Raw genomic sequence first — 230,686 nt, forward strand, 5'->3', positions numbered from 1 at the left:
GCCGGGCAACCAGGACGGGGAGGGAACCCTCGCACCGCAAGGCTGCGGTGCAGAGGGGGGGGAACACAAGGAACGTGCGCGAAGGACTATAGCCCTGGCTCCTGTGGCCAGTCGATTAGCACAAATGGGCTAGTGCCCACTGCCATCGACCCCTGTGGCCGCTTGGAAACAAGGCATGGCTGGCTTGATGCGGATCAAGGTTGCAGCCGGTACGAGGTTTTATCTTGCAGGTCTCTTCCCTGATATCGGGAGCTGTCATGGCCAAGCCTTTTCCTCTTTCCCCCAAGCACCCCGAGCGCATCTGCTGGGGGTGTGACCGTTATTGCGCCGCCAATGCCCTGGCCTGCGGCAATGGTTCCGATCGCACCATGCACCCGGCCGAGATGCTTGGCGAGGATTGGTACCTGCATGGCGACTGGGGCTTTGCGCCTCCCACCGACAGTGAGCCGGCAAGTCCCGGGAAAGACCCGCAGTGAGCCGCTAGGCTGACGCCTGATTTATTTTACCCGGGTATATTGTTTATTTTTTTATTACCCGGGTATTATTTGGCCTCCTTTCATGAGGCCGTCACCATGTCCGATCCATTGCACAAACCCGTCACCGCGTTCCAGGACCAGCGCTTGCTGGCCCACGGCCCATTGGTCGAGGTCGCCCGGACCGTCCAGCAAGCCAGCCGGGAGGGTGTAGCCCACGGGCTGCTGGTGTTCGATGACGCCTCGGGTCGGCTGATCGACCTGGATCTGCGTGGCAGTGCGGACGATCTGTTGCAACGCCTGGCAGCCACCCCGCCACCCGGCCGGGGCCGGTATCGCCCGGCCGCCAACCCCGACGCGCAAGCCGTGCCAGAAGCGGAAACCGTTCGCGGCCGCGGCCGGCCCAAGTTGGGGGTCATCGCGCGCGAGGTGACTCTGCTCCCGCGTCAGTGGGACTGGCTGGCCAGCCAGCCCGGCGGCGCCTCGGCGGTGTTGCGGCGGCTGGTGGACGATGCCCAGCGCCATCCCGACCCTCGGCAACAACGGCGCCAGGCCCAGGAAGCGGCCTATCAATTCATGCTGGCACTGGGCGGGGACCTTCCGGGCTACGAGGAAGCGACACGGGCCCTGTTCGCCGATGACCTGGAGCGCTTGCGCCAGCAGCTCCAGCCTTGGCCCGAGGCGATCCGTGCCTACGCCCTGCGCCTGGCAGGCGCAGAGGTGGACGAAGGAGCCGGGCAATGATTTCGCCGAGCTGCCCGGCACTGCAACGTACCCCGGTCAATGGCATCGAGCTGGCCTGGGACAGCCATGGCGACGAGGCGGGCGAAACGATCCTGTTGATCGCTGGCCTCGGCACCCAGATGGTCCGTTGGCCGTTGGCGTTCTGCCAGGACCTGGCGGCCCGAGGGTTCCGGGTGATTCGCTTCGACAACCGCGACGTCGGCGCTTCGACGCACCTGGTCGAGGCCGGTGTTCCGGACCTCGCGGCCCTGATGGCCGGTCACCCGTTGGCCTTGCCCTACAGCCTGCACGACATGGCCACCGATGCCCTGGGCCTGCTGGACTGCCTGGGCATCCAGCAGGCCCACCTGGTGGGGCGCTCCATGGGCGGGGTGATCGCCCAGGTGCTGGCCAGCGAACACCCGCGACGGGTGCGCTCGCTGACCTCGATCATGGCCAGCAGCGGCAACCCGGCCTTGCCGCCCCCTGCGCCGCAGGTCATGGCCTTGCTGACCGCTCCGGCGGCCGACCCGGCGACCGACCTGGAGGGCCATGTCACCCAGCGCCTGGCCCTGGCCCGGCGTATCGCCGGCACCGTCCAGGCGTTCGACGCCCAGGCCCAGCGCGCGTTGGTGCTGGAGGAGTTGCGCCGGGGCTGGAATCCCGCAGGCTTCATGCGCCAGTTGGCGGCCTTGGCCTGTGCCGGCGATCGCCGGGCTCGGCTGGCCAGCATCCAGGCGCCGACCCTGGTGGTGCATGGCAGTGAAGACCCGCTGATACCTGCGGCCTGTGGCGAGGACACCGCACGTTCGATCCCCGGTGCCGAGTGGTTGCTGATCCCGGGCATGGGCCATGACTTGCCACCGGCCTGCCAGCCATCGGTGCTGGCCGCCATCGAGCGCACGGCGCGGCGGTGCTAGGGGCGACCGGTTGTGTGGTGCCCTGGCGCTCTTTTATATTGCCCGTTGCTCCGTCACCAAGCCCAGCCCAAGGTGCACCGCCGATGAACCTCGCGACCCTGGTTTTATTCCTGCCTGCCTGTTTCGCCCTGAACATGGCGCCTGGCCCCAACAACCTGCTGTCGGTGAAGAACGCCACCACCTATGGCTTTCGGGTTTCGTGCCTGGCCGGGGTAGGGCGCTTGCTGGCCTTCATGCTGATGATCGGCCTGGCCTCGGTGGGGCTGGCGGCGGTGCTGCAGGCCTCGGAGCTGCTGTTTCACGGGATCAAGATTCTTGGCGCGGGCTACCTGCTGTACCTGGCGTATCAGCTATGGACGGCCGATACCCGCACCGTGGCCGATGGGGAGCGAGCCGCAGCCGGGCTCCAGGGCCTGGCCCGGCAGGAGTTTTTGATCGCTATCGGCAATCCCAAGGCCATCCTGATCTTCACCGCATTCCTGCCGCAGTTCGTCGATCCCGCCGCGCCGGTAACGGGGCAGTTCCTGATGCTGGGAGGCTTGTTCCTGGCACTGGAGTGCGTGGCGATCATGGCCTATGCCGGCATGGGCCTGCACATGCGCCGCTGGTTCGGCCAACCCGCCGGACGCCGCGTGTTCAACCGTGGTTGCGCGCTCTTGCTGTCGGGCGCGGCCTCGCTCCTGCTGTTGGCACGGCGGGCCTGATCGACGATAGGGACCTGCTCAGTCCCAGCTAAGTTTCACTGCGTATCTTCTCCTCTACACACATTCAGTGCAGACCAGGAGAGGCTAGCCGCACATGAATCACGCAAGAGCCGGATGGCTCAACAAAGTACCTGAGGTGACCCTGTCGTTCTGGGTCATCAAGATCCTGTCGACGACAGTGGGGGAGACCGGGGCCGATTTCCTGGCCGTCGATGCCGGTTTCGGTGCCGGCTGGACCAGCATCGGCATGGCGCTGCTACTGGCCTGCGCCTTGTTCCTGCAGATGCGCAAAAGCGCCTATTCGCCCTGGATCTATTGGTTGACCGTGGTCTTGGTCAGCATCGTCGGGACGCAGATCACCGACATCATGACCGACAGGCTCGATATCAGCCTGTACACCAGCACCGCGGTGTTCTCGGCGCTGTTGGCGATCAATTTCCTGCTCTGGTTCAAGGTGGAGCGCAACCTGTCGATCCGCGAAATCGACACCCCGCGGCGCGAGTGTTTCTACTGGTCAACGGTGCTCTGCACCTTTGCCCTGGGTACCGCCACCGGCGACTTGGCTACCGAAGCGCTGGGGCTGGGGTTCACGCTCGGCGCGATGATCTTCGCCGCACTGATCGCCGCAACCCTGGTGGCCTGGCGCCTGGGGGCCAGTACGGTCCTGACGTTCTGGGTCGCCTACATCCTTACCCGGCCGTTCGGCGCGTCCCTCGGTGACTTGCTGACCCAGGCCAAGCAATACGGCGGCCTGGGCCTGGGAGCACCCTGGACCAGCGCCATCTTCCTGACGGTCATCGTCCTGTTGGTGGCGGTCGCGCAAATCACCCTCAGCCACCGTAGAACCGTCACCCCGTAGCCCTTCGGGCACCTATCAAGGAATCAACATGCGCTCTTTGCGATTTGCCTTTAACCGCGTCGTACTCGTCTGCTCCATCGTCTTGCTGGGCAGCCTGGCCGGTTGCTCGAAACCCGGGGACAAGCCCGCGACCGCCACGCCGACCGTCTCTTCAAGTGCCTCGGCCCAGGCGGGCTCGAAGCTCGGGGACTTGAGCGAGTTCCGCAGCATTGCCGCCCAGGTCAGTACCCTGGTCGAGCATAACGACCTGTCTGCCGCCAAGACCCGGATCAAGGACCTGGAAACCTCCTGGGACTCCGCCGAAGCCGGCATCAAGCCGCGTGCCGCCAGCGATTGGCATGTGCTGGACAAGGCCATCGACCGCGCCCTCGATGCCCTGCGCGCCAGCTCGCCGCAGCAGGGCGCCTGCAAGGCCGCGATGGATGATTTGCTCAAGGCCTTCGACTCGATGAAAGACTCGCGGTGACCCTCCAGGGACCGGGGACAACCACCGGTCCAGATGCTTCAATACAGGCGCGACGGTCATGACCGCCGCGCCTTTTTCTATCGGAGCGCCGCATGCGGATTCTGTTGGTCGAAGATGATCTGATGATTGGCGATGCCATAAAGGGCGCGCTCAACGATGCCAGCTACGCCACCGACTGGGTGAAGAACGGGCCGCACGCACTGGCGGCGCTGGGCACCCAGGCCTATGACCTGGTGCTGCTCGACCTTGGCCTGCCCGGCCAGGACGGGCTGGATGTGCTCGATGACATTCGCGCCGGCGACAATCCGGTGCCGCTGCTGATCATCACGGCACGCGATGCCCTGGATGATCGCTTGCGCGGCCTGGATGCGGGCGCCGACGACTTTTTGCTCAAGCCCTTCGCCATGGCCGAGTTGCTGGCGCGCATGCGCGCCGTGCTGCGGCGTCGCGGCGGCAGCGCTCAATCCGTACTGGGCAATGGGCAGGTGTCGCTGGACCTGGTCTCCAAGCTGGCCAGCACCGCCGGACAGGCCGACGTCCAGCTGTCCGCCCGCGAGTTCGCGCTGTTGCAGGCCTTGCTGATCCGGCCGGGCGCGATCCTCTCGCGCAGCGAGCTCGAAGACCGGATCTACGGCTGGGGCAATGAAGTGGAAAGCAATGCGGTGGAGTTCCTGATCCATGCCCTGCGGCGCAAGTTGGGAAGCCAGGTCATCAAGAATGTCAGGGGAATGGGATGGATGGTTTCAAAAGGCGCCTGAGGGATTCGGTGCAGCTAAGGCTTAGCGTGGCGTTGTCCCTGGCCATTTTCCTGGTCGCCTTGCTGTCTGGCGCGTTCGCTTTCATCACTGCGCTCGATGAGGCCCACGAAATGCAGGACGAGACCCTGCGCCAGGTGGCGATGCTGTTCGATCGACAGCAGATGACCCTGCGCTATCGCACGGGCGAGCCGATCGCCGGAGACGACGAAGAGTCGCGGGTCATCGTGCAATACCTGGCCGATAGCAGCAAAGCCACCGGCAATGACGACGCCAGCATGCCCTTGCCGTTTCCCACGACACTGGCCGATGGCCTGTCGACGTTGAACATCACCGGCGAACAGTTTCGGGTGCTGGTCCGGACCACGGCCGGGGGCGAGCGCATAGTCGTCGCCCAGGAGATGGACCTGCGGGACAAGGACGCACGTGAAAGCGCCTGGCGCAGCCTGCTGCCATTTCTCATCCTGTTTCCGGTGTTGCTGCTGGTGGTGAGCGATCTGGTCCGCAAGCTGTTCCGTCCCATCGCCATGCTCTCGGCCGAGATCGACCAGCGCGACAAGCAGGCGCTGCATGCCATCGATGAACACCACCTGCCGACGGAGGTGCGGCCCTTCGTGGTGGCGATCAATCGCTTGCTCAAGCGTGTGGCCCAGGGCATGGAGGTGCAGCGCCGCTTCATCGCCGATGCCGCCCATGAATTGCGTTCACCGATGACTGCGCTCTCCCTGCAGGCGGAGCGTCTGGCCTCCACGCCGATGCCGGCGCCAGCCCGGGAGTGTTTCGAGCCGTTGGCCCAGGGCATCGAGCGCAGCCGCAAACTGATCGAGCAATTGCTCGCCCTGGCGGCTGCCCAGTCCATCGTGCCGCGGGTGCAGGCAGCGGTATCGGTCCATGAAGTCTTTCGGCGGGTCCTGGAGGACTTGCTGCCACTGGCAGAGCACAAGGACATCGACATCGGCGTTGAAAGCACTCGGGATGTGCAGGTCATGATCAACGACATGGATCTGTTCATCCTCGTCAGGAATCTGCTGGACAACGCTATTCGCTTTACTCCCCCAGGCGGGCGCATCGACTTGGCGGTGCAAGCAGGGCTGGAGGGCGTGACCCTCCAGATCAAGGACTCCGGCCCTGGCATCAGCGTCGAGGAGCAAGCATTGGTATTCGAACCGTTCTACCGCAGCCTGGGCACAGGGGAGGTGGGCTCCGGGCTGGGATTGTCGATTGTCAGTGCAATCGCCGAGCGCTCTGGCGCCACTGTCGAGTTGAGTTTTGCGGATGAAGCCACGCGCCGCGGGCTGCGCGTGGCGGTGCGCTTGAAGCCAGCGGCGCCATCGCCTTGATTCAACGGGCCGGGCTGCCCGCATCGGGCGAGCGGCCCCCCTTCCTGGCGAGGAAGAGGGGCTAGGGCTTCAAGTAATGATGAAGTAGGGGTCCCAGGAGCAATAGCCGAGGGTACCGTTGTCCGGACCAACGAGCATGAACGACCAGTTGTACCTGAGGTTGTTGCATTTGTTGACGGCTTGCGCGCTCCAGTAGTAGGTCGTGACCTTTTGTGGGATTGGCTGATCGTGGTAGCTGGCTGGTGGATTGTGGTTGTTGATGACCGGCATTGGGGTATCTGACAAGACGCTGGCATCGATGTTTTTGAGGTAGACCGTTGTATCTACTTTGGGATTGGGGGCCGTCTGTTCGTAGTCGTACAGGACTGCTGCGTAAATCATGTCCTTGCTCAGGGTCGTGGTGCGCCAGTACACATTGTCGCCCTGTTTCATCGTCACCGAGAGTTCGTCGCTGCCTTCGCTGTTGCTGCCGGGGCTGACGTTGCTGCGGGCGGTGTACATGCAGATCACTTGGCTGGAGACGTTGGTCTGCGTACCTGGCAATAAATAGTTGTACAGCGGGGTCGGCTTACTGGGGTCCATGCTCAGTTGTGTCGGAAGAATGCCCTGTGTGCTGTAGTCGAGGATGGTGGCGACATCGATGAGGATCATGATGTCGATGGTATTTTCGTTTCCGCTCATTTTTCCAGCTCCCTGCTGTCAGGCATGGCTAATCAATGTTCATCGCGCGACCACTGAGCATCGCGAGCCAGTGCCGAGGATTCGGAGGGTGGGCTGGATGCACTTCCATGACGTCGCGAGTGGAATCTAGATCGCCGGCCTCCAGAGTCAAATCGGCCGGCTAGAAAAACAGCGGCGCTGGACGAGTGGTTGCTCTCAGAATTATCCTTAATATTCCTATTAATTGGAGTAATAGGTAATATTTGGCGTCCTTCTCCGGAGTCAGGAACCATGTTCAAAGCCTTCTATTCGGTCGATGAAGCCGCCGCGCGCCTGCAACTGCACCCCAAGACCGTGTTGCGCTTCATCCGCGAAGGGCGCCTGCCGGCGACCCGGGTCGGGCGCGCCTACCGTATCGCCCATGCGCGCCTGCAGGTCCTGGCCGGCGAACCGGAGCAGGCACCGGCTCGGGCCGGGCAGGCCAAGGTCACCAGCGTGGTGGACATTCCCGGTGCAAGCATCGAGTTGCAGCAGTACCTGGCGCGTGGTCTGCAGGCAGCCCTGGCGGCCCCGGGGCAGGATGTGGTGCACCTGCAGACCCTGCTCGATCCTACTCAGGACCAGCTCAAGGTGGTGCTGGTGGCTCCCCCGGGCACCGCCGCCGCGCTGCTTGGCCTACTGGACCGACTACTGCAGAACTACGCGCCGTGAGCGGGGTGTACAAGTCGCCAGCGGGCGCCGCCGCGATCCTGGCGCAGTACCGAGAGACCCTTGGGCTGTGGCCGGTGGCTCATTCCCAGGGTTGGATCGACACTGACCTGGGCGACACCTTCGTCATCCGCTCTGGCCCCGAAGATGCGCCGCCCGTGCTGCTGTTGCACGGTTCGCAGAGCAACAGCGCCAGTTGGATGCGCCAGGTCGAGTGTTGGGCGCGGGCTTTTCGCCTCTACGCCGTGGACCTGCCGGGGGAAGCCGGCCTGAGCGCTGCCGTTCGCCCAGCCTTGGACGGCGACGCCCACGCCCGTTGGCTGGAACAGGTGCTGGATGGATTGGGGCTGGCGCGGGCAAGCCTGGTCGGTGTGTCCCTGGGGGGCTGGGTGGCCCTGGATTTTGCCCTGCGCCGACCCAGGCGGGTCGCGGCCCTGGCTTTGCTCGGGCCTTCCGGAATCGGCCGGCAGAAAGCCTTTTTGTTGCGGGCCGCGCCCTGGCTGTTGCTGGGACGCTGGGGCCGGCGTCGGGTGCGGGATATGGTGTTGGGCCCGTTGCCCCGCCAGTTGCCGCCGGCAGAGCAGGCCCTGGTGCGACTGATCGAGGTGATCGACCAGCATTTTCTGCCGCGCCTGGCGCGCATTCCACGTTTCAGCGATGCCCAGTTGCAAGGCCTGGCGATACCGTTGCTGGTGATACTCGGCGGGCGCGATGTGTTGCTGGACAGCCTCGACAGCCAGCGCCGCCTGCAACGTTGCGTGCCACGGGCGCAGGTCCGCCTGCTGGTCGACAAGCCGCACTATGTGGGCGACCAGAGCCTGCCGGTGCTGGCCTTTCTAAACGCCGCGCTGGAGGACTCCAATGGAGCGCTTTGAGCGGCGGACACTGGCCGGGCAAGAGGTGTTGCTGGCAGCCGAGGCAGGGCCGTTGCTGGATAGCGAAGCGGCGGCGCTGCAACTGATCGGTGCGGCCTGGGAGCTGGGCGGGCGCTGGATCGTCTGGCCCGTCGAGCGCTTGCCCCAGGCCTTCTTCGATCTGCAAAGCCGGCTGGCCGGCAGTCTGGTGCAGAAGCTGTTGAACTACGGCCTGAGGTTCGCCGTGCTGGGCGATATCCAACCCTGGCTGGCGCGTAGTCGGGCGCTGCGCGACCTGGTGTATGAGACCGATCGTGGTGGCGATTGGTGCTTCGTCCACGATCTGGCGGCCCTGGAACGGCGTTTGCGAGGTGAGCCGGTCCAGCGCCATTAGCCATTAGCATCGTTGGCCATTGGCATCGTTGGCCAGTACGACGCTGCCAACCAACATCGCGCCGGGCCGGCGGTTTATCATGGGCTGTCGTCGACCCCGAGCCCGGGTCGGCGGCCTTTCCCTCTCGCCCAGCCCGGAGGCGCCCGCCATGCCCGATTCCTCTGTCATGCCCATCCCCGAATTTCCCGTGTGCCACGCCCGTGGCGGCACCTCCACCGGGCTGATCCTGGCCCGGGAAGACTTGCCCGAGGACGAGGCCCTGGTGGAAGAGCTGCTGCGCCACCTGATGGGCGTGCCCCTGGCTGGCGAGTGGCCGGGCAATAACCAGATCACCGGTCTGGGCCGGGGTGGCCCCACCAGCAACAAGGTGTTCATCGTCGAACGCCACCCCGGCCAGACCCGGATGATCAGCACCCTGGCGCAGTTGGCGGCGGGCAAGAGCGCCATCGACTGGAGCGTCAACTGCGGCAACATGTCGGCGGCCCTGCCGTTGTACGCCTGGCAACGGGGCTGGTTGTTGCCGGAAGTCGATGACGGGCAGATCGAGATCTACAACAGCAACACCCAGACCACCCTGCGCGCGCGCCTGGGCTTCCACGCCGGCCGCTTGCTCAGCGACACGCGGATCCCCGGGGTCAACGGCCAGTTCCCAGGGGTCGACCTGTTCCTCGATGACCCGGTAGGCGCCAAGACCGGGGCGCTGTTTCCCACCGGGCAGCGCGTCGACCTGCTTCACGGTGTCCCGGCCACCTGCATCGATGTGGCGGTGCCCATGGTCATTGTGCGGGCCGCGGACCTGGGCAAGACCGGCCAGGAAACCCCGGCACAGCTGGACGCCGACCCACTGTTCAAGGAGTGCCTGTTGGGGCTGATGGTCGAGGGCGGCCTGCGCATGGGCTTGCGCCGGCGCGACGGTGGCTTGCTGACGGCCGAGGAACTGCGGCGCAGCGAAACCATTCCCAAGATCTGCATCGTCAGCCCGGCCCGCGACGGCGGTGATATCGCCACCCGCTACTTCACCCCGCAGAACGCCCATCCGTCCCTGGCGGTATCCGGCGGTTGCTGCCTGGCGGCGGCCTGCCTGGCCGAGGGCACCGTGGCTCAGCAACTGCTGACCCAGCCCCGGCAATTGAACGCGACCCGAAGCGAGTATGCGCTGGCCATCGAAAACCCCGCGGGCATCCTCGAGACCCTGATCAGCGCCCGCGTGCATGGCGGCGAGCTGTCGATCGATGGCGCTGCCTATCGGCGCAGCGCACAGATCCTGCTGCAAGGCCGTACCCCGCTGTACAACGCCTCCCCGGAACTGCTCCAGGCGCTTCTGTAGTGGGTTACACGGTCGATCTCTGAAAGTCCTGCGCACGTGCGCGTAGCGGCCGTCAGGATTCGGGCAGGAAGGGTGGCACCCGTTGCTGCAGCAGCAGGATCAGTTGCGGGTCCATGAACTCGTAGTCATCGGGAATGTTCAGGCACACCACCTGTTGCTTGTGCAGGTGCTGCTTGAAGCGCTTGCGCAGTTTTTCCCGGTGCCGGGTTTCCATCACCAGGATCAGCCCGGCCCATTGCACCAGCTCCGGGCCCAGGGGCACCTGGGCATCGTGGTTGAGCCCGGCGGACGCGGTGACGATCCCCGGCCAATCGGCGAACACCTGTTCGGCGGTGGGGCTGCGCAGCTTGTTCTGGCTGCAGACGAACAACACATTGAGCATTCTGCCGGGTTCCCTGGCTGATGGTGCCGCCGTGATGGCGGGCGAGGGCAGAGAGTTTTCGCGGCTTCGGCCCGCTTGTCCAGCGCTGGTGCGCTCGGTCAGGCCGATTTGCCGGCAGGCTGCGGCCCCGGGCAAACTGTCGCGTCTTTCCAGCTGGGACCTGTCGCTTTCATGTCCGCATCCTTGTTCACTTCCCCGCACCTGGGCCTGGCCCTGCGCCGCTGGCGCCTGCTGCACCGGGTCAAGCAACAGCACGCCGCCGAGCTGTTCGGGGTGGCGCAGTCGAGCATTTCCCGCTGGGAAAACGGCCAGCAAGCCATGGAACCCAGCGAGCGCGCCAAGCTGGAGCAACTGCTGGCGGCCAACCTCAGCGTCGCCGCCGACCAGGCCCTGGCCCGGTTGGTGAACGACAGCCCGCGGGCGGTGCATTTGGTCTGCGACCTGACCCACCGCCTGCTGGCCTGCTCGCCGACCCGTGCCGGGGAGTTCGGCGTGCCCTTGAGCGAGTTGCTGGGGCAATCCTTGTGGGGCTTTTGCACCGAGGAAATCGTGCGCAAGGAGAGGGCCCTCGACGATCTTGGCTGGCGCGAAGTGCTGGCGCCTCCGGCGCTGGAGTTCTTCAGCGGGCACAACGATTCGGCCATCGTGCCCATCGCGGCCAGCCAGTGCCGCTGGACCCGCCTGAGCCTGTCCGACGGCAACGCGGTGCGGCTGGTGGAAACCCTCTGACTCCAGGCTGCTCCGGCGCCACGGATATTTTATCCGTGGCCTGTCGAATCCGAGCCGGCTAGGCTGGGTTGTCATTTCATTCAGGTTTAGCCATGAACGATCAACTCCTCGGCGGTCGCCTCGAATTCCTGCGTCAGGCGGAGCGCCTCAAGGACGTACTGCGCAGTGCCCACACCTCCAGCGGTCGCCAGGAAAGCACCGCCGAGCACAGCTGGCGCCTGTGCCTGATGGCCTTGCTGCTGGAAGACCAGCTGGGCGAACTGGACCTTTTGCAAGTGCTCAAGCTGTGCATCGTCCACGATTTGGGCGAAGCCCTCCATGGCGACATCCCGGCGGTGCAGCAAGCGGCCCACCCGGACAAGGGCCAGCAGGAACGCGAAGACCTGCAGACCCTCGCCAGGTGCCTCGATGCCCCGGCCCGCCAGCGCCTGCTGGCCCTGTGGGACGAATACGAGAATGCCAGCTCGGCCGAGGCCCGGGCGGTCAAGGCCCTGGATAAGCTGGAGACCCTGGTGCAGCACAACCAGGGGCGCAACCCGGCGGATTTCGATTACCGCTTCAACCTCGACTACGGCCGCCGCTACACTAGCGCCACGCCGCTGTTCCGGGCCCTGCGCGAGCAGATCGACCACGACACGCGGCGCCACATCGACGCGGCCGGCTGAGCCAGCCAACACCCTGTGCCTGCCCCTGGCGGTTGAGGGGCGATCGAGGCACGTAGGCGTGGTGGCGTGGCAACCCCTTACGGCCCTGGCCACAGGCCCACCGGCGGCGCGACGTTGCCCAGCAGCTCCAGGGCCTTGCTGCGTCGGCGCTGTGCCAACTGGCGCTCGGCGACCTCGCGCTCATGCTCGCCGACGAGCATCGCATGGATATCGGCAACGCCGCGTATGACGCCTCGGGAGCCCCAGCGGCCTTCGGCGATCTCGGTGGGGAATACCCAGACCCGGGGCGCGATCTCCTCGAACGGGCTGCCTTCGGCCCGGGCGAAGGCCTCGGTGACGGCCCGCACCAGGGTCTTCACCGCCTCGTCGCAGTACTTGCCCTCCGGGACGCTGGGCACCACCCGATAACGAGGCTCGGGCGAGGGGGCGCCAGCCACGAAGACGGCCGCCGGCCGGTGCAGGAACACCACCGAGACGCCCTGCACAAGCGGGTTGTCGAGCGCAAAGCCTTCGGCCTCGATCAACAGGTCGGTGAGTTCCCTGACCAGGCGCGCTTCGGCCTCGGGATGCAGCGCGCCTGCGGGGATGTACGCATCGATCATGGGCATGCTCATAGTGCCTTCGGTGATGGAGAGGCCTGCATCTTGGCGCTGGCGACCGCGGCGCGGCAGTGGCAGGATTGCCACTCTCATTGGCGATTCGGACAGTGCCATGTTGATACGGATCTGGGTCTACGACGGCATTCTCGCCTCAGGGGTCGCCGGCCCCACGGATGTCTTCGCCGCCGCCAACCACCTGGCGGCGCGGGGCGTGGCAGGCGGAGCGCCAGCCGGCCTGAAGTGGTCGGTGGAGTCCCTGGACGGCGCGCCGGTGCGCAGCGCCTCGGGCCGGAGCATCGCCGTGGACGGCAAGATCGACCCCCGCGCACGGGCCGATGCGATCCTTTTGACCGCACCGTTCGTGGCCGACATGGCCGCCTTCATCGGCAACCGGACCTTGGTCCAGGCCCTGGTCGAGGCGCTGCGCCACCAGCATGCCAAGGGCGCCTGGCTGGCGACCTACTGCACCGGCAACTTCCTGCTGGCCGAGGCCGGCCTGCTCGATGGCCGATACGCCACCACCCACTGGGCCCAGGCCGGTGACTTCGCCCGGCGTTATCCGCGGGTGCGCTTGCGCGCCGACGAAATCCTCATCGAACAGGACGGCCTGCTTTGCGGCGGGGCCGTCACGTCCTACCTGAACCTGGCCATCCGCCTGGTGGAAAAACTCGCTGGCACGCCCCTGGCCAGCGCCACCGCCAAGACCCTGCTGATCGAGACCAACCGTATCGGCCAGGCGTCCTACGCCACCTTGCTGGACGAGCGCGGCCACAGCGACAAGCTGGTGGCCCAGGCCCAGCACCGTATGGAAGCGACCCTGGCCCAGGGCTTTCGCCTGCCGGAACTGGCGGCGCACCTGGCCGTCAGCGAACGCACCCTGAACCGCCGCTTCAAGCAGGCCCTGGGCAGCGGCCCCCTGGACTACCTGCAAACCCTGCGGGTGGAAGTGGCCAAGCGCCTGCTGGAGCAGGGCCAGCTCAGCATGGAGCAGACCTGCCAGCAGGTGGGCTACAACGATCTCAGCACCTTTCGCAGCCTGTTCAAGCGCAAGACCGGCCTGTCGCTGGGCGACTACCAGAAGCGTTTCAGGCAGGTGTCAGTACTGGATGGAGGGTGACGAGCGGCTGATGGCAGCTTTGCTCCAGAGCTCTGTTGGAGTGCCCAGGGTTGGCGGTCAAGGGTTTCAGTCTCTGGCCTGCTTATAGCTTCCAGTGCTCCTCGACCAGATAGAGAGGTTTGTCGGCCATCAGTAGCTTGATGGCATCTATGTGTGCTGTGTAGTCCGCCTCGGAGAACTTGGTCCATCGTGGATTGCGCTTTTGCGCGGAGTTGAAGGCTAAGCGTGCCTTACCCAGTGTTGAACGGTTGTTCCATAAGTAACTGCGTAGTCCCTTGAAGAGCTCGAAATCCAGAGGAGGATGGAGCAGGGCAACTCTTGGATGTTGATGGTGGCCGCCGCAGACCAGCATGGTTTTCAAATAGATATTGACTAGTTTATGGGCATGGCCGAAGGAGAATTTGGTTACTCCCAAACGTCTTGCCTCGGTCTCGATCTTCTTCATGAAATTCATTTGCCATTTGTCGACGTCCTGTTCGATATGTTCTGGCCCGGTTACTTGGGCTAGCCCACTGCTCTCTATGAGATTAAAAGCCAAGACGTTGCCTCCACCGCTCAGGCCGCGACCGTATGCGGAGGCTGCGCACCACTTGGCATAGAGGTGTTTGTGTTTCTCTATGGAGTATTCGTCCGTAGCTGAGCTCACGTGGTTTTTCCCGTTAACATTTGAACTGTCCCTTGTTCGGTGGTCTTTGTAATTCACCTACTTTGAGGCTTCAGCTCTTGGTGATGGCTGCCATTTGCAGTCGGGAGCTTTCGACCCCAGGCGAGTGCTATAGCGCTCTGAAATTCTTATGTGTGCAACGTTGATCGAACCGGCCAGTTCGCCAGCTTACGTGTAGGGTGTCACCCGCTTCGCCAAGCTGTTGCGATTGACCTCAATCTCATCCCGGACAGCCTTGCCGCGATAGACCATGGAGGTTTCATGGCGCACGAAGTCTCCCTCGCGTTGGGCGCTCAGCCAATTGAATGAGCCTACACATAGCAATTCCTGATCAGCCATCAATAGTTTGCTGTGTACCTTTTTCACCACGCGCACCTGAATGGCCTGAGCCTTGAGTTCGGCTAGCACTGACTGGAACTGCTGCACTTTCTTGGGATCTCCGCCGGGATTCGAGGGAGTGGGCTCGGTATTGAGCAGCAGGTCAGTGTAGACCTCCACCTGTACTCCACGCTGTACCGTATCGCGCATGTGCGCCAAAGCACCGGTGCTGTGCAGGCAACGCAGCCGGACCCAGGGCGTAACGATCTGCACCTGCTGGCGTGCTGTCCGTAATGTCTGTGCCAGGAATGCGTCGTGTTCTACCCATTCATGTAGATGACTCAGGCCAGTACCAAGATCCTCTCTGGGCTGGTAGGCGAACTGCAACTCATTGGTTGGGTTCGCCAACAGGAACTGAGCTAGCAATCCACGTGGCTTTCCAGGTGGCACCTGGCTGAACAGGTCCATGTCGCCAAACACCAGAAAACTGTCTTTGGCTCGGGAAACCGCCACATTGAGCATGCTCTCCCGACGATCGATGAAGCCACCGTCGTCGTGTTTGGAATACACCGCCGAAAAAATCACCACTGGCCGTTCGGCACCCTGGAACGAATGCACCGTGCCCACGGTGATTTCACTTGCGCCCTTGCCTGCGCGGATACCAAGGGCTGCGCAGGCTTGCGCGATGGTGGCCGCTTGAGCACTGAAAGGCGTAATCACCCCGACGATCTCGCACAACTCCTTGTTGCCGTAACGTTGCCTGAGCTGGGCTTCATTGGCCTGAATCCAGGCGGCGATGGTTTGTGCCTCGAGCAGGTTCTCGCGGCTGCCCTGATTGTTCTGTCGGCAGAGACCGTCGATATGCAAGTAGCCGAGTCCGGGTAGTCCGCCGGCAGGTTTCTGCCCCCGACGTGGCTGCAGCTTGCCCTTGTAGCAAAGGGCGTTGCAGAAGGCGATGATCGAGTCGTAGCAACGGCGGTGCTCATACAGGTACATGCCGCGCGCAAGCTCAGGGTCGTAGTGGTAGCGGCTGGCACTTTGGGCTACAGCCATGACACTGCCGCTGGCCGCGCTGTGGCCTCCGTTGCAGAAAGCTGCATAGCCTTGTTTTACCTGGCTTCGATCCACCAGTCCGGCGCTGGCCAGGTTGCCGATATCCACGCTGGCCGGGATCGACCATATTGGCTCGATCTGCTGGGTATCGCCGATTACCAATGCCTGCCTGGCGAGGGCAAACGATGGGGCAGCCACTTCGGGCAGGACCTGGCCAGCTTCATCGACGATCAACAGATCGATGAAATCAACCAGGTAATCATCGACGAAGTCGCCATTCTCGTGACGTTTGCACAGTAGTTCCGCCGGCAAGCGGAAGAAGGTCGCGACCACGCAGGGTGTTAGCTTCATCCATCGCCGCCAGTTGCCGGCAATGGTCTTCGCGCCGTTCTTGCCTCTTCGCTTGAGAATCGCCGGAAGGTCTTCGGCAAGCTCCATCAGCCAGCGACCCTCCCAGTAGTGGGTGGTCAGGAGGAAGATTTCGAAACGCACAGAGGTGTCGGCCCAGGCATCGCATTCGGCAAGAGTGACCTGCGCTGCTGGCTTTTCACTGGCTTGCGCCAGTACAGCGATCTTCACCCGCCATGTCGCCAGTTCGCGTTGCTCTGTGGCCAGCAATTGTTGGCCGAGGCGTAGACGTGTTTCACGTTCGGCAAGGGTGGCAAGCGCAACGGCCTCGGCAGACGTCAGGTAGTTTTCGATCTCAGCGATACTTGTAGCGCCTTGGAGTAACGGGTCGGTCTCGGCCAATTGAAGCTTGGCCAGGCGCAACCGCTTGGCGGCCACCGGTCCGATCCAGTTGAACAAGGTATAGAACAGTGATTCGTGGGCTAGGTAATGCCGAAAGTTTTTCAAGCGCTGTTGTGCGGCACAGAGCTGCTGACGCTGCTCATCGCAGGAGAGTTCGCGTTGCGCAATCGTAGCTTGGGGAGTGGGTCCAAGCTCCATCATAACGGCCTCCCGCGCCGCAACCAGAGCGGGCCATGCCTGCTCGATACCGAGCAGTTGCTGGTGGCGGACTTGGATCTGTTCACGCAACCGTTCGACCACATCGCGCACACCAGGCTCTTGGGCGTCGGGAAAGGCCTCGATAGCCTTTGTCAGGTATTGGGCTTGGGCCTGTTCGAGATACGCCGGTGATTCCAGGCCGGTGAGAAAGGCCTGGGTCTGATAGGCGTTCGACATATCCTTTTCGGCTGAAGCCTTGGGGAAATACGCACCGAAGCTCTTGATCTCTGGCAGCCAGCGCCCGGCGAGCGGGCCGCAGCCGTGAGCGAAGTCCTTGCCGAAGGCGGCGATGATATTGGTGACGGCTTGGTTGTTAGTGGAGCTGGCGACGATTACTGGCGGATCGCCACCGGCCAGCGCTGCTCGAGCCCACAAGGAAGCTACCACTGACAGGACCAAGGTGGTCTTGCCCGTACCGGGAGGGCCATTGACGGCTAATACATCGCCTGCCTCGCCAACCAGCAAATGGGTCAAGGCGTCCCGCTGGGCCGAAGCCAGAGCGTATTCATCGCCAGCGTGGGCAAGACGTACGGCAAAGCCACTGTGTGGTGCCAGGCAGGGTTCGGTGAGAGAAGGAGTGTGTTGGGCAAAGCGCTCGAACAGCTGTGCCTTGGGTTTTTGGTGGCGCAGGTAGTCGTAGAGACGCACGATGTTTTGGCTGAAACCGCTCGGCTTGTCCTCTTTGAATAACAAGCCGTGGTTGGCGTGCATCAGGCTGTCTTGGTTATGTTTCCAACCATTGCTGACAGTCCGAAGCATTTTCCAGCAAAAGTGCAGGTAGGTTCGCCACTGGGCGTGATGTTCCTCCTCATCCTGCGTCTGTTCTGCAGCCGATGGTTCGAAGCAGGGCACCTCCTTGGTGGACAGGAATGCATCCAGGTCTGCCTGGGTACCAATGGTGAAATTGTCTTGGTCCAGTGGCTCGAGAATGTCGCGGGGAAGGAGTACTCGGGAGGTCGGGTACAGGCGGCCGTCCCTGGTAACCAGTACATCACAGACCAATGGTGTGACCACTGCCGGCATGTCCTTGCGAGCCTTGCCGTGTTCCAGGCGCTGGTAGTACACCAGTGGGCGCAGGGTGACCTTGATCGTGGCAGCCGTTTGCGGCTCACCCATGAACAGCATTTCGGCGAGCTCGACTGGCAGGCGTCCGCTCGACACGTTGCAGTTTGGAACCTCGATGAGTTTTTCGGCTTGGCTGGCGTCCAGTGCGCCGTTGCCGTTCTCTGCGTCGGCCAGAGAGTTTCGCCAGTAGGTGGCGAGTTTCAGTGCGTGTTCGTTCATCGTCCTGATTCAATACAGACCGGCACTTACTGTAGCGGTCGAGGAAAATGTTGTGGTGTATGGCCAAGATCGGCAAGTACCTAGCGTTGCACTAAAACTCTCAATTGCCGAGGCCTTTAGCGTAAAGGCATATTGGCATCATCGCCCCTTGATGGACAATCACTTGCATGATGCTGATGGTTGTCATTACTCGCTCTGGGGTTAGCTGGGCCTGATCGAAACCAGCTAGGCTTCTGGCAGGAGCAATGCAGGGTGCTGGATACCACGCAAGGAGTCGCCAATGACCGCTTTATCCTGGACCCAGGTCAGTGAACAAGCCGGCGAACCATTGGAATTTGGCGCCGCCCATGTGCGTTGTGCCTGGCGTCGACACGTGAACCACTCGCACAAGTTTGCCAGCCTGGAACACGCCTTTACCGGTGCCGATTCGTTGCCGAAACTGCTGCAGAATGTGGACGGCAACCGCAATGCCCGCAACCACAGGGATCGCGGGGCAGCCTTGTTTGCTGCTGTCTGGTACCGCTCAGGGCCGTGGGCGATTCTGTGCGATGCGACGCATGCCACCCTGGTGCCTCGGACCGCAGTCGAGGCGCTTGCGGTCTGCGGGCAACGCGATGACCATTTTACCGAGGCGCTGCGGGCGCTGTTCGCGGCAGCGCCGGCGGAGCTTTTGCGAGTGCTGGACGATTCTTTTTATCGTTTGAATATCACGCGACCTACTGCCTGAAAGTTGAACCTGCCTGCCTATCAACTCGGTTAAATCGCAATCTATTTCAAACTCCGAAGTTGAAAGCGATGGAGATGCGTGGCCTGTTGCCGGGAAAGCGTTGCACCGAATGCAAAAGCCATGAGGGAAACATCAGGAAGGTGCCACTTTCCGGAACTTGGGTGATGCCAAAACCTGCTGCCAAACAGTCCTTGATGCGCATGCGCAGTGCCGGGTTGTAAGTGGAGGCGATCATGCCCCTGGGGTCGATAAACTCCAGATCGCCACCTACTTGCAATTGTTCTTCACGACCGCCGGTGTCGACCCAGTAGACCCCGGACCAGAATGCCCCGGGATGCCCATGCAGTGCATTGGTATGGCCGGCTTGATTGACGTTGACCCAGGCGTTGATCTTCCACTCGAAGTTGGGTTCGACCAGGCCGTATTGTTCGCTGTGCACCGCAGTGAGTTGGCTGGCGAAGTCCTTGGCGAATTGCACCAGGGACTCGCAAGCCGTTCCTCCCCAGAGGTTGAAATCGCTCGCCGATTGCCAGCCGCCGTCGTTGCTGTGCTGCGTGCCGCGCAGGTCCTGGGCCATGCGGCTGTCGATCAGGGCCTTGAGTTGCACATTCAGCGCTTGGGCATCGGGGTGGCGCAGGCTCTCTACCGGCGTGGCGAACAGATGGCGGATATTGATCAGTTGCGGGTCCACGAGGGTGTTGGCAAGAGGCATGTAAATTCCATTTAAAGTACCAGGATGGCTCTGGCTAGTTGCAGGTCCGAGAGTTGCGAGTCTCCCGTTACTTGGCGAATCCTGGCAAATGCCGCTTCAATGCGGACGCCGCGAATATCGCCGTCACTGGCAACGAATGCCGCTGCGTCATCCTTGGCCGCCAGCACGATCTTGTCGTCCTTGAACGAGCCGCTAGTGCCTTTGGACGCACTCATGGTGAGACTGACCGAAATATCGGTGGTCATGATGAAACTGGTGGCGTGGGCATGCATGCTCATCAGGCCGCAAACAACACATAACAGGCGGGGAAAGTTTGGCCGTTTCATTGGATCTACGAAGGTTAAGTTGGGGTTAAATTCGGGGGTGAACCCTACCAACGGGTAACCTTCGGCAACCTCAGGGCTTTTGCTAAAGATTGTTAAAAAGTGCGATGGGCGGGTCTTTTTTAAACTTTGCAGGCAACTTTCAAGTTGCCCTCAACAGCCAGAAATTGATTATCGGAAACCGCCGCAGCGGCGCGGCGAATTAAGTGCCGGATCGCCTATTTTCAGCGCTGTTGGCTGGGTTTTCGCCGCCGCCTCTGCTGGTAGAGCAGCGGCGGGGTGCGGTAGCGGTTTCAGTCGGGGTAGGGGCTATGGCCTGGCGCCCAAGCGCTGCACCTCGGGGAACAGCTGGCCCAGGGTGCGGCGGGCCTGGGCCGCCTCCAGGTAGGCGTAGAGCAGGTCGGTCAGGTCTTCGAAGCCCAGGCGTCGGCCGTCGAGCATGGGATTGCACAGCCACAGGCGGACCCGCATGCCCGCCGCCACGCTCCGGGCGTTGGGCGCGGCCAGGGCCTTGAAGCCGGCCGGGGCCAGTTCCGGCGCGCGCTGGCCGGCGCTCACCGAGAACACCACGGCCAGGCTCAGGTGGCGCTGCTCCAGTTCGAAGGCATCGAAACAGGTCCAGGGCGTGGGTTCGGCGGCGTTGGCGAACTGCAGGCTGCCTGCGCTCAGTGCCAGCACCCGCTGGCCATGGCGCCGGCGCAGGGCCTCCGCCCCCATCAGGCCGGCGAGCCCGGCGCCGAGCAGCAGCGCGCCAGGCCCCCAGAACAACAGCTGGGCCGAGTGCAACTGCCAGGCCGTGGGCAGGCTGGCCAACCAGCCGCCGATGGCCAGCAACAGCACCGAGAGCAGGGCCAGCAGGGCCGCCTGGCCCAGGCAGCGCTCATGAATCTCGCACTGGCCCTGGGGGCCGTCGGCGGCCGCTTGCAGTTGTTCCAGCAGCGCTTCCTTGCCGGCGTTATCCACGGCCTTGCAGCTCATCCAGTTGCTGCTGGGCGTTGGCGGCCTGGCAGTAGGCGTCCAGCAGGGCCGAGATGTCATCGACGCTGAGTTTTTGCCCGGCGCGCATCAGGCCGGCGGAGTGGATGCGGATCTGCGGTTGCGGGTCGCGCAGGGCCACGGCCTGGTTGCCGAACAGCTGGCGCACCGGGCGATGGCTGGGCAGCGGGGCGTCGGCGCGCAAGGTCAGTTGTTGCAGGGTTTGCAGCAGCTCGTCCTTGACCTGGATGTCCACCACGTCGGTGAGGTTGACCGGCGCGCTCAACGGCTCGGCGAACAACTGGCGCCGGGTCAGGCGCATGAAGACCTGCTGGCCGGCGTTGCGGTGCTGCCAGCTGACCACGGCGAACAGCAGGGTCAGGAACAGGCCGCAGAGCAGCAGGCCGGTCTTGCCCTGGTGCAGGCCCAGGGCCAGGGCGCCGAGGGACGCGAGGGTCAGCAACGGGCCGAACACCTGGTAGCGGCGGGTGTTGGTGAACTCGCTCTGCTCGGGCACGCGCTCGATCACCTGTTGCAACTCGGCGATCACCCGCTGGCGCTGGGCGGCCTGGGGATGCTCGGCCATGGGTGGGAGGGTGGAATCGGGGTGTTGGGCATCGGTCATGGGGGAGCCTTGGATCAGGAGAGGGAACAAGCACGGGCGGCGCGCAGGAGCACTCGCCCGCTCGAGGGTCATTGCGCCTTGAGGTAGTCGTTGAGGAAAGCCTGGGCATTGCCATAGCTGGACAGGTTGTCGTTATAACCCACCTTCAGCGGCTTGGCCTGGCCCGGCAGGTACAGCTCGCCATAGCCATCCTGGAGCACCAGCACCACGAACTTCTGGCCGTCGACCTGGGTGGAATAACGGGTGTCGCGGGCGGTCTGTTCCACGTTCATCTTCTGGATGCGCATGTTCCAGTCGTGGTCGGCGTCTTCCACCTGCACCAGCGCCTGGTTGGCGCTGCGCTCGCCGATGCGCAGGGTCCAGACCTTCACCCCGTGCGGGCCGTTGTAGGCCACCATCTTGTCCGCCACCTGCGGGCGTTCCTCGGCCTGGGCCATCCCGGCCACCAGGGCCAACGCCATGGCCCATGCGACCGTCCATCGGCTATACAAGTGCATCCTTCACGCTCCTGAGAAATTGAAAAGGGGCAGCTATTGAAGTCGGCGCTGGCCGCGCTGCCAAGCACTGTGACCGCTGCGCACACTAAAAATGCCGTCGCTCACAAGTGGCGATGGGCAAAGTGTGAGTGGGTTACCATTGGCCACCGCACACCAGGCAGTCATGGATACGCTTTACCGATGGAATGCTGGAACCCCTATCTCGACACCCAATTTCGCTTCGACCGGCCCGGCGCCCTGGCCCGTGCCGGGGTCTTCGATCCCACTGCCCGCCGAGTGATGGGCAGCGCCATCGGCCACTACCGCGCCCGCACCGTGCGCGCCCATGTGCAGTACTTCGACTGCAACCTGCAATTTCCCGAGCCGCTGCGCATCCACAAGGTGCTGCCAGACAGCCTGTGCATCGTCCAGGTGCTCGACGGCCAGTGGCGGCACCGGGTCGATGGCCAGCTCAACCACTACACCCCCGGCGCGCCCCACGCCCTGGGCCTGAGCGAAACCATGGAAGCGGTGGACCAACTGCCCGCCGGCAGCCACGCCTGCCTCTCCGGGTTGCGCATCGCCGGGCATTACCTGCGCGAACTGGCCGAGGAAGACTCCAGCCTGCAACCCTTGCTCGGCCTGCTGGACGACGGCATGTGCTTCAGCGAATTCCAGCGCTGCCAGGCCCTGGGCAACCTGCTGCGACGGCTATACCAGTCGCCGTACCAGGGCGCCCTGGAGCGCCTGCACCAGGAGAGCCTGAGCCTGGCGGTGCTGGTGGAGCTGGCGGCGCACCTGCAAGGCCAGCGCCCCGGACCACCACCAACGGTGCGCGGCCGTCTGGACCTGGCCCACGAAGCCCGGCGCCTGCTCGACGCCCAGCTGATCGAGCCGCCCGGCAGCCAGGCCCTGGCCCAGCAACTGGGCGTGGGGGAAACCACCCTGCGCCGGGCCTTCGCCCAGGTCTTCGGCCAGTCGATGCTGCAGTACCTGCGCCAGCAGCGCATGGAACTGGCCCGCACCCTGCTGCGCCAGGGCAAATGGCAAGTGGCGCAGATCGCCTACCGCCTGGGCTACGCCAACCCCGCCAATTTCAACCACGCCTATAAAACCCACTTCGGCCACCCGCCAGGGGCGGAACGTGGCAAGCCCTAGCCTCTTGAGGATGATGAACCATGAGCAAATTGACTGCGCTGATCGCTGAAGCCAAGGCTGGCCTCTCTGTGCAGCAGAACATTCCCCAGGCCGCCTGGGAGGCCATCGCCCGGCAGTGTGGCGAGGCGGAAATCGTCGAGATCGAGGCGCGCATCGCCACGCTGACCGCCCAGCGCGAAGCGGTGGAGGAGTGGGATGGCGACACCCTGGATGACCTGTATTTCGCCATCGCCCACTTCACCCGCTTGTTGGCACTGGCCGTGGCCCATGGGCGCGGAGAGTGAGGGGCCGGTTGACCGCACGACATTTGCTCGACGGCTTGAGTCGTGGATCGGGCCTATGTTCGCGTGGGGCTTTGCACAATGGACATAACCCGCGACGTTTTGAGCATTGTCCCGATACGAACAGGCACCTAGCCTGCTGCGGTCGCTGCAAAATCAGCGACCGGGCCTGAGAACCCGATCAGATACAGGCACATTGTTGATCAGGAGTTTCAATCATGTTTGCCGGTCATCTGCCCGATTTATTCTGTCATTCGTTTATCTTTCCAGCGCTCAAGCGCAACCTCCGCCAGCCCATGATCGGAGGTGCCCAATGAACTCAAACAAGCCGATCCAGACCCAAGGTTTTGTCACCTTCGGCAACTGCCCTGAAACCGACCACAGCCTGTTCCGTGTCAACGCCGGAGTGCCTCTGCAACAGGCACTGGAGCAGGCCTCGACATTGCTGTACTACGCCAAGAAACTCGCACTGGATGCCGCCATGGAAGAGCAGGGCGAGCGTTATGCCTGGGCTTCGCATTTTTTGGCTGAGATGGGGAAGGCGGTGATTGATGATGTGGGGTTGGGGTTGGGGAATGGAGAAAGTGAGGGCGTGATTCTGAGTGAGTGCCGCATGGTAGGGAGTTGATGGAAACGCCGCTTGTTGGTGGTTGATAAGCGGCGTCTTTATGATTTGAAAGGCTGCCACAACCCAAAGCAGACGGTCACGTAGGACTACTTTCGGCTACGAAACGTGCCCGAAATTTCAGTAGGACGGGCAATTAGGGGATGGGCGGAGTAATCAAAAGTTTTAGGAAACAAACCGCGCCGAAGCAGTGATAAACACGCCCCGGCGCAGCAATATTTCAAGCTGGGGAAGGTGCAGTCAGCAGATACCCGTCCAACTCTTCGATCACGCACATCGACAGCGTCATCTGCGCATTGATATGCGTATCCAGCGCCCCGATCATCTGCTTGTCCCGCTCAGCTCGCACCGCACCAAACAGATCGATTTTGTCGAGCAGGTAGCAGACAAAAGTCATGCTCAGAGCGGTCACCGCCCCCACTAGCACAGCCGTCAGCACACCAGCAAACGGTGCGAACAGGGGCACCCCGAGAATAAGCTTCTCGGCAGCCTCTTCCAAGGCCACGCCACCAACCACGACACCACCTGCAGCAAGCAACTTCAAAGCTTCATGTGCCGCCTGGGCGAAGGTCATGTCCTTTGGAGGGAACAAGAAGGTCTTCAGTGCTTTGAGCAGCGAGAAGATCCCTTCGCGGATCATCCGTACGGCGCGTCTGCCAGTGGTAACGAACAGGTTGATCATCACGGTCACGGCGTTGGACACGAAGCCCGAAATGAAGCCGCCGCTGAAACTGTGCAGCATCTGTTCCCATCTGCTCGCTACCTTGACGCCTACGCGATTCAGGCGCTCGCCCAGTTCGGCAAGGATAGTGTCGCTCTGGCGGCCGTTGCGGTACAGGTCCCTGATCTCGTCCAAGGCGCTGCTGAACAGTTCGACCATCAACATGCCGAAGGCCTGTTGGGCGCCCATCTTCAAGCCTTCGGTCATACCGGTCTTGGCGGCATGGACGGTGTAGTAGGTGGCTTTTTCAGAGGTGCTCGGGCCGTGTCGTTCGACGGTCGCTTGGCCTCGCTCCAGTGCCGCTTCTACGCGCTTGCGATCAACACGGTAATATTCTTCGTTTGTAACATCGCGACCGTTCGAGTTCTTTTCCAGCCACACCAGCTTTTCATCATCGCTCATCGAGCTATTGATGTTGCGCTGGGTGGATATGAGATTCTCGGAGTCAGTCGCGAAGTCGGCGCGCTGGGTCTTTGACTGCATGTACCCACCGTTTTGGTGGTAGGTTTTCAAAGGCACGATGTGGTCGGGGCTGGTGTCTTTGCCCATCACCGTTTCGCCTGTGTAGCCGTCGGTGAGTTGCCCCTTGCTATCCAGTTGACCTTTGGTGAAGCTGGCTCCTACCGAAGAATTACTGTCCCCGGAGAACTTTTTGCCGTCGCTGTTCTTGCCTTTGTCGTAATGATCACGGTTGTATTTTTCTTCGTCAGGATTGGCATAGGTGTCCTGCTGGGCATTGTGGACGGTCGTCACATTACCCCCTTGCTTGTCGTACACCGCAAGGAATTTACCCAGTCCCAAGGGGCCGGCGATGGAGCCAATAATATCGCGCTGTGCCTTGGACAGCAGGTCGTTCACCCGAGCCTGGTCGAACTCCTGCTCGAGCTCTTTCAGCAACTCGCGAGCATCCTGCGGGGCGGCCAGCAGAGTGAGGCTCAACGAGGCGTGGTAGTCCAGGCTGGCGAGACGTACGCTGTCGGCCTGCTTGGCCAGCAATGCTGCTACATCTTCAGGTGCGGCAGCGGCGTGAAGCAGCGGGCGGTTGGCAAGTTGCTCGCGCAGGGCCTGTTGTTTTCTGAACTGTTCGAGCTTGCTCATCGGGCGCTTTCCTTACGCGGTTTTCAGACTGTTCCAGGCTTGCATGAAGGCCGCTTCCTGCGGGTGTACGGTATCGTCCGAGAGCACTACCAGGTGGATGATTTCATCGAAGATGGACAGGCTCATGCCCGATGCTTTCGCCAGCTCGAAGGCTTCCTTCACCGTTGGAGGTTGCTGGTAGAGCAACTCGATTTTGGCTTTGACCACTTCCGGGATGGCGCCGCCCGCGAGGCCATTGATGAAAAGATCGATGTTTGCGCGTTCGGATGGTGTGATACCGCCGTCGCATTGGGCGGTCGCGACTGCCACGGCGTTCAGGGCGATGATTGCATTGAAGTGTTTGCCGGCTACCTTGAGACTTTCCATGGCTTTTTCGAGGCGGTCTTTCAGCACCGAGATCTCAACCAGTTGCTCGGCTTTGGCTTGCTTGACTCCATCATCGAACCCGGCCTTGCGTGCTTCCTCGTCTCCGTCCAGGTTAGCTGCCACTACGGCACCTGCAACGCCAGCGCCCACGGCAGCAGCGATGGTGCCGGCCCCGGCCAGTGAGCCAAGCAGGCTAGCGCCACCGATCAGCGATCCGCCACCGGTAAAGGGTGCTGCCGCGATGGCCCCTACGCCGATCGCGGCACCGCCGAGCACTTTCAGGTAGTTTATTTCCTTATCACCGGAGACTACATCGCCCACGTAATCGCGAGTGGCGTCGTAGCCGTTGGACACGACGTCACCCACTGTTTCTGCCGCATCGGACAGTGTTTCGACGGTGGAGTTATAGACAGTGGAGGCGGTGTCGGACACTGCGTCAGCCACATTGCCGACCGTTTCGCGGGTGGCGCCATACGCATCGGAGACGGTATCGGCCACTTTGTCAGCCACGTCGCTGACGGTTTCCTTGGCCGAGTCGTAGGCTCGGGATAGGGCGTCGCCGATGGACGAGAAAATAAAGGTGCAGCCCAATGTGTCGCGGGCCAGCGATTCGCTCTCATGGCTAACCAGGTTGGCACCGAAACCCTGAGCCGATTGCAGGAAGATACGTCGATACATGAGCAGGCCATCCATGGTGGACAAAAGTGCCTGCGATTCTCCACAGGGCGCGAATAGTGTCAATATGCCTGTGGCGGCATTTTCAAATCACCTCTGTTCATTCGATACGAAGGCCCCCTTCATCTGCCTGATATCTACTCATAAAGCCAAGGCTTCAATGCCTCCAAGTTTTTCACCACAATCTGTTGTGCCGACGCCTTGGGCTCAAGCTTCTTTGGATCGATCTGGTACCGCTGCAACACATAACCCACCAGTGCACACCGCGTCGGTATCACCAACTCACCGTGCTCCATCCCAAAGTCCACCTCAATGATCGCCCTTTGCTCAAGCTTCAAACGCGAATCCGGCTCGATAACCACATCGACAAGGGTGTTCCATTCCTCATCCTCGCCGATCAGATTCTCGCTCATCCGCTCGAACTCCAGCACCCCCCGGAACCTGCTCAACACAAAATCCCGATACTTCCGATTTTTCTCGCAATACGCCCGCACATGCCAGCGCATGCCTGTGTAGACCAGGGTATGCGGTGATATAAGCCGCGTCTCTGGCACGGGATTGGACAGCGACACATACTCAATGGCGATCACCTCTCCATTGCGGCAAGCCTTGAGTAGTGGCCGCAGTACTTGCGGACGAATCGTGCGGTCCGGCACATCCAGTACCCTGGTATGCGCATAAGCCAGTGCCAATCCCTCCACATGCGGTGCCCGCGAGTGGGTCTGGTTCAGCAGCTGCAGATAGGCATTGGCACTGTCATCGATGAACAGCGGTTTGAAGTGCTTGCTCGGTACATAACCCTTCAGCTGCTTGTCATATGTAAGATTTTTAGGCGCATGCCCGGTGATGTAGGTGTTGATGTCCTTGGACGCCTGCTGGCGGCTGATGCCGAAGCTCTGCATCAGGTGGCCCGTGGTAAGGCGGCCTTCCCACCAGGCCACGGTTTCGATCAAACGATAGCGAAGTGCCAGATCCCAGCGAACTTGGTTGATCTCTTGTGTGCGTTTCATGACCCATCCATGTGCGTGTTTTGTTTACCTGTATAAGTCTACAATCTATACGTGTAAAAAATAACTACATATTCTTTGGCTGTCTTCGGTACAAACGACTTAGCCAAAAGGATTGAACATGACTTCGACGGATGTGATTTCGATAGCGGCCTTGGTGATGATGGTGGCAATTGCTGTGCTGCTGCTGGCCCATTATCTGAGGTTGCAAAAGGTGTGGGACACGATTGTCAATTGTCGTACGACTTTGCGCTGGGCGCGCATACATGAGTCGGAGAACAAGGAGCTTCGTTCGGCACTACGTGCTGAGAGGGCGCATGTGGACCAGTTGCAGAGGAAGGTAACGTTGTTGGAGGAGCTGTTGCCCGAAGGCACATGAATGCTGTCCGTAACCGATCGTACGGTCGAGACAGTTGGAGCACGTTGTGATGCGTTGGGACTGATGCGGAGCCAGCGCGCGAATACTGGTACGGCGTGGCTTGCAAAAACATGTAGATATGAGTTGAAGGAGTAGCCATTCCGTTACGTCGACCGGTTGAATCCACAGTCGAAAGCGATCAAGTCGAACGCCCGCTTCTGGCCGGCAACAGCCGTTCGGTTAACCCCCTCAAAACGTCGGCGGCGTAATCACCCACAACACCACCGCATCCTCCTCCCCAGGGTTCCCATACTTATGCGGCTCCTGGCTGGAGAACCTGAAGCTGTCCCCCTCGCTCAGCTGGAAGTAGCGCTCCCCCACCCACAGCTCGAAGCTCCCCGACAGCACATACCCGGCTTCCTCGCCCTCATGGCTGTAGCTCTCCTTGCTGTAGGTGCCGGGGGGAAAGCGTGAGTGCAAGAATTCCAGTTGCTGGGTCGGCTGCGGGGTCAGCAGCTGGTCGACGATGCCGTTTTCGTAGTTCACCTGCAGCCGCTGTTTCTTGCGCACCACGTAGCCCTGGTCTTCGGGGGCCGTCTGGGTTTCGCTGGCGAAGAACCACTGGATGGTCACGCCCAGGCTGCGGGCGATGTTGAACAGGGCGGGGATGGAGGGGTAGGCGAGGTTGCGTTCCAGCTGGCTGATGTAGCCGGCGGTGAGTTCGCTCTGCTGGGCCAGTTCGCTCAGGGTCAGGCCGCGGCGTTTGCGCAGGCCGCGGATGCGCGTGCCAAGAAACTGCGGGCCGCCGGGGGCCTGGTGGTCGCCGCCGGGCTCGGGCAGGTGGCTCGCGGGCGGCGTCTTGCTGCTTTGGGTCATGGCGGGCTCCAGGCTTGGAAGGCGGGCGCGTCCGAGCACCCGTCCTGCAAAAGCCCCGGAGTATAAAGCAGCCTCAAAGCGCCCAGGCGACTTTCAAGCCCTCGTGAATGGCTTCTTCGACGGTGCGCGGGGCCAGGCAGTCGCCGATGCGCTGGAAGGCCACCAGGCCCTTGAGTTGCTCACCCAGGTCGTCCACCGGCCGGTGGCCCTGGCACAGCACCAGGCTGTCGACGTTTTCCAGCAGCATCGGCTCGCCGCTGGCGGTGTGCTGCAGGTACACGGTGTTGTCGTCGCAGCCGTACAGGCGGGCGTAGGGGATGATCGGCAGCCCCAGCTTGTGCAGTTCCCCGGCCAGTTGGTCGCGCACGTACAGCGGCAGGCTTTCGCCGCAGTGAGTGCCGTTGACCGCCAGTTGCACCTGGTGCCCGGCGCGCAGCAGGCGCTCGGCGATGCCCGGGCCGATCCAGTCGCAGCGCCAGTCGGCCACCACCACCGAGCGCCCGAGCTGGACCTCGTCGCGCAGCACTTGCCAGGCGTCCACCACTTGCAGCTCGCCGGCGCGCTCGAAATGGGGCCAGTAGGGGCGGGCGCCGGTGGCGATGATCACGTGGTCGGGCTGTTCGCGCTCCACCAGGGCGCGATCGACCCGGGTGTTGCGCACCACCTCGACCCCGGCCAGTTGCATTTCCCGGTGCAGGTTGGTGCTGGCGCCGCCGAATTCGCTGCGCCGGGGCAGCAGTTGCGCCAGCAGCACCTGGCCACCGAGCTGGGAGCCGGCTTCGTAGAGGGTCACCTGGTGGCCGCGCTGGGCGGCGACGGCGGCGGCCTTCATGCCCGCCGGGCCACCGCCCACCACCAGGATGCGCTTGCGCTGTTGGGCCGGCCGAGCCTGGGCGTACAGCAGTTCGCGGCCGGTTTCCGGGTGCTGGATGCAGGAAATCGGCAGGCCCTTGTGGAAGTGGCCGATGCACGCCTGGTTGCAGGCGATGCAGGCACGCACGTCGTCGACCCGGCCGCTGTCGCTCTTGTTGGGCATTTGCGGATCGCAGATCAGCGCCCGGGTCATGCCGCACACGTCGGCCTGGCCTTTGGCGAGGATGGCCTCGGCTTCCTGGGGCTGGTTGATGCGCCCGGTGACGAATAGCGGGATCTGCAGCGCGGCCTTGAAGGTCCCGGCTTCGCGGGCCAGGTAAGCCGCTTCCACCGCCATGGGCGGGACGATGTGCACGGCGCCGCCGAGGGAGGCCGAGGTGCCGGCGACGATATGCAGGTAGTCCAGCTGGTCTTGCAGGTGTTGGGCGGCGGTCAGGGACTCGTCCTCGGTCAGGCCCTCGGGGTCGCGTTCGTCGGCGCTGATGCGCAGGCCGATGATGAAGTCGTCGGCGGTGCTGGCGCGCATGGCCGCCAGCACCTCGCGAATGAACCGCAGGCGCTGCTCCAGCTCGCCGTTGTAGCCGTCGCTGCGGCGGTTGACCCGCGGGTTGAGGAATTGCGCTGGCAGGTAGCCGTGGCTGGCCACCAGCTCCACGCCGTCCAGGCCGGCCTGGTGCAGGCGCCGGGCGGCATCGGCGTAACCCTGGATGATCGCGTCGATCATCTCCTGGTCCAGGGCTCGGGGCATGACCCGGAAGCGCTCGTTGGGCACGCCCGAGGGGGCATAGGCCACCGCCAGCAGGCCGTCGGCGGACTCCATGATCTCGCGCCCCGGATGAAACACCTGGGACAGCACCAGCGTGCCGTGGGCATGGCAGGTCTCGGCCAGGCGCCGGTAGCCGTCGATGCAGGCATCGTCGGTGGCCATCAGCACATGGCTGGTGTAGCGCGCACTGTCGTGGACCCCGGCCACCTGCAACACGATCAGCCCGACCCCGCCTTCGGCCCGGGCCCGGTGGTAGGCGATCAACTGCTCGTTGACCAGGTTGTCGGTGGGCATCGAGGTGTCGTGGCCGCTGGACATGATGCGGTTCTTCAGGCGCTTGCCACGGATCTGCAACGGCGCGAAGAGGTGCGGGAAGGCGGTGGTCATGGCGCGGGCTCCAGGCTGGCCAAGGGCAGGGCGATGCCTTGGCGTTGTTATTGTTTGCCTATAAAAATTTACCGGTAGTAAAAAATCAACTTGTTTTTTTACTGATCCTTGCAGTAGCTTCGATTGGCGCCCCAGCCTGCGGGGCGCCCCTCACAACAATAAAAAAGGGCCGTGCCGGAGCTGTCCGGCAGGGCACCGTCACGAGGAATCACCGATGAAAGCGCTCACCCGCAAGCATGGTTGTTCGTTCCTGGCCCTGAGCCTCGCCCTGACATTGGGCCTGGACAGTGCCCGGGCAGCCCCCGACATGGTCGTGGTGGGGTACGGCGGAGCCGGCCAGAAAGCCCAGGATGTGGCGTTGTTCCAACCCTTTGCCAAGGCCGATGGCAGCAAGCTGATCCAGAGCGAGTACAACGGCGAGATGGCGCGGATCAAGGTCATGGTCGACACCGGCAACGTCGATTGGGACGTGGTGCAGATCGAAGGTCCGGACCTGATGCGCGGCTGCGACGAAGGCATGTACGAACCCCTGGACTGGAAGGCCCTGGGCCACGCCGACGAGCTGATCGCCGATGCCGCCCAGCCCTGTGGCTCGGCTGTGCTGGTGTGGAGCGTGGCCATCGCCTACGACCGCAACAAGCTGGCCAGGGCCCCGGCCTCCTGGGCCGATTTCTGGGACGTCAAGCAGTTCCCCGGCAAGCGCGGCCTGCGCAAGCGCGCGGTGTACAACCTGGAGTTCGCGCTGCTGGCCGATGGGGTCAAGGTCGAGGACGTGTACAAGGTCCTGGCCACGCCCGAGGGGGTGGATCGGGCCTTCGCCAAGCTCAGCCAGCTCAAGCCGTACATCCAGTGGTGGGAGGCCGGGGCGCAGCCGGCGCAGTGGCTCAGCGCCGGCGATGTGGTGATGACCTCGACCTACAGCGGCCGCATCGCCGCGGCCGCCCAGGACGGCGCGCCCCTGGCCGTGGTCTGGCCCGGCAGCCTGTATGGCATGGATTACTGGGCGATCATCAAGGGCTCCAGGCACGTGGCCCAGGCCAAGCGCTTCATTGCCTACGCCAACCGCCCCGAGGCCCAGGTCGACTATGTGCGCGCCATTCCCTACGGCCCCACCAACACCCTGGCCGCGGCCCGGCTCGACCCGGCGCTGGCCCAGTGGGTGCCGACCTCGGAGCAGAACCTCAAGGGCGCCCTGGCGATGAACGTGGAGTTCTGGGTCGATCATGGCGAGGAGCTGGAAGAGCGCTTCAACGCCTGGGCCAGCAAGTAACCCCAACGGGCTGGACGTCGGCGGACGTGCGGCCCTATCGTTTGCCAGCCCAACAGCCTGGAGGACTCCAATAATGAATAAGATCGTGCCCGGCCCCCACGCCCTGACCGAGCGCAGCGCCACCGAGCAGCGCCTGCGCGAAGAGCTGGCGGCCTGCTACCGCCTGATCGCGCACTTTCGCATGACCGATTTGATCTTCACCCATATCTCGGTGCGCCTGCCCGGGCCCGAGCATCACTTTCTGATCAACCCCTACGGGCTGATGTTCGAGGAAATCACTGCCTCCAACCTGGTGAAGATCGACCTCGATGGCCAGGCCGTGGAGCCTTCGCCGTACCCGGTGAACCCGGCGGGGTTCGTGATCCACAGCGCCATCCATGGCGCTCGCGACGATGCCCAGTGCGTGCTGCACACCCATACCAAGGCCGGTTGTGCGGTGGCGGCGCTCAAGTGTGGCCTGCTGCCGGTGAACCAGATCTCCATGGAGTTCTATGGCCGGGTGGCCTACCACGACTACGAAGGCGTGGCCCTGGACCTGGCCGAGCAACAGCGGCTGGTGGCTGACCTGGGCGACAAGAGCGTGCTGATGCTGCGCAACCACGGCCTGCTCACCGTGGGCGAAACCGTCAGCCAGGCATTCTTGCGCATGTATTACCTGGAGAAGGCCTGCGAGATCCAGCTGGCGGCCCAGGCGGCGGGGGAGATCGTGCTGCCACCGGACGCGGTCTGCGCCCACACCGAGCGCCAGTTCAACGATCCGGGCCGGCCGTTGCAGGAGGGCGAACTGAGCGACCCGGACGCCATGCAACTGGCCTGGGCCGCGCTGCTGCGCCTGCTCGAGCGCATCGCCCCCGACTACCGCGATTGACCCTCCACCCCAGCGGGCGACGCGGTGCGGCAGGCAAACCGTGGATAACGATTGGCGGCTAGTGCCGAGCCGTGCGCAGCCTGCGACAGCGGCCACACGAAGCCCTGTAGCCGCTGTCGAGCGCAGCGAGGCTGCGCCAAGGCCCGCAGGGCCTTCAGCGATCGACCGGCCAACACTGTCCCGGCACCGCTGGGAATCTGGCCAGTTCACAAAAGCTTGTTGTACAGTCGTTCAACTGTCATTTCCCGTCATTGCCAAGGAGTCATGCCCCATGAACCAGGAAGCGCGCTTTTCCCGCCTGGAACCCGGGTTGCGCAAGGCCGAGCTGATCGAGGCGACCCTGACCTGCCTCAAGCTCCACGGTTTCCAGGGCGCGTCGATCCGCAAGATCAGCGCCGAGGCCGGGGTCTCGGTGGGGCTGATCAGCCATCACTATTCCGGCAAGGACGAGCTGGTGGCCGAGGCCTATCGCTCGATTACCGGGCGGGTCATGAACCTGCTGCGCGAAGCCATGGACCAGGCCGCGCCGGCGCCCCGGGAACGTTTGTCGGCGTTCTTCCGGGCCTCGTTCTGCGCCGAACTGCTGGACCCGCAACTGCTGGACGCCTGGTTGGCGTTCTGGGGCGCGGTGAAGACCGCCGAGGCGATCAACCAGGCCCACGACCATTCCTACGCCGAATACCGCAACGAACTGGCCGGGCTCCTGGCCAGCCTGGCCGGGGACCAGGCCTGGGCCGACTTCGACGCGGACCTGGCGGCCATCAGCCTCAGCGCCTTGCTCGACGGCCTGTGGCTGGAGTCCGGGCTCAACCCCGGGACCTTCAGCCCGCAGCAAGGCGTGCAGATCTGCGAAGCCTGGGTCGAGGGCGTGCTGGCCAGCCAGGGGCGGGGCTTTCGCCAGCCGACATAGGGCTGTTGATCGGTTGTTCAGTAATGGCTAGGCTGCTGCGCACAAGGCGACACCTCTAATAAAAATAATCAGGAACACAGGCGATGACTCCTCGGGTATTGATCGTCGACGACGATCCGTTGATTCGCGAACTGCTCCAGGCCTATCTGTCCCAGGAAGGCTACGACGTGCATTGCGCTGCTACGGCGGAACAGGCCGAGAGCTTCCTCGACCAGCACACGGTCGATCTGTTGATGCTCGATATCCGCCTGCCCGGCAAGGACGGCCTGACCCTGACCCGCGAGCTGCGAGTGCGCTCGGAGGTGGGGATCATCCTGATCACCGGGCGCAACGACGACATCGACCGCATCGTCGGCCTGGAATGCGGCGCCGACGACTACGTGATCAAGCCCCTCAACCCCCGCGAGCTGGTGTCCCGGGCCAAGAACCTGGTCCGCCGCGTGCGCCATGCCCGCCAGCCACCAGCGCCGGCCAGCCATCCCAGCCCGGTCAAGCAGTTCGCCGACTGGGCCCTGGACACCGACCGCCGCCGGCTGATCGACGCCCGGGGTGGCGAAACCCTGCTGACCCACGGCGAATACCAACTGCTCAGCGTGTTCCTGCGCAACAGCGGCCACACCCTCAGCCGCGACCAGTTGATGGACCAGATCCGCAACCGCGAGTGGGTGCCCAGCGACCGCTCCATCGATGTGCTGGTGGGCCGCTTGCGGCGCAAGCTGCATGACGACCCGGCCGAGCCGGAGCTGATCATCACCATCCACGGTGCTGGCTATCTGTTCACTGCCAGCGTGGCCGCCTGAGGTGCTGCGCCGTGCCTGGGCCCTGGGGCTGATGCTGCTGGCCGGCGCGACGCTGGCCGAGCCCAGGCCGACCCTGAAATATTGTGACCACCCGGTGTACCCGCCAATCTCCTGGAGCGACGGCAGCCAGATGCGTGGCCTGGCCCCGGCCCTGGTGCGCCAGGTGCTGGGGGACTTGGGTTACCAGGTGCAGGTGGTGGTGCTGGGCAACTGGAAGCGCTGCCTGCTGGATGCCGCCGCTGGCCGCGTGGACGTGGTGCTGGCCTACCGCACCGGCCAGCGCCAGCAGGACCTGGTGTTTTCCCGGGTGCCGGTGCTGCGCGAGGAAGTGGCACTGTTCGTCAACCGCCGTCAGCTGCCGCGCTTGCAGCACCTGCAAGACTTGACGGCCTATCGCGGCGGCCTGCTGTTCGGCGAGAGCTACGGCCAGGATTTCGACCGCGAAGTGGTGCAGCACGGCAACATCGAGTGGGTGTCCAGCAGCGTGCAGAACTTCGGCAAGCTGATCCGCCAGCGCATCGACTTCATCCCCCATGAGCGGCGTACCGGGCAGTTGTTCATCGAGCGCCTGCCGGGCGCCGAGGACATCGTCGCCTTGCCCCAGGCGATCAGCGTCGACTACCTGCGCCTGGCGGTGTCGCGCCAGTCGCCCCTGGCGGCGCGCATGGACGAGATCGACACCCAGTTGCAGCGCCAGGTCGACAGCGGCGCGATCCAGCGCTGGCTGGACCAGAGCCAGGCCGACTACCGCACCATGCTCAAGGCCCAAGCCGGTGCGGCGCCATGATCGGCCCACGGCCCGGCGGCCTGCTGCGGCGCCTGTTGCTGTTCATCCTGCTGTTCAGCCTGTGCTTCACCGTGCTGGCCAGTGCGGTGCAGCTGTACTTCGAATACCGCCGCGAAATGCGCGACATCGACAGCCGCATGGAGCTGATCCGCGCCGGCTACCTGGGCAGCCTGGAACGCAACCTGTGGGACCTCAACCAGGAACAGCTGACAGTGCAATTGCAGGGCCTGGTGGACTTTTCCGATGTGGCCCGGGTGCACCTGCTCAGCAGTGATTTCGACCTGCAACAGGGCAGTGCCGAACTGATCGGGCCTTTGCGGGTGGAGCGCTTCGCCCTGAGCTACCAGCCGCCGTCCGGGCCGCGTCGCGAGCTGGGGGAGTTGCAGGTCAGCACTGACCTGGGGGCGGTGTACCGGCGCCTGTACACCACCGGGCTGGCCAGCCTGCTGTGGATGAGCGTGTTTCTCTGCGGCCTGGCGGTGGCGCTGTCCGGGCTGTTCTATCGCCTGGTCACCCGGCACCTGCAAGTCATGGCCGAATTCGCCCGCCGCGTGGCCGGCGGCGACTTGCAGCAGCCGCTGCACCTGGACAAGCGCCAGCACCCGGGCGGTGATGAGATCGACACCGTGGCCGGGGCCCTGGACGACATGCGCCGGGCGATTCTCGATGACATCCAGCGCCGCGAGCAGGACCGCCAGGCCCTGCAGGACAAGCGCGACGAATTGCAGAAAATGGTCCAGCGCCGCACCGCCAGCCTGATGCACGCCAAGGACGAGGCCGAGGCGGCCAACCTGGCCAAGTCGCGCTTTTTGGCCACCATGAGCCACGAACTGCGCACGCCGTTGAACGGCATCCTCGGCATGGCCGAACTCTTGCGCGGCGCGCCGCTTGCGCACCAGGACCGCCAGCGTTTGCAGGCCCTGCACAAGGCCGGCGAGGGCTTGCTGACGATCCTCGACGAGGTGTTGTCCTTCGCCCGCCTGGAGGAAGGGCAAAGCCGTCCGGAGGCCCGGAATTTTTCCTTGCGCCAGTTGTTGGAGGAGGTCAGCACACTGCTCGAACCCCGGGCCCGGGAGCACGGCACGCAGTTGCAGGTGCACGTCGACCCGCGCTTGGCCCCGGGGCAGTACGGCGCCGAGCAGTACCTGCGCCAGGTGCTGAGCAACCTGCTGGCCAACGCCATCCGCTTTACCGAAGGCGGCTGGGTGCGGGTCGAGGTCCAGGTGCTGGAGGACGGACCACAACGGCAACGGCTGCGCTGCTCGGTGGCCGATAACGGCATCGGTATCGCGGCCTCGATGCGCGACAAGATCTTCGAGCGCTTCGTCCAGGCCAGCGATGCGGTGAGCCGGCGCTATGGCGGCACCGGCCTGGGCCTGGCGATCTGCAAGCACCTGGTGCAGCAACTGGACGGGCGCATCGGCGTGGACAGTGAACTGGGGCAGGGCAGTCGTTTCTGGTTCGAACTGGCCCTGGGGGTCGGCCTGGGGCTACCGGCGCCACCGCCGGTCGCGGCACCGGTGCCGGGGCTGAAGATCCTGGTGGTGGAGGACGTGGCGCTCAATCGCGAGGTGGCCCAGGGCTTGCTGGAGCGCGACGGCCACCAGGTGTGGCTGGTGGAGGACGGCGAGGCGGCGCTGGAGCTGTGCCAGCGCCAGGGCTTCGATTTGTTGCTGCTGGACGTGCAACTGCCGGGTATCAGTGGCATCGAGCTGTGCCGCGAGCTGCGCCGGCGCCCGGGGCCCAATCGCCAGGCGCGGATCTTCGCCCTGACCGCCAGCGTCCAGCCGGCCCTGGTGCGCAGTTACCTGGAGGCGGGGATGCAGGGCATCCTCGGCAAGCCCTTGCAGATGGACAGCCTGCGCCAGGTCCTGGCCACTGCGGAGCCGGCCAGCGAGGCACTGGCGGCGCCAGCCCGGAGCGCTGAGGGCGTGCTCGACCAGGAACTGCTGGACACCCACCGCAGCCTGCTGGGGGAGCAGAAGTTGCAGGGGCTGTTCAAGGTCTTGGCGAGCACCCTGGACCAGCAACGGCCGTTGCTCGATGACGCCCTGGCGGCGGCCGACAGTACCCAGGTGCAGCACCTGGCCCACCGCCTGGCCGGCAGCGCCGACTCCCTGGGCTTTTGCGAACTGGCCCGGGTGCTGCGGGCGCTGGAGGATGCGGCGGGGCAGTCCGGCGTCGCGGCAATGGCCGCCCAGGTGCCAGACCTGCAGCAGGCCTGGCAGCGGGCGCGCAGGGCCCTGGATCAACTGCTGGCGGCCTGAAGTACAAAAACCTTACGACTTTTTACATCTTCGATCTTTTGCTTCAACGCGAACTTACATGGCTTTCCAATAATCGGTCGAGCCGCGCCCGCCGCGGCCTTCGAAGCTTATTGGAGATAATAATAATGAACCGCCTGCAAGCTGCTGCCCCATCCCGTCGTACCCCTTCCCAGCGCGCCCTGCGCCTCACCGACTGCTGAGGTGCGCCGTGACGACCACTACTGAACGCAAAGGCATCCAACTGACCCGGGCCTTGAAGAGCCGGCACATCTTCATGTTGTCCCTGGGAGGGGTGATCGGCACCGGGCTGTTCATGGGCTCCGGGGTCACCATCAACCAGGGCGGTCCCTGGGGGGCGATCCTCTCCTACCTGGTGGCGGGCTTCCTGATGTACCTGGTGATGGTCTGCCTGGGTGAGCTGTCGGTGCAGATGCCGGTGTCCGGCTCGTTCCAGGCCCACGCCACGAAGTACATCGGCCCGGCCACCGGCTTCATGATCGGCTGGGTCTACTGGATGAGCTGGGCCACCACCGTGGGCCTGGAGTTCACCGCGGCGGGCATGCTCATGCAGCGCTGGTTCCCCGGGGTGCCGATCTGGTACTGGTCGGCGTTCTTCGTCGCCTTGCTGTTCGGCATCAATGCCCTGGCCACCCGTGCCTTCGGCGAGGCCGAGTACTGGTTCGCCGGGGTCAAGGTGCTGGCGATCCTCAGCTTCATCGTGGTCGGGGTGCTGGTGATCTTCGGCGTCATCGACCTGCCCGGCGGCGCCCCGGCGCCGATGTTCGACAACCTCACCGGCGATTCGCTGTTTCCCAACGGCCTGCCGGCGGTGTTCGCGGTGATGATGACCGTGGTCTATGCCTTCCAGGGCTGCGAGATCATGGGCGTGGCAGCGGGGGAGACCGACCAGCCGGAAAAGAGCATTCCACGGGCGGTGCGCAACGTGGTGTTCCGGGTGCTGATCTTCTACGTGCTGGCGGTGATGGTGCTGGCGGCGATCATTCCCTGGCAGCAGGCCGGGCTGGTGGAAAGCCCGTTCGTCCAGGTGTTCGACATGGTGGGCATTCCCTATGCCGCGGACCTGATGAACTTCGTGATCCTCACGGCGATTCTCTCGGTGGGCAACTCCGGGCTGTACGCCTCGACCCGCATCCTCTGGGCCATGTCCAAGAGCGGCATGGCGCCCAAGGCGCTGTCGCCCCTGAGCAAGCAGGGCGTGCCGCTGCGGGCCCTGGCGATCACCCTGTGCTTCGCCCTGATCTCGCTGATGACCAGCTTCATCGCCGCCGACACCCTGTTCATGGTGCTGATGGCGGTGAGCGGCATGGCCGGCACCGTGACCTGGATCGTCATCGCCCTGGCCCAGTACCGCTTCCGTCGCCAGTTCCTGCGTGAGGGCGGGCAGTTGGAGCAGCTCAAGTACCGTGCGCCGTGGTTCCCCCTGGTGCCGCTGCTGTGCATCGTCCTGTGCAGTTCGCTGTTCGTGTTCCTGGCCCTGGATGAAACCCAGCGCCCATCCTTGTACTGGGGCTTGGGTTTCATCGCCCTGTGCTACGGCGCCTACTACCTGGTGAATCGCAAGCGCCAGGCCCAGCCATTGGCCGCCGCCACCTGACAGCCGAAGGCCCTGCGGGCCTTGGCGCAGCCTCGCTATGCTCGACAGCGGCTACAGGGTTTTGTAGCCGCTGCCGCAGGCTGCGTACGGGGGCGCAGCGGCCGCAAGGTCTGCATCTTTACCGGGTTGTAGTGGCTTGTTCGAAGTTGTAACAGCCGCTCGGCCACAAATCGTTCGAATCACTCTTTATTCAATAAAAACAACAGGATGGATAGGTAATCCGGCCCTGGCCGGGGTACCGCTCGAGCAATTGCCGTCTTGTTGAACAGTCGTTTAGCATGGTCCACAACTCACCTCCCTCATGCCAAATACAATCATTCGAGGACGCCCATGAGCACTTCATCGTCGCTGCTTTGCCAGATCGAGGCAGGTATCGCCTGGATCACCCTCAACCGCCCGGACCAGCGCAATGCCCTGGACATTCCCGGCTTGCGCCAATTGCACGGCTTGCTCGAGCGCTGCCAGGACGACCCGGCGGTGCGGGTGGTAGTGGTGGGCGGCAGCGGCCGCAGTTTTTGCGCCGGCGCCGACCTGGCCGAATGGGCCGAAGCCGAAGCCCGGGGCGCCCTGGAAAGCTACGGCTGGACCGAAACCGCCCACGCCCTGATGAGCTGCCTGCACAGCCTGGACAAACCCACCATCGCCGCCATCAACGGTACGGCCGTGGGCGCCGGCATGGACCTGGCGCTGTGCTGCGACCTGCGGGTAGCGGGGCAGTCGGCGCGGTTCAAGGCCGGCTACACCGGCATGGCCTATTCGCCGGATGCCGGTGCCAGCTGGCACCTGCCTCGGTTGATCGGCAGCGAGCAGGCCAAGCGCCTGCTGTTCCTCGACGAGCTCTGGAGCGCCGAACGTGCCCTGGCCGCCGGGCTGGTGGGCGAGGTCTGCGCCGACGAGCAACTGCACGCCACCGTCGGCGAACTGGCCGGCCGCCTGGCCAACGGCCCGACTTTCGCCTTCGCCCAGACCAAGCGCCTGCTGCGCGAAAGCGCCGAGCGCGACCTGCCCGGGCAACTGGCCGCCGAACTGGCCGCCGGGCTGCTGTGCGGGCGCAGTGCCGACGGCGCCGAGGCCCTGCGCGCGGCCACGGAAAAACGCCCGCCACGCTTTATCGGTCGCTGAGCCGCGACCCAATCCACTTATTTCGCACCGTCAACTCGCCACAGGTAGCGCCATGAACTTCCAACTCAGCCAAGAACAAGAAATGTTGGTCGATGCAGTCCGCAGTTTTGTCAGCAAGGAGTTGCTGCCCCACGAAGAAGCGGTGGACCGCGCCGACGAGGTCCCGGCCGAACTGGCCGCAGAGATTCGCAACAAGGCCATCGCCGCTGGTTTCTATGCCTTCAACATGCCCGAGGAGGTCGGTGGCGGTGGTCTCGACTACCTGTCCCAGGCGCTGATCGAGCGCGAGCTGGCCAAGTGTTCCTGGGCCCTGCATGTGTTCGTCGCCCGGCCGTCGAAGATCCTCATGGCCTGCACCGGCTCGCAGATCGGCGACTACCTGCTGCCTTGCGTGCAGGGCAAGAAGATCGACTGCTTCGCCCTCACCGAACCCGGCGCCGGCTCCGATGCCAATGCCATCAAGACCCGCGCCGTGCGCGAGGGCGGCGACTTCGTGATCAATGGCGCCAAGCACTTCATCAGCCACGCCGGGCATGCGGATTTCGCCATCGTCTTCGCCGTCACCGGCACCTACGAGCACAACGGCCGCCAGCGCAATGCCGTGACCGCGTTCCTGGTGGACCGCGACACCCCGGGCCTGACCATTCGCCGTGGCCCCAAGTGCGTGAGCAACCGTGGCTACCACACCTTCGAGATGTTCTTCGACGACTGCCGGGTGCCGGCCCACCAGGTGCTGGGGGAGGTGGGCAAGGGCTGGGAGGTGGCCAACGCCTGGCTCACCGCCGGGCGGGTGATGGTCGCGGCCAACTGCGTGGGCCAGGCGCAGCGGGCGCTGGATGCCTCCCTGCAATGGGCGGCGGACCGCAAGCAGTTCGGCCAGGCCATCGGCAGCTACCAGGGGGTGTCGTTCAAGCTGGCGGACATGGCCACGCAGATCCGCGCCGCCGAGCTCTTGACCCTGCACACCGCCTGGAAGATGGACCAGGGCAGCATGACCGACGGCGAGGCCGGCATGGCCAAGCTGTTCGCCAGCGAAGTGCTGGGCAAGGTGGCCGACGAGGCGGTGCAGATCTACGGCGGCATGGGCCTGATGGACGAAGGCCCGGTGGAGCGCATCTGGCGCAACGCACGGATCGAGCGGATCTGGGAGGGCACCTCGGAGATCCAGCGGCACATCATTTCCCGTGAACTGCTGCGGCCGTTGCTGCGCTGAACCGCCTGGAGAACCTGCGTCATGTCCCAGACCCTACGTGACAACCTCAAGCGCCTGCTGGCGCCCCGGCACCTGGCCTTCGTCGGCGGCCGCAGCATGGCCCGGGCCCTCAAGCGCTGCGCCGAGGGCGGTTTTGCCGGCGACCTGTGGCTGGTCAACCCGCAGCACGCGCAGATCGACGGCGTGCCCTGCGTGGCCAGTATCGACCAACTGCCGTGCGGCCCGGACGCGGTGTTCGTCGCCACCCACCGCGAGCTGACCCTGGACTGCGTCGCCCAGCTGGCGGCCAAGGGCGCGGGCGGGACGATCTGCTACGCCTCGGGATTCGCCGAGACCGGCGCCGAGGGCCAGGCCCTGCAACAGCGATTGCTGCAGGCCGCCGGCGACATGGCCCTGCTGGGGCCCAACTGCTACGGCCTGCTGGATTACCTGCACGGCGCCGCCCTGTGGCCGGTGGCCCACGGCGGCCAGCAGGTCGAGCGGGGCGTGGCGGTGCTGACCCAGAGCGGCAACTTCGCCTACAACCTGTCCATGAGCGACCGTTCGTTGCCGGTGGCCTACATGGCCTCGGTGGGCAACCAGGCGCAACTGGGCATCGCCGAACTGATGGACGTGCTGCTGGACGAGCCGCGAGTCACCGCCATCGGCCTGCACCTGGAAGGCCTGAAGAACGTGCCGGGGTTCGCCAAGGCTGCGTACAAGGCCCTGGAAAAGGGCATTCCGATCATCGCCCTGAAGACCGGGGTGTCGCCGATCGGCGCCGAGTTGGCCCTGAGCCATACCAGCTCGCTGTCCGGCTCCGATGCGCTGTACGACGCCTTGTTCCAGCGCCTGGGGGTGATCCGCGTCAGTGGCCCGGTGAGTTTTGTCGAGACCTTGAAGGCCGCGTCCTGCGGCCAGTTGCCCGCGGGCCCGCAGTTGATGGCCCTGGCCTGTTCCGGCGGCGATGCCGGGTTGATCGCCGACTACGCCGAGCGCAACGGCCTGGAGTTGCCCAAGCTGGCGAGCGAGCAATGCCAGGCGCTGGCCCAGGTGTTGCCGGGGTACGCCAACCTGGTCAATCCGCTGGATTTCACCACCGCGATCTGGGGCGATGCCCAGGCCTTGCAGCAGATGCTCGATACCGTGCTGGGCAGCGCAGCCGACAGCGCCATGCTGGTGCTGGATTACCCGGCCGAGTTCACCGGCGAGCGCAAGGAATGCGACCTGCTGCTGGAGCTGTTCTGCGCCGCGTTGCAACGCCATGGCAAGCGCGGTTTCGTCACCTCGGCCTTCCCCGAATTGCTGCCGGCGGCGGCCCGGGAGTGCCTGCATGCCCTGGGCATCCCGGCCTTGCAGGGGGTCGAGGACGGCCTGGCGGCCTGGGGCCGGATCACCGCCTACCAGGGCCGGCGCCAGGCCTTGCTGGAACTGGGCGAGGCGGCCCTGGTGCCGCTGTGTCCCGAGGCCCTGGAGGGGACGGGCCAACTGCTGGATGAATGGCAATCCAAACAGGCCCTGCGCGAATTTGGCCTACGCATTCCTGAGGGCCTGCTGAGTACCCCCGAGCAGGCGCTGAGCGCTGCGGCGGCGGTGGGTTATCCGCTGGTGCTCAAGGCGGTCAGCGTCGAGCTGCCGCACAAGACCGAAGCCGGCGCGGTGGCTCTGAACCTCAAGGACCCCGAGGCGCTAGGCGCGGCGCTGCGGCAGATGCGCGCGCGGATCGCCGAGCATGCCCCGGGGGTGGCCTTCGACCAGGTGCTGCTGGAGCCCATGGCCGCGCCGCCCCTGGCCGAGCTGATCGTCGGCATCAAGCGCGAGGAGCATTTCGGCCTGGCCTTGGTGATCGGCGCCGGCGGGGTGCTGGTGGAGCTGCTCAAGGACAGTCGCAGCCTGTTGCTGCCGACTCATCCGGCGGCAATCCGCCAGGCTGTGCTGCAACTGCGCAGCGCTGCCTTGCTGCAAGGCTTTCGCGGACGCCCGGCGGCCGACCTGGACGCGCTGGTAGCGGCCATCGGTGCGGTGGCCGACTACGCCTGCGAACACGCGGCGACCCTGCTGGAACTGGATGTGAACCCATTGTTGGTCGGTGCCCGCGGCACCGTCGCGGTCGATGCGTTGATTCGCCTTGGCCGGGTATGAGGAGAGAGACATGCACGAACAGACCTTGACCGGTGGCCAGGCCCTGGTGCGGCTGCTGGCCGGCTATGGCGTCGACACGGTATTCGGCATTCCCGGGGTGCACACCCTGGAGTTGTATCGCGGCCTGCCCGGCAGCGGCATCCGCCATGTGCTGACGCGCCACGAACAGGGCGCCGGGTTCATGGCCGACGGTTATGCCCGGGTCAGCGGCAAGCCCGGGGTGTGCTTCGTCATCAGCGGCCCGGGGGTGACCAACGTCGCCACGCCCATTGGCCAGGCCTATGCCGATTCGATCCCGCTGTTGGTGATTTCCAGCGTCAACCACAGCGCCAGCCTCGGCAAGGGCTGGGGCTCGCTGCACGAAACCCAGGACCAGCGCGCCATTACCGCGCCGATCACCGCGTTTTCGGCCCTGGCCCTGAGCCCCGAGGACCTGCCCGAGCTGCTGGCCCGGGCCTTCGCCGTATTCGACAGCGAGCGCCCGCGGCCGGTGCATCTCTCGGTGCCGTTGGATGTGCTGGCGGCCCCGGTGGCCCGGGACTGGACTGGCGAAGTGCGGCGGCGCCCGGCCCGTGGTCCCGCCGCAGCGGCGGATGTGCACCAGGCGGCGGACCTGTTGCGCCTGGCCAAGCGGCCGATGATCATCGCCGGCGGAGGGGCTTTGCATGCCGGCGCGGCCCTGCAGGAACTGGCGACCCGGCTGGGCGCGGTGTGCTTCAGCAGCGTGGCCGGCAAGGGCCTGCTGGCGGACCGGGCGCCGCTCAATGCCGGTGCGACCCTGTGCGTGGAGCCCGGCTGGCAGTTGATCAGCCAGGCCGATGTGGTGCTGGCGGTGGGCACCGAGATGGCCGACACCGACTACTGGCGCGAGCGCCTGCCGCTCAACGGCCAGCTCGTGCGGCTGGACCTCGACCCACGCAAGTTCAATGACTTCTACCCCTGCGCCGTGGCCTTGCACGGCGATGCCCGGCAGACCCTGGAGGCCTTGCTCGAGGACCTGGAGCAGCCGCCGGCGGACTCCAGCTGGGCGGTGGCGGCGGTGGCCCGGTTACGCCGCACCGTGGGCGAAGGGCAGGGCCCCTTGCAGCGCATTCACCAGCAGATTCTCCAGCGAGTGGCGGCCGAGCTGCCCGAGCGCGGCTTCATCAGCAGCGACATGACCCAGCTGGCCTACAGCGGCAACTACCTGTACCCCAGCCAGGGGCCGCGCAGCTGGTTGCACCCCACCGGCTACGGCACCCTGGGCTACGGCCTGCCGGCGGCCATCGGCGCCAAGCTCGGCGCGCCCGGTCGCCCGGGCCTGGTGCTGGTGGGCGACGGTGGTTTTCTCTACACCGTGCAGGAGCTGGCCACGGCGGTGGAGGAACTGGACAGCCCGCTGGTGGTATTGCTGTGGAACAACGACGCCCTGGGCCAGATCCGCGATGACATGCAGGCCCTGGACATCGAGCCCATCGGGGTCTTGCCGCGCAACCCGGACTTTATCGCCCTGGCCCGGGCCTTCGGTTGCCCGGTGAGCCAGCCGGCCAACCTCGACGAGCTGCAACAGGCACTGCGTCGTGGGTTCGCCCAGCCCGGGGTGACGCTGATCGAGCTCAAGCACGCCTGCGCCCAGGCCTGACCTACATTTTTTGCCAGGAGTTTCGCCATGCGTTTTTCCAAGCTGACCCAACGTATCGCCGGCGATGGCGCCGCCGCCTGGGACATCCACTACCGGGCCCTGGCCAAGCGCGAGCGGGGCGAGCCGGTGTGGCTGCTGTCGGTGGGCGACCCGGATTTCGACACCCCGCAGCCCATCGTCCAGGCGGCCATCGACAGCCTGCGCGACGGCCATACCCATTACGCCGACGTGCGCGGCAAGCGTGCCCTGCGCGAGGCCATTGCCCGCCGTCACCAGTCGCGTAGCGGGCAGGCGGTGCAGGCCGATGAGGTGGTGGTACTGGCCGGTGCCCAGTGCGCGCTGTACAGCGTCGCCCAATGCCTGCTGGACCCGGGGGACGAGGTGATCGTCGCCGAGCCGATGTACGTCACCTACGAGGCGGTGTTCGGCGCCTGCAATGCCCAGGTGGTGCCGTTGCCGGTACGCGCCGAGGAGCGCTTCCAGGTGCGTCCAGAGGACGTGGCCGCGCGCATCACCGGCAAGACCCGGGCACTGGTGCTCAACAGCCCGCACAACCCCACGGGGGCGAGCATTCCCCGGGCCACCTGGGAGGCGTTGGCGGCGCTGTGCATCGAGCATGGCCTGTGGCTGATCTGCGACGAGGTCTACAGCGAACTGCTGTACGAGGGCGAGCACGTCAGCCCGGCCAGCCTGCCGGGCATGGCCGAGCGCACCGCGACCCTCAACAGCTTGTCCAAGTCCCATGCCATGACCGGCTGGCGCCTGGGCTGGGTGGTGGCCCCGGCGCCCCTGGCCGCGCACCTGGAGAACCTGGCGCTGTGCATGCTCTATGGCTCGCCGGAGTTCATCCAGGACGCCGCCATCGTCGCCCTGGAGCAACCCTTGCCGCAGTTGGCGGCGATGACCGAGGCCTACCGCCAGCGGCGCGACCTGGTCTGCGATTGCCTGGCCGACTGCCCGGGTGCCCGGCCGCTGAAGCCCGATGGCGGCATGTTCGTGATGGTCGACATTCGCGCCACGGGCCTGAGCGCCCAGGCCTTCAGCGAACGGCTGCTGGACGAGCAGGGGGTGTCGGTATTGGCCGGTGAAGCCTTCGGTCCCAGCGCCGCCGGGCATATCCGCCTGGGCCTGGTGCTGGAGCCCGAGGCCCTGCGCGAAGCCTGCCGGCGCATCGCCCGCTGCGCCAGCGATTGCCTCGCCTAGGCGGAGGATTGTCGGAAGGCGCTGTGGGGTTAAGCGCGGTCGGTTTCCAGGGGTGGGTCGAAGGCCACGAACAGCTGGTCGGCGGTGATGTTGGCCAGGTCCTGGCGCATGTTGCGCTCCAGCAGGCTGAACAGCCGGGTGAAGACGTCGAACACCTTGCAGTGCTCTTCCATGCCAGAGAAGGGGTTGTCGATCTTCTCGGCGATCAGCGAGCTTTCCTGCACCGCGTCGTAGACGTCCTGCAGGGTGATCTGCGCCGCTGGGCGGGCCAGGGTCAGGCCGCCCTTGGGGCCACGGCAGGAGGCGAGGATATCGGCCTTGACCATCTGCGACACCAGGTTGCGTACCCGCGCCGGGTGGATCTTGACCCATTTGGCGATGGTCTCGGTGCGCAGCTTCTGCGGCGCGTTGGCGGCCACGAAGGACAGGATGTAGGAAGCGGTGATCAGGCGGGTCGACTGGCTCATGGGTGTCTGCAAGTCCCTGGGAAGGCGCCAGTATGCCAGCGCTGGCCGTTCAACGACGTGGTGAAAGCGATTGTGTGGAAAATAAAGTATTTGTTACGGTAACAATTATAAATAAACCCCGAGGAACCGCCATGAATGTGCTGATCGTCCACGCTCACCCCGAGCCGCAATCCTTCACCGCCGCGCTGCGCGACCAGGCTCGCAGCACCTTGGAGGCCCAGGGGCACCAGGTGCAGGTCAGCGACCTGTACGCCATGGACTGGAACCCGGTGGCCAGCGCCGCCGACTTTGCCCGGCGCGACAACCCCGAGTACCTGGTCTATGCCCTGGAGCAGCGGGTGGGGGTGAAGAACGGCGGGATCGCCGCCGACATCCAGGGCGAGCTGGACAAATTGCTGTGGGCCGATCTGCTGATCCTCAATTTCCCGGTGTACTGGTTCTCGGTGCCGGCCATGCTCAAGGGCTGGATCGACCGGGTGCTGGTGTCCGGGGTGTGCTACGGCGGCAAGCGTTTCTACGACCAGGGCGGCCTGGTGGGCAAGAAGGCCCTGCTGAGCCTGACCCTGGGCGGGCGCGAGCACATGTTCGGCCAGGGGGCGATCCACGGTCCGCTGGAGGACATGTTGCGCCCGCTCTTGCGCGGCACCCTGGCCTATGTCGGTTGCCAGGTGCTGGAGCCGTTCGTGGCCTGGCACGTGCCCTATATCAGCCAGGACGCGCGCGAGGGGTTCCTGGCCCAGTACCGCCAACGCCTGGAGCGCATCGATGAGGAGCAACCGCTGGTGTTCCCGCGCCTGGAACAGTTCGACGACGCCCTGTACCCGTTACCGGCGTGATGGGCTTCGTGTAGCCGCCGCCGCAGGTTGCGCATGGGCGCCTAGCGGCCACGGGGTAGGCGATTGCTGGAAGGCCCTGCGGGCCTTGGCGCAGCTTCGCAGGCTCAGCAGCGGCTACAGGAGGTGTAGCCGCTGCCGTGGGGGGATCGGCTCAGAAGCGCAGGGTGACACCGGTGGTCAGCCAGCGGTCGCGCCGGTCCGTCAGGTGCTGGCCCAGGATCAGGTCCAGGTCCAGGGCGTGGCCGATGTGCAGGCGCGGGCCGGCTTGCCAGGCTTGTTCGCCGCCGCGCTGGCCGTAGCGTTCGGCGATCAGGGTCAGGCTGGGCAGCAGCTCGTATTCCACCCCCGTGCCCCAGGTCCAGCGATGGTGCTGCTGGCCGTCGTCATAGGCGTGGCTCCAGCCGGTACTGAGGTTCAGGTGCAGCGCGTCGCTGGGGCTGAAGGTCAGCGGCAGGCTGAGGTCGCCACCGTCGAAGCTGTGGCTGCGGTTCAGTGCCCAGTGGGCGGAACCGGCGAGCGCCAGTTGCAGGCCCAGGTCGTCGCGGTCCAGCAAGGCCAGCTTGACCTGGGGGCTGAGCTGGGTTTCGCCGTGCTCATCGGTTTCCTGGCGTTGCAGTGCGGCGCCCAATTGCACCCCAGGCAGTTGGCTGAAGGTGCAGGCCGGCACCAGCACGCTGTTGTGGTTCGAGCCTTGGCGGCGATCGGCCTGGTACCAGAGGTCGACATTGCATTCGCCGGGGGCGTTGATCCCGCCGTTGTCCACCACGTAGGCGCCACCGGCGGCCTGGGCCTTGGAGCACAGGGCCAGGGTCGCGGTGGCGCCGGCGGTGATGGCCAGGAACAGCAGGTTGCGCTTGAGCATGCGGCTTTTGGCGACGGGCAGCGGTTGGCCCCAGGCGCGGGAGCGGGAGGAGCGATGCGGACGATGCTGGGTCATGGCGAATCTCACGGCTGTGGGCGCCGGGTTGGCGGCGCCCGGGGTTGGAGTCATGAAGTGGCGGCTGATCACTCACCCAGGCCCAGGGTCTGGATGCCCTGGGTCCGGGCTTGGGCCAGCAGTTCCTCGGTGTCGTCGCCACCGGGCAGGGCGAGGACGATGTCGGGGCGGCTGTCGGCCAGCATGAAGCGGTTGCGCAGGCGCTCGGCGTGCTTGCCGTGCAACTGCCAGTTGGGCGGGTAGCGGACGAGGTCGGCGCCGATCTCCCGGGCCCAGTCCTCGATCTGCGCTCCGAGGAACTGGCTGCCGCCATGGATCACCACCCGTACCGGGTGCAGGCGCTGGAAGGCCTCCAGCACTTGGCGGCAGCGGCGGCTGTCGGTGTAGTGGCGACCGGCGCAGATCAGGACGCGCATCGGCTGTCCTCCCGGGTGTCGTGCGACTGGCCGGGCAGGGTCTCGGCCAGTGGCTCGCCGAGATAGCCGTGCTCGATGTCACGCTCGCCGGCCCGTTCCAGCACTGGGTAGGCCAGGGCGGCGATGTGGTGGTGGACCCGCCGGTAGTCGCGCAGCAGGCGCTGGAAAATGTCCCCGGACTCGGCCCAGGCGCTGCGGTCTTCGCGCAGTTGGCGAAAGTGCTCGCGGCCGGCGGCGGCTTCCAGGCGGCGCACGTTCTCCTTGCGTGCCACCAGTTGATGGGCGGTGGCCAGGTCTTCGCGCAGGAACACCGTGACCGCGAGGCTAAGGCTGGCCAGCAGTTCCTGGTGCAGCGGCACCAGGGTCCCCAGCTCGAAGGCGGAGAACGGCTCGCTGCGGCGCAGGCGCCGTACCGCCAGTTGCGCCAGGCTGCTGCTGAGGATGTCGCCGGCGTGCTCCAGGTTGATCACCAGCAGCAGGATTTCCTGGGAGCGGTCGGCGTCCTGGTCGCTGATGCCTTCCTTGCCGATGTCCGCCAGATACGCGCGGATCGCCGCGCTGAGCAGGTCCAGGGACTGGTCGATCTGGCGGATTTGCTCGGCGTTGGCCACCTGCGAGGTGCGCAGCAGTTGCAGGACCCGGTCGAGCATGCCCGAGAGCATGTCGGCCATGCGCAGGGCCTCGCGGGCGGCATTGGCCAGGCCGATATTGGCCACTTCCAGCCCGGCCTCGTCCAGGTACAGCGGCATGCCCGGGTCGGTCACTGGCGGCGGGGCCGGCAGCAGGCGGGTCAGCAGCTTGCCCATGGGCTCGGTGAAGCCGATGAACAGCAGCCCCAGCACCAGGCTGAAGACGCTGTGCAGGTAGACCACCAGCAGCGCCCCGGGCAGCTGGCGCACGCCTTCGAGCTGGGCCAGTGCGCCGATCCACGGCAATACCAGCGCCACCCCGGCCAGGCGCACTAGCAGGTTACCCAGGGGTAGGCGCCGGGCGACATTGCCGCTGGCGCCCAGCAGCGAGGGCAGGCTGCCGCCGAGATTGACCCCCAGCACCAGGGCCATGCTGGTGGCCGGCGACAGCAGCCCGGTGCCGGCCAGCGAGGCGACCAGCAGCACCACTGCCACGCTGGAGTGGCACATCCAGGTCAGCACGACCGCCACCAGCAGCGCCAGCAGCAGGTCGCCGTCCAGGCTTTGCATCACCAGGCGCAACACCGGGGTGTGTTCCACCGCACCCAGGGTGGCGCCGAGCGTGCCCAGGGCCAGGAGCATCAGGCCTAGGCCGATCAGCGCGGCGCCGATGCTTTCAAAGCGCGAGTCATCGCGCAGGCGCAGGCACAAGAAACCCGCCAGCAACGCCACCGGGGCGGCCAGCGAGAGGTCCAGGCTCAGCAGCTGGACCACCAGGGTCGAGCCGATGTTGGCCCCCAGCATCACCGCCAGCGCCGGGGCCAGGCCCAGGGTGCCGGCGGCGGTGAAGGAGCTGGCCATCAGGCTCACTGCGGTACTGCTTTGCAGCACCCCGGTGATGCCGACGCCGCACAGCAGCGCCAGCCAGCGGTTGTTCAGGTGTTGCCCGAGCCAGTGGCGCAGCGGGCTGCCGAAGCCGCGCAGCAGTGAGTTGCAGATCATCTGCGAGCCCCACAGCAAGAGGGCGATGGCGCCGGCCAGGTTGATCAGAAGGGTGGTTCCCGACATGAGGGTTCTCCCGGGACGGGTGCGGGTTCAGGCGATCGCCAGGCGCAGCGAGGCGCGGTTGATGGCGGCGCTCAAATCCAGCACGAAACGCATTTCCACGGCGCTCAACAGGCCCCGCACATAGAGACGGCAACCCAGGCGGGCGAGCAGCCGGGCACAGGCGCACAAGGCGCAGACCAGCAAGGCCTTGAAGCCGCGTTGCAACGAAGAAAAAGGCTTGAGGTACATGGCGACGCTCCTTTGGGACGAGCGCTGTCGGCGTCGGCACGGCGCGGGCCGCGCCGACGGTGGCAGCAGTGGGGTGGATGATCGCAAGCGACCGCCGGCGGGCGGCCGCGCCACGTTTCAGGCCCTTAGAACCACTGCTTGAAGCGGCGGATGTACAGGGTCTTCATGGTCTGGGCGACCACGCAGTAGCTGAGCAGGGTGCCCACTAGCCAAGGGAAGTACTCCCACGGCAGCGGCACCAGGCCGACCATGCTGCCCAGGGGCGAGAAGGGCACGTAGATCCCCAGCGCCATCACCAGTCCAGTAGCCAGCATCACCGGCAAGGCCGCGGTGCTCTGGATGAACGGGATCTTGCGGGTGCGCAGCATGTGCACCACCAGGGTCTGGGACAGCAGCCCCTCGATGAACCAGCCGGACTGGAACAGCGCCGCCATCTCCACGCTGTTGGCGGCGAACACGTACCACATCAGGGCGAAGGTGGTGATGTCGAAGATCGACGAGGTCGGCCCGATCCAGATCATGAAGCGCCCGATGTTGTTGGCGTCCCACTTGCGCGGCTTGGCCAGGTACTCCTTGTCCATCTTGTCCCAGGGCAGGGCCAGCTGGGAGAAGTCGTACATCAGGTTCTGCAGCAGCAGGTGGATCGCCAGCATCGGCAGGAACGGGATGAAGGCACTGGCCACCAGTACCGAGAACACGTTGCCGAAGTTGGAACTGGCGGTCATGTTCAGGTACTTCATGATGTTGCCGAAGGTCTCGCGGCCCTTGATCACCCCTTCCTCGAGCACCATCAGGCTCTTTTCCAGGAGGATGATGTCCGCCGATTCCTTGGCGATGTCGGTGCCGCTGTCCACCGAGATGCCGACGTCGGCATCGCGCAGGGCCGGGGCGTCGTTGATCCCGTCGCCGAGGAAGCCCACGGTGTGGCCGTTGGCCTGCAGGGCCTTGAGCACCCGCGACTTCTGCAGCGGGGTCAGCTTGGCGAACACCGTGCGTTCTTCCACCAGCCGGCCCAGGACTTCATCGTCCATGTGCTCGATGTCGCGGCCCAGCAGTGGCTCGCCGGCTTCCAGGCCGACCTCACGGCAGATCTTGGCGGTGACGATAGGGTTGTCGCCGGTCAGTACCTTGACCGCCACGCCGTTGTCGCGCAGGGCGGCGATGGCCGGGCCGGCGGTTTCCTTGGGCGGATCGAGGAAGGTCAGGCAGCCTTCGATCACCAGCTCGCGCTCATCGCTGGCGCTGTACTGGCTGCGGGTCTGGCCTTTGGGCAGCTCCCGGGTGCCCACCAGCAACACGCGAAAGCCATCGCGGTTGTAGCGTTCGGCCAGGGCCAGCAGTTGTGCCCGACGCTCGGCGTCCAGGGCCACGGCAACGCCGTCCTGGCGGACCCGGGTGGCGGTCTCGAGCATTTCCTCCACCGCGCCCTTGCACACCAGGAGGTGCTGGCCATGGGCGTCAGCGAGGATCACCGACAGGCGCCGGCGCACGAAGTCGAACGGCAACTCATCGATCTTGCGCCAGGCGGCGGGCGGGGTGAAGCGCGGGTTCTCCTCGGCGAAGGCCACCACCGCGCGGTCCATCAGGTTCTTCATGCCGCTCTGGTGGTAGCTGTTGAGCCAGGCCAGTTGCAGTACCTGGTCGCAGCGTTGGCCGTCGATGCCCACGTGGTGCTCGAGGATGATCCGGTCCTGGGTCAGGGTGCCGGTCTTGTCGGTGCAGAGCACGTCCATGGCGCCGAAGTTCTGGATCGCGTTGAGGCGCTTGACCACCACCTTGCGCTTGGCCATGGCCGCGGCGCCCTTGGCCAGGTTGGCGCTGACGATCATCGGCAGCATTTCCGGGGTCAGGCCGACGGCCACCGCCAGGGCGAACATGAAGGCATCGGCCCAGTCGCCCTTGGTGAAGCCGTTGATCAGAAGCACCACCGGCACCATCACCAGCATGAAGCGGATCAGCAGCCAGCTGACGCTGTTGACCCCGCGGTCGAAGGCGGTTTGCGAGCGCGAGCCGACGATGGAACGGGCCAGGGAGCCGAAGTAGGTACGCGCGCCGGTGGCCACCACCACGGCGGTGGCGGTGCCGCTGACCACGTTGGTGCCCATGAAGCAGATGTTGGGCAAATCCAGCAGGTCTTGCTGGTCGGCGGCCTGGGCCTTGGCGGATTTCTCCTGGACAGCGCCCAGGGTGTCGTACTTCTCCACCGGCAAGGCTTCGCCGGTGAGCACCGCCTGGCTGATGAACAGGTCGCGGGATTCGATCAGGCGGATATCGGCAGGGATCATGTCGCCCGCCGAAAGCTGGATGATGTCGCCCACCACCAGTTCGCGCATCGGTACTTCGCGTATCCGGGCCTGCATGCCCATCTGCTCGCGCCGCAGGACCGCGGCGGTGGTGCGGACCATGGCCTTGAGGGCCTCGGCGGCCTTGGCCGAGCGGTGCTCCTGCCAGAAGCGCATCAGGCCGCTGGCCAGGACCATCACCAGGACGATGATGACCCCGGTGAGATCGGTTTCTTCGCCGGCCTGCAGCGGCAGCCAGAAGTCGGTGAAGAAACTGATACCGGTCAGGGTCATCAGCACATAGATGAAGGGGTTGTTGAAGGCTTGCAGCAGTTGCACCAGGGCGTGCGGCGGACGGTCGTGGGCGACCTCGTTGTGGCCGTCCCGTTGCAGGCGGCCTTCGGCGTCCAGTTCGGTGAGACCGGCGGTGCTGGACTTGACATTGGCCAGGGTCACGGCCAGGCCGTTCTGGGCTTCACGGGCGGCGCGCATCGACAGCTTGTGCTGGTCGCCGGTGGCGTTGTGGTTGCGGGAAGTTGCGATTTTTACAGTCATGGGTGTGTGCTCCTGCCGCTTGCTGACGGCGCGACACACGAGCCACTCAACTAATCAAAGGCGAGCGAAAGTATGTCGAACCGCAGGTTGGCGATCGATTTTGATCTGGGCGTCTTTCAGGATTTAACGTTCGCTGCCCACACAATGAAGTTGCATGGACAGCGAACCTACTACTGGCCTCTTCCATAACTTTCTCCGGCATGTTTATTAACTTTAAGGCGATAGGGTGCCGACAAGTTCCTATATAAGGAATTCGTCTTTGAATAACGAAAGTTATTGTCGCCTGGAACTTAGGTGCGAGCCCCGAGATACAGGCCAAGGATCAAGGCAGCCTGGGTGAAGAGCCAGGCCGCGCCCCGACTCTGCGGGTCCTGGCTGTCGTCGAAGCTCCAGCGTTGTTGCAGTTGGCCGCTGGTGGGGCAGACACGCCAGTTGGCCCGCAGGTGCGTGGCGCAGGCAGCTGTGGTGCGAGAGAAAGGCGAGCGGGCCTGGGCCTTGGGCTCAGGGCGCAGCTTGACCCGCATGGTCGCGGCAAAGGCGCGGACACCGGGCATTACAGAGGAAGTGAAGGTCATAACAGTTGCCTCGCGACCGGACTGGCTCCGGAGGAGGCAAGTTACGTTGGAGCGTCAAGCTCTAGCGCAGCTCACCCGACCGTGGAGTCGAGTCCCGTCTTGTTCAGGGTTAAGTGCCTGGCGGTGCCCGAGGGCCGCGACCAGACAGCGTCTAGATACTGTGTCCATTGGCTTCTTTGGTGAGTTGGAAAAAAGGCCGGTTTGACCGGCCCGCGCAATTTACTCAGGGCGCTGGGATGAGTCAAGTTCAAATTGCTCGGAAATCAATGATCGATGATGTTTTTTTCAGCTGAGGTTCAGGCAGGGAACAACTAACTTGTAAAGTTGCTTGTGTAAGTTGGACGGTAAATAAAAAGTGCCCATGATCGAATAACATCATGGGCACTCAATAGTTACGAAGTTGCCAGGACCTCAATTGAGCAGGTGCTGGGAAATATCCTTGTAGGTGGCACTGTCAGTGGCGGCCATCAATTGCCGGCCATCCTTGAAGGTGCCGATGAAGGTCACCTCGTTTTCCGTGCCCGCGATCAGGTAGCCGGCCAGCGCCCCCACCGGGCCCAACAGCATGGCGCCGGCCAGGCCGTAGCCCAGTGCGTCGCGGTTGGTCACAGGGCTTTCGCTGGCGATTTCCAGGGACTTGAACGCCGATGCCTTGACGTCGACCCCGGCACTGTTGAGCACGGTCTTGAGCCTGAAGGTACCGTGCCGGTATTCACCGGTGCCTTGCAGGAAATCACCCGATAAAACCTCGATCTTTGCCATGTTGAATCATCCTTATCCAAGCATAACCAGACAGGCCATTGAGCTCGCCGTCACCGGGAGCGTCAACGGAGTTGCGATGAAGGGCACTACCACCAGTCAGCAGCCCTCGTGCATCCAGCCTCGGCCAGTGCTCCGCTGGCGATGCTGATCCAAGTCAGGGCTGTGAATGTTTGTAGCAGCCAGCCGACCAGTGCCCCGGGGCTTCCGACCAGCGGTGCGGCCAGCGATGGCAGAAGGGGACGAGCGGTATGAAGAGCCAGTGTCCGGCCATTACCTTGTGGCGATCTATGACTGTTGTATTACCCTGCGCCACTGATTGTCGTCTGCTCTCGGGTCCCTGGAGTCGCCATGCCTCGCTTCGCCGCCAACCTCAGCATGCTCTATCCGCAACACGCCTTTCTCGATCGCTTCGCTGCAGCCGCCGCCGATGGTTTTGCCGCCGTGGAATACCTGTTTCCCTATGAGCATCGCGCCGAGGAACTCAGGCAGCGCCTGGACGACCATGGCCTGCAGCAAGTGCTGTTCAACGCACCACCGGGAGACTGGGCGGCAGGGGAGCGCGGCACGGCCTCGCTGCCCGGGCGCGAGCAGGAGTTTCGCGCAGGGTTCGCCCGGGCCCTGGAGTACGCCGCGGTGCTGGGTAATGCACGCATCCATGTGATGGCCGGGCTGCTGGCCGACGAAGGCGAGCGGGCCCGGCACCATGGGGTCTACCTGGAGAACCTGGCCCATGCCTGCGCCCGGGCCGCCGAGGCGGGCATCACGGTATTGGTGGAGCCGATCAACACCCGGGACATGCCGGGGTTTTTCCTCACCCGCCAGGACCAGGCCCAGGCCATCTGCCGCGAAGTAGGGGTCGACAACCTCAAGGTGCAGTTCGACTGCTACCACTGCCAGATCGTCGAGGGTGACGTGGCCACCAAGTTGCGCCGCGACCTGGCGGGCATCGGCCATATCCAGGTCGCCGGGGTGCCGCAGCGCCATGAACCGGATCTGGGGGAGTTGCATTACCCCTACCTGTTCCAGTGGCTGGATGAGCTGGGTTATGCCGGCTGGGTCGGTTGCGAGTACCGGCCCCGGGGCGACACCAGCGCCGGCCTGCAATGGCTGCGGGACTGGCAGGCGCGTTGATGCGATGGCCCTGGGCTAGGGGCAGAAGGGGCAGTACAGGTTGTCCAGGAAGTCATCGCTGTGGATGTTCGCGTCCAGGACCTGCACCACCACCGGGCCGTGGCGCGGGCATTCCAGCACTTGCCCGGCGCCGCTGCGGGTGGGCTGTTCTGCGCTGAACTCGTTGCAGCCGCACCAGGGGCACTTTTGCAGGGGCTGTTCGTGCTGCCCGAGGATCGCCAGGGTCCAGCCGCAGCCGGTGCAGTTCAGGCGGTGAAGGGCGCGGGCAGGGGTGAAGGTGGGCATCGATGGTTCCTCGGTAGGACGCTCCGGGCAGTGGCTTGAGCAAATGGGTCAATGGCTTCCGGGCCTGGCGGCTGTTGAGCCGCAAAGAGCCGTGCCGCAAGCAGTGTTGGTGGGGCATGGGGTGGTACTGATAGAGGCCGGTCATGCTCGGTTCAATCGGTCGATGTGCGTGGGCGGTCGATCTTCCAGCGCTGCTTGAGCCGTTGCAAGCTGCCATCGCGTTCCATCGCCTCCAGGGCCTGCTGCCAGCGGGCGACCTGGGCCGGGTCGACCTTGGGCGAGAAGGCGATATAGGCATCCTGGTGCATCAGCGGGATCTGGTAGCGCAGCTGTTCCAGCCCCATGCCTTGCTCGGCGGCGAAGGTGCCGACGCTCATGGTGTCGGCGACCACGTACTGCACGCGGCCGACCTGCAGCAGGCGCATCATGATTTCCGGGCTGTCCACGCCCCACAGGTTGGCCAGGCCCTGTTGCCGGAGGAAGCTGTAGACCAGCCACTTGCGCGGTACGGCGATCTGGCCCTGGGTCTGCTGCAGGTCGGCCACTGGCGTGGTGTCGCTGCTGCGGCTGTAGAGCGCGGTCTCGGTCTGCATCAAGGGCCCGACCCACTGGTAGCGGGTTTCGCGCTCGGCGGTGCGCAGGATGGTGAACACCGCGGTATCGGCTTCCTCGCTGGCATCGCGCAGGGCCCGCAGCATCGGCCGTTGCTGGATCTGGACAGGGTCGCCACTGCGTTGCGCCAGGGCCTGCACCACATCGACGGCGAAACCTGCCATGTGCTCGCCCTGCTGGAAGTGCAGCGGTGGGTGGTTGTCGGTCAGCATGCGCAGCTCGCCAGCGTGGGCCGCAAGGCTCAATAGCGGCAACAGTGCCTGCAGCATCCATTTCATGCAGTGCCCTTGGAGTTTCAAAACGCAGAGCTTAGTACGACTGGTTGCCGCCTGTCGCGATAAACGCTGCCGGCCCTGGGCCTGGCTTCAGAGGGCGATGCCCGGGGCTTTTTTCGTCGGGATATCGCTGAAAACACGCCACTGCAGTTATTCTTGCGCCGCCTTTTCAGAATGGAATCGACCCATGTTCGCTCCCCTTGTTCGTCCCTTGCGAGCCTCTGGCTTGCTGTTCGCCGTCCTGGCCTGTTCCCAGGGCGTGCAAGCCAGCAGTTTCGATTGCGCCAAGGCCGCCAGCGCCAGTGAAAAGGCCATCTGCGCCGACGCATACACCGCCAAGCTGGACAGCCGGCTGGGCAAGGCCTGGACGGCGACCCTGGGCGAGGCCAAGGACCCCAAGGCGCTGCGCCTGGGCCAGCGGGAATGGCTCAAGCAGCGCGACCAGTGTCAGGCCGACCTGGGCTGCCTGCGCAGCCAGTACCTGAGCCGCCTGATGGTACTGCGCTATGTGAATATTCCGTTCAATTGGCAGGGCACCTGGCAGCGGGTCTCGGTCAGCCCGTTCTACGGCGGTGAGCTGGTGATCCGCCGCGCCGGCGAAGACCGTCTGAGCTTCGACCTGTCGGCCATGGGTGGCGCCAATTCCGGTGCGCTCGCAGGCACGCTGCAGCTCAAGGACGGTGAAGCGCGCTACGGCGTCGAGGGCTGCACGTTGCGCTTCACCCCACGCAACGGCCTGTTGCAAGTGACCCAGGAGGGCGACCCCTATGCCTGCGGTGCCGGTTCGGGGGTGTATTACGACGGGCTCTACGTGGCCTCCCAGCAGATCCTGGAGAATCAGTACGATTTGCTGTCTACCGCGCTGGTGCGTACCGAGGAGGAGGACCAGCGAGCCCGGAAACTGCTGCAAAAGGACTACCAGACCCTGCTCGACAGCGGCTCGGTGTTCTCCCAGGACACCTCGGCCGAGCTCAAGGGCGCCGAGGTTACCGATATGTGGCTGCAGGGGCTGGCCAATACCAATGCGGCGATTTTCGTGCGCGGAGCTCAGGGACAACTGTGGGTCGCGCTGCTGGCGGTGGTGGGGCCCAAGGATGAGGTACGGGTGCGTTACTACACCACCGAGCCTGAGTGGAAGCACAGCCTGCCGGACGTGGTGCAGGCGTGGTACGAAGAACGCACCAAGGACAAGCGCCTGGCGCTGGACATGATGCCCTGACCCGGCGCCCTGGAATTTACGCGCGGGGATGCTGAAGCCTGTTCGCGCAACTGCTAGAGTCTCGCCCCTGGCAGGCGGGACACCCGGTCCTGGCGGACAAATTCCAGCGGTTGGTGACGCGAAGCCCGCGAGAGCGTCTACGACTTGTGCAAGTGACACTGCCGCCGCCGTCATCGGCGCCTGGCACATTTGAAATTGGGAGAATCTGTATGGTCATCAAACCCCGCGTTCGCGGCTTTATCTGTGTGACGACCCACCCGGTCGGCTGTGAGGCCAACGTCAAGCAACAGATCGATTACGTCACCCAGCAGGGCGCCATCGACGCAGGGCCGAAGAACGTACTGGTCCTCGGCGCTTCCACCGGCTACGGCCTGGCTGCGCGGATCACTGCAGCCTTCGGCTGTGGCGCCAATACCCTGGGCGTGTTCTTCGAGCGCGGCAGCGTCGACGGCAAGCTGGGCACCGCCGGCTGGTACAACAGCGCGGCGTTCCACAAGTTCGCCGAAGAAAAGGGCCTGTACGCCAAGAGCATCAACGGCGACGCCTTCTCCGATGCGGTCAAGGCCGAAACCATCGAGACCATCAAGCGCGACCTGGGCAAGATCGACCTGGTGGTCTACAGCCTGGCCGCCCCGCGCCGCACCCACCCCAAGACCGGTGAAGTGCTGAGCTCGACCCTCAAGCCCCTGGGCAAGTCCGTGACCCTGCGCGGTGTCGACACCGACAAGGAAATCGTCAAGGAAACCACCCTGCAACCAGCGACCCAGGAAGAGATCGACGGCACCGTGGCGGTCATGGGTGGCGAAGACTGGCAGATGTGGATCGATGCCCTGCACGAAGCCGGCGTCCTGGCCGAAGGCGCCAAGACCACCGCCTTCACCTACCTGGGCGAGAAGCTGACCCACGACATCTACTGGAACGGCTCCATCGGCGAAGCCAAGAAGGACCTGGACCAGAAGGTCATCGGCATTCGCAAGGAACTCTCGGACCTGGGCGGCGATGCCCGGGTATCGGTGCTCAAGGCCGTGGTGACCCAGGCCAGCTCGGCGATCCCGATCATGCCGCTGTACCTGTCGTTGCTGTTCAAGGTAATGAAGGAGCAGGGCAGCCACGAAGGTTGCATCGAGCAGGTCTACGGCCTGTACAAGGACAGCCTGTACAACCCGAACCCGATCATCGACGAAGAAGGCCGCCTGCGCGCCGACTACAAGGAGCTGCAACCTGAGGTCCAGGACCGCGTGAAGCAGCTGTGGGACGAAGTCACCAGCGAGAACCTATACCAGCTGACCGACTTCGCCGGCTACAAGCAGGAGTTCCTGCGCCTGTTCGGTTTCGAGATCGACGGTGTCGACTACGAAGCCGATGTCGATCCGGACGTGAAGATCGACAAGCTGGTCCAGCTGTAACCGCACTGCCCGCGTGACCCAACGCCCCTCCATCGTGAGGGGCGTTGTCGTTCATGGCTCAGGCCAGCTTCACGTTCATGGTGATCTGCGCGGTGAACACCGCTTGCTCCTGGCCATCGAAGGCCGTCACCGCCACCACCTTGTCCCCGGCGCTGGACCAGTCCACCGCGCTGCCGTCGGCCACTGCCCGGATATCGCCCTTGGCCTTGGCCAGGTAGGCCACGGTCATGCCCTTGGGAATCCACCGCGCACCGGCGGGAATCGACACATCGGTCATGACCCCGGCCGCCAGTTCGGCGGCATTGCACAGGGCGATGGCGTGCACGGTGCCCAGGTGGTTGGTGATTTCCCGGCGAAACGGTACCCGCACCTGGCAGTGGCCAGCCTGCAACTCATCGATCAAGGGCGTGATGCTGGAGAAGTAGGGCGCCATCTGGCAGGCCATCTGGGTGAATTTTTCCGCCCCGGCGGCGTTGAACATGCTCAGAACCTGGCTCATGGAAATGCCTCGCTGTGGTAGGGGAACAGGGTTTACAGAATAATATTCTGTAAAAGAACAATATTCGGTAAAAAGAAAACCTGTCAAGCTATGGGCCTTGGCAGGCCGTTGAACAACGTAGGCGAGGCAGTCAGCGCAAGGCAAAAACAGGCGAAAAGCGCAGTTTACGAGTGGTAAATGAGCATTTTGACCGGGCTGGCGCACCAGCTTGTTTTCAACGCAGCGAAGGCAACGCAGGTAGTTTTCAAACGGCCTGTTAGGCTCGTGCCTGCCCATCCATTGACCCTGCAAGGAGCCAGATCCCCCATGCCGGATACCGATCTGCTGGAACGCTGCTACCCGGGCCGTCGCGCCGAACTCAAGCGCACCATCCTCCAGCAGGCCCTGGGCTGCTTTAACCGGCTGGGCCTGGAGGCCACTACCATCGAGATGATTCGTGCCGAATGCGAGACCAGCGTCGGCGCCATCTATCACCACTTCACTAACAAGGAAGGCCTGGTCGCCGCGCTGTTCTTCACCGCCCTGGACGACCAGGCGCAATTGCGCGACAGCTACCTGGCCCAGGCGCAGACCCTGGAGCAGGGCGTCCAGGCCCTGGTGCACAGCTATGTGGATTGGGTCGACGCCCAGCCGGAGTGGGCGCGGTTCCAGTTCCATGCACGCTTTGCCGTGACCCGCGGGCCCTTCAGCCAGGAGTTGGCCGAGCGCAACCGCACGCGCAACCGCAGCTTGCTGGAGTGGCTCAAGGCCCGCTCGGCGTCGGACACCTTGCCGGCCATCCCGGCCGAACTGCTACCGTCCTTGATCATCGGCCAGGCCGAGAGCTATTGCCGGGCCTGGTTGTCCGGGCGGGTCCAGGGGCGTCCCCGTGAGTACCGCGAGCACTTGGCCGCCGCGGCCTGGCGCTCCATCGCCGGCCTGTAGCAGGTGCAAGTGCGCAAGATTGTTCAAGCCAGGACCGGCAGCAGCTGGCACAGTCCGGGTCCATCATTTGCGTGCGGGGTTCCATGTCCAGCGTTCTTCTACCGCGCGCCGCCTTTATCCGCGGCGCCATTGCCATCGTGCCCTTGTCCCTGGCCACCGCGCCCTGGGGCTTGCTGGCCGGTTCCATGGCCATCGAGGCCAATCTTTCGCCGTTGCAGGCCCAGGGCCTGTCGGGCATCGTGTTCGCCGGTGCCGCGCAGCTGGTGGCCATCGGCATGCTCAAGGGCGGGGCGGGGATCTTCTCGATCCTGCTGACCACCTTGCTGCTCACCTCCCAGCACCTGCTGTATGGCATGAGCATGCGGTCGGTGATCGCGCCGTTGCCGGGGCGCTGGCGCCTGGGCCTGGGCTTTCTGCTCACCGACGAGCTGTTCGCCCTCACCAGCGCCCACGACAAGCAGCAGTTCGACCGCTGGTATGCCCTGGGCGTGGGCCTGACCTTCTACGTGGCCTGGAACCTGTTCACCCTGCTGGGCATCGTGCTCGGCAAGAGCATCCCGGGGCTTGAACACCTGGGGCTGGACTTCTCCATCGCCGCCACCTTCATCGCCTTGATCACCCCCCTGGTGCGCAATGTGCCGACCGTGGTCTGCGTCGCGGTGTCGTTGTTCTGCTCGGTGCTGTTGAGCTACTGGCAGTGGGGCTCGGCCCTGGTGATCTCGGGCCTGGCGGGCATGACCGCGGGTTTTGTCTGCAACAAGCTGTATCGGGGGCGCGCATGATGGTCTGGGCAGTGATTTTCGGCATGGGCCTGCTGGTCTTCCTCAACCGCTACGTGTTCCTCGAACCGCGCCTGCCGCTGCGCTTGAGCAGCAATGCGCGGCAGTTCCTCGGTTTCGCCGTGCCGGGCATGCTCACCGCGATCTGCGGGCCGATCGTGTTCATGCCCGAGCACCAGTTGAACCTGCGGCTGGACAACCCCTACCTGCCGAGCTCCCTGGTGGCCATCGTGCTGGTGATCTACACCCGCAACACCTTGCTCAGCATGCTGTTGAGCATGGGTTTCTTTTTTCTCCTGCGCTGGTGGCTGTAGCGGCCGATTGCGGTAGCCTGGGCACCTTTGGGCCCAGGCGGCCCACCCACCGCAACGGAAGCACTGGATGAGCGAATTTCCCCATGACATCGACCTGGACCAGTTCTGGGGCCAGGATGATCCTGCCAAGCGCCTGCCACCTCCCAGCGACCAGCTGATCGCCGAACTGCAAGAGGAACTGGGCTACCGCTTCCCCGATTCCTATGTGGCCTTCATGCGCCTGCGCAATGGCGGGCGGCCCGAGCTCACCTGTTTCCCGGTGGAGCAGGGCACCTCCTGGGCCGAGGATCATTGTGCGATCGACTCGTTCCTGGCCATCTCCCGCGAGGGTGGCGACAGTCTGGGCGGACCCTCCGGCAGCCGTTTCATGATCGAGGACTGGGGTTATCCGGACCTGGGGATCTACATCTGCGACTGCCCGTCCGCCGGGCACGACATGGTGGCCCTGGACTACAGCGAGTGCGGGCCGCAAGGTGAGCCGCGAGTGGTGCACGTGGACCAGGAGGGCGACTACGAGGTGACCGTCCTGGCCCCGGACTTCGAGACCTTCGTCCGTGGCCTGGTGTCCTGGGAGGTCTACGACACCTCCGAGCAGGACTACCTGGATGACCTGGACAAGGTGGCCAACGCCGAGTTCTCGCCGATGCTGGCCGAGCTGCTGGAACACTTCGCCCAGGTGCCGGACCTGGGCCTGCGCATCCGCCACATCGCCCTGGGCATCGTCCAGGACAAGCGCTACTTCGCCCTGCATGCCGACCCGCTGTCGCAACTGCTGTATGACCTGCAGTTCTGGCTGTACCAGGAACGCCACGGGGTCATTGGCAAGCAGCAGTACCTGCAGGACTACCGCGAGATGATCGCCTTCGCCAAGGGCTTCGGCAGCGGTGGCTACGCCCCCGACTTCATCAACGACTGGTGGCGGGCACGGATGGCCGGCGGCCAGTTGCTCCAGGTCGGTGGCGGTTTTGCCTTCAGCGCCGAATACCGCCAGCACCTGCTCGATCAATTGGCTGGCTTTCCCGCCACCCCACTGGTACTCCAGGAGCAGCCATGAGCGAGGCCCCGATCCGCATCACCGGCGAGCAGACCCTCTCCGACAACTGGTATGTGCTGAAGAAATACAGCTTCGAGCTGCGTCGCCGCGACGGCAACTGGCAGGCCCAGACCCGCGAGGTCTATGACCGCGGCAACGGCGCCACCATCTTGCTGTACAACCTGGAGCGGCGCACGGTGCTGCTGACCCGGCAGTTCCGCATGCCGGCCTATGTCAACGATCATGACGGCTACCTGATCGAGACCGCCGCCGGGCTGCTGGACAACGCCAGCCCCGAGGTGCGCATCCGCCAGGAAGCCGAGGAGGAAACCGGCTACCGGGTCGGCGAGGTGCAGAAGGTCTTCGACGCCTTCATGAGCCCCGGCTCGGTGACCGAGCGCGTGCATTTCTTCATCGCCCGCTACCAGGCCGAGGACCGGATCGACGACGGCGGCGGCCTGGAGCACGAAGGCGAGGACATCGAGGTCCTGGAACTGGATATCGACCAGGCCCTGGGCATGATCCACAGCGGGGAAATCGCCGACGGCAAGACCATCATGCTCCTGCAGTACTTGCAGTTGCATGTGCTCAAGCCCCGCAGCCTGATGGTGCTGGTGGCCGGTCCTTACCGTTCCGGCACCGGTGATGACCCGGCGCTGCTGGCGCGCAACGTCGAGGCCATGGAGCAGTGTGCGGCGCAGGTGCTGGCCGCCGGGCATTTTCCGCTGCTGGGGGAATGGGTGGCCCTGCCCATGACGCGCCTGGCCGGCTCCACGGCAGTGGGCGATGAGATCTACCAGGCGCGGTTCCATGCCTACGCCGAACGCCTGTTGCAGCGCTGCGATGCGGTGCTGCGGATTGGCGGGCCATCGGCCGGCTGCGACGCCATGCTCGAGCAGGCCCGACGCCAGGGCCTGGCCATCTATCACGGGGTGGAACAACTGCCGGTACTGGCCACCCCATCCCCGGCCTGAGTGCCGCGGCCGCCAGGCCACCAAGCCGGTGCGTACCCGGGGCGAGACCGGGTACCGCGGGCATTTCTGCCGTCGGGTCATGTCATCGGTGTGGTGCGTTGCCAACGCCTGGCGGGAAAATACTGTCTATCGTCTATAGGCAAGCGGGAGCTTCGTCGAAAGCCGCGTGTGAACCGCAGGGACGCGCCGGTCGATTGATCGCCATGGCACCTGGAGCACTATGGAAAACCACGGTCCTGTTCTGCCCCAAGGGTCCAGCCCCTCCAACCAGGCGCTGACCCGGGTCACCTTGTTCGGCTGCTGCGGATTATTGCTGGCGCTGTTCCTGTTTACCGCGATGTTGCTGGTATACATCGCCCTCGAACAGAACCACAGCGCCGAGCAGCACAACCGACTGGATATCGACAAGGCCCTGCAAACCCTCGCCAGCAGCACCCGTACCACGCTCAAGGACTATGCCCTGTGGGGCGACGCCTATCAGAACCTGCACCTGAAGGTCGATATCGACTGGGCGTTCACCCGGCAGAACTTCGGTCCGACCCTGTACCGCGATCTAGGCTTCGATGCCGTGTTCGTGATCGATGCCCACGGCGCCACCTCCTATGCCCTGGTGGCTGGCCAACTGGCTGCGGTGGACGCACGGACCTGGCTGGGCCAGCAACTCGCGACGCTGGTGGAGCAGACCCGCCTGACGCCTGCGGGCAATCCGGTCAGTCGCTACGTGTCCATTGGCGGCACCCCGGCCCTGGTGGCCGCCGATGTGCTGAGCCCGGGCAACGATCCCGAGGTGCGCGCCGATGCCGGGCCACAATCGGTGGTGATCTTCGTGGCCCGTCTGGACCCGCCGCGCTTGCTGGCGCTGGGCAAGGGCCTGGATATCGAGCGACTGCAAGTGGCCGGTGGCACGCCAGCTTCGGGCCTGCCGCAACTGGTCTTGCCCGATGGCGCCGGCGCCTTGCAGTGGCAACCTTCGCAGCCCGGCCACCAGCTGCTGGTGCTGGTGATGCCCCTGCTCTTGCTGGCCGGGCTGCTGGTGGGGGCGATGGCTGCCGTCCTGTTGCGCCGGGCAGCGCTGGCGGCCCGGGTCATGGACCAGCAGATGCATGCACTGCAAGTCGGGCGTGCGGCGCTGGCGGCCAGCGAAGCACGCTTTCGCGACGTCGCCGAGGCCGCGTCCGACTGGATCTGGGAAGTCGATGCGCATTTGCGTTTCACCTACTTGTCCGAGCGTTTCCAGGCGGTTACCGGGCTCTCTCGCGAGGCGACCCTGGGCCAGTCCCTGGATGATTTGCTCAGCAGCGAGCAAGGCGGGTTGTCCCCATGGCTGGCGCAACCGGAGCGTCGCTCCCGGGAGGTGTTGCAGTGTACCTACCTGGATGGCAGCCGGCAGTCGCGGATTTGCCGCCTGTCCCTGCGGGCCATGCCGGGCGGCGGCTACCGCGGCACCGCCAGCGATATCACCGAGGAGGTCATGGCCCGGCGGCGGGTCGAGTACCTGTCGCAGCACGACACCCTGACCGGGCTGGCCAACCGCACGCGCATGCAGGAGTTCCTGGAGGGCAAGCTGTTGCTTTCGCCGCCGCTGCGCGAGCCACTGCTGATGCTCAGCGTCGATCTGGACCGCTTCAAGCCGGTGAACGACCTGCTGGGCCACGGGGCCGGCGACCAGGTGCTGCACGAGGTGTCCCGGCGCCTGTGTCGCTGCTTGCGCAGTGAGGACCTGGTGGCCCGGGTCGGTGGCGACGAATTCGTGCTGGTGGTGCCCGGGCATGTGGCCCAGGTGGAGATCGAGGGCTTGTGCCGGCGAGTGATCGAGCAGATCGAGGCGCCGTTCTACGTGGCCGGCCACGAGGTCTTCATCAGCGCCAGCATCGGCATCGCCCGGGCCCCGGCGGATGCGCTGCAGGCCGATGAGCTGCTGCGCCTGGCCGATATCGCCCTTTACGAGGCCAAGGCCGCAGGTCGCAGCACCTGGCGCTTCTATGCCTCGCAGATGAATGCCCGGATCGTCGAGCGCCGGCGCCTGGAACAGGACTTGCGCCAGGCCATCGAGCAAGACCAATTGCTGTTGCAGTTCCAGCCGCGCTACCGGTTGGCCGGGCGGCAACTGGTGGGGGCCGAGGCCCAGGTGCGCTGGCAGCACCCGCAGCACGGGTTGCTGGGGCCAGAGGTGTTCGTGCCGATCGCCGAGGACAGCGGGCTGATCCTGCCGCTGAGCAACTGGGTGCTGCATGCCGCCTGCAAGACGGCGCAGGCGTGGCCCGAACCGCTGCAGATCGCGGTCAAGGTCTCGGCCTCGGAATTCCAGCGGGCCAAGCTGGTGCCGCGGATCAAGGCTGTGCTCGAACACAGCGGCCTGGCGCCCGAGCGCCTGGAGCTTGAGATGACCGACAAGCTGCTGCTGGACGATCGCCGCCAGGTGCTGGAGGTCATGCGTGGGCTCAAGGCCCTGGGCGTGAACCTGCTGATGGACGACTTCGGCAGTGGCCACTGGGCGTTGCAGCACCTGCAGAACCTGCCCCTGGACGGCTTGAAGGTCGATCGCAGCTTCGTTGCCGCGTTGGTCGATAACCCGGCCGGCCGCTCCATCGTCCAGGCGGTTATCGACCTGGGGCATGCGCTGTCGTTGCGGGTCATTGCCGAAGGCGTGCAGGACCAGCAACAGTTCGAGACCCTGCGCGACATCGGCTGCGATGAAGTCCAGGGGCTCTATCTGTCCGGGCCGTTGGCGGTGGAGGCCCTGGCGCGCCAGCTCGCCGGAGTGCCGGACCCGTCGCAGTCGACGCATTGAGGCTAGAGGACGGCCTGCGAGAAATCAGCCCGGATCGGCGGCAGCGTCCTGGCGCACTGGCAGTTCTACGCGGAAGGTACTGCCGTGGCCCGGCTGGCTGCGCACGGTAATCTGCCCTCCGTGCTTCTTGACGATGCCGTAGGACAGCGATAGCCCCAGCCCGGTACCCTGGCCGATGGGCTTGGTAGTGAAGAAGGGATCGAAGATCTTCTGCAGGTGTTGCTCGTCGATGCCGGATCCACTGTCGCTGACCTCCAGCCAGACCCGCTGGCCCTCGACACCCGTGCGCAGGGTAATGGTGCCGCGTTCCGGGCCGATGGCTTGGGCGGCATTGACCACCAGGTTCATCACCACCTGGTTGAGCTGCGAGGGCAGGCACTCGATGTCCGGCAAGGGTTGGTACTCCTTGATCACGTCGGCCTTGTACTTGATCTCGTTGGCGACGATGTTCAAGGTCGAGTCGATACCTTGTTGCAGATTCGCCAATTGCCACTGCTGGTCGGTATCGACCCGGGAGAAGTTCTTCAGGTCCTTGACGATCTGCTCCACCCGGCCGATGCCTTCCTTGGACTCCTTGATCAACTGTGGGATGTCCTGGCGAAGGAAATCCAGTTCGATGCTGTCGCGCAGGCTGCCCAGGCGCTGGCGCAGGGCCCCGTCGGCGATGGCCTCTTCGCTTTGCCGGTAGGCCTCGAGCATCTGGTCGATCTGTTCGAGGTATCCGGCCAGGCTGCCCAGGTTGGATGAAACGAAGCCAATGGGGTTATTGATTTCGTGGGCGACCCCAGCGGCGAGCTGGCCCAGGGACGCCAGTTTCTCGGATTGCACCAGTTGGTTTTCCAGCTGCTTGCGTTCGTCGATCTCCTGGCGCAGCGCCGCCCCGGCCCGTTCCAGGTCCTCGGTGCGCTGTTGCACCAGATGTTCCAGATGATCCATTTGCAACTGTGCCCGGGCAGTCATTTCCCATTTGCGGGTCAGGGTGCTGGCCAGTTGCTGGACTTCGATATTGTCGAATGGTTTCTTCAGGATCAGCAGCCGGTCGTAGCCTTGCAGGCGTTCCAGCAATTCTTCCCAGGAATAGTCGGAATAGGCGGTGCAGACCACCACTTGCAGGCGCTGGTCGCGCAGCCAGAGCTGCTCGATGGTCTGCGCCCCGTCCCAGCCCTGGGGCATGCGCATGTCGACGAAGGCCAGGGCATAGGGCCGCTGCTGCTCCATGGCTCGGCAAAGCTTGTCCAGGCCCTCCTGGCCACCATAGGCCGATTCCAGTTCGAAGGCCTGCTGGCGGCTCTTGCCCTGGCTGCCGAACAACTGGCTTTCGAGGTCGTCCAGGGCGTCGTTCGTAGCCGGCGCGGGAGCGAGGATCTTGCGAAAGTCCTCATGGATCGACGGGGTATCGTCGATGAGCAGGATACGGCGGTTGGTCAAGTCGTCCATTATTGGCCCTCGGCACTGATCAGGGGGATGTCCAGGGTGAAGGTGGCGCCGGTCCCCGGGCCATCGCTGTGTACGCTCAGTTGCCCATTCATCTCTATCGCGGCCAGGGCACAGCTGTGCAGGCCGAAGCCGTGGCCTTCCTTGCGAGTGGTGAAACCATGGACGAAGATCTTGGTCAGGTTCTGCGCGGTGATGCCTTCGCCTTCATCCTTGACCCGGATACGCAAAGTCCGCCCATCGACCACGTGGGCGCTCAGGGTCAGTTTGCGCGAGTGTTCGTCCAGACTGGACATGGCGTACTTCGCATTGCTGATCAGGTTGATCAGGATGAGCAACAGGCGATGCTTGTCGCCCATGATCGGCGGCACATCGGTATAGTCGCGGATCACCGTGACCTGGTGGCGAGTCAGGGCGCCGGAATTCATCCGCAGGGCATCGTCCATCAGGTCGGCTACCCGCAGGGGCTCGACCAGGCGCGAGGCCCCGGCGTAGGACTGTTGGGTGGCGACGATTTCCTTGATGTGGTCGACACTGCGGCTGAGCTGGGCCAGTTCCTCGCCCATGCTCTGCTGTTCGTCGGCAATGGCTACCACCAACTGGTTGAGGTAGCCGGGAAGCATCTTGCCTTTTTCGTCTTCACAGAAGAAACGCCCCAGGTCGTCGCTGTGCTGGTTGACCAGTTGCATGGCCTTGCCCAGTCCCAGGGCCTTGCTGCTACGCAGCTTGCGGCTGAGGATCTCGCTGGAGATATTGACGCTGTTGAGCACGTTGCCGACGTTGTGCAATACATTGGTAGCGATCTCCGCCATGCCGGCCTGGCGTGCGGTATCCAGCAGTTCGCTCTGGGTTTCCTTGAGCTCCCGGGTACGTTCCTCGACCCGCTGCTCCAGATGTTCGTTGGCGCTCTGCAAGTCGGTGTTGACCCGGCTGATCACGGCATAGCTGCGTATCAGGCGCAGGGCCAGGTACAGGATCAACAACACCAGGAGCACCGAGAACACCAGCAGGTACCGATGGGCCTTCTGGTCTTGTATATCCGCCTGCAACTGGTCGCTGTTGAGCAACACGGTGATGTCATCCAGGCGTTCGGCTATGGGGATCGAGGTGATCCGCTCGAGCAGATCGTTGACGATCGGCTGTTCCCGCAGGATGACCGAGACGTGGTTGCTGAGGATTTCCACCGGATCGTACATCGCCTCGGGCAGGCGTGCCTTGTTCACTGCCAGCTTGTTCAGGCCCACCAGGATGTCCGCCGCCTTGTCGTCGCTGGAGACCTGGGCGAACTCGAGGCTGCTGAGCAGCAAGTCATAGGTGTCGATCGCGATGTTCTGCTGGGACATTCGTTGCTGGTCATCCAGGTCGGACAGTTGCCGCTGGATGTCATCCTCGGCACTGGGCAGGAAGGCCAGGGAGTTGCGCAGTATCGAGTTGTGCGACTTGAAGTGTTCAACCAGTTCGGCCTTTTCCCGGAAGGCCTGGAGAAACGCTTCCTGGCTGGTTTGCCAGGCTTGCAGGTTGCTGTGTGGCTGTTTGGAGACCTGATCGAACTGGGTCCAGAGCTGGTTGATCTGTTGCACCGGAGACACCAGTGGATCGTAGTTGTGGGTGATGGCGATCCGTGCCTTGAGCACCTCGGTTTCCCATTGGGCGTTCAACTGCTTGATGTGCCCGACCAAGTCCCGGGACAGGGTGTAGTTGGTCGATGGGGCCGTCACCATCTTCAGGTAGAAGAACCCGAGCGCCGTGACCAGTGTCCCGGCCAGCAGGATCAGCAATGTAGTGGGCAGGCGGCGAGATGCTTTCATAGGGGCTTGCCTTCCCATTCGCCGGTCAGGGTCTTGAGGAACTTGACGATCAGGCTGGTATCCAGGGGGTTTGGCGGGCGCCCCAACTGGTACTTGAACATCACTTCCACGGCCTGTTCCAGGGTCTGGGCCGAACCGTCGTGGAAGTATGGCGCAGTGACTGCCACGTTACGCAGGCTGGGAACCTTGAAGACATTGCGGTCCTGCTCGTCGCCAGTGACCAAAAAGCGTCCCAGGTCAGCGTCGGTGGGCGAGCCCCGAGCGCCGAAATAGTCGCCCATCACACCGAACTTCTGGAACATATTGCCCCCGATATTCACCCCTTGGTGGCAAGCGATGCAGCCATAGTCCTTGAAGCGCTGGTAGCCATATTTCTCCTCCAGGCTGAGGATGTCGGTATTGCCCAGCAGGTACTGGTCGAAGCGTGAGTTGCGGCTCAGCAAGGTCCGCTCGTAAGTGGCCAGGGCATCCCGCACATTGGCGGCGGTGATGGCATCCGGATACAGCTTGGCGAAGGCCTGGCGATAATCCGGATCCTGTCCCAGAACGTGGACCAGGCTCTCCCAGTTGTTGCCCATCTCAATGGGGCTTTGCACTACACCGTCAATCTGCTCCTCGAGTGTTTCGGCGCGACCGTCCCAGAACTGGCGGAAATTCAGCGCTGCATTGAATAGGCTCGGTGCGTTGACCCTGGTGATCTGCCCCTTGATACCCGATGACCTGGGTAGCGCGTCGGCACCGCCCTGGTCCAGGCGATGGCAGCTGGCGCAGGAGCGGCTGCTGTCCACGGACAGGCGGGGTTCGTTGAACAGTCGGCGTCCCAGTTCGATTCGCTGGGGATCCAGGGCGGGAGGCGGGGGCAGGGGTTTGAGTGGCTCGTCCAGGGGCGCAGCCAGGCTGCTGCAGACCAACAGCAGGCCAGATACCGCGAGGACGAGGCGCCGGAGGTTTGCCGATAGGTGCTCACTGATCATGACCGACCATCCATGGGGGCAACGCCCTGTTGTCGAGCAGGTGGGCAAAGTCTTCGACCGCCAAGGCCTTGCTGAAATAGTAGCCTTGGCCTTCCTCGCAACCTTGCTGCTGGAGAGGTGCCTTCATTCCTCATCCTCCTGTGGGAGCGGCGCTACCTTGTTTTTCTCCTTGAGCAGCAAGATCGCTTGGTGCGGGCCGAGCGCTTCGCTGAAATACAGGCTTTGTACGCTGGGCAAGATGCTTGAGGAGGGCGCGGCGGGTGGTCGAAGCGAAGGGGGAGCTCCTTCGGCGATGATGCCGATACCCAGGTCCCGGGCGAAATTGACGATAGCCCGCAAGGTGTTGGCGTTGCTCGGGTCTTGGGCGGCACCATTGATGAGGCCATGGCCGAGCTTGAGATGATTGACCCGATAGGTCCTCAGGTAATCGAACGAAGAATACTCGGTGCCGAAGTCGGCGATGGCGATCCTGACCCCCAGTTCGCGCAGTCTTGGCAATACATCGTTGTGGGACCACTTGGTCTGGGCCAGGGTCGCCTCGGTGACATCGAAACGCAGGTCCCAAGGCGCGAGCCCCCATCGTGCGGTGGTTCGCAATACATCGTAGATGAGTTCGGGCCCGCTCTTGAGCTGGGCCAGGGAGATCTTGAGCGCCATGACCGGTGGTGCAAGCCCCTCGCTGGACCACAAGTGCATTTGCTGGCAGGTGTGATCCAGGATCCAGCGTCCCAGCGGGACGATGGTTCCGGTCTTTTCCGCAACCGGCACGAAGTCAATGGCGCGCAGCAGGCCTAACCGCGGATGCTTCCAGATGGCCTGTGCCTCCATGCCCAGGACGCTGCCATCGCGCATGTCCAGTTCCGGCGCATATAGCAGCTCCAATTCATCGCCTTCGAGCGCCACGAGTAGTTCACTGGCGATGACCATGCGCTCGGCCACTTCTTGAGTAATGGCATGGGAGTGGAAATGATACTGGTTGCGGCCCAGTTCCTTGGCTCGGTACAGCGCCATGTCGGCCTGGCTCAATAGGTTGTCGGCGTCGAGGCTGGAGGGGGTGTAGCTGCTGATGCCGAGACTGGCGGAGATGTGCACGGAGTTACCGGACAAGCTGTAGGGAGTCTGCAGCGCATCGAGGATATTGCCGGCCATGGCGGCCGACTGGGTCGGATCGCTGACGTCCAATTGCAAGATGGCGAATTCATCGCCACCCAGGCGCGCCACTACGTCGTTTTCCCGCACCGTATAGCGGATGCGGCGGGATACTTCCTGCAACAGCTGGTCGCCCACCGGATGGCCCAGGGTGTCGTTGATCCGCTTGAAGTGATCCAGGTCCAGGTAGAACACCGCGAAGGCTGGCGCACCACGCCGGGCCGCGGCGAATGCCTGGTGCAGGCGCTCGATCAGTGCGGCGCGGTTGACCAGGCCAGTGAGCGCATCGGTACGGGCCAGTAGTGCCATCTTTTCTTCGGCCTGCCGGCGTTCGGTGATGTCGAGGATGATGCCCTCGATCTCCAGGAGCCGGCCATCCAGGTCGCGTACCGGGACATAACGGTTCTCGACCCAGCGCCAGTCGCCTTGTCCGGTACGCAGGCGAAATTCGATCGAGGAACCCTGGGCGTGGCGGTCGAGGACCCGGGCCATGGCGGCATCGACATTGGGCTGGTCATCCGGGTGGATCAGGGCTTGGGCCCAGTCGGCCGCGCCCACCAGGTCGCTGGCCCGATGGCCGTAGCGGGTGATGTTGTGGGAGATATACATCAGGGGAAACGATGGCTCGCCGCGCAGCCGGTAGAGAATCGTCGGGCTGTTCTGCACGATGATGTTGGCGTTGGACAGCTCCCTGGTACGTTCGCTGATCGCTTGTTCCAGTTCTTCCATCTTGAGCGCGGCATCCTCGGTCATTTGCCATTTCACCGTGAGGGTGTTGGCCATTTGCCGGATCTCGATGGCGTCAAAGGGTTTCTTCAGGATCAGCAGACGGTCGCCCAGCGCCAGCCGCTGGTCGATGTCTTCCCAGGAATAGTCCGAATAGGCGGTACAAAGCGCTACTTGCAGTTTCGGATCGGCTTGCCACAGCCTGGCGATGGTTTCCAGGCCATCCCAGCCCGGCGGCATGCGCATGTCGATGAAAGCCATGGCGTAGGGCCTGCCTGCGGCGAGCGCAGCCTCGAGCTTTACCAGGGCTTCCTGCCCCTGGAACGCCGAATCCATTTCGAAGCACTGCGCGGGTCTGCTGCCCGATGGGCCGAACAGCAGGGCCTCGGCTGCATCCAGAGGGCCCTGCGGCGCGTTGCACAGGATCTTGATGAAGTCGTCGTGGATCGACCGGGTATCGTCGACGATGAGTACCCGGCGATTGATCCGTGTAAAGGGCGTAGTCATGCGGCAGCGCTCGCCGATCCACGTCCACATCCGCAACCCAACGGGATCATCCTTTTCCCCTCATCATGGACCTGTTCGCCGGACACCCGAACTCGGCGTATGGAGCATAGTTAGCTCGCCGTCATTTCGCCTGTGGTTGGCATGGCCGGTGGGGAAAAATCATCTAGCCTTGTCGAAGGCGGGCCACAGGGGGCGGTCCGTCCCCACCTCTTTGCTCGAGAACAGCCATGGAAGAACAACCAGCCCTGACCCCGGCCGAGCGGCCAAGAGTGCTCCTGGTCGATGATGAAGAGCCGATTCTCAACAGCCTGCGTCGCTTGTTGCGCGGCCAGCCTTATGAAGTACTGCTGGCCAACAGTGGGGCCCAGGCCCTGGATGTCCTGGCGCGGCAGCCCGTGGACCTGGTGATGAGCGATGCGCGCATGCCCGGCATGGACGGTGCCACGCTCCTGGCGAAGGTGCGCGAGGGCCACCCGGCCACCCGGCGCATCCTGCTGACCGGCTATGCCGACCTGGACACCATCGTCAAGGCCGTCAACGAAGGCCAAATCCATCAGTACCTGAACAAACCCTGGAACGACCAGGAGCTGTTGCTGGTATTGCGCCAGAACCTGCAATACCAGCTGGCCGAGCGGGAACTCAAGCGCTTGCAGCAGCGAGTGCTGGAGCAGAACCGCGAGCTGAAGGCCAACAACGCCACCCTGGAGCAACGGGTGGCCGCGCGGACCGCGGAGTTGCAGCAGACCGCGGACATGCTGGACCTGGCCTACGAAGAGCTCAAGCACAGCTACGTGACCGCAACCGAGGTGTTTTCCTTGTTGGCCAACCTGCGTCTTCCGGCGGACAAGCAGACCAACCGCAAGATCATCGAGCTGGTCAGGGCCTGCTGCAAGGATCGAGGCCTGGACGAAGCCGCGAGTCGCGACCTGACCATGGCCGCCGCTCTCTACAACATCGCCAAGCTGGGCTGGAGCGACGCCATGCTGACCGCACCGGCGGACCTGCTGCGCCATTCCGAGCAGGAGCGCTACCGGGCCTACCCGGGACAGAGCGAGTCGTTGCTGATGGCCCTGGAACCGATGCAGGATGCCGCTCGGCTGATCCTGCATCACCAGGAGCGCTGGGACGGCAGCGGTTTTCCCCAGCATCTCAAGGGCGAGGCCATCCCCTTGGGCGCGCGACTGCTGAAGCTGGCCGTGGATTTCATCGAACTGCAATCCGGGCTGGTCCTTGAGCGCCACCTGAACAGCGACGAGGCCTTGTTGTTCATCCGCAAATATGCCGGCCGCCTGTACGATCCGAACCTGGTGGAGGATTTCGTCCGGGTGTGCGCGGCCTATCTTGACGACGTGACGGTCGATGATCCGACGGTCAAGGTTCTGGGAACCCGTGAGTTGAAGGGCGGCATGATCCTGCGACGCAACCTGAATGCCGACAATGGCATGTTGCTGCTCAATGCTGGCAAGGTGCTGAGCGAACCTCTGGTACAAAAACTGATCGCCTTCGAGGCCATGGAGGGCGCGCGGTACAGCGTTTTCGTCGAGGAGCCGGATCCACCGGCGACCGCGACGAACCTTTCACCCTAGCTGCGGATCTTGCGCTTGATGCTGGGTTACGGTCCTGCTTTCGTCCGGGATCGCTGGTATCTTGGCGCGCCGGCGCTGGCCGGCGATCCGGGGACGCTGCGGCGCACCTGTCATGTTCCTGCAACGCCTGCGTGCCAATAAGAACCCGCTATGTTTGATCGGCCCCGTCCTGCAATACGGGCAGGGACACGTCTGTTTTTTCAAGGAGAGGTCACGATGAGAAAGTTTTTTGCCCTGATGGCGGCGCTGACGCTGACCCTGGGGATGGTGGGCACCAGCGACGCACGCTCGCCCAAGCAGCAGCGCGATTCGGTGGCCGGGGCTTTCGACTACTACCTGTTGAGCCTGTCCTGGTCGCCAACGTTCTGCCTGATGCACCCGGATAATGAACAGTGCTCGGGCAAGGGCTACGGTTTTGTCCTGCATGGCCTGTGGCCGCAGTACGCCCGTGGCGGCTGGCCGGAGTCGTGCCCACCGCTGACTCAGTTGAACCAGCAAGAACGTGCCAAGGGCCTGACCCTGTTCCCCACCGAGAAGCTGCTCAAGCATGAGTGGAGCAAGCACGGCACCTGTAGCGGCCTGGGAGCCATGGGCTACCTGGACGCGGCGGACAAGGCCCTGGCCAAGGTGCAGATCCCCGAGACCCTGCAACCCTCGACCAGCGTGCGCTACTACGAAGCTGCAGAAATCGCCCAGCAGTTGCGCCAGAGCAACCCTGGGATCACCGCCAATGGTGTCGCGGTACTGTGCAGCGGGCCTGAACTGTCCGAAGTACGGGTCTGCCTGAACAAGGACCTGGAGTTCGCCGACTGTGGCAAGGGTGTGAAGACCCAGTGCCGTTCCGGGCAGATCCGCATTCCGCCGATCCGCTGAGCCGGGCTGGCCTGCCGGCTCCCGCCCAAGGGAGCCGGCTCCTGGCTACAGGGCGGCGAGCAGGTGCCCCAGGCGCTCGACAGTAGGGGCGCTGCAATCCTCCATCGGTGCCCGCAGATGGGGCTCGATCAAGCCCTGGCGAGCCAGCAGCGCCTTGACCGGGGCCGGGTTGGGTTCGCTGAACAAGCCCTGGATCAGTGGCGCCAATTGCATGAAGGTGGTCCTGGCGGCTTCCAGTCGCTGGTCCATGACTTGCCGGTGCAATTGCACGAACAGCTCGGGGCGGATATGCGCCGAGGCGGCAATGGCGCCGCTGGCGCCCAGGCACAGGGCGCTGAACAGCTGCAGGTCTTCGCCGCACAACACCTGCACCTCGCCACTGGCCAGCAGGGCCAGGGTCTTCTCCAGGTTGCCTGCGCAATCCTTGACCGCTGCGATCCGTGGGTGACGGACGATGTTGAGCAGGGTGTCCTGGTTCAGGGTCACGCCGGTGCGGTAGGGGATGTCGTAGACGATCAACGGCACGCTGGAGGCATCGGCCAGGCGCTGGAAAAACTGCTCCAGGGCGGCCTGGGAGGGCCGAATGTAATAGGGCGCGGGCACCAGCAGGGCGGCAATCGGCCGCTCCAGCACCCGCTGCTGCATGGCCAGCAGCTCCTGCAGGTTGTTGCCCGCCAGGCCCATGATCACTCGGGCCGCAGGCGCCAGTTGCAGCACCTCGTCGAGTACGGCCAGTTGTTCGTCCTTGTCCAGCGCGGCGGCTTCGCCGGTGGTGCCGCAGACCACCAGTCCGGCCACTGCGCTTTCCAGCAGGTGGGCCGCGAGGCGGCGCAGGGCGACGAAATCGATGGCGCCATTGTGAAAGGGCGTGACGATGGGGACCCAGATACCTTGAAACGATGACATGCAGATTCTCCTGATGCTTGACCGTCGGGTCGTCGTCAGAAGAGTAGAAGGGCGGTCAGCGGGGGGGATCCGAGGCGAGGTCCTGTCAGCTCATCTGACGGGACACAGCGCCCCGGTCACATGAGCGACTGTTTCTTCGATTTGCGATTGCAGGCCACCCACGCCGGAGCCTTGGCAACCAGGCCAATAGCGCGCGGATCGTGGAGGGTGGCTGGGGACATGATGGCTGGCGGCTCGCAAATTCAGGCGCTCAGTTTTAAAAGCCGGCCGGGGCTTTGTCAATCCTCAGATCGGGGCTTTTTTAGGGCCTGGAGCGCCTGGCGCCGTTGGTGTCGGGAACCTTTCTCAGGCAGGATTTCGCTTGCCAGGCTACGTATTGATCCAGATCAAGAAGACGCGAGATTGTCCGGTGTGCCTTCTTGCCCTTGGCAAAAAATTAGTCGCACTCACCAAGGCTGTATCTAAACTCGACTGCACCGGCGCCGACTGCCGGGGAAGTCTTGCCGGGGTGCAGGAGCAGTCTTCGGGTCATCGCAGGATGCGCAAGTTGCTGTTTGATCACGACGGACAATCATCAGACTTCCTGCGGGGTTTTTCCGGTGAAAAACAATCTCCCAGTGACCCAGCGCGAGCGGGTCTTTCCTGCCGAGCAGCGCCTTATTTCCGCTACCGACACCCACGGCAAGCTCACGTACTGCAACGACGAGTTCGTGGCGGTCAGCGGCTTCTCCCGCGAGCAACTGATCGGTAGCCCGCACAATATCGTGCGCCACCCGGACATGCCCCCGGCCGTATTCGCCCATATGTGGTCCTATCTCAAGGATGGCAAGAGCTGGATGGGCATCGTCAAGAACCGCTGCCAGAACGGCGACCATTACTGGGTCAATGCCTATGTCACGCCGATCTTCAGCGCTGGCGTGGTCACCGGCTACGAGTCGGTGCGGGTCAAGCCCGAGCGCGAGCAGGTCGAGCGCGCCGCGGCCCTCTACCAGCGCATGCGCGGCGCCGACATGGCCATGCCCTGGAGCCAGCGGCTGCTGGTGGCCGGCGAGATCCTGCTGCCGCCGCTGTTGGCCCTGGCAGCCATTGCCCTGTCCAGCTGGCTGGGTGGGCCCTGGACCGGATTGGCCGCTGCCGTGGCCGGGCTGTTCGCCGTGCAGGCCTATGGTGCGTATCACACCCGACGGCTGCTGGCACGCATCAGCGCGGTGTCCCTGGGCAGCTTCGATAGTGAACTGATCGCCCGTACCTATACCGACGAGCGTGGCCCGGTGGCGCGCTTGCAGATGATCCTGATCAGCGAAGCGGCCAAGATCCGCACCGCCCTCAGTCGCCTGGGCGACTACGCCAACCAGGCCGCGGCGCTGGCCTCCAGCAGCCAGAGCCTGTCGCGCCAGGCGGAATCGGCCCTGGGCAAGCAGCGCGACGAAGCGGACATGGCGGCCACGGCGATGAACCAGATGGCGGCCTCCATCGCCCAGGTCTCGGTGCATGTGCAGGACACCGCTTCGGCGGCCGACCAGGTCAATGAGCTGACCCATGTCGGTTCCGAGGAAGCCCGGCGGACCCGGGCCATGATCGAGAAGCTGGCCGATACCGTGGACACGGTCAGCCAGTCGGTCCAGGGCCTGGCCGATGAAACCCAGTCCATCCAGCTGGCGGCGAACATGATTCATTCCATCGCCGAGCAGACCAACCTGCTGGCGCTCAATGCTGCCATCGAGGCCGCCCGCGCCGGGGAGCAGGGTCGTGGCTTCGCCGTGGTGGCCGATGAGGTAAGGGCCCTGGCATCCAAGACCCGGGAGTCGACCCAGAGCATCCAGCAGATCATCGCCACCTTGCAGGAGGTGGCCAGCCAGGCAGTGGAAGTAGCGCGCCAGGGCAGTGTCGAGGCGCGTTCCGGAGTGGCCCAGGTGATCAGCACCGAACAGGCGCTGGACGGGATCAACTCGGCGATGGAGCGCATCCAGCAGATGAGCCAGCAGATGGCAGCGGCCTCCGAACAGCAGGCCCATGTGGCCGAGGAAATTTCCGGGCAGATCACCAATATCGCCCGGGTCTCGGACCAGAACGCCGATATCGCCGTGCACTCCTGCAGCATCGGCGGCGACCTTGAGTCCACGGCCCATGAGCTCAATGCCCTGGTCACGCGTTTCAATAGCTGAACGACGATTCAAGGGTTGTTTTCTTCAATACGTGATGTTGCTCGCTTCGTAATCTGTGGGCGGTCGATTCGACCCGGACAAGAGAGGCGAGAGATGAGCGTAGTGTTTTCCATGGCGGCCTTTGCCCTGGCCGCATCCATTACCCCGGGGCCGGTGAATATCCTGGCCCTGGGCAGCGGGGCCCGTTTCGGTTTCAAGGCCAGCCTGAGCCACGTCGCTGGCGCGACCCTGGGCTTTACCTTGCTGCTGGTACTGACGGGCCTGGGGTTGAACGAACTGTTGCGCCAGTGGCCGGTACTGACCCAGGGCATCCGCCTGTTTGGCGTGGCGTTCCTGCTGTACATGGCCTGGAAGCTGGTCCGGGATGATGGTCGAGTGACTGCCGACGGCCAGGTCCGTGCACCTTCGGCCTGGTACGGCGCCCTGATGCAGTGGCTCAATCCCAAGGCCTGGTTGGCCTGCGTGGCCGGCATCGGGGCGTTTGCCGCCGACGGCGATACGCGGCTGGTCTGGCTGTTTGCCGCGGTGTATCTGGTTATCTGCTACCTGTCGATTGCCTGCTGGGCCTATGCCGGCAGTTTCCTGCGCCACTACCTGGACAATCCTGCGGGCATGCGCCTGTTCAATCGCAGCATGGCCGCGCTGCTGGCGGTCAGCGCGGCGTACCTGTTTACCTGAGGCCTTGCTGGTACTGCCCGGGTGTCGCGGCCAAGTGCTGCTTGAACGCCCGCTGGAAGTGCGCCTGGTCGGCAAAGCCGGCCTCCAGGGCCACCTCGGCGATCGATGCGCCGCTGCGCAGGCGGGCCTGGGCGAACTGCACCCGCTGGTTGACCAGGTAGGCATGGGGTGGCATGCCGAACCGCTGGCCAAAGGCGCGGGTCAGGTAGGAGGCCGAGAGTTGGGCGGCCTGGCAGATATCTTCCAGGACCAGGGGCTCGGTGCAGTGCTGGCGGATGTAGCGGGCAGCCCGTTCGAGCTTTTCGTTGCTGTCCGGGGGAAGGCTGTCGGCCGGGTTCAGGCGCTGGTGCAGGTCGCTGAAGAACGCCACCGCGCAGCTGTGCTTGTGCAGGGTATCGCCGCGTTCGTCCACCAGAACCTGGTACAGCGTCTGGAGCTCGGCAAACAATTGCGGATCGTCGCTGTGGGTGGCGCTGAAGGGACGAAAGCCCGACGCCGCATCGAAGCCCAGCTCATGCTGCAAGGCGGTCAGCCAGGGGGTGTCGACGTAGAGCATGCGATAAGACCAGGGCTGGTCGTCGATGGGGTTGCAGGCATGCACCACGCCAGGGTTCATCAACACCACGGTGCCGGCGCCGACCCGCCACTGTTCGCCTTCACTGAGGTAGGTGCTCTGGCCCGCGGTGATGCAACCGATGGAGAACTGCTCATGGGCATGGCGGTTGTAGCAGACCTTGCGTCCATCGGCGATGGACCGGGCCTCGATGAAGGGCAGGGCTGGGTCGCGCCAGAAGCGCGGGGCGATGTCAGTGTGCAGGGCGCTCTTCATCAGGGCTGTCCATTGTCCAGGGTGCCGGCGATTGTAGAGGGGATGGCTCAGGATTTGCCATCGAAGGCGCGTTGCAGGCGCTGGATATCCAGTTTCCTCATGCCCAGCAGGGCCTGCATCACCCGTTGCGAACGGCTCGGGTCGGGGTCGCACATCATCTGCGCCAGGGCCTGCGGCACGATCTGCCAGGACACGCCGAAGCGGTCCTTGAGCCAACCGCAGCGCTGGGCCTCGGGCGGCCCGCCAAAGCCCAGGGCATTCCAGTAGTGGTCCAGCTCGGCCTGGCTGCGGCAATGCACCTGCAAGGAAATGGCTTCGTTGAAGGTGAATGCCGGGCCGCCGTTGAGCGCGGTGAAGGCCTGGCCGTCGAGCTCGAACACCACGCTCATCACCGATCCCTCGGGGCGGCCATGGAATTCGAAGCCGGCCTTGCCGTAGTGGCTGACGTGGGTGATGCGCGAGCGCTCGAAAATCGAGCAGTAGAACTGCGCAGCCTCCTGGGCCTGGTGGTCGAACCACAGGCACGGGGCGATGGTTTGGATGCGTTGCATGCTGGCGACCCTCTGTCGACTGCTACCCCCTTGAACAAGCGTAGCCAAGCCCTGGCCAGGTACGGGCGATTGAATGCTTGCTGACATGGGTTTCTTCAATGGTATCTTCGCTATCAGCCTCGAGTGGCCGTAGAACGCCGCAGCACTGGGGTGAAGCGTTACTTGAAATGCCTGCTGGTATCAGGCAGGCAGTGACTGCAAGGGGGGAGAAGCTGATGCGCCAGCCGCGATTCAAGCTGTTTTTCACCCACCGTCTGGCGCTCCTGGCGGGTGCCGAATCCCTGCGTTCGATCCGTGAAGGCCTGCTCTGGCTATTGCCATGCCTGCTGGTTTCGGCCGTGCTGCTGATCCTCGCCCAGTGTATCCAGGCCCTGGGAGCGCCGAGGGCGGTGGTGGAGCTGCTGACGGGGCTGCACGACCGCATCAGCTCGATCATTCCCTTGCTGGTCGCGGCTTCCATCGGTTACATGCTGGCGATCCAGCATCGCCTGCCGCAGCTTCCCGTGGCCTTTCTCTGCCTGTCCCATGTGGTGATCGCCACCTACGTGTTGCGCGACTACCCGCTGGCGGCGGCGACGTTCGTGCTATTCATCGCCATTGCCTCGCCACTGGTCAATGTTCCGATCATCGGCTGGCTGCACCGTCGGCGCTGGACCCGGCTGATCGCTGAGGACCTGGTGGGGTACAACCTGCAGAGCACCATCAACATGGTGCTGCCGGGGATCGTCACTTCGCTGTTGCTGGTGCTGGTGCTGCAACTGTTGCTGCAGGTCCAGGAGTTCGCCTATGTCCAGCGGCCGCTGGACCTCGATGAGCTGGGCAGTCCCTACCTGAGTGGGATATTGCTGACGGCCAGCAATTCGTTGCTGTGGTTCTTCGGGATCCATGGCAGCCACGCCATGCAACCGTTTATGGACGTGATGGACCAGGCGGTGTCGCTCAATGCCCTGGACCAGGCGGTTGGGCGCCCTGTGCGTTACGTACTCAACAGTGGCTTGCTGGGTTGTTTTGCCTTCATCGGTGGCTCTGGCGGTTCCCTGGCGCTGGTCCTGGCGATCCTGGGGTTTTCCCGCAACCGCTCGATGCGCCTGCTGGCCCTGGCCAGCCTGGGGTTGTCGCTGTTCAACATCAATGAGCTGCTGTTGTTCGGCCTGCCGATCATCCTCAACCCGAGGTTGCTGGTGCCGTTCATGCTGGTGCCCATGGCCAACGTCAGCCTGGCGTTGCTGGTGGTCCAGCAGGGGTGGGTGCGCCCGGCACTGGTGGAGGTGCCCTTTACCTCGCCGGTATTGCTCAATGCCTACCTCAGTACCCAGGGCGATTGGGGCGCGGTGTTGTTGCAACTGGTGCTGCTGGGGATCGGTACGCTGATCTATATCCCCTACATCCGCAGTATCCAGTACCAGGGGGAGGGCGCCGAGCAGGTCTACCTGAAAACCTTCGACACCACCTTTCATGGCCTGGAAGAACGGGGCCGCCTGTTCGAGCTGGACCCGATGGTGACCTCCTATCAGCAAGCGGCCCGGCAGTCCTTGCAGCTGGCGCGAATCCAGCAGTTGAGCGAGTACGACTTCCACCTGGAGTACCAGCCCCAGGTGGCCAAGGGCAGTGGCCGTTGCACGGGGTGCGAGGCGTTGATCCGCGCCCGGGACCGCGACGGCCAGGTGCGCTCGCCCTGGGAATTGCTGCAGTGGCTGGGGCAGGCCAGGTTGATGCCCGAGGTGGATTTCTGGGTCGCCTCCCAGGCGGTACGCCAGTATCAGGCCTGGCGTCGCGAGGGCTTCGAGCTGCCGATCACCATCAATATCTCCAGTGCCACCCTGGCGTCGGTGGAGCACGGCCGGCGCCTGCTGGATATCCTTGCCCGAGCCGGTGGCCAGGTGTCGGTGGAGATCACCGAGGATGCCCTGGTGGGCGATGCGTTGCTGACCCAGCGCTGGATCGGGCAACTGCATGCGCTGGGGGCGCGGATCTACATCGATGACTTCGGCACCGGTTTTTCCGCCTTGAGCTATTTGCACCAGTTCCCGGTGGATGGGATCAAGATCGATCGCAGTTTCGTTCTCGCCCAATCCGACCCCAAGGGGGCCCTGGTACTCAATGGCCTGCTGCGTTTTTGCGAGACCCTGGACCTCAAGGTGGTGGTGGAAGGCGTGGAGACGGGCGAGCAACTGGCGTTCCTGCAATCGAGTGCGGAGCTGGTGATCCAGGGCTGGTACTACAGCAAGTCGCTGCCTGCCCGCCAGCTCCCTGAATTCGTCAGGCAGCGGGCCCAGGATGCCCTGGCGGCCCGCGGTGCTTGAGCGGGCGCTTTATCGCCTGGCGACAGCTCTGGCCCAGGCATTGGCCATTTTGGACTACGCTTGCCGTCTTAGCCGCGAATGGAGTCAGCGATGTTGTACCCAAGCAAACCGAACAATGAGGCCCTGCGAATCCAGAGCCTGCGGGCGCTCAATGTCCTCGACACCCCGCCGGAGGAGCGGTTCGACCGCCTGACCCGCCTGGCCAAGCGCCTGTTCAACGTACCCATCGCCCTGGTCAGCCTGGTGGATGGCGATCGCCAGTGGTTCAAGTCCTGCATGGGCCTGGATGCCAGCGAGACGCCACGGGATATCTCGTTTTGCGGGCACGCGATCCTTGGCGACCAGATTCTCACGGTGTGCGATGCCGAGCAGGACGTGCGTTTCCATGACAACCCGCTGGTGGTGGGCGATCCCGGAATCCGCTTCTACGCCGGCTGCCCGCTGACGGTGGCCAACGGCAGCAAGCTGGGCACCTTGTGCCTGATCGACGTCAAGCCCCGGGACCTGGATGACGAGGAGCGGGCACTGCTGCGGGACCTGGCGCGCATGGCCGAGCAGGAGCTGGCGGCGGTGCAGATGGCCAGCATGGATGAGCTGACCCTGCTGTCCAACCGCCGTGGTTTCGAGGCCCTGGCCCGGCATGCGCTGGGCGTCTGCAAGCGCCTGGACAAGCCGGCGACCCTGCTGTTCTTCGATCTCAACGATTTCAAGCAGATCAACGACACCTATGGCCATGCCGAGGGCGACGGGGCATTGAAGACCTTCGCCGACGTGCTGCGCATCGCCTTTCGCGAGAGCGATGTGATCGGCCGCTTGGGCGGCGACGAGTTCGTGGCGTTGTTGACCGCCGCCGATCATGTAGAAACCTCGCACATCATGGCCCGACTGCGCGAGATCCTCGATGAACGCAACGCCACGTTGAAGCGTGGCTACGACATTCGCTTCAGCGTCGGCCAGATCGAATACAACGCCGAGCGCCATCCGGACGTGGAGGCGCTGCTGGCCGATGCCGACAAGGCCATGTACCTGCAAAAGCAGGCCAGCAAGCGCCAGCATCGAGACTGATCGGCAGGCAGTGGCTCAGGCCCCGGAGCCTGGTTTGAGTCGCGTCAGGCAGCGTCTTGGGATGTTGCCCTGATAGTAGGTACTGACCAGGAATTTCCCGGGTTTGTTGACCTTGAGATTGAGGAATTCATCACCGCAGGCGGGAAATCGCTCGACGAACTCGCCCTGCGTCGGGTCGTAGATGAACACCCGGTGGATCGTGTAAGTACCCATCCCATCATCGACATGCCAGATGGCGAAGTCGCCGGCCCCATCGAAATTGAAATCGTCGAGCTCGATGTGCAGCGGCTTCTCGGCCTGCACCCGCAGTTCTCTGGATTGGGTGTGACCGTTGCGTTGTATTTCCAGGCTGACCTGCTGGCCCTGCAGGGCAAGCGTGACGGTGCTGTGCTTGTCCGGCTGGAAAGTCATCGGTTGGGCCTGGACGCCCATTGCGAAAAGACCGCCCAGGGCCATCATGGTCCATTGTTTGTCATGCATGGATTTGGCATCTCCGGTGATGAGGCAGGGCCTCGTCACCGGTCTCCTGTCAGGGGTTATCCGGCGTTTGCCGGTACCAGGAACGCGGCTTCCAGCAATTGCCGGGTGTAAGGGTGTTGCGGCGCATCGAAGATCTGCCGGGCGTCGCCTTGTTCCACCACCTGGCCGTGCTTGATCACCATCAGTTGGTGGCTCAGGGCCTTGACCACCGCCAGGTCGTGGCTGATGAACAGGTAGGTCAGGTTGTACTTGCCTTGCAGCCTGCGCAGCAGCTCCACCACCTGGCGCTGGACGGTGCGGTCCAGGGCCGAGGTCGGTTCGTCCAGGAGGATCAGCCGGGGCTTGAGCACCAGGGCCCGGGCGATGGCGATGCGCTGGCGTTGGCCGCCGGAAAACTCATGGGGGTAGCGGTGGCGGGTCTGCGGGTCCAGGCCCACTTCCTGGAGTGCCTCGATGATCGCCTGTTCTTGCTCCTGCTCGGTGCCGATCCTGTGGATGCGCAAGCCCTCGCCAACGATCTGGCTCACGCTCATGCGCGGGCTGAGGCTGCCGAAGGGGTCCTGGAACACCACCTGCATTTCCCGGCGCAGTGGCCGCACCTGCTGCTGCGAGAGGCGCTCCAGCTGCTGGTCCTCGAAGCGAATGGCGCCTTTGCTGGCGATCAGGCGCAGGATCGCCAGGCCCAGGGTCGACTTGCCCGAGCCGCTCTCGCCGACGATGCCCAGGGTCTGGCCCTGGGGCAGGCTGAAATGGATGCCGTCCACCGCCTTGACGTGGTCCACGGTGCGGCGCAGCAGGCCCTTCTTGATCGGGAACCAGACCTTGAGGTCATTGACTTCCAGCAGTGGCGCACCGACCTGGCTGGCGACTGGCAAGCCACTGGGCTCGGCGGCCAGCAGTTCCCGGGTATAGGGATGCTGCGGGGCCCGGAACAGCTCTTCGCACGGCGCCTGCTCGACGATCCGGCCCTTTTGCATGACGCAGACCCGGTGGGCGATGCGCCTCACCAGGTTGAGGTCGTGACTGATCAGCAGCAAGGCCATGCCCAGGCGCGCCTGCAGTTCCTTGAGCAACTGCAGGATCTTCAACTGTACGGTGACGTCCAGGGCAGTGGTGGGTTCGTCGGCGATCAGCAGTTCCGGCTCGCAGGCCAGCGCCATGGCGATCATCACCCGTTGGCGCTGGCCGCCGGACAGCTCGTGGGGCAGGGCCTTGAGGCGCTTGTGTGGCTCGGGGATGCCCACCAGCTCCAGCAGTTCCAGAGTGCGCTGGGTGGCGACCTTGCCGGTCAGGCCCTTGTGGATCGCCAGCACCTCGTTGATCTGCTTCTCGATGTTGTGCAGCGGGTTCAGCGAGGTCATGGGCTCCTGGAAGATCATGGCGATGCGGTTGCCACGAATGTGCCGGATGCTCTTTTCCTTCAGGGTCAGCAGGTCGTGCCCGGAGTAGTTGATGCTGCCCGACGGGTGCTGGGCCAGGGGGTAGGGCAGCAGGCGCAGGATGGAGTGGGCAGTGACCGACTTGCCCGACCCGCTTTCGCCCACCAGTGCCAGGGTCTCGCCACGCTTGATGTCGAAGCTGATGCCTTCGACCACTCGCTGGCGCTGCTCGCCGGCGACGAATTCGACGGCCAGCTCGCGCACTTCGATCAGGTTGTCCTGGGTCATGTCATTTCCTCGGGTCGAAGGCATCGCGGGCGGATTCGCCGATGAACACCAGCAGGCTCAGCATCAGGGCCAGCACGGCGAAGGCACTCATGCCCAGCCAGGGCGCCTGCAGGTTGGATTTGCCCTGGGCCACCAGCTCGCCCAGGGACGGCGCGCCGGGAGGCAGGCCGAAGCCGAGGAAGTCCAGGGCGGTGAGGGTGCCGATGGCGCCGGTGAGGATGAACGGCATGAAGGTCATGGTCGAGACCATGGCGTTGGGCAGGATGTGGCGGAACATGATGGCGCCGTTCTGCATCCCCAGGGCCCGGGCCGCGCGCACGTACTCCAGGTTGCGCCCGCGCAGGAACTCGGCGCGCACCACGTCCACCAGGCTCATCCAGGAGAACAGCAGCATGATGCCCAGCAGCCACCAGAAGTTGGGCTGCACGAAGCTGGCGAGGATGATCAGCAGGTAAAGCACCGGCAGCCCGGACCACATTTCTAGGAAGCGCTGCCCGGCCAGGTCCACCCAGCCACCGTAGAAGCCCTGGAGGGCGCCGGCGGTGACGCCGATGATCGAGCTGAGGATGGTCAGGGTCAGGGCGAACAGCACCGACACCCGGAAGCCATAGATGATCCGCGCCAGGACGTCGCGCCCCTGATCGTCGGTGCCCAGCAGGTTGTCGCTGGAGGGCGGCGCCGGAGCTGGCACCCGCAGGTCGTAGTTGATGCTCTGGTAGCTGAAGGGGATCGGTGCCCAGAGCACCCAGGCATCCTTCTGGGCCAGCAGTTCGCGGATGTACGGGCTCTTGTAGTTGGCTTCCAGGGGAAATTCGCCGCCGAAGGTGGTTTCCGGGTAGCGCTTGAGCGCCGGGAAATACCAGCCGTCGTCGTAGTGCACCACCAGGGGCTTGTCGTTGGCGATCAACTCGGCGCCCAGGCTCAGGACGAACAGCACCAGGAACAGCCACAGCGACCACCAGCCACGCTTGTTGGCCTTGAAGCGCTCGAAGCGCCGGCGATTGAGGGGGGACAGGTTCATCTCAATGCTCCCGGCTGTCGAAGTCGATGCGTGGGTCGACCAGGGTGTAGGTCAGGTCGCCGATCAGTTTCACCACCAGGCCCAGCAGGGTGAAGATGAACAGGGTGCCGAACACCACCGGGTAGTCGCGGTTGATCGCGGCCTCGAAGCTCATCAGGCCCAGGCCGTCCAGGGAGAAGATCACTTCCACCAGCAAGGACCCGGTGAAGAAGATGCCGATGAAGGCCGACGGGAAGCCGGCGATCACCAGCAGCATGGCGTTGCGGAACACATGGCCGTAGAGCACCCGGCGCTGGGTCAGGCCCTTGGCCTTGGCGGTGATCACGTATTGCTTGTTGATCTCGTCGAGGAAGCTGTTCTTGGTCAGTAGGGTCATGGTGGCGAAGTGGCCGATCACCAGGGCCGTGACCGGCAGCGCCAGGTGCCAGAAGTAGTCGAGGACCTTGCGCCCCAGGCTCAGTTGCTCGAAGTCGCTGGAGGTCAGGCCGCGCAGGGGGAACCAGTTGAGGTAGCTGCCGCCGGCGAACACCACGATCAGCAGGATGGCGAACAGGAACGCCGGGATTGCGTAGCCGATGATGATCGCCGAGCTGGTCCAGACGTCGAAATGGCTGCCGTGGCGGGTGGCCTTGGCGATCCCCAGGGGGATCGACACCAGGTACATGATCAGGGTGCTCCACAACCCGAGGGAGATCGAGACCGGCATCTTTTCCTTGATCAGGTCCACCACCTTGGCATCGCGGAAGAAACTCTCGCCGAAGTCCAGGGTGGCGTAGTTCTTGATCATGATCCACAGGCGTTCCGGCGCCGACTTGTCGAAGCCGTACATGTGCTCGATTTCCTTGATCAGCGCCGGGTCCAGGCCCTGGGCGCCGCGGTAGCTGGAACCGGCCACCGAGACCTCGGCGCCACCGCCGGCGATGCGGCTGGTGGCGCCGTCGAAGCCTTCGAGCTTGGCGATCATCTGTTCCACCGGCCCGCCGGGGGCGGCCTGGATGATCATGAAGTTGATCAGGAGGATGCCCAGCAGGGTCGGGATGATCAGCAGCAGGCGGCGAACGATATAGGCCAGCATCTTATTGCACCGCTTCGGCCGCAGCCGCCTGGTGGTCTGGTTCCGGTTCCACGGCGGGCTTGGCATCGGGCTTGATCCACCAGGTGCTGACGCCGATGTCGTACTTGGGCGCGACCTGTGGATGGCTCACGTGGTCCCAGTAGGCCACGCGCCAGGTCTTGATGTGCCAGTTGGGGATCACGTAGTAGCCCCATTGCAGTACTCGGTCCAGGGCCTTGGCATGGGCCACCAGGCTGGCTCGGGAGTCGGCGTTGATCAGGCCTTCCACCAGGTCGTCGATGATCGGGTCTTTCAGCCCGATCAGGTTGCGACTGCCAGGGTTGTCGGCGCTGGAGGACATCCAGTACTCGCGTTGTTCATTACCGGGAGAAATGGACTGCGGGAAACTGCCCACGAGCATGTCGAAGTCCCGCGAGCGCAGGCGGTTGATGTACTGGGAGACGTCGACCCGGCGAATCACCAGGTCAATGCCCAGGTCCGCGAGGTTGCGCTTGAACGGCAGCAGAATGCGTTCAAATTCACTTTGGGCCAAGAGGAATTCGATGAACAGAGGGTTGCCTTGGGGGTCGACCATCTTGTCATCGACGATGCGCCAGCCGGCCTCTTGCAGCAGTTGGTAGGCCTGGCGCTGTTGCGCGCGGATCATGCCACTGGCATCGGTGACGGGAGGCTGGAACGACTGCTCGAAGACCTGTGCTGGGAGTGCGCCGCGAAAGGGTTCGAGGATGTGCAGCTCCTCTGGACCGGGCAGGCCGGTGGCGGCCATTTCCGAGTTCTCGAAGTAACTGCGGGTACGCGTGTAGGCACTGTTGAACAACTGCTTGTTGGTCCATTCGAAGTCGAGCAACAGGCTGATGGCCTGGCGTACGCGGATGTCCTGGAACATCGGCTTGCGCAGGTTGAAGATGAAACCCTGCATGCCGGTGGGGTTGCCGTTGGCAATCTGCTCCTTGATCAGTCGCCCTTGGGCCACGGCTGGGATGTTGTAGGCGGATGCCCAGTTCTTTGCGCTGATCTCCAGCCAGTAATCAAGCTGTCCGGCCTTGAGGGCTTCCAGGGCTACGCTGTTGTCCCGGTAGTAGTCGGAAACCATATAGTCGAAATTGTAGAACCCGCGGTTGATCGGCAAATCGGCGCCCCAGTAGTCCTTGACCCGTTCATAACGGATCGAGCGTCCGGGCTTGACGTCGAGAATCTTGTACGGGCCGCTGCCCAGGGGCACTTCCAGATTGCCTTTTGAGAAATCGCGCGTGGCCCACCAATGCATGGGCAGCACTGGCAACTGGCCCAGAATGAAGGGTAATTCACGGTTGCTGGTGTGCTTGAACTGGAAGCGGACTCGCAAGGGGCTCTCGACGATCACGTCCGCCACGTCGGAGTAGTAGGTGCGGTACTTGGGAGAGCCGTCTTTCATCAGGGTGCGAAAACTGAAGGCGACGTCCTCGGCGCGAATGGGATGACCGTCGTGGAAGTGGGCCTGCTCACGCAGGTAGAAGCGCACCCAACTGTTATCCGGGGCCTTCTCGATCTTTTCGGCGATCAGTCCGTATTCCGCGACGGGCTCGTCCAGGCTTTCACGGGCCAGGGTGTCGTAGATCAGGCTGAGGTTGTTGGCCGGTACACCCTTGATGAGAAAGGGGTTGAGGCTGTCGAAACTGCCCGAGGCGGCTTCTCGGAAGGTTCCGCCCTTGGGGGCGTTGGGGTTGACATAGTCGAAGTGCTGGAAGTCCGCCGGGTACTTGGGCTGTTCGTCATACAGCGTCAGGCCATGCTGCGGTGCCGCATTTGCCCAGCAGGCAAGGCCGCCGATGAACACGAGGCACAATTGCCGCAGCGCGCGAGAAGGTTTCATTGCGCTTTCTCCATAGGCTTCAGCCACCAGGCACTCAGCCCCAGGGTATAGGGCGGCGTGGCGACGAAGGCGAACCGGTTACGGTAGGCCAGGCGGTGATAGTTGAGGTACCAGTTGGGAATCATGTAGTGCTGCCACAGTAGCACCCGATCCAGGGCCCGGCCGGCGGCCAACTGGTCGTCACGGCTCTGGGCCGCCAGGAGCTGCTCCAGCAGGTGGTCGACGATGGGGTTGTCGATGCCCGCGTAGTTCTTGCTGCCCTTGACCGCGACCTGGCTTGAGTGGAAGTACTGCCATTGCTCCAGGCCCGGGCTCAGGGTCTGGTTGAGGGTCATGAGGATCATGTCGTAGTCGAACTGGTCCAGGCGCTGCTTGTATTGCGCGCGATCGACGGTGCGCAGGCGCGCGTCGATGCCGATGCTGGCCAGGTTCTCCACGTAGGGCTGGAGGATGCGTTCCAGGTTGGGATTGACCAGCATCAGCTCGAACCGCAGCGGTTGCCCGGCACTGTTCTGCAGGCGCTGGCCGTTGAGCTTCCAGCCCGCCTCGCCCAGCAGCCCCAGGGCCCGGCGCAGGGTCTGGCGCGGGATGCCGCGGCCGTCGGTGCTCGGCAAGCTGAAGGGCTGGGTGAAGAGACTGGCTGGCAACCGCTCGCGATAGGGCGAAAGCAGCAGCCATTCGCGGCCCTGGGGGACGCCCGTGGCGGAGAACGCGCTGTTGGGGTAGTAGCTCAGGGCGCGCTGGTAGGCGCCGCTGAACAGCGTGCGGTTGGTCCACTGGAAGTCGAACATCATGCCCAGGGCTTCACGTACCCGCACATCGGCGAAAGTCGCGCGCCGGGTGTTCATGAACAGGCCCTGGGTCTGGGTGGGGATCTGGTGCGCCACCTGGGCCTTGATCACCTCGCCACGGCGCACCGCCGGGAAGTCGTAGCCGCTGGCCCAGTTCTTGGCCTGGTGCTCGATGTAGATATCGAATTCACCGGCCTTGAAGGCCTCGAACGCCACGTCGCTGTCGCGGTAGAACTCCACCTCGACCCGGTCGAAGTTGGCGAACCCGCGGTTGACCGGCAAGTCCTTGCCCCAATAGTCCTTGACCCGCTCGAACACCAGCTGGCGGCCCGGCTGCACCTGGGTGATGCGATAGGGGCCGCTGCCCAGGGGCGGGGTGAAGGTGGTGGCCTTGAAGTCGCGGTCCTTCCAGTAATGCTGGGGCAATACCGGCATTTCCCCCAGGCGCAGGATCAGCAGCGGGTTGCCGGCACGCTTGAACACGAAGCGGATGCGCTGCGGGCCGAGGATGTCGACCCGCTGCACTTCCTGCAGGTTGGTGCGGTATTGCGGATGGCCTTCCTTGAGCAGCAGGCGGTAGGAGAACGCCACGTCCCGGGCGGTGATCGGCATGCCGTCGTGGAAGCGGGCCTCGGGCCGCAGGTTGAACACCACCCAGCTGCGGTCTTCGCTGTACTCCACCGAGCGGGCGATCAGGCCGTAGCTGGAGGTGGGCTCGTCGCCGGAGGGAGCATAGAGGCCCGTGCCCACCATCAGGGGCTCGTTGAGCTCGTTGACTCCGTACTGCAGGAAGTTCGGCGTGGCTACAGGGCTGGTGCCCTTGAAGGTGTAGGGATTGAGGGTGTCGAAAGTGCCAAAGGCCATGACCCGCAGGGTGCCGCCTTTGGGCGCAGCGGGATTGACCCAGTCGAAGTGGGTGAACCTGGACGGATACTTGAGCGTGCCGAATTGCGCATAACCATGACTTTCAGTGATCGTCGCGCTTGCGGGAAAGCTCAAGGCCAGGCTGATGAAGAGCAGAAGCAGGGGACGCATCGAGTCAGAGATCCGATCCAGACGGCTTGGGCTTTGTGCTCGGTACAGTAACAGCTTGTATCGGCTGGAAAAAGCTTGTTCTGGCGGGGGGCTGCCGGATGTCGGAGCCTGTCTCCGGTGAGCGTTGGACGCCCCTGGATCGGGGCGTCGCAGCGTGTCGGGCAGTCAGTGTCGCAGGGCTTGACTGCTGGTGTCGGGTGCCGGGCCTGTCGCTCAGTGAGACAGGTAGACGGTGAGCACCTGGCCTGGCTTCAGGGCCTGGCCGGCGCGGGGGTTCCAGCGCTTCAAGTGTTGCATCTCGACGTTGAAGCGCTTGGCCACCATGTACAGCGAGTCGCCTTGCTTGACCTTGTACTGGGTCGATTTCTTTTTCTCGACGCTGGCCACGGCGGTCTTCTTGCCGACGGCCTTGCGGGTGTCCTGCATGACCAGGGTCTGGCCGACCTTGAGATTCTTGCCGTTGAGCTTGTTCCAGCGTTGCAGTTCCTGGACGCTGACCCGGTTGGCCTTGGCGATCGACGCCAGGTTGTCGCCGCGCTTGACCCGGTAGGCACGCTTGCGTAACGAGTCGCGGCCTTCATCGCTGGCGAAGACCGACTTGAGCGAGCGTTTGCTGATCAGCTCTTCGGGGCGCATGGTCGACAGGCTGGTGGTCAGCAGCTGTGCCTTGGAGGTGGGCACCAGGAGATGCTGCGGGCCATCGACGGTCATGCGCTGCTTGAACGCCGGGTTGAGCTGGAACAGCTCGTCCTCGTCGATGTTGGCCACCGCCGCGACCTTGGACAGGTCCATGCGCTGGTTGATCTCCACCACCTGGAAGTAGGGTTCGTTGGCGATGGGATTGAGGTTGACGCCATAGGCCTCGGGGGTCATGACCACCTGGGACAGGGCCAGTAGCTTGGGTACGTAGGCCTGGGTTTCCGATGGCAGTGGCAGGTTCCAGTAGTCGGTGGGCAGGCCAAGCTTCTCGTTGCGCTCGATGGCCCGGCTCACGGTACCTTCACCGGCATTGTAGGCCGCCAGGGCCAGCAGCCAGTCGCCGTTGAACATGTCGTGCAGGCGGGTCAGGTAGTCCATGGCCGCGGTGGTCGAGGCGGTGATGTCGCGCCGACCATCGTAGAAGCGGGTCTGGCGCAGGTTGAACGAACGACCTGTGGCCGGGACGAATTGCCACAGGCCCACGGCATCGGCCCGGGAATAGGCCAGTGGGTTGTAGGCGCTTTCGATCACTGGCAATAGAGCCAGCTCCAGCGGCATGTTGCGTTCTTCGAGGCGCTCGACGATGTAGTGGATATAAAGGCTGCCGCGCTCCCCGGCGTTCTCCAGGAAGGAGGGGTTGCTGGCGAACCAGAGGCGTTGTTGTTCGATACGCGGGTTGACGCCCAAGCCTTCTTGCAACTGGAAGCCCTGGCGCATGCGCTCCCAGACGTCCTGGGGGACTTGCGGGCTGGGCTGTTTGCCGAGCCAGATGGGTTTTTGCTTGATACGGGCGTTGAGATTCGGAGTGTGTGTCGCGTCGCTCTGCGGGACATGGCCGGTGCTTTGGCAGCCCGCAAGAGTCGCTGACACAGCTACCGCGATGGCCTGGGCCAAGCGCGTCAATGCGTCTGAACTGATGGAGTAACGAATAAATGACGACATTGGCTGGAAGTAAGTTCCGGGCAAAAATGTCGGGCGATTCTAGAAAGCACCCGGAGTGCGGTCAACCATTCAGAATTTCTATGCCAATGCCGGGGCCTCTTAGAATTTATCTTTCCAGGCTCTCAACGCCGCAAAGACCGCACTCTGGGACGGGTTATCCTGGCCGTTCCGTTCGTCTGCTTTTTGTTTAACAGATGTTTCACCCGTACGCAGGAATGGGTTGGTCAGCCTCTCCAGGGCCAGGGTCGATGGCAGGGTCATGACGCCTTGCTCACGCATTTGCACCACCTTCTCCAGGCGCTGGGCGATGTCCGGGTTGTCCGGCTCCACCGCCTGGGCGAAGTGCAGGTTGCCCAGGGTGTATTCGTGGGTGCAGTAGACCAGGGTGTCGTCCGGCAGGGCCGCCAGGCGGCTCAGGGAATGGTGCATTTGTTCGGGGGTGCCTTCGAACAGCCGGCCGCAACCGGCGGCGAACAGGGTGTCGCCACAGAACAGCAGGCCACGATGGTAGTAGGCGATATGCCCCAGGGTATGGCCGGGCACGGCGAGCACGGTGAAGTCCCAGCCCAGGATCTGGAGCTGGTCGTTGTCGTCCAGGGCATTGTCGCGAGCGGGGATCTTTTCCCGTGCGGGGCCGTGGACCGTGGCACCGCTATGCTGTTTCAAGCGTTCGACGCCACCGACGTGATCGTGATGATGGTGGGTGATCAGGATGTCGCTCAGGCGCCACCCGGGGTGTTGCTCCAGCCAGGCCAGTACGGGCGATGCATCGCCCGGGTCGACGACGGCGCAGCAGTGGTTGCGATGATCTTGTAACAACCAGATGTAGTTGTCGGTGAAGGCGGGCAGGGCACTGATCTGTATCATCTTCGGATTCGCCAAGCGGAAAACAATGGCGCATCTTAGAACTTCCTGGCGTGTTGGAGAATGCAATGACCGATAAAGCCTTCGCTCAGGCAGATCCTGACTGGCTGGCCCTGATCGGTGCCGCCCGGGACTGGCTGTCCGGGCCCCTTGGGCAATTCCTGCTGGACGAAGAGCGGCGCATGCTCGAGGAGGAACTGGGGCGCTTCTTTGGCGGCTACCTGGTGCACTACGGGCCGTCGGCCCAGCCTCCGCCGACGGCGCCCCAAGTCCAGCGCAACGTTCGCCTGGGGGCTCCGTTGCCCGGGGTCGAGATCGTCTGCGAGGAACAGGCCTGGCCCTTGAGCGAGCATGCCGCCGACGTGGTGGTGCTGCAGCATGGCCTGGATTTCTCCCTGTCGCCCCATGGCCTGTTGCGCGAGGCGGCCAGCAGCGTACGTCCGGGTGGCCACCTGCTGATTATTGGCATCAACCCCTGGAGCACCTGGGGCCTGCGCCGGGCGTTCGCCCATGACGGCTTGCGCCGGGCCCGTTGCATCGCGCCTTCGCGGGTTGGCGACTGGCTCAACCTGCTGGGCTTCGCGCTGGAGAAACGCCGCTTCGGGTGCTATCGTCCGCCGCTTGCCTCGCCTGCATGGCAGGCGCGGCTGGCGGGCTGGGAACGCCGGGCAGGGCGTTGGCAACTGTCTGGAGGCGGCTTCTACCTGCTGGTGGCGCGCAAGATCGCGGTGGGCTTGCGCCCCGTGCGCCAAGTGCGCCGCGAGCCGATGGGCAAGCTGGTGCCAATGCCCCTGGCCAAGGTCAATCGTCGCAATGTTGAACCTTGAGCACCTGTAGCAAACCTCTCTTTATATAGATGGGCCGGGCTCACCCGGCCTGGGTGCCGTCGGTGGTCGCCGGCGGGCCAATGGCAATTTTTGATGGAAGGCGTGGATGAGCGATAGCGTAGAAATCTTTACCGACGGTGCCTGCAAGGGCAATCCTGGCCCGGGTGGCTGGGGCGCGCTGCTGGTGTGCAAGGGCGTCGAGAAGGAACTCTGGGGTGGCGAAGCCAACACCACCAACAACCGCATGGAACTCATGGCGGCAATCCGAGGGTTGCAGGAGCTCAAGCGTCAGTGCGACGTGCAACTGATCACCGACTCGCAATACGTGATGAAGGGCATCACCGAGTGGATGGTCAACTGGAAGAAGCGCGGCTGGAAGACCGCCGCCAAGGAGCCGGTGAAGAACGCCGACCTGTGGCAACAGCTCGATGAGCAGGTGAGCCGGCATAACGTCACCTGGAAGTGGGTGCGTGGCCACACGGGGCATCATGGCAACGAACGTGCCGACCAGTTGGCCAACCGTGGCGTGGATGACGTTCGAAGCCAAAAGTAGACGTGATCCTTTGTGCCGGGCAAAGCGGCTCCAGGGGGCCTTGCCTTGCGGCGTCAAGGCTCCGCTGGCCTGGTTGTGGCGTATCAGGCCTTGCCTTTCTTGCTCTGCTGACGACCCTGTTTGCAGGTTTTTTTTGCGTTGATCCGAGCCCTGCCCCCTAGGGCGCAGCTGCATTGACAGCATGCCAAGGCCTGCTATACACAATGCAGCTCGCCGCCATCGCGCCCGTTCCAATCCATCGTTGCGATGGCTGTGCCCCGAGGACTGCAACGGTTCGAGAAATGGAATGAAGCAGGTACTGCCAAACCTTTATTTGCTCAGGCATGAAGCCGTCGCCAAGCCGACCCCCTTTACCTTCCTGGCCAGGCGGCCAACAGGCAATCTGCTGTTTGCCACCAAGGCGGATATCAGCGGTTTTTTTTCCGAGATCGAAAAACAAGGGGGTGTCTCGGCCATCCTGTTAGGTGACCGGCACCATGTCAGCGCCGACACGGTCGTGCTGGCCAGGCATTTCAATGTGCCGCTGACCTGTAGCCGTGTGGAGGCCAAGGTCCTGCAGGCCAAGGGGTTCGAGATTGGCAACCCGTTGCCGTTCACGGCCCAGTCATTGACCGAAGACCTTCAGATCATTCCTTTACCAGGTCATACCCAGGGCGCGTTTGCCTATCTCTGGAGTAATGAAGGACAGAAAATCCTGTTCATCGGCGACACCCTGGTGCCGGTGGACCAGGGGTGGCAGTACTGGGTCTCGCCACCGAGCCGGAAAAAGCTCGCAGAATCACTGCGCTTGCTCAAGGACATCGAGTTCGACCATATCGTCTCGAACTCCTTTGCCTGCACGGGCAATCCGTGCAGGAAAGTAGGTGCGGCAGACAGGAATGCCCTGCTGGATCAAGCCATCAGTAGCTTGCTCAAAGGCTGATGCAATCGACCTGTTGATTGTGTCCGGGCCCTCCAGGCCCGTGGCCAAGGCCGCCATTAGCCGGCCTTGGTCCCCGCTGTGTTTCAGGCGTCGATACGCATGGAGTATCGGCTCTGCCTGCTCCAGATGTCCGCATAGCAGCCCTGGTCGGCCAGCAGCTCGGCATGGCTTCCCTGTTCCACGATACGGCCTCCTGCCAGGTAGATGATCCGATCCATGTCGCTGACGGTGGAGATCCGATGAGCGATCGCGATGACGGTACGGTTGCTCATGGCATTGGCGATGGCCGCCTGGATATCCTGTTCCGACGCGGTGTCCAGGGCACTGGTGGCCTCGTCCAGGATCAGCACCGGATTGCCAGGTCTCAACAGGGCGCGGGCCAGGCTCAAGCGCTGGCGTTCGCCTCCGGAAAACTCGTCGCCGTTTTCCCCGGCCGGCGTATCGAGCCCCAGGGCCCGACGCGCGATGAAGGTGTCTGCCGATGCCATTCGGGCCGCGCGCAGCACGGCTTCGTCATCGGCTTCTGGCGCCCCGTAGGTAATGTTGTCCCGCACGCTGCGATTGAATAGGCCGACGTGTTGGCTGACCACCGCGAATTTTTCACTGAGGGCTTGTCGATCAAGCGCGCCCAACTCGACACCATCGATCAAGATCTTGCCGCTGTTGGGAGACAGTTGGCCGAGTATCAAGCGAATCAGGGTGGTCTTGCCTGCCCCGGAAGGGCCGACCAGGCCGATTCTCTGCCCTTTCTCGATGACCAGGTCCAGGTTCTCGAACAAGGGCGGCTCTCCGGGATAGTTGAAGCAGACCTTGCTCAACTCGATCCGGCCGGACACTGGCGAGTATTGGGGGGGCGGTGCGCTGTTCCCGACCAGGGAGGCAGGTGCCAGATCGTCCTGGAGAATGAACTCGAGCGCGCCGTCGAGCGACCCCAGGTTTTCGTAGAAGGTGATCAAGTTGCGTGACAGGTCGAAAACGGTCATCACCAGTATGTTGGTGGCGGTGAAGACCAGGGCGAAGGCTCCCACGTTGCGTTCGCCGCTCAGCACATCGCCAAGTGCCAGGGCGGTCATTCCGGCGAACAGGCTGAAGACCGCGACGCTGGAGAATATGCGCATCAGCAGGACGTAGCGCCGTAGCAGGCGGGTCCTGTGCCGCTCCTCGTCCAGGCCGGTCGCCAGGAAAGCGTTTTCACGGCTAATCGCGCCATAGGAGAACACGGTTTCAAAGTTTCTCAATACATCGCCAATCTGTCCCGCGGAGTGGCCCGAAGCGATGAATTGCTGGCGGCCCAGATTTAAACAATGAAAGGCAAAGAAGGTCGTGCCGAGCATGTAGATAACAAGCCAGGCTGCAATCATCAAGGCATAAGTGCTATCGGCTATATAAAGGATCAGGCTGAGATTAAGTATCACCACTAACATGTTGACGACATCGAAAGTCAGCAGTTGAACCAATGTAACGCAGTTGTAACTTGAGCGTTTTATCGCCTCCACCAAGGCACCGCTCTGACGCTGTTGCAGCGAGGCGGGAGAGCGATTCAGCAAATAGGCGATTTGTCGTTTCTGGACGTGCGCGCGCAAGTCTGCGCTCGCCCTGATGTCGACCCATTGATAGAGCCTGAAGAACACCATGGCCCCGCCACTCAAGGCGATCAGCCCGATGAACCATTGAATGGCAGTGGCCCGTGCGGCTTCGTCGGTTGCCGCCAGGCCATTGATCACGTGCTCGAACGCCAGGGGAGTGGAACTCTCCAGCAGGGTACCCAAGGCTGTGAATGCAGCCATCAAGCCAATGCGCAATGCCCCGCTTTCACTCAGCATCTGCCGTAAGTAGACGAGCGGTGTGCGCGCGAGTGGCGGGTAAGAGGTCATATGCTATTACTCCTTGGGCGTAAAAAGTATTAGTTGGAAAAAACTTGACACTCATAGGTAGGGATAACCATGAACAACAACTTTCCTGATCCGAAAAACTTGCAGCAGTCGTTGGTTTCTAATCTGGGAGCAGTCGCTGATATTGCAGGCGAACTGCGCAGTAAGAGCAGCTCTGGGCAACTCCGATTCGAACTTGGAGGTGTCAAACTAGCGGGTCTTGATCTGTCCGGCACCCGAGTGTCGTATTCCAACTTGAAAAAGAGTGACTTGTCCGGCGCCTCCCTGAGTGCTGCTCGCTGGGACGGCTGCTTCTTTGACTCGGCCAACCTGACGAAGGCGAACCTGGCGAAAGGGGTGTTCACCAGCTCAAGTTTTGTCGACACCGGACTGAACGAAAGCGACCTGTCTGATGCCGACCTGAGTGGCGCGACCATCACCAACACCCTGTTGTCAAGGTGCAAGGGCGACAGGCTGAATCTGAGCAAGGCCAGCCTGTTCACTTCGAAGGTCGCCGGTGGTTCTTTCCGTTCCTCGACCCTGGTAGGGGCCGTGGCTCGTGAATCGCGATTCGACTCGACGGATTTCTCGGGAGCCGATTTCTCGGACGGCATTTTCACCAACTCGCTATTCCATGGCGTCAACCTGTCCAGCATCAAGGCGGTGGGTGCGAACTTTGAGAAGACCCGGTTCACCGAAGTGGTCCTGGCCGGCGCCGACCTGAGCAACGCCTTCCTTGGCCACGCTGATTTGTCGGGTGCCGACCTGTCCGGGGTCAACCTGAGCAACGCCAACCTGCAGGGCTGCAACCTTGCCGGTGCCAAGCTCGATGGCGCGCAACTGATTGGCGCCAACCTGCAAGGTGCAGACCTGCTGGGTGCCAGCCTTGAAAAAACCCAGGTGGCCGGAGCCAATTTCTCCGGTGCCAAGCTCGATGACTCATTCAAGCTCGCGTCGGGCCTCGATGCCGTGGACCAACTGCAGGCCGGCAGCTCGAAAACCCTCGCCCTGAGGCTCATCTAGCCCCTCATAGCCTGTTCAACGTCTCCCCGGGACTCAGGTTCCGGGGAGCATAGAGCCTGGATGACATCATTGAGCAAGACATCCTGCGGATGGCTATCGTCCATGCTCCAGCACAGGTGCAAGCCACTGCTCGTGCGGCGGATCGACAACCAGCTCCTGTCGCCCGCGATGGCCAGGCCGGACATCTGGCGTTGCTCCTGGAACAATGTGTCGGTGCCGAGCACTTGCTCCTCGAGCACGATGACCACTTGCGGGTCGTCGCCTCGCCAACACTGCTCCTGGCCAGTCACGTGGCCGATGCGTTGATCGTCGCCCTGGCGCAGTGAGCGCAAGAGGCTGACGGGACTGGGGGCCAGGGCCTTGGCTATCGCCTGGGCCAGGGCCAGGCCATCGCTCTCGTCGACGTGCAGTAGTTGCCGGGTGGGCCGCGCAGCGGATCCTGCCCCGAGACCTGCCCATGGGGGCAACTCGGGTTCGGGCAAATCGGTGGAGCGTGGCATTGGCAACCTGGGCTGGGTATCGGTGGCGATCAGGCGATAGAACCATTCCAGGTGATGGAGCAGGATCGACCAGGAGGCTTCATCCATGACCAGGCGCTGCATGGCGATGGCGATCGTGCTGTGTCCCTGGGCGTTGGGGGAGGCTACGGCGAACAGCAGCAATGGCTGATCGAGCCCGTCGCCTACCTTCGACAGCAAGGCCTCTGGCAACCGGGCCTGCAGCGCTTGGCGTTGTTCCCGGGATTTGCTCGACAGGTCGGCCCAGATCAACGGCAGGTTGCTGGGGATGGGCGCGACATGGCCCTCGATGCCGGTGTCGGTTCGACTTAACTGCAGGCGCAGCGAGGGATGCAGTGTCAACACTTGGAACAGTGCCCTGCGAAACAGGTTCTGATCCAGGGGTTCGCGGCTGCAGATCACTCGTGTCAGCCAGCCTTCACGCGGGTCGCCCGCGGGTTGCAGCAACTGCCGTTGGGCTGGGGAGAGTGCGCATTGACGCTTGCTCGGGAGTATCTCGATGGGGAGCATCTGTGGCGCCAGCGCCTCGGCAATGGGCCTGCCTTGGTCGTCACGCTGGATGAGGGCAACCCTGATCAGCTTGGGTTGCACATCCTGGCGTGGCCACCGGGCCCTGACGGCGCGATCCAGGTCCGCCATGCTGGCGCCCTTGTTCAGTACGGCGAACACCTCGACCTCGGCGGGGGCGTCCTGCGCCGGGGTCGGCAGGTAGTCGATGGACTTCAGGATCTTCGTGACCCGTTCATCATCGGAGACGCCGGCCAGCTCGGCTATCGCGCTCTCTCGGTCCAGGTGGCCAAGGCGTACTTCCCAGGCCGTGGGTATCTCGTAGTTCGAGAAGCCTTTTTCCAGCCCGTGGACGGCAACCCCGACATCATTTATCAAGCAGTTGGATGAGCAGAACCCGGTATCCGTCGGCTCTTGCCATCCAGCCTGGCTGTTCCTCAGGTAATCGTAGATGTCCTTTTTTTGCGCATCGCTGTAGCGATAGAAGTCGATCAGCTGGGTTCGTTGGAAAATCGAGTCGTCATAGAAGGCCCTGCCGTCGAGACCGGCATAGCGTTCGACCTGGTGGTAGATCTTGCGACCCTCGGCGAGCTTGGCGTCGATGACTTGCGGGTCGAAGATATTCCGGTCATGGAAGAACCTGAGGCGCTCCTCGACGATCTGGCCACGGGACATCCCGGTGAAGATGAGGTTGATGCCACGCTGGTCGGCCAGCACCAGGCTGTGATCCAGAAGCGCCTTGAAGCAGCCTTTGCAGACGGTGCTATGGCGTTGCAGGCTTTCGCGGAACACTTCGCGCATCTGCGCATGAGTGCCGGTGACATGCTCGATGTTCAGGTCGCTGGTAATGCGGGCGATGTTGTCGAACGCCTGGCGCGAGATGAAGCCGTTGTCGAAGGTGTAGGTCATCACCTTGAGCTGCATGTCCACCAGCTGGTGGAGAACATAGGTCGAGTCCTTGCCGCCACTGAACAGCAGCATGCAGTCGATATCGGAACGCTTGTGCGGGCGATTGGCGTCGACGATCCCCTGTAGCGTGGCACGGTCGCTGAAGTACAGGTCCAGGCGCTCTTTATAGCGGTCGTAACGACGGCACTCGCTACAGACACCCTCATGGTCCAGGCGGATTCCCGTGACTTGCGTCGAGATGGCGCAACGGCTGCAACGACTGGCGGTCACGGCGCGCGGCGAGTGGGCCATCGCCACGTCGCTCACCAATCCGCAGGACAGGACAAGCTGTTCCAGAGTATTCAGCTCGGCCTGGCTGAGCGCCTGTTGCGCCGGATCTTGGGCTGGACCTTTCATAGTTGCTCCAACAGTTGCAGCAGTTCGTCATCGTCGGCCGTCGCCGTGAGGATGTCGGCTTCGATCCTGGCGGCCAGGCCCTTGATGGTCGGGTCGTCGAGGAAGTCGCGCAGTGCAATGTTGATGGCGAAGGCGGCCTCTACCCGCGACAGCACTTGCATGGCGAGAAGCGAGTGCCCACCCACGGAAAAGAAGTTGGCGGTGGCGCTTGGCGTATCGATCTGCATCAGCTCGCGCCAGATCGACGCCAGCGTGACTTCAACCGGGGTCTGTGGCGCTACGTACTGGGCGCTGTCCATGACCTGTGCAGTGATCTCGGGCAAGGCGCTGTAGTTGATCTTGCCGGTCACGGTGCGCGGCAGTACCGGAAGAAAACTGAAGTGCCTGGCGATCATCGCGATCGGCAAGCGCTCGCTCAGGAAGCGGCGCAGCTCGGCTTCGGGCACCTCCGGGCTGGTGACCAGGTAGGCGATGAGTTCGTTGCCGCCCTCGTTCAGCTTGCGCTCGACGATGGCAACGTCCCTGACGCTGGAGTGCTGGCGGAAGGCGTTCTCGATTTCTCCCAGTTCGACGCGAACCCCATTGATCTTGATCTGCCGGTCGCGACGGCCAATGAATTCGAGTTCGCCATCGTCGAGCATCCGTCCCAGGTCCCCGGTGCGATAGACCAGGTCGTCGGCATCGCCGCTCACCGGGTTGCTGACGAAGACTTCCGATGTCAGGTCGGGTCGCTGGTAGTAACCCAGGCTCTTGAACGGCGTGCGAATGTAGATCTCGCCGATCATGCCGACCCCACAGGGTTTTTGCCGGCTGTCGAGGACCAGCACCCGGCAACCGTCGATCGGCTTGCCCACCGGAACACTGGCCCGCTCTGCGTCTTTGCGTTCAACACGATGAAACAGCTTGATCATCGTGGTTTCGGATGGGCCATAGAAATTGATCAGCTCGACTTCAGTACCGAAGGCGTCGAAGAACCGCTTGACATCGATAGGCAGCAATACGTCGCCTGCGACACAGATCCGCTTCAGTGTCTCAGGGCGCCACGCACGGTTCTGCAAGGCATTGAGCAGGATGCGCAAGATCGCAGGAGTGGTATGCATCAGCGTCACTGCGGCGCTGTCCAGCCAGTTGATCAGTCGCTCTGCGTCGGCCATCAGGTTGCGGTCCGGTGGCAGGCAGACCGTTCCGCCGATGTTCAACGGCGTGAAGATGTCACGCAAGAAGGCATCGAACGCGGGCGTGGTGAACTGGGTGCAGCGCACGGATGCATCCAGGTCGAATGCCCGGGCTTCCCATCTGGCAAAGTGCGCGATGCTTTTCAAGCGCCCCAGGATGCCTTTGGGTTCTCCGGTGGAGCCGGAGGTGAAGTAGATGTAGCAGGGGCTTTCGGGGTCCTCCTCGAGCGTGTCCTGGCGCGGGGTATCGGCGCTACGAGGAACCCCGATGTCGATGAGCGCGACGGACTCGTGGATACCCAACTGCTGGATAAGGGCCGCGCCAGCGGCGTCGCACATAATGGCGAGGGGATCTGCGTTGTCGATGGCCGTGTAGAGCCGGGCCGGTTGTGTCTGTGGGTCCAGGGGGACGAAGACCAGGGTCTCTTTCATCGTCGCTATGAGTGCCGCGATCACCTGCGCGGGCTCCGAGGACAGGATGACCACGGTACCGCTCGCCGGGCCCAGGCGGTCTCGCAACTCCACTGCCAGGCTATCGGACCATTGATCCAGGGCGCCATAGCTCAGGTCGCTTGTCACGCTCGACAGGGCAACGCGCTCAGGATGCTGTTTGGCAAGTGCGGAAAAGATTTTCGCAGCGTTGATCGTCATGAGCGAGGTTACCTCTCAGTCGTGGTCGGCACAGGGGGATTCGTGAGGTCCGCGCCACGCACTAGGCGGGCTGGCGAGTACGGGAGTCTTTCGCTGAGCGTGATGTCGTCGCGTGACAGTGGCAGCTGCAATAGCGTTCGCAGATGCTTGTCGGCATAGAGTTGCATCTGGTTGCGCACTCCTTGCGGCGAGGGCTCGGTGAAGTTGCCATAAGCCAGCAGCCCTCGGGCATGGGGCGGGGTATCGAATTGCACGATGGCGGTGAAACCATCGCCACCGTTGGCAATGTGTTCGAGGGGGGAAGGGGAGTCGTCGAAATAGGTGGCCCGGATCAGTCCCAGCGGATCGGGTCCGCCGTTGCCGGGTCGCAGTCGAGCGCCAGGTAACTTGTAGAGTTCGCCCCAGGCAATGTCCGGGGAGGCCCCGGTCTTGCGCAGATGGCGGACGGCATCGGCGAGTGTCGCTGCGGCTTTTGCCGGTTCGGCCAGGCCGCGAGGGCCGGCCAGAGGGTCCTGAGGATTGAAGGGCACGGTAAATATGCTGTCATCGCCCGGCATCATTTTCACCCATTGCTGAAACAGCGGCGCGCCACGGCTGCCGGCATTCATCGCGCGGTCCCAGCGAGCGAGGATCTGCGCGCCTACCTGGCTCTCGGAGTCCGTGGAACGCCGTCCTGCCGCAATCAGGTCATCGAGGGTGCGTGTGGCCAGCTCGGAGCCGGTATCGAGCTTGAGGTTCACCAAGGCGTTGAAGTCAGTCGATCGTGCAGGCTTGAGGTACTCGATGATGCGTTGTGCCCGCAGGTTGACGAACTGGCTGTTGACCAACCCCTTCGGGTAATGGCTTGGAACCAGGGTATTGGGCAGGGTGGCCGTCCAGGGTGGGTCGTTGGCGTTCTGCAGCCATCCGCTTTGGGGGGTGGTGATCTGCGGCAGCTTGTCCAGGGGCAGGACTGTGGTCCACAGCTGGTTGCTTTTTCGCCCATCCAGCAAGAGCGATGCCCTGGGGATCGGGTACTGGGCAGAAGGGTTGCGGCCACCGAAGTAATAGGCGATCTGCCCATTGCGATCGGCGTAGATGATGGAAAAGACCGCAATCTGCTGCTGCGCCAGCGATTGGTTGAACTCGTCGAGGTTCTGCGCGCGTGCCATCTCTCGGTACTGGGACACGGTATGTGCAGCGTCCTTCCCGGTTACCCAGAGTGCCAGCGCGCGTTGCTTGTCCCGGGCGATCACCGGGCCGAAAAGGCTGTCGCGGACCTCTATGCGTTTTTCTTCGAACTGCCCGGAGGGCAGGCGTACGCGCACGGTTTCGACGCGGGTCGAGAAGGCGGTGCGCTTGCCATCGAGCAGGTAGCCATCGCCTTGCAGCGCGAGTTCATAGAGGTAGTAGCTGTGCATGGGGTTGACGGTGTGGGTCCAGCCCAGCGCCTGGCTGAAACCTATCACATGCATGGGCAGGCCAAGAAAACTCACCCCGTAGAAACGATTGTCAGGGGTGATGGATTCGTATTCGAACCAGCGCACCAGTTCGGACCAGGGCAGGTGCGGGTTGCTCAACAACAGGGCCTTCCCGGCGGATTTGCCTGGCGCAATGGCTATGGCGTTGGAACCGCGGTTCTGCACCTCGGCCACGGCCGGTACAGCACCACTGGCCCATGCCTGGGTATCGGCAGCGATCATGCCCGGGGAGGTGGCAAATTCGTATAACAGCACATGGGCCAGGCGTGCCAGGACGTCAACGGCCCGGATCGGCAGCACGCTGCGTAACGGTGCGTCGATTTGCTCGGGATGACTGGCTGCAAAGTCGTTGATGCCCCTGGCAAAAGACTCCAGGACCGCGCGTTCTGTGTCCCGCTGTTGTGTCAGCCAAAGGCTGGCGGTTTGTGCGACCCCCATCTGCCGTACCCAGATGTCTTGCGCCAGGGCCTTTTCGACGCCCAGTGTTCCGGGGGTTTCGGCCAGGCGCCCACGTGCGCGGGCCATGAGGCTGAGCACTGTATTGGCGTTGGCGCGCATTTGCGCCCAGCCCACGGCATAGGCCAGTTGCTCCTCGGTGCGGGCTTCTATATGGGGAACGCCCCAGATGTCCCAGGTGATCGGGATCGGGTCTTGGGCAGGGCTGGCATGTGCGAAGGGGGAAAATAACAGGAGCAGGCAAACTGCGGCGAGCAGGCTGTTGAATGGACCCATCAATCGCACCTCCCTGTGACACTCATTGCCAGATCCATCCATGACCCGCCGGCCCATCGCGACCTGAGCGCATGACAGGGGCGCTTCAAGCCAGGCCCGGGGCCTGGCTGCGGGAGTTGAACGATGCTAGTACATGATTTTCAATCGCGCCAACGAGGGAGGGAGGCTTTGCGGTTCGAGGTTCAAGTGACGCCTTTGCCACCGGCAGCAGTGGGGGACGGACGGATAAAAATTTTCTTTTTTTAAAACTGGACTACTTTTCCTGCTTGGTAACTGTGTTCTGACCGTTATTGCCTGGGTTGTGTGGAAAGACGTTCAACGGCCGCCTAGCTCTTTGGACGATGCACCCGGACCACAAGGAGCAGTGAAAGCAATGTCCGACCAGCTCAACCCCACGGTTAATCCCCAGTCTTCGTCGACGAAAGTGCAAGCGGCAGACATCTATCCGCTGACCTTCTTGCAGGAGGGCCTGCTGTTTCACTCGCTTCAGGACGGTGCCGAGTGTGATTACCTGGTGCAGGTGTCCTGTCGCTTGGAGGGTGTCGACGCCCAGCGCTGGCGCGAGGCCTGGGAGCGGGTTGTGGCGGGTGTCGATGTGCTGAAAACGGCCTTTGCGTGGCGTAATGTCTCTCCGCCCATGCAGATCGTGGCGCGCGATGTCGCATTGCAATGGACAGTGGTCGACTGCAGCCATCAGGAGCACGCGGAACAGGAGTGCGTGTTCGAGGCCTATCTTGAACGCGATCGGGCCAGCCGTTTCAACCTTTCACGTCCTCCCTTGCACAGGATGGCGGTGTTCTTGCTCGGGAACGGTGGACTGCGTTTCGTCTGGACCTACCATCATCTGATTCTCGATGCCTGGTCGGCCACCATTCTCCTGGGCTGGGTCATGGATGCCTATCTCACTGGCAAACCCTTGCCCGCCAAACCGTTCAAGGCTTATGTAGGTTGGGTCCAGAAGCGCAACACCCAGCAGGCGCGGGAGTTCTGGAGGACGGTCTTTGCCGAGCCGGCGCCGCTCTCCAGCCCTCCGTTCCTGCAGCCCCAGGCGTTAGCCGTCGAACGCCAGCCACGTCGGCTCCAGCGCCTGCTGTCAGAGGCGGATACCCGGCGATTGAGCGAGGCCGTCGCAGCGCGTCGCCTGACCCTGGCGACGTTGATCCAGGGGGCCTGGGCCTTGACATTGCGCGACTTCAGCCTGTGCGAGGATGTGACGTTCGGGTGGGTCGTCGCTGACCGTTCGGCCGATCTGCAAGGGGTCGACAACACGGTCGGGCTGATGGTCAACACCGTGCCTGTCCGGTTGCCCTGCGATCCGGACACCACCGCCGACCGGTTCCTCCAGCAAGTCCAGGCCTCTTCCACCCTGGCCTGGGATAACGGGCGGTTGCCTTTGACCGAAATCCACGACATAGCCGGCCTGTCTGCGGGCGAGGCCCTGTTCGAGAGCGTTGTGGTGTTCGAGAACCTGCCGCCGCTGCAGGAAGGTGGCGCACACGGCATCAGCGTGCAGGATCGCCGGGCATTCTGGCGCACCAGCTATCCCATCAGCCTGATGGTGGCTCCCCACTCGTGCCTGAAGCTGGAAATAGCCTACAACGCCGCTCAGGTGGAGGAGGGTACGGTAGCCGCGCTGCTGGAGAGAATGGAGGCCTATGCACTGGCCCTGGCGATCCATGCGCAGCGCCCGATCGGCGAACTGCTGGAGTCGCGGGCAGCGGTTTGTTGGGAAGGCCCGCCGCAGGCCCTGGGGTCCCGCAGCCTGGGTGCGCAGTTGCTGGAGCGATTGGCCGCACGCGGAGCGTCGATGGCCCTGCACTGGGGGACCGATGCCGGCCTGCAAGCCGATCAATTGGTACGCAACAGCAGGGCGCTGGCCGACCAGTTGCGGGTACTGGGCCTGAAACCGGGCCATCTGGTGGCCACGCACCTGGAACGCGATGCTAGCCAGGTGGTTGCGTTGTTAGCGCTGCTTGAGGTCGGATGCCCGTTCTTGGCGATCGATCGTTGCCTGCCACTGGAGCGCAAGCATTACCTGCTGGCGGACAGTGGCGCCGGATTGATCATTGGCCCCGCTGATGACCGCTTGCCGGACTGTGAGGCGCAGCGCCTGGAACTCGATGCATGGGGCCGGTTGATCGCTGCACCGGCCCTGGCGGTCAGCAGCGTACTGCTCGATGAGCGCGCGGCTTACCTGATGTATACCTCCGGGTCCACCGGGCAACCCAAGGGCGTCGTGGTTCCGGTCGAGGCCCTGGAAAACCTGCTGATCAGTTTCACCCAGGTACCGGGGCTGACTGCCCGGGACCGCTTTCTCGCCCTGACGACCCTGTCGTTCGATATCTCCCTGCTGGAAGTCCTTGGGCCGTTGTGGAGTGGGGCATTGTTGTTGCTTGCACCGAGCGAGGTGGGGCGAGATCCGCAACGACTGGCACAGCTGATCGCCCGCACGGAACCGACCGTGATGCAGGCCACTCCGGCCCTGTGGCGGCTGTTGCTCCAGGCTGGCTGGGCAGGGGCCGAGCATCTGCGTGCCTGGTGCGGAGGCGAGGCACTGGATCGCGGCTTGGCGCAGTTGCTGCTCGCTCGTGTCGCCCAGCTGTGGAATGTCTATGGGCCGACGGAAACCACCATCTGGGCCCTGGTCCAGCGGATCGGGGCCCAGGACCCGGAGATCTACCTGGGAACGCCGGTCAATAACATGCGCGCTTATGTCCTGGATGCCCGCGGACGGCATGTTCCGCTGGGAGGGCGAGGCCGGCTGTTTCTCGCCGGACGAGGGTTGGCCCTGGGTTATCACGGGCGCCAGGCGGCTACCGAGGCGGCTTTTGTGGCCGATCCCTTTGCCGCCGGAACGGGCGAGTTGATGTACAACACCGGGGATACGGTGCAGGTCACCGCACAGGGGCACTTGCGTTACCTGGGACGCAGCGACGGCCAGTTCAAGCTGCGTGGCATCCGCATGGAACTGGCGGAGATTGAAGCGGCCCTGTACCGGCACCCGGCGGTGCTCGCCGCTGCCGCGAAACTCTGGCCGGACGGCGAGGGTGGCCATGACCTGGTCGGCTACGTGGTGTGTTCCAGCCCGGTTGAACAGGAGGCTATACGCGCCGTGGCGGCAGGTGTTCTGCCACCTGGAACGGCTCCGGCGCATATCGTGGTGATGGACCGCCTGCCGCTTTCGCCGGCCGGCAAGGTCGAGCGCAAGCTGCTGCCGAGCCCCGTTCACGGTGCGCGGGCGTCGAGCGGGCGTCCTCACCGCTCGGCGCTCAGCGAAGTGGTCGAGGCCACCTGGAACAAGGTGCTGGGGGTGCGTGGCGTCGCCCAGGACGATGACTTTTTCGCTTTGGGTGGGCATTCCCTGAAAGTCGTGGCGGTCACTTCCTTGCTCAATCGGCAGTTTGGTACCTCGATTGCCTTGGTGGAGTTGTTCCGTGCGCCGACCCTCAGGGCTTATGCCGCCAGGGTCGAGCAGCTTGTCAGCGAGCATGCCGGAGGCCTGCGACCGGCCCCCTCGGTGGTCGACCGCACGGTGTGGCGCGGGCTTTCCTCGTCCCAGCGCCAGCTCTGGTTCATCAGTCACGCCGATAAGGCCCGGCGAGCGTTCCAGCTGACGTGCGCGTTGCAGATAGATGGACCGCTGGATGTGCAGTTGCTCAGCCGCGCGGTCGATCTCCTGCAACAGCAGCATGGTGCCCTGCGCACGCTCTTTCGCGAGTCTGCCGGGGCACCGCAGCAGCGGGTCCTGCCTGGCCCTCAGCGTGAGCTGGAGACCAGGGCGGTGGCCGAGGTCGAACCGGCCCTGGCGCAACTGGCACGAGAGCCCCTGGCCCTGGACCAGGGGCCGCCGCTGCGTTTCGTCCTGCTGCGCGAGTCGGCCTTGAGTTCGGTTTGTGCCCTGGTCGTTCATCACTTGCTGGTGGATGAGTGGTCGCTTGGCATCCTGGTGGAGGACTTGAGTGCGCTCTACAGCGCTCTGGAGTCCGGCACCGAGGTCGTGCCCCAGCCTCAAGCTAGGCTGGATTTCCTGGATTATGTCGCCGATGAGATCGAACAAGCGGGTACGCCTCAGCGGCGCGCCGACCTGGACTACTGGCTCGGGCAATTGCGCCAGCTTCGCCCGACCCGCCTGAGCGCGGACCGTCATTGCCAGGCGAGCCCGGGGTTTCGCGGCGGGCACTTGCGCCTTGAGCTCGATGCGAGCCTGCGAGGCCACCTGGAGCGGGTGGCGGCGGCCCGGGCAATGACCCCTTTCGTTGCCTTGCTGGCGGGTTTCTACATCGTTCTGCAACGTTACGGGGTAGGGGATGACATCTGTCTTGGCGTCATGGACGCGGGGCGCACCCAGCCGGAAATGGAACGCGTCGTGGGCCTGTTCGCCCGTGCCTTGCCCGTTCGCTTGCAGATAGATGAAGGCGAGCCACTGGAAGGCCTGATGCGCCGACTGCAAGCAACATTGCTCGAGGCCTCGATCCATGCCAGCGCGCCTCTGGACGAGATGGTCAGGGAACTGGACATGGTCGCAGAGCGTGGGCGCAATCCGCTGTTCAACATCCTGATCGTCATGCAGAACATGATGGGCGGCGCCACTACCTTTGGCGGGCTGCCGGCCCGGCCTGTCGCGGTCGACAGCGGTGTGTCCGAGTTCGACCTGCTGGTCGAGATCTTTGCCTCCAATCACGGTTATGGCGTGCGCCTGGTGTACGACAGCGAGCGCTTCGAGGCGGGCCGGATGGGGGAGTTCGCCGCGCGCCTGGAGCGAACGCTGCTGCAGATCGCCGACAACCCCCTGGCCCAGGTAGGGGATATCAGCCTGTTGGAACCTGGCGAGGCGGAATCCATGCGCCGGGCCTTTGCCGCGGAGACGCCATGAGCATGGATCGCCAAGAGTTGTTGCAAGACAAATTGCGGGCCCTGAGCCCTGCGCAAAGACAGCTTTTCCTCGAGGCCGTGGGCGAGCGCCTCAAGGCCCAGCGAGTGAAAATTCCACGGCGCAAGAACAATGAACGGTTCAGCCTGTCATTTTCCCAGCGGCGTCTCTGGTACATCTATCAGTTGAACCCCGCCAGTACCATGTACAACATGCCCGAATGCGTGCGCTTGCATGGGCCGTTGAATCTCGAGGTGTTTCAACAGGCATTCAAGGACGTGGTCGCCCGGCACGAGAGCCTGCGGGTGACCTTCCACAACACTGCGCAAGGGCCGGTGCAGGTCGTCAGGGAAAATAACGATTGCACGATCGAGCTGATCGAACTCTCGGAGCCCGACAGCGATGCCCTGGAGGCCAGGGCCCGTGAGCTGCTGTTCGAGATCTCCGACCGGCCCTTCGACTTGCACCATGGCCCGGTGGTCCGCCTGAGTTTGGTGAGGCTGGCCGCGGATCACCATTTCCTGCTGATCAACATGCACCACATCGTCAGCGATGGTTGGTCCATGGGGGTCTTCGCCCGGGACTTCTCGGCCTGCGTGGCGGCGAGGATGCTGGACAAGCAACCCGACTTGCCGCCACTGGAGGTGGGGTTCGGAGACTTTGTCGAGTGGCAGATAGACCGCCTGGACGGTCCGGCCATGGCACGGCAAATGGCCTACTGGCAGCCGCGACTGAAGTTGGTAGAGGATCTGGTACTGCCGTTCGACCGGTTGCCGAGCCCATCCACCACCGAGCAGGGCGGCTTCGAGTACATGCTCTTTGACCGAGCCCTGGCCGATGGCATCAATGCATGTGCCAGGGAGTGCTCGGTGACCTTGTACATGATGTTGCTGGCGGCATTTTGCGTGGTCATGCACCGGCAATCATTGCAAAGCAGCATCACGGTGGGTTCGCCCACGGCCGGCAGGGTACGTGCGGAGACCGAGGACCTGATCGGGTTTTTCGCCAACACGCTGCTGATCACATCGGCGGTGCAGCCGCAAATGAGCTTTCGTGAGGTCGCCCATGCCGTTCGTGAATCGGCTCTGGGGGCTTTCAACCATGATGAGATGCCCTTCGAGAAACTGGTTGAAACCCTGCGCCCCGATCGGGATGCCGCCCGTAGCCCGCTGTTCCAGGTGATGTTCATCCTGCAGAACACCCAAAAGCCGCCCCTCCATCTGCCGGGCCTGGTCATCGAGCCATTCGCGGCTGGCAGCCTGTCGGTCAAGTTCGACATGCTCATCGAGTTCTATGAGTCGCCCGAGGGGATCACCGGTTGGCTCGGCTACCGCCGCGACCTGTTCGACGCACGTACCTGCAAGCGCCTGGCCGATCACTACCAGCGCCTGCTCGTCTCGATCATCGCCGATCCCGATCAACTCGTTTCTGAACTGGCGATGGAAGCCGAGCCGGTCGTCACGACATTCAATGATGATCTGGACGCTGAGTTCTAGGTTGCAGTCATTCGCTTTGGGGGTTATCGCCTGATGTGTGGAATCGCTGGATTCATGGATTTATCCGGGCAGGGAAGCGCTGATCCCAAGGTGCTGGAGGCAATGTTGCAGACCCTGGTTCATCGTGGACCCGATGCGCAGGGGATGCTGGTGGAGAAAGGGTGGGCCATTGGCATGCGGCGTCTGTCGATCATCGATCCGACTGGCAGTGAGCAGCCGCTGTACAACGAGGATCGCAGCCTGGCCCTGGTGGGTAACGGCGAGATCTACAACTATGTCGAATTACGGGAGCAACTGCGGGCCCGGGGACATGTATTTCGCAGCAACGGGGACATGGAAGTGATCCTGCACCTGTATGAGGAATACGGTGCGGACCTGACCGACCATCTCAACGGTCAATTCTCCCTGGCGCTCCTGGATCGACGTAGCGGACGCTTGTGGCTGTTTCGCGATCAGATGGGCATTACCCCACTGCACTATGCCGTCTTCGGCAACACCCTGGTGTTCGCTTCGGAAATCAAGGCGATCTTGCAGCACCCTGCCGCCTATCGGGCGATCGACCCCATCGGTCTTGACCAGGTGCTGTGTTTTCCCGGGCTGGTGAGTCCACGAACCATGTTCAAGGGCGTGTGCAGCCTGCCAGCGGGGCACCGCTTGCTCGTCGAGGGCGGGCAGATTACCCAGGACGTCTTTTGGGACATGGATTATCCCGTGCAGGGTGCGCAGTTGCAGGTCGCTGATGAGCGGGAAGTCATCGAGCAGTTTTTGGGCGTGTTCGATGCCGCCGTCGCGCGGCGACTGCGTGCAGATGTACCTGTGGGGCTGTATCTGAGTGGGGGGCTGGACTCCTCTTTTGTGGCCGCCTCGGTGAAGGCCGTGGCTCCTGATTACCCACTGACCACGTTCTCGGTGGTCTTTCCCGAAAACCGCGCAATCAATGAACGGGTCTATCAACTGTTGATGGCTCGTCAGTTGGGCAGTCGGCACATTGAAATCGCTTTCGAACAGGAACGCATCGCGAAAGTCCTGCCTGACATGGTCTGGCACAGCGAATGCCCGGTGACGGAGACCTACAACACCTGCACCATGGCCATGGCGGCCGCTGCGAGGGCCCATGGGGTGCCTGTGGTGCTGGGTGGGGAGGGCGCGGACGAACTGCTGGCGGGGTATCCGGGATACCGTTTCGACGCGTTCAGTCGCCAACGCGGCAGCGAGGCGTTGAGCCAGGAGGAGGCCTTTGCCCGGGAGCAACTGTGGGGCAACGCCAACGTGCGTTATGAGCGGCATTATGGCGATTACCGGGCGTTTCGCCGGCGCTTTCTGTCAGCGGATGTGGAGCACCTGTTGCTAGCCGAAGACAGCCTGTCGCGGCCGGTGATCGACGTCGCCAAGGTGCAGGGGCGCCATCCGGTCGATCAGCGATCCTACCTGGATCTGAAGCTGCGGCTCGCCGACCATCTGCTGGGCGACCATGGCGATCGCATGAACATGGTGTCCTCGATCGAAGGGCGCTTTCCGTTCCTGGACCCCGAGGTGGTGGAATTCCTGCGCCGCGTGCCGCCTCATCTGAAGCTCAATGGCATGGACGAGAAATACCTGCTCAAGCAAGCCGCCATCGCCAGGGTGCCCAAGGCCATCATCCAGCGTGAAAAGTTCGGGTTCCGGGCTCCGGGTTCAAGTTTTCTGCTGGCGCAGAACAGAGAGTGGATTCACGACATGCTGGCTCCGGAGCGTGTCGCCCGGGAGGGTTTTTTCGATGCCAAGGCCATCAGCGCTGAATTGCGACGGCAAGAAAACAGCTCGGCCGGCGCCAACCCCCATGCTGACGACGACATCTTGCTGTTTGCACTGAGCTTTTCCATTTTGCTGGAGAAATTTTCCATCAAAGGGCTTTAGGTTTCTGTCGCCGGGTATCTCGCAGCAGGGCAGGCGTGAAGGGCTCAGCGCTGGCTAAGTGGCCTTTAGCCAGATGACAATAATTTACGTTCTCTAATTTGACAGGCCCGGGGACTGTGTCTAAAAAATACAACGCAAGAATATTTCCATATATTTCTTGTAGGGTTTCTGGTGTCACCTGATACCCGAGGCTCGAAGCCCGAACTTCTTTTTTGCTTGAGGTCGGTCTGGAATCAGCCGGTCAAGGAGAGACGTCCATGCCTTTGAAGTCGATTGTTCAAACGCAAGAGAATACCTCGGCAGTGCTTCACCCTCCCGTCGCTCACCGTGCGGCATGCCTGCGGCAACGGGTTGCCCGGCACGGTGCCGGACATGAGCTTGGCGGGCAGGATTTCAGCGCTGCGGATCTTTCCCGGCTGCGGTTGCGTTCCAGTGATCTGACCGGCTGCAAGCTGACAGCGGCCGATTTGTCCGAAGGGCGTTTCGAGTTGAGCGCGTTCGTCAACGCCGACCTCGATGCCGCCGATCTTTCCCGAGCCGTGCTACGTGGTTGCAGTCTGGCCGGGGCTTCGCTAGTGGGTGCCAAGCTCGATGGCGCGGTCCTTGAAGATGCTCGACTCAGCGGTGCCCGTATGCTTCGGGCAAGCGCTCGGCAGGCCTGCCTGCGCCGCTGCTCGGCGGACGCTAGCCAGTGGTCGCACGCCGACCTGGGTGGCGCCGACCTTTCGGATGCTTCGCTGGGCAAGGCCGACCTGAGTCATGTTTCCCTGGTCAATGGCAATCTCTGCCGCACCAATCTTGAGTCTTCCGACCTGCATGGCGCTGATCTGCGCCAGGCCTACCTGGGCCAGGCGGTGATGATCGATATCAATTTGTCAGGCGCCGACTTGCGAGGCGCCGACCTGCGCTTTGCCAATTTGCGTGGTGCCGATCTGCGCGATGCGGATCTGCGTGAGGCCATGCTCACCGAGGCCTGCCTTGAGGGCGCCGATCTGCGGGGCGCGCAGTGGGCGGGTGCGACATTCGCCGGCGCCTCTGTAAAAGAGGCCCAGCTCGATGGCGCTTTGGCTTCTCACCTGGAGGCGGGCATCCAGGGCAGCCAGTCGGCCGGTGTGATGGGGATCTACAACGACTCGGTAATGGCCAGTAAAGGGTCGGTGTAGGGCAGCCAAGGGCGCTTGCCGCCGCTCGATGATGCGTTGATACCTGCTCGCCAGGTGGGCCGTTCACCCACCTGGCGATGCTCTTCATCGAACGCAAGCTTCAACCCTGCAGTCCTTGAGTGCAGGTTGCCGACTGTTTCGGTGGGCACTGATATAAGAAAGTATTCTGTACTTTTTGGTTCAATTAGCGCTTGTAAGATCTGTCCGGTGTTAATCGAGTTGATTTGTCCGGCGCTTGAACGTTGAATTTCATACACACTTCCTGTCTCTGTGAAGTGTTTGGAGTAGTTGTAATAGGCCTGGCATGAAGTACGGGTTATTAATATTCCTGATATCTAATTTTTCAATATCCGATCAACACCCTGGTACTTTTGCCAGGGCGCGTTTGCTTGAGTCGAATTTCTTCGAGTTACCGTATTCATTCCCAAATGGCATGGCTGGCAAAGGTTGTGTTTTTGCTTGAGATGCCAGCCAGGCCATTGAAATAAGGATGTTTTTGTTTTCAGCTGGTTTTTTTTAACGTCGCAAAAAATTCACGTTTAAGGCATTTGACAGAATTGGGACCCTTGACTACACCCTAGCAGGCGAGACGTCCCGCACGTTGTATTTGGCCTCATGTCCTGCAGTGAATTTTGTACAGAATTACTTGGACCAGGCTTGCTCTGTATATAACTTTTGTTTCAACGCAGTCTCAAACCATTGAGGAGAGACAACTATGCCTTTGAAATCAGTCATACAAGTGCAAGAGAAGAGTACCTCGGAAACTTCAAGCTCCCCCGTTGCTTATCGTGCCGCTTGCCTGCGTCAGCAGGCGGCTCGCCAGAGTGAAGGGCATGATCTATCGGGACAGGATTTCAGCGCGGCGGATCTTAGCCGTCTGCGTCTGCGTTCCAGTGATCTGAGCGGCAGCAACCTGGCACAGGCCAACCTGTCGCAAGGGCGTTTCGAGCAGAGTGTTTTCGCCAAGGCCGACCTCACCGGGGCCGACCTGTCGAAAGCCGTACTGCGTGGCAGCAACTGCGAAGGTGCGACGCTGTCGGGCGCTCTGCTCGGCGGTGCAGTCCTTGAGGATGTCCGGCTCAATGCCACGCTGATGGCCAGTGTGAGTGCACGCCAGGCGTCCTTCCGTCGGTCCTCGATCGCAGGCAGTGAACTGACTCATGCAGAGCTTTGCGGGGCTGATTTTTCCGATGCCTCGCTGGCAGGCTCGGACCTGAGCCACGCTTGGCTGGTGGACGCCAATCTGTGCCGCACCAACCTGGAAGGGGCGACCCTGCGCAGTGCCAATCTGAGCCAGGCCTACCTGGGTCAGGCGGTGCTGATCGGTGCCGATTTGCGTGAGGCGGACCTGCGAGGGGCCGACCTGCGTTTTGCCAACTTGCGTGGTGCTGATCTGTGTGGTGCCGACCTGCGTGATGCCATGCTCACCGAGGCTTGCCTGGATGGAGCCGATCTGCGTGGCGTGCAATGGAGCGGTGCGACATTTGCCGGTACGGGGGTGAAAGAGGCTCAGCTCGATGAGGCGCTGGCCCGGCATCTGACCCTGGGGGTGATCGAGGGTGATGCTGCAAGCGTGATGGGCATCTTCAATCACGTTGTTGTGGCCGGTAAGGGTGGTGGCGGTGGCGGTGGCAACGCCTGATAGGCGCTTGTCGGTTTAACGCCTGGGTGTCGCCCGGCTTCGGATGAAGCTGGGCGACACCTGGAGTGAGCCGTAGCAGCAAGCAGTGATCCAAGGGTGTGATGCACCGCGTCTGAAAGGGGCTTTGCCGAGGCCCGTGCCTGATGCGGATCACGTTGCCGGCCGCCGCGGCGACCGCCTTGGATAGGTAATACGGAATTCGACAGTTCAAGGAGCGAACATTGCCCATCAGTCTCGCGCAGGTCCTGGCTTGTCACGCTGATTCGAAGCCCGACCAGGTGGCGTTTCGCTTTTTGGATACACAAGGTACAGAGGTCGATAGCCCTACCTATGGGGAGCTGGCCCGCCAGGTTGCCGGGATGGCCGGTGGGCTGCGGGCCCGGGGCGTACTGCCGGGCCAGCCGATCGTCCTGGGCTGCAACAGCCCCGCGCAATTCATCCGTGGCTTCCTGGCCATCGTGCATGCTGGCGCCGTGGCCGTACCCGTGCCGCTCAATGGCCGGCGCCGCGGTCGCCTGGAGCATGTCCTGGCCGACTGCCAGCCCTTTGCCCTGGTGCTTGGCAGCGAGACACCTGCCTTGGCCCGTTTCTGCGATAGCGTCCCTGCAACACGACTGATTGCAGTGGATGAGGTCTTCGGGGAGTCCATCGCACCCTTTGCCGCCGATGCGCAAGACACCTGTTTTATCCAATACACCTCAGGTTCCACCAGCGCTCCCAAAGGGGTGGTGGTGACGCATGGGCAACTGGCTGCCAACTCACGGATGATCGCGACGGTCTTTTCCCACGACAGCCACACCCGGTTCGCCAGCTGGTTGCCGCTGTTCCATGACATGGGGCTGGTGGGCGCGGCTCTGCACCCGTTGTTGATCGGGGCCGAGGCGGTACTGATGCCCACCGAGGCCTTTCAGGAGTGTCCTGAGCGGTGGTTGAGGATGATCTCGGATTATCGGGCCCACACCAGCGGCGCCCCGGACTTCGCCTATCGGATATGTGCCTCTATCGACGATCCGCATCGGCTGCATGGGATCGACCTGTCCAGTTGGCGCGTGGCCTATAACGGGGCAGAACCGGTGAAGGCGGCGACACTGGAGCGTTTTGCCGCGGCCATGCAAGCCTGCCGATTCGACCCGGCCGCCTGGCTACCCTGCTATGGCCTTGCGGAAACCACTTTGCTCAGTGCCGGGCACCGCCAGCGTTCACCCGCGGTGGGCACAAGCCTGTGTCCCCAGGCGTTGGCCACCGGGCACGCGCAACTGGCGCTGGCCGGACAACCGGCCAGGGTCCTGGTCAGCAGCGGCACGGTGGCGCCCGGGGCGAATATACGCATCGTCGATCCCAACAGCCTGAACCCGCTGCCCGAGGGGCGTATCGGTGAGATCTGGGTGGCGGGCGAACACGTTGCGAGTCGCTACTGGGGGCGCGCAGACGATAGGTTCGGGGCGCGCCTGGCCGGGGACTCGTCAACTGATTACCTGCGTACCGCGGACCTGGGCTTCTTCCTCGGGAATGAGCTCTATGTCACGGGCCGGCTCAATGACCTGCTGATTGTCGCTGGGCGTAACATCTATCCGGATGACATCGAGGAGACCGCGCGTGGTGCCGACCCGCTGCTAAGCGAGGCGCGCATGGTGGCGCTGGCCCTGACCGGCGAACAGTTCGACCAGGCGCTGGGGCTGCGCTCCTGCGAATCATGGGATAGCGAACAACTGGTGTTGTTGGTCGAGTTGCCCACGCTGGCGCCAGCACGCTCGACGATCGAGCTGGCCCAGGCGATCGCTCGAGCCTGCGAACACCCATTGGCGGCGATAGTCTGGGTGGCCAGGGCTCAGATCAGCATGACCACCAGCGGCAAGATCCAGCGTGCCGAAGCCCGGCGCAAGCTCTTGGCAAATGACTATAAGGTCCGGGGCGTATGGCTTTCACCGACGCTGGGCGATGGCTTGGATGCAGCCCTGGCTTGCTTGGCCGGAACGCTCGGCGCACGAGGCACAGCCGTTGCGATCGGTGCAGCCCTGGCGCAGGTAGCGGCCTTGGCAGCCAATCTGCCGCAGGCCCCCGCGGTGGAGACCTCGCTGTTGGCGCTGGGCTTGAATTCACTGGCCGCTACCGAGTTGTTTGCGCGGATCTCGCACGTCACGGCCATTCATGTTCCGCTGGCCATCTTGTATGACGGCTGGACCCTGGCCGAACTGGGACGCTGGTTGCGTGACCAGTCGGCAATGCCGCCATCGCGCTCACCCAGCTCCGTGCCCGAACCGACGTTGCGGGCCGGGCAACGCTCGATTTTGCAACGCCGGGTAGAGCGGGGCGATGGAGCCTACAGCCTGGCACTGGCACTGGCGGTGACGGGGACGGTGTCAGCCATCGATCGGCTGGTCGCACGGGCGGCGGATTTGCCTAACCGCTTGCCAGCGCTGGGGATGCGGGTCTTGACGACCGCCACTGGGCCCGAGGTGGTGTTTGCCCAGGCGCATTCGCCTGCTGCGGTCGCTCGGCTGGACAGCCCCGTGCAGGCGCGTTTCGCGCTGTTGCGTTCATGCTGTAGCGAGCCTTTCGAACTGGCCAAAGGCCCTTTGCGCCTGGTACGGGCCAGCTCCAAGGATGACCCGGGCGAGACCTTGCTGGTGCAGGTGCATCACGTTGCGGTCGATTTCTGGAGCATGCTCTGGATCGCCCGGTATCTGCTGTTGCCGGCCTCGGGCAAGCCCAGGTCGCAGCCATTGGCACCGCGTGCTGCAAGCGAAGCCGACCTGGGGTACTGGCGCACCGAGCTGGCATCGTTCCAGCCCACGGTATTGCCGAAGGATTTCAGGAGCGACTGGCCACAGCCACCCCATTGCATACCTTTCTCCCTGGACCACGCGGCGTTCGAGCGTTTACTGCAAGCCAGCGGGCAGACGCCCTTCGTGACGCTGCTGACGTGCGTGTTCGCCGTGCTGGGGCGCCTGAGTGGCCACTGGGACCGGGTTATCGGTGTGCCCATCAACGATGACCTTGGCGAACGGCCGGGCTATGGCACCCGGGTGGCGCCGGTTCGGGCCGAGCTCGCAGCCGACCAGTCCTTCGTCAAGGCCGCCCGCCACATCGGTTTCAAGCTGGGGCGCTGCTTTGTCCACGCCAGTGCGTCCCTGGAACAGATTGGCAGTCAATTGCGTCAGGTGCGTTCCGATACCGCCCCTTTGTTCGAGGTCGCAGCGGTGCATGTGGCCGCGGTGTCACAGGTGCCGGATCAATGGCAGCGGCTGATCTTGCGCGATGAGCGCAGCCAGGTAGTGGTCGGTGATCTCACGCTCAGTTCCAGCGGGCTGGGCCCAGAGGCCCTTGAACAGCCGATCGAGATTGTCAGTTGTGAAACAGCCAATGGCGTGGAGGGGGTGGTGCGGGTCGACGCCAGCGCCTTCAGCAACGCGACAGCGCGCCAGATCGGCTTGAGGCTGGAGCGGATGATCTGCGCGGCGGCGCAGGGGCCGGAGCAATCGTTGCAGGCGCTGGTCGACCAGGCTGCCGAGCGCGGCTGGCAAACCACGCCCCGGCTCGATCATGCCCCGGCTACGTTGCCGGCGCTGATCAGCGCATGGGCGCTGGCCCGTCCTGATTCAGTGGCGATCCAGAGCGCGCAGCAAACCTTGACCTACCGGCAGCTCGAAGAGCGTAGCGACCGACTGGCCCGACAGATTCTGCAGCAGTGGAGTCCGACCCTGGTCGCGGTGCGCAGTGGCGATCCCATTCCCTGGCTGGTAGGGCTCCTGGCGGGGCTGAAAACGGGAGCCGCCATCATGCCGCTCGATGCCCGCCTGCCCAGCAAGCGCCAAGAGGCCCTGCTGGCAACCAGTGGCAGCGACTTGCTGCTCGAAAGCCTGGCCGACGAGGCGCTGTGGTTGCCCGTTGCGAAGGGCGCCCGCCTGGGGTGCCAGGTGTCTGCGACGCTCGTCACCACGCCGCGACCGCTGCCCAAGGCAGCGCCTCGGGACAGTGCCTACCTGGTCTTTACCTCGGGCTCCAGCGGGCAGCCCAAGGGAGTCAGGCAATCGCATCAGGCCTTCAGCCACTATCTGCAGTGGCAGGTCAGCGCGCTTGGCATGGGGCCCGGTGCCCGAGTGGCACAGATCGCCGCGCCAGGGTTCGACGTAGCCTTATGCGAAATCTTTGGCGGGTTGTGCCATGGGGCATCGCTGGTGCTGCCGGAGCGGACCGCCGACCTGGCTCCGGACCGGCTGCTGCAATGGCTCGATGAGACTGCGGTGACCAGTCTGCAGATCACCCCGAGCCTGCTCGCCGAGGCCCTGCGTTGCAGCGCCATCTGGCCACGCCGACTACAGGTGCTGGCCACGGTTGGCGAGCCGTTACCAGCCTCCCTGGCGACCGAGTTGCTGCGTCGTGGGGGCACGGATTTGCAACTGATCAACCTCTATGGCCCGACGGAAACCGTGGCGGCCTGCTGGCATCGAGTGACCTTGGCCGATCTTGAGCGCGTGCGGATTCCGGTGGGGCAGCCGATTTGCGGGCGCACGGTCGAGATCCGCGATGTGGATGGGCTGCCTGTGCCTATCGGGAGCCTGGGCGAAATCTACTTGCGTACGGCCGACATGAGCGATGGTTATGACGGCGCGGCGCAAGAGGGCGGCTTCGTCCTGCTGGCTTCGCAATCGACGGATGGCCGTGGGCTGTATCGGACCGGGGATATGGGCCGCTGGAACACCGATGGGCTGCTTGAAGTCATCGGGCGTCGGGACAACCAGGTCAAGTTGAACGGTGTGCGTATCGAGTTGGAGGAAGTGGAGAGCGTCCTGTGCCTTTATCCCGGTGTCCATGCGGCCATCGCCAGCCTGCGCCCATTGGAGGCAGGCCCGCAACTGATTGCCCATGTCGAGGTGCAGGACGCCGTGACACCGCAGGCGTTGCGGCGCTTCGCGCTCGAACGCCTGCCGTTGACGGCCGTGCCCTCATTGATCGTGACCGTTGCCGAGCTGCCACGCACCCGTAACGGCAAGCTTGACCGGCGGGCAGTGGCCGCCCTGGCGCTGCCGACCGTGGACCTGGCGTGCGCCCCGGCCGCGCCGTTGCCCGAGTTGCTACGGCTGCAGCAGGCCATTGCCTTGCTGTGGCAAGAGGTATTGCCCCACGAAGGTGTTCCAGCGGCGAACAGCGATTTTTTTGCCGCCGGCGGACATTCGATCCATGCCATGCAATTGCTCAACCTCCTCAAGACCCGGACGGGCATTGCCATCGGGCTGGCGCAGTTTCTTGCTGAACCAACGGTTGCCGCCCTGGCCAGCCTTGTCCATAGCCAACTAACACCCACCCCTTGCGTTGAGGTCCACTGATGTCAGCTGCAATCCCGATCATCATCGATGCCCGCTTTTTCAGCCCTGAGGACCTGGTGGCTGCCGCCCGTAGTGGTTGTAGCCTGAGACTGGACCCAGGCGTGGTCGATCACATCGACCGAGCCCATCGCTTTGTCCTGGAGATAGCCGGTTCCGATGCCTTGCACTATGGGATCAATACCGGTTTCGGTTCGTTATGCACGACCCATATCGATCCGGCCGACCTGTCCACCCTGCAACACAACCTGCTCAAGTCTCATGCCTGTGGAGTAGGCGCACCGGTGACGGAGGAGATCAGTCGCCTGGTCACTTTGATCAAGTTATTGACGTTTCGCTCCGGAAACAGCGGTGTCAGCCTGTCGACGGTCACGCGCATCGTCGATTTGTGGAACCACGGTGTCGTAGGCGCCATTGCCAAGAAAGGCACGGTGGGAGCCAGTGGCGACCTGGCGCCCCTGGCTCATCTGTTCTTGCCCCTGATTGGCCTGGGCGAGGTCTGGCATCGAGGGGGGCTACGCCCCTCGGCACAGGTCCTGCAGGAACTGGGCCTGGCTCCGTTGACCTTGCAGCCCAAGGATGGCCTGTGCCTGACCAATGGTGTCCAGTACCTCAATGCACTGGGCGCATTGGCCACGGTTCGCGCCAAGCGCCTGGTGGCCCTGGCGGATCTGTGCGCGGCCATGAGCATGATGGGCTTCAGCGCGGCGCGCAGTTTTGTCGATCCGCAGATCCACCAGACCTGCCTGCACCCGGAGCGCTCCCAGGTGGCACGGCACCTGCGGCTGCTGACCCAGGGCAGCAACCATGCGGACCTGCCCCATTGCAATCCGGCGATGGAGGACCCGTACTCCTTCCGCTGTGCGCCCCAAGTGCATGGGGCGGCGCGCCAGGTGGTCGGCTATCTGGAAAACATCATCGGCAACGAGTGCAACAGCGTGTCCGATAATCCATTGGTCTTTCCAGACACTCGCCAGATTCTCACCTGCGGCAACCTGCACGGTCAGTCCACCGCATTCGCCCTGGATTTCGCGGCGATCGGCATCAGCGACCTGTCGAACATCTCCGAGCGCCGTACCTACCAGTTGCTTTCCGGCCAGAATGGCTTGCCAGGATTCCTGGTGGCCAAGCCGGGCTTGAACTCCGGGTTCATGATCGCGCAGTACACCAGCGCCGCCTTACTCAATGAAAACAAGGTGCTGTCCAATCCGGCCTCGGTCGACACGGTACCGACCTGCCATTTGCAGGAGGACCACGTGAGCATGGGGGGAACCTCGGCCTACAAGCTTGAGACCGTGCTCGACAATTGCGAAACCATCCTGGCCATCGAGCTGCTGACGGCCTGCCAGGCCATCGACATGAATCCGGGCTTGCAGTTGTCCGAGCGCGGGCGAAAGGTTCATGCCGCAGTCCGTGAGGAGATTCCCTTTGTGCGCGAAGACCAGCTCATGGCGGACCTGATCGGCCGTGCCCAGGCGTTGTGCCATGAATCGCCGGTGATTGCCCGGCAGTTGGCCGAGATACAGGACCAATGAACGATACCTGTGGGGCACCGGTCGTCGAGAACCGGGGCCCGGCCAGCCGAGTCCAGGAGGGGCTTTGGGTCACGCAATCGCTTGGTCGTGCCGGCAGTGCCTATCAGGAAGCGCTGGCCTTGGACCTGCGTGGCCGGTTGGACACCGTGCGCCTGCAGCAGGCATTGGCGTTATTGGTACGACGCCACCCCGGCTTGCGTACGCGTTTCGTCGTCGGTGCCCAGGGCCTGGAACAGGAAGTGCTGGCCGAAGTCGCAGTCGAGTTGCCGGTGGAGCAGGTTGCCATCGAGCAATTGTCCCAGTGGATGCAACGCCAGCAGCAATGGCCATTCGATTTGTCCGCGGCACCGTTGTTTCGCCTGCGCCTGGCGCGGTTGGCGGTGGATCACCATGTACTGGTGGTAGTGGCTCATCACCTGATCGTCGACGGCTGGTCGCTGGGTGTGTTCGAGCGCGACCTGGCCGGCTTCTACGCCGCGGGCGCTGCCGCCTGCCTGCCCGGGCTGGACGCTTCGCCCATCAGTCACGCCCGGGCTGAAAGAGCCCGGGCAGGTACGCCGGCCTGGGGGCAGGCACAGCGCTTCTGGGAGCAGCATCTGGCGCATAGCCGACAGATCGCCAGCCAGAGCGGCTGCACGGCATCGAGCCAGGACCTGCACTTGGACGGCGCCACCACAGGCGCCTTGCTGGCGGCGGCACGATCCCGGAAAGTCTCGCCGTTCGCGCTGGGCTTCAGTGCCTTCGCCACCTCGATGGCCAGCCTGCTGGGGCGCGATGACCTGGTGCTGGCAACCGATTTCGGTGGACGAACCGATCCAGCCTATGAGCCGGTCATCGGCATGTTCGTCAACCAGATCCCGCTGCGCTGGCGGGCCGGACAGGGCTTGACCGGTGCCGGTGCAATACAGCAGGCCCACCGCCTGGGGCTCGACGCACTGGCCCATGCCCATCTGCCGTACCCGTCGATTGTGGAGGCCAGCCGGCAACCGGGCGGACAACTGTTCGAAGGCAAGTTCGTGCTCCACAACATGCCGCGCCAGCCCTTGCAACTGGAGGGACTGGAGGTCGAAGTGACGGGCATCCCGGGGCTTGAGCCGAAGTTTCCGGTCCTGCTTGAGTTGTGGGAGCAAGGCGAGGGGCTCAGGGGGAGCGTGATCATCGATCCCAGTCGCAGCCAGCTGACGGCGCAGGCCTTGGCCGAGTGTTTCCGTTCCCGGCTGGATGCGCTGCTTTTTTCCCCCGATGCGCCTCTGGAGCCGGGGCGGCCAAAAGGCGGGGCTCCGGCGTTCGTTCCTAGCCGGCGCCGGATCGATATCGCCGCTGATCTGGTCAGCATCATGCCGGCCCAGGCTGCGCCCGAGCCGACACGGGTGCAGTGCCGATCCCGGGATGTGCATCTGGGACGCTGGGCAGACAGTCAGCGCCAGGTGCTTGAAGCGCATCTGGTGCGTGATGGAGCCGTGCTGTTTCGTGGCTTCAACCTGGCGGACAGCGAAATGTTCGCCGAGGTGGTGCAACAGCTGGGCGGCGAGCCGTTGCCCTACCTGCAACGATCCACGCCCAGGACCGAAGTGGCAGCGGGGGTCTATACCTCCACCGAGTACCCGTCGGACCAATGGATTTTTTTCCACAATGAGAATGCCTATGCCACCAGCTGGCCGGCGCGCTTGTTCTTTTTCTGCCACACCCCGCCGCACGAGGGTGGGCGTACGCCCCTGGCCGACTGCCGAAGGGTGCTGGAGTGTTTGCCCGAGTCGATCCGCGCTGCTTTTCGACAGCATGGCGTGATGTACCGCCGACGCTTCCGGCCCGGGCTGGGCCTGAGCTGGCAGCAGGCTTTCGCGGTGGAAAACCTCGATACCCTTTACCGGCGCTACGAGCCGCTGGGTTACCGCTTCTCGCCAGGTGGGGCGGATGAGCTGGTGGCGGACTGGGTGGTGCCCGCCACCGTCGTCCACCCCGATACCGGTGAGGAGGTCTGGTTCAATCACGCCGCCCTGTTTCACCCGGCAGCGTTGTCCGAGGCCTTGGGCGAGGTGGCGGCCGGCCTGGATGTCGCGCAGTTGCAGGCGGTCCAGACCTGCCTTGGCAATGGCGAGCCGATTCCGAGCCAATGGATACAGCAGATCCGCAGTGCCTACCGCGAGGCCTCGTTCTCCTTTGAGTGGCAGCAGGGGGATGTGTTGATGGTGGACAACCGCTTGACTGCTCATGGGCGAGAGCCCTTTACCGCACCACGTCGAATACTCGTGGCGATGACACAAGAGCAGCGACACGAATCATTGCCCAAGGAGTTTTAAAGATGCATGAGCATACCGCTGCAGCTCCTCATCAGGTCGTTGAGTGGATGGGTGAAAGTGTCGCCGGCACCCGCGTGGGTGTCTGCCGACTGGCCGTCGATGCCAGCATCGGGCTTGAGCAACTGCAGCTCGCCCTCGGCACTGTCTGGCAGCGCCATGAGGCCCTGCGCAGCCGCTTGCGGGTCCCGGCGACACGGCGCCAGCCCGTTCTGGAACGGGACGACGCGGCGACACCCTTGATCCGGACTCTACCCCAGGCGGGCGACCCCGAGGCCGCGGCGCAGGCGCTGCAAGCGGGCTTGATGCAAATGCCCCAGGTCACGGCCGACTGGCTGGGCGATGCGTTGCTGGTGCCTTGTGCCGATGGGCCGACCTTGTTGGCCTGGCGCCACAGGGCCGTCCTGGTCGATCCGGAAAGCTGGCTGTTGCTCTGTGAGGAACTGGCTGGCGAACTGCAAGGCTTGGCGCCTGCTTCCCGACTGGACTTCAGCGAGGTCGCCGGTTGGCTGGAGACCCAGTGCCGGCCTGCGGTGTATCCGGCGCCCGAGACCAGTGCCTGGATGGGGGCCGCCCAGGCCCCGGTCCCTCGCACGCAGGTCCAGGATGGAGTGGGCATTGGCCCTCTGGAGTGCGTGGCGGCGTTTCTGTCGGTGCTCTTGCGGTTTCGTGTCGCTGGTGCACCGGCGTTGGACTTCTCCCGCTCCATCAGGTCGATCGTGGGGGATCAGGCGGGTGTCGGCGCCTACCGTATCGCGGTGCCAGTAAACATCGGCGTGGAACCGACGATGTCCGTGGCGCAGCTGATGACGGCCCTGGGTGAAGAACCGGCCCTGGACCAACCGCTGGACTTCGATGCGCCGGCCCGGCCGGCGGATGCTGGCCTGGTCTGGATCGACACACCCCAGGCGACGATGGGGCCGCTGAGCGTGGAGGGCATTGACTGGATGGCCGGTGCCGTTCCCGTGGGGTTGACCTGTCATCGCCTGGGCGACCGGTTGCAGGTCCAGCTTTACCACGACCCCCAAGTGGTGGATGGCGCGACCGCACAAGCGTTGCAGCAGGCGTTCCATTGTGCCTTGCAGAGCCTGCGGCACTCTTCCGATTGCCCGCTCGAGGACTTGCCTCTGAGCGCCGTGGATGCGTTGGCTGCGATCTCGACCGGTCCTGATGTACCGGGCTGGCAACGACCGTTCCTCAGCCTGTTCGAGGAGCAGGTTGCACGGCAGCCTTCAGCTATCGTCATCGAGTCGGTGGGTGGCGAGCGAATGCTCACCTATCAGCAGCTCGATCACTATGCCAGGTGCATCGCCCATGATCTGAAGCACAGGGGCGTGCAGCGCGGGGATGTCGTGGGCGTGGTGCTGCCCCGCAGCGTCGATTGCGTCGCGGCGATCCTTGGGGTCCTCAAATGTGCCGCCGTCTTCATGCCGATAGCGCCTTCGCTGCCCACCTCGCGTTTGCAGGCCTTGCTGACGGGCGCTGGAGCGGCAATGGCAGTGGGCTCGGTCGAGGCCTTGGCCTGCGACCTGTGCTGTGAATGGCTCGATATCCGGCAGGTTGGCGATCAGCCGTGGCTTGCCACGGCGGAGGCGGTCGATCCGCAGGACATCGCCTATATCCTGCACACCTCCGGTTCCAGCGGCTTGCCCAAACCGGTGGAGCTGACCCACGGTGGCCTATCGAACTACCTGCAATACGCTGCCCGGCAGTACGCCCTGGCAGAAGGTCGCGGCGCCCTGGTGCAGTCGCCGGTCACCTTCGATCTGACCCTGACGGCATTGCTGGGGCCGCTGATCGTGGGCCAGCGCTTGTTGCTGGTGGACGAAGGCTCGCAGGGCCATGGGGCGGGCGCGGAAGTCGAGCAGGTGTGCGCGCAATTGCGTCGAGGGGACATCACGCTGCTCAAGGCCACGCCGTCCTACTTGCGTTTGCTCAATACGCTGTTGCCGCCCGAAGTGCTGTCGGGCGCCACCAGGGTCCTGGTGGTCGGCGGCGAAGCGCTGCCTTACCCGGTGATCGAGCCCTGGCTCCGAGGCTCCCAGCCAGCCCGGGTGTTCAATGAATATGGACCGACCGAGACGGTGGTCGGCTGTGCCTGGGCGCTGATCGACGGGCCCTGGCCGGACGGTGCGCCGGCACCTATCGGCGGCGCCATCGATAACGTACAGATGAGTGTGCGCGATCGACAGTGCCGGGCATTGCCGGTGGGGGCCATCGGTGAAATCTGTATCGCCGGGCGAGGCGTGGGGCTTGGCTATCGCGGGAGGGCGCAGGAGAGTGCGCAGCACTTTGTTGCCATCCCAGGGGACCCTGGGCGTTTGTACCGCACGGGTGATCGTGGCCGGATGCGCTCTGACGGTACCCTGGATTATCTCGGGCGCCTGGATGACCAGTTCAAGCTCAATGGCATGCGCATCGAGCCGGGAGAGATCGAGCGCTGCCTGGAGTTGGCGCCGGGCGTCAAGTCCGCGGCGGTAATCAAGTCCTGTAGTGCCGAGGGTGTCGAGTCGCTCACGGCGTTCGTCAGCGTCGAGGACGAGGGCACGCTTGAACTGCAGGCCTTGCGTGAACATGCCCGGAACCTGCTGCCAGCGGCGCTGGTGCCGGCACGCATGGCCGTGCTGGCCTCCTTGCCACTGACCGGCAATGGCAAGATCGATCGACAGGCCCTGGCCTTGAAGGCGAGCCAACAGCCGGCGTCGCCACTGCCTTGCTCCCTTGAACCTGCTGCCTCGCCCCTGGAGCAGAGGCTGCTGGACATTGTCATGCAGGTGCTCGGTGGCGTGCGGATCGGCGTGACCGATGATCTGTTCGACAATGGCCTGGACTCCATCCGTTCGATTTCCATTGTCGGCCTGGCTGCCCGTGAGGGCCTGTCGTTGAGTGTCGCCCAAGTATTCGAACTGCGTTCGATCCGCGCCTTGGCCGCAGTGGTCGGGATCGCCAGCGACAGCGTTGCGGGTGTCGAGCCCTTTGCGCTGTTGCAGGCCTGCGATCGCCAGGCGTTGCCCGCCACGGTCGTCGACGCCTACCCGATCAGCCAGTTGCAGGCGGCAATGATCTTCCACTACGAGCTGGAGCGAGACAACGCGGTCTATCTCGATGTCTTCAGCTATCGGCTGGCGTTTTCTCCTCAGCTTGACACCTTGCGCGAGGCTGCGCGCTTGCTGGTGGCGCGGCATGAAGCCCTGCGCACCACCTTTGCGTTTACCGGCTACAGCGAACCGCTGCAATTGGTCCATCGACAGGGTGCGGACATCCTGGTCATTGAGGACCTGAGCCGCCATGACGAAGAGGCCCGGCAGGTCCTGATCGATCGAGCCTTCAATGAAGAGAAGGAGCGTGCCTTCGAGATCGACGAACTGCCGCTGATGCGCCTGCGGGTGCAGTGCCTGGACCGCGACACCGTGCAACTGACGATGAGTTTTCATCACGCTGTCATCGATGGCTGGAGTGATGTCAGCCTGTTGATGGAACTGTTCGGGCTGTATCGCGCGTTGCTGGAGCAAGAGCCCCTGCCGGCAGCTCCGGTGACGCGTTATGCCGACTACATGGTGCTTGAGCAACAAGCGCTCGCCAGTGCCGAGACCAGGGCGTTCTGGCAGCGCTACCTGGAGGATGCGCCGTCAGGCGTGCTGGGCTCCTCGACGCGCGTTCCCGGTGGCGCCAGCGCGGTGCAGGTGCATGCGGTCGCTATCGGCGCCGATCAGGCGCAGCGCTTGCGGGCCATCAGTGCGGCTCATTCGCTGCCGCTCAAGAGCCTGTTGTTCGCCGTGCATCTGAAGGTTCTCAGCCAGTTCAGTGGCCAGGCCGATTGCCTGACGTCCATGGTCATGACGGGACGCCCCGAGCAGGCCGACGGTGAAAAGCTCGTCGGCCTGTTCATCAACAGCGTGCCGATCAAGGCCCGAGTGGGCCGCGCTTCCTGGTTGGAGCTCGGACGGTTGGCGTTGCAGGCCGAAGGCGAGGTGATGCCACACCGTCGGTTGCCACTGGCCCGGATTCAGGAGCTCAACGCCGGGCACCGGTTGTCCGACACCTTGTTCTACTTCACCCATTACCACATTGCCTCGGACCTGGAGAGTCTGGGGGTCAAGCTGCAGGCGCTGCGAGCGCATGAGGCTTCCAGCTTCAAGTGGGTGGCCAACTTCTCGGTCGATCCCTTTGACGACAGCATCAAGCTGACCTTGGCGACCAAGGGCGATGCCTTGTCCGAGCCTGAGCGCGAGCGAATGGCTGCCCTGTATGCCGCGGCATGGGCAGACTTGACCGAGACTGCCCAGGCGGCTCCCGATGTGCCTTGGCAGGGCGAGGCTACCGCTGCCAGCGACCAGTCGGCACCTGCCGTGCAGACGGTGATCCAGAGCATCCGCCAAGTGATCGTCCGCGCGCCCACCAGCAAGGCCGTGATCTGTGGCGAGCAGGTGCTCGATTATGCGGAGCTGGGAAAACGGGCGGCGTGGGCCCGTGCGCGTATTCGCCAGCAAGTAGGGGCAGGCGGCCGGGTCGCGGTACTCGCGCCTCGGTCGGAACGCTATATCGCAGCGCTCCTGGGTACCCTGGAAGCGGGGGCGATCTATGTGCCATTGGACCCGGCACACCCAGCGGGGCGGCACCAGGCCATTTTGCGAGATGCGCAGCCGGGCTTGATCATCACCGACGACCCGGCGGCCGTGCCGGGTTGGCCGCACCTGACCCTGGATGAGTTGCTGGCGCCTACGGCCATGCCGACGCAGGCGCTACCGGGTCCAGCTCCGGACGATCCGGCCTATCTGCTGTATACCTCGGGTTCGACTGGCAGTCCCAAAGGTGTCCTGGTGTCCCACAAGGCCCTGGCAAGCCTGTTTGACGCCATGACCCAGCGCCTGGGGTCGATCCAGGGCAGTACCTGGTTGTCGCTGACGTCGGCCGGTTTCGACATTTCCCTGCTGGAACTGCTCTATCCCCTGACCGCAGGCGCGAGCATCGTGATTCATGAAGGCGCCCAGGCCCTGCTTGCTTGCGCCCAGCCGCCCAGTTTGCCTGCGGTGCAGTTCAGCCTGTTCTTCTTTGCCAGCCAGCCCGGACCCCAGGCTTATGGGTTGATGCTGGAGGCCGCTCGCCGGGCCGATCGGCTCGGTTTCCATGCTATCTGGACGCCGGAGCGGCATTTCCATCCTTTTGGCGGCCCGTTCCCTAATCCCGCTGTCAGTGGCGCGGCCCTGGCGGTGGCCACCGAGCACTTGCAGATCCGGGCCGGTTCCCTGGTACTGCCGTTGCACGATCCTTTGCGGGTAGCGGAGGACTGGGCAATGGTCGATGTGCTGTCCAACGGGCGCGCCGGTATCGCCATTGCCTCGGGTTGGGACCAGAACGATTTTCTATTGGCCCATGGAGGGCCGCAGAGCTTTGCCCAGCGTCGTGAACGAACCGTGGCGGCCGTCGATACCTTGCGTGCCTTGTGGCGTGGGCAAGCGCTGACGCTGGATCGTGGTGCCGGCGAGCAGACGGTCTCGACCTTTCCGCTGCCTGTGCGGGGGTCGATTCCCCTGTGGCTATCGGCCTCAAGTGCCGCGCAGACCTTCGAGGCGGCCGGGCATATGGGGGCGGGAGTGCTGACTCACTTGCTGGCCCAGGACACTGGCGCGTTGCGTGACAATATCCAGCGTTATCGCCAGGCCGCGGCAGGCTCGGGTACGGTCAGCCTGATGCTGCATAGCTTTGTCGCGGCAACCCGGGATGAAGCGGAGCAAGTGGCCCGCGGACCACTCAAGCGCTACCTGATGTCGTCGGTGGACCTGGCCCGCTCGGTCTTCGGCCCGATGGTCGACTCCGCTCGCGAGGAAGACCTGGATTATCTGGTGGACCGTGGCCTTGAGCGCTACATGCACAGCGCCAGCCTGATCGGCAGTGTGCAGGACTGCGTCGAGCGTGCACGGGAGCTGGTGCAGATAGGTGTCAACGAATTCGCCTGCCTCATCGATTTCGGCATCGCTGACGCGCAAGTCCTGCACGGCCTGGAGCGGCTTGACCAGGTACGTCGCGAGCTGCAGCCACCGGCACCGGCCTGGGCGGACCTGTCGGTGGCCGGGCTGTGCGCCCGTCATGGCGTGACCCACCTGCAATGCACGCCCACGATCCTGCGCGAGTTGCTTAGCGACACGCGCAGCCGTGCCGCCATCGCCAGCCTGGACACGTTGCTGATAGGCGGCGAAGCGCTGCCCCAGCATGTCGCCGATGACTTGCTGCAAGCTGCGCGCGGCCGGGTTTTCAATGTCTATGGGCCTACCGAAACCACCATCTGGTCGTCGGCCTGGCAGCTAGTGCCAGGCGCGGTGCGTATTGGTACGGCGTTAGGCAATGGCGCCATTTACCTGCTGGACGCCAACGGCCGGCCGGCTGTCGAAGGGCAACCAGGGGAAATCTGCATCGGTGGCCAGGGACTGGCTGAAGGCTACTGGCGGCGCGAAGCTCAGACCGGTTCGGCCTTTTGCCGGCTATCGCTGCACGAAGGGGAGGCTCCCATACGGCTCTATCGCACGGGCGATCTGGGACGCTGGGACGAGAACGGACAACTGGAGTTTCTTGGACGCCAGGACCGCCAGGTCAAAGTGGGCGGGCAGCGGATCGAGTTGGCAGAGATCGAGGAACAGATTCGTTCCGTCCAGGGGGTGGCCGATGCGGCTTGTGCTATCGACGACAGCGGTGCGATTGCTGCCCTGGCGACGGTGTATCCGGGGGGCAATGTCGATGTCGCGAAGATCCGCGCGCACCTGCAACAAACCCTGACCAGCAGCATGCAACCCTTGGCCCTGGGGATCGGCGCGTTGCCGAGAAATCCCAATGGCAAGCTCGACAGTGCTGCCCTGATCGCCCTGGCCTGCGGTGCGCGCGCGCAGGAACGAGCGCCGCAGGAGCCGTTTGTGGCGCACGCGACGGCGATTGCCGACACCCATGCACAGCGCATTGCGCGGATCTGGGAGCAGACCCTGCTGCAACCGCCAGAACGTAACGACAGCGACTTCTTCAAGTCCGGTGGCAACTCCTTGCGGGCCATGGTCATGGCCAGTCACTTGAGCCAGGAGTTGGGTAGCAAGGTGTCGGTGCGGACGATTTTCGAGAACCCGGGTTTTGCAGCATTGGTTGCGGCTTTATCGCAGAGTCCGCGCCAGGCGCCATCGCCGCTGGAGCCGCCACCGGTTGCGAAACTTTGGCCAGCCAGCTACTCCCAGGAGCGGCTGTGGCTGGTGGAGAGGATTCTGCCCGACCACGCGGCATACAACGATTCGATGCTGCTGAGCATGGTCGGCGATGTCGATCGCCAGCGGGTGGTCCAGGCGCTGGAAACGCTCAGCGCGCGGCATGACGCCTTGCGCATGACCTTCGAGGAACATGAGGGGCGCGTCCAGGCCCGCTTCAACCAGCAACCGGCACTGGACTTCGCCACCCTGGACCTGCGTGACGTCGATTCGTCGCAACGTAGCCTGGTCGCCCTGGAGCACGCTCGCAGGGAAGCGCGCCTGCCGTTTGACCTGGAGCGCGGGCCCTTGCTGCGGGCGCGTTTGCTGCGCCTGGGCGACCAGCATCATTACTTGCTGGTCACCGTGCATCACATCGTCTGCGATGGCTGGTCGCTGTCCATCATGCTCAACGAGTTTTCGATACTCCTGGGCGACGCGCCCCAGGACTTGGCTGCGAGTACCTTCAGTTACCGTGAACATATCGCTGAGGAACGCCGTCGCTTGACCGCCGAGCGCCGTAGCGTGCTGATCGATTATTGGACCCGGCAACTGGATGACCTGCCGGCGCCCCTGGAGCTGCCGCTCGATTTCGCCCGGTCCAAGGTCGAGACCTTTTGTGGTGCGGTGGTCAACCATGTACTGCCCAACCGGCTGCTGGCCAAGCTGGATGCACTGGCGGCAGCTGAAGGGGCCTCGACCTACATGCTGTTGATTGCTGCGGTCAGCGTGGTGCTGGGGCGGATCACGGGTCGGCGCGACATCGTGCTGGGAACCGACGTCGCCAACCGCTTTTCCTCCCTCAGCGGCGATGCCGTAGGGCTGTTCGTCAACCAGATGGTGCTGCGCTCGCAGTGGCTGGGCGAACACAGTTTTCGCCAACGGATCAAGGTTGAACGCACGACGATTCTCGATGCGCTGGATCACAGTGACTTGCCGTTCAACGAACTGATCGACGCGCTTTCGCCAACTCGCGACCTGAGCCGCAATCCCCTGTTCCAGGTCGCCTTCACCTACCAGGAGCCGATGGACTACGGCCAGCTCCAGCGCAGCGGCCCGCGTTTGCAGAGGATACCGCTGGACATCGGCATCTCCCGGGTGGACCTGGAGATCAATGTCACCCGTAACGCCGAAGGCCTGTCGATCGACGCCATCTTCAACAATCGCCTGCAACGGCGGGAGAGTATCGATCAGCTGTTGCAGGCCCTTGAGGTGTTCCTGGAGCAGGCCCTGGACGATCCGGATGCTCCGGTCATGCAGATAGAGCTGTCGAGCGAGGCCGATCGCCGGGTACTGGAAGGGGGACTTGGCAGTTTCACCCAGGATCATGGGTTGGGTCCGGTGAATCAGTTGCTCCGTACCTGGGCCAGCCGGACCCCGGACGCCATGGCCATCGGCGATCAGGAGCAGTCTTTCAACTACCGGCAACTGAGCGAGAAAGTCGACGCGTTGGCTCGTGGCCTTGCCGGGCAAGGCATCCAGCGCGGTTCGCTGGTAGCGACCTGGCTCAAGCGCGACACCACGCTGGTTGTGGCAATGCTGGCCCTGTGGCAATTGGGGGCAATCTACTTGCCCATCGATCCGGAGCACCCTGCGAGCCGTTCGCGCGAGGTCTTGCGCAAGTCCCGTGCCCAGGCCGTGTTGACCTGTGAGCCCTTGCTGGACGATATCCCGGCGCTGCAGTGGGATGGACCGCTGTTGGTGGTCGAGCGCTGCCAGATCGGCGGTGCGCCGTTGCCCCTGGCCCAGGCCCTGGAACGCGAGCCGGCCTATGTGCTGTTTACCTCCGGTTCCACTGGTGCGCCCAAGGGTGCGATCGTCCTGCATGAAGGAATGATCAACCACCTGGGGGCGAAGATCAGCGACCTGGAGCTTGGTGCCCGGGACTGCCTGGCGCAAACCGCGCCGCAGACCTTCGACATTTCCATCTGGCAGTTCGTCGCCCCATTGATGGTCGGCGGCTCGATACGGGTTCTCGACGACGACACCGTGCGCGATCCCGGCTTGCTGATGCAGGCCTGCGATGACTGGGGGATCACCATCCTGGAGACGGTGCCTTCGTTCCTCGAACTGCTGCTGGGCCTGGCCCAGCGTCGTGATACGCCGCCCTTCGCCGACCTGCGGGTCATGCTCTCCACCGGGGAGGCGTTGGCGGTCATGCTTTGCCGACGCTGGTTCGCGCTGTTTCCGGACATTGCCTTGCTCAATGCCTACGGCCCGACCGAATGCTCCGATGACGTGACGCATCACCTGATGACCCAGGCACCATCCGACGATCAGGCCTGCATCGCCATTGGCCGGCCGATTGGCAACGTGCGCTTGTATGTTCTGGACGAAAACGACCGCCTGTGTCCGCCAGGCGCCGTGGGCCAGTTGTGTGTTGCCGGCATCGCGGTGGGGGGCGGCTACCTGCATGACGCCCAGGTCACCGAGAAGGCCTTTGTCGCAGATCCCTTCGATCCGCAATCCGCACACCGCCTGTATCGCACTGGCGATCTGGCGCGCTGGACCCCGGACGGCCTGCTGGAATACCTGGGGCGTATCGATAACCAGGTGAAGATCCGTGGTTGTCGCATCGAACTCGGCGAAATCGAGACCGTGCTCAACCGCGAGCCACTGGTCAAGCAAAGCGTCGTGACCGTGCTGGAAGACGACCAACAACGTAAGCGCCTGGTGGCGTATGTCTCCCCGGACTGGACCCACGTAGAGGCGACATTGGACCAGGAGATGCAGAGCGGTCGTGAGCAGGAGTGGCGTTCGGTCTACAACTATTTTTACGAAAACGAATCGGCGGCGGTCCATGGCCCGGTCGACCCGACGTTCGATACGACCGGTTGGAACGACAGCTTCACCGGGCTTGCGATCCCGGCGGTGCAGATGCGTGACTGGCTGGATCAGGCCCTGGGGCGGATGCGTGCCTTCAAGCCGCGACGGGTCCTGGAGATCGGTTGTGGTACCGGGATGGTGTTGTTTGGCCTGGCCGGCGATTGTGAACGTTACGTCGGCCTGGATTTCTCCGAGCCGGTGGTGCAGCGCCTGGGAGCGCTACTGGCGACCCAGCGCCCGGATTGGCAGCATGTGCGCCTGGAGCACTTGGCGGCAGATCAGTTGGCGAGGTTGGATGAGGTTGGCTTCGACCTGATTGTGCTCAACTCGGTGGTGCAGTACCTGCCCAGTTCGACCTACTTGTGCAGCGTGTTGCACCAGGCAGTGGAAAAGCTCGCACCCGGTGGACGGATTTACCTGGGGGACCTGCGTAGCCTCCCATTGCAGGCCGCTTTCCACAGGGCTTTGGCCGCCAGCGATGGGGCGCAGTATCCGCTCGACCAACTGGCCGCCCAAGCGGACAGTGCCATGGTGCAGGACAAGGAGTTGTACCTGGGGAACGCGTTCTTCGCCCGCTTGATGAACGAGCCCTGGATGGCTGCTCGTTCACCGGGCTTGATCACCTGGTTGAAGAGCGGTGCATTCGACAACGAGCTGACCCGCTACCGTTTCGATGCGGCCCTGACGTTCGATGCTCGCCGCGCCGGCTCATCCACAGTGTCGTTGCCGTGGCAGGCTTTCGCGGACGATGTTGCCGGGCTTGAAACACGCCTGGAGCGGTTGGGGAACGACAGCCTGGAGATCACCGGCGTGCCCAACCGGCGCCTGGATGCCGATCGCCAGCTGGCGGCCCGGATGGCGGATGAGAATCTACCGTCGATGAGCGCACCTGGCCTGGACTTCTTCGCACAACTGGCCGACCGCCATGGGCTGTCGTTGCAGTCGCGGTTTGCCGTCGACGAGCCTTTCGCCTGTGACCTGCTGTTCCAGGCCGACGCGAGCAGTTGGGCACCGGTGCCCGGCAGTGGGGCAGGAGCCAACGAGCCGCTGCGCAATCGGGCGATGCAGCCGATCATGCAGCGGCTCAGGCAGCGGCTCGGCGAGCACCTTCCGGACTTCATGGTGCCCCATAGCATCACCGTGCTCGATCAACTGCCCCTGACGCTCAACGGCAAGATAGATCGCAAGGCCTTGCCCAAACCGCTGTTCGGCGGCCTTGATGGCGCTCAACAGGTGCTTGAGCCGCGTACCCGCACCGAGGAGGTCCTCAGTCGTATCTGGCAGCAGGTTCTGGGGTTGTCCGGTGTCGGTTTGCGGGACAATTTCTTCAGCCTGGGCGGGGATTCGATTCTGGCCATCCAGATCGTTGCCGCTGCCGGACGCGAAGGCCTGCGCTTGTCACCCAAGCAGGTGTTCCAGCACCAGACGATCGCCGAGCTGGCGGCGGTCGCCAGCTTGAGCCAGAGCACTGGCCAGGAGCGGGCGCCAGACGGTCCCTGTCCATTGGCGCCGGTCCAGGCCGAGTTCCTGGACCGCGATTTGCCGGTCCCTCAGCACTGGAACCAGTCGATCCTGCTCGGTGCGCAGCAGTTGGGCGATGAAGCGCTGCTACGTCGTGCACTGGAGCAGGTCTGCCAGGCCCACGATGCCTTGCGGCTGCGCTTTCGTCGGCGTGGCGACAATGGCTGGCAGCAGCATTATGTGGGCGCCGCAGAGCTGTTCGACCTACGGGTGCTGCAGGCAGGAGAAACCCTGGAACAGCTGGGCGAGGCGCTCAATGCCGGGTTTTCCCTGGAGCAGGGGCCCTTGTTGCGGGCCGCCCTGCAAACCGGTGACCAGCCGCGGTTGTTGCTCATCGCGCATCACTTGATCATCGATGGCGTGTCCTGGCGGGTCTTGATCGACGACCTCGACCAGGTCCTGCGCAATCCACAACAACGATTCGCTCCAGCGCGTACCGCCAGCTACCGCAGTTGGGTGGAGCGCTTGGTGGCGACGGCTGAGTCGCGTTCGCTGAGGGACGACCTGGGGTATTGGATGGAGCAGTCGCGACTGGGGCCGGCCCATCCCGTCGCCGGTGCTGCGACGGGCATCGCGCCCGGTATTCAGGTGCTTGGCGGAGCCTTGTCCGAGGAGTTGTCGGCGCGGATCCTGCAAGTCGGCACGGGCGCGCGTATCGAGGAAGTGCTGTTGACCGCGCTGCTGCTGGCATTGCATCAGGTCAGCGACTGGCCGGATGTGGTACTGGCCAGTGAGACCCACGGGCGGGATCTGTTCGAGGATCTGGACGTATCTCGCACGCTGGGCTGGTTCTCCACTCCTTTTGTGGTGCGTTTGCGCCTGCCACGTGCTGGCGGCCCCGCGCAAGCCTTGGGTGCGATCAGTGGGCAACTGCAGCGGGCACGTACGCTGGCGGCCAGCTATGGCGTACTGCGGACTTACGATCCTGACCCTGAACTGCGTCGCAGCCTGGCCAGCCAGCCTCCGGCAGAGTTGGCGTTTACCTATTTCGGGCGCACCAGTAGTGCGACCGAAGGCCAGCGCCTCTGGCGTGTCGAGGGGGATACCGGTGCTGTTCGCGCGGCGGAAAATGGCAGTGAAACGGCATTGGAAGTCAGTGCACTGGTCATCGACCAACGCTTGTCGGTGTTCTGGACCGTGGAACTGTCGCGTCTTGATCCGCAGTTCGTGGCGAGCGTCCTGGCGCTGTATCCACAGGTGCTGGCCAGCGTATTGGAAGTGGAGGGGGTGGACGCGCTGGACCTGTCGTTCACCGAGGACGGCGTGCTCGCGGCGGCGTTGAACGAGCTGCTGGATAACGCCACGCAGGACTGAATCAGGGATGTACAAGCGGTTGTCGAGCCTACTTCTTATTGGACAGACCAGGAGGTCGCAATGTTAGTCAACACGTCGCTCGAGCTGATCATGCGTGATGTTTTTCTGGAGCTGCCGGAGTTCGTACCGGGCTGCCGTACGGTACTCAAGCTCGAGGGCCACCATATAACGGGTTCGATCAAGATCAAGCCGGCGATAGCCTTGATCGAGGCGGCCGAAGCGAGCGGCCTCGCCACGCCGGGGGTGACCACTTTCATCGAGTCCTCCTCCGGTAACCTGGGTGTGGCCATGAGCTGCGTCTGTGCAAGCAAGGGGTATGGCTTCATCTGTGTCACGGACCCGATGGCGACGCAGGCCAATATCAAGGCCATCCATGCGTATGGCGGGCGGACCCTGGTAGTGGACCAGCGGGACGCCAATGGCGGTTTCGTCGGTACGCGGATCGAGGCCATCCGCCGGATCTGTGCCGAGGACCCCAATTGCGTCTGGCTCAACCAGTACAGCCACCCGGCCAATGTGCAGGCTCATCGCGAACAGACTGCCCGAGAGATCCTGCAGGTCTTTCCCGCACCTGATTGGTTGTTCATTGGGGTCGGGACTTCCGGAACCTTCATGGGGTGCGCCGAGGTGTTCAAGCACGAGTCGCCGGGCACTCGGCTGGTGGCTGTTGATCCGCAGGGCTCGGTGAGTTTCGACAGGGCGCCGGGCAAGCGCCTCATTCCAGGCATAGGCGCCAGCCGGAAGCCAGAGTTGCTGGACGCTTCCCAGGCCGACGTGGTGGTGTCGGTCACCGAGCGCGATACCATCGCCACCTGTCGCGATGTGGCGCGCCGCTACGGCATCCTCCTGGGGGGATCGTCGGGCTCGGCGCTGGCGGCTATCGCCAGGTTGCCCGCGCCGCCAAGGCTCGGCGACACACTGGTGGTCATCGCCCCGGACCTGGGCGAGAAATACCTCGACACCCTCTATGACGATAATTGGGTCGCGCGGCATTTCTCAAGCCAGGAGCGCGCCGTGGAAATGTCCTCATGAGCGGCGCGATGCCCTTCGCCGTGGTCGTGGGCGGTGTCATCGAGCGTTTGCTGGCGCAACAGCAGCAACCGGTCATGGACCTGATCGCGCGGGCTTACCAACTGCATGGCCAGGGTGAATCGATCAATCCCGACAGCTATTTCCTGCGCTTTGCGCAAAAACCCGATGCGCGAATCATTGCACTGCCGGCCTACCTGGGAGGCGAGGTGGACACGGCAGGATTGAAATGGATCGCCAGTTTCCCGGGCAATGTGCAGCAGAACCTGCAGCGCGCGTCCGCAGTACTGATCCTGAATGACTATGCCACCGGTTACCCCAAGGCCTTGCTGGAGTCCTCGGTCATCAGCGCTCATCGCACGGCAGCCTCTGCCGCGCTGGGCGCCAGGGCACTGAGTGGCGGCAGCGACCGGGTGCGCAAGATCGCCATCGTCGGCGCCGGGGTGATTGCCCGCCAGACACTGGACTATCTGTTTGCCGACGGCTGGTCGGCGGACGAGTTCGCCATTCACGACCTGCGTGAACAGGACGCCCGACGCCTGGGAGACTGGATCGGCGCCCAGGGCAAGGGCAAGACCCGGGTGGCGAGTGATGCCGAGGACTGCTGCGCCGGGGCGCAACTGATCGTGCTGGCGACTACGGCCGCCGCTCCCTACCTGACGTGTCACGAGCTGTTCGCCCATGCGCCCACGGTACTTAACCTGTCCCTGCGCGACATTCATCCGGACTTGATCCTGGATGCGCAAAACGTACTGGACGATATCGATCACTGCCTAAAGGCGAACACCTCTGTACACCTGGCTGAAATGCAAACTGGCAGTCGAAGTTTTGTCGCCGGCACCCTGCATGACGTGCTGAGCCAGCGCTTGGCGCCGGACCCTGCGCGAGCCCGGATCTTCTCGCCCTTTGGCCTGGGAGTACTGGATATCGCATTGGGCGACTTTGTACTCAAGCGGGCCCGTGCCAGTGGGCAGCAGCTTGAAATCGACAACTTCTTTGCCAGCACCGCCAGATGGTGAGCCCGATGACAGCTGAGACTCTTGAAATGCCTGGTGTACGCGTGAGCGGTGCATTGGGTCTGGAAGCGGTGCACGATGCGGCGCGACGTTTGCTGGGGGCGATCGTGCGGACCCCGGTGCTGGAGTCCCAGACCTTGAATCAGATGCTGGGGGCCCGGGTACTGATCAAGGCCGAGTCACTGCAAAGTGGGGGGTCATTCAAGTTTCGCGGGGCGCTCAATGCCTTGCTGGCCCAGCCCGAGCGGCCGCGGGAAGTGGTGGCTTATTCCTCTGGCAACCATGCCATTGGCGTGGCCATGGCGTGCCGCTTGCTGGAAATCCCGGTGACGGTGGTCATGCCCGCTGATGCGCCTTCGATCAAGTTGGCGAAGGTGAGAGAGGCCGGCGGCAACGTGGTGTTCTATCGGCGCGACCGGGATGATCGCAATGCGATTGCCGAACAGGTGCGCGCAGCTTGTGGTGGACTGCTGATTCCTTCCTTCGATGACGCACAGGTGATTGCCGGCCAGGGGACGGTGGCGCTGGAGCTGATCGAGACGGCACAGCAGCAGGGGCTGCATCTGGAGCAGCTTTTCGTACCCTGTGGCGGTGGTGGCCTGGTTGCGGGAAGCTGCATTGCCAGCGTCCAGGCCGGGCCCGGCTGCTCGGTCGTTGCGGTCGAGCCCCAGGGATTTGACCGCGTGGGCAGGGCCTGGCGCGCTGAAGCTCCGGACAGGAATGCCAGTACCTGTGGGTCGATCTGTGACGCGTTGCTTACGGCGATGCCCAGCCGGCTGCTTTTGGGCTTGCCGCAATTCAAGCGCCTGCAAACATCCTGCGTCGACGATGCGGGGGTTGCCCGGGCGGTGGCATTCGCTCACCAGGAGCTGGGGCTGATGCTCGAACCGTCCGGGGCCATTGCCCTGGCCGCCGTCCTCAAGGGCAATGCCAAGGTTAGGGGGAAAACGATCGGCGTGATCTGTTCGGGGGCGAACATCGATCCGCATGTGCATCAACGCTGCATCGACGGGTGCTGATGGCCCGGTCCCGAATATCTCGGGACCGGGCCTTCTACTACAGGGCTGCCCGGGGAAGGCTGGGGCCTGGCCGGCCTCGTGAAAGCGCATGGCAGATGAGGGAAAGCACTGCTGGCGATGAGCGTGTTAAGATCCGCCACCTGCGAAGTGTTCAAAGTGTGGAATGTGATAAATGGCTCAACGCTCAGTTGTACTCGATACCGAAACCACCGGCATGCCGGTGACCGACGGTCACCGGATCATTGAAATCGGTTGCGTCGAGTTGATCGGTCGGCGCCTGACCGGCCGCCATTTCCACGTTTACCTGCAACCCGATCGCGAGAGCGACGAGGGCGCTATTGGCGTCCACGGCATCACCAACGAATTCCTGGTGGGCAAGCCGCGCTTCCCCGAAGTGGCCGATGAGTTCTTCGAATTCATCAAGGGTGCGCAGCTGATCATCCACAACGCGGCGTTCGACGTTGGCTTCATCAACAACGAATTCGCCTTGCTGGGCCAGCATGAGCGGGCCGACATCACCCAGCATTGCAGCATCCTCGATACCTTGCTGATGGCCCGCGAGCGGCACCCGGGCCAGCGCAATAGCCTCGATGCCTTGTGCAAGCGCTATGGCGTCGACAACTCCGGCCGTGAATTGCACGGCGCCTTGCTCGACTCGGAGATCCTGGCCGACGTCTACCTGACCATGACCGGTGGCCAGACCAGCCTGTCCCTGGCGGGTAATGGTGCCGATGGTGGCGCAGGCGATGGGATGCGCGCCTCGGAGATCCGCCGCTTGTCCGCCGATCGCCAACGCGGCCGGATCATCATGGCCAGCGAGGCGGAGCTGGCCGAGCACCAGGCACGCCTGGAAGCCATCGCCAAGTCCGCCGGCGGCCCGGCACTCTGGACCCAGTTGCTCGAAACCCAGCAGTAACTATCAGGCTCGCAGCGGTCCTTCGCCCTGTTGCCTAAGGGCCGCGGGTTGTTCGCAAGGGCGTAGGCTAGGCAGCGGCCTGCGTCATCGTTGTTGTCCCAGTGCGACGTTTTATTACAGGGAGTCCCTGCCTGGGGTGACATGCGTGCTTTGCAGCTTCTACCCTGAGTGGATTGGCGGGGCTCCCCCGTCGCCTCAGGACTTGTCGCCCCATGTATAAAGACCTGCAGTTTCCGATCCTGATCGTGCACCGTGACATTAAGGCCGATACGGTCGCGGGGGACCGGGTACGAGGGATCGCCCGGGAACTGGAAAAGGATGGCTTCAGCATCTTTTCCGCAGTGGATTATGCCGAGGGGCGGCTGGTGGCTTCCACGCACCATGGCCTGGCCTGCATGTTGATCGCCGCCGAGGGCGCTGGGGAGAACACCCACCTGCTGCAAAACATGGTGGAGCTGATTCGTTTGGCCAGGGTGCGCGCACCGCTGTTGCCGATCTTTGCCCTGGGCGAGCAGGTGACCCTGGAAAACGCCCCGGCCGACGCCATGAGCGAACTCAACCAGTTGCGCGGCATCCTCTATTTGTTCGAAGACACCGTGCCGTTCCTGGCCCGGCAAGTGGCCCGGGCCGCACGCAATTACCTCGATGGCCTGTTGCCGCCATTCTTCAGGGCCCTGGTGCAACACACCGCCGACTCCAACTATTCCTGGCATACCCCGGGGCATGGTGGTGGCGTGGCGTATCGCAAGAGTGCGGTGGGGCAGGCGTTTCATCAGTTCTTCGGCGAGAACACCCTGCGTTCGGACCTGTCGGTGTCGGTGCCGGAACTGGGCTCGCTGCTGGATCACACCGGCCCCCTGGCGGAAGCCGAGGCCCGCGCCGCGCGCAACTTCGGCGCCGATCACACCTTCTTCGTGATCAATGGCACCTCCACGGCCAACAAGATCGTCTGGCACTCCATGGTCGGTCGTGACGACCTGGTGCTGGTGGATCGCAACTGCCACAAGTCGATCCTGCATTCGATCATCATGACCGGCGCGATCCCCCTGTACCTGTGTCCGGAGCGCAACGAGCTGGGGATCATCGGGCCGATTCCCCTCGAGGAATTCAGCACCGAGTCGATCCAGGCCAAGATCGATGCCAGCCCGCTGACGCGTGGCCGTGCACCGAAGGTCAAGTTGGCAGTGGTCACCAATTCGACCTACGACGGGCTGTGCTACAACGCCGAGCTGATCAAGCAGAGCCTGGGCAGCAGCGTCGAGGTCCTGCATTTCGATGAAGCGTGGTACGCCTATGCGGCGTTCCACGAGTTCTTTGCTGGCCGCTATGGCATGGGGACCTCGCGTTCGGCCGACAGTCCGCTGGTGTTCACCACCCATTCCACCCACAAGCTGCTGGCGGCCTTCAGCCAGGCTTCGATGATCCATGTGCAGGACGGTGGCGCCCGGCAACTGGATCGTGACCGCTTCAACGAAGCCTTCATGATGCACATCTCCACCTCCCCGCAGTACAGCATCATCGCTTCGCTGGACGTGGCCTCGGCGATGATGGAGGGCCCGGCAGGGCGCTCGCTGCTCCAGGAAATGTTCGACGAGGCCCTGAGCTTCCGCCGTGCTCTGGCCAACCTGCGGCAGAACATCGCCGCCGATGACTGGTGGTTTTCGGTCTGGCAGCCGGAACGGGTCGAAGGTATCGACCAGGTATGCACGGGCGACTGGTTGCTGGAGGCCGACGGCGAGTGGCATGGCTTTGCCGGCGTCACCGACGACTATGTACTGCTCGATCCGATCAAGGTGACGCTGGTGATGCCTGGCCTGACCGCCGGAGGAGCCCTGAGCGAGCATGGGATTCCCGCGGCGGTGGTCAGCAAGTTCCTGTGGGAGCGTGGGCTGGTGGTGGAGAAGACGGGCCTGTATTCCTTCCTGGTGCTGTTCTCCATGGGCATCACCAAGGGCAAGTGGAGCACCTTGCTTACCGAGCTTCTGGAGTTCAAGCGCAATTCAAACTCGACCGGAGAAGCCCTATTGAACAGGGCCTTTGAGGGATCGTCAAGGGTCTTTGTGACAGCGCTTGTGACTTGGCTTGTGACAGCACACCAGCTCAGGGCCAGTCATTGAGAGGATCATTGAGACCCATTGAGACCCATTGAGACGACTCAAGGTGACCATGGCCTTAGGGTTTCCTCTAGGGAATCGGCCAGCCTTTACGTGACACGTTACGCACACGCGATAAGGACCCATGCGCGCAGGCGATAAGGCTCAGGCGGGCGCGCGAGGGCCACCGGGGGAAACTCGGTCTAAAGACTTGAAATGTGGTCTAACAGATTTTTGCGGTATTTTGCGAAGGGTCCTCGAAGGGTCCTCTATGAGTCCATCTTGACGACTGTCCTTGACGACTGTCCTTGACGACACCGACCAGGGAGATCCAGGAGACCATCTCTCTTAGAGTCCTCTATGGGTGATGGGCTGGCGCAGTGCGTATGCACGGAGTGGCCCATAGAGAGCCAGCGGGTACAGGGAGAAGCTCTATCGAAAGACAACGAGACCAGAGACACGCTATGGCTGGCCAGCTCGTAGGTCTAGGAGTCTTTCGATAAGGCTCTGATGCTGTGTGTGTGTGTGGGAAGGGAGAAGGGAGTGAATGACTATCGACCCTAGACCACCCTCATAGTCTTTAAGGCGGGTCGATAGGTTCACTTTAGGAGAACAGGCATGTCCAGTGCCTGGATTACGTCTGACCATCAAAGACAAACCTAATCGGGGACCGTGCGACTCACTAAGGAGACACCACGCAACCAATGGGACACACGGTCCCCGTTTAGGTCTAGTAGATGGGCTAAGGGTTTGATGTTGATGATGATGATGAGGGAGGTGACTGCTAACGCAGATGATCACCATCGCAGGGCAGAGCGTTGAGCAGAGCGTGAGGAGTACTCATAGAGGCCCTCATGGTAGATCAATTGACATGGTCATCCATGACCTATCTAAGAGGAACCCTAACGATGATCTCTAAGACACTGTGGTCTATGAGTATCTTAGGGTGGGTCTCAGGGTTCTATTCTATCGTGACTTTCTCCTGGAACTGAGATTTAGGGATCACACAGAGAGGAACACAGAGAGGAACCTTAGAGGGGTCTCAGAGGGCCTCCCCCTTTCCCCCTCCAGGGCTTACGTGTGGGTTTTTGCACGTCAGGCTCTACGGGGCTCCCAGAGCACCCTAAGGACTCTCAGAGCACCTATAGAGCACCTCAGAGGCCACACATAGGAGACCCTAAGGCCTCACGCTGGGCCTTCTATTAGGGACTCTACGACAGCCTCAAGGATGGTCCCAACGACAGGCCCTAAGGCCTCAGCGAGCCAAGGAGGCATAGACAGCCCATAGAGGGCCAGGGAGGCAGCGATTAGACGCCAGACAGCAGGCGACTTGATCAAGGCACGGGTGACGCGGATGAGTGTAGCAGCGGTTTCTTTCTTCATCATTGAGAGCCTCCTTTATGATGCACGCCTAGAGACCGCCAGGGTCATCAGGCATGTAGGAGGTCTCACAGCGTCTAGGGTTGAATGGTCATGGTGCTAGTTGTCTTCCCAGCATGGGCGACGTACAGGGCCGGTATAGGTCGCAGCCTGAGCGACGTACTTAGAGACCATCGACCAGGGCAGATTTCCAACATCAGCTATAGCCTCCCGTACAGCCTTGCGGTTCTCCTCGGCTTGCTTGTCGAACCACGGGCAGACCTCCTTTAGGAATGCGAACTGCTCTAGATCACCTAGGGCACGCATGCGGCCAGTCAGGAAAAGCAGGGCGTGTGCAATGCCGTGTAGGTCGCTGGTCTTAAGTGATGGGTCATAGACGAGGTGTTGCTGTAGGTCGTCCACTTCATAGGCTGCGCCCGGTGTCGCTCTACGGATCTCGTTGAACGAGTAAAGAGGTGGCAGACCCCATTTGACGTGGTGCGCCTGGATGGTGTGCTTGCCCACGGTGAACGCCATGTGATGCAGCTTGAATGGCTCAATGACAGGCTTGTTGGGCGGTAGGCCCTCATTGGGTCCCTCTAAGGGCTTCTCTCCGGGCAACGTGATGTTCCCGTCTCCTATGGTCGCCTTGGTGGTCGCCACGGTGGGCTGTGTGTCTTTCGCTTGGGTGGACATAAAGGTTCCTCCTTGATGGTGGTGGTCTGTGGGCTCTATAGGCCTCCATTCAGACCACGATTGCGTCTAGTCATAGCATCTAAGCGGCGTTCTTCTGGGGACCTCTGAGGCTTTCTACGACCCTTGTTGAGGCTGCGCAGAATCTGATTGCGGTCTTGGTTCTCTGTCAGACGCGCCATGGTCTCTTGAACGGATACGCGAGCGAAGCCAGACCCTTCTAACTCCAGCCATCGCTTGACGATCAGGTTGGACAGCTTGAAGGAGTATCGGGACAGAAGCGTAAATGTCAGCTCTTTGTCGAGGACGGTCATTGCCTGGAAACGTCCATAGCCGTCTTCATAAGTGGTCTGGACGTACTGAAAAGATCTATCCAGATTTGGATCGATCTCTAGCCCCAGCTCATCGACCATCTTTCGGATATCCCGCAGAACGTGATGATGCCCCTTGCCGGTGATCTCTGATATCTCCCGTGAGGTCATCCCCGGCAGACCATTGAGTGTCGTAGGGCTTACCGCTCCTGCCTTGGCGATGTTCTGGAAGATGCAGGCACTCATACGCCCACCACTGGATCAGCGTCTGTAAGGGCTTCTACAGCGTCGTAAACGAGGTTTTCAAACTCCGTTAAGGTCAGACCAAGTGCTTTTGCCTGGGTCAGTAGGCGGGCCTTAGTGGACCCCTTAGGCGCCCGCGATAGCTCCGTGTCGATGGTCCGGGTGGTGGTCATGCGTGCAACTGGTTTAATCATGCTCATTTGTCGATTTCCTTTTGAGATGCTCTCTGTGTTCGCTCCCATAGGCCGACCACCAAGGCCCCGACAAAGGGCATCGGCTATGGCACAGAGAGCATTTCAGAAAGACTTGGTGAGTGTGTCTGTGAAGCCCAGCGACGGGCGTTAAGGTGCAGCAGGTAGAGCATTGAGGCTCTCCTATAGACCCTCTCTTAGAGAAGGTACATAGGGCAGCCAGCCAGGACCCTCTAAGGGCCCCAGCAGGTGCAGCGGTACAGCGTTGAGGCTTCGCCCAGGTAGACCTAGAGAGGTCCCTAGAGAGGCCCCTAGAGAGGTCCCTAGAGAGGCCCCTAGAGATCGCCTTATGGCTTCTCTTTGCGCAGGTCGATCATGGATACGATAGGCAGCGGAACGGTCTCGGTTTGGAAACCTTCCGACTTGCCGTTGCTGGCGATGGTCTCGACCTTGAGGCGGACAGTGGCGTTAGCCAGAACATCAGCGATGCCTTGAACTTCCACGTCATAGCCCTGGATCGCTGGGTTACGGGTCACGTCGAGTTTCCACACTTCACCGCTCTTGTCCTCACGGAACGACAAGCAAGCGAAGCCTTTAGGCATGACGAACATGACGTCCGGGCCAGTGTGGTACGACAGACCGCAGCCGATAAGCTCCTCAGCGTCCTCTAGGCCAGCACGTTGTGCGGCACGGTCCAGAACAGCCGAGAGTTTCAGCGGTAGCAAGACGTCGAAGTCCGACAGGTTGTGACCGAACGCGGTGTCCATGTTCAGCGCCAGGATATCGATGAGGTCCTCAGCGACTTCCCGTGGTTTACCCTCGGGCATTGGTGCCTTGATCTTGCGCAGGTTGGAGCGCTTAGCCAGGATTTGAGCTACGACAGTGTTGCACTTGATGCGGAAGTCTTGCAGGAACTTAATGCAAGTCTGCTCGGCAGCATTCGAGGTCCAGCCACCGATCACGTTGGCGTCCAGAATGGTGACACGGGACGAGAACAGAGCAGCAGTCTCACAAGGCAGAGTGAACGCAACGTCACCGGCAACGGCCTTGCCTTTGGTCAGCTTGGAGCGGTCAAAGATAGAGGTCCGTGGGTCGAACTCTACGTCGCGGTCCTCAGAGATCAAGACTTGTTGGCTGGTCGGTTCGGTGTGTGCTGGTCGGAACTCACAGGAGATTTGCTCCTCGGCGTCTTCGCGCCATTCAGGGCTGTTCAGGTAGCCGTCCAGGCACCGGGCAATGTACGACACATAGGCCGCAGCATCAGGAGCCGTGCCAGTGGACACGTTAGCCGAGTGGTCGAAGGTGGCGATGGACGAATTGCCGAAAGTGGCAACACCTGTCATTTGATCAGGCGCTTGATAGCGGTCACGGTCGTAACGGTGATCTTTCAGGCCAGCAGTGCCAGCGATAGGTTGTTGAGTGTATTGGGAATCTTGAACGTGCTTAGACATGGGATGGTCTCCTTAGGTCAATCTATTAGTTACCGCTGTGTCCTCCTGTGAGGTCCTCTCAGCGATGGTCGGGAATGGTCCGCATGTGCGGGCACTGATCAGTTTGCGATGCTCTGTGAGGCTCTCTGTGAGGCCCTAGATGGCGACCCTTAGATGCCCCAGTTGCTAGCGCTTGGGTCGTAGCCTTCGAACGCTCGACCATTGCCACTACGCGAGGAACGAATCCGGGCGCCGTGGTCACGCACACGCTGTGCATGGGCTTCTTTTTCTGCCTTCTCTCGGGCAATAGCAGCCGGGTTGAACTGCTCGGCCATCTCAGCCTGCCGCGCTTGGAAGAACGCAACGTCCTTAGCCTTGCGGTCGGTCTCTTGTTGAGCGATGGCGCGGGCCTGTTGAACCTTGATCAGTTCGTCAGGGAATGCACGGCAGCTCAGGCCAGCGGCCTCGAACTGGTCGATTACGTTGGCTAGCTTCGCCACGTTGGGGCCAGCCATAGCCAGCAGACCAGCCAGCAAAGCGCCCTCGGCATAGGTGCGGGTGACCTCTTGGCCTTGGATCTCAAACTTGTCTTGGGCGGTGCGATGAATGTCTAGTTTCATGTGGTGTCTCCTTATGTTTTCTTTGAGGGGGATCGACGGGACAGCCTTGCCGCTGCATCTCTAGGAACGGACTTACAGGCATCGGCGCGAGGGCCTTTATGTGTCGTCTTACGTGACTTCTATTTGGAACTGAGAACCCAAAGAGGGACTCAATGCCTATTGATCAGCCGACCATGGATAGGATGGCCTTTGCGGACTGGGTGTCTCGGGTGCCACCGGCCAGCATCAGTGCCAGGGATGGGGCTATCTCAAGGTTTTCATAGCGGACTTGACGCCCGGACTTGAAAGAGCCAACACGGGCGACCACTTTAGGCAGGCCAGGGTAGGGCTTAGCGAGGTCCCAGCGGTCAGCGTCTAGGGTAACCACGCGCTTGACTACTCCAAGGTCAGACAGTTGAGCTAGGAGGTCCAGGGAGCGGCGCTTGATTACTCGGTGCTCCAGCTTGGCAGCCTCGGCTATGCAGTGGGTCGGGATCAGTTTGATTTGTTCTTGGGTCGTCATAATGGGTGTCTCCTAGGTGGGTCTAATGGATGCCAGCAGCAGCCCCAGCGAGGGGCGCTACGGTGTTCGGTGTTCATTCTTGAGGGGCTGTAGCGGGTGCCTGTGAGATCTCCTCTAGGGACTTCTCAGCGGTGGCGATACGTTCAGCATGGGCTGACTCGTTGTACCGCTGCTCTCGCACTAAGGACGCCTCAGAGATCGGCTTAGGGAAAATCAAGGTGCCACGCTGCATGGGGATCATCAGGTGAGTGCAGAGCATGTCAGCAGCAGTCAGGCCACGCTCAAGGCCTTGCTTGAAGCGCATGGCGAATCGGTATCCAACCTTGTTTTCCATGTCAGCCAGGAGCTTGTCAGTGTCGAACATGACCTTGCGATTGACTGGGTCCCAGGACCGGAACTCACACTTGGTCGAGTTGTACATAAGGCGAGCGCTGACCAAGGCCATGCGACCCGCTGTAGGGAATGTTTCATTGAGGATCTCTAAGGCCTCGGGAGTGATCTTGGTCACGGGCTGTTTCTCCTTTCGGGGATAGGTGTTGCGACGGTCTCGCTTGGCTGCTAGATAGGCCTCGCGCTGGTCGCCTGTAAGGGCATCCTCTAGAACCTTCACGATGTTCTCAGAGGGCAAGCGCTCCTTGGCTTGGTCGATTGGCCGATAGGCGACATTGAGATCCCCATTGACCAGCTCGCCTTTTATGACCTTCCCGGTGCGTGCCGAAGCGAGGCCGGTCGGACTGGACACGTCGAGGACCCATAGGCTCTGCATGACCTCCAGGCTTGGCAGCTCAGGAATCAGGTTACGGGCGGCAATGGCTCGGTCTTGAATGGCTCGACGGATTGGGTGCAGGCCTGGGGTGTCTAGCAGCTCGGCAGGTGCCTTGCTCCAGTGATTGACCCAGTAGGCAAACAGCGAACGGGCATCGCCTAGGATGTTGATACGACCCATGGCAGACGCCACGACCATGTGTTGAGCGGTCGGCAGTTGGCGATAGCGGGAACGTGCCTCCTCTGGGCTCTCAGGGCTCGATAGGAACTCGATAAGGCCCGCTATGTCGTCCGGTCGGATGTTCTCGGGGACGGTTCGCTCAGTAGGCGCATAGAAGTACAGCCGGATGGACTCTTTGATCTCGGCTAGTTGCTCTTTGGTGAAGGTTTGGAATTCGTTGTGGTCGTCCTTTTGTTTGATGGTCATGGTTGGATCTCCTTTAAGTTGTCTCGGTGGCACCTCCTGGGGCCGTGCTTTAAGTTAGTAATTGAGGGGCTACTGTGAATGAATAGACCCAGCATCAAACCGAGCCGGGTCTAGTGGTATTACGGAAAGCCTTCTAATGGTCCTAGTACAGCTTCAATGGGCAACTGACAATAAAATGAATCGACACAGGCGAACTCGCCGTGTAGTTCCAAGGTGGTCTTCAGGGCCTTGGCAACCAGGGCGTTTAGCTTCTCACTTGAGTGATCTCGGTGACTTCGAATCTCACCTACGAACGTCCTACGACCACCTGCTGACACACTTGAAACAATCTTGCCATGTGCTCCTAGGGAGACACCTTTAGGGAACCAATCGGAAACTTGTCCGAACTTGTTGCTACAGTTCTGCGCGGTTGTGGCTGGACGTAGATTGGCTGGGTCGTTATTCAAGCCGTTGCGGTCTATATGATCAATCACTTGGTTGGCATTCAGTGTTGCACCTGTGGTTAGTTCATAAACTAATCGATGCGCACGCACTCCAGACACTTGCCAATAAGAGCCACTGATTGTCCCTGCAGGCTCCCCTTCCTTGTGCCAGTCAGTGGTGGCATTCCAGACCAACCCTGATGGACTGGTGGGATCGAGCCTCACTGTGTTTTTGATAATTTCAAACTTCTTACGCCGTCTATCTTGTTTCATTGTTGATTTCCCTTTGAGTTGCTCTCTGAGTCGCACCCGAGAACTGACCACCAAGGCCCCAACACGGGCATCAGTTTCGGCACAGGGAGCAACTCAAAAAGACTTGGTGTTAGTGAAAGCCCTGCGATGGGCGATGTGTGTGTCTTACGTGTGGGTTTTAAATACACCCTCTCAGTGATCCTCCTTTACGACCCAGTGAAGGCAGGCGTAGCGATGGTCTTAGAGGTGTTCTCTGAGATGGCCTCTTAGATGGTGATTGTCATGGACAAATAATCACCAATCTCTGAGAGACCTTAGAGTTACTCAATGAGGACTCAAAGGGTTCCTCTGTAATCTGGTCGATGAGTGTCGATGCCTTTCCTCTGAGTGGTCCGCCTGTGCTCTACTATAGGGTCCGTAAATCAGGGTCTAAATCGCTACAGGCCACGGAATACAAGGGCTCCAGCCCGGACCAATGCCCTGATCCAGGCGTCTCAAAGCGGGCCACTTAGCCGGGCCGTCACAGACACAGGAGGCCTATCTCTGGGTCGTCATTGCCGATGCTCAGAGGCTTGATCACTCGGGCGGCTGCCGGGGCTGGTCCTTTGTCGCCATAGGCTGCGCTGGCCTTCTCTACGGCGTTCTCAATGTTCAGGACTTGGCGGGAGATACTCAGCTCCCCATGGCTGGCGAGAAGGTTCATTAAGGTCTCGCTCAGTTTCTTCTTGTCAGCTCCTGGGAACTGCTCGGCCAGTTCATCGACACCAGCGCACAGTTGCTCCTGTAGGCGCGAAGCCAAGGTCATCATGGCGGCCATTTGCGATTGAGCACGCTCCTTGTCCAACCAAGCGGGGACGTAAGGGGTACTCTTAGATTGCACAGCCTCACGCATGGCGGTGAACTGGCGTTTGGTGGCTAGGGTCTTTCCGTCTAGGCCTCGGCCATAAACGTGACCGCAATATTCTGTGACCATGGCGTTCGTCAATTCTCCTTGTTGCTCGGCCAGGACTCTCAGCGTCGCAATGGCACCGGCTCGGGTCATGGTGGGTTCGCCCTTGGCAGGCAGGTCGAAGGGGTTCGGCTCCTCGGTGCTCTCCGCCTGGGCGACCAGCTTAGCCAGTTGGCGTCGAGAGATTCCAAGGCGCTCAGCGGCTGCCCGTTGGCTCATGGTCTTGAGGAGATCGGTGGCACGCGGTGCGGTGGTTTCGTTACTAGGCAGTGACCAAGGCTCGCGCCCCAGGATGGCGGTTAGCTTGGCGTGGGTGACGTGTTGAATGTGCATGAGTGGTGTCTCCTCTATGAGTGTCTCTGTGTCCCTCCTCGGGATGGTGGTGTGGGTGTGTTGGTTAGAGCTGATCCAGGCGCAGGCCTTGAGACCCTTCCCCGGTGATGCTTGTCACGAAGCCGTCAGCGTCCTTGTGGATCTTTAAGGACTTGCGCGCGGTGTCCCATGAGGTGATCTCCTCGGCCTTCTCCTTGAGCCACTCCAGGCCCTTAGCGGTCAACTTAAAGCCGTCTGGGTGACCACTGTGGGAGCGGCTAGGGCCTTTCTTTGCGAAGCCCTCAGAGAGGAACCTAGGATTGACGGTGGTGCGGGTCTCTTGGCCGTTCACAGTGACCGGGCCGACCTTTTCTTTGCGGGTGACGCGGTGCGCCAGGAACCATGCGCGGACCACAGGACCAGTCAGGCCGACCATGCGGGCCGCTTCATCGATCAAGTAGCCGCGCCCTGTGGTGCCCTTACGGACGTGCTCGGCATAGACCGGGGCCATTAGATCCACTCTGGCTTGAAGGTCGCTAATGATCGCCACAATGGCCTTGCCGTCGAACTCAGGGTTAGCAGCGCGCTCAAGGTCAATCCAGCGGGCGACCACGGCATAACGTAGGGTCGAGTCATAGCCGGTGATGAGGGTAAAGGTCAGGGCCTTGTCGAGGACCAGCATACGCAGCGGTTTGTTTTGCGCTGACATGTACTCAGCCTCAGTTGCCCCGATAGAGGACAGCTCAGTTTTGAGCCCTCCTCCTTGAGCTGTAGAGGACGCTTCCTTGAGTTGCTCAATGATCCGGTCGGCGTCCCGTAGGACGTTCTTGTGTTGCTTGCCGGTCAGCTCAGCGATTTCCTTAGTGGTCATGGTGATGGTCATAGTGGTTCTCCTTGGTCGGGTCGTGGTGTACTTGCAGTGTTCAAATGCACCTGTGCAGGGTTAACCCATGGCTCTCTCGTTGAGGAGGGAATCGATGGGTGTGTCTTACGTGTGGGTTTTAAATGCACCAGAAACGACAAAGCCCCAGGCAGTCACGCCCAGGGCTCTCAAAGGCACCTCTCAAGGCAGTTCGCTAGGATTCCACGGCGCTGGCCTTGATAGCTTCCACCAAGGAAGCCGCATCGCTGGCATTGCGAGCCCGGACAGTAGCCGCAACGGCGACCATATAGCCCAGCTCCGGCGTGTCAGTACTCGGCACCTCCTGCGCTTCGACAAGGCTGGACACGGTGTTAACCCATCGGGACCAATCGACGGACAGCAGACCAAGATAGTCAGATCGTCGAGGGTCTTCACCAGAGTGGTGCGCAGTTCGTTGTGCCTACGGCTGGACTCTTAGCCACAGGGCTGCCTGCTGATCCTCATGGCGTCCCTGAGCACGCTTAGCCGGTCATGTGATGGTAAAGGTAGCCAGTCAGAACGACCAGTAGCTAGGCTCTCAAAGGGTGTCTCTTAGGTGAACTCTCCGTACAGCTCCAGGCGTATCCGCTCAGACCACGCTGTGATTGCCTCTAGGTCGGTTGTGGTGGGGTATCGGAACGTGCGACCTTGGGAGCTAATCTGTCCGTTGTACTTCACTTTGCCCCCGGATAGTCCCAGGCTGTAGACGCCCTTTGGAAGACTTCGCTTGCTGATTGAGTTACTCGCGTTCTGCCCACGGGTCGCTAGTCTCAGGTTGTCAATGTGGTTATTCATTGGGTCACGGTCTTTGTGGTCAATCATCATGCCTGAGGGGATGGGGCCGTGGTGTAGCTCATAGACAACGCGGTGAGCGGCGTAAAGCTTGCCCTTGAGGCTGTAGGTCCAGTATCCACTACCTTTCCGGGGTTCTATAGGTTCCCGGCAATCCAGGCCGGTAGGGCTCTCAGGGTTGTACGTGAATAGGTCATGTAGATTCATAACTGGCCTCCTTATGGTGTCGGTGTATCTCCTGTGGGTTTTTTGATGGGCAACAAAAAGGCCACCTTTCGGCAGCCTCTATGTGTACGTGTGGGTTTCTGTTAGTTAACCCCTCCAACCTTCTTGTAGTCGTTACAACAAAGACCCACGACAGGCAGACGGGCTCTCAGGATCTATCTTTAGGTGCTCTCGGACATAATTGATAGGGATTGGTCTTTGTTTTCGCATGGCAATGTTCCTCCGTGTTGGTGTTAATGTGTTCTCCTGTGAGGGTTTTTAATGTCCCAGGAACAACAAAGCCCCAGCGACCAGTCATAACGACCAGCAGCCAGGGCTTTTAGATACTCACGCACGCGCAATGGGATCAGCTATCCCAAGGCACCGGCACTTGATCCTCCATCGCTTAGGGCGCCTTGACGTCCCTCACTGGAGCACTTCGACAGCTGCCCGTAGCAGGACTATCAGGCAGGCAGAGAGCACCAGTAGGCGCCCTGAGAGAAGCAATGCGGCAGCGAGTCGGCGGGCATTACGGGAGACCATTTGAGTTCCTCTGTCCTTGTGAGTTTGTGAGGGTTTAGGCTGACTCTTGATAGCTCAAGGCCACAGACAGACCGTCTCTGAGGTCCTTTAGGTTGACCCCAGCGCCTTTGCCGTACAGGTCGAACGTGATGGACCCTGAGGAGTGCCCAAGGATCGCCTGGGCAACGGTGAGGGGAACCCCATTGGCCTTTAGAGCTGTCGCCATAGAGTGCCTCAAGGAGTGGAACACTAAGGCAGTGTCATCACTGTGACCATGGAACGAACGGAGCATAGAGTTAACCCTACGGCCCATGGTTGGACTCTCAGGGAACACACGGCCACCCTCAGGCAGACCATCGACCAACTCAAGGAACCCCTTAAGGTCGAACCCATGGGCCTCTACCAGTGGGACCAATCGGGCACTGGTCTTGTTCTTGAGGGTCTTGTGGGAGTGGTTCAAGTTGATATCAATCGCCAGCACACCAGCCACCTCCTTAATGTCCTCCTTGACCAGGGTGTAGAGTTCGTTCTGTCTGGCCCCTGTGAGGGTCGCCAACTGGATCAGTAGGGAAGCCTCTGAGGTGTCCTCTACGGCCTTCGCCATGATGAGCTTAATGTCGTCCTCGGTGAACGCCTTACGTGCGCTATCAGCGTCCCTCTTGTGCTTCAAGCCCTTCCCATAGTGGCGCTCAAGGAGACCAGTATTCACCGACCATTCAAGGGTAGTGAGCATGATAGTCAGCAGCTTATTGACTGTGCTATTGGCCCTAGTGGCCCCAATGGTCTCCTTTAAGGCCACCATGTCGGCTCTCGTATGGGTCGTCATGTCGGTATCACCTAGGGCCACGCTTAGCACTCGCTGGGATGCCTCTTGGTTCCTCAAGGTCAGGGCGCTAAGGTTCGTTGAGTGCTCCTTAAGGTAGGCAGCAGCAAGGGCCATGTAGGTTAGCTTTGTGGTGGTGGCAGGAGACGTAGAGGTGGACGTAGAGGTGGACGTAGAGGTGTTCTCTGGGATGCCCTCATAGGTGCCCTTACAGATAGGGACAGGGATGGATAGGTGTACGCTATCAGGGACGTGATCGTGATAGGAACTGTCTATTGATTGACTGAGACCATTAGACACAGAGTCCTCATTAAGTTCCTCAATGATCCCACAGAGGCCCCTCACGTCCCCTCCAAGCCTATCCTCGGCAGCGGTAAGGGCAGACAGAGCCTTAGTGATCCCCTTGGCCTGTACGGCTGTCATAGAGGCTGTCATAGCGTGCCCTATAAGATGGTCCTTGAGGTCGCTGTAGACCATCCCGTAGGACTGCCTAGGGTCATCGCTGTGGTCCATTGAGAGAGCCTCAAGGGCAAAGGCTCTGATGGCCTCCTTAATGTCCTCCCAGGTTGCCTGTGGGTTATCTAGGTGGAAGCCCTGTAGGGCCGCTCTGAGGTCCTTAGAGGTGTTCATTGCGTCTGTCCTGTTGGTGGTCCGTAAGGATACCGCATGGCTGCTCAGGGACCCTACAGGCCTTAGGCGCATGTAGTAGACCCCAGCACGTCGGTAGTGATAGGCCTGGGCTAGAGGAGTTGCTACAGTGTTTGTGACAGAGGTTGTGACACAAGGGGCGGTCTGTGGGTCAATCATTACGTGGCCTCAATGGAATCAAGGGGCCGGTGAGTTCAAGCGCAATTACGACGCCAACGCCAGCCTGGCCAGTTGCCTGCCCAGTGTCGCCAGCCAGGACCCGCAGCGTTACCAGGGCATGGGGCTGCAGGACCTGTGTGACCAGTTGCATGCCTGTTATCGCAGCAACGCCACGGCCAAGCACCTCAAGCGCATGTACACGGTATTGCCGGAGGTGGCGATGAAACCTGCCGACGCCTACGACCACCTGGTGCGCGGCGATGTCGAGGCAGTCTCCATCGACCAGTTGCAGGGGCGTATCGCCGCCGTGATGCTGGTGCCTTACCCGCCAGGTATTCCGTTGATCATGCCCGGCGAGCGCTTCACCGAATCGACCCGCTCGATCATCGACTACCTGGCGTTCGCCCGCGCCTTCGATAGCAGCTTCCCGGGCTTTGTCGCCGATGTGCACGGTCTGCAACATGAAGAACAAGGCAATGGGCGGCACTACACCGTCGATTGCATCAAGGAGTAAGGAGCCTGCCGTTATGCCGTCCACGGTCAATGTTGGGAAATCGCGAGTGCAGGTTCGTGTCGCCGATGCAGGGTTCGCGGCCTATATCAATGGCAGTGACTTCAGTTTCCAGGTCGATGCCTACGCCGAGGTCGCGCACGGGGTAGCGGTGACCGACTGGCCGCTGTGCCGGATCGCCTCCTATCGCAAGTGCTATGGCATCGATCCCGAGGAATTCAGCAGCTATCGCAATGCGCCGGACAGCGAAGTCTTCATGGCTTATCTCGATGGCCAGGCGGTCGGGCACGTGGTGGTCAGTACCAACTGGAATGGGTATGGGCACATCGATGAACTGGCGGTCCACGCCCCGGCGCGAGGTCACGGGGTGGCCAGGACACTGCTGGAGGTCGCGCAGTTCTGGAGTCGCAGGAAGGGTTTGCCGGGGGTGATGCTGGAGACCCAGAACAACAACCTGGGTGCCTGTCGCCTGTATGAACGTTGCGGTTATGTCGTGGGCGGGGTGGATCGCCTGCGTTATCGCGGTATCGATCCACAGACTCGCGAGGTGGCGATCTTCTGGTACCTGCTGTTCGCCGAAGACCCCGCAGACAATGCTCCTTAACCTGCAAGCAGCGCCGTGGCCTGTTCGCCCAACAGCTCCATCAGGGCATTGAGCAGGGGCGAGGTTTCGCTGCCCTTGCGGCGCAGGGCATACAGGGTGATGCCGATGGGGGGCGATAAAGGGCTGATATCGAGACCCGCGCTCCGAGCGCCGGCGGCCGTGAAGGGATCGACTATCGCCAGGCCTTCGCCGGCTTCCACCAGGCTGCGCATCATCTGGTAGGTCTGTACCCGGGTCTGGATCACCGGCCTGGGTCGCAGGTTCTGCAATTTACTGGCCAGGGTCGCGCCCAACGGGTCCAGGTCCTCCAGGCCGACCATGGCCTGGCCGGCCAGGTCCTGCAGGGACACGTATTTCTGCTTGGCCTGCAGCCAGCCGTGGGGCGCCAGGACGAACAGCTTGCCCTGGGCCAGGCTCTGGCTGTGAATGTCCGGGTGCTCGGGGTCATGCAGGCTCAGGCCCAGGTCACAGTGGCGCAGCAGCAGGCTGTCGGTGATCTCACGGGTGTTCTGGCACAGCAGGCTGCACGGCGTATCGACGAAGCGCCGGCGCAAGGCGGCGATGCATTGGGGGAGCAATTGCTGGACCAGTGGAGCGGTACCGACGATGCGCAAGGGCGGCGCCTGGTGGAACCGCAGGCTGTCGGCCAGGCGTTGCACGGGCTCGAACGCGTCGTAGACCCGGGTAATGGCAACTTGTAGCTCCAAGGCTTCGCGGGTGGCTTGCAGGCGTCCGCGCACGCTGGCGAACAGCATCAAGCCCAGTTGGCTTTCGGCGTCGCGCAGCAGGGCCTCGACCTCGGCCACCGAGAGCTGCAGCAACTCGGCGGCGGTACCCAGGTGAGCGGTTTGCAGGAGCGCTTGAATCACTTCGATATGACGTAGACGCATGCTTGAAATCCATATCCGGCCGGTCAGGGAAGCAAGCGTCGAATCCTAACCCAAGTCTGCGCCGCGAATCTGTAGTTGATGTCGCAGCGGCCAGGGCTGGGCGAAGAGCAGGAGAGGGTCACTGATTCACTGGCGACTCGGGTTCACGCACCAGGGTTACATCCGCCTGCACCAGCAAGAATTGGTTGTCGTCGAGTTTCTTGACCCGGTCACCGATGGCCAGGCGGTAGGTGGTGACTGGTTCCGAGCCGGCTTCGCCGTCCGCTGAAGGCATGGATTCCTGGAATTCGTGGACGGAATACACCCGTCCCTCGGCATCTCTTGCATGGAATTGTCCGACAAGTACTGCTGCCATTTATTAGAGCCTCTGGAAATAAAACACGCAAAATTCGGTGCTGTAGACCCAGTGGGAGCGGGGGAAGTTTTGCTCCCGAAAAAAAATATTCTGTTGTGGGCCTGGCTCGGAGTCGATGGCCGCTTCCCGTGCATAAATGCACGGAGTGGGCTAGCAGATACGACCCCGGCTCATCTATAACTAGCAACTCTCCCAAGCCAATGGTTGGAAACTCCAATGAGCAATGTCTACAAGGTTGCAGTGCTGGTCGGCAGTCTCAGAAAGCAGTCCCTGAATCGCAAGGTCGCCCTGGCCCTGGCCGACCTGGCACCCGCCAATCTTCAATTGAACATTGTCGAGATAGGCGACCTGGCGCTCTATGACGAAGACATCGAGCACACCCCGCCGGCCGCCTACGCCAGGTTCCGCCAGCAGATCCGCGAGTCCGATGCGGTGCTGTTCGTGACGCCTGAATACAACCGCTCGGTGCCGGCGGCATTGAAGAATGCCATCGATGTCGGCTCGCGCCCCTATGGCCAGAGCACCTGGAGCGGCAAGCCGGGAGCGGTGATCAGCGTATCCCCGGGAGCTATCGGCGGCTTCGGGGCCAACCACCACCTGCGCCAGTCCCTGGTGTTCCTCAATGTGCCGTGCATGCAGCAACCCGAGGCCTATATGGGCGGCGCGGGCGCGGCCTTCGATGATGCCGGCAAGTTGTCGGATACCACACGGCCTTTCCTGCAGAGCTTCATCAACGCCTACGGCCAGTGGGTCGAACAGCAAAAGCGCAGTTGAAGCCTGGCGTAGCGCCAGGCCGGCTTCTCGTCGATCCAGGCCTGCCGCTACGCTTTGCCTGGTTGCGCTGCGTTCCCTGGCGCGCCAGTTCCCGCCATCCATGGTGACCTCCCGAACATGCTGATTGCCGTGGCGATCTTCCTGCTGACCCTCATCCTGGTGATCTGGCAGCCCCGGGGCCAGGGCGTGGGTTGGAGTGCCACGATCGGTGCCGGCCTGGCGCTGCTCAGTGGAGTGGTGCACCCCGGCGACATTGCCCTGGTGTGGCAGATCATCTGGAATGCCACCGCCACTTTCGTGGCCTTGATCATCATCAGCCTGCTGCTGGATGAAGCCGGGTTCTTCGCCTGGGCGGCGCTGCACGTGGCGCGTTGGGGGCAAGGCAGGGGGCGCCGGTTGTTCGCCTGCATGGTCTTGCTGGGGGCCTTGGTTTCGGCGCTGTTCGCCAATGATGGTGCGGCCCTGATCCTGACGCCCATTGTCATCTCCATGCTCCTGGCCCTGCGCTTTTCCCCGGCCTCGACCCTGGCATTCGTCATGGGTGCGGGCTTTATCGCCGATACCGCGAGCTTGCCGCTGGTGGTCTCGAACCTGGTGAATATTGTCTGTGCCGATTTCTTCGGTATCGGCTTCAATCGTTATGCCGCGGTGATGCTGCCGGTGAACCTGGTGAGCGTCATCGCCACCCTGGCGGTGCTGCTGTGGTTTTTTCGTCGGGATATCCCTCAATCCTACGATCCCCGGCAGTTGGTCGATCCTGCAAGCGCCATCCATGACCGTGCAACGTTCATGGCCGGCTGGTGGGTGTTGCTGATCCTGTTGCTGGGCTGCTTTGCCCTGGAGCCGCTGGGCATTCCCATCAGTGCCATCTCCGCAGTGTGCGCGGCCCTGTTGCTGATAGTCGCGGCCCGGGGTCACAGGATTTCCACGCGCAAGGTCATCAGGGAGGCGCCCTGGCAGATCGTGATCTTCTCCCTGGGCATGTACCTGGTGGTGTACGGCCTGCGCAATGCCGGGCTGACCGCGTACCTGACCGGCTGGCTCGACGGCCTGGCCGCCTCCGGGGTCTGGGGCGCCGCGCTGGGCAGCGGATTGTTGGCGGCGGGGCTGTCATCGGTGATGAATAACCTGCCCGCGGTGCTGGTCGGCGCCTTGTCCATAGAGGCCAGCCACGCCACGGGAGTGATCAAGGAAGCGATGGTCTACGCCAATGTGATCGGTAGCGACCTGGGGCCGAAGATCACCCCTATCGGCAGCCTGGCGACCCTGCTCTGGCTGCATGTGCTGGAGCGCAAGGGGATTCACATCGGCTGGGGTTATTACCTGCGGGCCGGGATGGTGCTGACACTGCCGGTGTTGCTGGCGACGCTGGCAGCCCTGGCCTTGCGCCTGACGTGGTGAGATCGGCAGCGCTGGCCTAGGGCTGCGGTATGGGGGGCAGGTGGGGCCAGAGATCGGACACCAGGAACAGGCGTTCGGCCTCGACCCAGTCGCCATCGCGCCTTTGTTCCAGGCGCACCAGCAATTGCGCCGGAGCAAGTGGGTCGAGTTCACCCAGCCATTGCTGGAGCTGGGCGCTGCTCCAGGTGTGCTCGCCAGGGTAGCGGGCCGGGGCCAGCCAGGCCTGGCGGGGCAGGGGCTGCCAGCGCCCCGCCGGACTCTGGGTGATGAAGGCGGGCCAGTCCCGTTGGTGCAGCCAACGCCCGCGCAGGTGTCCGGGGTGGGCGCCCCGGGGCGGTTCGGCATGGCCCGGCCAGGGGTAGAGCAGGTAACCCCCGAGCCACAGGGCGGCGTTGAACTGATTGATATCCAGTGCCGCCAGCGCCTCCCGGCTTTCCAATCGCGTGGAAATCGGCAGTTGATGTTCATCCAGATGGGCCAGCTTGAGGTCCAGCCGATCATGGCAACCGGGGCCCAGCCATTGGCTGCAATCGGTGCCGTCGCCTTGCTGTGGGCCGAGGTAGAGCTTGATGGCAAGTTCCAGATGGTGCACCCCGTCGCGGTCGCGCAGCAGCATGTCGAGCTCGCCCAGGGTGTGGCCACCGCGGCGGATCGGCAGGTTGGCCGCCAGCAACTCGACCCCCGGAGCCTGTTGCACGGCAAATTGCCACAGCCGTTCGTAGTACAGGCCCAGGCGTCGGGTCGGGCTGCGGCTGAGCCAGTGTCGCAGGGCGCTACTGTCCTGGTCTTGTTGCCGTAACCAGTGGACCAGTAAATGCGGTGCCTGCACCCAGTCACTGCCGGCCAGGGGGTGGCGCTGGGGCCAGGGCGTGTGGCTGAGCATCGGCGGCGCGAGGATGACCCAGGCGAGGTCGCGGACTTCAGGCTGGCGCAACTGGCGGGGGAAATCGAGCAAATCCGGAAATGGGAGCATGTTGCGAGCATAGCTGCAAACCCGGTGGCGCCGCGACAAATGCCCGGGTTTCCGGTCGGCGTGGCACTTCGACAGGGCCACAGGGCTGAAAGGATTTTGTCTGCGGCCGGGTTTCGCCCATAATCCAGCGTTTGGCCTGAACCCGAACCCCGCAGGAGCCCCATGGAGCAATTTCGCAATATCGGCATTATCGGTCGCCTGGGCAGTTCCCAGGTGCTGGACACCATTCGCCGACTGAAAAAGTTTCTGCTCGAACGCCACCTGCACGTGATCCTCGAGGACACCATCGCCGAAGTGCTGCCAGGCCACGGCTTGCAGACCTCCTCGCGCAAGCTGTTGGGCGAGGTCTGCGACATGGTCATCGTGGTCGGCGGTGATGGCAGCTTGTTGGGCGCCGCCCGGGCCCTGGCACGGCACAACACCCCGGTGCTGGGGATCAACCGGGGCAGCCTGGGCTTTCTTACCGACATCCGCCCCGATGAGCTGGAGATCAAGGTCGCCGAAGTACTGGACGGCCACTACCTGGTGGAGAACCGCTTCCTGCTGCAGGCCGAGGTGCGCCGGCACGCCGAGGCCATCGGCCAGGGCGATGCACTGAACGACGTAGTGCTGCACCCGGGCAAGTCGACCCGGATGATCGAGTTCGAGATCTATATCGATGGCCAGTTCGTCTGCAGCCAGAAGGCCGACGGCCTGATCGTCGCTACCCCCACCGGCTCCACGGCCTACGCACTGTCTGCCGGCGGCCCGATCATGCATCCCAAGCTCGATGCCATTGTGATCGTGCCGATGTACCCCCATACCTTGTCCGGAAGGCCGATCGTGGTCGATGGCAACAGTGAGCTGAAAATCGTCGTGTCCAAAGATATGCAGATCTACCCGCAAGTCTCCTGCGACGGGCAGAACCATTTCACCTGCGCCCCGGGCGACACCATCACGGTCAGCAAGAAGGCCCAGAAACTGCGCCTGATCCATCCCCTGGACCATAACTATTATGAGGTCTGCCGGACCAAGCTCGGCTGGGGCAGCCGCCTGGGTGGTGGAGGCGACTGATGCTCGATCCCGCGCGTAGCTACGACCTGATCGGTGATGTGCACGGTTGCGCCCTGACCCTCGAACACCTGCTGGACCGACTCGGTTACCACAAGCAGGGCGGCGTCTGGCGGCATCCATCGCGCATGGCGGTGTTCCTCGGCGATATCATCGACCGCGGCCCGCGTATTCGCGAGGCCCTGCACATCGTCCACGACATGGCCGAGGCCGGCCAGGCGCTGTGCATCATGGGCAACCATGAGTTCAATGCCCTGGGCTGGAGCACGCCGGCCGCGCCGGGCAGCGGCAAGCAGTTCGTGCGCGAGCACACCCCGCGCCATGCCAGACTGATCCACGAGACCCTGGCGCAGTTCGAACAGCACCCGGGCGACTGGCATGACTTTCTTCAGTGGTTCTACCAGATGCCGCTGTTCGTCGACGCCGGGCGCTTCCGGGTGGTCCATGCCTGTTGGGATTCGGCGCTGATCGCCCAGCTACGCCAGCGCTACCCGGACGGCTGCATCGATCGCGATTTCCTCCAGGCCTCGGCGTTGCCTGACAGCTTTGCCAGCAATGCCTTCGACCGCCTGCTGCGTGGCACCGACATGCGCCTGCCCCATGGCCTGACCATGACCAGCGGCGACGGCCTGACCCGTTCGTTCTTCCGTACCAAGTTCTGGGAAGACGACCCGCAGACCTATGGCGACATCGTCTTCCAGCCCGATGCCTTGCCCGAGCCGGTAGCGCGCACGCCATTGTCCAGGGACGAGAAGAACAGCCTGCTGCGCTACGCCGTCGAGGAGCCGTTGCTGTTCGTCGGCCACTATTGGCGCAGCGGCACGCCGGCGCCGATCCGGCCCAACCTGGCCTGCCTGGACTACAGCGCGGTGCTCTACGGCAAGCTCGCCGCCTACCGCCTGGACCAGGAAACGCGCCTGGACCCGAACAAGTTCGTCTGGGTCGACGTCGAGCGGCCGGAGGTGCTGCGATGAGCGCGGTAGCGATTTTGCGCCTGCCCCTGGCCACTGACCTCAGCGGCTTCGTCAAGCTCTTGCAGCGCATGCAGGTGCCCCATCGGGTCAGCGAGGAAGCGGGAGAGCAGGTGCTGTGGGTGCCCGAATCCATCCGCCAGGACGTGCTGGACCTGTACCAGCGTTTTCCCCAGGGCGATCCCGAACAGCAACTGGACATTCCCCAGGCCGCCGCCCCGGTGGGCCTTGGGCTGGTCCAGCAATTGCGACGCAGCCCGGTTACCGCGTTGATCCTGGTCCTGAGCCTGGCGGTTTGTGGCATCACCCTGTTGGGGGACAACCTGCAGGCCTTGAGCTGGTTCACCTTCTTGCAGTTTCGCGTGGCGGGCGACTACATCCAGTTCAGCTCCCTGGCCGACAGCCTGGCGGCGGGGCAATGGTGGCGCCTGGTGACACCGATGCTGGTTCACTTCGGCATCCTGCACATCGCCATGAACGGCATGTGGTACTGGGAACTGGGGCGGCGCATCGAGTTGCGCCAGGGCAGTATCAACCTGCTGGGCCTGACCCTGCTGTTCAGCCTGGTGTCCAACTACGCGCAATATTATTTCAGTGGCCCGAGCTTGTTCGGTGGCCTCTCCGGAGTGCTCTACGGACTGCTTGGGCATTGCTGGATCTATCAATGGCTGTCGCCCAACCCCATCTACCGCCTGCCCCGGGGTGTGCTGGTGATGATGCTGGTGTGGCTGCTGCTGTGTCTGTCCGGGCTGGTCTCGATGATCGGCTTCGGTGAAATCGCCAATGCCGCCCATGTTGGCGGTTTGCTCGTCGGTTGCCTTACCGGTCTGTTGGGTGGCTTGTACAGCCGCCGTAGACCGGCCCCTTGAGTTCAGGAGTCTGGTATGTCGTCCTTTGTCGAAATGATCGAAAACATCACCCCCGATATCTATCGCAGCCTGAAGCTGGCGGTGGAGATCGGCAAATGGTCCGATGGCCGCAAGCTCACCGCTGAGCAGCGTGAACTGTCGCTGCAGGCGATGATCGCCTGGGAGATGCAGAACCTGCCGGAGGAGGAGCGCACCGGCTACATGGGCCCGCAGGAGTGCTCGTCCAAGGCCGAGCCGGTGCCGAACATCCTGTTCAAGTCGGATGCCATCCATTGATCGAGATCGGCCGCGGCTCCATCAGTAAAATGTCGGCTCGTCTCGACGGGCCGAATGTGCAATACGCTTTTCGCCTGGGTGATAGCGAGGTGCCGGTCAACCCCTTGATCGGCAGCAGGCTGCGCCTGGAATACCTGGGGGCGATCCACTGCACCCATTGCGGACGCAAGACCAAGACCAGCTTCAGCCAGGGCTATTGCTATCCGTGCATGACCAAGCTGGCCCAGTGCGATGTCTGCATCATGAGTCCGGAACGCTGCCACTACGACTCCGGCACCTGCCGCGAGCCGTCCTGGGGCGAACAGTTCTGCATGACCGACCACGTGGTCTACCTGGCCAACTCCTCGGGGATCAAGGTCGGCATCACCCGGGCGACCCAGTTGCCCACTCGCTGGCTCGACCAGGGCGCCAGCCAGGCGTTGCCGATCATGCGTGTAGCGACCCGCCAGCAGTCTGGTTTCGTCGAAGACGTGTTCCGTTCCCAGGTGGCCGACAAGACCAACTGGCGGGCCTTGCTCAAGGGCGATGCCCAGGCCGTGGACCTGGTGCAGGTGCGCGAGCAGCTGTTCGCATCCTGCGCCGAGGGCCTGCTGGCCTTGCAGCAGCGGTTCGGCCTGCAGGCGATCCAGCCGGTGCGTGACATCGACCCCCTGCAAATCCGTTATCCGGTCGAGGAGTACCCGACCAAGATCGTCAGTTTCAACCTGGACAAGAATCCGATCGCCGAAGGCACCCTGCTGGGGATCAAGGGCCAGTACCTGATCTTCGACACCGGCGTGATCAACATTCGCAAGTACACGGCCTACCAGCTGGCCGTGCATCAGTAGAAGGAATTCGCCATGCGCACCGAACAGCCGAAGATGATCTACCTGAAGGACTATCAGGCCCCCGAGTACCTGATCGACGAGACGCACCTGACCTTCGAGTTGTTCGAGGACCACAGCCTGGTCCATGCGCAACTGGTGATGCGTCGCAACCCGGCCCGTGGTGCCGGGCTGCCGCCCCTGGTGCTCGACGGCCAGCAGCTGGAACTGCTGTCGGTGAGCCTGTCCGACCAGCTTCTGGAAGCTGGCGACTATCAGCTCGACGACAGCTACCTGACCCTGCACCCGGCCAGCGCCAGCTTCACCGTGGATACCAGCGTGCGGATCCACCCTGAAAGCAATACCGCCCTGGAAGGCCTGTACAAGTCCAGCGGCATGTTCTGCACCCAGTGCGAGGCCGAGGGCTTTCGCAAGATCACCTACTACCTGGACCGCCCGGATGTGATGAGCAAGTTCACCACCACCGTGGTGGCCGAGCAGCACCGCTATCCGGTGCTGCTGTCCAACGGCAACCCGATCGCCAGCGGCCCGGGCGAAGACGGCCGGCACTGGGCGACCTGGGAAGACCCGTTCATGAAGCCGGCCTACCTGTTCGCCCTGGTGGCAGGGGACCTGTGGTGCGTCGAGGACAGCTTCTGCACCATGAGCGGCCGCGACGTAGCGCTGCGCATCTATGTCGAGCCGGAGAACATCGACAAGTGCCAGCACGCCATGAACAGCCTGAAGAAATCCATGCGCTGGGACGAACAGACCTACGGCCGCGAGTATGACCTGGACATCTTCATGATCGTCGCGGTCAACGACTTCAACATGGGCGCCATGGAAAACAAGGGCCTGAACATCTTCAACTCCAGCGCCGTGCTGGCCCGTGCCGAGACCGCCACCGATGGCGCCCACCAGCGGGTCGAGGGCATCGTCGCCCACGAGTACTTCCATAACTGGTCGGGTAACCGGGTCACCTGCCGCGACTGGTTCCAACTGTCGCTCAAGGAAGGCTTCACGGTATTCCGTGATGCCGGGTTTTCTTCGGACATGAATTCGCGCACGGTCAAGCGCATCCAGGACGTGGCCTACCTGCGCACCCACCAGTTCGCCGAAGACGCCGGTCCCATGGCCCATGCCGTGCGCCCGGAGAGCTTCATCGAGATCTCCAACTTCTACACCCTGACCGTGTACGAGAAGGGCTCGGAAGTAGTGGGCATGATCCACACGCTGCTGGGCGCCGAAGGCTTCCGCCAGGGCAGCGACCTGTACTTTGCACGCCACGACGGCCAGGCCGTGACCTGCGACGATTTCGTCAAGGCCATGGAAGACGCCAACGGCGTCGACCTGACCCAGTTCAAGCGCTGGTACAGCCAGGCCGGTACTCCGCGCCTCGCGGTCAGCGAGTCCTATGACGCGGCGGCGAAGACCTACAGCCTGACCTTCCGCCAGAGCTGCCCGCAGACGCCGGACAAGGTGGAAAAACTGCCGTTCGTGATCCCGGTGGAACTGGGCCTGCTGGACAGCCAGGGCGCCGCCATGGCTCTGCGCCTGGCTGGCGAGGCCAGTGCCCAGGGCACTTCCCGGGTGATCTCGGTGACCGAGGCCGAGCAGACCTTCACGTTCGTCGATGTTGCCGAACAACCGCTGCCGTCGCTGCTGCGTGGGTTCTCGGCGCCGGTGAAGCTGAGCTTCCCCTACAACCGCGACCAACTGATGTTCCTCATGCAGCATGACAGCGACGGTTTCAACCGCTGGGATGCCGGCCAGCAGTTGGCGGTGCAGGTACTGCAGGAACTGATCGGCCAGCACCAGCAGGGCCAGGCCCTGGTGATGGACCAACGCCTGGTGACCGCCCTGGGCACCGTGCTGGCCGACGAGAGCCTGGACCAGGCCATGGTCGCGGAAATGCTGTCGCTGCCGGGTGAGGCCTATCTCACCGAGATCAGCGAAGTGGCGGATGTCGAGGCTATCCATGGGGCCCGCGAATTCGCTCGCAAGCAGCTGGCCGAGCAGCTGTTCGACGCCTTGCTCAAGCGCTACCAGGACAATCGCGAGCTGTCTCGCGCCACCGCCTATGTGGCCGAGTCCGAGCACTTCGCTCGCCGCGCGCTGCAGAACATTGCCTTGTCCTACCTGATGCTCGTCGGCAAGCCCGAGGTCCTGGCGGCCACCATCGAGCAATTCGACAGCGCCGACAACATGACCGAACGCCTGACCGCCCTGGCAGTACTGGTCAACTCGCCGTTCGAGGCCGAGAGGGCACAGGCACTGGCGGTATTCGCCGAGAACTTCAAGGACAATGCGCTGGTCATGGACCAGTGGTTCAGCGTGCAGGCCGCCAGCCCGCTGCCTGGTGGACTGGCGCGGGTCAAGGCATTGATGGAGCATCCGGCGTTCAACATCAAGAACCCGAACAAGGTACGGGCTGTATTCGGTGCGTTTGCTGGCCAGAACCTGATCAACTTCCATGCTGGCGATGGCTCGGGCTACCGTTTCCTGGCGGACCTGGTGATCCAGCTCAATGCCATCAACCCGCAGATTGCCTCTCGACAACTGGCGCCGTTGACTCGCTGGCGCAAGTACGACAGCGCCCGGCAGGCATTGATGAAGGCCGAGCTGGAGCGCATTCGTGCCTCGGGCGAACTGTCCAGCGATGTGTTCGAGGTGGTGAGCAAGAGCCTCGCCTGACCTGGCTCGAAGGCGAATGGGCTCCCTTGGGGCCTGTTCGCTTTAGTGGCCGGTGTTTCCCTGCAGTTCCGACCGGCCTTGCCCGTGGGCGTGCCGGTCCTTTCTTCCTTTCTTCTTCGCTTGCCCCACGACCGCCCCTGGCCTATACCGGCAGGGTGGCGCCTGCCTGGGACCACATATCGATCACTTCGACGAATGCCCGATGATTCAGGGGGCTCGTGGGGGGACGCGATTAACAAAAGATAACGTGGCGTCGATTGTCAGACGTTTCCAAAGCCCGATAGGATAGCCCGCAGCCAAAGGGGCTCTAGATTGCAGGTTTCAGAACGATCGGCTTGATCGGACGAACACCCGCGACACCCTGCCGGCGCCCTGAAAGGTTGAACGACCTGACAATAATAATGGGGGAGTGGTCTATGAGTGAGCCTGTCATGGGTGTGGTTGCTGGCCGCCCGCCGGCGTTGCGTGGGTTCGCAGCGTTGGCCGCAGCGCTCTCGCTGTTGGGTGTCGCGACACTGCCGGCACCGGTCCTGGCCGCTGCCAGCGCAGCGGATACGGTTGTCTATTCCATCGAATCGCCCAAGGCGGCGAAAAACCTGATGCTCGATGTGGTCCACGCCGGCAAGCGCCTGGTGGCGGTGGGCGACCGTGGGCACATTCTCTATTCCGATGACCAGGGCGCAAGCTGGGCCCAGGCCAAGGTGCCGAGCCGGCAGCTGTTGACCGCGGTGTATTTCGTCGACGAGCAACACGGCTGGGCCGTGGGCCACGACGCGCAGGTGCTCGCCAGTACCGACGGCGGCCTCACCTGGACCCGGCAGTTCCAGGACCTCAAGCGCGAGGCACCGCTGCTGGACGTGTGGTTCAAGGATGCCCAGGTCGGATATGCCGTGGGAGCCTATGGCGCCTTGCTGGAGACCACCGATGGCGGCCAGCACTGGGAGGACGCCAGCGATCGCCTGGACAACCCGGATCAGTTCCATCTAAACGCCATTGCCCAGATCAAGGATTCCGGACTGTTCATCGTTGGCGAGCAGGGCAGCATGTTTCGCTCCGCCGATGGCGGCCAGACCTGGGAGCGCCTGGAAGGCCCTTACGAGGGCTCGTTGTTCGGCGTGATCGGCACCGGCCAGCCGGCGACCCTGTTGGTCTATGGCTTGCGTGGCAACCTCTATCGCTCGACGGATTTTGGCAGCACCTGGGAGCAGGTGCAGCTGAATGCCGCTCGCGGCGCCCTGGAATTCGGTTTGTCTGGCGCTACCGTACTCGAGGACGGTTCCCTGGTGATCGTCGGCAACGGCGGCAGCGTGATCCACAGCACCGATCATGGCCTGAGCTTCAGCGTCTTCAATCGCCCGGATCGAATCTCGCTGTCGGCGGTCAGTGGTGCCGGCAATGGTGGGTTGATCCTGGCCGGGCAGGGCGGGGTACGGGTTGCCACGGCAACCGGCGCTGAACTCGGCAGCAACTAGGCCGGGCACATAATAAGAAGGTGGGGAACTCCATGAGTAGTCAGAACCAGGACAAGGCGAATTTTCTTGAGCGCCTGATTTTCAACAACCGCCCGGCAGTGATCTTCCTCTGCTTGCTGGTCAGCGTATTCCTGTTCTGGCAGGCGACCCTGATCCGGCCGTCCACCAGTTTCGAAAAAATGATCCCGCTCAAGCACCCGTTCATCGAGCGGATGATGGAGCACCGCAACGACCTGGCCAACCTGGGCAACACCGTGCGGATTTCGGTGGAAGCCAAGGACGGCGATATCTTCACCCAGGCCTACATGGAGACCCTCAGGCAGATCAATGACGAGGTGTTCTACATCCCCGGCGTCGATCGCTCCGGGCTCAAGTCCCTATGGAGCCCCAGCGTGCGCTGGACCGAGGTCACCGAGGAAGGTTTCGCCGGGGGGGAGGTGATTCCCCAGAGCTACAACGGCTCGGCCGATAGCCTCGACAAGCTGCGCAACAACGTGCTCAAGTCCGGGCAGGTCGGGCGCCTGGTCGCCAACGACTTCAAGTCCAGCATCGTCGATATCCCCTTGCTGGAGTCCTACCCGGACCCACAGGACCAGGGCAAGCTGCTGGCCCTGGACTACCAGAAGTTCTCCCACCAGCTGGAAGAAAAGATCCGCGACAAGTTCGAGGCGCAGAACCCCAATGTGAAGATCCACATCGTCGGTTTCGCCAAGAAAGTCGGCGACCTGATCGACGGCCTGATCATGGTGGTGCTGTTCTTCGGCGTGGCCTTCATCATCACCCTGGTGCTGTTGTACTGGTTCACCTGGTGCATCCGCAGCACCATCGCGGTGCTGATCACCACGCTGGTGGCGGTGGTCTGGCAACTGGGGCTGATGCACGCCATCGGTTTCGGCCTGGACCCGTACTCGATGCTGGTGCCGTTTTTGATCTTCGCCATCGGTATTTCCCATGGGGTGCAGAAGATCAACGGTATCGCCTTGCAGTCCAGTGATGCCGACAACGCCCTGACGGCGGCGCGAAGGACCTTCCGCCAGCTGTTCCTGCCGGGCATGATCGCGATCCTGGCCGACGCCGTGGGCTTCATCACGCTGCTGATCATCGATATCGGGGTGATCCGCGAGCTGGCCATCGGCGCCTCCATCGGCGTGGCGGTGATCGTGTTCACCAACCTGATCCTGTTGCCGGTGGCGATCTCCTATGTCGGCATCAGCAAGCGTGCCGTCGAGCGCAGCAAGAAGGACGCTTCCCGCGAGCACCCGTTCTGGCGTCGGCTGTCCAGCTTTGCCAGCCCCAAGGTGGCTCCCGTTTCCATCGCCCTGGCCCTGGTGGCATTTGGCGGCGGCCTCTGGTACAGCCAGAACCTGAAGATCGGCGATCTTGACCAGGGCGCGCCGGAGCTGCGCCCCGATTCGCGCTACAACAAGGACAACAACTTCATCATCAGCAATTACTCCACCAGCTCCGATGTCTTGGTGGTGATGGTCAAGACCGCCGCCGAAGGCTGCTCGCGCTACGAGGCCATGGCGCCGATCGATGAGCTGATGTGGAAGATGCAGAACACCGAGGGCGTGCAGTCGGCGATTTCCCTGGTGACCGTGTCCAAGCAAATGATCAAGGGCATGAACGAGGGCAACCTGAAATGGGAAACCCTGTCGCGCAACCCCGATGTGCTGAACAACTCCATCGCCCGGGCCGACGGCTTGTACAACAACAACTGCTCCCTGGCGCCGGTGCTGGTGTTCCTCAACGACCACAAGGCCGAGACCCTAGACCGCGCCGTGCATGCGGTGCAGGAGTTCGCCAAGGAGAACAACAAGGATGGCCTGGAGTTTATCCTCGCTGCCGGTAACGCCGGAATCGAGGCGGCCACCAACGAGGTGATCAAGACCTCGGAGCTGACCATCCTGATCCTGGTGTACATCTGCGTAGCGGCCATGTGCATGATCACCTTCCGCTCCTGGGCAGCAACCCTGTGCATCGTCCTGCCGCTGGTCCTGACCTCGGTGCTGGGCAACGCGCTGATGGCCTTCATGGGCATTGGCGTCAAGGTGGCGACCTTGCCGGTGGTGGCGCTGGGGGTGGGCATCGGCGTGGACTACGGCATCTATATCTATAGCCGCCTGGAGAGCTTCCTGCGGGCTGGGCTGCCGTTGCAGGAGGCCTACTACCAGACCCTGCGCTCCACCGGCAAGGCCGTGTTGTTCACCGGCTTGTGCCTGGCTATCGGCGTGTGCACCTGGATCTTCTCGGCCATCAAGTTCCAGGCCGACATGGGCCTGATGCTGACCTTCATGCTGCTGTGGAACATGTTCGGCGCCCTGTGGCTGCTGCCAGCCCTGGCCCGCTTCCTGATCCGTCCCGAGAAGCTGGCGGGGCAGAAGGGCAATTCGCTGTTCGCTCACTGATTGCGCCATGCGCCAGTACCTGGCCGCAACCTTCGGGTTGCGGCCTTTTTCATTCTTGGCCGGGCGAGTCTGGCCGGGTTTGCCAGGGCTCCGGTGGAACCTGCCCTGGCCAGTGCGATACTGGCCCTACCGGCGCGTGCCAATCAGCTATGATTGCGCCTTTCCACTGATGATGGCTCGCCATGACCGCTGTAACCGATACCTTGCTCACCGTCCTGCAAGCCTGCGACATGCTGGAGATCGACGGCTTGCACGCCTTCGACTTCAGCCTCGACGACCAGGGGCTGCTGATCGAATGCATGGATGGCCGCGCCGCCAAGCGCTGGAGCTTCAGCCTGGCCCAGGTGCAGGCCGCGACTTTCGACCCGGATCTGCAAAGCTGGACCCTGGAAGGCGATTCCGGTGAGCACCGCCTGGTATGCATGAGTGCCTTCAGTGCCCGTGACGAAGAGGAAGATGACCATGAAGATGCGTAATTTCTGGCCCCTGCTGATGGCGGGCAGTGTCGGCGCGATGGCGGTGCAGGCTGCGCCGGTGGAGACCCAGGAGCTGCTGGTGGGCTCCTATACCCAAGGCCAGAGCCAAGGCTTGTACCGCCTGCACTTCAACGAGCGGACCGGGCAAATCGACCCCAAGCCATTGCAGGTGATCAAGAGCTCCAACCCCTCTTGGCTGACCCTGTCCAAGGACCTGAAGTTCGTCTTCGCGGTGAACGAGAACAGCCCCGGACAGGCCGATCCCATCGGTCGCGTCAGCAGCTATAGCCTGGCCCCCAAGACCCATCAACTGAGCCTGATCAACCAGGTGCAGAGCCAGGGCAACGAGCCGACCCATTCCAGCCTGAGCGCCGATGGCAGCTACCTGTTCGTCAGCAACTACTCGGTGGATGTCGACCCGGGTGGCAGCCTGGCGGTGGTGCCGGTCAGTGCCGATGGTCATCTGTCGCCCGTGGTGCAACTCAGTAGCCATCCGGCCAGCCGGGTCGACCCCGAGCGCCAGCAATCGGCCCACGTGCATTCGTCGGTGTCCTCGCCCGATGGCAAGTTCCTGTTCGCCAATGACCTGGGTGCGGACAAGATCTTCGTCTATCGCTATGACCCCAAGGCCAACCCCGAGCATCCGTTGAGCCCGGCCGAGCCAGCCTTCGTCCAGCTACCGCCAGGCAGTGGCCCGCGCCATTTACTGTTCAGTGCCGATGGCAAGCATGCCTACCTGACCATGGAGATGAGCGCCCAGGTGGCGGTATTCGACTACCAGGATGGCAAACTGACCCAGCGCCAGATCCTCGACCTGGCGGCCAACGCCAGCAAGGAGAAGAAAGCCGCCGGGGCGCTGCATGCCTCCAAGGACGGCCAGTACCTGTACGTGAGCAACCGTGGCACCGCCAACCAGCTGCTGGTATTCGCCATCGACCCGGCCAACGGCCAGCTCAAGGAGATCCAGCGCCGTTCCGTGGAAGGTGACCACCCGCGGGAGTTCAGCCTCGATCCGAGCAACCGCTATGTGCTGATCGGCAACCAGAAGAGCAACCAGATCGTGGTGATCGAGCGTGACGCCAAGACCGGGTTCCTCGGCAAGACCGTGCAGAAATTGCCCTTCGATGCCCCCAGCGATATCAAGTTTTTGGTGCGGCAATAAGCCACAGGCCCCGTCGTCCGGGGCCTGAGTCTTTCTATTAATGACGCTGATATTGGCTACTGGTGCAAAGCATTTTTGCCCGCCAACCCTCGGGAGTAAGTTTGCTCCACCGCCCATACGGGCAAGCAAGCCAACTGAATCCGAGGGTTATACCGATGAACTTCAATCTCTTCTCCGTGATCGCCGCTTCCGCCATTTCCGCCAGCGTGGTCCTGCCTGCCAGCGCCCATGTGGAAATCAGCCAGAAGAAATCCGCGACCAACACCTACACCCAGAAGTACCTGCAGCAAAGCGCCAACTTCTATGCGGCTCTGGACCACAAGTCCCATAGCTGATCCCGACTCGCCGATCCCCCGGTATGCAGGAGCGACATCACTGGTGCAGTGCTGTCGCTCCTGCATGACCTGTTTGCGAGCGAACTCACAGGCCAGGCAAATTTTGCTTGGTAGTGTCACATGGCCATGTGTTTAAATTTGACGCTGAATTATTGACTCTTTCCCGAGCAAGGATCGATAGCATGATGATGCGTCTGACCGTGGTTCTGTTGTTGCTCTATTCCAGTCCCATCCTGTCTTCTGCGCAACCGCTCGAAGGTGAGCCGGAGACGGCCCGCGAGCGCTTGAACAGTCTGTTGCAGGACTGACCCAGGGCTTGCCGGCGATCAAGCAAACTGATCGTCGTCATGGAAAAAAGTGACTGTCGCGTCGCCTGCATCTGGCGCAATCTCCGGACATTGCCGCTTCGGAGATCATCGACATGGGCCGTACCTTGCTCGTTTGCGCCAAACAGGGCGCCTATGCAGCCATCGCCTTGTACCTGCTGTTGCTGTTGGGCATTTGCCTGAGCACTGGCGTGTCCTTGGCCCTGGCCCTGTAGCCGCCGGCCTGGAGTAGGTCGGCGGCGGGGCGGATGGCACTTGCCGCGCCGTTGCGGGCGGCAAGCATCAGGCGTTAGCGGGAGCCGCCACGGCATACCAGCTTCATCACCACCACGAAGAACACCGGCACGAAGATCACTGCCAGGGTCGCGGTGATCATGCCGCCGATCACCCCGGTGCCGATGGCTTGCTGGCTGGCGGAGCTGGCGCCGGTGGCAATGGCCAGGGGTACCACGCCGAGAATGAACGCCAGGGAGGTCATGACGATCGGGCGCAGGCGCAGGCGGGCAGCCTGCAAGGTGGCGTCCAGCAAGTCATGTCCCTCGTCGTACAGACTCTTGGCGAACTCGATGATCAGGATCGCGTTCTTCGCCGACAGGCCGATGATGGTGATCAGGCCTACCTTGAAGAACACATCGTTGGGCATGCCGCGCAAGCTCACTGCCAGCACGGCACCCAGCACACCGAGCGGAACCACCAACAGCACCGAGGCCGGGATCGACCAGCTCTCGTAGAGCGCTGCCAGGCACAGGAATACGACCAGCAGCGACAACCCCAGCAGCAGCGGGGCCTGGCTGCCCGACAGGCGCTCCTGCAACGACAGGCCGGTCCACTCCAGGCCCAGGCCTGCCGGCAGCTGGGCCACCAGGCGCTCGACTTCCTGCATGGCTTCACCGGTACTGCGCCCTGGCGCCGGCTCACCGGACACATCGATCGCTGGGTAGCCGTTATAGCGGGTCAGCTGCGCCGGTCCCTGCTTCCAGCTGGCCCGGACGAAGGAGGACAGCGGCACCATCTTGCCGTTGCTGTTGCGTACGTTCAGCCGCAGCAGATCCTCGACCTGGCTGCGTTGATCGCCTTCGGCCTGGATCACCACGCGCTGCATCCGACCCTGGTTGGGGAAGTCGTTGATATAGGCCGAGCCCAGGGCGGTGGACAACAGGCTACCGATGTCGGCAAACGATACACCCAGGGCATTGGCCTGCTTGCGGTCGACCTCCAGGTACACTTGCGGGGCCTCGGCCAGGGCGTTTTCCCGGACGTTGACCAGGATCGGGCTTTTTTCCGCGGCCTGCAGCAGCTCGGTACGGGCCTGCATCAGGGCTTCATGGCCGACGCCGCCACGGTCCTGCAAGCGGAACTCGAAACCGCTGGACGTGCCCAGACCATCGATCGGCGGCGGCAGGATGGCGTAGGCCACGGCATCCTTGATTTCGCCGAAGGCTACCGTAGCGCGCTCGGCGATGCTCATCGCCGAGTCGTCATGGCCCCGTTGCGACCAGTCCTTGAGGGTGGTGAAGGCCAGCGCCGCGTTCTGCCCGTTACCCGAGAAACTGAAGCCCAGGATGATGGTGGTGTCGCCAACCCCCGGTTCTGTGGCGTTGTGCGCCTCGATCTGCTCCACCACGCCAATGGTGCGATTCTGGCTGGCACCAGGAGGCAGCTGGATATCGGTGATGGTGTAGCCCTGGTCTTCCACTGGCAGGAACGAGGAGGGCAGGCGCACGAACAACAGCGCCATCACCGCCAGCAGCATGACGTAGACCAACAGGTAGCGACCGCTGCGCTTGAGGGCGTAGGCCACGCCACTCTGGTAGCTGTTGGTGATGCGCTCGAAGCGGCGGTTGAACCAACCGAAGAAGCCGCCACGCTCGTGGTGCTCGCCAGCGGCGACGGGCTTGAGCAGGGTCGCGCACAGTGCCGGCGTCAGGGTCAGGGCCAGGAACGCCGAGAACAGGATCGAAGTGGCCATGGACAGCGAGAACTGCTGGTAGATCACCCCCACCGAGCCAGGCATGAAGGCCATGGGGATGAACACCGCCACCAGCACCAGGGTGATACCGATGATCGCGCCGGTGATCTGCTTCATCGCCTTGCGCGTGGCTTCCTTGGGCGGCAGGCCTTCCTCGGCCATGATCCGCTCGACGTTCTCCACCACGACAATGGCATCGTCCACCAGGATGCCGATGGCCAGCACCATGCCGAACATGGTGAGCACGTTGATGGAGAAGCCCAGGACCAGCATGGTGGCGAAGGTGCCCATCAAGGCCACCGGTACCACCAGGGTCGGGATCAGGGTGTAGCGGATGTTCTGCAGGAACAGCAGCATCACCAGGAACACCAGGACCATCGCCTCGAGCAGGGTGTAGATCACCTTGGTGATCGAGACCTTGACGAAGGGCGAGGTGTCATAGGGAATCTTGTATTCCACGCCGGCGGGGAAGTAGCGCGACAGTTCGTCCATCTTCGCCCGGATCAGGTTCGCGGTATTCAGCGCGTTGGCCCCGGGGGACAGCTGCACGCCGACGGCGGTCGACTGCTTGCCGTTCAGGCGCGTGCCGAACTGGTATTCCTGGCTGCCCACTTCCACTCGCGCCACATCGCCGATGCGCACGGTGGAGCCGTCGGGGTTGGCCCTCAGGACGATATCGGCGAACTCTTCAGGGCTGGCCAACTGCCCCTTGACCAGCACGGTGGCGGTGATTTCCTGGCTGGAAGGGCCGGGCAGGTCACCGATGCTGCCTGCCGGTACCTGGGCGTTCTGCGCAGCCACGGCGGCGTTGACGTCGGCGGGGGTGAGGTTGAAGCCGATCAGCTTCTGCGGATCGAGCCAGATCCGCATGGCCCGTTCGGCGCCATACAACTGGGCCTTGCCGACGCCATCCAGACGGCGGATCTCGTTCAGCACGCTGCGCGCCATGTAGTCGCTGAGCGCGACCTCGTTCAGGCGCCCGTCATTGGAGCTCAGGGTGATCAGCAGCAGGAAGCCGGCGGAGACTTTCTCCACCTGTAGGCCCTGCTGGGTCACGGCCTGGGGCAGGCGTGGCTCCACCGCCTTGAGGCGGTTCTGCACATCCACCTGGGCCAGTTCCGGGTTGGTGCCCGGTTGGAAGGTCGCGGTGATGGTGGCGCTGCCCAGGCTGCTCTGGGACGAAAAGTACAGCAGGTGGTCGGCGCCGTTGAGCTCCTGCTCGATCAGGCTGACCACCGACTCGTCCAGGGTCTGGGCCGACGCGCCGGGGTAGGTCGCGGCGATCTCGATCTGCGGCGGGGCGACGTTGGGGTACTGCGCCACGGGCAACTTGGGAATCGCCAGCGCACCGCCGAGCAAGATGAAGAAGGCGACCACCCAGGCGAACACCGGGCGGTCAATGAAGAATTGCGGCATGTTGTACTACCTACTGGCCTGGGTTCTGGACGTGCACCACGGGAGTGTCTTCGATCTCCACCAACTCGCCTGGGCGGGCATGTTGCAGGCCCTCGACGATGATGCGGTCACCGGGCTTGAGTCCGGCGGTGACGATCCAGCGATCCTGTTGTACGCCCCCCAGATGCACTGGATGCTGCACCACACGGTTCTCGGCGTTGACCAGCAACACCTGGGCAATGCCGGCACCGTCGCGCTGGATGGCGCGCTGCGGCACGCTGATGCCCTGGCGGTCGACGGCCTGCTCCAGGCGTACGCGCACGAAGCTGCCGGGCAACAGGTCCAGGTCCGGGTTGGGGAATTCGCTGCGCAGGATGATCTGCCCGGTGCCCGGGTCGACGCTGATATCGGCGAACAGCAGCTTGCCCGGCAATGGGTAGAAACTGCCGTCGTCCAGGATCAGGGTGGCTTTGGCCTGGTCCTTGCCGACTTGTTGCAACTGCCCGGCCCGCATGGCCCGGCGCAGCTCGTTGAGCTCACGGGTGGACTGGGTCAGGTCGGCATGGATCGGGTCCAGTTGCTGGATCAGTGCCAGGGGCGTGGTTTCGTTCTGGCCGACCAGTGCGCCTTCGGTGACCAGGGCGCGGCCGACCCGGCCGGAAATCGGCGCGGTGACGGTGGCATACCCCAGGTTGAGCCGGGCGCGCTGTACCGCCGCCTGGTTCGCCGCCACTTCGGCATCGGCCTGGCGCGTGGCGGCCCGGGCATTGTCATATTCCTGGCTGCTGATGGCCTGGTCGGCCACCAGCTTGGAGTAGCGCTGCTCTTGCAGGCGCGCCTGGAATGCGGTGGCCTCGGCCTTGCGCAGGCTGGCGATGGCGCTGTCCAGGTCGGCCTTGAACGGCGCCGGGTCGATACGGAACAGCACGTCGCCCTGCTTGACGTCCGAACCTTCGCGGAAGGTTCGCTGCAGCACCACGCCGGCGACCCGGGCACGCACTTCAGCGATGCGCGGCGCGGCGATGCGCCCGCTCAGTTCACTGGTGATCGATAGCGCCTGGCTCTGGATCGTCTCGGTCCGGACCTTGGGCGGTGGTGCCTTCTGTTCGTCCGCGGCCTTGCCGCAGGCGCTCAACGTCGCGGCCAGAATCACCAGGCAAAGCGGCGTAAAGAGTTTTTTCGACATGCTGATACCCCAATAATGACTCCGGCATGCTAAGAGCGGGAGACAACGCGCGCTGTGAAGCTTCGTAGGCGCTGTGTGAAAAAGTGTGAAGCAGGCGCGCCGGCACGGGCCGGGGCGTATATCCTTGGCGCCTTGCTTGTCCGGTATCCTGATAGACGCCGGTACTGTGTATTTCTTCAAAAAGACCTTTCTTCCATGGCCAACATCCTCCTTGTCGAAGACGATCCCGCGCTCTCCGAATTGATTGCCAGCTACCTTGAACGCAATGGCTACCAGGTCAGTGTCATCAGCCGTGGCGACCAGGTGCGCGAGCGAGCCCGGACCAGCCCCCCGGACCTGGTGATCCTCGACCTGATGCTGCCGGGCCTGGATGGCCTGCAGGTATGCCGGCTGCTACGAGCGGATTCGGCCAGCTTGCCGATCCTGATGCTCACCGCCCGTGACGACAGCCACGACCAGGTCCTGGGCCTGGAAATGGGCGCCGACGACTATGTGACAAAACCTTGTGAACCGCGAGTGTTATTGGCTCGGGTGCGCACCTTGTTGCGCCGCAGTAGCCTCGGTGAGCCGCAGACGGCCAGCGATCGGATCCTCATGGGCAACCTGTGCATCGACCTTTCAGAGCGTACCGTGACCTGGCGCGAGCAACTGGTGGAGCTGTCCAGCGGTGAATACAACCTGCTGGTGGTGCTGGCCCGGCATGCTGGCGAAGTATTGAGCCGCGACCAGATCCTGCAGCGTTTGCGTGGCATCGAGTTCAATGGCACCGACCGATCGGTGGACGTGGCCATCTCCAAGCTGCGGCGCAAGTTCGACGATCATGCCGGCGAGGCCCGCAAGATCAAGACCGTGTGGGGCAAAGGCTATCTGTTCAGCCGTTCCGAGTGGGAATGTTGAGTCCATGCTACGCATCCTGGTACGGCTGTACCTGATCACCATCGTCGCCTTCAGTGCGGCGATGTACCTGGTCCCCGACCTGGTGATCAAGGTGTTTCACCAGCGCTTCATCGACTACAACCTGACCAAGTCCCGAGGCCTGCAGGAGTTGATTGCCAGGCAGTTCCGTTCCCAGCCACCCGCCCAGTGGCCGGCGCTGGCGAAGACGATGGACGAGGACTTCCACCCACTGCAGATCGCCCTGGTACGCATCGACGACCCTGATTTCAGCGCCGACGAACGCGCCCGGCTGCAGGCGGGCAAGAAGGTCGTGCGGGTGGGCGACTGGGGCTCGCGAACGCTTGCGGTTTCGCCGCTGCACGACCAGATGGCGGTCAAGCTGGTGATGCCGCCGGACCCCCTGGACGTCAATTTGTTGTACTGGAGCATCAATGTCCTGATCGGTGCGGTGCTCCTGGCTTGCCTGCTGCTGTGGGTCAGGCCTCACTGGCGTGACCTGGAGCGCCTCAAGCGCACCGCCGAGCGCTTCGGCAAGGGGCACCTGGACGAGCGTACGCAACTGCCGGCCAGCTCCAACATCGGCAGCCTGGCCCATGTGTTCGACACCATGGCCGGGGACATCGAAAAGCTCCTGAACCAACAGCGTGACTTGCTCAATGCGGTGTCCCACGAGTTGCGCACGCCCCTGACCCGGCTCGACTTCGGCCTGGCCCTGGCGCTGTCCGACGACTTGCCCTCGGCCAGCCGCGAGCGCCTGCAGGGGCTGGTGGCGCATATCCGCGAACTGGACGAACTGGTGCTGGAGCTGTTGTCCTACAGCCGATTACAGAATCCAGCGTGCCTGCCGGAGCAGATCGAAGTGGCCCTGGATGAGTTCATCGACAGCATCCTGGGCAGCGTCGACGATGAACTGGAGTCGGATGTGGTCATCGACGTGCTGCTGTACGGCACCCTGGAGCGTTTCACCCTGGACCCGCGCCTGACCGCGCGGGCCCTGCAGAATCTCTTGCGCAATGCCACCCGCTACTGTGAAAAACGCATCCAGGTCGGGGTGCTGGTGGGGGAGCATGGTTGCGAAATCTGGGTCGACGATGATGGCATCGGCATTCCCGACGATGAGCGGGAGCGGGTCTTCGAGCCTTTCTATCGCCTGGATCGCAGCCGTGATCGTTCCACGGGCGGTTTCGGCCTGGGCCTGGCCATCAGTCGCCGCGCCCTGGAGGCCCAGGGTGGCACGCTGACCGTCGAGGCCTCGCCACTGGGGGGCGCGCGTTTTCTCCTGAGCCTGCCCACGTCGCGCTAACGCGTCAGCCCCGGCAGTGTGGTGCTGACATTAATTTCATGTGGCCGGCGGCGTGCAGGGGTTATTCTCAACGGCGCTTTCCCCTGACCAGGAGGTGCCTCATGAACGACCGGCCCATTCATCATGCTGCGGCCGATGGCTACAAGCAGGCGGCCGATACCTATGCTCGCGGCCGACCCGGCTATCCGCCTGAGCTGGAACCCTGGTTGCGCCAGGTGCTGGAGCTGCAGCCGGGCAGGGTAGTGGTGGACCTGGGTGCCGGTACTGGCAAGTTCACTGCACGACTCCTGGCGACCGGCGCCCAGGTGATTGCCGTGGAGCCTGTGGCGCAGATGCGTGCCAAGCTGGCGCAGCAGTATCCCGATGCCCAGGTCTTGAATGGCAGCGCCGAGGCGATCCCGCTACGTGACGCCTCGGTGGATGTGCTGGCCTGTGCCCAGGCCTTTCATTGGTTCGCCAGCCACCAGGCCCTGGATGAAATCCACCGGGTGCTCAAGCCCAATGGCAAGCTGGCGCTGGTGTGGAACCAGCGCGATGCGCGAGTGCCCTGGGTGGCGCACCTGGAACGCATCGTCAATGCCCTGCAGGGCGACACGCCACGCTACTACACCGGGGCCTGGCGCCAGGCCTTTCCCCATCCCGGTTTCGGACCGTTGCAGGAGCAGCACTTCAGCCATGGGCACACGGGGCCCGCGCAAGATGTGATCTTCAATCGCGTGCGCTCCACCAGTTTCATCGCCGCGTTGCCTCAGGACCAACGCGATGCGCTGGAGCGACAGCTCGCCGAGCTGGTGGCCAGCGAACCCCAATTGCGGGACAGCCGCGAGGTGACCGTGCCTTATGAGACCGCTGCCTTCTACGCGATAAAGCAGGCCTGAACCGATCACCGAATAAGGCAGCAGGCCAGGCCCAGTCCTGTTTTTGGCCAATGCGCTGCCTTACGGGGCGCGGTTGCCGCTTGCTATAGTTCGGCCCTTGTTTGCTGACCAGAGAAGGATCGTCGCCATGTCCGAATACCAAGCCTTTCGTGTCGAACTCGCCGATAACATCGCCCATGTGCAGATCAACCGGCCGGAAAAAATCAACGCCATGAACGCCGCGTTCTGGACCGAGATCGTCGATATCTTCCGCTGGGTCGACGATACCGACGCGGTCCGGGTGGTGGTACTCAGTGGCGCCGGCAAGCATTTCTCCTCGGGCATCGACCTGATGCTGCTGGCCGGGGTGGCCAATGAGTTGGGCAAGGACGTGGGGCGCAACGCGCGCCTGCTGCGACGCAAGATCCTTGAACTGCAATCCTCGTTCAACGCCGTGGACAACTGCCGCAAGCCGGTACTGGCGGCGATCCAGGGCTACTGCCTGGGTGGTGCCATCGACCTGATCAGCGCCTGCGACATGCGTTATGCCGCTGCCGACGCGCAGTTCTCGATCAAGGAAATCGATATCGGCATGGCCGCCGATGTCGGCACACTGCAACGTTTGCCACGTATCATCGGTGACGGCATGCTGCGTGAGCTGGCCTACACCGGACGCACCTTCGGCGCCGAGGAAGCGCTCGACATCGGCCTGGTCAATCGCACCTTCGCCGATGCCTCGGGCCTGCTGGACGGGGTCATGGAGATTGCCCGGGAGATTGCCGCCAAGTCGCCGATCGCCGTGGCCGGCACCAAGGAAATGCTCAGCTACATGCGCGACCATCGTATCGACGATGGCCTGGAATACGTCGCCACCTGGAACGCTGCGATGCTCCAGTCCAACGACCTGCGCGTGGCCATCGCCGCCCACATGAGCAAACAGAAACCCGAATTTCTGGACTGATAGAAGATGATTGCACGCTGGAGCACCGCAGTACTCGATACCGACCTTCCCGGCGGCTGGGCCGTGGCCCGTGGCCCGGAGGGTTTTCTCTACGATGACAACGGCGCGCTGTTCCCCCGGCACTGGCTCAAGAGCCAGGACCTGCCGGTATTGGCCGAGCACGGCATCGGCCACCTCGATGGCGAGCCGGTGTACCTGCTGGAGCTCAGTGGCCGTGCCGACGTGCAAGGTTGTGGTTGGAAAGGCCTGCGGGCCTTCATGCTGGAGAGCGACCACACCCTGTACAAGGTGCTCGGTTATGCGGCGCAGATCGGCACCTGGGCCCGGGAGCACCGGTTCTGCGGGAGTTGCGGGAAACCCACGGTGCAGGTGCCGCTCGAGCGTGCCATGTACTGCCAGGGCTGCGACCTGCGGGCCTATCCGCGGATCTCGCCGAGCATGATCGTGCTGATTACCCGTGGCGACGAGATCCTGCTGGCGCGTTCGCCACGTTTCGTCACCGGGGTCTACAGCACCTTGGCAGGTTTTGCCGAGCCCGGTGAGTCGGCAGAGGATTGCCTGGTCCGCGAGGTCCGCGAGGAGGTGAGCATCGAAGTCCGCAACATCCAGTACGTGGGCAGCCAGTGCTGGCCGTTCCCGCATTCGATGATGCTGGGCTTCCATGCCGAGTACGCCAGTGGCGAGATCCTGCCCCAGGAAGACGAGATCGAGGATGCCCAGTGGTTCAATGTGCACGCGCTGCCGCCGTTGCCAGCGTCGCGCTCGATTGCCCGCTACCTGATCGACCTCTATGTGGCCCGTCGCTTAGGCCACGCTGAACCAGTGCTGCCAGGCTAGGCGCACAGTCAGGCCCAGGACCACGGTGATGAACACTGGGCGAATGAACTTGGCACCACCGCTGATGGCGGTGCGTGCCCCGAAGAAGGCCCCGACCATCACCGACAGGCCCATGCTCAGGCCGATGATCCAATCCACCTGCCCGGAAAAGACAAACACCGCCAGCGCCGCGATGTTGCTGACGAAGTTCATGCTGCGCGCCACGCCGCTGGCCTTGACCAGGTCGATGGGGTAGAGCAGCAGGCTGCTGACCGTCCAGAACGCGCCCGTGCCGGGACCGGCCACGCCATCGTAGAAGCCCAGGCTGAAGCCCTGGGTCGATTGCCATTTCTTCTTGATCGGTGCGTCGCTGTCCAGCGGTGCCTTGGGCGTGCCGCCGAACAGCAGGTACAGGCCGCAGGCGAAGACGATCACCGGCAGCATCTTGTTCAGCCATTCGGCGGGCAGGTAGTGGGCGACGATGGCCCCGGCCAGCGCGCCCACCAGGGTGCCGATGATGGCGTGCATCCACTGTCGGGGGTGGAACAGCTTGCGCCGATAGAAGGTGAAGCTGGCGGTGGCCGAGCCGAAGGTCGAGCTGAGCTTGTTGGTGCCCAGTACCAGGTGCGGTGGCAGGCCGGCGGTGAGCAGGGCCGGCGTGGTGAGCAGGCCGCCCCCGCCGGCAATGGCATCGATGAAACCGGCGATAAAGGCCACGAGGGCGAGAACGGCGAGGGTGGTCAGGTCAACGCTGAGATCGAAGGGCATGGAGTCGGCTTATTTCGGCGGGAGCGCAGGGGGCGCGAAAGTTCGACATCTTACCTGCATCCCGCGCCCTGGTGCGACTGCGACCAAGGTCCTGGCCCGACACCCTGCCAAGGGTGAGTTGCAGCCGCTTCAGGCCTTGGGCCCGTTGCCGATCTTCCAGGCGAACGGCGGTTCGGTGCCGTTGATGTGCCAGTCACCGACGATCCGCGCCTTGTAGATCGCCGGATTGTGCGATGACACGGTTCGGGCATTGCGCCAGTGCCGGTCCAGGGCCTTGCCCCGGCGCACATCCGAGGCTCCAAGGGCATTGAACAGCTCACTGGTGGCACGCTGGACGAGCTCGGTGACCGCCACTTGGGCGCTGGCCGATTCGATCTCCGCTGCCACATTGGCCTGCTGTTCCTGCGCCGGGTCCCCGGCAAAGCGTGCCAGGTAGGCCTGCTGCGCCGGCAGGGCGGCCCGCAGGGTGGCGGCTTCGGCGACATAGACCAGGGCTGCGATCTCGCCCACCACCTGCTGCACCTGGGCATCGGCACTGGCTCGTGGTGCATTGCCATGGCTATAGATGCGCTGGCGTACCCGTACCTCATGGGCGACGTCGCGCAAGGCCGCGCGGCCGATACCGGCCAGGGTCGCCAGCAGCACCAGTTGGTAGAAGGCGGTCTGGTACTTGAAGCGGGTGGCGAAGTCGATGACGTTGTCGGCCTCCACCTCGGCCTGGGTGAATCGGGTGGTGCCACTGCCGGTGGTGCGCTGGCCGAAGCCGTCCCAGTCGTCGCTCTGCTCGACGCCTGGCTGGCGGGTGCGCACGGCGGCAATCACGTTTTCACCGGTGTCGCTGCGCTGGGCGTAGACATCGATCCAGTCGGAGAAAATACTCCCGGTGCTGTAGAACTTCTCGCCGTCCAGCCGCCAGCCCTTGCCGTGGGGGCTGACCTTGGTCAGCACCTGGCCGATCTCCACCGCGCCGATTTCGGTCCAGGCGCAGCCGACGATGTCCCCCGCGACGAAGCGCTTGAACCATAGGTCGCGCCCGGGCCCTGGAGCCGCGTTGAGCCGGTCCTCGGCAAAGGCGAAGTGCCCACGCAGGGCCTGGGGCAGGTTGGCGTCGGCCGCGGCCAATTCGATCAGCAACTGGAACAGCTGGGGCAGTGAGGCACCACCGCCGCCGTACTCGACGGGCACCCGTACCGCACCGAACCCCGCCTCCTTGAGCCAGCGGATGGCTTCGTAAGGCAGCTCGCGCTGCTGCTCGCGTTCCACGGCGCCTGTGGCGATACGCTGGAAGATCGGTCGGAAGCGCTCGGCCAGGGGTTCGTAGTCGACCCCGGTGGACAGTGGATTGATTACTTGGTGTTCGGTCATGGCATGGCTCCGCAATCGGCAGGAAAAGACAAAAGGTCCTGCAGGTGATTGCACACAACATGCCGACCGTCATGGCTCCGGTTTTGCTGGCCGGGCCAGTGCCCAGCCCGCCGGCAACTGTTGCCCTGGCAACAGCCCTGCAACAAATCGTTGTCCGCGATACTTTCCCGCCTGGTTGATCGGTAGCTGGTGATCCCGGAAAACTACCGTGGTGCACTGCATCCGTGTAGATACCGTCTTGCCCGTTACCGGGCAAGCGCCAATTTCGGGTCATAAGGATGGCCCGATTTCAGCACGCCAAATACGATGTGCAGCATCTTGCGCATCACCGCACAGACGATCTGTTTGCCCGCTTTACCCTTGGCGCGCAGCCGCTCTTTCATCGCCATGAGGGGCTCACTCATGTTCATGGCGGTGATGCTGGGTAGGTACAACGCTCGGCGGATACGCCCCGAACCAGCCTTGCTGATCAGCGTGCGGTCCTTGAATTTGCCGGATTCGGCCAACTGCGGATTCAACCCCGCAAACGAGACTACGGCCCGGGCGCTACGAAACTCCTTGAGATCGCCCAGTTCGGCCAGGATCACTGACGCGGTCTTCTCGCCGATACCGTCGATGCTCAACAGCAGATCCCGTTTGCCCCGCAAGTCGGGATCATCGTCGACATGCTGCTTGATCATCTGGCGGGTCTGGACGATGTCTTTTTCGATGTGGCTGATGTGCGACTGGATCGATTCCTGAACCACCGTATCCGCCACTTCCTGGCGATTACGTTCCATCTGCAGCATCTCCTGCAGGTCGTCCAGGCGTCGCAGCAGGACCCGTAGCCGGCGGATCGCCACAGGCTCCGGCGCCCAGGGCGTCAAGGGTGACTCGTGCTTGGCCTGGGCAAAGGCGGCCAGCAACTTGGCGTCCACCTTGTCGGTCTTGTAGTTGATTCCTTCGCTTTTCTTGAAGTAATGGACCCGGGCTGGGTTGACCACGATGACTTCGTAACCCTGGTGGTACAGGTGCTCTGCCAGGGCTTCGTGATAAACGCTGGTGGCTTCCATAACGACCCTGGCGTCGGGCTGCGCATGCAACTTGAGCCACTGGTCGAGCTGGGCGAAGCCCTCGGCATTGTTGGGAATCTTGCCGCGTGTGCGGTACTTGCCGTTGGGCAGAGGCGTGGCGACATCGAATGTGTTCTTGGCGATATCGATCCCGATGACGTTAGACATATTCTCTTCCTCGGATGCGCGGGTTAAGGATCATCCGTCACTCGGTCTCAGCCTTGTTGATGCGAGCTACCGTGCGATGCAGGGCTCAGGATACCGTTCGGACTTAGCGAGTGAGGTTGAAGAGGAGGAGCTCAATCTACAGTGCAGGCTCAAGGCCTTAGCCGCTGCCCGGCTTCATTCCTCTTCCTCGATGATCAGTCGAGAACTATCGCGTGTGTAGATGCGATAGTCGAGATACAAGCCGCTGCCGCAGGCTGCGCATGGCCCGCGGGGCCACAGGGGGCACTGGATCATTGAAGGCCTGGCGGCCTTGTCGCCACCTCGCAGGCTCGGCAGCGGTGACCGCTCGCTGCGGGTTTGGCACGCATGCTGCTCGGGACCCCTGTACCTTTCCCGTCCCGAGGACCGAACCATGAGTCAGCAAGCTGTGAAATTCGCCTACTGGGTGCCCAACGTCAGCGGCGGCCTGGTGGTCAGCAAGATCGCGCAGCGTACCCACTGGGGCATCGACTACAACCGCAAGCTGGCGCAGATCGCCGAGGCTGCCGGTTTCGAATACGCCCTGACGCAAATCCGCTTCACCGCCGGCTACGGCGCCGAGTACCAGCATGAGTCGGTGGCGTTCAGCCATGCGCTGCTGGCCGCCACCAGCAAGCTCAAGGTCATCGCGGCGATCCTGCCCGGGCCCTGGCAACCGGCCTTGGCGGCCAAGCAGTTGGCGACCATCGACCAACTGACAGAGGGGCGCATCGCCGTGAACATCGTCAGTGGCTGGTTCAAGGGCGAGTTCCAGGCCATCGGCGAGCATTGGCTGGAGCACGACGAGCGCTATCGCCGCTCCGAGGAGTTCATCCGCTGCCTGCGCGGGGTGTGGAGCCAGGAGCATTTCACCTTCAAGGGCGACTTCTACCGTTTCGACAACTACAGCCTCAAGCCCAAGCCCCTGGGGCGACCGGAAATCTTCCAGGGCGGCAGTTCCCGAGCGGCCCGGGACATGGCCGCGAGGGTGTCGGACTGGTACTTCACCAACGGCAACAGCGTGGAGGGGATCAAGGCCCAGGTCGATGACATCCGCGCCAAGGCCACGGCCAACCAGCATCAGGTGAAGATTGGGGTGAATGCCTTCGTGATTGCCCGGGATACCGAACAAGAGGCGCAGGCGGTGCTGCAACAGATCATCGACCAGGCCGATCCAGAGGCGGTCAGGGCCTTCGGTGATGCGGCCAGGCAGGCTGGCCAGGCCTCGCCGGAAGGAGAGGGCAACTGGGCCAAGTCGAGCTTCGAGGACCTGGTGCAATACAACGACGGTTTCAAGACCAACCTGATCGGTACCCCGCAGCAGATTGCCCAGCGAATCGTCGAGCTCAAGGCGGTGGGTGTGGACCTGGTACTGGCGGGATTCCTGCATTTCCAGGAGGAAGTGGAGTACTTCGGCCGCCGCGTACTGCCCCTGGTACGCGAGCTGGAGGCCCAGGCCGGGCAGGACGCCGCGGCCTGATGCGTCGAAGGCCCCGTGGCCTTCATGCTTCGTGTAGCCGCTGCCCCAGGCTGCGCATGGCCCGCAGGGCCGCAGGGGCCCTGGAGCATTGCAGGCCTGGCGGCCTGGTCGCAGCCTCGCAAGCTCGGCAGCGGCTACAAGGTCGTGGCGACTACAGGCCCAGCTCGCAGAGGCCCGGGTGATCGTCCGGGCGCCGCCCCAGGGGCCAGTGGAACTTGCGCTCGCTGGCCTTGATCGGCATGTCGTTGATACAGGCGAAGCGCCGGGCCATCAGCCCCCGTTCATCGAACTCCCAGTTTTCGTTGCCGTAGGAACGGAACCAGTTACCGGAGTCGTCGTGCCATTCGTAGGCATAACGCACGGCAATGCGGTTGTCGGTAAAGGCCCAGAGTTCCTTGATCAGCCGGTAGTCCAGTTCCTTGGCCCATTTGCGGGTGAGGAAGGCCTTGGCTTGCTCCCGGTCATGGGCGAACTCGGCGCGGTTGCGCCACTGGGTATCCAGGGTGTAGGCCAGGGATACTCGTTCCGGGTCCCGCGAGTTCCAGCCATCTTCGGCCAGGCGGATCTTCTCGATCGCCGATTCACGGGTGAAAGGGGGAAGCGGCGGGCGCACTTGGGTGTTAGACGACATGGGTAGTCTCCAATGAAAGTTGCAGTTCCAACTAAGGCGTAGCACTGCTTCGGGTCGATCAGAGATCCAATAACTTTCGCGCCATGCATTGCGCATTATCGGCAGCACTGTAATCGCCCATGACCAGCGCAACGGTAATGGCACCATCGATCAGGATCAGCAGCTGTGCCGCCAGTTCCGAAGGTTGTTGCGTGCCATGTTCCTGGCAAAGTTCGACCAGATAGTCGAGCAGCTTCTGTTTGTGCCGTTTCGCTACCTGGCGCACCGGGTCTTGCGGATCACCGGTTTCACCACTGGTATTGATGAAGGCGCAGCCGCGAAAGTCTTCGCGGCCGAACCACTCCTTGAGTACGCTGAACAGCGCCAGCAGGCGTTGGGCCGAGCCCTGGGCCTTGCCCACTTCGCTGCGGTACCAGTGCATCCAGCGCTCGTCGCGCCGCTCCAGGGCGGCCACGACCAATTGTTCCTTATTGTCGAAATAGCGATAGACGCTCTTTCGAGAAACCCCGGCAGTCTTGACCAGAAGATCCATGCCGGTGGCGGCGATACCACTTTTGTAGATCAGTTTCTCGGTGACATCGAGAATGATATCGCGTGTTTCTGAGTGAGTAATTTCGTTCATGGAGCAAAGAGTAGAACGATCGTTCTCCTTGGTCAATGGGGTTGTTCGAATCATTCATCCACGCAGGAATTCGACTGCCTGTGTATCGGCCACTACAGGCTTTGTACAGGCCAGATAGAGGACTACGACCTATCCATGGTGTAAGCTCTTGCGCTCTTTGAATCTGAGCCACTGCCAACCCTATGCCGTTGCTTTTCAAGCGTTCCCTGCTGCCCAAGCTGCGCAGCTTTCCCCTGGCCCCCGATGCCTTCACCACGCTGTGTGGGGCGGCGCAGTTTCGCCAAACCCTGCTGGAGCAGATCGCCCAGGCTACCCAACGCATCTATATCGTTGCCCTGTACCTGCAGCAGGATGAAGCTGGCCAGGAGATCCTCGATGCCCTGCATGCTGCCAAGGCCGCTCGTCCCGAGCTGGACATCGTGGTGGTGGTGGATTGGATGCGCGCCCAACGCGGCCTGATCGGCGCTGGCAAGCAGCCGGGCAATTCGGCCTGGTACCAGGAAATGACCCGCACCCACGCCAGTGTGGTGCCGATCTACGGCGTACCGGTGCAGACCCGGGAGCTGTTCGGGGTCCTGCACCTGAAGGGGTTCGTGATCGACGATTGCGTGCTCTACAGCGGCGCCAGCCTGAACAACGTGTACCTGCACAAATTCGACAAGTATCGGTTCGACCGCTATCACCTGCTGCACAATCGCGCCCTGGCCGACTCCATGCATCACCTGGTGCAGCATGGCCTGGTGGAGTCGCGGGCGGTGCATCGCCTGGACCTGCCAAAGCTGCCGACGACCCGCAGCTTGCGCAATGACATCGGCGACCTGCGCAGCCGGCTCAAGCATGCAGCCTACGACACCACGGCCGGCAGCCTGGAGCGCAACGGGTTATCTGTCAGTCCGCTGCTGGGAGTGGGCAAGGGCAACCCGCTGAACCGCGTGATCTGCGAGCTGATGGCCGGGGCCCAGAAGCAGCTGACCATCTGCACCCCGTATTTCAACCTGCCATTGCCAGTGGTCCGGGAAATCAACCGGGCCCTGGAGCGGGGAGTGAAGATCGACATCATCGTTGGCGACAAGACCGCCAACGACTTCTATATCCCCCCCAGCGAGCCGTTCAAGGTCATCGCTGCCTTGCCCTATCTGTACGAGATCAGCCTGCGGCGCTTCGCCAAGCGGCATCAGAAGTACATCGACAATGGACAATTGAACCTGCACCTATGGCGCGATGGCGATAACAGCTACCACCTCAAGGGCCTGTGGATCGACGAGCGCTACACCTTGCTCACCGGCAACAACCTCAACCCACGGGCATTCCGCCTGGACCTGGAAAATGCCCTGCTGCTGGACGACCCCAAGGGGGAGTTGCTGGCGGCGCGCAGTGCCGAGCAGGCCGAGATCTATCGCCATACCCGGCGCATCGGGCATTTCCAGTCGCTGGACAGCCTGGCCGATTACCCGGAGGCGGTGAGCAAGTTCCTGCGCCGGGTCAGCCGCGTGCGCATCGAGCGCCTGCTGTACCGCATCCTCTGATCTGTAGCCGCTAGGCCCTTCAGGCGTTGGGTATCACCGTGCTCCTGCGGGGCCTGCGGCAGCGGCTACACCAAGCTCGAATCTGTAGCCGCTGCCTCGCCTGCAAGGCTGCGCAAAGGGCCGCAGGCCCTTTGCGCAAGTCGATATCGACGTAGGGCAGCGGCCAGTGGATCAGCTTTGCTTGAGTGGGTAAGGCCACAGCGCCACCAACGCCAGCAGCACTGCCGCCAGCAGATAGGGCAGGCGTGGCTCCATGGCGTAGATCAAGGTGCCGGCCATTGGCCCGACCACCGCCCCCAGGCCCTGGGCTGCGCCGATGCTGCCGGCCGTGGCGCCTTGCTCCGAGGCTTGCACCGAATTGGCCGCCAGGGCCGAGAACGACGGGAATATCCCGCCCATGCCCGCCGCCGAGACGAAGAACGCCAGCCACAGGCTCCAGGCGCTGTCCGCCAGCATCGCCCCGGCATAACCCACGGCTGAAAGCAGGGCGCCGGCGCGGATCATCCGCAGTGGCGCCCATTCCAGCTTGCGCACCACCAGTTGGGCGCAGATCAGGGCCACACCGACCATGGTCAGGGCGATCCCGGCGGTCTGCGCCGCATCGGCGGAGTTCATCTGCAGCCGGTCCATGGCATAGAAGCTCACGGTGATCTGGGCCAGCGTCACGCAGAGCATGGCGACGAAGGCCACCACCATTGGCCGGGCCAGCCGCGGATCGTTCAGGCGAACCCGGCCAGGCGTCTGGGCCAGGTGCAACTCCTGGCGGGGCAGTTGCCGGTACATCACCACCAGCGCCAGCAGTGGCAGGATAGCCATGACGTAGAAGGGCAGGCTCAGGCTGTGCCGGGCCAGCAGCGCGGCGGCGGCCGGTCCTACCACCAGGCCCACGGCGTTGGCTGCACCCAGGGTGGCCATGGCCCGGGCCCGATGCTGGGGTTCGAAGTGGTCGGCCACCAGGGCGAATCCGCCCACCGGCACCGCCGCATAGAAAGCGCCGATCAAGCCGCGGCCCAGTACCAGGCCGGCGAAGGCCACGGCGACGCTGGGCAAGGTCCGCAGGGATACATCGATGAACAGGCACAGGGCCCAGTAAGCCAGGGTGAAGCCGGCGATCCCGACCAGCAACACCCGGCGGCGGCCATAGCGATCGCTGGCCTGGCCCCAGGGGCGCGCCAGCAGCACCCAGATCACCCCGGCCACGGTCACTGCCACACCGGCATGCCAGGTTTCCAGATGCAGTACCCGAGAGATCGGGCCGATCAGCGAGACGAAGGCCATCATCGACATGGTGCAGGCCATGTAGGCCGCCATCAGCGGCAAGAGCGAGAGGGGCCTGGAGGCGGAGGGGGTGGGCATAGCTGGTCTTCCATGAGGAACATCGGGGCGTGCACGTTATCGGGATAACGCACCGCTGCCCAGGCCTAATTGCAGCGCAAGCGGGGGGAGCGATGGAGCAGGAACCGGCATGCCGGTTCCCGCCAGGGGCCGCGGAGTCAGTTCAGGCCCAGCTTGCCGCGCAGGGTAGAGAGGTCCTCGGCCAGGGTGTTGACCGGGCCCACCAGGGCCTTGCGGTCGTTCTCCTTGACCTTGTCGTAGGTCATGAAGCCACCGTCCGCAGTCTTGTACTTGGCCAGGATCTTGTTCACGGCGGCGAAGTTCTTGTCCACCTTGGCGACAAAGGCCTTGTCCTGCTTCTCGATCTGCGGACGGAACAGGTCGACGATTTTCTTCGCCCCGTCGATGTTGCCCTGGAAGTCGTAGAGGTCGGTGTGGCTGTAGCGATCTTCTTCACCGGAGATCTTGGTCGCAGCGACTTCCTCGAGCAGGGCAGCGGCCCCGCCGACCACTTTTTCCGGTGGGAAGGTCAAGCCCGCGACGCGCGCCTGCAGGTCCTTGACGTCCTTGTTCAGGCGGTCGGCCAGGTCGCCCAGGCCCTGGGTGCTGTTCTCTGAAAACAACGAGTACTCCAGGCGATGGAAGCCGGTGAAGTCCTCGGCCTTGACCCCTTGTTCATGGTCGTCGACGCGGGAGTCGATAGAGGCATCCAGGTCGCTGAACAGCTCGGCGATCGGCTCGATCGACTCGTAGTAGACCCGGGTCGGCGCATAGAGCTGCCGGGCCTTGGCCAAGTCGCCCTGTTTCACTGCATCGGTGAATTGCTGGGTATGGCTGGCCAGTTCGTCGAGCTGTTCAGTGACGTAGATCTTGTAGTCGGAGATCGGCCCCACCAGCTCCAGGGGCGCGGGGGCGGCCAGGGCCGACAGCGGAGCGTGGAGCAAGCCAAGGGTCAGCAACACAGCGAGAGGCGACTTTTTCATGGGACGTTTCCGTGGGGTTATTGTAGGGGGCGATCAGGCATTGGCCTTGGCAGCCGTGGCGGCGAGCAGCGAACGACCGATGAAGTCCTGGTCGCCCGTGACCCCCGGCAGGGTGAAGAAATAACCGCCGCCAGTGGGCTTGAGGTACTCCTCCAGGGGTTCGCCGTTGAGTCGGGTCTGCACGGTGATGAAGCCTTTCTCCAGGTCCGCCTGGTAGCAGATGAACAACAGGCCCATGTCCAACTGGCCGTTCTTGTTCACGCCATTGGAATAGTTGAACGGCCGGCGCAGGATCAGGTTCTGCTGGGTCTTGGCGGTGCGCGGGTTGGCCAGGCGGATGTGGGCATCGAGCTTGGTCACCTTGCCGTGGGGGTCCTTGGCGTAGTCGGGAACCTGGCTTTCGTGGTGGCCGTCCATGGGGGCGCCGCTGGCCTTGATCCGGCCCAGGATGCTTTCCTGTTCCTGCAGCGGGGTACGGTCCCAGCGTTCGACGAAGTTGCGGATGATGCGCACCGCCTGGTAGCTGCCGTGGGCGGCCCAGGCCGGCTCGTCGCTGCCAGGCTGGACCCAGACGATCTGCTGCATGGCCTTCTGGTCGTTGGAGTCGGGGTTGGCCGAGCCATCGCGAAAGCCCAGGAAGTTGCGCGCGCTCTGTGCCGGTTCGCCCGGCTTGGCCGGGGCCTGGGGCGGTACGCTGCCTTCCTGTTTCCAGCGTACCAGCAGCAGGTCGGGCAGGTTCTTCACGATGTCGCGCAGGGCATGGATATTGGTGTCGGCGGTGTTGGAACAGAACTGCAGGCTCAGGTCGCCATGGCAGCAGGCCGGTTCCAGGGCGTCGTTGGGAAAGCCCACCATGCGTACCAGGCGCTTGGGCTTGGCATCGGCCAGGCCGAAGCGTTCGTCGAACAGTGACTCGCCCACCGAGACGGTGATGGTCAGGTTGTCCGGGGTGACCACCGGACCGAGGATGCCGGAGTCCAGTGGCGGCAGTTTTGCGTCGACCTGGGTCACGGGTCCGCCCTGCATGAGGAAGGCGATGCGTTCGTTGAGGGTGCGGAACAGGCGCTCCAGGTCCTCGCGGTCGCTGGCCAGCACATCGAACGCCACCATCATTCCTGCGGTGGGGCGCGCAGTGACGATGCCGCTCTGGTGCTGGCCGTGGAAGTCGTTGCGTTCCTGGGTCTTGTCGCTGCTGGGGGCCACGGTCACTTGGGGCGGTGCTTGTCCGGCCAGGGCCGGGCTCGCCAGGCTGCTGCCGGCCAGGGCGACGCTGGCGGCGCCCATGCCCAGCAAGACACGTCGGCGTTGGGCGGAAAATGACGGATTGGACTGATCTGAATCGTTCATTGCGCAGGACTCGTGTCGTTACAGGCCGGAGAGGCCCAATGCGGGATCGATGCCGTCCAGGGCGTCGGCCAGGGTCTTGGCCTTGTCGGCGATCTCCTTGCGTTGCTCGCCACTGACCTGGTCGTAGCCCAGGTAGCCGAAGCCGTCGCGCAGGCTATCCAGGCGTGCGGCCAGGGCGGTGGCGGCGTTGTCCACCGGTGGCAGCACCTGGGCCGCCGACTTGGCCAGTAGCGGTCGCAGCAGGTCGATGACCTTGCGTGTGGTTTCCAGGTTGGCGGCAAAACCGCCCAGGTCGCTGTGGCTATAGCGCTCCTCTTCACCGCTGCTGGCACGCAGGTCGGCGAGGCTGTGCATGTTGCGCGCCACGATGCTCACCAGTTGTTCGGGCGGCAGGGCCTGGGCCAGCAACTGTTCCTTGAGGTTGCCGACATCCTTGGACAAGGCTTGGGCCACTGGTGCCAGGCCTGCCAGGTCACGTTGCTGGAACAGGCCGTACTCCAGGCGATGGAAACCGCCGAAACCGGGGTCCTGTTCACGCTTTTCGAAGTAATCGGCACGGGCGTTGATCGCATTGTCCAGCTCGGCCAGGCGCTGCGCGGCCGGGGCCAGGCGTTGATAGGCGGCACGGGCGGGCACGTACAGGGCTTGGGCCTGCTTCAGGTCACCGGCTTCGATGGCCTGCTGCAAGGCCGCGACGGCCTTGACCAGGGCACTGCCCTGGGTGCTCAGGTAGACGCGGAACTCCGATAGGGGACCGATAAAGGCCACCATCGATGGCCGTGCCTTGGCCTGGGCCTCGGACTCGGCGGTCGGGGTGACATGCAGGGACCCCCTGGGGTTGCTCAACAGGCCGCAGGTGATGGCGTAGTCCCCGGGCTGCAGGTTGGCGTTGATCACCTGGCTCAGGCCCGGGGCGATGTTTTCCCGTTCTTCGACCACCAGCACGCCATCGAGGATTTCCCACTCCACGGCGCGCTCCGAGCGGTTGACGATGCGAAAGCTGGCGCGGCCGGCGGGCACGGTAAGCGCATTGGGCTCGCAGCTGTGGGGGTGGATGGTCACGGTGATCTCGCCCTGGTGGGCCTGGCGCTTGCTGGCCGCCAGTTGCGAGGCGTAGTAGAACAGCCCGCCGGCGGCGATCATCACGATCACCGAGCCGGCGACCGCCCAACGCAGAGCGCGGGGCGGCGAGGCCTGAGGAGAGGCTTGCTGGGTCATGGGGAGCCTTACTGACTGGAAACGGAAGACGATGGGCCGGGCGCCTTGGCAGGCGCGGCGCCGGGCAGGAAGAACAGCACCAGGGTCACGGCCAGGTACAGCACATAGGCGCCCAGGGTGCTGATGGTGGGGGCGTCCTGGTAGCCGAACATGCCGGCCAGCACCGAGCCCAGCGGGCCGTCCATGGGCAGGCTGGCGCTGAAGTCGAAGAGCACGGTCTGCAGGTGGTTCCACAGCCCGGCTTCATGCAGTGCCTGTACCGAATTGGCCAGGATGCCGGCGGCTACCACCAGGATGAACAGCCCGGTCCAGCGGAAGAACACCGCAAGGTTCAGGCGCATGCTGCCGGTGTAGATCAGGAAGCCGACGATAATGGCCGTCACCAACCCCAGCAATGCACCGATGGGCGCGCCCGGGCCTTCACTCTGTTGGAACACCGCCAACAGGAAGAACACGGTCTCCAGGCCCTCCCGGGCGACGGCGAAGAACACCATGGCGATCAGGGCGATCACCTGGTGCCGGGAGCCGGCCAGGGCCTGGTCCAGGGAGGCTTGCAGGGAGTGCTTGATGGAACGTGCCACCTTGCGCATCCAGAACACCATGGAGCTGAGGATGCCCACGGCCACCAGGCCGACGATGCCTTCGAACAGTTCTTGTTGCTTCTGCGGGAACTCGGCGCTCATCAGTTCCAGGCCGCCACCGACCAGCAGGGCCAGGGCAGCCGCGAGAAAGACGCCGATCCACACCGCTGGCATCCACTGGCCACGGCCGGTCTGTTGCAGGTAGCTGGCGATGATGCCAACGATGAGCGCGGCTTCGATCCCTTCGCGCAGCATGATCAGAAATGGAACGAGCATTCAGCACCAGCGGATAAACTAGGTAGGGAGCTAAGTTGTAACATAATGATACTCATTGCTAAATGAAAATCGTTGACAGCCGCTGAACGGAAGCTGAACGAGATTTGTTTACCAGAATTGCCGCGCATCGGGATTCCTTGCGGTCATTGGTCCGGTATCCCCGGGCAACTTCAGTGCATGGCTAAGCACGGTTGGCCGGGCAGGGCAGCAGGCAACGTTGCCTTGGGCGGCAATGATGAGAAAGTACTCCGGTCTGGGGCGGGGAAGAGAGGCTGGCCCACTGGCCAGCCATGAAGATGAAGACGCGTTTCGAGCGGGGGAGTGTGGCGGGTTCGGGCAAGCGTTGGCCCGGATCTCAGGGACGGTTCTTCGCCTCGATCCATTGCGCCATGTATTGGGTGCTCTTGTGGTGATGGTGGCGCAGCATGCTGCCGGTGAAGTTGTCCCGGCGTTCCTGGGCCAGGTGTTGGCGGCAGTGTTGCAGGCGCTGGATCAACGCCGGGCCATGGACCTGCTGGCGGTAGCGTGCTGCCAGTAACTGGCTGCCTGCGGCCTGGGCCTGGGACCACTGGGCCTGGTCCTGATACAGGCGCACTGCCGCTGCGGCCAGGGCGGTGGCGGACTCCTCCACGGCGCCGGGCCATGGCAGGTCGGGCACGGTCATCGATTCGCTGCCTATGGGGGTGGTCACGCTTGGCGTGCCACAGAGCATGGCGTCCAGCAGCTTGCCCTTGATGCCCGCGCCGAAGCGCAGTGGTGCCAGGCAGATGCGCGCAGCGCTCATCACCTGCAACGCGTCCTCGGCCCAGTTCATGATATGGAAGCCTTGGGCCGGGTTATGCAGCGCCGCTGCCTTGGGCGGGGTATAGGCGCCATACAGGTGCAGTTGCGCGCCGGGTAATTGCTGGCGGATCAAGGGCCATACGCGGTTCTTCATCCACAGCACCGCATCCCAGTTCGGTGCGTGGCGGAAGTTACCGATGCTGAGAAAGTGCGCCCGTTGCTCGAACGGCACGAAACCCTCCGGCAGTCGTTCCAGCATCAACGGGCACCAGTGCAGCAGCGTCGGTGGCAGGCGGAACTGTTCCACCAGTAGCTCGATCTCCACTTCGGAGATCATCAGGCTCAGGTCGCAACGATAGATGGCGGCGATCTCGCGCTTGGCCAGGTCGGTCTCGGCCATGTGCTGGAACTCGTCCTGCTGCGCCTGGGCGAACAGCGGGCTGAAATCGTCTTCTGCGCTCGCGTGCTTGAGATGCTCCTTGAGCCGTTGGTGCCGCGCATGGCGCAGGCACTGCAGGTCAGAAGTCTCCAGGACCCGCAAGGCATTGGGGCAGTGTTGCTCCACGCGCCAGCCGAACTGCTCCTCCATCATGAACTGGTCGAAGAGCACGATATCCGGCGCCAGTTCGGCGACGAAGCGGTCGAAGCTGGCGTTGTTGAGCTCGATCGGGCATTCGCGAATCCCCAGGGCAACGAGGTCTTCCTTGTGTTCACCAGGATTGGCCGGGCTGCTGAAGGTCAACTCCCAGCCCTGGTCGAGAAAACATTGCAGGATCTGCATCATGTGCCCGCCGGCGGCCGAAGAGCGCGGCTCGGGCCACACGTAACCAATGATCAGGACTTTGGTCGTGGCGGTAGGGCTCATGGGGCGTGGTTCCTGGTGGGCGAGGGCAAAAAAAGGTCGCCATTAAACCACAGCCACAGGGGGCTGATACCCGCTTCAGCCGAGGATGCTGCGCACCTTGTCGCGCAGTTGGTCGATGGAGAACGGCTTGCCGATCACCGCCATGCCGCCGGGTACGTCGATGGACTCGGCATAACCGCTGGCGAACAGCACCGGTAACCGGGGACGCAGCAACAATGCGCGCTCGGCCAGCTCCCTGCCGTTCATGCCCGGCAGGCCGACATCGGTCATCAGCAAGTCGATGGCTTGCTCCTGGTCCTGCAAGCGTTCCAGCGCCGCCTCACTGCCATCGGCCTCGAGCACCGAAAATTCCAGTTCTTCGAGGACGTCGACGATCAGCATGCGCACGATGGCATCGTCTTCGACGACTAGGATGGTAGGGGCACTAGCGGGCATAGGGGCACTCTCAAGGGTTGGATTCGGTGGAACCGCAGCAGGCGGCCCTGTGCATCAGTAAATGGCGCGAGGTCACAAGTTCCCGAAACTGTACAAAAAAAATCGCTTGTACAAGTGCTGGCAAGAATAACCGCTTCTATTGTGCTACGGCAGGGCAAATCCCAGATTACCGGCATGCAGGTTATAAAAAATAGCTGCAATGGCCGAATGTGGGGCAAACTTCCTTCTTTTCACCAGTGCCAAGGTCCATTCAATGATTCGTCCGTCTTCGGTTGATGAACAGAGTTTTCGCAAGCTGCTGACCCGCAACATCAGCCTGCCCCTTGGCGTGGGCGTACTCAGTGCGGTGTTTTTCGTGTCCTTGATCACCTACCTGTTGTCGGTGATCCAGTGGGTGCAGCACACCGACCGGGTGATCAACAACTTCAACGAGGCCGCGCGCCTGACCATCGACCTGGAAACCGGCATGCGCGGTTTTCTGATCACCGGCAACGAACATTTCCTCGACCCTTACGAAGTGGCCAAGCCGCGCATCATCAGCGAGCTGCGCGGCTTGCAGGAACTGGTGGCGGACAACCCGCAGCAGGTGGACCGGGTCCGGCGCATCGAGGCCCTGCAACTGGAATGGAACAACTATGCTCAGGGCATGATCGAGCTGCGCCGGCAGAACGGCGACTACCGCGAGGCGGTGCAAGCCGGGCGCGGCAAGCGCCTGACCGACGAGGTCCGCAAGGAATACGACGATGCGGTGGCCATGGAGCAGCAACTGCGCCAGCAGCGTAATGAAAACGTCAGCCGTACCACGATTTTCAGTGTCGCCCTGTACCTGCTGTTCGTGGTGGGTATCAGCGGCATGCTGGCCTATGTCGGGCGCCGTGACCTGTTGTCCTTGTCGCGCAGCTACAGCGACAACCTCGAAGCCGAACTGCGCAGTGCCCGCAGCCTGGAGCGCCAGGCCTGGTTGCGCAATGGCCAGACCGAACTGGCCGAGCAGATGCTGGGGCAACTGACCCTGAACCTGCTGGGTCGCAACATCCTGCAGTTCTGCGCCCAGTACCTGGGGACGCCGGTGGCGGCGCTGTACGTGCGCGAGGAGCATGGCGCCCTCAAGCGCGTGGCTTCCTACGGCTTCTCTCGCGAGCAGGAGGAGCAGGGCCAGTCGTTGTATGGCGACGAAGGGCTGGTGGGGCAGGCAGCGCAACATAAGCGCCTGATCCGCCTGGACGATGTGCCGCAGGATTATTTCAAGGTCAGCTCCGGCCTTGGCGAGGGGGCGCCGCGCAGCGTGCTGGTGGTGCCAACCCGCGATGACGACCGAGTCAACGGGGTGATCGAGCTGGGCTTCCTGCGCGCCCTGAGCGAGCGCGATATCGAGTTGCTGGAGCTGATCGCCGGCAATATTGGTACTTCCATCGAGGCCGCGCGCTATCGCCAGCGTTTGCAGGAGGTGCTGGCCGAGACCCAGCAGCTCAACGAAGAACTGCAAGTCCAGCAGGAGGAGCTCAAGACCGCCAACGAGGAGCTGGAAGAACAGTCGCGCATTCTCAAGGAGTCCCAGGCACACCTGGAAACCCAGCAGGTGGAGCTGGAGCAGACCAACGAACAGCTGGCGGAACAGGCCCAAGTGCTGTCCGAGCAGCGCGACGCCATGGATCGCAAGAACAGCGAGCTCAACGAGGCGCAGGTCGAGCTGCAGGAGCGCGCCGAAGAATTGCAGCGCTCGAGCAAGTACAAGTCCGAGTTCCTTGCCAACATGTCCCACGAGCTGCGCACGCCACTCAACAGCTCGCTGATCCTGGCCAAATTGCTGGCCGAGAACCCCCAGGAAAACCTCAGCGAGGAACAGGTCAAGTTCGCCGAGTCGATCTATTCCGCCGGCAACGATCTGCTGAACCTGATCAACGACATCCTGGATATCTCCAAGGTCGAGGCCGGCAAGCTCGAGGTCCGGCCGGAGAACGCCAGCGTATCGCGCCTGGTGGAGGGCTTGAGCAACCTGTTCCAGCCGCTGACGGCGGAAAAAGGCCTGGAGTTTCGCGTTGAGTTGCAACCCGGGGCGCCGCAGACGCTGTTCACCGATCGCCAACGGGTCGAGCAGGTGCTCAAGAACCTGCTGTCCAACGCCGTCAAGTTCACCGAGCAGGGCCAGGTCAGCCTGACGGTGTCCGCCCATCCGAGGGCCGGGATCGCCTTCGCCGTACGGGACACCGGGATTGGCATCGCCCAGGACCAGCAGGAAAGTATCTTCGAAGCCTTCCGCCAGGCCGATGGCACTACCAACCGGCGTTATGGCGGTACCGGCCTGGGCCTGTCCATTTCCCGCGACCTGGCCAACTTGCTCGGGGGTTCCATCAGCGTCAGCAGCGAGCCTGGGCGCGGCAGTCTCTTCACCCTGGTCTTGCCGGAGCACTACGACGCCGCGTCGCCGGTGCTCCCGGCGGAACCGGCGCCGCTTGCGCCGGTGGCCGTGTCCCAACCGCCGCAAGCGGTGCCGGAGGTGGTGGCGCCTGCCCCGATCCCTCGTTTCGCCGACGATCGGGACAAGGCGCCCTTCAAGAGCCGTTGCATCCTGGTGGTGGAGGACGAAGCCAACTTCGCGCATATCCTCTTCGACCTGGCCCATGAGCTGGGTTATCACTGCCTGGTGGCCCATGGCGCCGACGAAGGTTTCGGCCTGGCGACCCAGTTCGTTCCCGATGCAATTCTCCTGGACATGCGCTTGCCCGATCACTCCGGCCTGACGGTGTTGCAACGGCTCAAGGAGCACCCGCAGACCCGGCATATCCCGGTGCATGTGATCTCGGTGGAAGACCGGGTCGAGGCGGCGATGCACATGGGCGCCGTGGGCTATGCGGTCAAGCCCACGACCCGCGAGGAGCTCAAGGATGTCTTCGCCCGCCTGGAGGCCAAGTTGACGCAGAAGGTCAAGCGCGTGCTGCTGGTGGAGGACGACGACCTGCAGCGCGACAGCATCGCCCGGCTGATCGGCGACGATGACATCGAGATCACCGCCGTGGGCCTGGCCCAGGATGCCCTGGAGCTGCTGCGCAAGAATGTCTACGACTGCATGGTCATCGACCTCAAGCTGCCGGACATGCTGGGCAACGACCTGCTCAAGCGCATGTCCACCGAAGACATCTGCTCGTTTCCACCGGTGATCGTCTACACCGGGCGCAACCTGACCCGCGACGAGGAGGCCGAGCTGCGCAAGTATTCGCGCTCGATCATCATCAAGGGCGCCCGTTCGCCAGAGCGCCTGCTGGATGAAGTGACGCTTTTTCTGCACAAAGTCGAATCCCAGTTGTCCCATGAGCGGCAGAAGATGCTCAAGACCGCCCGCAGCCGCGACAAGGTCTTCGAGGGACGCAAGGTCCTCCTGGTGGATGACGATGTGCGTAATATCTTCGCCTTGACCAGCGCCCTGGAACACAAGGGCGCCGTGGTGGTGATCGGGCGTAACGGCCTGGAAGCCATTGCCAGACTCAACGAAGTCGAGGATATCGATTTGGTGCTGATGGACGTGATGATGCCGGAGATGGACGGTTTCGAAGCCACGGCGCAGATCCGCAAGGATCCGCGCTGGCGCAAGCTGCCGATCATTGCGGTGACGGCCAAGGCCATGAAGGACGACCAGGAGCGCTGCCTGCAGGCCGGCGCCAACGACTACCTGGCCAAGCCCATCGATCTCGACCGGTTGTTCTCACTTATCCGCGTGTGGCTACCCAAGATGGAAAGAATTTAGTGGAGCGCAATACCGAGATCGAACTGCGTTTGTTGATCGAAGCTATCTACCTTAAATACAGCTACGACTTTCGCGATTACTCCGGTGCTTCGATCAAGCGCCGGGTCAACCACGCCTTGCGCCAGTTCGAATGCAAGACCATCTCGGCCTTGCAGGAACGGGTGCTGCACGATCCGACCGCGTTCATGCAGCTGTTGCAGTTCCTGACCATTCCGGTCAGCGAGATGTTTCGCGACCCTTCGCACTTCCTGGCGATTCGCCAGGAAGTGGTGCCGTTGCTCAAGACCTATCCGTCGCTGAAGATCTGGATCGCCGGGTGCAGCACGGGTGAAGAGGTCTATTCCATGGCCATCCTGCTGCGCGAGGAAGGCTTGCTGGAGCGGACCATCATCTATGCCACGGACATCAACCCCAACTCCCTGGAAAAGGCCAAGCAGGGCATCTTCTCCCTGGAGAACGTGCGGGCCTATACCCACAACTACCAGCGGGCGGGTGGCAAGCGCTCCTTTGCCGACTACTACACCGCGGCCTATGACTATGCGATCTTCGACAAGAGCCTGCGCGAAAGCGTGACCTTTGCCGACCACAGCCTGGCCACCGACAGCGTATTTTCTGAGACGCAGTTGATCTCATGCCGTAACGTATTGATTTATTTCAATAAAAAGTTGCAGGATCGAGCCTTTGGCCTGTTCCATGAATCGCTCTGCCATCGTGGGTTCCTGGTGCTGGGTAGCAAGGAAACCCTGGACTTCTCCGCCTACGGCAAGCACTTCGAGCCCCTGGTCAAACAAGAACGGATCTATCGCAAGCTATGACGCAGGATATTCTCAGCCCTGGCGCGCTACCGCCGATCGAGGCCATCGTGGTGGGCGCCTCCGCCGGTGGCGTTGAAGCCTTGCTGGGCCTGTTCAGCGGGTTCGGCCGGGGTTTCCGACTGCCGTTGATCGTCGTCCTGCACCTGCCCGATGAACGCCGCAGCCAACTGGCGGAGGTCTTCGACCGGCGCCTGGCGCTGAGAGTCAAGGAGGCCGATGACAAGGAGCAGATCCTGCCCGGCACCTTGTATTTCGCCGCCCCCGGTTATCACCTGTCGGTGGAGCAGGACCACAGCCTGTCCCTGAGCCAGGAGGAGCGGGTCCATCATTCGCGGCCGGCCATCGACGTCTTGTTCGAATCTGCCGCCGACGCCTATGGCCCGCGCCTGGCTGCGGTGCTGTTGACCGGGGCCAACCAGGACGGCGCTCGCGGCTTGGCCGAGGTCAAGCGCCAGGGCGGCCTGACCATCGTCCAGGACCCCAGCGAGGCCCAGGTATCGACCATGCCGGATGCGGCCCTGGCCCTGCACCAACCGGACTACATCCTCCCTTTGCACGGCATCAGCCGTCTGCTCGCCGAGCTGGAACGAAGCGCATGTTGAGTAATATCCAAGCCAAGCTGCTGATCGTCGATGACCTGCCGGAGAACCTGCTGGCCCTCGAAGCCCTGATCAAGCGCGAGGATCGCCTGGTATACAAGGCCTTGTCGGCCGACGAAGCCCTGTCGCTGTTGCTCCAGCATGAGTTCGCCATGGCCATCCTCGATGTGCAGATGCCTGGCATGAACGGTTTTGAGCTGGCGGAACTGATGCGGGGCACGGAAAAGACCAAGAACATTCCCATCGTGTTCGTCAGCGCCGCCGGGCGCGAACTCAACTACGCCTTCAAGGGCTACGAGAGCGGGGCCGTGGACTTCTTGCACAAGCCCCTGGACACCCATGCGGTCAAGAGCAAGGTCAACGTCTTCGTCGACCTGTATCGCCAGAGCAAGGCCATGAAGCAACAGGTCGAGGCCCTGGAGCGCAGTCGTCGTGAGCAGGAGGCGCTGCTCAAGAAGCTGCAGGCGACCCAGAACGAACTGGAGCAGGCGGTGCGCATGCGTGACGATTTCATGTCGATCGTCGCCCATGAGGTACGCACGCCCCTCAATGGCCTGATCCTGGAGACCCAACTGCGCAAGATGCACCTGGCCCGGGAGAATGCTGCGGCCTTCAGCCTGGACAAGATGCACGCGATGGTCGACCGCGACGAGCGCCAGATCAAGAGCCTGATCAGATTGATCGAGGACATGCTCGATATCTCGCGCATTCGTACCGGCAAACTGTCGATCCGCCCGTCGCGCTTCGACCTGGTGCAGTTGGTACGCGGCCTGGTGGAGAATTTCGCCCCCCAGGTCGAAGCCGCGCAATCATCCCTGAGCCTGCATGCCGAGCAAGCGGTGGAGGGCAACTGGGACGAGTTTCGCATCGAGCAAGTGGTTTCCAACCTGCTGACCAACGCCTTGCGCTACGGCGCCAAGAGCCCGATCGAGGTACGGGTCTACACCGCCCGCGGCGAAGCCCGGATCGAGGTGCGTGACCACGGTATCGGCATCAGCGAAGACAACCAGAAGCGCATTTTCCAGCAATTCGAGCGGGTCAGCGCCAGCCATGTGGCTGCGGGCCTGGGGCTGGGGCTGTTCATTTCCGAGCAGATCGTCACGGCCCACGGTGGCTCCATCGGCGTTGAGAGCCGCATTGGCGAAGGGGCGCTGTTTCGCGTCTGCCTGCCTCTGGCGGACATCGACCTACCGGCCAGCGCTTAAAACTTCATCCGCACGCAACCTCTGCGTGGCCCGATGGTCGTACAGTGGCTGCCGGGGTTTGCCGGCACGGTGGTCCGGCAAACTTCGACAGCCTCAAGCAGCAATTGACCGAACAAAGGTTTTCCATGAGTGAAGATGCACAAGACGTCGTACTGATCGTCGAAGATGAACCGGTGATCCTGATGCTGCTGGCCGATTACCTGTCGGGCCTGGGCTATCGGGTATTGCAGGCGGAGAACGGCGAGCAGGCGTTCGAGATCCTGGCCAGCAAGCCGAACCTGGACCTGATGATCACCGACTACCGGCTGCCAGGTGGCATCACCGGGGTGATGATCGCCGAGCCGGCAGTGAAACTGCGCCCGGACCTCAAGGTGATTTTCATCAGCGGCTATCCCAACGAGATCCTCGAATGCAACAGCCCGATTGCCCGCAAGGCGCCGATCCTGGCCAAGCCTTTCGACCTCAACAGCCTGCACGAGCAGATCCAGCGACTGCTGGCCTGAGGCGGCCTCAGTCGCGGAGCATTTCCCGCACCTTGGTGGTCAGCAGGTCGAAGGTGAACGGCTTGGTGATCAGCTGCATGCCAGGATCGAGGAAGCCGCCCCGGACCGCCGCATGCTCGGCGTAGCCGGTGATGAACAGCACCTTGAGCTGTGGGCGCAATTGCCGCCCGATTTCCGCCAGCTGCCGGCCGTTCATGCCTGGCAGGCCCACGTCGCTGACCAGGAGATCGATGCGCTGTGGTGAATCGAGAATCGGCATGGCGTCATGTGCATCGCCGGCCTCGAGGAAGTGGTAGCCCAACTCGCCCAGCACGGTACTGACCAGCACCCGCACCGCCGGGTCGTCTTCGACGATCAATACCGTCTCGCCGTTTTGCGCGGCGACCGCTTGCTCCTCTGCCTGTTGTTCATCGCTGGCCGATTCACCGCGAAAACGCGGCAGGTACAGGCAGACCTGGGTGCCCTGGCCCTGGGTGCTGTCCAGGGTCACGTGGCCGCGGGACTGCTTGCTGAAGCCATAGATCATCGACAGCCCCAGGCCAGTGCCCTGGCCGATGGGCTTGGTGGTGAAGAAGGGATCGAATACCCGGTTGAGGATGGCTTCGGGCATGCCGCAGCCGTTGTCGCTGACCCGCAACACTACGTAGTCGCCAGGCTCGAGGTTGTCGTGGGCCTGGACAAAGTCCTCGTCCAGCCTGCAGTTGAGGGTTTCCACCAGCAAGCGACCACCGTTGGGCATGGCATCCCGGGCATTGAGCGCCAGGTTCAGCAGGGCGCTTTCCAATTGGTTGGGGTCGGCCTCGGCTACCCAGGGCTGTTCGCACAGTCGCAGTTGCAGTTCGATGCTTTCGCTGAGGCTGCGCTGCAGCAACTGTGCCATGGAACTCACCAGGGCGTTCATTTCCACGGGCTTGCTGTCCAGCGACTGGCGTCGGGAGAAGGCCAGCAGGCGATGGGTCAGGCCCGCCGCGCGATTGGCCGAGGTCACCCCAAGATCGATCAGGCTGTCCAGGTCCTCGGTGCGTCCCCGGGCCAGGCGCCGGCGCAGTAACTCCAGGCTGCCGATGATGCCGGTCAGCATGTTGTTGAAGTCATGGGCAATGCCGCCGGTGAGCTGGCCGACGGCTTCCATCTTCTGCGACTGGCGCAAGGCTTCCTCGTTGTGCCGCAGCTGTGCAGTGCGTTCCTCCACCTGCTGCTCCAGGGTCTCCAGGGTGCGTTGCAGGCGCAGTTCGCTCTGGCTCAAATCGACCAGCCGGTCCCGGGCTTCGTATTGTCGGCGTCGGCCGCGCAAGGCGGCCTTGGCCAGGCTGATCAGGGTGGCCGGATGAAAGGGCCGTTCGAGAAAGCTGACATTGCCCAGGGGCGCGCCAAAGCTTGCCGCCGGGTTCTGTTCCGGTCCGCCATGATGGGTCAGCAGGATGATCGGCAGGTCCGACCAGGCCGGTTGCTGCTCCAGGTACTGCAGCAAGGGTGTGAGGTCCCCCCCGCGCAAGGCTTCGACAGCGATGATCAGCAAGCCGGCGCCGTGCTCCAGTTCCTGGCACAGGGCGCCGAGGTTTGCGGTGGCCAGGCTGCTGAGGCCGGCTTCATGCAGCATCATCTGGGCCAGTTGGCTATCACGGCCCAGGGGCGTGAGCACCAGGGCCCGCTCGGAAAACTCCGGGCTATGGATCATGGATCTTCGTCCCCCAGCAGCGGCTGGCCTGCACCTTGATAGTTGGGGACGCCGCGCAGTACGCCCTGGAAGGCTTCCAGGGGCTCGCCGATGGTCAAGCCACGGCCGCTGATACGGTATTCGCGGATGGTGGACTCATGGCTGCCGGTGCGTTTCTTGATGATCGAGATGGCCCGGCGCACCTTGCCCAGGGCTTCGAAGTAGCGCAGCAGGATGACCGTGTCGGCCAGGTAGGTGATGTCCACCGGAGCCTGCATGTCACCCACCAGGCCGTGCTGGGCCACGGTCATGAAGGTCGCCGCACCCTGGCGGTTGAGGTACAGCAGCAGCTCGTGCATGTGCAGGACCAGGGCGTTTTCCTCGGGCATGGCTGCCTGGTAGCCGTTGATGCTATCGATCACCACCGTCTTGATCTGGCCCTTGTCGACGCAATGCCTGACCCGGTGGGACAGCTCTCCAGGCGATAGCTCGGCGGCGTCCACCTGTTCGATGATCAGGTTGCCGCTGGCTTGCAGGGCCTGGAGGTCGATGCCCATGTTGTCCATGCGCTCGAACAGCAACCCCAGTTCCTCGTCGAAGATGAACAGCGCGGCTTTCTCGCCCCTGGCCACGGCGGCCGCAGCGAAGATCATGGAAATCAGCGATTTGCCGGTGCCTGCGGGGCCAAGGATCAGGGTGCTGGAGCCGCTGGCGATCCCGCCGCCGAGCAGGGCGTCCATTTCCCGGATGCCGCTGGTCAGGGTCTGGCGCTCGTGGCGACGTCGGTGCTCGGCGGCGACCAGCCGTGGGAACACGTGCACGCCGTCGCCCTGGATGGTGAAGTCATGGAACCCGCCACGGTACTTCTGGCCGCGGTATTTCATGATCTTGATCCGCCGTCGCTCGGCGCCATAATCCGGGGTCAGCTCCTCCAGGCGGATCACACCGTGAGCTACGCTGTGCACGGTCTTGTCCAGGGCTTCGCTGGTCAGGTCGTCCAGCAGCAGGACGGTGGCGTCGTAGCGCACGAAGTAGTGCTTGATTGCCAGGATCTGCCGGCGATAACGCAAGGAACTCTGGGCCAGCAGGCGGATTTCCGAGAGGCTGTCGAGCACGACTCGAGTCGGCTTGACGCGCTCCACGACCTCGAAGATCTGCCGCGTGGCTTCTCCCAGCTCCAGGTCCGAGGAGTACAACAGGCTCTGCTGGTGTTCGACATTGAGCAGGCTTTCCGGTGGGGTCAGCTCGAAGATGTGGATGCTGCCGTCCAGTTCCCAGCCATGGGACTGCGCGCCCTGGCGCAGCTCACGCTCGGTTTCCGAAAGGGTGATGTACAGGCAGCGTTCGCCGGCCAGGGCACCGGCCCGCAGGAAGTGCAGGGCGACGGTGGTCTTGCCCGTACCGGGCTCACCCTCCAGCAGGAAGACGTGGCTGCGCGACAGTCCCCCGTTGAGAATGTCGTCCAGGCCCTCGATGCCGGTGGCGGCCTTATCGCTGTGCAACGCAGTTGGGGTGGTCAAGCAATACCCTCGCAATGGCTTCGATCAGTGGCGGCACGCAAGTCGCGATGTCGCTTTGATCACTTGACCGTTTGCCGCCAGCGCGGTTCAACCTTTTATCGCCACCGGGGGCTGGGGGGCGCAGGACCATAACCGTTCGCCTGGTCGAGCGCTGAAGGTCCTGCGCGCCTTGTCGCGCCTCGCGCAGCGGCGCAGGCTCAGAGGCCCTGCTGCAATGCCGGATCGTCGGGATTCTGTTGTTCGAGCTGGGCCAGCAGCACCTGGACGTTCTGCAATTGGCCGCTTTCCTTCCAATAGTTGATCAGCAGCACCCGCGCCTTGCGGTTGTACGGCTGGCGCTGGACGATTTCCTCCAACTGCTTCTGTGCCGCCTCCAGTTCCTGCTCGCTGTGCAAGGTAGTGGCCAGGTCGTAGCGGTAGGCCGCGTTGTTCGGCTCCAGCTCCACGGCCCGGGACAAGCCCAGGAGGGCAAACTCGCCCTGGTCGTGCTGGAGCAGCCAGAGCCCCAGGGCATGTTGCAGGTAGGCTGAATCCTGCTGGGCTTGTAACTGCTTGGCCAGCAGTTGGCGGGCGGCTTCGCTCTGGCCTTGCTTGTCGAGCACCTCGATCTGCAACACCACGGCCTGCAGGTTGTCCGGTGCCAGTTTCAAGGCTTGCTCCAGGGTCTGCTGGGCCCTGGCCAGGTCGGCGTTGTGCAGGTAGAGGCGCGCCAGCTGGTACTGGGCCTCGACGTCGTCGCCACGGGTCTTGAGGACCTGGGTGTATTCGTCGATCACTTGCTGCAGGGGGCCGAAATACAGGCCCTGGTCATCCGGAGACAGTCCCAGCAGCGCATCCACGGCAGCAAAGCGCACGCTTTGCTCCGGATCATCCAGCAACGGACCCAGCAACAGGCTGCGCTTGCCGCTGGGCACCAGGCCGAGCACGCTGGCGATGGCGGCCTTGCGTACCTGCGCCGAGGTATGGTGCAGGTCGGCGTCCGCCAGTTTCAGGGCCTGGGGGCTGGGGTAGTTGGGCAGTACGGCCAGCAGGCGAGTGCGTTGCTTGTCGCTGAGATCGTGACGCCCCAACTGCTGGTAGAGCACCCGTGCCGCGCCTGGCTGGCCATTGCGGGCCTTCTCCAGGGCCACGCCATAACCCTGGCGGATTGCCTCGGGCACCGCGGGTGGGCTGCTACGCAGGAAGAACCAGGCCAGGGCCAGAAGAATGACGGTGGACAGGCTGATCAGCAGGTAGCGGCGGGCTTGGGGCATGCGAAAGTCCAGGAGCGAGCGACTTGGGGAGGGAGCAAGCTTCGGTCAGGAACCGGCTTGAGTCAAACCCGGCTTCAGGTCAGCACGTACTCCTCGGGCTCCAGCAGCGGTGGCAGTGGGGACACGCCCAGCGCCGCCAGCACTTCGCGCTCCAGGCCCCGTAGCAGAGCGCTACAGGGCAGGTCATTGTCGTCGTAGCCGAACGGGTCCTCCAGGTCATCACCGATTTCGTCCAGGCCCAGGAAGGTGTAGCTGACGATGGCGGTGAAGAGCGGCGTCAGCCAGCCCAGGGGTTCGGCCATGGCAAAAGGCAGGAGGATGCAGAACAGGTAGATGGTGCGGTGCAGCAGCAAAGTGTAGGGGAAGGGCAGCGGGGTGTTCTGGATGCGCTCGCAGGCGGCCTGTACCAGGCTCAGGCTCACCAGGCGGCTTTCCAGCTGGGTATAGCGCCACTCGCTGATCAGGCCTTGCCGGGCCCATTGCGAGCAACGGCGCCCAATGTGCTGCAACTGGGCGTCGGTCAGGTTCGGGTGTTGGCGCTCCAGCGGTGCCTGGGCCCAGGGCTCCAGGGCACGGGCTTCGTCCTCGTGGCGCAGCCGGGCGATCAGGCTGTGGGCGAAACCGCAGAGATCGCGCAACAAGCCCTCGCGCTCGGGGTGGCCCTCGATCACCAGGCTTTCGCGGATCAGCGAACGCACCTCGATGGTCAACTGCCCCAGTTGCTTGCGGCCTTCCCACCAGCGGTCGTAGCAGGCGTTGTTGCGAAAGCTCATGAAGATCGACAGCGACAGCCCCAGCAGGGTGAAGGGCGTGGCGTTGACTTTGGAGAAGAAGGCCGGTTGCAGGGTTTCCACCAACACGATGACCGAGGCCAGCAGGGTCACCAGGGCACAGCGCAGGGCGATGCGCTTGGCGATCGAGCCCTTGAGGGCGAAGAGCAAGGCGAACAGGTTCGGTTTGGGACGCACGATCATGGGGATGAAGGCCTGGGCGACGACGAGGCGAGCGCAGGTTAGGAGCGGGCCGGGTGGCTGTCCAATCGTAATGGCCGACTGGTTGATCGAGCGCCTCTATCGGCGATCCGTCACTGTGTAGCCGCTGTCGAGCCCTCGGCGAGGCTGCACAAAGGTCCGCAGGACCTTGCTTGGCGACCTTCAGCGGGCGCAAGCGCCTGCCCCTGCGGCATCGCTATGCCGCCCCAGCCGGACGCAGCCTTGCGCAGCGGCAGGTCGGTATCCGGGCAAAAAAAGGCCCCGCGACCGAATGATCCACGGGGCCAAACATTGGTTGGTTGCGGCCAACCAAAGGAGCTCGTTGCAAATACTTAGTTGCTGGCCACCGTCTCGGGTTGCCAGCCACCGCCCAGGGCCTTGTAGATGGCGACGATGCCGCGGTACAGCTCGACTTCGGCCTGGGCCTGGGAGTCTTCGGCGGCCAGGCGCTCGCGCTGGGCGTCCAGCAGCACCAGGAAGTCCACGGTGCCTTCGCGATAGCGGATCTCGGCCAGGTCGGCGGCGGCGCGGCTGGACTCGCTCTGGCGAATCAGCGAGAGCAGGCGCTGCTGGCGCTTGCCGTAGTCGCTGAAGGCATTCTCCGATTCTTCCAGGGCCAGCAGCACCTGCTGCTCATAGTTGGCCAGGGCGCCGTCGGCATTGGCGTCGGCGCCGCGCAGGCGCGCCCGCACGCTACCCAGGTCGAAGGCGGCCCAGGTGATGCTCGGGCCCAGGGCCCAGGCATTGGCCGCCGAGGAGCCGATCTGCGAACCACGCCCGGCGGTGAAACCGAGGAAACCACTGAGGCTGACCCGCGGGAACAGATCGGCCTTGGCCACGCCGATTCGCGCGGTGGCGGCGGCCAGCTTGCGTTCGGCGCTGAGGATATCCGGCCGGCGCTGCAGCAGCTCGCCCGGATCGCCAATCGGCAAGGCCTTGGCAATGGCCGGCAACTGCGCGGGCGAAAGGTCGACACTGAGCTTGTCCGGACGCTCACCCAGCAGGGTGGCGATGCGGTTGCGCTGGCGTACCTGTTCGGCCTGCAGTTGCGGCACGCTGGCCTCCACCGCGGCCAGGCGCGCATCGGCGCGGACCACGTCCAGCTGGTCGCCCACTCCGGCATCACGCAGGCTTTCGGTGATCTTGCGCGAGGCCTTCTGGTTGTCCAGGTTGGCCAGGGCGATCTTTTCCCGCAGTTGCGCGCCACGCAGCTGGCCGTAGGCGTCCACCAGCTCGGCGATCATGGTCACCTGCAGTTGGTAGAGGTCGGCCTCGGCGGCCTGCTGGTCGGCTTCGGTGGCTTCCAGGTTGCGCTGGATGCGGCCGAACAGGTCCAGCTCCCAGGCCATGTCCAGCCCCAGGTCGTAGCGCTCGCTATTGACCCGCTTGCTGGTCTGGCCGGGTACCTGGCCCTTGCCCAGGTTGCTGCTGGCGCGGCTGGTGATGGTCGGCATGGCGTCGTTGCTGGCGTCATCGCGGATCGCCCGGGCGGCCCGCAGGCGGGCGAAGGCCACCCGCAGCTCACGGTTGCCCTTGAGCGACTGGCTCACCAGCTGGTTGAGCGTCGGATCGTCGAACTGCTGCCACCAGATGCCTTCGAAGCGTGCGCGATCGAAGTTCTTCTGGCCCGCAGCGGTGTCGCCGGCGGCGCTGATGTGCGCCGCCTCGGTGCTTGGGGTCTGGTAGTCCGGACCTACGGCACAGGCACTCAGGGCCAGTACCAGCAGGCTCGGCAGGAAGACTTTCGAACTCATTGTTGCGCCTCCAGTTGCGGGGTGCGGGCGGCCTTGCGGGCCTCGCTGCGCTCCACGTAGTTGCGGATCAGGACATAGAACACCGGGGTCAGCAGCAGGCCGAAGAAGGTCACCCCGAGCATCCCGGAGAACACCGCCACACCCATGGCATGACGCATTTCCGCACCCGCGCCGCTGGAGATCACCAGGGGCACCACGCCCATGATGAAGGCGAAGGAGGTCATCAGGATCGGCCGCAGACGCAGGCGGCAGGCTTCCAGTACCGCGGCCAGCGGGTCCAGGCCTTCCTCTTGCTTGTCCTTGGCGAACTCGACGATCAGGATCGCGTTCTTGCACGCCAGGCCCACCAGTACGATCAGGCCGATCTGGGTGAAGATGTTGTTGTCGCCACCGGAGATGATCACCCCGGCAATGGCCGACAGCAGGGTCATGGGCACGATCAGGATCACCGCCAGCGGCAGGCTCCAGCTTTCGTACTGGGCGGCCAGCACCAGGAAGGCCAGCAGTACGCACAGCGGGAACACGAACAGCGCAGTGTTGCCAGCCAGGATCTGCTGGTAGGTCAACTCGGTCCATTCGTAGGTCATGCCGTTGGGCAGTTCTTCCTTGAGCAGTTTCTCGATCGCCGCCTGGGCCTGGCCGGAGCTGTAGCCCGGGGCTGCCGCGCCGTTGATCTCGGCGGTGACGAAGCCGTTGTAGTGCATGACGCGGTCGGGACCTGCGGTGTCGCTGACCTTGATGAAGGTCGCCAGGGGGATCATCTCGCCCTTGTTGTTGCGCACCTTGAGCTGGCCGATCTGCTCGGCTTCCAGGCGGAACTGCTGCTCGGCCTGGACGTTGACCTGGTAGGTGCGTCCGAAGCGGTTGAAGTCGTTGGCATACAGCGAACCCAGGTAGATCTGCAGGGTGTCGAAGATGTCCGAGATCGCCACGCCGTGGGTCTTGGCCTTTTCCCGGTCGATGGCCGCGTCCACTTGGGGCACGTTGACCTGGTAGCTGGTGAACAACCCGGCCAGTTCCGGCACGCTGCGGCTCTTGGCAATGACGTTCTGCACTTCCTTGTACAGGTCCTCGTAGCCCAGGCCGCCACGGTCCTCGACCTGCAGGCGGAACCCGCCGATGGTGCCCAGGCCCTGTACCGGCGGCGGTGGGAAGATCGCCATGTAGGCATCCTGGATATCAGCGTACTTGCCGTTCAGGGCCCCGGCGATGGCGCCGGCGGACATGCTCGGGTCCTTGCGCTCCTCAAAGGGCTTCAAGGTGACGAAGACGATGCCGTTGTTCGGGCTGTTGGTGAAGCCGTTGATCGACAGGCCGGGGAAGGCCACGGCGCTTTCCACTCCAGGCTGCTTCAGAGCGATGTCGGACATGCGCTTGATCACGTCTTCGGTACGATCCAGGCTCGCCGCATCCGGCAACTGGGCGAAGGCCACCAGGTACTGCTTGTCCTGGGCCGGAACGAAGCCGGTGGGCGTGTGGGCGAAACCGAACCAGGTCAGCACCATCAGGCCGGCATACAGGAACAGGGCGATGCCGCTGCCACGGATGACCCGGCGCACAGTACCGACGTAGCCGTTGCTGGCGCGTTCGAAGAAGCGGTTGAACGGCCTGAACAGCCAGCCACCCAGCAGCTTGTCGAGGAACAGCGAGAAACGGTCCTTGGGCGCGTGGTGTTCCTTGAGCAGCACCGCCGCCAGGGCCGGGGACAGGGTCAGGGAGTTGAAGGCCGAGATCACCGTGGAAATGGCGATGGTCAGGGCGAATTGCTTGTAGAACTGTCCGGTCAGGCCGCTGATGAAGGCCGCGGGCACGAATACCGCGCACAGCACCAGGGCGGTGGCGATGATCGGGCCGGTCACCTCGCGCATGGCGCGCTTGGTGGCTTCCACCGGATTCAGGCCCAGGCCGATGTTACGTTCGACGTTCTCCACCACCACGATGGCGTCGTCCACCACGATGCCGATGGCCAGTACCAGGCCGAACAACGACAGCGCGTTGAGCGAGAAGCCGAACATGTGCATCACCGCGAAGGTGCCGATCAGCGAGACCGGTACGGCCACCAGCGGGATGATCGAGGCGCGCCAGGTCTGCAGGAACAGGATCACCACCAGCACCACCAGCACCAGGGCTTCGAACAGGGTATGCACCACTGCCTCGATGGAGCCACGGACGAAGATGGTCGGGTCATAGACAATGCTGAAGTCCATGCCTTCGGGGAAACTCTGCTTGAGCTCGGCCATCTTGGCCCGAACTTCGTTGGAGATCTCGATGGCATTGGAGCCCGGACGCTGGAAGATCGGGATCGCCACCGCCGGCTGGTTGTCCAGCAGGGAGCGCAGGGCGTACTGGCTTGAACCCAGCTCGACCCGGGCGATGTCCTTCAGGCGGGTGATCTCGCCGTCTTCGCCGGAGCGAATGATGATGTTCTCGAACTCTTCCTCGGTGACCAGGCGGCCCTGGGTGTTGACCGACAGCTGGAAGCTGGTGGCGTTGGGCGCAGGTGGCGCGCCCAGGGCACCGGCAGCCACCTGGCGGTTCTGTTCACGGATCGCGGTGACCACGTCGGTGGCAGTCAGGTTGCGCGAAGCGGTCTTGTTCGGGTCCAGCCACACGCGCAGCGAGTAGTCGCCCATGCCGAACAGCTGCACGTCGCCCACGCCGCCCAGGCGCGCCAGCTCATCCTTGATGTTGAGGATGGCGTAGTTGGACAGGTAGAGCATGTCGTAGCGTTTGTCCGGCGAGGTCAGGTGCACCACCATGGTCAGGTCGGGGGAGGCCTTGTCCACGGTGATACCGATGCGCGTCACTTCTTCCGGCAGCTTGGGTTGGGTCCGGGTCACGCGGTTCTGCACCTGGACCTGGGCATTGTCCAGGTCAGTGCCCAGGGCGAAGGTCACGGTCAGGGTGATCTTGCCGTCGGCGGTGGATTGCGAGGACATGTAGAGCATGTTCTCGACCCCGGTGATGGCCTGCTCCAGCGGCGCGGCCACGGTTTCACCGATCACCTTGGGGTTGGCCCCCGGGAAGTTGGCGCGTACCACCACGGTCGGCGGGACCACTTCCGGGTATTCGCTGATGGGAAGTTGGAACAGCGAGATGGCGCCGGCGATCAGGATCAGCAGCGATAGCACCGCTGCGAAGATCGGCCTTGATATGAAGAATTGGGAAAAATTCATCTTGAGAGTCGTCCCTTAACCGCGCGGATTCGCGGCGGCGAGTTTCACGGCCACAGCCGGCTTGGCAGGGGTGACCTGCGGCAGGTTGCTGGCTTCCAGTGCTTGGCGTTGTTGGGCCAGGGCAGCGAGGGTTTCCTTGCTGGCCATGGGGATCACTTCAGGCGTGACCGGTGCCCCCGGGCGTGCCCGTTGCAGGCCCTTGACGATGATGGTGTCGTCCTTGCTCAGGCCGTTGCGCACGATGCGCAGGCCTTCGATCTTCGGCCCCAGTTCCACGGCGCGATAGGCTGGTTTGTTATCGGCGTCCATCACCAGCACGAACTTCTTGCCCAGGTCGGTGCCCACGGCTTCGTCGTTGATCAGCATCGCCGAGTAAGTACCGCTGCCCACCAGCTTCAGCCGGGCGTAGAGGCCCGGGGTGTAGCTGCCGTCGCTGTTGTCGAACACTGCGCGGCCACGGATGGTGCCGGTCTTGGGGTTGACCTGGTTGTCGACGAAGTTCATCTGGCCCAGGTGCGGGTGGCCGTCCTCGTTGGACAGGCCCAGGTACACCGGGGTGCTCTGGCCGCGCTGGCCCTGGCGGGCGAGCTGGGTGTACTTGAGGTACACGCGTTCGTCGGCGTCGAAGTAGGCGTAGACCTTGTCGGTGGAGACCACGCTGGTCAGCGCGGTGACATCGGCGGTCACCAGGTTGCCGGCGGTGATCTGCGCCCGGCTGACCCGACCGCTGATGGGCGCGAGGACGCGGGTGAAGCTGAGGTTGAGCTTGGCCAGGTCCAGTTGCGCCTGGATCGCATCGACCCCGGCCCGGGCTTCCTGGGCGGCGCTGGTGCGGGTGTCGGCCAGCTCGGCGGAAATCGCGTTGCTGGTCAACAGGCGCTGGCCACGCTGGGCTTCGTTGGCGCTGCGGGTCGCGGTGGCCCGGGCCTGTTGCAGCTGGGCTTCCAGGCGGCGCACTTCGGCCTGGAACGGCCGTGGGTCGATCTGGAACAGCAGGTCGCCTTTTTTCACCAGGGCGCCTTCGGTGAAGGCTACCTGGTCGATCTGGCCCGAGACCCGTGGGCGGATCTCGACGGTTTCCGGCGCCTCCAGGCGCCCGGTGAACTCATCCCACTCGTTGACAGGCTGCTCCAGCACCTTGGCCACGCTGACCTTGGCTGCCGGTGGGGCAGAGGCGGTCTGTGGAGCCTTGCCGCAGGCGCTCAACACCACCACGGCGAGCGCGGCTAGTGGAAAACTTAAGAGTTTGACTGACTGGTCCATGGATACATCCGCCAAGGTAATTTGAGATGGGCGGATGATGCTCGGCGGGTTTGTATCTCACGAATCGAATGAAGCAAAGGTAACTATCATTCGGAATGATATAAGCCGCAGGAAAGCCCTCTAGCATGCACCTTTCGTTAGGTGGCTATCAATTCCCTCACGCGCAATTAATTCTTTCGCCAGACGCAATATTGATCGGGCCGAGAGGGCCCCGGACCTCATGCAGGCCAGGGTCAAAAAACTGTGGTGCAAGGTCAAGCACGCAGGCCGCGATCTCTCCAGGATGGAACCTGGGCCTGTGCCGGCCTGGTACGGCGCGGGTCCTTCGACTTCCAACAAGAACAGGACATCGCCCAATGAATGCCTACCTGACCGCCACGGCCCATGCCCAGGACGATCCCAGCGATTTCTGGCGCCAACAGGCCCGGCAGCTGGACTGGATGCGTTTTCCCCAACGCATCTTCGAGCAGCAGAGTCCCGAGCACTATCAATGGTTTGCCGACGGGCAACTCAATACCTGCCACCTGGCGCTGGATCGCCATGTCCTGGCCGGGCATGGCGAGCGGCTGGCGCTGATCTACGACTCCCCGGTCAGCGGCCAGCAGCGACGCCTGAGCTATGGGCAACTGCTCGAGCAGGTGGCTCGCTGTGCCGGCATGTTGCGGGCGCTGGGGGTGGAGCAGGGCGACCGGGTGGTGCTGTACATGCCGATGATCCCGGAAGCGGTGATCGCCATGCTGGCCTGTGCCCGCCTTGGGGCCGTGCATTCGGTGGTGTTCGGCGGTTTCTCCGCGATGGAGCTGGCGGTGCGCATCGACGATGCCCGGCCCAAGGTGCTGCTGACCGCCAGCTGCGGCCTCGAGTACGAGCGCGTGGTGCCCTACAAGCCACTGGTGGACCAGGCACTGGAGCGGGTGGCCCAGGCGCCGGCCCGGGTAGTGGTGCTGGCCCGGCCCCAGGCCCATGCCCAATTGCAGGCTGGTCGCGATGTCGACTGGGACGCGCTGATGGCCAGTGCCGATGCGGTACCGCCCGTGCCTGTGATGTCTGGCGATCCGTTGTACGTGCTGCATACCTCGGGCACCACGGGCAAGCCCAAGGGCGTGGTACGCGACAACGGCGGCCACGCGGTGGCCCTGAACTACAGCATGCAGGCGGTCTACGATGCGCAGCCTGGCGAGGTGTTCTGGGCCGCCTCGGACATCGGCTGGGTGGTGGGGCATTCCTACATCGTCTACGGGCCCTTGATCCGTGGTTGCACCACCTTGCTCTACGAGGGCAAGCCGGTGCGCACCCCCGATGCCGGGGCATTCTGGCGAGTGATCGCCGAACACCGGGTCAATGTATTCTTCACCGCACCCACCGCTTTTCGCGCCATCAAGCGCGAGGACCCCCATGGCCGGCTGCGCCAGGAACACGATCTGTCCTGCCTGAAGGCGGTGTACGTGGCCGGCGAGCGCCTGGACCCGGCCACCTACGATTGGCTGCGTGCGTCGTTGCCATGCCCGGTGATCGATCACTGGTGGCAGACCGAGACCGGCTGGCCGGTGGTCAGCACGCCGCGGATCGACGCCGGCTACCCGGTCAGGTCCGGTTCGGCCGGGCTGCCGGTACCCGGATACCAGCTGGCGGTGCTCGATGACCAGGGCGATCCGGTGCCCCCTGGCGAGCCGGGCAACATCGTCTTGCGCCTGCCTTTGCCGCCCGGGGTGCTCAATACCTTGTGGCAGGACCGCCAGCGGTTTCTCGACAGCTACCTGGGGACCTTTCCCGGCTACTACCTGAGCGGCGACGGCGGCTATGTGGATGCCCAGGGTTACGTGTTCGTCATGGGGCGCATCGACGATGTGATCAACGTAGCCGGCCATCGCCTGTCCAGCGGCAGCCTGGAACAAGCCTTGGGCGAGCACCCGGCGGTGGCCGAATGCGCCGTGGTGGCCCTGGACGATGCCCTCAAGGGCGAGGTGCCGGTGGGTTTCGTGGTGCTCAAGCAGGACGCCCGGGTGGACCCCGGGCAACTGGAGCAGGAGCTGGTGCAGCGGGTACGCGAGCAGGTCGGGGCCCTGGCTTCGCTGCGTCGGGTACTGGTGCTCAAGCGCCTGCCCAAGACCCGCTCGGGGAAGATCCTGCGCAAGACTATCCGCAGCCTGGCCCGGGGCCCGGAAGTGGCGGTGCCGGCGACCATCGAGGATGTCCAGGTGCTCGATGAGCTGCGCCAGCTGTTCGCCGAGCAGGGTTTTTATGGAGCAGGGCCGGGCTAGGGTGTTCAAGGAGATTGAAGGAGCGGGCAGCGATCCGGCTTGCCCGCGATGGACTTAAGAACGCTGCGTTGAGCCAGTCAATACGCGCTAGCGTTAACGACCATCGCGAGCAGGCTTCGCTCCTACAGGTTGACTGACTGGCGGGGTTTTCAACGCTGGCGCGGCCCTTACAGGCGCCGCAGGACGTGTTCCAGCGCGTGGAGGAACTGCTCGGCCTGGTCCTGGCTGAAGCACAGTGGCGGGCGGATCTTCAGGGTGCTGTTGGCCGCCCCGGCAACCCCGATCAGCATGCCTTCGTCGCGCAGCAGGTTGACCAGGCGCCGAGCCATCCGCGGGTCCATTTCGCCGGTACCGCGCTCCAGGATATCGACCCCCAGGAACAGCCCGGCACCGCGTACTTCCCCAAGGCATGGGTGACTGGCGGCCAGGCCTTGCAAGCCTTGCTTGAGCCTGCGCCCCACCACGAGGGCGTTGGCCTGCAGGCCTTCGTCCTCGATCACTTGCAGCACTGCCAGGCCCACGGCGGCGGACACCGGGTTGCCGCCAAAGGTATTGAAGTAGCTGGCGTGCTGGCCAAAACGCTGCAGGATATGCGGGCGCACCGCCAGGCCCGCCAATGGATGGCCGTTGCCCATCGGCTTGCCCATGGTCACCAGGTCCGGCACCAGGCCATGGCGCTCGAAGCCCCACATATGGCTGCCGGTACGGGCGAACCCGGGTTGTACTTCGTCGGCGATGAACAGGCCGCCGGCCTGGCGGATGGCCTCGACTGCCGGTGCGAGGAAGCCCGGCGGATCGGCGAACACCCCGTCGCTGGTGAACAGGGTGTCCACCAGCAACGCTGCCGGACGGATGCCATGGCGCTGCATATCGGCGATGGCCGCGCGCACCTGGGCGCTGAACACCTGGCCCACCCGTTCCGGGTGCAGAGGGTCATGCAGGGGCGCATCGATCACCCGGCAGTCCCGGGACAGCGGCACGTAGTCACCCACCGAGGGCGACAGCTCGGCAATCGCCAGGGTCATGCCGTGGTAGGCGTAGCGGGTGACGATCACCCCGGTGCCGCCGCTGTAGTCCCGGGCAATGCGCAAGGCCAGGTCGTTGGCCTCGCTGCCGGTGCAGGTGAACATCGCCTGGCCCAGCTCTGTGGGCAGGGTGGCCAGGAGTTTTTCGGCGTAGTCCAGCACGCCCTCGTGCAGGTAGCGGGTATGGGTATTGAGTTGCGCCGCCTGCTCGGCCAGGGCCTGGACCACTCGCGGATGGCAATGGCCGACCGAGGCGACATTGTTGTACAGGTCCAGGTAGCGGCGCCCGGCGTGGTCCTGCAGCCAGGCGCCGCTGCCGCTCACCAGGTGCAGGGGTTGCTCGTAGAACAGTTGGTAGGCCGGTCCCAGCAAGCGTTGCCGGCGCTCGATCATGGTGCGCTGGGCGCTGTCCAGGGCCTCGGCGTGCTCGGCTTGGAAGGCATTGACTTTCAACATGGCGAGGCTCCTCAGGGCTCTTGGCGCTCATCGTCCATGACGATGCTGCCGATGATGTGGTACTTGCGCCGGTCGAATTGGCGGAAATACAAGGCAATGGCCGCACCCAGGGCAAAGCTGGCGGCGACTATCCAGGGAATCAGCTTGAACAGCAGCGATTGTGCCGCGCTGCCGGCGGCGAAACTGAGGTTGGCAAACAGCAGGTAGACCACGTAGAGCATGCCCAGCCCGCCCAGCAGTGGCGCGAGAAAGGTCTTGAACCAGTGGCGCTGGGCCACATGGCGGGTTCCCAGGTGGAAGTAGCAGATCACCGCGAAGGCGCACAGAGCCTGGACGATCAGGATGCCCATGGTGCCGAGGATCGCCAGCAGGGCGTAGAGGTCGGCATAGGGGTCCTTGCCTGCGGCCAGGAAGGCCAGGACGATGGCCGTGGCGATCAGGCTCTGCACGGTAGAGGCCACATGGGGCGAGCCGTGGCGTGGATGGGTACGCCCCACGCTGCGACCGAGGCAGTCGAACAGGTTCTCCCGGCCCAGGGCATAGAGGTAGCGCGAGGCACAGTTGTGAAAGGCCATGCCGCAGGCGAACGAGCCGGTCACCACCAGCAGCTTGAACAGGCCCACCGCCCATTCGCCCAGGTACAGGCGCGTCGGGCCGTAGAACACCTCAGCGGCCTGGGCCGGGTCCTGGGCCAGGCGGATGGCTTCGCTGGGACCTACGCCGGCGATGGCCATCCAGGACACGAATACGTAGAACACGCCGATACCGATCACCGCCAGCAGCGTGGCCAGGGGAATGATCTTTTTCGGGTTGCGCGACTCCTCGCCGTACATGGCCGAGGACTCGAAGCCGACCCAGGACCAGAAGGCGAAGAACAGGCCGATACCGGCATTGGCGCCGATCACCCCCTGGGCCGGGGTGAAGGCCTTGAGCGGGTTGATCGATTCCGGCACCAGCCCCTGGGGACCGCCACCGTGCCAGAGCACGGCGAACGCCATCATCGCCAGCATCAGGATCTCCAGGACCAGGCAGATGCCCAGGACCCTGGCGGTCAGGGAAATATCGAAGTAGCTGAGGATGCCGTTGGCCGCCAGCATGGCCAGGGCGAACACGATCCAGTGCACCTGGACCCCGCTGAAGCTGGCCAGCAGGTCGACGCAGAAGAAGGCGAAGATGCCCACCAGGGCCGCTTCGAAGACGATGTAGGTCAAGGTCACGGCGATACCGGCCGCCATGCCGGTCACTCGGCCCAGCCCGTGGGAAATGAAGCCGTAGAACGCCCCCGTGGCGGTGATGTACTTGGCCATCTGCGCATAGCCGATGGCGAACAGCGCCAGGATGAGGGTCGCCACCAGGTAGCCGGCGGGCGCGTACTGGCCGTTGCCGCTGCCAATGGCGATCGGCACGTTGCCGAGCATGGCGGTGATCGGCGCCGCCGTGGCCACCGTCATGAAGAGTACCCCCATCAGGCCCACGGCGTTCTTGCGCAAGCGCTGGACTTCATGGGGCCTGGCCGGTGCATCGAGTTGCTGGGGCAGCTTGTCCGTGTAGATCTCGCTCATGGGGGCACTCCGTCAACAGGGGTGAGGCTTCAGGCAAGGGCCTGGAGGGATTCGGGCAGGATCTGGCCGCCGTCGACGATCAGGCTCTGCCCAGTGATGTAGCCGGCTTCGCGGGAGGCGAAGAACAGCGCGGCGTTGGCAATGTCCTCGACACTGCCCAGGCGCCGCAGGGGCACCGAGGCAGCCATGCTGTCCTGGTACTCCTGGCCCATGCCCTGCAGGCCTTCGGTGAGGATGTTGCCCGGCAGCACGGCATTGATGGTGATGCCATCACGGGCCAGTTCGATCGCTGCGGTGCGCATGAAGCCCAGTTGCGCGGCCTTGCTGGCGCCGTAGTGGGCCCAGCCGGGAAAACCGGTGACCGGGCCTGTGATCGAGGACGTGAGGATCACCCGGCCGTACTCGGCCCGGCGCAGGTGGGGCAGGGCTGCCTGGACGCAGAGGAAACTGCCCTTGGCATTGGTGGCGAGTACCCCGTCCCAGTCGGCCTCGCTCATCTGCTCGAGGCTGGCCGACGGGAACACCCCGGCATTGCAGCACAGTACATCCAGGCCACCCTGGACCCGGACCACATCGTTGATCAGCCGCTTCACCGCTTCGCCTTGCGCCACATCGGCAACGAAGCCGTGGACCTTCAAGCCTTCATCGCGCATGCGCCTGGCCACGGCCTCGACCTTGTCGGCGTGCCGGGCGGTGATGGCGACCTGTGCACCCTGGCGAGCGAATCCGTAGGCGATACCCAGGCCGATGCCGCTGGTGGCGCCGGTGATCAGAACGCTCTTGCCTTGAAGGGAAGTGAGCATGGTTAAGTCCTTTTCTCGTGAGGTTGTCTGGATGTTGAAACTTCAACGCACGGTCGCACTTGACCGTGCGGCACAACTTTTACCCTGAATTATCAAATCGGTGGTGATCACAGGACGCCTTGTGTCCTGGAGTCAAGATTTCGCCGTGGCGGGTCAAGCGACGTTCCCTGGCGGCCTCGCATCCTGTGGTGGCCTATCTACCCTGGAGCGTGCTGATGATGACTGCCTCGAACCTTGCCACCGGCCTGGATGCCATCGCCCCCCTGGCCAGCCTGGCCGCCTTGCGCTACGACCCGGCGCTGCAGGGACAACTGCGGCTGCTGAGCCACTCGGAAAACGCCACCTATGTGCTGTACAACGCACGGCGCCGCTCGGTGATGCGGGTCCACCGCCAGGCCTATCACTCGTACCAGGAGATCGTCAGCGAGCTGTGGTGGCTGGCGGCACTGCGCGAGGAGGGGCTGCAAGTGCCCAATGCCATTGCAGGCCTGGATGGCCAGTTGATCCAGCAGGTCGAGCGGGCGGGGCTGGGCCGCCGCTATGTGGTGCTGTTCGACTGGATCGAGGGCAGCGAGCCCGCGCCCCAGGGCCTGGATGCCTCGTTCCGCCGTCTCGGGGCGATCAATGCCCGACTGCACGAACAGGCCCGACGTTGGCGCCAGCCCGAGGGTTTTACCCGCATGACCTGGAACCACGCGAGCATGCTCGGTGCCCAAGGGCACTGGGGTAAATGGCAGGCAGCGCCTTACCTGGCTGAGCCGGACCGGGCGCTGATCGGCGAGGTGGTCGGCCTACTCGGCCAGCGCCTGGCCGAGTATGGCCAGGGGGCCGGGCGCTTCGGCCTGATCCATGCCGACCTGCGCCTGGCCAACCTGTTGGTGCAGGGCGAACAGACGCGAATCATCGATTTCGATGATTGCGGGCTGGGTTGGTACCTGCACGACCTGGCCGCTGCCCTGAGCTTCTTCGAGCATCACGCCGAGTTGCCGCAATGGATCGACAACTGGCTGCAGGGCTACTGCAGCCGGCTGAGCCTTGGCGATGAGGACCTGGCCATGCTGCCGACATTGATCATGCAGCGGCGCCTGCAATTGCTGGCCTGGACCGGAACCCACCGGGGCACGCCGCAGGTCGAGAGCCTGGGGCGCGATTGGGTGGCGCAGACCCTGGGATTGTGCCGGCGCTACCTGGATGACGGGCTGCGGGATGTCATGTCCCATGGTGGGCATTGAGACGAATGTTACAAACCGCTACGCACCACCCCAGGGCAGCGGCCTGCGACCTGCACCCACGTGTTGCGCCCATAGGGGCGGGCTTGAGGGCGCCGCTGGTGCAGGGCCAGGGCAAACTGAGGATCTGGAATGGAACTTGCGTGCTTCAGCCATCTGTCCAGGGTGATTGTGCAAGGAGGTTGCAGATGCCCGCCGTCACAACGTCCACGGCCTGCCAGGCCGCTTCCCATGAGCGCCAGATCGGCATCCTGGCTTCGGCGGCTAGCGGCCTGAGCGAGTTCATCCAGCAACAGGGCGGTAGCCCCGAGCGGATTCTCGGCATGGCGGGCATCGATCCTGAGCAACTGCTGCACCCGACCCTGAGCCTGGACCTGAACCAGTACTGCTCGGTGTTCGAGGAGGCTGCCCGGCAAACCGGCAATCACAATTTCGGCCTGCGCTACGGGCAACAGTTTCGCCCGGACTCCCTGGGGTTCCTGGGGTATGTCGGGCTGTGTTCGGCGACCCTCGGCGAGTGCCTGCGCAATGTCGCCAGGACGTTTCCGGCACACCAGCAAGGCAGCTTGCTACGGCTGGTGGAGGAGGGCCAATGGTGCCGGTTCGACTACCAGGTGCAGCACGGTGCGATCCTGCGCAAGCGCCAGGATGCCGAGTTGTCCATGGGCATGTTCAGCAACCTGATACGCCATGCCCTGGGGCAGAACTGGGCGCCGGAGCGGGTGCTGTTCGAGCATCCGCAACCCGAGGCCTGGCACGAGCACTGCAAAGTGTTCGATGCGCCGGTGCTGTTCGGCCAGCCCTGCAATGCCCTGGTGTTTCGGCGCAGTGTGCTGGAACGGCCGATGCCCGATCACGACCCCAAGCTCCTGGCGATCCTGCTGGAGAGCATGGGCAAGCTTTGCCATGCTGGCATGGGCCAGGCGCAGCCCGGCATCGTCGCGCAAGTGCGGGCCCAGGTCCGGGATCTTCTGGGCGAGGGTTATCCGAGCCTGGAGCACGTCGCGCAGAACCTGCGTATACCCACCTGGACCATCCAGCGACGCCTGAGTGAAAGCGGCCTGAGCTTTTCGACGTTGGTCGACACCGTGCGCCAGGAGCTGGCCCTGTACTACCTGCAACAGTCGACCCTGCCCATTTCGGAGTTGGCCCTGGCGCTGGGCTATTCGGAAATCAGTGCATTCTCGCGAGCCTTTCGCCGTTGGTACGACGTCAGCCCCATCCAATGGCGCCAGGCCCACCGTGGTACGGATGGCCACGCCACCTGAGGCCAGAGGCAGCATGCATTGGCAGATGCTTACTTGATTGGCATCAAGGGGAACGGGCAGGGGTGGGGCTAGGCTGGAGCCTGTCATAGCCATCCGTGAGGGGATGATGATTTACCCCGTGTTGCTGACCCTGCACCTGTTCGCCGCGCTGATTTTCATCGGGACGGTGTTTTTCGAAGTCCTGTTCCTGGACAGCATCCGCAAGCAACTGCCGGCCAGGCTCATGCTCCTGCTCGAGCAAGCCATTGGCCGACGTGCTCGACAACTGATGCCCTGGGTGCTGCTGGTGTTGTTCGGGGCCGGTATCGGTATGGTCTGGCAACGCTACCTGCCCTTGCTGGCGGCTCCCCTGGCTTCTGCGTTCGCCACCTTGTTGGCATTGAAGATCGCGCTGGCGGCCAGCGTGCTGCTGCACTTTGTCTGGGCGATGCTGCTGTTTCGCCAGGAGCGCATGACTGCCGGTTGGACACGCTTGATCCATGCCAGCGTGTTCAGTCACATGATCGCGATCGTCGTGCTGGCCAAGGCCATGTTCTACCTGGCCTGGTAGCCACAAGGCCGGCGTTTGATGCAAATCAACGCCCCAGCCTCCTTAACGACAGACACTGAAGTTCCACAGCCGGTCCCGGAGCCCTTGTCATGTTCGATGTCATTCACCCTCGTGGCGAGCGGGTCGAGCGACGTGACCACGGCCAGCTCGCCCCCAGCGGCCCGATTGAAATCAGCAGGTTTCACGCCGGTATCGGCTCCCTGGATGTACTGCGGGCCCTGCGCGGCAATCGGCGCAAGCCACGGCCCCTGGCGCTGAACCTGCAATTGCCCGGCACCCTGCGCGGCGCCGGGCAGCCCATGGCGGCCTATCTGGACGCCCTGCTGCGGGAGATCGACCTGGTGGGCTGCCACTTGGGCGGCTTCCAGCGCGTCGAGCAATTTCACCTGGCCGGTGGCACGCCCGATCCCGTGCCTGTGCAGCGACTGCTGGCCCAGTTGCACAAGCGTTTCAACTTCCTGGCCTACGAAGGGGGCGACTACGGGGTCGATGTCGATCTACCCGGCACCGACTGGGCGAGCATGGGACTGCTGCGCGAACAGGGTTTCAATCACGTGAGCATCGGGGTGCCCGATAGCGGGTGCGCCTGCGAGCATTCCACCGCCTGCTACCAGGACCCGGCACCGATCCAGTCGCTGTTGGATGCGGCGCGCACTTTCGGCTATCGCTCGGTAAGCGTCGACCTGGGATATGGCCATGCCTGGCAGACCCCGGCCAGCTTCGCCCTGAAGCTGACCTCGCTGATCGAGCTGGAGCCCGATCGTGTGCAGGTCTTCGACTACGCCCAACCCCCGGCACGCTACCCGCGCAGTCTC

General features: G+C 63.4%; 182 protein-coding genes and 2 pseudogenes (1 of these 184 only partly in view). 99 read left to right on the forward strand and 85 right to left on the reverse strand.

Annotation, left to right across the window (positions count from 1 at the left end; genetic code table 11):
• Positions 1–257: 257 nt before the first annotated feature.
• The 8 genes from I9018_RS13350 to I9018_RS13385 all read left to right on the forward strand — a co-directional run bounded on the left by I9018_RS13350 (position 258) and on the right by I9018_RS13385 (position 6,240).
• Complete coding sequence (locus I9018_RS13350; RefSeq protein ID WP_068583831.1) at positions 258–476, forward strand: DUF3079 domain-containing protein; 219 nt, start codon at positions 258–260, stop codon at positions 474–476.
• Between the two features lie 96 nt (positions 477–572).
• Positions 573–1,217, forward strand: a complete 645-nt coding sequence (locus I9018_RS13355; RefSeq protein ID WP_241109727.1) for a DUF2239 family protein — start codon at positions 573–575, stop codon at positions 1,215–1,217.
• Positions 1,214–2,116: an alpha/beta hydrolase gene (locus tag I9018_RS13360; protein WP_241109728.1), complete on the forward strand. Its 903-nt coding sequence runs from the start codon at positions 1,214–1,216 to the stop codon at positions 2,114–2,116. Before I9018_RS13355 ends, I9018_RS13360 begins: the two co-directional genes overlap by 4 nt.
• An 83-nt stretch (positions 2,117–2,199) precedes the next feature.
• Entirely contained in the window at positions 2,200–2,820 is a 621-nt protein-coding gene (locus I9018_RS13365) for a LysE family translocator (RefSeq protein ID WP_068583840.1), read from the forward strand.
• 94 nt (positions 2,821–2,914) lie between these two features.
• Positions 2,915–3,679: a hypothetical protein gene (locus I9018_RS13370; protein ID WP_241109729.1), complete on the forward strand. Its 765-nt coding sequence runs from the start codon at positions 2,915–2,917 to the stop codon at positions 3,677–3,679.
• Positions 3,680–3,707: 28 nt separating this feature from the next.
• Positions 3,708–4,145 (forward strand): hypothetical protein, encoded by a 438-nt coding sequence (locus I9018_RS13375; RefSeq protein WP_241109730.1) that lies wholly within the window; start codon positions 3,708–3,710, stop codon positions 4,143–4,145.
• 92 nt (positions 4,146–4,237) lie between these two features.
• On the forward strand, positions 4,238–4,903 hold the full coding sequence (locus I9018_RS13380) for a response regulator (RefSeq protein WP_241109731.1): 666 nt from the start codon (positions 4,238–4,240) through the stop codon (positions 4,901–4,903).
• A complete protein-coding gene (locus I9018_RS13385) occupies positions 4,879–6,240 on the forward strand; it encodes an ATP-binding protein (RefSeq protein WP_241109732.1) in 1,362 nt (453 codons plus the stop codon). The genes I9018_RS13380 and I9018_RS13385 overlap by 25 nt, the downstream gene beginning before the upstream one ends.
• 69 nt (positions 6,241–6,309) lie before the next feature.
• Here I9018_RS13385 and I9018_RS13390 read toward each other — a convergent pair whose 3' ends face one another.
• Entirely contained in the window at positions 6,310–6,921 is a 612-nt protein-coding gene (locus tag I9018_RS13390; RefSeq protein ID WP_241109733.1) for an AidA/PixA family protein, read from the reverse strand.
• 270 nt (positions 6,922–7,191) lie between these two features.
• On the opposite strand from I9018_RS13390, the gene I9018_RS13395 reads away from it, so the two are divergent.
• The 4 genes from I9018_RS13395 to I9018_RS13410 all read left to right on the forward strand — a co-directional run bounded on the left by I9018_RS13395 (position 7,192) and on the right by I9018_RS13410 (position 10,183).
• Positions 7,192–7,611 (forward strand): helix-turn-helix domain-containing protein, encoded by a 420-nt coding sequence (locus I9018_RS13395; RefSeq protein ID WP_068583854.1) that lies wholly within the window; start codon positions 7,192–7,194, stop codon positions 7,609–7,611.
• A complete protein-coding gene (locus I9018_RS13400) occupies positions 7,608–8,483 on the forward strand; it encodes an alpha/beta fold hydrolase (RefSeq protein ID WP_241109734.1) in 876 nt (291 codons plus the stop codon). Before I9018_RS13395 ends, I9018_RS13400 begins: the two co-directional genes overlap by 4 nt.
• Positions 8,470–8,856 carry a DUF4180 domain-containing protein gene (locus tag I9018_RS13405; protein ID WP_068583860.1) on the forward strand — a complete coding sequence of 129 codons (387 nt, stop codon included), beginning with the start codon at positions 8,470–8,472 and terminating at the stop codon, positions 8,854–8,856. Before I9018_RS13400 ends, I9018_RS13405 begins: the two co-directional genes overlap by 14 nt.
• A gap of 148 nt (positions 8,857–9,004) precedes the next feature.
• On the forward strand, positions 9,005–10,183 hold the full coding sequence (locus I9018_RS13410) for a PrpF domain-containing protein (RefSeq protein WP_241109735.1): 1,179 nt from the start codon (positions 9,005–9,007) through the stop codon (positions 10,181–10,183).
• 52 nt (positions 10,184–10,235) lie between these two features.
• On the opposite strand, the gene I9018_RS13415 is transcribed toward I9018_RS13410, so the two are convergent.
• A complete protein-coding gene (locus tag I9018_RS13415) occupies positions 10,236–10,565 on the reverse strand; it encodes a low molecular weight protein tyrosine phosphatase family protein (RefSeq protein WP_241109736.1) in 330 nt (109 codons plus the stop codon).
• Positions 10,566–10,736: 171 nt separating this feature from the next.
• Between I9018_RS13415 and I9018_RS13420 the strand changes: the two genes are divergently transcribed.
• Together I9018_RS13420 and I9018_RS13425 are read left to right on the forward strand one after the other, a co-directional pair.
• Positions 10,737–11,294, forward strand: coding sequence for a helix-turn-helix transcriptional regulator (locus I9018_RS13420; RefSeq protein ID WP_241109737.1), 558 nt, complete (start codon positions 10,737–10,739; stop codon positions 11,292–11,294).
• Between the two features lie 92 nt (positions 11,295–11,386).
• A complete protein-coding gene (locus tag I9018_RS13425) occupies positions 11,387–11,959 on the forward strand; it encodes an HD domain-containing protein (protein WP_241109738.1) in 573 nt (190 codons plus the stop codon).
• A 77-nt stretch (positions 11,960–12,036) separates the two neighbouring features.
• Here I9018_RS13425 and I9018_RS13430 read toward each other — a convergent pair whose 3' ends face one another.
• A complete protein-coding gene (locus I9018_RS13430; RefSeq protein WP_241109739.1) occupies positions 12,037–12,651 on the reverse strand; it encodes a hypothetical protein in 615 nt (204 codons plus the stop codon).
• Between the two features lie 19 nt (positions 12,652–12,670).
• Here I9018_RS13430 and I9018_RS13435 point away from each other — a divergent pair, with 19 nt between their 5' ends.
• A complete protein-coding gene (locus I9018_RS13435; protein WP_241109740.1) occupies positions 12,671–13,675 on the forward strand; it encodes a helix-turn-helix domain-containing protein in 1,005 nt (334 codons plus the stop codon).
• A gap of 82 nt (positions 13,676–13,757) precedes the next feature.
• Here the strand turns inward: I9018_RS13435 and I9018_RS13440 are convergent, their stop codons facing one another.
• Positions 13,758–14,321, reverse strand: coding sequence for a hypothetical protein (locus I9018_RS13440; RefSeq protein ID WP_241109741.1), 564 nt, complete (start codon positions 14,319–14,321; stop codon positions 13,758–13,760).
• Positions 14,322–14,507: 186 nt separating this feature from the next.
• Positions 14,508–18,002 carry an AAA domain-containing protein gene (locus I9018_RS13445; RefSeq protein ID WP_241109742.1) on the reverse strand — a complete coding sequence of 1,165 codons (3,495 nt, stop codon included), beginning with the start codon at positions 18,000–18,002 and terminating at the stop codon, positions 14,508–14,510.
• A gap of 280 nt (positions 18,003–18,282) precedes the next feature.
• Between I9018_RS13445 and I9018_RS13450 the strand changes: the two genes are divergently transcribed.
• Positions 18,283–18,729, forward strand: coding sequence for a hypothetical protein (locus tag I9018_RS13450; RefSeq protein WP_241109743.1), 447 nt, complete (start codon positions 18,283–18,285; stop codon positions 18,727–18,729).
• A 46-nt stretch (positions 18,730–18,775) separates the two neighbouring features.
• Here the strand turns inward: I9018_RS13450 and I9018_RS13455 are convergent, their stop codons facing one another.
• From I9018_RS13455 to I9018_RS13475, 5 genes are all read right to left on the reverse strand, one after another.
• Positions 18,776–19,441 carry a TIGR02466 family protein gene (locus I9018_RS13455; RefSeq protein WP_241109744.1) on the reverse strand — a complete coding sequence of 222 codons (666 nt, stop codon included), beginning with the start codon at positions 19,439–19,441 and terminating at the stop codon, positions 18,776–18,778.
• A gap of 11 nt (positions 19,442–19,452) precedes the next feature.
• Complete coding sequence (locus tag I9018_RS13460) at positions 19,453–19,767, reverse strand: DUF2388 domain-containing protein (RefSeq protein WP_277398104.1); 315 nt, start codon at positions 19,765–19,767, stop codon at positions 19,453–19,455.
• A gap of 306 nt (positions 19,768–20,073) precedes the next feature.
• Positions 20,074–20,742: a hypothetical protein gene (locus tag I9018_RS13465; RefSeq protein ID WP_241109746.1), complete on the reverse strand. Its 669-nt coding sequence runs from the start codon at positions 20,740–20,742 to the stop codon at positions 20,074–20,076.
• Positions 20,720–21,364, reverse strand: coding sequence for a hypothetical protein (locus I9018_RS13470; RefSeq protein ID WP_085598746.1), 645 nt, complete (start codon positions 21,362–21,364; stop codon positions 20,720–20,722). Before I9018_RS13470 ends, I9018_RS13465 begins: the two co-directional genes overlap by 23 nt.
• A gap of 68 nt (positions 21,365–21,432) precedes the next feature.
• Entirely contained in the window at positions 21,433–21,861 is a 429-nt protein-coding gene (locus tag I9018_RS13475; RefSeq protein ID WP_241109747.1) for a hypothetical protein, read from the reverse strand.
• 180 nt (positions 21,862–22,041) lie between these two features.
• On the opposite strand from I9018_RS13475, the gene I9018_RS13480 reads away from it, so the two are divergent.
• The 3 genes from I9018_RS13480 (at position 22,042) to I9018_RS13490 (ending at position 23,907) form a co-directional block, all read left to right on the forward strand.
• Positions 22,042–22,998, forward strand: a complete 957-nt coding sequence (locus I9018_RS13480) for an AraC family transcriptional regulator (protein WP_241109748.1) — start codon at positions 22,042–22,044, stop codon at positions 22,996–22,998.
• 20 nt (positions 22,999–23,018) lie between these two features.
• Entirely contained in the window at positions 23,019–23,282 is a 264-nt protein-coding gene (locus I9018_RS13485; RefSeq protein ID WP_241109749.1) for a hypothetical protein, read from the forward strand.
• A 310-nt stretch (positions 23,283–23,592) separates the two neighbouring features.
• Positions 23,593–23,907, forward strand: a complete 315-nt coding sequence (locus tag I9018_RS13490; protein ID WP_241109750.1) for a DUF3077 domain-containing protein — start codon at positions 23,593–23,595, stop codon at positions 23,905–23,907.
• A 217-nt stretch (positions 23,908–24,124) separates the two neighbouring features.
• Here the strand turns inward: I9018_RS13490 and I9018_RS13495 are convergent, their stop codons facing one another.
• The 3 genes from I9018_RS13495 to I9018_RS13505 all read right to left on the reverse strand — a co-directional run bounded on the left by I9018_RS13495 (position 24,125) and on the right by I9018_RS13505 (position 27,774).
• Entirely contained in the window at positions 24,125–25,723 is a 1,599-nt protein-coding gene (locus I9018_RS13495; protein WP_241109751.1) for a hypothetical protein, read from the reverse strand.
• 12 nt (positions 25,724–25,735) lie between these two features.
• Positions 25,736–26,767: a hypothetical protein gene (locus I9018_RS13500; RefSeq protein WP_241109752.1), complete on the reverse strand. Its 1,032-nt coding sequence runs from the start codon at positions 26,765–26,767 to the stop codon at positions 25,736–25,738.
• A 134-nt stretch (positions 26,768–26,901) separates the two neighbouring features.
• Positions 26,902–27,774, reverse strand: a complete 873-nt coding sequence (locus I9018_RS13505) for a WYL domain-containing protein (RefSeq protein WP_241109753.1) — start codon at positions 27,772–27,774, stop codon at positions 26,902–26,904.
• A gap of 118 nt (positions 27,775–27,892) precedes the next feature.
• Here I9018_RS13505 and I9018_RS13510 point away from each other — a divergent pair, with 118 nt between their 5' ends.
• Positions 27,893–28,150 (forward strand): hypothetical protein, encoded by a 258-nt coding sequence (locus I9018_RS13510; RefSeq protein ID WP_241109754.1) that lies wholly within the window; start codon positions 27,893–27,895, stop codon positions 28,148–28,150.
• A gap of 228 nt (positions 28,151–28,378) precedes the next feature.
• Here I9018_RS13510 and I9018_RS13515 read toward each other — a convergent pair whose 3' ends face one another.
• Positions 28,379–29,005: a cupin domain-containing protein gene (locus I9018_RS13515; protein ID WP_068583919.1), complete on the reverse strand. Its 627-nt coding sequence runs from the start codon at positions 29,003–29,005 to the stop codon at positions 28,379–28,381.
• A gap of 73 nt (positions 29,006–29,078) precedes the next feature.
• Entirely contained in the window at positions 29,079–31,031 is a 1,953-nt protein-coding gene (locus I9018_RS13520; protein WP_241109755.1) for an FAD-dependent oxidoreductase, read from the reverse strand.
• A gap of 214 nt (positions 31,032–31,245) precedes the next feature.
• On the opposite strand from I9018_RS13520, the gene I9018_RS13525 reads away from it, so the two are divergent.
• From I9018_RS13525 to I9018_RS13580, 12 genes are all read left to right on the forward strand, one after another.
• Positions 31,246–32,301, forward strand: a complete 1,056-nt coding sequence (locus I9018_RS13525; RefSeq protein ID WP_053130509.1) for an ABC transporter substrate-binding protein — start codon at positions 31,246–31,248, stop codon at positions 32,299–32,301.
• A gap of 73 nt (positions 32,302–32,374) precedes the next feature.
• Positions 32,375–33,169: a class II aldolase/adducin family protein gene (locus I9018_RS13530; protein ID WP_053130508.1), complete on the forward strand. Its 795-nt coding sequence runs from the start codon at positions 32,375–32,377 to the stop codon at positions 33,167–33,169.
• 271 nt (positions 33,170–33,440) lie between these two features.
• Complete coding sequence (locus I9018_RS13535; RefSeq protein WP_022644049.1) at positions 33,441–34,079, forward strand: TetR family transcriptional regulator C-terminal domain-containing protein; 639 nt, start codon at positions 33,441–33,443, stop codon at positions 34,077–34,079.
• Between the two features lie 83 nt (positions 34,080–34,162).
• Positions 34,163–34,879 (forward strand): response regulator, encoded by a 717-nt coding sequence (locus tag I9018_RS13540; RefSeq protein WP_022644050.1) that lies wholly within the window; start codon positions 34,163–34,165, stop codon positions 34,877–34,879.
• Position 34,880: 1 nt separating this feature from the next.
• Positions 34,881–35,666, forward strand: a complete 786-nt coding sequence (locus I9018_RS13545; RefSeq protein ID WP_241109756.1) for a transporter substrate-binding domain-containing protein — start codon at positions 34,881–34,883, stop codon at positions 35,664–35,666.
• Positions 35,663–37,933, forward strand: a complete 2,271-nt coding sequence (locus I9018_RS13550) for an ATP-binding protein (protein WP_241109757.1) — start codon at positions 35,663–35,665, stop codon at positions 37,931–37,933. Before I9018_RS13545 ends, I9018_RS13550 begins: the two co-directional genes overlap by 4 nt.
• 274 nt (positions 37,934–38,207) lie before the next feature.
• Complete coding sequence (locus tag I9018_RS13555) at positions 38,208–39,548, forward strand: amino acid permease (RefSeq protein ID WP_241110143.1); 1,341 nt, start codon at positions 38,208–38,210, stop codon at positions 39,546–39,548.
• Positions 39,549–39,878: 330 nt separating this feature from the next.
• Complete coding sequence (locus I9018_RS13560; protein WP_241109758.1) at positions 39,879–40,670, forward strand: enoyl-CoA hydratase-related protein; 792 nt, start codon at positions 39,879–39,881, stop codon at positions 40,668–40,670.
• A 52-nt stretch (positions 40,671–40,722) separates the two neighbouring features.
• Positions 40,723–41,883 (forward strand): acyl-CoA dehydrogenase family protein, encoded by a 1,161-nt coding sequence (locus tag I9018_RS13565; protein ID WP_022644056.1) that lies wholly within the window; start codon positions 40,723–40,725, stop codon positions 41,881–41,883.
• A gap of 21 nt (positions 41,884–41,904) precedes the next feature.
• A complete protein-coding gene (locus I9018_RS13570) occupies positions 41,905–44,004 on the forward strand; it encodes an acetate--CoA ligase family protein (protein ID WP_241109759.1) in 2,100 nt (699 codons plus the stop codon).
• A gap of 10 nt (positions 44,005–44,014) precedes the next feature.
• The gene (locus I9018_RS13575; RefSeq protein ID WP_241109760.1) at positions 44,015–45,625 is read left to right on the forward strand and encodes a 5-guanidino-2-oxopentanoate decarboxylase; all 1,611 of its coding nucleotides are present in this window, start codon (positions 44,015–44,017) and stop codon (positions 45,623–45,625) included.
• Between the two features lie 27 nt (positions 45,626–45,652).
• Positions 45,653–46,828 (forward strand): aminotransferase class I/II-fold pyridoxal phosphate-dependent enzyme, encoded by a 1,176-nt coding sequence (locus I9018_RS13580; protein WP_241109761.1) that lies wholly within the window; start codon positions 45,653–45,655, stop codon positions 46,826–46,828.
• A 29-nt stretch (positions 46,829–46,857) separates the two neighbouring features.
• On the opposite strand, the gene I9018_RS13585 is transcribed toward I9018_RS13580, so the two are convergent.
• Positions 46,858–47,295 (reverse strand): Rrf2 family transcriptional regulator, encoded by a 438-nt coding sequence (locus tag I9018_RS13585; protein ID WP_022644059.1) that lies wholly within the window; start codon positions 47,293–47,295, stop codon positions 46,858–46,860.
• Positions 47,296–47,426: 131 nt separating this feature from the next.
• Between I9018_RS13585 and I9018_RS13590 the strand changes: the two genes are divergently transcribed.
• Positions 47,427–48,131 carry an NAD(P)H-dependent oxidoreductase gene (locus tag I9018_RS13590; protein ID WP_068586689.1) on the forward strand — a complete coding sequence of 235 codons (705 nt, stop codon included), beginning with the start codon at positions 47,427–47,429 and terminating at the stop codon, positions 48,129–48,131.
• Between the two features lie 151 nt (positions 48,132–48,282).
• Here I9018_RS13590 and I9018_RS13595 read toward each other — a convergent pair whose 3' ends face one another.
• The 7 genes from I9018_RS13595 to I9018_RS13625 form a co-directional block, all read right to left on the reverse strand.
• Positions 48,283–49,068: a hypothetical protein gene (locus tag I9018_RS13595; RefSeq protein ID WP_241109762.1), complete on the reverse strand. Its 786-nt coding sequence runs from the start codon at positions 49,066–49,068 to the stop codon at positions 48,283–48,285.
• A gap of 68 nt (positions 49,069–49,136) precedes the next feature.
• Positions 49,137–49,484 (reverse strand): DUF2493 domain-containing protein, encoded by a 348-nt coding sequence (locus tag I9018_RS13600; RefSeq protein WP_022644062.1) that lies wholly within the window; start codon positions 49,482–49,484, stop codon positions 49,137–49,139.
• On the reverse strand, positions 49,472–51,181 hold the full coding sequence (locus I9018_RS13605; RefSeq protein ID WP_053130492.1) for a Na/Pi cotransporter family protein: 1,710 nt from the start codon (positions 51,179–51,181) through the stop codon (positions 49,472–49,474). Before I9018_RS13605 ends, I9018_RS13600 begins: the two co-directional genes overlap by 13 nt.
• 27 nt (positions 51,182–51,208) lie before the next feature.
• Positions 51,209–51,409: a hypothetical protein gene (locus I9018_RS13610; RefSeq protein ID WP_241109763.1), complete on the reverse strand. Its 201-nt coding sequence runs from the start codon at positions 51,407–51,409 to the stop codon at positions 51,209–51,211.
• A gap of 125 nt (positions 51,410–51,534) precedes the next feature.
• The gene (gene mgtA / locus I9018_RS13615) at positions 51,535–54,246 is read right to left on the reverse strand and encodes a magnesium-translocating P-type ATPase (RefSeq protein ID WP_241109764.1); all 2,712 of its coding nucleotides are present in this window, start codon (positions 54,244–54,246) and stop codon (positions 51,535–51,537) included.
• Positions 54,247–54,536: 290 nt separating this feature from the next.
• Complete coding sequence (locus I9018_RS13620; RefSeq protein WP_031321607.1) at positions 54,537–54,821, reverse strand: hypothetical protein; 285 nt, start codon at positions 54,819–54,821, stop codon at positions 54,537–54,539.
• Positions 54,822–55,232: 411 nt separating this feature from the next.
• Complete coding sequence (locus tag I9018_RS13625; protein ID WP_068586709.1) at positions 55,233–55,583, reverse strand: hypothetical protein; 351 nt, start codon at positions 55,581–55,583, stop codon at positions 55,233–55,235.
• 348 nt (positions 55,584–55,931) lie between these two features.
• Between I9018_RS13625 and otnI the strand changes: the two genes are divergently transcribed.
• A complete protein-coding gene (gene otnI, locus I9018_RS13630; RefSeq protein ID WP_241109765.1) occupies positions 55,932–56,714 on the forward strand; it encodes a 2-oxo-tetronate isomerase in 783 nt (260 codons plus the stop codon).
• Between the two features lie 15 nt (positions 56,715–56,729).
• Here otnI and I9018_RS13635 read toward each other — a convergent pair whose 3' ends face one another.
• Both I9018_RS13635 and I9018_RS13640 read right to left on the reverse strand, forming a co-directional pair.
• Entirely contained in the window at positions 56,730–56,999 is a 270-nt protein-coding gene (locus I9018_RS13635; protein WP_241109766.1) for a zinc ribbon-containing protein, read from the reverse strand.
• A 152-nt stretch (positions 57,000–57,151) separates the two neighbouring features.
• Entirely contained in the window at positions 57,152–57,889 is a 738-nt protein-coding gene (locus tag I9018_RS13640) for a transporter substrate-binding domain-containing protein (RefSeq protein WP_241109767.1), read from the reverse strand.
• 184 nt (positions 57,890–58,073) lie between these two features.
• On the opposite strand from I9018_RS13640, the gene I9018_RS13645 reads away from it, so the two are divergent.
• Together I9018_RS13645 and fabV are read left to right on the forward strand one after the other, a co-directional pair.
• Positions 58,074–59,105 (forward strand): lysozyme inhibitor LprI family protein, encoded by a 1,032-nt coding sequence (locus I9018_RS13645; protein WP_241109768.1) that lies wholly within the window; start codon positions 58,074–58,076, stop codon positions 59,103–59,105.
• 209 nt (positions 59,106–59,314) lie between these two features.
• Positions 59,315–60,511, forward strand: coding sequence for an enoyl-ACP reductase FabV (fabV, locus tag I9018_RS13650; RefSeq protein WP_124346661.1), 1,197 nt, complete (start codon positions 59,315–59,317; stop codon positions 60,509–60,511).
• A 58-nt stretch (positions 60,512–60,569) separates the two neighbouring features.
• Here the strand turns inward: fabV and I9018_RS13655 are convergent, their stop codons facing one another.
• A complete protein-coding gene (locus tag I9018_RS13655; protein ID WP_068586723.1) occupies positions 60,570–61,010 on the reverse strand; it encodes a hotdog fold domain-containing protein in 441 nt (146 codons plus the stop codon).
• Positions 61,011–61,316: 306 nt separating this feature from the next.
• Between I9018_RS13655 and I9018_RS13660 the strand changes: the two genes are divergently transcribed.
• From I9018_RS13660 to I9018_RS13685, 6 genes are all read left to right on the forward strand, one after another.
• Entirely contained in the window at positions 61,317–61,934 is a 618-nt protein-coding gene (locus I9018_RS13660; protein ID WP_241109769.1) for a TetR/AcrR family transcriptional regulator, read from the forward strand.
• Between the two features lie 83 nt (positions 61,935–62,017).
• Entirely contained in the window at positions 62,018–62,716 is a 699-nt protein-coding gene (locus I9018_RS13665; protein ID WP_022644076.1) for an AzlC family ABC transporter permease, read from the forward strand.
• On the forward strand, positions 62,716–63,027 hold the full coding sequence (locus I9018_RS13670) for an AzlD domain-containing protein (RefSeq protein ID WP_177409136.1): 312 nt from the start codon (positions 62,716–62,718) through the stop codon (positions 63,025–63,027). Before I9018_RS13665 ends, I9018_RS13670 begins: the two co-directional genes overlap by 1 nt.
• Before the next feature lie 67 nt (positions 63,028–63,094).
• Positions 63,095–64,081: an SMI1/KNR4 family protein gene (locus I9018_RS13675; protein ID WP_241109770.1), complete on the forward strand. Its 987-nt coding sequence runs from the start codon at positions 63,095–63,097 to the stop codon at positions 64,079–64,081.
• Positions 64,078–65,034, forward strand: coding sequence for a GDP-mannose pyrophosphatase NudK (gene nudK / locus I9018_RS13680; RefSeq protein ID WP_241109771.1), 957 nt, complete (start codon positions 64,078–64,080; stop codon positions 65,032–65,034). Before I9018_RS13675 ends, nudK begins: the two co-directional genes overlap by 4 nt.
• 220 nt (positions 65,035–65,254) lie before the next feature.
• On the forward strand, positions 65,255–67,825 hold the full coding sequence (locus tag I9018_RS13685; protein WP_241109772.1) for an EAL domain-containing protein: 2,571 nt from the start codon (positions 65,255–65,257) through the stop codon (positions 67,823–67,825).
• 24 nt (positions 67,826–67,849) lie between these two features.
• Here I9018_RS13685 and I9018_RS13690 read toward each other — a convergent pair whose 3' ends face one another.
• The 5 genes from I9018_RS13690 to I9018_RS13710 are packed head-to-tail and all read right to left on the reverse strand — an operon-like array spanning position 67,850 to position 74,423.
• The gene (locus I9018_RS13690; RefSeq protein WP_241109773.1) at positions 67,850–69,262 is read right to left on the reverse strand and encodes an ATP-binding protein; all 1,413 of its coding nucleotides are present in this window, start codon (positions 69,260–69,262) and stop codon (positions 67,850–67,852) included.
• On the reverse strand, positions 69,262–71,067 hold the full coding sequence (locus I9018_RS13695; protein ID WP_241109774.1) for a DAHL domain-containing protein: 1,806 nt from the start codon (positions 71,065–71,067) through the stop codon (positions 69,262–69,264). The genes I9018_RS13690 and I9018_RS13695 overlap by 1 nt, the downstream gene beginning before the upstream one ends.
• Positions 71,064–72,041: a cytochrome c peroxidase gene (locus I9018_RS13700; RefSeq protein WP_241109775.1), complete on the reverse strand. Its 978-nt coding sequence runs from the start codon at positions 72,039–72,041 to the stop codon at positions 71,064–71,066. The genes I9018_RS13695 and I9018_RS13700 overlap by 4 nt, the downstream gene beginning before the upstream one ends.
• Positions 72,031–72,168 carry a hypothetical protein gene (locus I9018_RS13705; RefSeq protein ID WP_241109776.1) on the reverse strand — a complete coding sequence of 46 codons (138 nt, stop codon included), beginning with the start codon at positions 72,166–72,168 and terminating at the stop codon, positions 72,031–72,033. Before I9018_RS13705 ends, I9018_RS13700 begins: the two co-directional genes overlap by 11 nt.
• Positions 72,165–74,423 carry a diguanylate cyclase gene (locus I9018_RS13710; RefSeq protein ID WP_241109777.1) on the reverse strand — a complete coding sequence of 753 codons (2,259 nt, stop codon included), beginning with the start codon at positions 74,421–74,423 and terminating at the stop codon, positions 72,165–72,167. The genes I9018_RS13705 and I9018_RS13710 overlap by 4 nt, the downstream gene beginning before the upstream one ends.
• 227 nt (positions 74,424–74,650) lie before the next feature.
• Between I9018_RS13710 and I9018_RS13715 the strand changes: the two genes are divergently transcribed.
• Positions 74,651–76,009: an HD domain-containing phosphohydrolase gene (locus I9018_RS13715; protein WP_241109778.1), complete on the forward strand. Its 1,359-nt coding sequence runs from the start codon at positions 74,651–74,653 to the stop codon at positions 76,007–76,009.
• A gap of 216 nt (positions 76,010–76,225) precedes the next feature.
• Positions 76,226–76,882 (forward strand): ribonuclease T2, encoded by a 657-nt coding sequence (locus tag I9018_RS13720; protein WP_241109779.1) that lies wholly within the window; start codon positions 76,226–76,228, stop codon positions 76,880–76,882.
• Between the two features lie 45 nt (positions 76,883–76,927).
• Here I9018_RS13720 and dapA read toward each other — a convergent pair whose 3' ends face one another.
• The gene (gene dapA / locus I9018_RS13725; RefSeq protein ID WP_241109780.1) at positions 76,928–77,788 is read right to left on the reverse strand and encodes a 4-hydroxy-tetrahydrodipicolinate synthase; all 861 of its coding nucleotides are present in this window, start codon (positions 77,786–77,788) and stop codon (positions 76,928–76,930) included.
• A 599-nt stretch (positions 77,789–78,387) separates the two neighbouring features.
• Between dapA and I9018_RS13730 the strand changes: the two genes are divergently transcribed.
• Together I9018_RS13730 and I9018_RS13735 are read left to right on the forward strand one after the other, a co-directional pair.
• Entirely contained in the window at positions 78,388–79,953 is a 1,566-nt protein-coding gene (locus I9018_RS13730) for a PAS domain-containing methyl-accepting chemotaxis protein (RefSeq protein WP_124346666.1), read from the forward strand.
• A gap of 93 nt (positions 79,954–80,046) precedes the next feature.
• Positions 80,047–80,631: a LysE family translocator gene (locus I9018_RS13735; protein ID WP_068586745.1), complete on the forward strand. Its 585-nt coding sequence runs from the start codon at positions 80,047–80,049 to the stop codon at positions 80,629–80,631.
• Here the strand turns inward: I9018_RS13735 and I9018_RS13740 are convergent.
• Complete coding sequence (locus I9018_RS13740) at positions 80,624–81,460, reverse strand: AraC family transcriptional regulator (RefSeq protein WP_241109781.1); 837 nt, start codon at positions 81,458–81,460, stop codon at positions 80,624–80,626. The genes I9018_RS13735 and I9018_RS13740 overlap by 8 nt on opposite strands.
• A 47-nt stretch (positions 81,461–81,507) precedes the next feature.
• Positions 81,508–82,011: a VOC family protein gene (locus I9018_RS13745; RefSeq protein WP_241109782.1), complete on the reverse strand. Its 504-nt coding sequence runs from the start codon at positions 82,009–82,011 to the stop codon at positions 81,508–81,510.
• A 215-nt stretch (positions 82,012–82,226) separates the two neighbouring features.
• Between I9018_RS13745 and I9018_RS13750 the strand changes: the two genes are divergently transcribed.
• Together I9018_RS13750 and I9018_RS13755 are read left to right on the forward strand one after the other, a co-directional pair.
• Positions 82,227–84,314, forward strand: coding sequence for an EAL domain-containing protein (locus I9018_RS13750; protein ID WP_241109783.1), 2,088 nt, complete (start codon positions 82,227–82,229; stop codon positions 84,312–84,314).
• Between the two features lie 90 nt (positions 84,315–84,404).
• On the forward strand, positions 84,405–85,379 hold the full coding sequence (locus tag I9018_RS13755; RefSeq protein ID WP_241109784.1) for a sensor domain-containing diguanylate cyclase: 975 nt from the start codon (positions 84,405–84,407) through the stop codon (positions 85,377–85,379).
• 15 nt (positions 85,380–85,394) lie between these two features.
• Here the strand turns inward: I9018_RS13755 and I9018_RS13760 are convergent, their stop codons facing one another.
• The 8 genes from I9018_RS13760 to gloB all read right to left on the reverse strand — a co-directional run bounded on the left by I9018_RS13760 (position 85,395) and on the right by gloB (position 95,808).
• Positions 85,395–85,859 carry a hypothetical protein gene (locus tag I9018_RS13760; protein ID WP_241109785.1) on the reverse strand — a complete coding sequence of 155 codons (465 nt, stop codon included), beginning with the start codon at positions 85,857–85,859 and terminating at the stop codon, positions 85,395–85,397.
• 56 nt (positions 85,860–85,915) lie between these two features.
• Positions 85,916–87,526, reverse strand: a complete 1,611-nt coding sequence (locus I9018_RS13765) for an ABC transporter ATP-binding protein (RefSeq protein ID WP_241109786.1) — start codon at positions 87,524–87,526, stop codon at positions 85,916–85,918.
• A gap of 1 nt (position 87,527) precedes the next feature.
• Positions 87,528–88,547 (reverse strand): ABC transporter permease, encoded by a 1,020-nt coding sequence (locus I9018_RS13770; protein ID WP_068589023.1) that lies wholly within the window; start codon positions 88,545–88,547, stop codon positions 87,528–87,530.
• 1 nt (position 88,548) lies between these two features.
• The gene (locus tag I9018_RS13775) at positions 88,549–89,622 is read right to left on the reverse strand and encodes a microcin C ABC transporter permease YejB (RefSeq protein WP_124346671.1); all 1,074 of its coding nucleotides are present in this window, start codon (positions 89,620–89,622) and stop codon (positions 88,549–88,551) included.
• 1 nt (position 89,623) lies between these two features.
• Positions 89,624–91,474, reverse strand: coding sequence for an extracellular solute-binding protein (locus I9018_RS13780; RefSeq protein ID WP_241109787.1), 1,851 nt, complete (start codon positions 91,472–91,474; stop codon positions 89,624–89,626).
• On the reverse strand, positions 91,471–93,300 hold the full coding sequence (locus I9018_RS13785) for an extracellular solute-binding protein (RefSeq protein ID WP_241109788.1): 1,830 nt from the start codon (positions 93,298–93,300) through the stop codon (positions 91,471–91,473). The genes I9018_RS13780 and I9018_RS13785 overlap by 4 nt, the downstream gene beginning before the upstream one ends.
• A gap of 213 nt (positions 93,301–93,513) precedes the next feature.
• Positions 93,514–94,941: a LysM peptidoglycan-binding domain-containing protein gene (locus I9018_RS13790; protein WP_124346674.1), complete on the reverse strand. Its 1,428-nt coding sequence runs from the start codon at positions 94,939–94,941 to the stop codon at positions 93,514–93,516.
• Between the two features lie 99 nt (positions 94,942–95,040).
• Positions 95,041–95,808 carry a hydroxyacylglutathione hydrolase gene (gloB, locus tag I9018_RS13795; RefSeq protein WP_241109789.1) on the reverse strand — a complete coding sequence of 256 codons (768 nt, stop codon included), beginning with the start codon at positions 95,806–95,808 and terminating at the stop codon, positions 95,041–95,043.
• Between the two features lie 65 nt (positions 95,809–95,873).
• On the opposite strand from gloB, the gene I9018_RS13800 reads away from it, so the two are divergent.
• The 3 genes from I9018_RS13800 to I9018_RS13810 all read left to right on the forward strand — a co-directional run bounded on the left by I9018_RS13800 (position 95,874) and on the right by I9018_RS13810 (position 98,107).
• Entirely contained in the window at positions 95,874–96,632 is a 759-nt protein-coding gene (locus I9018_RS13800; RefSeq protein WP_068589008.1) for a methyltransferase domain-containing protein, read from the forward strand.
• 106 nt (positions 96,633–96,738) lie between these two features.
• Positions 96,739–97,185: a ribonuclease HI gene (gene rnhA / locus I9018_RS13805; protein WP_124346676.1), complete on the forward strand. Its 447-nt coding sequence runs from the start codon at positions 96,739–96,741 to the stop codon at positions 97,183–97,185.
• 286 nt (positions 97,186–97,471) lie between these two features.
• Entirely contained in the window at positions 97,472–98,107 is a 636-nt protein-coding gene (locus I9018_RS13810; protein WP_241109790.1) for a hypothetical protein, read from the forward strand.
• An 83-nt stretch (positions 98,108–98,190) separates the two neighbouring features.
• Here the strand turns inward: I9018_RS13810 and I9018_RS13815 are convergent, their stop codons facing one another.
• Positions 98,191–99,894 (reverse strand): ABC transporter ATP-binding protein, encoded by a 1,704-nt coding sequence (locus I9018_RS13815; protein WP_241109791.1) that lies wholly within the window; start codon positions 99,892–99,894, stop codon positions 98,191–98,193.
• 156 nt (positions 99,895–100,050) lie between these two features.
• Between I9018_RS13815 and I9018_RS13820 the strand changes: the two genes are divergently transcribed.
• Entirely contained in the window at positions 100,051–101,001 is a 951-nt protein-coding gene (locus I9018_RS13820; RefSeq protein WP_241109792.1) for a pentapeptide repeat-containing protein, read from the forward strand.
• Here I9018_RS13820 and I9018_RS13825 read toward each other — a convergent pair.
• The 3 genes from I9018_RS13825 to I9018_RS13835 are packed head-to-tail and all read right to left on the reverse strand — an operon-like array spanning position 100,998 to position 107,349.
• On the reverse strand, positions 100,998–103,331 hold the full coding sequence (locus I9018_RS13825) for a 7-cyano-7-deazaguanine synthase (protein ID WP_241109793.1): 2,334 nt from the start codon (positions 103,329–103,331) through the stop codon (positions 100,998–101,000). The genes I9018_RS13820 and I9018_RS13825 overlap by 4 nt on opposite strands.
• A complete protein-coding gene (locus tag I9018_RS13830) occupies positions 103,328–105,157 on the reverse strand; it encodes a non-ribosomal peptide synthetase (RefSeq protein ID WP_241109794.1) in 1,830 nt (609 codons plus the stop codon). Before I9018_RS13830 ends, I9018_RS13825 begins: the two co-directional genes overlap by 4 nt.
• Positions 105,158–105,165: 8 nt before the next feature.
• Positions 105,166–107,349 carry a penicillin acylase family protein gene (locus I9018_RS13835; RefSeq protein ID WP_241109795.1) on the reverse strand — a complete coding sequence of 728 codons (2,184 nt, stop codon included), beginning with the start codon at positions 107,347–107,349 and terminating at the stop codon, positions 105,166–105,168.
• A gap of 373 nt (positions 107,350–107,722) precedes the next feature.
• Between I9018_RS13835 and I9018_RS13840 the strand changes: the two genes are divergently transcribed.
• From I9018_RS13840 to I9018_RS13905, 14 genes and pseudogenes are all read left to right on the forward strand, one after another.
• Positions 107,723–112,222: an amino acid adenylation domain-containing protein gene (locus I9018_RS13840; protein WP_241109796.1), complete on the forward strand. Its 4,500-nt coding sequence runs from the start codon at positions 107,723–107,725 to the stop codon at positions 112,220–112,222.
• Positions 112,219–113,715 carry a condensation domain-containing protein gene (locus I9018_RS13845; RefSeq protein WP_124346684.1) on the forward strand — a complete coding sequence of 499 codons (1,497 nt, stop codon included), beginning with the start codon at positions 112,219–112,221 and terminating at the stop codon, positions 113,713–113,715. The genes I9018_RS13840 and I9018_RS13845 overlap by 4 nt, the downstream gene beginning before the upstream one ends.
• Before the next feature lie 33 nt (positions 113,716–113,748).
• The gene (asnB, locus tag I9018_RS13850) at positions 113,749–115,611 is read left to right on the forward strand and encodes an asparagine synthase (glutamine-hydrolyzing) (protein ID WP_277398105.1); all 1,863 of its coding nucleotides are present in this window, start codon (positions 113,749–113,751) and stop codon (positions 115,609–115,611) included.
• A 257-nt stretch (positions 115,612–115,868) separates the two neighbouring features.
• Positions 115,869–116,774, forward strand: coding sequence for a pentapeptide repeat-containing protein (locus tag I9018_RS13855; protein ID WP_241109798.1), 906 nt, complete (start codon positions 115,869–115,871; stop codon positions 116,772–116,774).
• A gap of 715 nt (positions 116,775–117,489) precedes the next feature.
• Positions 117,490–118,416: a pentapeptide repeat-containing protein gene (locus I9018_RS13860; protein WP_241109799.1), complete on the forward strand. Its 927-nt coding sequence runs from the start codon at positions 117,490–117,492 to the stop codon at positions 118,414–118,416.
• 221 nt (positions 118,417–118,637) lie between these two features.
• Positions 118,638–123,743 (forward strand): AMP-binding protein, encoded by a 5,106-nt coding sequence (locus I9018_RS13865; RefSeq protein WP_241109800.1) that lies wholly within the window; start codon positions 118,638–118,640, stop codon positions 123,741–123,743.
• Positions 123,743–125,275, forward strand: a complete 1,533-nt coding sequence (locus I9018_RS13870) for an aromatic amino acid ammonia-lyase (protein ID WP_241109801.1) — start codon at positions 123,743–123,745, stop codon at positions 125,273–125,275. Before I9018_RS13865 ends, I9018_RS13870 begins: the two co-directional genes overlap by 1 nt.
• Positions 125,272–127,575, forward strand: a complete 2,304-nt coding sequence (locus I9018_RS13875) for a condensation domain-containing protein (RefSeq protein ID WP_241109802.1) — start codon at positions 125,272–125,274, stop codon at positions 127,573–127,575. The genes I9018_RS13870 and I9018_RS13875 overlap by 4 nt, the downstream gene beginning before the upstream one ends.
• Positions 127,576–127,577: 2 nt before the next feature.
• Positions 127,578–140,453 (forward strand): non-ribosomal peptide synthetase, encoded by a 12,876-nt coding sequence (locus I9018_RS13880; RefSeq protein ID WP_241109803.1) that lies wholly within the window; start codon positions 127,578–127,580, stop codon positions 140,451–140,453.
• Positions 140,454–140,543: 90 nt separating this feature from the next.
• Positions 140,544–141,485: a 2,3-diaminopropionate biosynthesis protein SbnA gene (gene sbnA / locus I9018_RS13885; RefSeq protein ID WP_241109804.1), complete on the forward strand. Its 942-nt coding sequence runs from the start codon at positions 140,544–140,546 to the stop codon at positions 141,483–141,485.
• Positions 141,482–142,501 carry a 2,3-diaminopropionate biosynthesis protein SbnB gene (sbnB, locus tag I9018_RS13890; protein ID WP_124346693.1) on the forward strand — a complete coding sequence of 340 codons (1,020 nt, stop codon included), beginning with the start codon at positions 141,482–141,484 and terminating at the stop codon, positions 142,499–142,501. The genes sbnA and sbnB overlap by 4 nt, the downstream gene beginning before the upstream one ends.
• A gap of 5 nt (positions 142,502–142,506) precedes the next feature.
• Positions 142,507–143,517: a threonine/serine dehydratase gene (locus I9018_RS13895; protein WP_241109805.1), complete on the forward strand. Its 1,011-nt coding sequence runs from the start codon at positions 142,507–142,509 to the stop codon at positions 143,515–143,517.
• A 172-nt stretch (positions 143,518–143,689) separates the two neighbouring features.
• On the forward strand, positions 143,690–144,433 hold the full coding sequence (gene dnaQ, locus I9018_RS13900) for a DNA polymerase III subunit epsilon (protein ID WP_124346695.1): 744 nt from the start codon (positions 143,690–143,692) through the stop codon (positions 144,431–144,433).
• A gap of 212 nt (positions 144,434–144,645) precedes the next feature.
• Positions 144,646–146,430: pseudogene (locus I9018_RS13905) on the forward strand (Orn/Lys/Arg decarboxylase N-terminal domain-containing protein); the annotation flags it as partial.
• Positions 146,431–148,005: 1,575 nt separating this feature from the next.
• Here the strand turns inward: I9018_RS13905 and I9018_RS13910 are convergent.
• From I9018_RS13910 to I9018_RS13965, 12 genes are all read right to left on the reverse strand, one after another.
• Positions 148,006–148,581: a hypothetical protein gene (locus I9018_RS13910; protein ID WP_241109806.1), complete on the reverse strand. Its 576-nt coding sequence runs from the start codon at positions 148,579–148,581 to the stop codon at positions 148,006–148,008.
• A gap of 35 nt (positions 148,582–148,616) precedes the next feature.
• Positions 148,617–149,135, reverse strand: a complete 519-nt coding sequence (locus I9018_RS13915; protein WP_241109807.1) for a Rha family transcriptional regulator — start codon at positions 149,133–149,135, stop codon at positions 148,617–148,619.
• Positions 149,132–149,332: a hypothetical protein gene (locus I9018_RS13920; protein WP_241109808.1), complete on the reverse strand. Its 201-nt coding sequence runs from the start codon at positions 149,330–149,332 to the stop codon at positions 149,132–149,134. The genes I9018_RS13915 and I9018_RS13920 overlap by 4 nt, the downstream gene beginning before the upstream one ends.
• 338 nt (positions 149,333–149,670) lie before the next feature.
• Entirely contained in the window at positions 149,671–150,774 is a 1,104-nt protein-coding gene (locus I9018_RS13925; protein ID WP_241109809.1) for a hypothetical protein, read from the reverse strand.
• A gap of 149 nt (positions 150,775–150,923) precedes the next feature.
• A complete protein-coding gene (locus I9018_RS13930; protein ID WP_241109810.1) occupies positions 150,924–151,373 on the reverse strand; it encodes a hypothetical protein in 450 nt (149 codons plus the stop codon).
• A gap of 163 nt (positions 151,374–151,536) precedes the next feature.
• Positions 151,537–151,875 carry a hypothetical protein gene (locus I9018_RS13935; protein ID WP_241109811.1) on the reverse strand — a complete coding sequence of 113 codons (339 nt, stop codon included), beginning with the start codon at positions 151,873–151,875 and terminating at the stop codon, positions 151,537–151,539.
• Positions 151,876–151,948: 73 nt separating this feature from the next.
• Positions 151,949–153,067: a hypothetical protein gene (locus tag I9018_RS13940; protein ID WP_241109812.1), complete on the reverse strand. Its 1,119-nt coding sequence runs from the start codon at positions 153,065–153,067 to the stop codon at positions 151,949–151,951.
• A gap of 119 nt (positions 153,068–153,186) precedes the next feature.
• The gene (locus I9018_RS13945) at positions 153,187–153,762 is read right to left on the reverse strand and encodes an HNH endonuclease (RefSeq protein ID WP_241109813.1); all 576 of its coding nucleotides are present in this window, start codon (positions 153,760–153,762) and stop codon (positions 153,187–153,189) included.
• Between the two features lie 499 nt (positions 153,763–154,261).
• A complete protein-coding gene (locus I9018_RS13950; RefSeq protein WP_241109814.1) occupies positions 154,262–155,023 on the reverse strand; it encodes a hypothetical protein in 762 nt (253 codons plus the stop codon).
• A 64-nt stretch (positions 155,024–155,087) separates the two neighbouring features.
• Entirely contained in the window at positions 155,088–155,885 is a 798-nt protein-coding gene (locus tag I9018_RS13955; RefSeq protein ID WP_241109815.1) for a Rha family transcriptional regulator, read from the reverse strand.
• A 193-nt stretch (positions 155,886–156,078) separates the two neighbouring features.
• Positions 156,079–156,231: a hypothetical protein gene (locus I9018_RS13960; RefSeq protein ID WP_241109816.1), complete on the reverse strand. Its 153-nt coding sequence runs from the start codon at positions 156,229–156,231 to the stop codon at positions 156,079–156,081.
• Between the two features lie 1,245 nt (positions 156,232–157,476).
• The gene (locus I9018_RS13965) at positions 157,477–158,874 is read right to left on the reverse strand and encodes a tyrosine-type recombinase/integrase (RefSeq protein WP_241109817.1); all 1,398 of its coding nucleotides are present in this window, start codon (positions 158,872–158,874) and stop codon (positions 157,477–157,479) included.
• A 208-nt stretch (positions 158,875–159,082) separates the two neighbouring features.
• On the opposite strand from I9018_RS13965, the pseudogene I9018_RS13970 reads away from it, so the two are divergent.
• Together I9018_RS13970 and I9018_RS13975 are read left to right on the forward strand one after the other, a co-directional pair.
• Positions 159,083–159,565 (forward strand): annotated as a pseudogene (locus I9018_RS13970) (lysine decarboxylase); the annotation flags it as partial.
• Positions 159,566–159,611: 46 nt separating this feature from the next.
• Complete coding sequence (locus I9018_RS13975) at positions 159,612–160,166, forward strand: GNAT family N-acetyltransferase (RefSeq protein ID WP_241109818.1); 555 nt, start codon at positions 159,612–159,614, stop codon at positions 160,164–160,166.
• Here the strand turns inward: I9018_RS13975 and I9018_RS13980 are convergent.
• The gene (locus I9018_RS13980; protein WP_124346697.1) at positions 160,163–161,056 is read right to left on the reverse strand and encodes a LysR family transcriptional regulator; all 894 of its coding nucleotides are present in this window, start codon (positions 161,054–161,056) and stop codon (positions 160,163–160,165) included. The two genes, I9018_RS13975 and I9018_RS13980, sit on opposite strands and share 4 nt — an antisense overlap.
• Positions 161,057–161,174: 118 nt before the next feature.
• Positions 161,175–161,411: a hypothetical protein gene (locus I9018_RS13985; protein WP_068588983.1), complete on the reverse strand. Its 237-nt coding sequence runs from the start codon at positions 161,409–161,411 to the stop codon at positions 161,175–161,177.
• A 216-nt stretch (positions 161,412–161,627) separates the two neighbouring features.
• Here I9018_RS13985 and I9018_RS13990 point away from each other — a divergent pair, with 216 nt between their 5' ends.
• Positions 161,628–162,185, forward strand: a complete 558-nt coding sequence (locus tag I9018_RS13990) for an NAD(P)H-dependent oxidoreductase (protein ID WP_068588981.1) — start codon at positions 161,628–161,630, stop codon at positions 162,183–162,185.
• A gap of 117 nt (positions 162,186–162,302) precedes the next feature.
• Entirely contained in the window at positions 162,303–163,586 is a 1,284-nt protein-coding gene (locus I9018_RS13995; protein WP_241109819.1) for an arsenic transporter, read from the forward strand.
• A gap of 16 nt (positions 163,587–163,602) precedes the next feature.
• Here the strand turns inward: I9018_RS13995 and I9018_RS14000 are convergent, their stop codons facing one another.
• Positions 163,603–164,559 (reverse strand): DUF1853 family protein, encoded by a 957-nt coding sequence (locus I9018_RS14000; protein ID WP_241109820.1) that lies wholly within the window; start codon positions 164,557–164,559, stop codon positions 163,603–163,605.
• 162 nt (positions 164,560–164,721) lie between these two features.
• Here I9018_RS14000 and I9018_RS14005 point away from each other — a divergent pair, with 162 nt between their 5' ends.
• The 12 genes from I9018_RS14005 to I9018_RS32735 all read left to right on the forward strand — a co-directional run bounded on the left by I9018_RS14005 (position 164,722) and on the right by I9018_RS32735 (position 177,383).
• Positions 164,722–165,612 carry an NAD(+) kinase gene (locus I9018_RS14005; RefSeq protein ID WP_068588976.1) on the forward strand — a complete coding sequence of 297 codons (891 nt, stop codon included), beginning with the start codon at positions 164,722–164,724 and terminating at the stop codon, positions 165,610–165,612.
• Positions 165,609–166,583 carry a metallophosphoesterase gene (locus I9018_RS14010; RefSeq protein WP_176719784.1) on the forward strand — a complete coding sequence of 325 codons (975 nt, stop codon included), beginning with the start codon at positions 165,609–165,611 and terminating at the stop codon, positions 166,581–166,583. Before I9018_RS14005 ends, I9018_RS14010 begins: the two co-directional genes overlap by 4 nt.
• Complete coding sequence (locus I9018_RS14015; RefSeq protein WP_241109821.1) at positions 166,580–167,449, forward strand: rhomboid family intramembrane serine protease; 870 nt, start codon at positions 166,580–166,582, stop codon at positions 167,447–167,449. Before I9018_RS14010 ends, I9018_RS14015 begins: the two co-directional genes overlap by 4 nt.
• A gap of 15 nt (positions 167,450–167,464) precedes the next feature.
• Positions 167,465–167,725 carry a DUF1315 family protein gene (locus I9018_RS14020; RefSeq protein ID WP_241109822.1) on the forward strand — a complete coding sequence of 87 codons (261 nt, stop codon included), beginning with the start codon at positions 167,465–167,467 and terminating at the stop codon, positions 167,723–167,725.
• Positions 167,722–168,552, forward strand: a complete 831-nt coding sequence (locus I9018_RS14025; RefSeq protein WP_241109823.1) for a DUF2797 domain-containing protein — start codon at positions 167,722–167,724, stop codon at positions 168,550–168,552. Before I9018_RS14020 ends, I9018_RS14025 begins: the two co-directional genes overlap by 4 nt.
• A gap of 12 nt (positions 168,553–168,564) precedes the next feature.
• Positions 168,565–171,222, forward strand: coding sequence for an aminopeptidase N (pepN, locus tag I9018_RS14030; protein ID WP_241109824.1), 2,658 nt, complete (start codon positions 168,565–168,567; stop codon positions 171,220–171,222).
• 416 nt (positions 171,223–171,638) lie between these two features.
• The gene (locus I9018_RS14035; protein WP_241109825.1) at positions 171,639–172,694 is read left to right on the forward strand and encodes a YCF48-related protein; all 1,056 of its coding nucleotides are present in this window, start codon (positions 171,639–171,641) and stop codon (positions 172,692–172,694) included.
• A gap of 32 nt (positions 172,695–172,726) precedes the next feature.
• Entirely contained in the window at positions 172,727–175,102 is a 2,376-nt protein-coding gene (locus I9018_RS14040; RefSeq protein ID WP_068588956.1) for an RND family transporter, read from the forward strand.
• A gap of 182 nt (positions 175,103–175,284) precedes the next feature.
• Positions 175,285–175,578 (forward strand): DUF5629 family protein, encoded by a 294-nt coding sequence (locus I9018_RS14045; RefSeq protein ID WP_241109826.1) that lies wholly within the window; start codon positions 175,285–175,287, stop codon positions 175,576–175,578.
• Entirely contained in the window at positions 175,565–176,740 is a 1,176-nt protein-coding gene (locus I9018_RS14050; RefSeq protein WP_241109827.1) for a lactonase family protein, read from the forward strand. Before I9018_RS14045 ends, I9018_RS14050 begins: the two co-directional genes overlap by 14 nt.
• Before the next feature lie 155 nt (positions 176,741–176,895).
• Positions 176,896–177,075 (forward strand): hypothetical protein, encoded by a 180-nt coding sequence (locus tag I9018_RS14055; protein WP_068588328.1) that lies wholly within the window; start codon positions 176,896–176,898, stop codon positions 177,073–177,075.
• Positions 177,076–177,257: 182 nt separating this feature from the next.
• Entirely contained in the window at positions 177,258–177,383 is a 126-nt protein-coding gene (locus tag I9018_RS32735; RefSeq protein WP_263986925.1) for a hypothetical protein, read from the forward strand.
• 307 nt (positions 177,384–177,690) lie between these two features.
• Here the strand turns inward: I9018_RS32735 and I9018_RS14060 are convergent, their stop codons facing one another.
• Positions 177,691–180,786 carry an efflux RND transporter permease subunit gene (locus I9018_RS14060; protein ID WP_241109828.1) on the reverse strand — a complete coding sequence of 1,032 codons (3,096 nt, stop codon included), beginning with the start codon at positions 180,784–180,786 and terminating at the stop codon, positions 177,691–177,693.
• 10 nt (positions 180,787–180,796) lie between these two features.
• Positions 180,797–181,951 carry an efflux RND transporter periplasmic adaptor subunit gene (locus tag I9018_RS14065; protein ID WP_241109829.1) on the reverse strand — a complete coding sequence of 385 codons (1,155 nt, stop codon included), beginning with the start codon at positions 181,949–181,951 and terminating at the stop codon, positions 180,797–180,799.
• A gap of 195 nt (positions 181,952–182,146) precedes the next feature.
• Between I9018_RS14065 and I9018_RS14070 the strand changes: the two genes are divergently transcribed.
• The 5 genes from I9018_RS14070 (at position 182,147) to nudC (ending at position 186,806) form a co-directional block, all read left to right on the forward strand.
• The gene (locus I9018_RS14070; RefSeq protein WP_068588340.1) at positions 182,147–182,848 is read left to right on the forward strand and encodes a response regulator transcription factor; all 702 of its coding nucleotides are present in this window, start codon (positions 182,147–182,149) and stop codon (positions 182,846–182,848) included.
• Positions 182,849–182,852: 4 nt separating this feature from the next.
• Positions 182,853–184,151, forward strand: coding sequence for an ATP-binding protein (locus I9018_RS14075; RefSeq protein ID WP_241109830.1), 1,299 nt, complete (start codon positions 182,853–182,855; stop codon positions 184,149–184,151).
• A 101-nt stretch (positions 184,152–184,252) separates the two neighbouring features.
• Positions 184,253–185,029 (forward strand): class I SAM-dependent methyltransferase, encoded by a 777-nt coding sequence (locus tag I9018_RS14080; RefSeq protein WP_241109831.1) that lies wholly within the window; start codon positions 184,253–184,255, stop codon positions 185,027–185,029.
• A 127-nt stretch (positions 185,030–185,156) separates the two neighbouring features.
• Positions 185,157–185,969, forward strand: a complete 813-nt coding sequence (locus I9018_RS14085; protein ID WP_241109832.1) for a crotonase/enoyl-CoA hydratase family protein — start codon at positions 185,157–185,159, stop codon at positions 185,967–185,969.
• 6 nt (positions 185,970–185,975) lie between these two features.
• On the forward strand, positions 185,976–186,806 hold the full coding sequence (gene nudC, locus I9018_RS14090) for an NAD(+) diphosphatase (protein ID WP_068588351.1): 831 nt from the start codon (positions 185,976–185,978) through the stop codon (positions 186,804–186,806).
• On the opposite strand, the gene I9018_RS14095 is transcribed toward nudC, so the two are convergent.
• From I9018_RS14095 to I9018_RS14105, 3 genes are all read right to left on the reverse strand, one after another.
• Entirely contained in the window at positions 186,774–187,553 is a 780-nt protein-coding gene (locus I9018_RS14095; RefSeq protein ID WP_068588353.1) for a TSUP family transporter, read from the reverse strand. The two genes, nudC and I9018_RS14095, sit on opposite strands and share 33 nt — an antisense overlap.
• Before the next feature lie 129 nt (positions 187,554–187,682).
• Positions 187,683–188,918, reverse strand: coding sequence for an acyl-CoA dehydrogenase family protein (locus I9018_RS14100; protein ID WP_241109833.1), 1,236 nt, complete (start codon positions 188,916–188,918; stop codon positions 187,683–187,685).
• 245 nt (positions 188,919–189,163) lie between these two features.
• Positions 189,164–190,138, reverse strand: a complete 975-nt coding sequence (locus I9018_RS14105) for a transposase (RefSeq protein WP_241109834.1) — start codon at positions 190,136–190,138, stop codon at positions 189,164–189,166.
• Positions 190,139–190,550: 412 nt separating this feature from the next.
• Here I9018_RS14105 and sfnG point away from each other — a divergent pair, with 412 nt between their 5' ends.
• Positions 190,551–191,636, forward strand: coding sequence for a dimethylsulfone monooxygenase SfnG (gene sfnG, locus I9018_RS14110; protein WP_068588358.1), 1,086 nt, complete (start codon positions 190,551–190,553; stop codon positions 191,634–191,636).
• 151 nt (positions 191,637–191,787) lie between these two features.
• On the opposite strand, the gene I9018_RS14115 is transcribed toward sfnG, so the two are convergent.
• On the reverse strand, positions 191,788–192,267 hold the full coding sequence (locus tag I9018_RS14115) for a nuclear transport factor 2 family protein (RefSeq protein ID WP_241109835.1): 480 nt from the start codon (positions 192,265–192,267) through the stop codon (positions 191,788–191,790).
• Between the two features lie 58 nt (positions 192,268–192,325).
• Positions 192,326–192,889 (reverse strand): TetR/AcrR family transcriptional regulator, encoded by a 564-nt coding sequence (locus I9018_RS14120; RefSeq protein ID WP_124348347.1) that lies wholly within the window; start codon positions 192,887–192,889, stop codon positions 192,326–192,328.
• Between the two features lie 182 nt (positions 192,890–193,071).
• Between I9018_RS14120 and pssA the strand changes: the two genes are divergently transcribed.
• Positions 193,072–194,415, forward strand: a complete 1,344-nt coding sequence (gene pssA / locus I9018_RS14125; protein WP_241109836.1) for a CDP-diacylglycerol--serine O-phosphatidyltransferase — start codon at positions 193,072–193,074, stop codon at positions 194,413–194,415.
• A 171-nt stretch (positions 194,416–194,586) separates the two neighbouring features.
• On the opposite strand, the gene I9018_RS14130 is transcribed toward pssA, so the two are convergent.
• The 7 genes from I9018_RS14130 to I9018_RS14160 all read right to left on the reverse strand — a co-directional run bounded on the left by I9018_RS14130 (position 194,587) and on the right by I9018_RS14160 (position 202,238).
• A complete protein-coding gene (locus I9018_RS14130; protein WP_241109837.1) occupies positions 194,587–195,771 on the reverse strand; it encodes an MFS transporter in 1,185 nt (394 codons plus the stop codon).
• Between the two features lie 137 nt (positions 195,772–195,908).
• Positions 195,909–196,733, reverse strand: a complete 825-nt coding sequence (gene efeO / locus I9018_RS14135; RefSeq protein WP_241109838.1) for an iron uptake system protein EfeO — start codon at positions 196,731–196,733, stop codon at positions 195,909–195,911.
• Between the two features lie 33 nt (positions 196,734–196,766).
• Entirely contained in the window at positions 196,767–198,080 is a 1,314-nt protein-coding gene (gene efeB, locus I9018_RS14140) for an iron uptake transporter deferrochelatase/peroxidase subunit (RefSeq protein ID WP_241109839.1), read from the reverse strand.
• An 18-nt stretch (positions 198,081–198,098) separates the two neighbouring features.
• Entirely contained in the window at positions 198,099–199,298 is a 1,200-nt protein-coding gene (gene efeO / locus I9018_RS14145) for an iron uptake system protein EfeO (RefSeq protein ID WP_241109840.1), read from the reverse strand.
• Positions 199,299–199,306: 8 nt separating this feature from the next.
• Positions 199,307–200,155, reverse strand: coding sequence for an iron uptake transporter permease EfeU (efeU, locus tag I9018_RS14150; protein WP_068588379.1), 849 nt, complete (start codon positions 200,153–200,155; stop codon positions 199,307–199,309).
• A gap of 355 nt (positions 200,156–200,510) precedes the next feature.
• Complete coding sequence (locus tag I9018_RS14155) at positions 200,511–201,803, reverse strand: glycosyltransferase (protein ID WP_241109841.1); 1,293 nt, start codon at positions 201,801–201,803, stop codon at positions 200,511–200,513.
• A gap of 75 nt (positions 201,804–201,878) precedes the next feature.
• A complete protein-coding gene (locus I9018_RS14160) occupies positions 201,879–202,238 on the reverse strand; it encodes a response regulator (protein ID WP_085598234.1) in 360 nt (119 codons plus the stop codon).
• A gap of 253 nt (positions 202,239–202,491) precedes the next feature.
• Between I9018_RS14160 and I9018_RS14165 the strand changes: the two genes are divergently transcribed.
• The 5 genes from I9018_RS14165 (at position 202,492) to I9018_RS14185 (ending at position 209,102) form a co-directional block, all read left to right on the forward strand.
• The gene (locus I9018_RS14165) at positions 202,492–205,980 is read left to right on the forward strand and encodes a response regulator (protein ID WP_241109842.1); all 3,489 of its coding nucleotides are present in this window, start codon (positions 202,492–202,494) and stop codon (positions 205,978–205,980) included.
• On the forward strand, positions 205,980–206,795 hold the full coding sequence (locus I9018_RS14170; protein WP_068588389.1) for a protein-glutamate O-methyltransferase CheR: 816 nt from the start codon (positions 205,980–205,982) through the stop codon (positions 206,793–206,795). Before I9018_RS14165 ends, I9018_RS14170 begins: the two co-directional genes overlap by 1 nt.
• Entirely contained in the window at positions 206,792–207,397 is a 606-nt protein-coding gene (locus tag I9018_RS14175; protein WP_241109843.1) for a chemotaxis protein CheB, read from the forward strand. The genes I9018_RS14170 and I9018_RS14175 overlap by 4 nt, the downstream gene beginning before the upstream one ends.
• The gene (locus tag I9018_RS14180) at positions 207,391–208,599 is read left to right on the forward strand and encodes a hybrid sensor histidine kinase/response regulator (protein WP_241109844.1); all 1,209 of its coding nucleotides are present in this window, start codon (positions 207,391–207,393) and stop codon (positions 208,597–208,599) included. The genes I9018_RS14175 and I9018_RS14180 overlap by 7 nt, the downstream gene beginning before the upstream one ends.
• Positions 208,600–208,724: 125 nt before the next feature.
• Positions 208,725–209,102, forward strand: coding sequence for a response regulator (locus I9018_RS14185; protein WP_241109845.1), 378 nt, complete (start codon positions 208,725–208,727; stop codon positions 209,100–209,102).
• A 7-nt stretch (positions 209,103–209,109) separates the two neighbouring features.
• Here I9018_RS14185 and I9018_RS14190 read toward each other — a convergent pair whose 3' ends face one another.
• The 7 genes from I9018_RS14190 to mexE form a co-directional block, all read right to left on the reverse strand.
• On the reverse strand, positions 209,110–210,780 hold the full coding sequence (locus I9018_RS14190; RefSeq protein WP_241109846.1) for a response regulator: 1,671 nt from the start codon (positions 210,778–210,780) through the stop codon (positions 209,110–209,112).
• The gene (locus I9018_RS14195) at positions 210,777–212,279 is read right to left on the reverse strand and encodes an ATPase domain-containing protein (protein WP_241109847.1); all 1,503 of its coding nucleotides are present in this window, start codon (positions 212,277–212,279) and stop codon (positions 210,777–210,779) included. Before I9018_RS14195 ends, I9018_RS14190 begins: the two co-directional genes overlap by 4 nt.
• Positions 212,280–212,476: 197 nt before the next feature.
• The gene (locus tag I9018_RS14200) at positions 212,477–213,532 is read right to left on the reverse strand and encodes a tetratricopeptide repeat protein (protein ID WP_241109848.1); all 1,056 of its coding nucleotides are present in this window, start codon (positions 213,530–213,532) and stop codon (positions 212,477–212,479) included.
• A 74-nt stretch (positions 213,533–213,606) separates the two neighbouring features.
• Positions 213,607–214,506 carry a bestrophin family protein gene (locus tag I9018_RS14205; protein ID WP_241109849.1) on the reverse strand — a complete coding sequence of 300 codons (900 nt, stop codon included), beginning with the start codon at positions 214,504–214,506 and terminating at the stop codon, positions 213,607–213,609.
• A 350-nt stretch (positions 214,507–214,856) separates the two neighbouring features.
• On the reverse strand, positions 214,857–216,278 hold the full coding sequence (locus I9018_RS14210) for a TolC family protein (protein WP_053129208.1): 1,422 nt from the start codon (positions 216,276–216,278) through the stop codon (positions 214,857–214,859).
• Positions 216,275–219,454 carry an efflux RND transporter permease subunit gene (locus tag I9018_RS14215; protein WP_241109850.1) on the reverse strand — a complete coding sequence of 1,060 codons (3,180 nt, stop codon included), beginning with the start codon at positions 219,452–219,454 and terminating at the stop codon, positions 216,275–216,277. Before I9018_RS14215 ends, I9018_RS14210 begins: the two co-directional genes overlap by 4 nt.
• Positions 219,455–219,469: 15 nt before the next feature.
• Positions 219,470–220,717, reverse strand: a complete 1,248-nt coding sequence (gene mexE / locus I9018_RS14220) for a multidrug efflux RND transporter periplasmic adaptor subunit MexE (RefSeq protein WP_241109851.1) — start codon at positions 220,715–220,717, stop codon at positions 219,470–219,472.
• 356 nt (positions 220,718–221,073) lie between these two features.
• On the opposite strand from mexE, the gene I9018_RS14225 reads away from it, so the two are divergent.
• Positions 221,074–222,978: an acetate--CoA ligase gene (locus tag I9018_RS14225; protein ID WP_241109852.1), complete on the forward strand. Its 1,905-nt coding sequence runs from the start codon at positions 221,074–221,076 to the stop codon at positions 222,976–222,978.
• A 167-nt stretch (positions 222,979–223,145) separates the two neighbouring features.
• Here the strand turns inward: I9018_RS14225 and I9018_RS14230 are convergent, their stop codons facing one another.
• From I9018_RS14230 to fabG, 3 genes are read right to left on the reverse strand one after another with little or no spacing between them, the layout of a single operon-like run.
• Complete coding sequence (locus I9018_RS14230) at positions 223,146–224,459, reverse strand: aspartate aminotransferase family protein (RefSeq protein ID WP_241109853.1); 1,314 nt, start codon at positions 224,457–224,459, stop codon at positions 223,146–223,148.
• Between the two features lie 11 nt (positions 224,460–224,470).
• Positions 224,471–226,021: an APC family permease gene (locus tag I9018_RS14235; protein WP_241109854.1), complete on the reverse strand. Its 1,551-nt coding sequence runs from the start codon at positions 226,019–226,021 to the stop codon at positions 224,471–224,473.
• 29 nt (positions 226,022–226,050) lie between these two features.
• Positions 226,051–226,824 carry a 3-oxoacyl-ACP reductase FabG gene (gene fabG / locus I9018_RS14240; protein ID WP_068588431.1) on the reverse strand — a complete coding sequence of 258 codons (774 nt, stop codon included), beginning with the start codon at positions 226,822–226,824 and terminating at the stop codon, positions 226,051–226,053.
• Between the two features lie 215 nt (positions 226,825–227,039).
• Between fabG and I9018_RS14245 the strand changes: the two genes are divergently transcribed.
• From I9018_RS14245 to I9018_RS14260, 4 genes are all read left to right on the forward strand, one after another.
• Positions 227,040–228,056: a phosphotransferase gene (locus I9018_RS14245; protein ID WP_241109855.1), complete on the forward strand. Its 1,017-nt coding sequence runs from the start codon at positions 227,040–227,042 to the stop codon at positions 228,054–228,056.
• Positions 228,057–228,241: 185 nt separating this feature from the next.
• Entirely contained in the window at positions 228,242–229,321 is a 1,080-nt protein-coding gene (locus tag I9018_RS14250) for an AraC family transcriptional regulator (protein ID WP_241109856.1), read from the forward strand.
• A 106-nt stretch (positions 229,322–229,427) separates the two neighbouring features.
• Complete coding sequence (locus I9018_RS14255; RefSeq protein WP_124346721.1) at positions 229,428–229,871, forward strand: hypothetical protein; 444 nt, start codon at positions 229,428–229,430, stop codon at positions 229,869–229,871.
• An 89-nt stretch (positions 229,872–229,960) separates the two neighbouring features.
• Positions 229,961–230,686, forward strand: partial view of a coproporphyrinogen III oxidase gene (locus I9018_RS14260; RefSeq protein ID WP_124346722.1) — the 5' portion only. It continues 618 nt past the right edge of the window; 726 of the gene's 1,344 nt are visible here — the first part of the coding sequence; its start codon is at positions 229,961–229,963; the stop codon falls past the right edge of the window.

The sequence above is a fragment of the Pseudomonas sp. MPFS genome, assembly GCF_022537035.1.
GTDB classification, from domain to species: Bacteria; Pseudomonadota; Gammaproteobacteria; order Pseudomonadales; family Pseudomonadaceae; genus Aquipseudomonas; species Aquipseudomonas sessilinigenes.

Coding starts and splice junctions, on each gene's coding strand:
- I9018_RS14000 (WP_241109820.1), bottom strand. CDS start 164,559: ATGCTCCCATTTCCGGATTTGCTCGATTTCCCCCGCCAGTTGCGCCAG.
- I9018_RS14245 (WP_241109855.1), top strand. CDS start 227,040: ATGATGACTGCCTCGAACCTTGCCACCGGCCTGGATGCCATCGCCCCC.
- I9018_RS13870 (WP_241109801.1), top strand. CDS start 123,743: ATGTCAGCTGCAATCCCGATCATCATCGATGCCCGCTTTTTCAGCCCT.
- dnaQ (WP_124346695.1), top strand. CDS start 143,690: ATGGCTCAACGCTCAGTTGTACTCGATACCGAAACCACCGGCATGCCG.
- I9018_RS13985 (WP_068588983.1), bottom strand. CDS start 161,411: ATGGCAGCAGTACTTGTCGGACAATTCCATGCAAGAGATGCCGAGGGA.
- otnI (WP_241109765.1), top strand. CDS start 55,932: ATGCCTCGCTTCGCCGCCAACCTCAGCATGCTCTATCCGCAACACGCC.
- I9018_RS14070 (WP_068588340.1), top strand. CDS start 182,147: ATGGCCAACATCCTCCTTGTCGAAGACGATCCCGCGCTCTCCGAATTG.
- I9018_RS13540 (WP_022644050.1), top strand. CDS start 34,163: ATGACTCCTCGGGTATTGATCGTCGACGACGATCCGTTGATTCGCGAA.
- I9018_RS13800 (WP_068589008.1), top strand. CDS start 95,874: ATGACCGATAAAGCCTTCGCTCAGGCAGATCCTGACTGGCTGGCCCTG.
- pssA (WP_241109836.1), top strand. CDS start 193,072: ATGCCGTTGCTTTTCAAGCGTTCCCTGCTGCCCAAGCTGCGCAGCTTT.
- I9018_RS13665 (WP_022644076.1), top strand. CDS start 62,018: ATGTCCAGCGTTCTTCTACCGCGCGCCGCCTTTATCCGCGGCGCCATT.
- I9018_RS13695 (WP_241109774.1), bottom strand. CDS start 71,067: ATGAAAGCATCTCGCCGCCTGCCCACTACATTGCTGATCCTGCTGGCC.
- I9018_RS14035 (WP_241109825.1), top strand. CDS start 171,639: ATGAGTGAGCCTGTCATGGGTGTGGTTGCTGGCCGCCCGCCGGCGTTG.
- I9018_RS14055 (WP_068588328.1), top strand. CDS start 176,896: ATGAACTTCAATCTCTTCTCCGTGATCGCCGCTTCCGCCATTTCCGCC.
- I9018_RS13480 (WP_241109748.1), top strand. CDS start 22,042: ATGGAATGCTGGAACCCCTATCTCGACACCCAATTTCGCTTCGACCGG.
- I9018_RS13565 (WP_022644056.1), top strand. CDS start 40,723: ATGAACTTCCAACTCAGCCAAGAACAAGAAATGTTGGTCGATGCAGTC.
- I9018_RS13350 (WP_068583831.1), top strand. CDS start 258: ATGGCCAAGCCTTTTCCTCTTTCCCCCAAGCACCCCGAGCGCATCTGC.
- I9018_RS13745 (WP_241109782.1), bottom strand. CDS start 82,011: ATGCAACGCATCCAAACCATCGCCCCGTGCCTGTGGTTCGACCACCAG.
- I9018_RS13755 (WP_241109784.1), top strand. CDS start 84,405: ATGTTGTACCCAAGCAAACCGAACAATGAGGCCCTGCGAATCCAGAGC.
- I9018_RS13920 (WP_241109808.1), bottom strand. CDS start 149,332: ATGAGCATGATTAAACCAGTTGCACGCATGACCACCACCCGGACCATC.
- I9018_RS13395 (WP_068583854.1), top strand. CDS start 7,192: ATGTTCAAAGCCTTCTATTCGGTCGATGAAGCCGCCGCGCGCCTGCAA.
- efeO (WP_241109840.1), bottom strand. CDS start 199,298: ATGACCCAGCAAGCCTCTCCTCAGGCCTCGCCGCCCCGCGCTCTGCGT.
- I9018_RS14175 (WP_241109843.1), top strand. CDS start 206,792: ATGACGCAGGATATTCTCAGCCCTGGCGCGCTACCGCCGATCGAGGCC.
- nudC (WP_068588351.1), top strand. CDS start 185,976: ATGATTGCACGCTGGAGCACCGCAGTACTCGATACCGACCTTCCCGGC.
- I9018_RS13770 (WP_068589023.1), bottom strand. CDS start 88,547: ATGAACCTGTCCCCCCTCAATCGCCGGCGCTTCGAGCGCTTCAAGGCC.
- I9018_RS13380 (WP_241109731.1), top strand. CDS start 4,238: ATGCGGATTCTGTTGGTCGAAGATGATCTGATGATTGGCGATGCCATA.
- I9018_RS14020 (WP_241109822.1), top strand. CDS start 167,465: ATGTCGTCCTTTGTCGAAATGATCGAAAACATCACCCCCGATATCTAT.
- sbnB (WP_124346693.1), top strand. CDS start 141,482: ATGAGCGGCGCGATGCCCTTCGCCGTGGTCGTGGGCGGTGTCATCGAG.
- I9018_RS13520 (WP_241109755.1), bottom strand. CDS start 31,031: ATGACCACCGCCTTCCCGCACCTCTTCGCGCCGTTGCAGATCCGTGGC.
- I9018_RS14225 (WP_241109852.1), top strand. CDS start 221,074: ATGAATGCCTACCTGACCGCCACGGCCCATGCCCAGGACGATCCCAGC.
- I9018_RS13450 (WP_241109743.1), top strand. CDS start 18,283: ATGACCGCTTTATCCTGGACCCAGGTCAGTGAACAAGCCGGCGAACCA.
- I9018_RS14235 (WP_241109854.1), bottom strand. CDS start 226,021: ATGAGCGAGATCTACACGGACAAGCTGCCCCAGCAACTCGATGCACCG.
- I9018_RS13460 (WP_277398104.1), bottom strand. CDS start 19,767: ATGAAACGGCCAAACTTTCCCCGCCTGTTATGTGTTGTTTGCGGCCTG.
- I9018_RS13995 (WP_241109819.1), top strand. CDS start 162,303: ATGCTGATTGCCGTGGCGATCTTCCTGCTGACCCTCATCCTGGTGATC.
- I9018_RS13525 (WP_053130509.1), top strand. CDS start 31,246: ATGAAAGCGCTCACCCGCAAGCATGGTTGTTCGTTCCTGGCCCTGAGC.
- I9018_RS13550 (WP_241109757.1), top strand. CDS start 35,663: ATGATCGGCCCACGGCCCGGCGGCCTGCTGCGGCGCCTGTTGCTGTTC.
- I9018_RS14155 (WP_241109841.1), bottom strand. CDS start 201,803: ATGAGCCCTACCGCCACGACCAAAGTCCTGATCATTGGTTACGTGTGG.
- I9018_RS13645 (WP_241109768.1), top strand. CDS start 58,074: ATGTTCGCTCCCCTTGTTCGTCCCTTGCGAGCCTCTGGCTTGCTGTTC.
- I9018_RS13430 (WP_241109739.1), bottom strand. CDS start 12,651: ATGAGAGTGGCAATCCTGCCACTGCCGCGCCGCGGTCGCCAGCGCCAA.
- I9018_RS13435 (WP_241109740.1), top strand. CDS start 12,671: ATGTTGATACGGATCTGGGTCTACGACGGCATTCTCGCCTCAGGGGTC.
- I9018_RS13895 (WP_241109805.1), top strand. CDS start 142,507: ATGACAGCTGAGACTCTTGAAATGCCTGGTGTACGCGTGAGCGGTGCA.
- I9018_RS14005 (WP_068588976.1), top strand. CDS start 164,722: ATGGAGCAATTTCGCAATATCGGCATTATCGGTCGCCTGGGCAGTTCC.
- I9018_RS14100 (WP_241109833.1), bottom strand. CDS start 188,918: ATGACCGAACACCAAGTAATCAATCCACTGTCCACCGGGGTCGACTAC.
- I9018_RS13465 (WP_241109746.1), bottom strand. CDS start 20,742: ATGAGCTGCAAGGCCGTGGATAACGCCGGCAAGGAAGCGCTGCTGGAA.
- efeB (WP_241109839.1), bottom strand. CDS start 198,080: ATGAACGATTCAGATCAGTCCAATCCGTCATTTTCCGCCCAACGCCGA.
- I9018_RS13840 (WP_241109796.1), top strand. CDS start 107,723: ATGTCCGACCAGCTCAACCCCACGGTTAATCCCCAGTCTTCGTCGACG.
- sbnA (WP_241109804.1), top strand. CDS start 140,544: ATGCGTGATGTTTTTCTGGAGCTGCCGGAGTTCGTACCGGGCTGCCGT.
- efeU (WP_068588379.1), bottom strand. CDS start 200,155: ATGCTCGTTCCATTTCTGATCATGCTGCGCGAAGGGATCGAAGCCGCG.
- I9018_RS32735 (WP_263986925.1), top strand. CDS start 177,258: ATGATGATGCGTCTGACCGTGGTTCTGTTGTTGCTCTATTCCAGTCCC.
- I9018_RS13700 (WP_241109775.1), bottom strand. CDS start 72,041: ATGATCAGTGAGCACCTATCGGCAAACCTCCGGCGCCTCGTCCTCGCG.
- I9018_RS14115 (WP_241109835.1), bottom strand. CDS start 192,267: ATGTCGTCTAACACCCAAGTGCGCCCGCCGCTTCCCCCTTTCACCCGT.
- I9018_RS14095 (WP_068588353.1), bottom strand. CDS start 187,553: ATGCCCTTCGATCTCAGCGTTGACCTGACCACCCTCGCCGTTCTCGCC.
- I9018_RS13425 (WP_241109738.1), top strand. CDS start 11,387: ATGAACGATCAACTCCTCGGCGGTCGCCTCGAATTCCTGCGTCAGGCG.
- I9018_RS14015 (WP_241109821.1), top strand. CDS start 166,580: ATGAGCGCGGTAGCGATTTTGCGCCTGCCCCTGGCCACTGACCTCAGC.
- I9018_RS14180 (WP_241109844.1), top strand. CDS start 207,391: ATGTTGAGTAATATCCAAGCCAAGCTGCTGATCGTCGATGACCTGCCG.
- I9018_RS13930 (WP_241109810.1), bottom strand. CDS start 151,373: ATGAAACTAGACATTCATCGCACCGCCCAAGACAAGTTTGAGATCCAA.
- I9018_RS14050 (WP_241109827.1), top strand. CDS start 175,565: ATGAAGATGCGTAATTTCTGGCCCCTGCTGATGGCGGGCAGTGTCGGC.
- I9018_RS13410 (WP_241109735.1), top strand. CDS start 9,005: ATGCCCGATTCCTCTGTCATGCCCATCCCCGAATTTCCCGTGTGCCAC.
- dapA (WP_241109780.1), bottom strand. CDS start 77,788: ATGTCATCGTTTCAAGGTATCTGGGTCCCCATCGTCACGCCCTTTCAC.
- I9018_RS13365 (WP_068583840.1), top strand. CDS start 2,200: ATGAACCTCGCGACCCTGGTTTTATTCCTGCCTGCCTGTTTCGCCCTG.
- I9018_RS13560 (WP_241109758.1), top strand. CDS start 39,879: ATGAGCACTTCATCGTCGCTGCTTTGCCAGATCGAGGCAGGTATCGCC.
- I9018_RS13635 (WP_241109766.1), bottom strand. CDS start 56,999: ATGCCCACCTTCACCCCTGCCCGCGCCCTTCACCGCCTGAACTGCACC.
- I9018_RS14230 (WP_241109853.1), bottom strand. CDS start 224,459: ATGTTGAAAGTCAATGCCTTCCAAGCCGAGCACGCCGAGGCCCTGGAC.
- I9018_RS13575 (WP_241109760.1), top strand. CDS start 44,015: ATGCACGAACAGACCTTGACCGGTGGCCAGGCCCTGGTGCGGCTGCTG.
- I9018_RS13950 (WP_241109814.1), bottom strand. CDS start 155,023: ATGCACATTCAACACGTCACCCACGCCAAGCTAACCGCCATCCTGGGG.
- I9018_RS14040 (WP_068588956.1), top strand. CDS start 172,727: ATGAGTAGTCAGAACCAGGACAAGGCGAATTTTCTTGAGCGCCTGATT.
- I9018_RS13955 (WP_241109815.1), bottom strand. CDS start 155,885: ATGACCATCACCATGACCACTAAGGAAATCGCTGAGCTGACCGGCAAG.
- I9018_RS14205 (WP_241109849.1), bottom strand. CDS start 214,506: ATGATCGTGCGTCCCAAACCGAACCTGTTCGCCTTGCTCTTCGCCCTC.
- I9018_RS14105 (WP_241109834.1), bottom strand. CDS start 190,138: ATGTCTAACGTCATCGGGATCGATATCGCCAAGAACACATTCGATGTC.
- I9018_RS14215 (WP_241109850.1), bottom strand. CDS start 219,454: ATGAATTTTTCCCAATTCTTCATATCAAGGCCGATCTTCGCAGCGGTG.
- I9018_RS13510 (WP_241109754.1), top strand. CDS start 27,893: ATGACTTCGACGGATGTGATTTCGATAGCGGCCTTGGTGATGATGGTG.
- I9018_RS14075 (WP_241109830.1), top strand. CDS start 182,853: ATGCTACGCATCCTGGTACGGCTGTACCTGATCACCATCGTCGCCTTC.
- I9018_RS14060 (WP_241109828.1), bottom strand. CDS start 180,786: ATGCCGCAATTCTTCATTGACCGCCCGGTGTTCGCCTGGGTGGTCGCC.
- I9018_RS13445 (WP_241109742.1), bottom strand. CDS start 18,002: ATGAACGAACACGCACTGAAACTCGCCACCTACTGGCGAAACTCTCTG.
- I9018_RS13830 (WP_241109794.1), bottom strand. CDS start 105,157: ATGACGATCAACGCTGCGAAAATCTTTTCCGCACTTGCCAAACAGCAT.
- I9018_RS13390 (WP_241109733.1), bottom strand. CDS start 6,921: ATGAGCGGAAACGAAAATACCATCGACATCATGATCCTCATCGATGTC.
- I9018_RS13660 (WP_241109769.1), top strand. CDS start 61,317: ATGCCGGATACCGATCTGCTGGAACGCTGCTACCCGGGCCGTCGCGCC.
- pepN (WP_241109824.1), top strand. CDS start 168,565: ATGCGCACCGAACAGCCGAAGATGATCTACCTGAAGGACTATCAGGCC.
- I9018_RS13415 (WP_241109736.1), bottom strand. CDS start 10,565: ATGCTCAATGTGTTGTTCGTCTGCAGCCAGAACAAGCTGCGCAGCCCC.
- I9018_RS13685 (WP_241109772.1), top strand. CDS start 65,255: ATGGAAAACCACGGTCCTGTTCTGCCCCAAGGGTCCAGCCCCTCCAAC.
- I9018_RS14200 (WP_241109848.1), bottom strand. CDS start 213,532: ATGCCCCAAGCCCGCCGCTACCTGCTGATCAGCCTGTCCACCGTCATT.
- I9018_RS13355 (WP_241109727.1), top strand. CDS start 573: ATGTCCGATCCATTGCACAAACCCGTCACCGCGTTCCAGGACCAGCGC.
- I9018_RS13750 (WP_241109783.1), top strand. CDS start 82,227: ATGCGCCAGCCGCGATTCAAGCTGTTTTTCACCCACCGTCTGGCGCTC.
- I9018_RS13945 (WP_241109813.1), bottom strand. CDS start 153,762: ATGAAACAAGATAGACGGCGTAAGAAGTTTGAAATTATCAAAAACACA.
- I9018_RS13580 (WP_241109761.1), top strand. CDS start 45,653: ATGCGTTTTTCCAAGCTGACCCAACGTATCGCCGGCGATGGCGCCGCC.
- I9018_RS13470 (WP_085598746.1), bottom strand. CDS start 21,364: ATGACCGATGCCCAACACCCCGATTCCACCCTCCCACCCATGGCCGAG.
- I9018_RS13585 (WP_022644059.1), bottom strand. CDS start 47,295: ATGAGCCAGTCGACCCGCCTGATCACCGCTTCCTACATCCTGTCCTTC.
- I9018_RS13720 (WP_241109779.1), top strand. CDS start 76,226: ATGAGAAAGTTTTTTGCCCTGATGGCGGCGCTGACGCTGACCCTGGGG.
- I9018_RS13760 (WP_241109785.1), bottom strand. CDS start 85,859: ATGCATGACAAACAATGGACCATGATGGCCCTGGGCGGTCTTTTCGCA.
- asnB (WP_277398105.1), top strand. CDS start 113,749: ATGTGTGGAATCGCTGGATTCATGGATTTATCCGGGCAGGGAAGCGCT.
- I9018_RS13375 (WP_241109730.1), top strand. CDS start 3,708: ATGCGCTCTTTGCGATTTGCCTTTAACCGCGTCGTACTCGTCTGCTCC.
- sfnG (WP_068588358.1), top strand. CDS start 190,551: ATGAGTCAGCAAGCTGTGAAATTCGCCTACTGGGTGCCCAACGTCAGC.
- I9018_RS13670 (WP_177409136.1), top strand. CDS start 62,716: ATGGTCTGGGCAGTGATTTTCGGCATGGGCCTGCTGGTCTTCCTCAAC.
- I9018_RS13810 (WP_241109790.1), top strand. CDS start 97,472: ATGAAGCAGGTACTGCCAAACCTTTATTTGCTCAGGCATGAAGCCGTC.
- I9018_RS14165 (WP_241109842.1), top strand. CDS start 202,492: ATGATTCGTCCGTCTTCGGTTGATGAACAGAGTTTTCGCAAGCTGCTG.
- I9018_RS14085 (WP_241109832.1), top strand. CDS start 185,157: ATGTCCGAATACCAAGCCTTTCGTGTCGAACTCGCCGATAACATCGCC.
- I9018_RS13505 (WP_241109753.1), bottom strand. CDS start 27,774: ATGAAACGCACACAAGAGATCAACCAAGTTCGCTGGGATCTGGCACTT.
- I9018_RS13475 (WP_241109747.1), bottom strand. CDS start 21,861: ATGCACTTGTATAGCCGATGGACGGTCGCATGGGCCATGGCGTTGGCC.
- nudK (WP_241109771.1), top strand. CDS start 64,078: ATGAGCGAGGCCCCGATCCGCATCACCGGCGAGCAGACCCTCTCCGAC.
- I9018_RS13515 (WP_068583919.1), bottom strand. CDS start 29,005: ATGACCCAAAGCAGCAAGACGCCGCCCGCGAGCCACCTGCCCGAGCCC.
- I9018_RS13590 (WP_068586689.1), top strand. CDS start 47,427: ATGAATGTGCTGATCGTCCACGCTCACCCCGAGCCGCAATCCTTCACC.
- I9018_RS13420 (WP_241109737.1), top strand. CDS start 10,737: ATGTCCGCATCCTTGTTCACTTCCCCGCACCTGGGCCTGGCCCTGCGC.
- I9018_RS13385 (WP_241109732.1), top strand. CDS start 4,879: ATGGATGGTTTCAAAAGGCGCCTGAGGGATTCGGTGCAGCTAAGGCTT.
- I9018_RS13735 (WP_068586745.1), top strand. CDS start 80,047: ATGAGCGTAGTGTTTTCCATGGCGGCCTTTGCCCTGGCCGCATCCATT.
- mgtA (WP_241109764.1), bottom strand. CDS start 54,246: ATGACTGTAAAAATCGCAACTTCCCGCAACCACAACGCCACCGGCGAC.
- I9018_RS13855 (WP_241109798.1), top strand. CDS start 115,869: ATGCCTTTGAAGTCGATTGTTCAAACGCAAGAGAATACCTCGGCAGTG.
- I9018_RS13405 (WP_068583860.1), top strand. CDS start 8,470: ATGGAGCGCTTTGAGCGGCGGACACTGGCCGGGCAAGAGGTGTTGCTG.
- I9018_RS13555 (WP_241110143.1), top strand. CDS start 38,208: ATGTTGTCCCTGGGAGGGGTGATCGGCACCGGGCTGTTCATGGGCTCC.
- I9018_RS13780 (WP_241109787.1), bottom strand. CDS start 91,474: ATGAAACCTTCTCGCGCGCTGCGGCAATTGTGCCTCGTGTTCATCGGC.
- I9018_RS13845 (WP_124346684.1), top strand. CDS start 112,219: ATGAGCATGGATCGCCAAGAGTTGTTGCAAGACAAATTGCGGGCCCTG.
- I9018_RS13835 (WP_241109795.1), bottom strand. CDS start 107,349: ATGGGTCCATTCAACAGCCTGCTCGCCGCAGTTTGCCTGCTCCTGTTA.
- I9018_RS13825 (WP_241109793.1), bottom strand. CDS start 103,331: ATGAAAGGTCCAGCCCAAGATCCGGCGCAACAGGCGCTCAGCCAGGCC.
- I9018_RS13705 (WP_241109776.1), bottom strand. CDS start 72,168: ATGAAGGCACCTCTCCAGCAGCAAGGTTGCGAGGAAGGCCAAGGCTAC.
- I9018_RS13880 (WP_241109803.1), top strand. CDS start 127,578: ATGCATGAGCATACCGCTGCAGCTCCTCATCAGGTCGTTGAGTGGATG.
- I9018_RS13815 (WP_241109791.1), bottom strand. CDS start 99,894: ATGGCTGCATTCACAGCCTTGGGTACCCTGCTGGAGAGTTCCACTCCC.
- I9018_RS13500 (WP_241109752.1), bottom strand. CDS start 26,767: ATGTATCGACGTATCTTCCTGCAATCGGCTCAGGGTTTCGGTGCCAAC.
- I9018_RS14130 (WP_241109837.1), bottom strand. CDS start 195,771: ATGCCCACCCCCTCCGCCTCCAGGCCCCTCTCGCTCTTGCCGCTGATG.
- gloB (WP_241109789.1), bottom strand. CDS start 95,808: ATGATACAGATCAGTGCCCTGCCCGCCTTCACCGACAACTACATCTGG.
- mexE (WP_241109851.1), bottom strand. CDS start 220,717: ATGGACCAGTCAGTCAAACTCTTAAGTTTTCCACTAGCCGCGCTCGCC.
- I9018_RS13935 (WP_241109811.1), bottom strand. CDS start 151,875: ATGACGACCCAAGAACAAATCAAACTGATCCCGACCCACTGCATAGCC.
- I9018_RS13675 (WP_241109770.1), top strand. CDS start 63,095: ATGAGCGAATTTCCCCATGACATCGACCTGGACCAGTTCTGGGGCCAG.
- I9018_RS13910 (WP_241109806.1), bottom strand. CDS start 148,581: ATGTCCACCCAAGCGAAAGACACACAGCCCACCGTGGCGACCACCAAG.
- efeO (WP_241109838.1), bottom strand. CDS start 196,733: ATGAAAAAGTCGCCTCTCGCTGTGTTGCTGACCCTTGGCTTGCTCCAC.
- I9018_RS14255 (WP_124346721.1), top strand. CDS start 229,428: ATGATTTACCCCGTGTTGCTGACCCTGCACCTGTTCGCCGCGCTGATT.
- I9018_RS13620 (WP_031321607.1), bottom strand. CDS start 54,821: ATGACCTTCACTTCCTCTGTAATGCCCGGTGTCCGCGCCTTTGCCGCG.
- I9018_RS13710 (WP_241109777.1), bottom strand. CDS start 74,423: ATGACTACGCCCTTTACACGGATCAATCGCCGGGTACTCATCGTCGAC.
- I9018_RS13740 (WP_241109781.1), bottom strand. CDS start 81,460: ATGAAGAGCGCCCTGCACACTGACATCGCCCCGCGCTTCTGGCGCGAC.
- I9018_RS14190 (WP_241109846.1), bottom strand. CDS start 210,780: ATGATCCATAGCCCGGAGTTTTCCGAGCGGGCCCTGGTGCTCACGCCC.
- I9018_RS13915 (WP_241109807.1), bottom strand. CDS start 149,135: ATGAGTGCCTGCATCTTCCAGAACATCGCCAAGGCAGGAGCGGTAAGC.
- I9018_RS13765 (WP_241109786.1), bottom strand. CDS start 87,526: ATGACCCAGGACAACCTGATCGAAGTGCGCGAGCTGGCCGTCGAATTC.
- I9018_RS13370 (WP_241109729.1), top strand. CDS start 2,915: ATGAATCACGCAAGAGCCGGATGGCTCAACAAAGTACCTGAGGTGACC.
- fabV (WP_124346661.1), top strand. CDS start 59,315: ATGGTCATCAAACCCCGCGTTCGCGGCTTTATCTGTGTGACGACCCAC.
- I9018_RS13485 (WP_241109749.1), top strand. CDS start 23,019: ATGAGCAAATTGACTGCGCTGATCGCTGAAGCCAAGGCTGGCCTCTCT.
- I9018_RS13595 (WP_241109762.1), bottom strand. CDS start 49,068: ATGACCCAGCATCGTCCGCATCGCTCCTCCCGCTCCCGCGCCTGGGGC.
- I9018_RS13455 (WP_241109744.1), bottom strand. CDS start 19,441: ATGCCTCTTGCCAACACCCTCGTGGACCCGCAACTGATCAATATCCGC.
- I9018_RS13610 (WP_241109763.1), bottom strand. CDS start 51,409: ATGTACCTCAAGCCTTTTTCTTCGTTGCAACGCGGCTTCAAGGCCTTG.
- I9018_RS14185 (WP_241109845.1), top strand. CDS start 208,725: ATGAGTGAAGATGCACAAGACGTCGTACTGATCGTCGAAGATGAACCG.
- I9018_RS13775 (WP_124346671.1), bottom strand. CDS start 89,622: ATGCTGGCCTATATCGTTCGCCGCCTGCTGCTGATCATCCCGACCCTG.
- I9018_RS13360 (WP_241109728.1), top strand. CDS start 1,214: ATGATTTCGCCGAGCTGCCCGGCACTGCAACGTACCCCGGTCAATGGC.
- I9018_RS13535 (WP_022644049.1), top strand. CDS start 33,441: ATGAACCAGGAAGCGCGCTTTTCCCGCCTGGAACCCGGGTTGCGCAAG.
- I9018_RS14250 (WP_241109856.1), top strand. CDS start 228,242: ATGCCCGCCGTCACAACGTCCACGGCCTGCCAGGCCGCTTCCCATGAG.
- I9018_RS13570 (WP_241109759.1), top strand. CDS start 41,905: ATGTCCCAGACCCTACGTGACAACCTCAAGCGCCTGCTGGCGCCCCGG.
- I9018_RS14080 (WP_241109831.1), top strand. CDS start 184,253: ATGAACGACCGGCCCATTCATCATGCTGCGGCCGATGGCTACAAGCAG.
- I9018_RS14065 (WP_241109829.1), bottom strand. CDS start 181,951: ATGTCGAAAAAACTCTTTACGCCGCTTTGCCTGGTGATTCTGGCCGCG.
- I9018_RS14045 (WP_241109826.1), top strand. CDS start 175,285: ATGACCGCTGTAACCGATACCTTGCTCACCGTCCTGCAAGCCTGCGAC.
- I9018_RS13490 (WP_241109750.1), top strand. CDS start 23,593: ATGAACTCAAACAAGCCGATCCAGACCCAAGGTTTTGTCACCTTCGGC.
- I9018_RS13785 (WP_241109788.1), bottom strand. CDS start 93,300: ATGCGTCCCCTGCTTCTGCTCTTCATCAGCCTGGCCTTGAGCTTTCCC.
- I9018_RS14120 (WP_124348347.1), bottom strand. CDS start 192,889: ATGAACGAAATTACTCACTCAGAAACACGCGATATCATTCTCGATGTC.
- I9018_RS13640 (WP_241109767.1), bottom strand. CDS start 57,889: ATGAAATGGATGCTGCAGGCACTGTTGCCGCTATTGAGCCTTGCGGCC.
- I9018_RS14160 (WP_085598234.1), bottom strand. CDS start 202,238: ATGCCCGCTAGTGCCCCTACCATCCTAGTCGTCGAAGACGATGCCATC.
- I9018_RS13875 (WP_241109802.1), top strand. CDS start 125,272: ATGAACGATACCTGTGGGGCACCGGTCGTCGAGAACCGGGGCCCGGCC.
- I9018_RS13715 (WP_241109778.1), top strand. CDS start 74,651: ATGGAAGAACAACCAGCCCTGACCCCGGCCGAGCGGCCAAGAGTGCTC.
- I9018_RS13605 (WP_053130492.1), bottom strand. CDS start 51,181: ATGTCGGGAACCACCCTTCTGATCAACCTGGCCGGCGCCATCGCCCTC.
- fabG (WP_068588431.1), bottom strand. CDS start 226,824: ATGCTCACTTCCCTTCAAGGCAAGAGCGTTCTGATCACCGGCGCCACC.
- I9018_RS13625 (WP_068586709.1), bottom strand. CDS start 55,583: ATGGCAAAGATCGAGGTTTTATCGGGTGATTTCCTGCAAGGCACCGGT.
- I9018_RS13530 (WP_053130508.1), top strand. CDS start 32,375: ATGAATAAGATCGTGCCCGGCCCCCACGCCCTGACCGAGCGCAGCGCC.
- I9018_RS14210 (WP_053129208.1), bottom strand. CDS start 216,278: ATGAGTTCGAAAGTCTTCCTGCCGAGCCTGCTGGTACTGGCCCTGAGT.
- I9018_RS13925 (WP_241109809.1), bottom strand. CDS start 150,774: ATGTCTAAGCACGTTCAAGATTCCCAATACACTCAACAACCTATCGCT.
- I9018_RS13860 (WP_241109799.1), top strand. CDS start 117,490: ATGCCTTTGAAATCAGTCATACAAGTGCAAGAGAAGAGTACCTCGGAA.
- I9018_RS13655 (WP_068586723.1), bottom strand. CDS start 61,010: ATGAGCCAGGTTCTGAGCATGTTCAACGCCGCCGGGGCGGAAAAATTC.
- I9018_RS13990 (WP_068588981.1), top strand. CDS start 161,628: ATGAGCAATGTCTACAAGGTTGCAGTGCTGGTCGGCAGTCTCAGAAAG.
- I9018_RS13600 (WP_022644062.1), bottom strand. CDS start 49,484: ATGCGCGTCCTGATCTGCGCCGGTCGCCACTACACCGACAGCCGCCGC.
- I9018_RS13980 (WP_124346697.1), bottom strand. CDS start 161,056: ATGCGTCTACGTCATATCGAAGTGATTCAAGCGCTCCTGCAAACCGCT.
- I9018_RS13820 (WP_241109792.1), top strand. CDS start 100,051: ATGAACAACAACTTTCCTGATCCGAAAAACTTGCAGCAGTCGTTGGTT.
- I9018_RS13690 (WP_241109773.1), bottom strand. CDS start 69,262: ATGGACGACTTGACCAACCGCCGTATCCTGCTCATCGACGATACCCCG.
- I9018_RS13965 (WP_241109817.1), bottom strand. CDS start 158,874: ATGAACACCTCTAAGGACCTCAGAGCGGCCCTACAGGGCTTCCACCTA.
- I9018_RS13495 (WP_241109751.1), bottom strand. CDS start 25,723: ATGAGCAAGCTCGAACAGTTCAGAAAACAACAGGCCCTGCGCGAGCAA.
- I9018_RS13940 (WP_241109812.1), bottom strand. CDS start 153,067: ATGACCATCAAACAAAAGGACGACCACAACGAATTCCAAACCTTCACC.
- I9018_RS13790 (WP_124346674.1), bottom strand. CDS start 94,941: ATGTCGTCATTTATTCGTTACTCCATCAGTTCAGACGCATTGACGCGC.
- rnhA (WP_124346676.1), top strand. CDS start 96,739: ATGAGCGATAGCGTAGAAATCTTTACCGACGGTGCCTGCAAGGGCAAT.